At 63.7% G+C, this 224,506-nt stretch carries 221 protein-coding genes, 2 tRNA genes and 2 pseudogenes (1 of these 225 cut by a window edge); 121 read left to right on the top strand and 104 right to left on the bottom strand.

Features of this window, described 5'->3' with window-relative positions:
- The 4 genes from D0Y60_RS05205 to pyrC all read left to right on the top strand — a co-directional run.
- Positions 1-948, top strand: the 3' portion of a protein-coding gene (locus D0Y60_RS05205; RefSeq protein WP_117367507.1) for an ABC transporter permease. 144 nt of this gene lie to the left of the window's left edge; only the last 948 of its 1,092 coding nucleotides appear in the window; the start codon falls outside the window, past its left edge; its stop codon occupies positions 946-948.
- Positions 948-1,727, top strand: a complete 780-nt coding sequence (locus D0Y60_RS05200) for an ATP-binding cassette domain-containing protein (RefSeq protein WP_117367506.1) — start codon at positions 948-950, stop codon at positions 1,725-1,727. Before D0Y60_RS05205 ends, D0Y60_RS05200 begins: the two co-directional genes overlap by 1 nt.
- Positions 1,724-2,347 carry a nucleoside triphosphate hydrolase gene (locus D0Y60_RS05195; RefSeq protein WP_117367504.1) on the top strand — a complete coding sequence of 208 codons (624 nt, stop codon included), beginning with the start codon at positions 1,724-1,726 and terminating at the stop codon, positions 2,345-2,347. The genes D0Y60_RS05200 and D0Y60_RS05195 overlap by 4 nt, the downstream gene beginning before the upstream one ends.
- A gap of 149 nt (positions 2,348-2,496) precedes the next feature.
- Positions 2,497-3,546 (top strand): dihydroorotase, encoded by a 1,050-nt coding sequence (pyrC, locus tag D0Y60_RS05190; RefSeq protein WP_117367502.1) that lies wholly within the window; start codon positions 2,497-2,499, stop codon positions 3,544-3,546.
- Between the two features lie 9 nt (positions 3,547-3,555).
- On the opposite strand, the gene D0Y60_RS05185 is transcribed toward pyrC, so the two are convergent.
- Positions 3,556-4,317 (bottom strand): Crp/Fnr family transcriptional regulator, encoded by a 762-nt coding sequence (locus D0Y60_RS05185; protein ID WP_117367500.1) that lies wholly within the window; start codon positions 4,315-4,317, stop codon positions 3,556-3,558.
- 186 nt (positions 4,318-4,503) lie between these two features.
- Here D0Y60_RS05185 and D0Y60_RS05180 point away from each other — a divergent pair, with 186 nt between their 5' ends.
- On the top strand, positions 4,504-4,893 hold the full coding sequence (locus D0Y60_RS05180; RefSeq protein WP_147324495.1) for a hypothetical protein: 390 nt from the start codon (positions 4,504-4,506) through the stop codon (positions 4,891-4,893).
- Here the strand turns inward: D0Y60_RS05180 and D0Y60_RS05175 are convergent.
- The gene (locus tag D0Y60_RS05175) at positions 4,890-5,339 is read right to left on the bottom strand and encodes a DoxX family protein (RefSeq protein WP_117367496.1); all 450 of its coding nucleotides are present in this window, start codon (positions 5,337-5,339) and stop codon (positions 4,890-4,892) included. The two genes, D0Y60_RS05180 and D0Y60_RS05175, sit on opposite strands and share 4 nt — an antisense overlap.
- 179 nt (positions 5,340-5,518) lie before the next feature.
- On the opposite strand from D0Y60_RS05175, the gene D0Y60_RS05170 reads away from it, so the two are divergent.
- Positions 5,519-5,818, top strand: coding sequence for a SelT/SelW/SelH family protein (locus tag D0Y60_RS05170; protein WP_117367494.1), 300 nt, complete (start codon positions 5,519-5,521; stop codon positions 5,816-5,818).
- A 64-nt stretch (positions 5,819-5,882) separates the two neighbouring features.
- Here D0Y60_RS05170 and D0Y60_RS05165 read toward each other — a convergent pair whose 3' ends face one another.
- Complete coding sequence (locus tag D0Y60_RS05165; protein WP_117367492.1) at positions 5,883-6,275, bottom strand: BA14K family protein; 393 nt, start codon at positions 6,273-6,275, stop codon at positions 5,883-5,885.
- 150 nt (positions 6,276-6,425) lie between these two features.
- On the opposite strand from D0Y60_RS05165, the gene D0Y60_RS05160 reads away from it, so the two are divergent.
- The 4 genes from D0Y60_RS05160 (at position 6,426) to gdhA (ending at position 10,811) form a co-directional block, all read left to right on the top strand.
- Positions 6,426-7,856, top strand: coding sequence for a phosphomannomutase (locus tag D0Y60_RS05160; protein WP_117367490.1), 1,431 nt, complete (start codon positions 6,426-6,428; stop codon positions 7,854-7,856).
- A gap of 82 nt (positions 7,857-7,938) precedes the next feature.
- Positions 7,939-8,025 (top strand) — tRNA-Leu (locus D0Y60_RS05155).
- Positions 8,026-8,211: 186 nt separating this feature from the next.
- Positions 8,212-9,363, top strand: a complete 1,152-nt coding sequence (locus D0Y60_RS05150) for an HPP family protein (protein WP_117367488.1) — start codon at positions 8,212-8,214, stop codon at positions 9,361-9,363.
- 95 nt (positions 9,364-9,458) lie between these two features.
- The gene (gene gdhA, locus D0Y60_RS05145) at positions 9,459-10,811 is read left to right on the top strand and encodes an NADP-specific glutamate dehydrogenase (RefSeq protein WP_117367487.1); all 1,353 of its coding nucleotides are present in this window, start codon (positions 9,459-9,461) and stop codon (positions 10,809-10,811) included.
- Positions 10,812-10,825: 14 nt separating this feature from the next.
- On the opposite strand, the gene D0Y60_RS05140 is transcribed toward gdhA, so the two are convergent.
- Both D0Y60_RS05140 and rnk read right to left on the bottom strand, forming a co-directional pair.
- Positions 10,826-11,335 carry a hypothetical protein gene (locus D0Y60_RS05140; RefSeq protein WP_117367485.1) on the bottom strand — a complete coding sequence of 170 codons (510 nt, stop codon included), beginning with the start codon at positions 11,333-11,335 and terminating at the stop codon, positions 10,826-10,828.
- A 139-nt stretch (positions 11,336-11,474) separates the two neighbouring features.
- The gene (rnk, locus tag D0Y60_RS05135) at positions 11,475-11,897 is read right to left on the bottom strand and encodes a nucleoside diphosphate kinase regulator (RefSeq protein ID WP_117367483.1); all 423 of its coding nucleotides are present in this window, start codon (positions 11,895-11,897) and stop codon (positions 11,475-11,477) included.
- Positions 11,898-12,235: 338 nt separating this feature from the next.
- Between rnk and D0Y60_RS05130 the strand changes: the two genes are divergently transcribed.
- Together D0Y60_RS05130 and D0Y60_RS05125 are read left to right on the top strand one after the other, a co-directional pair.
- Positions 12,236-12,580, top strand: a complete 345-nt coding sequence (locus tag D0Y60_RS05130; RefSeq protein WP_117367481.1) for a DUF488 domain-containing protein — start codon at positions 12,236-12,238, stop codon at positions 12,578-12,580.
- A gap of 129 nt (positions 12,581-12,709) precedes the next feature.
- Positions 12,710-13,381: a 5-formyltetrahydrofolate cyclo-ligase gene (locus D0Y60_RS05125; protein WP_117368380.1), complete on the top strand. Its 672-nt coding sequence runs from the start codon at positions 12,710-12,712 to the stop codon at positions 13,379-13,381.
- Here the strand turns inward: D0Y60_RS05125 and D0Y60_RS05120 are convergent.
- The 3 genes from D0Y60_RS05120 to D0Y60_RS05110 form a co-directional block, all read right to left on the bottom strand.
- Positions 13,378-14,643, bottom strand: coding sequence for an MFS transporter (locus tag D0Y60_RS05120; RefSeq protein ID WP_117367479.1), 1,266 nt, complete (start codon positions 14,641-14,643; stop codon positions 13,378-13,380). The two genes, D0Y60_RS05125 and D0Y60_RS05120, sit on opposite strands and share 4 nt — an antisense overlap.
- On the bottom strand, positions 14,640-15,317 hold the full coding sequence (locus tag D0Y60_RS05115) for a FadR/GntR family transcriptional regulator (RefSeq protein WP_117367477.1): 678 nt from the start codon (positions 15,315-15,317) through the stop codon (positions 14,640-14,642). Before D0Y60_RS05115 ends, D0Y60_RS05120 begins: the two co-directional genes overlap by 4 nt.
- Before the next feature lie 105 nt (positions 15,318-15,422).
- Positions 15,423-16,454, bottom strand: a complete 1,032-nt coding sequence (locus D0Y60_RS05110; protein WP_117367475.1) for a proline racemase family protein — start codon at positions 16,452-16,454, stop codon at positions 15,423-15,425.
- A 174-nt stretch (positions 16,455-16,628) separates the two neighbouring features.
- Between D0Y60_RS05110 and D0Y60_RS05105 the strand changes: the two genes are divergently transcribed.
- From D0Y60_RS05105 to D0Y60_RS05095, 3 genes are all read left to right on the top strand, one after another.
- Positions 16,629-17,294, top strand: a complete 666-nt coding sequence (locus tag D0Y60_RS05105) for a GntR family transcriptional regulator (protein WP_117367473.1) — start codon at positions 16,629-16,631, stop codon at positions 17,292-17,294.
- 194 nt (positions 17,295-17,488) lie between these two features.
- A complete protein-coding gene (locus tag D0Y60_RS05100) occupies positions 17,489-18,187 on the top strand; it encodes a GntR family transcriptional regulator (protein WP_117367471.1) in 699 nt (232 codons plus the stop codon).
- Positions 18,188-18,320: 133 nt separating this feature from the next.
- On the top strand, positions 18,321-19,283 hold the full coding sequence (locus D0Y60_RS05095; RefSeq protein ID WP_117367469.1) for a dihydrodipicolinate synthase family protein: 963 nt from the start codon (positions 18,321-18,323) through the stop codon (positions 19,281-19,283).
- 117 nt (positions 19,284-19,400) lie between these two features.
- On the opposite strand, the gene pcaG is transcribed toward D0Y60_RS05095, so the two are convergent.
- From pcaG to pcaD, 4 genes are read right to left on the bottom strand one after another with little or no spacing between them, the layout of a single operon-like run.
- On the bottom strand, positions 19,401-20,015 hold the full coding sequence (pcaG, locus tag D0Y60_RS05090) for a protocatechuate 3,4-dioxygenase subunit alpha (RefSeq protein WP_117367467.1): 615 nt from the start codon (positions 20,013-20,015) through the stop codon (positions 19,401-19,403).
- Entirely contained in the window at positions 20,015-20,764 is a 750-nt protein-coding gene (pcaH, locus tag D0Y60_RS05085; RefSeq protein ID WP_117367465.1) for a protocatechuate 3,4-dioxygenase subunit beta, read from the bottom strand. The genes pcaG and pcaH overlap by 1 nt, the downstream gene beginning before the upstream one ends.
- 7 nt (positions 20,765-20,771) lie before the next feature.
- Complete coding sequence (gene pcaC / locus D0Y60_RS05080) at positions 20,772-21,170, bottom strand: 4-carboxymuconolactone decarboxylase (protein WP_117367463.1); 399 nt, start codon at positions 21,168-21,170, stop codon at positions 20,772-20,774.
- On the bottom strand, positions 21,163-21,975 hold the full coding sequence (gene pcaD / locus D0Y60_RS05075) for a 3-oxoadipate enol-lactonase (protein WP_117367461.1): 813 nt from the start codon (positions 21,973-21,975) through the stop codon (positions 21,163-21,165). The genes pcaC and pcaD overlap by 8 nt, the downstream gene beginning before the upstream one ends.
- Before the next feature lie 95 nt (positions 21,976-22,070).
- Here pcaD and pcaQ point away from each other — a divergent pair, with 95 nt between their 5' ends.
- Together pcaQ and D0Y60_RS05065 are read left to right on the top strand one after the other, a co-directional pair.
- Positions 22,071-22,994, top strand: a complete 924-nt coding sequence (gene pcaQ, locus D0Y60_RS05070) for a pca operon transcription factor PcaQ (RefSeq protein ID WP_117368378.1) — start codon at positions 22,071-22,073, stop codon at positions 22,992-22,994.
- Between the two features lie 66 nt (positions 22,995-23,060).
- On the top strand, positions 23,061-23,789 hold the full coding sequence (locus D0Y60_RS05065; RefSeq protein WP_117367459.1) for a 3-keto-5-aminohexanoate cleavage protein: 729 nt from the start codon (positions 23,061-23,063) through the stop codon (positions 23,787-23,789).
- On the opposite strand, the gene pobA is transcribed toward D0Y60_RS05065, so the two are convergent.
- The gene (pobA, locus tag D0Y60_RS05060) at positions 23,783-24,955 is read right to left on the bottom strand and encodes a 4-hydroxybenzoate 3-monooxygenase (RefSeq protein WP_117367457.1); all 1,173 of its coding nucleotides are present in this window, start codon (positions 24,953-24,955) and stop codon (positions 23,783-23,785) included. The two genes, D0Y60_RS05065 and pobA, sit on opposite strands and share 7 nt — an antisense overlap.
- A gap of 112 nt (positions 24,956-25,067) precedes the next feature.
- Between pobA and D0Y60_RS05055 the strand changes: the two genes are divergently transcribed.
- A complete protein-coding gene (locus tag D0Y60_RS05055) occupies positions 25,068-25,964 on the top strand; it encodes a helix-turn-helix domain-containing protein (protein WP_117367455.1) in 897 nt (298 codons plus the stop codon).
- On the opposite strand, the gene D0Y60_RS05050 is transcribed toward D0Y60_RS05055, so the two are convergent.
- Positions 25,949-26,599 carry a sulfite oxidase-like oxidoreductase gene (locus D0Y60_RS05050; protein ID WP_117367453.1) on the bottom strand — a complete coding sequence of 217 codons (651 nt, stop codon included), beginning with the start codon at positions 26,597-26,599 and terminating at the stop codon, positions 25,949-25,951. The genes D0Y60_RS05055 and D0Y60_RS05050 overlap by 16 nt on opposite strands.
- A 55-nt stretch (positions 26,600-26,654) precedes the next feature.
- Entirely contained in the window at positions 26,655-27,410 is a 756-nt protein-coding gene (locus D0Y60_RS05045) for an IclR family transcriptional regulator (protein WP_117367451.1), read from the bottom strand.
- Positions 27,411-27,638: 228 nt separating this feature from the next.
- Between D0Y60_RS05045 and D0Y60_RS05040 the strand changes: the two genes are divergently transcribed.
- The 6 genes from D0Y60_RS05040 to D0Y60_RS05015 all read left to right on the top strand — a co-directional run bounded on the left by D0Y60_RS05040 (position 27,639) and on the right by D0Y60_RS05015 (position 32,920).
- Positions 27,639-28,346: a 3-oxoacid CoA-transferase subunit A gene (locus D0Y60_RS05040; protein WP_117367449.1), complete on the top strand. Its 708-nt coding sequence runs from the start codon at positions 27,639-27,641 to the stop codon at positions 28,344-28,346.
- Positions 28,343-29,032: a CoA transferase subunit B gene (locus D0Y60_RS05035; protein ID WP_117367448.1), complete on the top strand. Its 690-nt coding sequence runs from the start codon at positions 28,343-28,345 to the stop codon at positions 29,030-29,032. The genes D0Y60_RS05040 and D0Y60_RS05035 overlap by 4 nt, the downstream gene beginning before the upstream one ends.
- A 7-nt stretch (positions 29,033-29,039) precedes the next feature.
- Positions 29,040-30,245, top strand: coding sequence for a 3-oxoadipyl-CoA thiolase (pcaF, locus tag D0Y60_RS05030; RefSeq protein WP_117367446.1), 1,206 nt, complete (start codon positions 29,040-29,042; stop codon positions 30,243-30,245).
- A gap of 85 nt (positions 30,246-30,330) precedes the next feature.
- Positions 30,331-30,804 carry a Cys-tRNA(Pro) deacylase gene (gene ybaK / locus D0Y60_RS05025; protein ID WP_117368376.1) on the top strand — a complete coding sequence of 158 codons (474 nt, stop codon included), beginning with the start codon at positions 30,331-30,333 and terminating at the stop codon, positions 30,802-30,804.
- A 68-nt stretch (positions 30,805-30,872) separates the two neighbouring features.
- Complete coding sequence (locus tag D0Y60_RS05020; RefSeq protein ID WP_117367444.1) at positions 30,873-32,138, top strand: aminopeptidase; 1,266 nt, start codon at positions 30,873-30,875, stop codon at positions 32,136-32,138.
- Entirely contained in the window at positions 32,135-32,920 is a 786-nt protein-coding gene (locus D0Y60_RS05015) for a pyrroline-5-carboxylate reductase dimerization domain-containing protein (protein ID WP_158565406.1), read from the top strand. The genes D0Y60_RS05020 and D0Y60_RS05015 overlap by 4 nt, the downstream gene beginning before the upstream one ends.
- Here the strand turns inward: D0Y60_RS05015 and D0Y60_RS05010 are convergent.
- Entirely contained in the window at positions 32,874-33,782 is a 909-nt protein-coding gene (locus tag D0Y60_RS05010) for an EamA family transporter (RefSeq protein ID WP_117367440.1), read from the bottom strand. The two genes, D0Y60_RS05015 and D0Y60_RS05010, sit on opposite strands and share 47 nt — an antisense overlap.
- A gap of 83 nt (positions 33,783-33,865) precedes the next feature.
- Here D0Y60_RS05010 and D0Y60_RS05005 point away from each other — a divergent pair, with 83 nt between their 5' ends.
- A complete protein-coding gene (locus tag D0Y60_RS05005; RefSeq protein ID WP_117367438.1) occupies positions 33,866-34,348 on the top strand; it encodes a MarR family transcriptional regulator in 483 nt (160 codons plus the stop codon).
- A gap of 1 nt (position 34,349) precedes the next feature.
- Here D0Y60_RS05005 and D0Y60_RS05000 read toward each other — a convergent pair whose 3' ends face one another.
- The 3 genes from D0Y60_RS05000 to D0Y60_RS04990 form a co-directional block, all read right to left on the bottom strand.
- The gene (locus D0Y60_RS05000) at positions 34,350-34,940 is read right to left on the bottom strand and encodes an NAD(P)H-dependent oxidoreductase (protein WP_117367436.1); all 591 of its coding nucleotides are present in this window, start codon (positions 34,938-34,940) and stop codon (positions 34,350-34,352) included.
- A 7-nt stretch (positions 34,941-34,947) separates the two neighbouring features.
- Positions 34,948-36,549, bottom strand: a complete 1,602-nt coding sequence (gene xseA / locus D0Y60_RS04995; protein WP_117367434.1) for an exodeoxyribonuclease VII large subunit — start codon at positions 36,547-36,549, stop codon at positions 34,948-34,950.
- Positions 36,550-36,623: 74 nt separating this feature from the next.
- A complete protein-coding gene (locus tag D0Y60_RS04990) occupies positions 36,624-37,400 on the bottom strand; it encodes a helix-turn-helix domain-containing protein (RefSeq protein ID WP_117367432.1) in 777 nt (258 codons plus the stop codon).
- 126 nt (positions 37,401-37,526) lie between these two features.
- Here D0Y60_RS04990 and D0Y60_RS04985 point away from each other — a divergent pair, with 126 nt between their 5' ends.
- From D0Y60_RS04985 to D0Y60_RS04960, 6 genes are all read left to right on the top strand, one after another.
- Positions 37,527-37,937: a hypothetical protein gene (locus tag D0Y60_RS04985; RefSeq protein WP_117367430.1), complete on the top strand. Its 411-nt coding sequence runs from the start codon at positions 37,527-37,529 to the stop codon at positions 37,935-37,937.
- A 141-nt stretch (positions 37,938-38,078) separates the two neighbouring features.
- Positions 38,079-39,104, top strand: a complete 1,026-nt coding sequence (locus tag D0Y60_RS04980; protein ID WP_117367428.1) for a histone deacetylase family protein — start codon at positions 38,079-38,081, stop codon at positions 39,102-39,104.
- A 99-nt stretch (positions 39,105-39,203) separates the two neighbouring features.
- Positions 39,204-40,112: an EamA family transporter gene (locus D0Y60_RS04975; protein ID WP_117367426.1), complete on the top strand. Its 909-nt coding sequence runs from the start codon at positions 39,204-39,206 to the stop codon at positions 40,110-40,112.
- A 74-nt stretch (positions 40,113-40,186) separates the two neighbouring features.
- The gene (locus D0Y60_RS04970) at positions 40,187-40,852 is read left to right on the top strand and encodes an OmpA family protein (protein WP_117367424.1); all 666 of its coding nucleotides are present in this window, start codon (positions 40,187-40,189) and stop codon (positions 40,850-40,852) included.
- 425 nt (positions 40,853-41,277) lie between these two features.
- Positions 41,278-42,024, top strand: a complete 747-nt coding sequence (locus D0Y60_RS04965; RefSeq protein ID WP_117367422.1) for a F0F1 ATP synthase subunit A — start codon at positions 41,278-41,280, stop codon at positions 42,022-42,024.
- Between the two features lie 95 nt (positions 42,025-42,119).
- Positions 42,120-42,347 (top strand): hypothetical protein, encoded by a 228-nt coding sequence (locus D0Y60_RS04960; protein ID WP_117367420.1) that lies wholly within the window; start codon positions 42,120-42,122, stop codon positions 42,345-42,347.
- Between the two features lie 43 nt (positions 42,348-42,390).
- Here D0Y60_RS04960 and lepA read toward each other — a convergent pair whose 3' ends face one another.
- The gene (lepA, locus tag D0Y60_RS04955; RefSeq protein WP_117367418.1) at positions 42,391-44,223 is read right to left on the bottom strand and encodes a translation elongation factor 4; all 1,833 of its coding nucleotides are present in this window, start codon (positions 44,221-44,223) and stop codon (positions 42,391-42,393) included.
- 61 nt (positions 44,224-44,284) lie between these two features.
- Positions 44,285-45,535: an MFS transporter gene (locus tag D0Y60_RS04950; RefSeq protein WP_117367416.1), complete on the bottom strand. Its 1,251-nt coding sequence runs from the start codon at positions 45,533-45,535 to the stop codon at positions 44,285-44,287.
- Between the two features lie 143 nt (positions 45,536-45,678).
- Between D0Y60_RS04950 and D0Y60_RS04945 the strand changes: the two genes are divergently transcribed.
- Together D0Y60_RS04945 and D0Y60_RS04940 are read left to right on the top strand one after the other, a co-directional pair.
- Positions 45,679-46,257 (top strand): XRE family transcriptional regulator, encoded by a 579-nt coding sequence (locus tag D0Y60_RS04945; RefSeq protein ID WP_117367414.1) that lies wholly within the window; start codon positions 45,679-45,681, stop codon positions 46,255-46,257.
- A 7-nt stretch (positions 46,258-46,264) separates the two neighbouring features.
- Positions 46,265-46,786 (top strand): GNAT family N-acetyltransferase, encoded by a 522-nt coding sequence (locus tag D0Y60_RS04940; protein WP_117367412.1) that lies wholly within the window; start codon positions 46,265-46,267, stop codon positions 46,784-46,786.
- Positions 46,787-46,855: 69 nt separating this feature from the next.
- Here the strand turns inward: D0Y60_RS04940 and D0Y60_RS24695 are convergent, their stop codons facing one another.
- The 3 genes from D0Y60_RS24695 to D0Y60_RS04930 all read right to left on the bottom strand — a co-directional run bounded on the left by D0Y60_RS24695 (position 46,856) and on the right by D0Y60_RS04930 (position 49,436).
- Complete coding sequence (locus D0Y60_RS24695) at positions 46,856-47,032, bottom strand: hypothetical protein (protein WP_158565404.1); 177 nt, start codon at positions 47,030-47,032, stop codon at positions 46,856-46,858.
- A gap of 117 nt (positions 47,033-47,149) precedes the next feature.
- Entirely contained in the window at positions 47,150-48,205 is a 1,056-nt protein-coding gene (locus tag D0Y60_RS04935; RefSeq protein WP_117367410.1) for a 3-carboxy-cis,cis-muconate cycloisomerase, read from the bottom strand.
- A 193-nt stretch (positions 48,206-48,398) separates the two neighbouring features.
- Positions 48,399-49,436: an Ldh family oxidoreductase gene (locus D0Y60_RS04930; RefSeq protein WP_117367408.1), complete on the bottom strand. Its 1,038-nt coding sequence runs from the start codon at positions 49,434-49,436 to the stop codon at positions 48,399-48,401.
- A gap of 146 nt (positions 49,437-49,582) precedes the next feature.
- On the opposite strand from D0Y60_RS04930, the gene D0Y60_RS04925 reads away from it, so the two are divergent.
- The 7 genes from D0Y60_RS04925 (at position 49,583) to D0Y60_RS04895 (ending at position 57,163) form a co-directional block, all read left to right on the top strand.
- A complete protein-coding gene (locus D0Y60_RS04925; protein ID WP_117367406.1) occupies positions 49,583-51,100 on the top strand; it encodes an aldehyde dehydrogenase (NADP(+)) in 1,518 nt (505 codons plus the stop codon).
- A gap of 188 nt (positions 51,101-51,288) precedes the next feature.
- A complete protein-coding gene (locus D0Y60_RS04920; RefSeq protein ID WP_117367405.1) occupies positions 51,289-52,098 on the top strand; it encodes a transporter substrate-binding domain-containing protein in 810 nt (269 codons plus the stop codon).
- A gap of 69 nt (positions 52,099-52,167) precedes the next feature.
- Positions 52,168-52,833, top strand: a complete 666-nt coding sequence (locus tag D0Y60_RS04915) for an amino acid ABC transporter permease (protein WP_117367403.1) — start codon at positions 52,168-52,170, stop codon at positions 52,831-52,833.
- A gap of 13 nt (positions 52,834-52,846) precedes the next feature.
- Positions 52,847-53,497: an amino acid ABC transporter permease gene (locus D0Y60_RS04910; protein ID WP_117367401.1), complete on the top strand. Its 651-nt coding sequence runs from the start codon at positions 52,847-52,849 to the stop codon at positions 53,495-53,497.
- Positions 53,490-54,212 carry an amino acid ABC transporter ATP-binding protein gene (locus tag D0Y60_RS04905; RefSeq protein ID WP_117367399.1) on the top strand — a complete coding sequence of 241 codons (723 nt, stop codon included), beginning with the start codon at positions 53,490-53,492 and terminating at the stop codon, positions 54,210-54,212. The genes D0Y60_RS04910 and D0Y60_RS04905 overlap by 8 nt, the downstream gene beginning before the upstream one ends.
- 7 nt (positions 54,213-54,219) lie before the next feature.
- Complete coding sequence (locus D0Y60_RS04900) at positions 54,220-55,470, top strand: FAD-dependent oxidoreductase (protein WP_117367397.1); 1,251 nt, start codon at positions 54,220-54,222, stop codon at positions 55,468-55,470.
- A 10-nt stretch (positions 55,471-55,480) separates the two neighbouring features.
- On the top strand, positions 55,481-57,163 hold the full coding sequence (locus D0Y60_RS04895) for an aconitase X (protein WP_117367395.1): 1,683 nt from the start codon (positions 55,481-55,483) through the stop codon (positions 57,161-57,163).
- Between the two features lie 4 nt (positions 57,164-57,167).
- On the opposite strand, the gene D0Y60_RS04890 is transcribed toward D0Y60_RS04895, so the two are convergent.
- Entirely contained in the window at positions 57,168-58,337 is a 1,170-nt protein-coding gene (locus tag D0Y60_RS04890) for a nucleotide sugar dehydrogenase (protein ID WP_117367393.1), read from the bottom strand.
- A gap of 104 nt (positions 58,338-58,441) precedes the next feature.
- Positions 58,442-58,531 (bottom strand) — tRNA-Ser (locus D0Y60_RS04885).
- A gap of 231 nt (positions 58,532-58,762) precedes the next feature.
- Here D0Y60_RS04885 and D0Y60_RS04880 point away from each other — a divergent pair.
- From D0Y60_RS04880 to D0Y60_RS04870, 3 genes are all read left to right on the top strand, one after another.
- Positions 58,763-59,080, top strand: coding sequence for a hypothetical protein (locus D0Y60_RS04880; RefSeq protein WP_245409094.1), 318 nt, complete (start codon positions 58,763-58,765; stop codon positions 59,078-59,080).
- A gap of 83 nt (positions 59,081-59,163) precedes the next feature.
- Entirely contained in the window at positions 59,164-59,814 is a 651-nt protein-coding gene (msrA, locus tag D0Y60_RS04875; protein WP_117367391.1) for a peptide-methionine (S)-S-oxide reductase MsrA, read from the top strand.
- Between the two features lie 230 nt (positions 59,815-60,044).
- Positions 60,045-61,037, top strand: a complete 993-nt coding sequence (locus tag D0Y60_RS04870; protein WP_117367389.1) for a BMP family ABC transporter substrate-binding protein — start codon at positions 60,045-60,047, stop codon at positions 61,035-61,037.
- Between the two features lie 95 nt (positions 61,038-61,132).
- Here D0Y60_RS04870 and D0Y60_RS04865 read toward each other — a convergent pair whose 3' ends face one another.
- Positions 61,133-61,348, bottom strand: coding sequence for a SlyX family protein (locus D0Y60_RS04865; RefSeq protein ID WP_117368372.1), 216 nt, complete (start codon positions 61,346-61,348; stop codon positions 61,133-61,135).
- A 166-nt stretch (positions 61,349-61,514) separates the two neighbouring features.
- On the opposite strand from D0Y60_RS04865, the gene D0Y60_RS04860 reads away from it, so the two are divergent.
- Genes D0Y60_RS04860 through deoA form a run of 7 tightly spaced genes read left to right on the top strand, consistent with a single transcriptional unit; the run spans position 61,515 to position 68,431 of the window.
- Positions 61,515-63,050 carry an ABC transporter ATP-binding protein gene (locus D0Y60_RS04860; protein ID WP_117367387.1) on the top strand — a complete coding sequence of 512 codons (1,536 nt, stop codon included), beginning with the start codon at positions 61,515-61,517 and terminating at the stop codon, positions 63,048-63,050.
- Positions 63,047-64,180, top strand: a complete 1,134-nt coding sequence (locus D0Y60_RS04855; RefSeq protein ID WP_117367385.1) for an ABC transporter permease — start codon at positions 63,047-63,049, stop codon at positions 64,178-64,180. The genes D0Y60_RS04860 and D0Y60_RS04855 overlap by 4 nt, the downstream gene beginning before the upstream one ends.
- 3 nt (positions 64,181-64,183) lie before the next feature.
- Positions 64,184-65,155: an ABC transporter permease gene (locus D0Y60_RS04850; RefSeq protein ID WP_117367383.1), complete on the top strand. Its 972-nt coding sequence runs from the start codon at positions 64,184-64,186 to the stop codon at positions 65,153-65,155.
- Between the two features lie 3 nt (positions 65,156-65,158).
- Positions 65,159-65,551 carry a cytidine deaminase gene (locus D0Y60_RS04845; RefSeq protein WP_117367381.1) on the top strand — a complete coding sequence of 131 codons (393 nt, stop codon included), beginning with the start codon at positions 65,159-65,161 and terminating at the stop codon, positions 65,549-65,551.
- Positions 65,548-66,360 (top strand): purine-nucleoside phosphorylase, encoded by an 813-nt coding sequence (locus D0Y60_RS04840; protein WP_117367379.1) that lies wholly within the window; start codon positions 65,548-65,550, stop codon positions 66,358-66,360. Before D0Y60_RS04845 ends, D0Y60_RS04840 begins: the two co-directional genes overlap by 4 nt.
- Complete coding sequence (gene deoC / locus D0Y60_RS04835; protein ID WP_117367377.1) at positions 66,353-67,114, top strand: deoxyribose-phosphate aldolase; 762 nt, start codon at positions 66,353-66,355, stop codon at positions 67,112-67,114. Before D0Y60_RS04840 ends, deoC begins: the two co-directional genes overlap by 8 nt.
- Positions 67,115-67,117: 3 nt before the next feature.
- The gene (gene deoA / locus D0Y60_RS04830; protein ID WP_117367375.1) at positions 67,118-68,431 is read left to right on the top strand and encodes a thymidine phosphorylase; all 1,314 of its coding nucleotides are present in this window, start codon (positions 67,118-67,120) and stop codon (positions 68,429-68,431) included.
- Here the strand turns inward: deoA and D0Y60_RS04825 are convergent.
- The 7 genes from D0Y60_RS04825 to D0Y60_RS04795 all read right to left on the bottom strand — a co-directional run bounded on the left by D0Y60_RS04825 (position 68,421) and on the right by D0Y60_RS04795 (position 73,816).
- On the bottom strand, positions 68,421-68,960 hold the full coding sequence (locus tag D0Y60_RS04825; protein ID WP_117367373.1) for a TIGR02281 family clan AA aspartic protease: 540 nt from the start codon (positions 68,958-68,960) through the stop codon (positions 68,421-68,423). The genes deoA and D0Y60_RS04825 overlap by 11 nt on opposite strands.
- Positions 68,961-69,085: 125 nt before the next feature.
- Positions 69,086-69,715, bottom strand: a complete 630-nt coding sequence (gene upp, locus D0Y60_RS04820) for a uracil phosphoribosyltransferase (protein WP_117367370.1) — start codon at positions 69,713-69,715, stop codon at positions 69,086-69,088.
- A gap of 108 nt (positions 69,716-69,823) precedes the next feature.
- Positions 69,824-70,792, bottom strand: a complete 969-nt coding sequence (locus tag D0Y60_RS04815) for an adenosine deaminase (protein ID WP_117367368.1) — start codon at positions 70,790-70,792, stop codon at positions 69,824-69,826.
- Complete coding sequence (locus D0Y60_RS04810) at positions 70,789-72,018, bottom strand: phosphopentomutase (RefSeq protein WP_117367366.1); 1,230 nt, start codon at positions 72,016-72,018, stop codon at positions 70,789-70,791. The genes D0Y60_RS04815 and D0Y60_RS04810 overlap by 4 nt, the downstream gene beginning before the upstream one ends.
- Before the next feature lie 110 nt (positions 72,019-72,128).
- Positions 72,129-72,737: a TadE/TadG family type IV pilus assembly protein gene (locus D0Y60_RS04805; protein ID WP_117367364.1), complete on the bottom strand. Its 609-nt coding sequence runs from the start codon at positions 72,735-72,737 to the stop codon at positions 72,129-72,131.
- A gap of 2 nt (positions 72,738-72,739) precedes the next feature.
- Positions 72,740-73,309 (bottom strand): TadE/TadG family type IV pilus assembly protein, encoded by a 570-nt coding sequence (locus D0Y60_RS04800; protein WP_245409093.1) that lies wholly within the window; start codon positions 73,307-73,309, stop codon positions 72,740-72,742.
- Between the two features lie 162 nt (positions 73,310-73,471).
- Positions 73,472-73,816 carry a pilus assembly protein N-terminal domain-containing protein gene (locus D0Y60_RS04795; protein WP_117367360.1) on the bottom strand — a complete coding sequence of 115 codons (345 nt, stop codon included), beginning with the start codon at positions 73,814-73,816 and terminating at the stop codon, positions 73,472-73,474.
- 367 nt (positions 73,817-74,183) lie between these two features.
- Here D0Y60_RS04795 and D0Y60_RS04790 point away from each other — a divergent pair, with 367 nt between their 5' ends.
- The 9 genes from D0Y60_RS04790 (at position 74,184) to D0Y60_RS04750 (ending at position 83,100) form a co-directional block, all read left to right on the top strand.
- The gene (locus D0Y60_RS04790; protein ID WP_117367358.1) at positions 74,184-74,360 is read left to right on the top strand and encodes a Flp family type IVb pilin; all 177 of its coding nucleotides are present in this window, start codon (positions 74,184-74,186) and stop codon (positions 74,358-74,360) included.
- Positions 74,361-74,467: 107 nt separating this feature from the next.
- Entirely contained in the window at positions 74,468-74,971 is a 504-nt protein-coding gene (locus tag D0Y60_RS04785; RefSeq protein ID WP_117367356.1) for a prepilin peptidase, read from the top strand.
- Positions 74,972-75,168: 197 nt separating this feature from the next.
- The gene (cpaB, locus tag D0Y60_RS04780) at positions 75,169-75,978 is read left to right on the top strand and encodes a Flp pilus assembly protein CpaB (protein ID WP_117367354.1); all 810 of its coding nucleotides are present in this window, start codon (positions 75,169-75,171) and stop codon (positions 75,976-75,978) included.
- 13 nt (positions 75,979-75,991) lie between these two features.
- Complete coding sequence (locus D0Y60_RS04775) at positions 75,992-77,521, top strand: type II and III secretion system protein family protein (RefSeq protein WP_245409092.1); 1,530 nt, start codon at positions 75,992-75,994, stop codon at positions 77,519-77,521.
- An 11-nt stretch (positions 77,522-77,532) separates the two neighbouring features.
- Positions 77,533-78,231: a CpaD family pilus assembly protein gene (locus D0Y60_RS04770; RefSeq protein ID WP_245409091.1), complete on the top strand. Its 699-nt coding sequence runs from the start codon at positions 77,533-77,535 to the stop codon at positions 78,229-78,231.
- A gap of 58 nt (positions 78,232-78,289) precedes the next feature.
- On the top strand, positions 78,290-79,573 hold the full coding sequence (locus D0Y60_RS04765; RefSeq protein ID WP_117368370.1) for a CpaE family protein: 1,284 nt from the start codon (positions 78,290-78,292) through the stop codon (positions 79,571-79,573).
- 35 nt (positions 79,574-79,608) lie between these two features.
- Complete coding sequence (locus D0Y60_RS04760) at positions 79,609-81,081, top strand: CpaF family protein (protein WP_117367348.1); 1,473 nt, start codon at positions 79,609-79,611, stop codon at positions 81,079-81,081.
- An 11-nt stretch (positions 81,082-81,092) separates the two neighbouring features.
- The gene (locus tag D0Y60_RS04755; RefSeq protein WP_117367346.1) at positions 81,093-82,103 is read left to right on the top strand and encodes a type II secretion system F family protein; all 1,011 of its coding nucleotides are present in this window, start codon (positions 81,093-81,095) and stop codon (positions 82,101-82,103) included.
- Between the two features lie 10 nt (positions 82,104-82,113).
- On the top strand, positions 82,114-83,100 hold the full coding sequence (locus tag D0Y60_RS04750) for a type II secretion system F family protein (protein WP_117367344.1): 987 nt from the start codon (positions 82,114-82,116) through the stop codon (positions 83,098-83,100).
- 104 nt (positions 83,101-83,204) lie between these two features.
- Here D0Y60_RS04750 and D0Y60_RS04745 read toward each other — a convergent pair whose 3' ends face one another.
- Positions 83,205-84,020, bottom strand: a complete 816-nt coding sequence (locus D0Y60_RS04745) for a tetratricopeptide repeat protein (protein WP_117367342.1) — start codon at positions 84,018-84,020, stop codon at positions 83,205-83,207.
- Positions 84,021-84,156: 136 nt separating this feature from the next.
- Here D0Y60_RS04745 and D0Y60_RS04740 point away from each other — a divergent pair, with 136 nt between their 5' ends.
- From D0Y60_RS04740 to D0Y60_RS04730, 3 genes are all read left to right on the top strand, one after another.
- Positions 84,157-85,548: a M17 family metallopeptidase gene (locus tag D0Y60_RS04740; protein ID WP_117367340.1), complete on the top strand. Its 1,392-nt coding sequence runs from the start codon at positions 84,157-84,159 to the stop codon at positions 85,546-85,548.
- A 165-nt stretch (positions 85,549-85,713) separates the two neighbouring features.
- Positions 85,714-86,064 carry a MarR family winged helix-turn-helix transcriptional regulator gene (locus D0Y60_RS04735; RefSeq protein WP_117367338.1) on the top strand — a complete coding sequence of 117 codons (351 nt, stop codon included), beginning with the start codon at positions 85,714-85,716 and terminating at the stop codon, positions 86,062-86,064.
- 7 nt (positions 86,065-86,071) lie between these two features.
- Positions 86,072-86,926 (top strand): NlpC/P60 family protein, encoded by an 855-nt coding sequence (locus D0Y60_RS04730; RefSeq protein ID WP_117367336.1) that lies wholly within the window; start codon positions 86,072-86,074, stop codon positions 86,924-86,926.
- A gap of 2 nt (positions 86,927-86,928) precedes the next feature.
- Here D0Y60_RS04730 and D0Y60_RS04725 read toward each other — a convergent pair whose 3' ends face one another.
- From D0Y60_RS04725 to D0Y60_RS04705, 5 genes are all read right to left on the bottom strand, one after another.
- The gene (locus D0Y60_RS04725; RefSeq protein ID WP_117367334.1) at positions 86,929-87,888 is read right to left on the bottom strand and encodes a glyoxylate/hydroxypyruvate reductase A; all 960 of its coding nucleotides are present in this window, start codon (positions 87,886-87,888) and stop codon (positions 86,929-86,931) included.
- A 12-nt stretch (positions 87,889-87,900) separates the two neighbouring features.
- The gene (locus D0Y60_RS04720; RefSeq protein ID WP_199564107.1) at positions 87,901-89,535 is read right to left on the bottom strand and encodes an ABC transporter ATP-binding protein; all 1,635 of its coding nucleotides are present in this window, start codon (positions 89,533-89,535) and stop codon (positions 87,901-87,903) included.
- On the bottom strand, positions 89,532-90,671 hold the full coding sequence (locus D0Y60_RS04715) for an ABC transporter permease (protein WP_117367332.1): 1,140 nt from the start codon (positions 90,669-90,671) through the stop codon (positions 89,532-89,534). The genes D0Y60_RS04720 and D0Y60_RS04715 overlap by 4 nt, the downstream gene beginning before the upstream one ends.
- Positions 90,671-91,747, bottom strand: coding sequence for a microcin C ABC transporter permease YejB (locus tag D0Y60_RS04710; RefSeq protein ID WP_117367330.1), 1,077 nt, complete (start codon positions 91,745-91,747; stop codon positions 90,671-90,673). Before D0Y60_RS04710 ends, D0Y60_RS04715 begins: the two co-directional genes overlap by 1 nt.
- A gap of 160 nt (positions 91,748-91,907) precedes the next feature.
- Positions 91,908-93,752: an extracellular solute-binding protein gene (locus tag D0Y60_RS04705; RefSeq protein ID WP_117367328.1), complete on the bottom strand. Its 1,845-nt coding sequence runs from the start codon at positions 93,750-93,752 to the stop codon at positions 91,908-91,910.
- Positions 93,753-93,975: 223 nt separating this feature from the next.
- Here D0Y60_RS04705 and mepA point away from each other — a divergent pair, with 223 nt between their 5' ends.
- The 6 genes from mepA (at position 93,976) to D0Y60_RS04675 (ending at position 99,978) form a co-directional block, all read left to right on the top strand.
- Positions 93,976-95,004, top strand: a complete 1,029-nt coding sequence (gene mepA / locus D0Y60_RS04700) for a penicillin-insensitive murein endopeptidase (RefSeq protein ID WP_245409110.1) — start codon at positions 93,976-93,978, stop codon at positions 95,002-95,004.
- A gap of 95 nt (positions 95,005-95,099) precedes the next feature.
- Positions 95,100-95,480 (top strand): methylglyoxal synthase, encoded by a 381-nt coding sequence (locus D0Y60_RS04695; protein WP_117367324.1) that lies wholly within the window; start codon positions 95,100-95,102, stop codon positions 95,478-95,480.
- 63 nt (positions 95,481-95,543) lie between these two features.
- Positions 95,544-96,569 carry a glucokinase gene (locus tag D0Y60_RS04690; RefSeq protein WP_117367322.1) on the top strand — a complete coding sequence of 342 codons (1,026 nt, stop codon included), beginning with the start codon at positions 95,544-95,546 and terminating at the stop codon, positions 96,567-96,569.
- A 120-nt stretch (positions 96,570-96,689) separates the two neighbouring features.
- Positions 96,690-98,492 (top strand): ABC transporter ATP-binding protein, encoded by a 1,803-nt coding sequence (locus tag D0Y60_RS04685; protein ID WP_117367320.1) that lies wholly within the window; start codon positions 96,690-96,692, stop codon positions 98,490-98,492.
- 9 nt (positions 98,493-98,501) lie between these two features.
- Positions 98,502-99,320 (top strand): 4-hydroxy-tetrahydrodipicolinate reductase, encoded by an 819-nt coding sequence (gene dapB, locus D0Y60_RS04680; protein WP_117367318.1) that lies wholly within the window; start codon positions 98,502-98,504, stop codon positions 99,318-99,320.
- Between the two features lie 22 nt (positions 99,321-99,342).
- Complete coding sequence (locus D0Y60_RS04675; RefSeq protein ID WP_117367316.1) at positions 99,343-99,978, top strand: 2,3-bisphosphoglycerate-dependent phosphoglycerate mutase; 636 nt, start codon at positions 99,343-99,345, stop codon at positions 99,976-99,978.
- A 58-nt stretch (positions 99,979-100,036) separates the two neighbouring features.
- On the opposite strand, the gene D0Y60_RS04670 is transcribed toward D0Y60_RS04675, so the two are convergent.
- The gene (locus D0Y60_RS04670) at positions 100,037-100,909 is read right to left on the bottom strand and encodes a bifunctional helix-turn-helix domain-containing protein/methylated-DNA--[protein]-cysteine S-methyltransferase (protein WP_117367314.1); all 873 of its coding nucleotides are present in this window, start codon (positions 100,907-100,909) and stop codon (positions 100,037-100,039) included.
- A gap of 69 nt (positions 100,910-100,978) precedes the next feature.
- The gene (locus tag D0Y60_RS04665; RefSeq protein WP_117367312.1) at positions 100,979-101,479 is read right to left on the bottom strand and encodes a DUF2244 domain-containing protein; all 501 of its coding nucleotides are present in this window, start codon (positions 101,477-101,479) and stop codon (positions 100,979-100,981) included.
- A gap of 76 nt (positions 101,480-101,555) precedes the next feature.
- On the opposite strand from D0Y60_RS04665, the gene nth reads away from it, so the two are divergent.
- Positions 101,556-102,311 (top strand): endonuclease III, encoded by a 756-nt coding sequence (gene nth, locus D0Y60_RS04660; RefSeq protein ID WP_117367310.1) that lies wholly within the window; start codon positions 101,556-101,558, stop codon positions 102,309-102,311.
- On the opposite strand, the gene D0Y60_RS04655 is transcribed toward nth, so the two are convergent.
- The gene (locus tag D0Y60_RS04655) at positions 102,301-102,873 is read right to left on the bottom strand and encodes a TetR family transcriptional regulator (RefSeq protein ID WP_117367308.1); all 573 of its coding nucleotides are present in this window, start codon (positions 102,871-102,873) and stop codon (positions 102,301-102,303) included. The two genes, nth and D0Y60_RS04655, sit on opposite strands and share 11 nt — an antisense overlap.
- A gap of 138 nt (positions 102,874-103,011) precedes the next feature.
- On the opposite strand from D0Y60_RS04655, the gene D0Y60_RS04650 reads away from it, so the two are divergent.
- Positions 103,012-103,437: a VOC family protein gene (locus D0Y60_RS04650; protein WP_117367306.1), complete on the top strand. Its 426-nt coding sequence runs from the start codon at positions 103,012-103,014 to the stop codon at positions 103,435-103,437.
- Here D0Y60_RS04650 and D0Y60_RS04645 read toward each other — a convergent pair.
- A complete protein-coding gene (locus D0Y60_RS04645; RefSeq protein ID WP_117367304.1) occupies positions 103,420-104,145 on the bottom strand; it encodes a sulfate transporter family protein in 726 nt (241 codons plus the stop codon). The genes D0Y60_RS04650 and D0Y60_RS04645 overlap by 18 nt on opposite strands.
- A gap of 157 nt (positions 104,146-104,302) precedes the next feature.
- Between D0Y60_RS04645 and D0Y60_RS04640 the strand changes: the two genes are divergently transcribed.
- The gene (locus tag D0Y60_RS04640; protein WP_117367302.1) at positions 104,303-106,336 is read left to right on the top strand and encodes a methyl-accepting chemotaxis protein; all 2,034 of its coding nucleotides are present in this window, start codon (positions 104,303-104,305) and stop codon (positions 106,334-106,336) included.
- Between the two features lie 16 nt (positions 106,337-106,352).
- On the opposite strand, the gene D0Y60_RS04635 is transcribed toward D0Y60_RS04640, so the two are convergent.
- Together D0Y60_RS04635 and epmA are read right to left on the bottom strand one after the other, a co-directional pair.
- Positions 106,353-107,408, bottom strand: coding sequence for a lysine-2,3-aminomutase-like protein (locus D0Y60_RS04635; RefSeq protein ID WP_117367300.1), 1,056 nt, complete (start codon positions 107,406-107,408; stop codon positions 106,353-106,355).
- Positions 107,405-108,469, bottom strand: a complete 1,065-nt coding sequence (epmA, locus tag D0Y60_RS04630; RefSeq protein WP_117368366.1) for an EF-P lysine aminoacylase EpmA — start codon at positions 108,467-108,469, stop codon at positions 107,405-107,407. The genes D0Y60_RS04635 and epmA overlap by 4 nt, the downstream gene beginning before the upstream one ends.
- A gap of 149 nt (positions 108,470-108,618) precedes the next feature.
- Here epmA and efp point away from each other — a divergent pair, with 149 nt between their 5' ends.
- The gene (efp, locus tag D0Y60_RS04625) at positions 108,619-109,188 is read left to right on the top strand and encodes an elongation factor P (RefSeq protein WP_117367298.1); all 570 of its coding nucleotides are present in this window, start codon (positions 108,619-108,621) and stop codon (positions 109,186-109,188) included.
- Between the two features lie 174 nt (positions 109,189-109,362).
- Entirely contained in the window at positions 109,363-110,355 is a 993-nt protein-coding gene (locus D0Y60_RS04620; RefSeq protein ID WP_117367296.1) for an adenosine kinase, read from the top strand.
- Here D0Y60_RS04620 and D0Y60_RS04615 read toward each other — a convergent pair.
- On the bottom strand, positions 110,348-110,887 hold the full coding sequence (locus D0Y60_RS04615; RefSeq protein WP_117367294.1) for an SH3 domain-containing protein: 540 nt from the start codon (positions 110,885-110,887) through the stop codon (positions 110,348-110,350). The genes D0Y60_RS04620 and D0Y60_RS04615 overlap by 8 nt on opposite strands.
- A gap of 181 nt (positions 110,888-111,068) precedes the next feature.
- Between D0Y60_RS04615 and D0Y60_RS04610 the strand changes: the two genes are divergently transcribed.
- Complete coding sequence (locus D0Y60_RS04610; RefSeq protein WP_117367292.1) at positions 111,069-112,073, top strand: D-glycerate dehydrogenase; 1,005 nt, start codon at positions 111,069-111,071, stop codon at positions 112,071-112,073.
- Here the strand turns inward: D0Y60_RS04610 and D0Y60_RS04605 are convergent.
- Genes D0Y60_RS04605 through recF form a run of 3 tightly spaced genes read right to left on the bottom strand, consistent with a single transcriptional unit; the run spans position 112,070 to position 114,428 of the window.
- Positions 112,070-112,543 carry a GNAT family N-acetyltransferase gene (locus tag D0Y60_RS04605; protein ID WP_245409090.1) on the bottom strand — a complete coding sequence of 158 codons (474 nt, stop codon included), beginning with the start codon at positions 112,541-112,543 and terminating at the stop codon, positions 112,070-112,072. The two genes, D0Y60_RS04610 and D0Y60_RS04605, sit on opposite strands and share 4 nt — an antisense overlap.
- Complete coding sequence (locus D0Y60_RS04600) at positions 112,540-113,307, bottom strand: molybdopterin-synthase adenylyltransferase MoeB (RefSeq protein ID WP_117367290.1); 768 nt, start codon at positions 113,305-113,307, stop codon at positions 112,540-112,542. Before D0Y60_RS04600 ends, D0Y60_RS04605 begins: the two co-directional genes overlap by 4 nt.
- Positions 113,304-114,428: a DNA replication/repair protein RecF gene (gene recF, locus D0Y60_RS04595; protein WP_117367288.1), complete on the bottom strand. Its 1,125-nt coding sequence runs from the start codon at positions 114,426-114,428 to the stop codon at positions 113,304-113,306. The genes D0Y60_RS04600 and recF overlap by 4 nt, the downstream gene beginning before the upstream one ends.
- Before the next feature lie 220 nt (positions 114,429-114,648).
- Between recF and D0Y60_RS04590 the strand changes: the two genes are divergently transcribed.
- On the top strand, positions 114,649-115,326 hold the full coding sequence (locus tag D0Y60_RS04590) for an HAD-IA family hydrolase (RefSeq protein WP_348627852.1): 678 nt from the start codon (positions 114,649-114,651) through the stop codon (positions 115,324-115,326).
- A gap of 3 nt (positions 115,327-115,329) precedes the next feature.
- Here D0Y60_RS04590 and D0Y60_RS04585 read toward each other — a convergent pair whose 3' ends face one another.
- On the bottom strand, positions 115,330-115,953 hold the full coding sequence (locus D0Y60_RS04585) for a TetR/AcrR family transcriptional regulator (protein ID WP_117367286.1): 624 nt from the start codon (positions 115,951-115,953) through the stop codon (positions 115,330-115,332).
- Between the two features lie 99 nt (positions 115,954-116,052).
- Between D0Y60_RS04585 and D0Y60_RS04580 the strand changes: the two genes are divergently transcribed.
- Positions 116,053-116,289: a hypothetical protein gene (locus D0Y60_RS04580; protein ID WP_117367284.1), complete on the top strand. Its 237-nt coding sequence runs from the start codon at positions 116,053-116,055 to the stop codon at positions 116,287-116,289.
- A 49-nt stretch (positions 116,290-116,338) separates the two neighbouring features.
- Here D0Y60_RS04580 and dnaJ read toward each other — a convergent pair whose 3' ends face one another.
- The 3 genes from dnaJ to D0Y60_RS04565 form a co-directional block, all read right to left on the bottom strand.
- Positions 116,339-117,463: a molecular chaperone DnaJ gene (gene dnaJ, locus D0Y60_RS04575; protein WP_117367282.1), complete on the bottom strand. Its 1,125-nt coding sequence runs from the start codon at positions 117,461-117,463 to the stop codon at positions 116,339-116,341.
- Positions 117,464-117,708: 245 nt separating this feature from the next.
- On the bottom strand, positions 117,709-119,610 hold the full coding sequence (gene dnaK / locus D0Y60_RS04570) for a molecular chaperone DnaK (RefSeq protein WP_117367280.1): 1,902 nt from the start codon (positions 119,608-119,610) through the stop codon (positions 117,709-117,711).
- 247 nt (positions 119,611-119,857) lie between these two features.
- Positions 119,858-122,092, bottom strand: a complete 2,235-nt coding sequence (locus tag D0Y60_RS04565; RefSeq protein WP_117367278.1) for a transglycosylase domain-containing protein — start codon at positions 122,090-122,092, stop codon at positions 119,858-119,860.
- 291 nt (positions 122,093-122,383) lie between these two features.
- On the opposite strand from D0Y60_RS04565, the gene D0Y60_RS04560 reads away from it, so the two are divergent.
- Complete coding sequence (locus tag D0Y60_RS04560; RefSeq protein WP_117367276.1) at positions 122,384-123,355, top strand: flagellin; 972 nt, start codon at positions 122,384-122,386, stop codon at positions 123,353-123,355.
- A gap of 99 nt (positions 123,356-123,454) precedes the next feature.
- On the opposite strand, the gene D0Y60_RS04555 is transcribed toward D0Y60_RS04560, so the two are convergent.
- From D0Y60_RS04555 to D0Y60_RS04540, 4 genes are all read right to left on the bottom strand, one after another.
- Complete coding sequence (locus tag D0Y60_RS04555; RefSeq protein ID WP_245409109.1) at positions 123,455-123,847, bottom strand: BA14K family protein; 393 nt, start codon at positions 123,845-123,847, stop codon at positions 123,455-123,457.
- Positions 123,848-123,982: 135 nt separating this feature from the next.
- Positions 123,983-124,930, bottom strand: coding sequence for a lysylphosphatidylglycerol synthase domain-containing protein (locus D0Y60_RS04550; protein WP_117367272.1), 948 nt, complete (start codon positions 124,928-124,930; stop codon positions 123,983-123,985).
- A gap of 201 nt (positions 124,931-125,131) precedes the next feature.
- The gene (locus D0Y60_RS04545) at positions 125,132-126,523 is read right to left on the bottom strand and encodes a M20/M25/M40 family metallo-hydrolase (protein ID WP_117367270.1); all 1,392 of its coding nucleotides are present in this window, start codon (positions 126,521-126,523) and stop codon (positions 125,132-125,134) included.
- Positions 126,524-126,660: 137 nt separating this feature from the next.
- Entirely contained in the window at positions 126,661-127,101 is a 441-nt protein-coding gene (locus D0Y60_RS04540; RefSeq protein WP_117367268.1) for a MarR family transcriptional regulator, read from the bottom strand.
- A 400-nt stretch (positions 127,102-127,501) separates the two neighbouring features.
- Between D0Y60_RS04540 and polA the strand changes: the two genes are divergently transcribed.
- From polA to D0Y60_RS04500, 8 genes are all read left to right on the top strand, one after another.
- Complete coding sequence (gene polA / locus D0Y60_RS04535; RefSeq protein ID WP_117367266.1) at positions 127,502-130,489, top strand: DNA polymerase I; 2,988 nt, start codon at positions 127,502-127,504, stop codon at positions 130,487-130,489.
- Positions 130,490-130,666: 177 nt separating this feature from the next.
- Positions 130,667-131,875: a glycosyltransferase family 4 protein gene (locus D0Y60_RS04530; protein ID WP_117368360.1), complete on the top strand. Its 1,209-nt coding sequence runs from the start codon at positions 130,667-130,669 to the stop codon at positions 131,873-131,875.
- Between the two features lie 62 nt (positions 131,876-131,937).
- On the top strand, positions 131,938-132,990 hold the full coding sequence (locus D0Y60_RS04525) for a glycoside hydrolase family 5 protein (protein ID WP_245409089.1): 1,053 nt from the start codon (positions 131,938-131,940) through the stop codon (positions 132,988-132,990).
- A 310-nt stretch (positions 132,991-133,300) separates the two neighbouring features.
- The gene (locus D0Y60_RS04520; protein WP_117368358.1) at positions 133,301-133,555 is read left to right on the top strand and encodes an acyl carrier protein; all 255 of its coding nucleotides are present in this window, start codon (positions 133,301-133,303) and stop codon (positions 133,553-133,555) included.
- A complete protein-coding gene (locus D0Y60_RS04515) occupies positions 133,552-134,724 on the top strand; it encodes an acyl-CoA dehydrogenase family protein (protein ID WP_117367262.1) in 1,173 nt (390 codons plus the stop codon). Before D0Y60_RS04520 ends, D0Y60_RS04515 begins: the two co-directional genes overlap by 4 nt.
- Before the next feature lie 4 nt (positions 134,725-134,728).
- Entirely contained in the window at positions 134,729-135,643 is a 915-nt protein-coding gene (locus tag D0Y60_RS04510) for an amino acid--[acyl-carrier-protein] ligase (protein ID WP_117367260.1), read from the top strand.
- A 1-nt stretch (position 135,644) separates the two neighbouring features.
- Complete coding sequence (locus D0Y60_RS04505) at positions 135,645-136,598, top strand: DUF1839 family protein (protein ID WP_117367258.1); 954 nt, start codon at positions 135,645-135,647, stop codon at positions 136,596-136,598.
- 11 nt (positions 136,599-136,609) lie between these two features.
- Positions 136,610-139,057: a glycoside hydrolase family 2 protein gene (locus tag D0Y60_RS04500; RefSeq protein ID WP_117367256.1), complete on the top strand. Its 2,448-nt coding sequence runs from the start codon at positions 136,610-136,612 to the stop codon at positions 139,055-139,057.
- 4 nt (positions 139,058-139,061) lie between these two features.
- Here D0Y60_RS04500 and D0Y60_RS04495 read toward each other — a convergent pair whose 3' ends face one another.
- From D0Y60_RS04495 to D0Y60_RS04480, 4 genes are all read right to left on the bottom strand, one after another.
- Entirely contained in the window at positions 139,062-140,867 is a 1,806-nt protein-coding gene (locus tag D0Y60_RS04495; RefSeq protein WP_117367254.1) for an alpha/beta fold hydrolase, read from the bottom strand.
- Positions 140,864-142,393, bottom strand: a complete 1,530-nt coding sequence (locus tag D0Y60_RS04490) for an oligosaccharide flippase family protein (RefSeq protein WP_158565402.1) — start codon at positions 142,391-142,393, stop codon at positions 140,864-140,866. The genes D0Y60_RS04495 and D0Y60_RS04490 overlap by 4 nt, the downstream gene beginning before the upstream one ends.
- A 73-nt stretch (positions 142,394-142,466) precedes the next feature.
- Positions 142,467-143,351 carry a glycosyltransferase family A protein gene (locus D0Y60_RS04485; protein ID WP_147324494.1) on the bottom strand — a complete coding sequence of 295 codons (885 nt, stop codon included), beginning with the start codon at positions 143,349-143,351 and terminating at the stop codon, positions 142,467-142,469.
- A 197-nt stretch (positions 143,352-143,548) separates the two neighbouring features.
- On the bottom strand, positions 143,549-143,773 hold the full coding sequence (locus tag D0Y60_RS04480) for a hypothetical protein (protein ID WP_147324493.1): 225 nt from the start codon (positions 143,771-143,773) through the stop codon (positions 143,549-143,551).
- Positions 143,774-143,886: 113 nt separating this feature from the next.
- Here D0Y60_RS04480 and D0Y60_RS04475 point away from each other — a divergent pair, with 113 nt between their 5' ends.
- Together D0Y60_RS04475 and D0Y60_RS04470 are read left to right on the top strand one after the other, a co-directional pair.
- On the top strand, positions 143,887-144,468 hold the full coding sequence (locus D0Y60_RS04475; RefSeq protein ID WP_117367246.1) for a YigZ family protein: 582 nt from the start codon (positions 143,887-143,889) through the stop codon (positions 144,466-144,468).
- 258 nt (positions 144,469-144,726) lie between these two features.
- Entirely contained in the window at positions 144,727-145,386 is a 660-nt protein-coding gene (locus D0Y60_RS04470) for a peroxiredoxin (protein WP_117367244.1), read from the top strand.
- 112 nt (positions 145,387-145,498) lie between these two features.
- Here D0Y60_RS04470 and D0Y60_RS04465 read toward each other — a convergent pair whose 3' ends face one another.
- From D0Y60_RS04465 to gcl, 4 genes are all read right to left on the bottom strand, one after another.
- Positions 145,499-146,767: a glycerate kinase gene (locus tag D0Y60_RS04465; protein ID WP_117367242.1), complete on the bottom strand. Its 1,269-nt coding sequence runs from the start codon at positions 146,765-146,767 to the stop codon at positions 145,499-145,501.
- Positions 146,768-146,925: 158 nt separating this feature from the next.
- Positions 146,926-147,810 (bottom strand): 2-hydroxy-3-oxopropionate reductase, encoded by an 885-nt coding sequence (locus D0Y60_RS04460; RefSeq protein WP_117367240.1) that lies wholly within the window; start codon positions 147,808-147,810, stop codon positions 146,926-146,928.
- A gap of 33 nt (positions 147,811-147,843) precedes the next feature.
- Positions 147,844-148,623: a hydroxypyruvate isomerase gene (gene hyi, locus D0Y60_RS04455; protein ID WP_117367238.1), complete on the bottom strand. Its 780-nt coding sequence runs from the start codon at positions 148,621-148,623 to the stop codon at positions 147,844-147,846.
- A gap of 69 nt (positions 148,624-148,692) precedes the next feature.
- Positions 148,693-150,480 (bottom strand): glyoxylate carboligase, encoded by a 1,788-nt coding sequence (gene gcl / locus D0Y60_RS04450; protein WP_117367235.1) that lies wholly within the window; start codon positions 150,478-150,480, stop codon positions 148,693-148,695.
- Between the two features lie 164 nt (positions 150,481-150,644).
- Here gcl and bhcR point away from each other — a divergent pair, with 164 nt between their 5' ends.
- Positions 150,645-151,472 carry an HTH-type transcriptional regulator BhcR gene (gene bhcR / locus D0Y60_RS04445; RefSeq protein WP_117367233.1) on the top strand — a complete coding sequence of 276 codons (828 nt, stop codon included), beginning with the start codon at positions 150,645-150,647 and terminating at the stop codon, positions 151,470-151,472.
- Between the two features lie 52 nt (positions 151,473-151,524).
- Positions 151,525-151,818: a hypothetical protein gene (locus tag D0Y60_RS04440; protein ID WP_199564105.1), complete on the top strand. Its 294-nt coding sequence runs from the start codon at positions 151,525-151,527 to the stop codon at positions 151,816-151,818.
- On the opposite strand, the gene guaD is transcribed toward D0Y60_RS04440, so the two are convergent.
- Both guaD and D0Y60_RS04430 read right to left on the bottom strand, forming a co-directional pair.
- Positions 151,819-153,159 (bottom strand): guanine deaminase, encoded by a 1,341-nt coding sequence (guaD, locus tag D0Y60_RS04435; protein ID WP_117367231.1) that lies wholly within the window; start codon positions 153,157-153,159, stop codon positions 151,819-151,821.
- A complete protein-coding gene (locus D0Y60_RS04430) occupies positions 153,156-154,397 on the bottom strand; it encodes a urate hydroxylase PuuD (RefSeq protein WP_117367229.1) in 1,242 nt (413 codons plus the stop codon). The genes guaD and D0Y60_RS04430 overlap by 4 nt, the downstream gene beginning before the upstream one ends.
- Before the next feature lie 140 nt (positions 154,398-154,537).
- Between D0Y60_RS04430 and D0Y60_RS04425 the strand changes: the two genes are divergently transcribed.
- Positions 154,538-155,485, top strand: a complete 948-nt coding sequence (locus D0Y60_RS04425) for a LysR family transcriptional regulator (protein WP_117367227.1) — start codon at positions 154,538-154,540, stop codon at positions 155,483-155,485.
- Here D0Y60_RS04425 and xdhC read toward each other — a convergent pair.
- From xdhC to uraH, 4 genes are read right to left on the bottom strand one after another with little or no spacing between them, the layout of a single operon-like run.
- Positions 155,422-156,306: a xanthine dehydrogenase accessory protein XdhC gene (gene xdhC, locus D0Y60_RS04420; protein WP_117367225.1), complete on the bottom strand. Its 885-nt coding sequence runs from the start codon at positions 156,304-156,306 to the stop codon at positions 155,422-155,424. The two genes, D0Y60_RS04425 and xdhC, sit on opposite strands and share 64 nt — an antisense overlap.
- Positions 156,307-156,310: 4 nt before the next feature.
- A complete protein-coding gene (xdhB, locus tag D0Y60_RS04415; RefSeq protein ID WP_117367223.1) occupies positions 156,311-158,665 on the bottom strand; it encodes a xanthine dehydrogenase molybdopterin binding subunit in 2,355 nt (784 codons plus the stop codon).
- 4 nt (positions 158,666-158,669) lie between these two features.
- A complete protein-coding gene (xdhA, locus tag D0Y60_RS04410; protein ID WP_117367221.1) occupies positions 158,670-160,154 on the bottom strand; it encodes a xanthine dehydrogenase small subunit in 1,485 nt (494 codons plus the stop codon).
- 4 nt (positions 160,155-160,158) lie between these two features.
- Complete coding sequence (uraH, locus tag D0Y60_RS04405; protein ID WP_117367219.1) at positions 160,159-160,524, bottom strand: hydroxyisourate hydrolase; 366 nt, start codon at positions 160,522-160,524, stop codon at positions 160,159-160,161.
- 160 nt (positions 160,525-160,684) lie between these two features.
- Between uraH and puuE the strand changes: the two genes are divergently transcribed.
- The 3 genes from puuE to D0Y60_RS04390 are packed head-to-tail and all read left to right on the top strand — an operon-like array spanning position 160,685 to position 163,604.
- Positions 160,685-162,103 carry an allantoinase PuuE gene (puuE, locus tag D0Y60_RS04400; protein ID WP_117367217.1) on the top strand — a complete coding sequence of 473 codons (1,419 nt, stop codon included), beginning with the start codon at positions 160,685-160,687 and terminating at the stop codon, positions 162,101-162,103.
- Positions 162,104-162,114: 11 nt separating this feature from the next.
- Complete coding sequence (alc, locus tag D0Y60_RS04395; RefSeq protein ID WP_117367215.1) at positions 162,115-163,122, top strand: allantoicase; 1,008 nt, start codon at positions 162,115-162,117, stop codon at positions 163,120-163,122.
- Positions 163,119-163,604: an ureidoglycolate lyase gene (locus tag D0Y60_RS04390; protein WP_117367213.1), complete on the top strand. Its 486-nt coding sequence runs from the start codon at positions 163,119-163,121 to the stop codon at positions 163,602-163,604. Before alc ends, D0Y60_RS04390 begins: the two co-directional genes overlap by 4 nt.
- Before the next feature lie 137 nt (positions 163,605-163,741).
- Here the strand turns inward: D0Y60_RS04390 and D0Y60_RS04385 are convergent, their stop codons facing one another.
- The 3 genes from D0Y60_RS04385 to D0Y60_RS04375 all read right to left on the bottom strand — a co-directional run bounded on the left by D0Y60_RS04385 (position 163,742) and on the right by D0Y60_RS04375 (position 167,236).
- Positions 163,742-165,034 carry an NCS2 family permease gene (locus D0Y60_RS04385; protein WP_117367211.1) on the bottom strand — a complete coding sequence of 431 codons (1,293 nt, stop codon included), beginning with the start codon at positions 165,032-165,034 and terminating at the stop codon, positions 163,742-163,744.
- Positions 165,035-165,307: 273 nt separating this feature from the next.
- The gene (locus tag D0Y60_RS04380) at positions 165,308-165,766 is read right to left on the bottom strand and encodes a YbaK/EbsC family protein (protein WP_117367209.1); all 459 of its coding nucleotides are present in this window, start codon (positions 165,764-165,766) and stop codon (positions 165,308-165,310) included.
- A 69-nt stretch (positions 165,767-165,835) separates the two neighbouring features.
- A complete protein-coding gene (locus D0Y60_RS04375) occupies positions 165,836-167,236 on the bottom strand; it encodes a DUF2793 domain-containing protein (RefSeq protein ID WP_117367207.1) in 1,401 nt (466 codons plus the stop codon).
- Between the two features lie 238 nt (positions 167,237-167,474).
- Here D0Y60_RS04375 and D0Y60_RS04370 point away from each other — a divergent pair, with 238 nt between their 5' ends.
- Positions 167,475-168,440 (top strand): sugar-binding transcriptional regulator, encoded by a 966-nt coding sequence (locus D0Y60_RS04370; RefSeq protein WP_117367205.1) that lies wholly within the window; start codon positions 167,475-167,477, stop codon positions 168,438-168,440.
- Between the two features lie 60 nt (positions 168,441-168,500).
- The gene (locus D0Y60_RS04365) at positions 168,501-170,555 is read left to right on the top strand and encodes a bifunctional aldolase/short-chain dehydrogenase (RefSeq protein ID WP_117367203.1); all 2,055 of its coding nucleotides are present in this window, start codon (positions 168,501-168,503) and stop codon (positions 170,553-170,555) included.
- A gap of 101 nt (positions 170,556-170,656) precedes the next feature.
- Here D0Y60_RS04365 and D0Y60_RS04360 read toward each other — a convergent pair whose 3' ends face one another.
- From D0Y60_RS04360 to D0Y60_RS04350, 3 genes are read right to left on the bottom strand one after another with little or no spacing between them, the layout of a single operon-like run.
- Entirely contained in the window at positions 170,657-171,700 is a 1,044-nt protein-coding gene (locus tag D0Y60_RS04360; protein ID WP_117367201.1) for a substrate-binding domain-containing protein, read from the bottom strand.
- 48 nt (positions 171,701-171,748) lie between these two features.
- On the bottom strand, positions 171,749-172,807 hold the full coding sequence (locus D0Y60_RS04355; protein ID WP_199564119.1) for an ABC transporter permease: 1,059 nt from the start codon (positions 172,805-172,807) through the stop codon (positions 171,749-171,751).
- The gene (locus D0Y60_RS04350) at positions 172,807-174,321 is read right to left on the bottom strand and encodes a sugar ABC transporter ATP-binding protein (protein WP_117367199.1); all 1,515 of its coding nucleotides are present in this window, start codon (positions 174,319-174,321) and stop codon (positions 172,807-172,809) included. Before D0Y60_RS04350 ends, D0Y60_RS04355 begins: the two co-directional genes overlap by 1 nt.
- A gap of 146 nt (positions 174,322-174,467) precedes the next feature.
- Between D0Y60_RS04350 and mtnK the strand changes: the two genes are divergently transcribed.
- From mtnK to D0Y60_RS04325, 5 genes are read left to right on the top strand one after another with little or no spacing between them, the layout of a single operon-like run.
- On the top strand, positions 174,468-175,739 hold the full coding sequence (mtnK, locus tag D0Y60_RS04345; RefSeq protein ID WP_117367197.1) for an S-methyl-5-thioribose kinase: 1,272 nt from the start codon (positions 174,468-174,470) through the stop codon (positions 175,737-175,739).
- A complete protein-coding gene (gene mtnA, locus D0Y60_RS04340; protein ID WP_117367195.1) occupies positions 175,736-176,830 on the top strand; it encodes an S-methyl-5-thioribose-1-phosphate isomerase in 1,095 nt (364 codons plus the stop codon). Before mtnK ends, mtnA begins: the two co-directional genes overlap by 4 nt.
- 4 nt (positions 176,831-176,834) lie before the next feature.
- Positions 176,835-177,770 carry a transketolase gene (locus D0Y60_RS04335; RefSeq protein ID WP_117367193.1) on the top strand — a complete coding sequence of 312 codons (936 nt, stop codon included), beginning with the start codon at positions 176,835-176,837 and terminating at the stop codon, positions 177,768-177,770.
- A gap of 2 nt (positions 177,771-177,772) precedes the next feature.
- Entirely contained in the window at positions 177,773-178,774 is a 1,002-nt protein-coding gene (locus D0Y60_RS04330) for a transketolase C-terminal domain-containing protein (protein ID WP_117367191.1), read from the top strand.
- Positions 178,774-179,892 (top strand): RuBisCO large subunit C-terminal-like domain-containing protein, encoded by a 1,119-nt coding sequence (locus tag D0Y60_RS04325; protein WP_117367189.1) that lies wholly within the window; start codon positions 178,774-178,776, stop codon positions 179,890-179,892. The genes D0Y60_RS04330 and D0Y60_RS04325 overlap by 1 nt, the downstream gene beginning before the upstream one ends.
- Positions 179,893-179,896: 4 nt before the next feature.
- Here the strand turns inward: D0Y60_RS04325 and D0Y60_RS04320 are convergent, their stop codons facing one another.
- Positions 179,897-180,817 carry a LysR family transcriptional regulator gene (locus tag D0Y60_RS04320; protein WP_117367187.1) on the bottom strand — a complete coding sequence of 307 codons (921 nt, stop codon included), beginning with the start codon at positions 180,815-180,817 and terminating at the stop codon, positions 179,897-179,899.
- A gap of 143 nt (positions 180,818-180,960) precedes the next feature.
- Here D0Y60_RS04320 and D0Y60_RS04315 point away from each other — a divergent pair, with 143 nt between their 5' ends.
- The 4 genes from D0Y60_RS04315 to D0Y60_RS04300 all read left to right on the top strand — a co-directional run bounded on the left by D0Y60_RS04315 (position 180,961) and on the right by D0Y60_RS04300 (position 187,156).
- Positions 180,961-181,758 (top strand): alpha/beta hydrolase, encoded by a 798-nt coding sequence (locus tag D0Y60_RS04315; protein ID WP_117367185.1) that lies wholly within the window; start codon positions 180,961-180,963, stop codon positions 181,756-181,758.
- Positions 181,759-181,807: 49 nt separating this feature from the next.
- Positions 181,808-182,998, top strand: coding sequence for an efflux RND transporter periplasmic adaptor subunit (locus tag D0Y60_RS04310; protein ID WP_117367183.1), 1,191 nt, complete (start codon positions 181,808-181,810; stop codon positions 182,996-182,998).
- A 122-nt stretch (positions 182,999-183,120) separates the two neighbouring features.
- The gene (locus D0Y60_RS04305; RefSeq protein ID WP_117367181.1) at positions 183,121-186,318 is read left to right on the top strand and encodes a multidrug efflux RND transporter permease subunit; all 3,198 of its coding nucleotides are present in this window, start codon (positions 183,121-183,123) and stop codon (positions 186,316-186,318) included.
- Between the two features lie 289 nt (positions 186,319-186,607).
- Positions 186,608-187,156 carry an NAD(P)H-dependent oxidoreductase gene (locus D0Y60_RS04300; RefSeq protein ID WP_117367179.1) on the top strand — a complete coding sequence of 183 codons (549 nt, stop codon included), beginning with the start codon at positions 186,608-186,610 and terminating at the stop codon, positions 187,154-187,156.
- A 335-nt stretch (positions 187,157-187,491) separates the two neighbouring features.
- On the opposite strand, the gene D0Y60_RS04290 is transcribed toward D0Y60_RS04300, so the two are convergent.
- The 4 genes from D0Y60_RS04290 to D0Y60_RS04270 form a co-directional block, all read right to left on the bottom strand.
- Positions 187,492-188,217: a Crp/Fnr family transcriptional regulator gene (locus D0Y60_RS04290; protein WP_117367176.1), complete on the bottom strand. Its 726-nt coding sequence runs from the start codon at positions 188,215-188,217 to the stop codon at positions 187,492-187,494.
- A gap of 183 nt (positions 188,218-188,400) precedes the next feature.
- A complete protein-coding gene (locus D0Y60_RS04285) occupies positions 188,401-188,997 on the bottom strand; it encodes a general stress protein (RefSeq protein ID WP_117367174.1) in 597 nt (198 codons plus the stop codon).
- A gap of 12 nt (positions 188,998-189,009) precedes the next feature.
- Positions 189,010-189,327: a PepSY domain-containing protein gene (locus tag D0Y60_RS04280; RefSeq protein WP_117367172.1), complete on the bottom strand. Its 318-nt coding sequence runs from the start codon at positions 189,325-189,327 to the stop codon at positions 189,010-189,012.
- A gap of 828 nt (positions 189,328-190,155) precedes the next feature.
- The gene (locus D0Y60_RS04270) at positions 190,156-190,665 is read right to left on the bottom strand and encodes a sigma-70 family RNA polymerase sigma factor (RefSeq protein ID WP_117367168.1); all 510 of its coding nucleotides are present in this window, start codon (positions 190,663-190,665) and stop codon (positions 190,156-190,158) included.
- Between the two features lie 136 nt (positions 190,666-190,801).
- Between D0Y60_RS04270 and D0Y60_RS04265 the strand changes: the two genes are divergently transcribed.
- Positions 190,802-191,032: a hypothetical protein gene (locus D0Y60_RS04265; protein WP_117367166.1), complete on the top strand. Its 231-nt coding sequence runs from the start codon at positions 190,802-190,804 to the stop codon at positions 191,030-191,032.
- Here the strand turns inward: D0Y60_RS04265 and D0Y60_RS04260 are convergent.
- From D0Y60_RS04260 to D0Y60_RS04240, 5 genes are all read right to left on the bottom strand, one after another.
- Positions 191,025-191,756, bottom strand: a complete 732-nt coding sequence (locus D0Y60_RS04260; protein WP_117367164.1) for a Crp/Fnr family transcriptional regulator — start codon at positions 191,754-191,756, stop codon at positions 191,025-191,027. The genes D0Y60_RS04265 and D0Y60_RS04260 overlap by 8 nt on opposite strands.
- A 222-nt stretch (positions 191,757-191,978) precedes the next feature.
- The gene (locus D0Y60_RS04255; protein WP_117367162.1) at positions 191,979-192,227 is read right to left on the bottom strand and encodes a hypothetical protein; all 249 of its coding nucleotides are present in this window, start codon (positions 192,225-192,227) and stop codon (positions 191,979-191,981) included.
- Between the two features lie 172 nt (positions 192,228-192,399).
- Positions 192,400-192,942, bottom strand: coding sequence for a DNA-3-methyladenine glycosylase (locus D0Y60_RS04250; RefSeq protein WP_117367160.1), 543 nt, complete (start codon positions 192,940-192,942; stop codon positions 192,400-192,402).
- Positions 192,935-193,657 carry a DUF72 domain-containing protein gene (locus D0Y60_RS04245; RefSeq protein ID WP_117367158.1) on the bottom strand — a complete coding sequence of 241 codons (723 nt, stop codon included), beginning with the start codon at positions 193,655-193,657 and terminating at the stop codon, positions 192,935-192,937. Before D0Y60_RS04245 ends, D0Y60_RS04250 begins: the two co-directional genes overlap by 8 nt.
- Complete coding sequence (locus D0Y60_RS04240) at positions 193,657-194,382, bottom strand: endonuclease/exonuclease/phosphatase family protein (protein WP_117367156.1); 726 nt, start codon at positions 194,380-194,382, stop codon at positions 193,657-193,659. Before D0Y60_RS04240 ends, D0Y60_RS04245 begins: the two co-directional genes overlap by 1 nt.
- A gap of 85 nt (positions 194,383-194,467) precedes the next feature.
- Here D0Y60_RS04240 and D0Y60_RS04235 point away from each other — a divergent pair, with 85 nt between their 5' ends.
- On the top strand, positions 194,468-195,400 hold the full coding sequence (locus D0Y60_RS04235; protein ID WP_117367154.1) for a lysylphosphatidylglycerol synthase domain-containing protein: 933 nt from the start codon (positions 194,468-194,470) through the stop codon (positions 195,398-195,400).
- On the opposite strand, the gene D0Y60_RS04230 is transcribed toward D0Y60_RS04235, so the two are convergent.
- Entirely contained in the window at positions 195,298-196,851 is a 1,554-nt protein-coding gene (locus D0Y60_RS04230) for a phospholipase D-like domain-containing protein (protein WP_147324492.1), read from the bottom strand. The two genes, D0Y60_RS04235 and D0Y60_RS04230, sit on opposite strands and share 103 nt — an antisense overlap.
- Before the next feature lie 151 nt (positions 196,852-197,002).
- On the opposite strand from D0Y60_RS04230, the gene D0Y60_RS04225 reads away from it, so the two are divergent.
- On the top strand, positions 197,003-197,839 hold the full coding sequence (locus D0Y60_RS04225) for a Ku protein (RefSeq protein ID WP_117367150.1): 837 nt from the start codon (positions 197,003-197,005) through the stop codon (positions 197,837-197,839).
- A gap of 2 nt (positions 197,840-197,841) precedes the next feature.
- On the top strand, positions 197,842-200,391 hold the full coding sequence (ligD, locus tag D0Y60_RS04220) for a DNA ligase D (protein ID WP_117368352.1): 2,550 nt from the start codon (positions 197,842-197,844) through the stop codon (positions 200,389-200,391).
- A gap of 1 nt (position 200,392) precedes the next feature.
- Here the strand turns inward: ligD and D0Y60_RS04215 are convergent, their stop codons facing one another.
- From D0Y60_RS04215 to D0Y60_RS24985, 3 genes and pseudogenes are all read right to left on the bottom strand, one after another.
- The gene (locus D0Y60_RS04215; protein WP_117367148.1) at positions 200,393-201,187 is read right to left on the bottom strand and encodes a Ku protein; all 795 of its coding nucleotides are present in this window, start codon (positions 201,185-201,187) and stop codon (positions 200,393-200,395) included.
- On the bottom strand, positions 201,187-201,408 hold the full coding sequence (locus D0Y60_RS04210; protein WP_117367146.1) for a hypothetical protein: 222 nt from the start codon (positions 201,406-201,408) through the stop codon (positions 201,187-201,189). Before D0Y60_RS04210 ends, D0Y60_RS04215 begins: the two co-directional genes overlap by 1 nt.
- Before the next feature lie 20 nt (positions 201,409-201,428).
- A pseudogene (locus tag D0Y60_RS24985) lies at positions 201,429-201,721 on the bottom strand (DUF296 domain-containing protein).
- Between the two features lie 389 nt (positions 201,722-202,110).
- On the opposite strand from D0Y60_RS24985, the gene D0Y60_RS24690 reads away from it, so the two are divergent.
- Positions 202,111-202,293: a helix-turn-helix transcriptional regulator gene (locus D0Y60_RS24690; protein ID WP_158565400.1), complete on the top strand. Its 183-nt coding sequence runs from the start codon at positions 202,111-202,113 to the stop codon at positions 202,291-202,293.
- 361 nt (positions 202,294-202,654) lie between these two features.
- Here the strand turns inward: D0Y60_RS24690 and doeB are convergent, their stop codons facing one another.
- The 10 genes from doeB to D0Y60_RS04150 all read right to left on the bottom strand — a co-directional run bounded on the left by doeB (position 202,655) and on the right by D0Y60_RS04150 (position 212,244).
- Positions 202,655-203,665 (bottom strand): N(2)-acetyl-L-2,4-diaminobutanoate deacetylase DoeB, encoded by a 1,011-nt coding sequence (doeB, locus tag D0Y60_RS04195; RefSeq protein ID WP_117367142.1) that lies wholly within the window; start codon positions 203,663-203,665, stop codon positions 202,655-202,657.
- A 3-nt stretch (positions 203,666-203,668) separates the two neighbouring features.
- Positions 203,669-204,850 carry an ectoine hydrolase DoeA gene (doeA, locus tag D0Y60_RS04190; protein WP_117367140.1) on the bottom strand — a complete coding sequence of 394 codons (1,182 nt, stop codon included), beginning with the start codon at positions 204,848-204,850 and terminating at the stop codon, positions 203,669-203,671.
- A 34-nt stretch (positions 204,851-204,884) separates the two neighbouring features.
- Positions 204,885-205,877: an ectoine utilization protein EutC gene (eutC, locus tag D0Y60_RS04185; protein WP_117367138.1), complete on the bottom strand. Its 993-nt coding sequence runs from the start codon at positions 205,875-205,877 to the stop codon at positions 204,885-204,887.
- A complete protein-coding gene (eutB, locus tag D0Y60_RS04180; RefSeq protein ID WP_117367136.1) occupies positions 205,874-206,863 on the bottom strand; it encodes a hydroxyectoine utilization dehydratase EutB in 990 nt (329 codons plus the stop codon). Before eutB ends, eutC begins: the two co-directional genes overlap by 4 nt.
- Positions 206,860-207,642, bottom strand: coding sequence for an ectoine utilization protein EutA (gene eutA, locus D0Y60_RS04175; RefSeq protein ID WP_117367134.1), 783 nt, complete (start codon positions 207,640-207,642; stop codon positions 206,860-206,862). The genes eutB and eutA overlap by 4 nt, the downstream gene beginning before the upstream one ends.
- Positions 207,642-208,304, bottom strand: coding sequence for an ectoine/hydroxyectoine ABC transporter permease subunit EhuD (gene ehuD / locus D0Y60_RS04170; protein WP_117367132.1), 663 nt, complete (start codon positions 208,302-208,304; stop codon positions 207,642-207,644). The genes eutA and ehuD overlap by 1 nt, the downstream gene beginning before the upstream one ends.
- A 2-nt stretch (positions 208,305-208,306) precedes the next feature.
- Positions 208,307-208,966 carry an ectoine/hydroxyectoine ABC transporter permease subunit EhuC gene (gene ehuC, locus D0Y60_RS04165; RefSeq protein ID WP_117367129.1) on the bottom strand — a complete coding sequence of 220 codons (660 nt, stop codon included), beginning with the start codon at positions 208,964-208,966 and terminating at the stop codon, positions 208,307-208,309.
- Between the two features lie 72 nt (positions 208,967-209,038).
- A complete protein-coding gene (gene ehuB / locus D0Y60_RS04160) occupies positions 209,039-209,890 on the bottom strand; it encodes an ectoine/hydroxyectoine ABC transporter substrate-binding protein EhuB (RefSeq protein WP_117367127.1) in 852 nt (283 codons plus the stop codon).
- 60 nt (positions 209,891-209,950) lie between these two features.
- Positions 209,951-210,736, bottom strand: coding sequence for an ectoine/hydroxyectoine ABC transporter ATP-binding protein EhuA (gene ehuA, locus D0Y60_RS04155; RefSeq protein ID WP_117367125.1), 786 nt, complete (start codon positions 210,734-210,736; stop codon positions 209,951-209,953).
- Between the two features lie 122 nt (positions 210,737-210,858).
- Positions 210,859-212,244: a PLP-dependent aminotransferase family protein gene (locus D0Y60_RS04150; RefSeq protein ID WP_117367123.1), complete on the bottom strand. Its 1,386-nt coding sequence runs from the start codon at positions 212,242-212,244 to the stop codon at positions 210,859-210,861.
- A 102-nt stretch (positions 212,245-212,346) separates the two neighbouring features.
- On the opposite strand from D0Y60_RS04150, the gene D0Y60_RS04145 reads away from it, so the two are divergent.
- From D0Y60_RS04145 to D0Y60_RS24825, 5 genes and pseudogenes are all read left to right on the top strand, one after another.
- On the top strand, positions 212,347-212,829 hold the full coding sequence (locus D0Y60_RS04145) for an Lrp/AsnC family transcriptional regulator (protein ID WP_117367121.1): 483 nt from the start codon (positions 212,347-212,349) through the stop codon (positions 212,827-212,829).
- A gap of 129 nt (positions 212,830-212,958) precedes the next feature.
- Positions 212,959-214,455: an NAD-dependent succinate-semialdehyde dehydrogenase gene (locus D0Y60_RS04140; protein WP_117367119.1), complete on the top strand. Its 1,497-nt coding sequence runs from the start codon at positions 212,959-212,961 to the stop codon at positions 214,453-214,455.
- Positions 214,456-214,501: 46 nt separating this feature from the next.
- Entirely contained in the window at positions 214,502-215,875 is a 1,374-nt protein-coding gene (locus D0Y60_RS04135) for an aspartate aminotransferase family protein (protein ID WP_117367117.1), read from the top strand.
- Positions 215,876-216,252: 377 nt separating this feature from the next.
- Positions 216,253-216,330: pseudogene (locus D0Y60_RS24980) on the top strand (hypothetical protein); the annotation flags it as partial.
- Positions 216,331-216,419: 89 nt separating this feature from the next.
- A complete protein-coding gene (locus D0Y60_RS24825; protein WP_199564104.1) occupies positions 216,420-217,232 on the top strand; it encodes a peptidase dimerization domain-containing protein in 813 nt (270 codons plus the stop codon).
- Positions 217,233-217,368: 136 nt separating this feature from the next.
- Here the strand turns inward: D0Y60_RS24825 and D0Y60_RS04125 are convergent, their stop codons facing one another.
- On the bottom strand, positions 217,369-218,700 hold the full coding sequence (locus D0Y60_RS04125; RefSeq protein WP_117367115.1) for an FAD-dependent oxidoreductase: 1,332 nt from the start codon (positions 218,698-218,700) through the stop codon (positions 217,369-217,371).
- Positions 218,701-218,834: 134 nt separating this feature from the next.
- Between D0Y60_RS04125 and D0Y60_RS04120 the strand changes: the two genes are divergently transcribed.
- The 5 genes from D0Y60_RS04120 to D0Y60_RS04100 are packed head-to-tail and all read left to right on the top strand — an operon-like array spanning position 218,835 to position 222,566.
- Positions 218,835-219,473 carry a sigma-70 family RNA polymerase sigma factor gene (locus D0Y60_RS04120; protein WP_117367113.1) on the top strand — a complete coding sequence of 213 codons (639 nt, stop codon included), beginning with the start codon at positions 218,835-218,837 and terminating at the stop codon, positions 219,471-219,473.
- Positions 219,470-220,120 (top strand): ChrR family anti-sigma-E factor, encoded by a 651-nt coding sequence (locus D0Y60_RS04115; RefSeq protein ID WP_117367111.1) that lies wholly within the window; start codon positions 219,470-219,472, stop codon positions 220,118-220,120. Before D0Y60_RS04120 ends, D0Y60_RS04115 begins: the two co-directional genes overlap by 4 nt.
- Before the next feature lie 3 nt (positions 220,121-220,123).
- Positions 220,124-220,939: a DUF1295 domain-containing protein gene (locus D0Y60_RS04110; protein ID WP_117367109.1), complete on the top strand. Its 816-nt coding sequence runs from the start codon at positions 220,124-220,126 to the stop codon at positions 220,937-220,939.
- Positions 220,936-221,973, top strand: a complete 1,038-nt coding sequence (locus D0Y60_RS04105; protein ID WP_117367107.1) for a cyclopropane-fatty-acyl-phospholipid synthase family protein — start codon at positions 220,936-220,938, stop codon at positions 221,971-221,973. The genes D0Y60_RS04110 and D0Y60_RS04105 overlap by 4 nt, the downstream gene beginning before the upstream one ends.
- A complete protein-coding gene (locus tag D0Y60_RS04100) occupies positions 221,970-222,566 on the top strand; it encodes a hypothetical protein (RefSeq protein WP_245409088.1) in 597 nt (198 codons plus the stop codon). The genes D0Y60_RS04105 and D0Y60_RS04100 overlap by 4 nt, the downstream gene beginning before the upstream one ends.
- Here the strand turns inward: D0Y60_RS04100 and D0Y60_RS04095 are convergent.
- A complete protein-coding gene (locus tag D0Y60_RS04095; protein WP_117367105.1) occupies positions 222,531-222,932 on the bottom strand; it encodes a DUF2177 family protein in 402 nt (133 codons plus the stop codon). The two genes, D0Y60_RS04100 and D0Y60_RS04095, sit on opposite strands and share 36 nt — an antisense overlap.
- Positions 222,933-223,052: 120 nt before the next feature.
- Here D0Y60_RS04095 and D0Y60_RS04090 point away from each other — a divergent pair, with 120 nt between their 5' ends.
- Positions 223,053-223,433 (top strand): DUF2147 domain-containing protein, encoded by a 381-nt coding sequence (locus D0Y60_RS04090; protein WP_117367103.1) that lies wholly within the window; start codon positions 223,053-223,055, stop codon positions 223,431-223,433.
- On the top strand, positions 223,430-224,278 hold the full coding sequence (locus D0Y60_RS04085; protein WP_199564103.1) for a DUF1365 domain-containing protein: 849 nt from the start codon (positions 223,430-223,432) through the stop codon (positions 224,276-224,278). The genes D0Y60_RS04090 and D0Y60_RS04085 overlap by 4 nt, the downstream gene beginning before the upstream one ends.
- The last annotated feature ends 228 nt before the right edge of the window (positions 224,279-224,506 follow it).

Genomic DNA, 224,506 nt, shown 5'->3' with positions numbered 1-224,506 from the left:
AGCCCGTCTGCCGTACCGCTCATCGTGCTCGTGCTGTCGGTCGCGGTGTTCGGCGCCATTCTCGGCGGAAAGTTCTTCTCCGCCTTCACCATGACGCTGATCCTCCAGCAGGTGGCGATCGTCGGCATCGTCGGTGCGGCCCAGACGCTGGTCATCCTGACGGCCGGTATCGATCTTTCGGTCGGCGCAATCATGGTGCTCTCATCCGTCGTGATGGGCCAGTTCACCTTCCGCTATGGCCTGCCACCCGCCGTGTCCGTCGTTTGCGGCCTCGCCTGCGGCGCGCTCTGCGGCTATATCAACGGCCTGCTCGTCGCCCGCATGAAGCTGCCCCCCTTCATCGTCACGCTCGGCATGTGGCAGATCATCCTCGCCTCGAACTTCCTCTATTCGGCCAACGAGACGATCCGTTCGCAGGATTTGGCCACGCAGGCGCCGCTCCTGCAGTTCTTCGGCAACAATATCAAGCTCGGTGGCGCGGTCTTCACCTATGGCGTCATCGCGATGGTGCTCCTGGTGGGCGTGCTCTGGTATGTGCTGAACCAGACCGCCTGGGGCCGCCATGTCTATGCCGTCGGCGACGATCCTGACGCGGCGGAACTTGCCGGCGTGAACGTCAAGCGCATGCTGGTCTCGGTCTACACGCTGTCCGGCCTGATCTGCGCACTGGCCGGCTGGGCTCTCATCGGCCGCATCGGTTCGGTCTCGCCGACCGCCGGCCAGTTCGCCAATATCGAATCGATCACCGCCGTGGTGATCGGCGGCCTCTCGCTCTTCGGCGGACGCGGCTCGATCCTCGGCATGATTTTCGGGGCGCTGATCGTGGGTGTGTTTTCGCTCGGCCTGCGCCTCATAGGCACGGACCCGCAATGGACCTATCTCCTGATCGGCGTCCTGATCATTTCGGCAGTCGCAATCGACCAGTGGATCAGAAAGGTAGCAGGCTGATGGCACTCGAACCCATTCTCACCGCCCGTGGCCTGGTAAAACGCTATGGTCGCGTCACCGCCCTCGACAATGCCGATTTCGACCTCTATCCCGGTGAAATCCTCGCCGTGATCGGCGACAACGGCGCCGGAAAATCCTCGATGATCAAGGCGATCTCTGGGGCCATCACGCCGGACGAGGGGGAAATCCGCCTCGAAGGCCAGCCGGTCAGTTTCCGTTCGCCGATAGACGCCCAGAAGGCCGGGATCGAGACGGTGTACCAGAACCTCGCTTTGTCACCGGCGCTGTCGATCGCCGACAACATGTTCCTCGGCCGCGAGATCCGCAAACCGGGCGTCATGGGCAGCGTGTTCCGCAAGCTCGACCGGACGGCGATGGAAAAATTCGCCCGCGACAAGCTGTCGGAACTCGGCCTGATGACGATCCAGAACATCAACCAGGCAGTGGAGACGCTTTCGGGTGGCCAGCGCCAGGGTGTGGCGGTGGCGCGCGCCGCCGCCTTCGGCTCGAAGGTCATCATCCTCGACGAGCCGACGGCAGCGCTCGGGGTCAAGGAGAGCCGGCGCGTTTTGGAGCTCATCCTCGACGTGCGCCGGCGCGGCATTCCGATCGTGCTGATCTCGCACAACATGCCGCATGTCTTTGAGGTGGCGGACCGCATCCACATCCACAGGCTTGGCCGGCGGCTGACGGTGATCAATCCGAAGGATTACTCGATGTCCGACGCCGTCGCCTTCATGACGGGCGCCAAGCTGCCGACGGAGGCTATCGCGGCATGATTTCGCCTCCCACCATCGTGGATGCACTCCAGCGGCGCGCGGGAGACGCGCGCCGCTTCCTCGTCGGCTTGGCCGGTCCGCCGGCCGCCGGCAAGTCGACTTTGGCCGAAGCCCTGCGCGACGGCCTTCTTGCGCGGGGCGAAAGCGCCGAAATCCTGCCGATGGACGGCTTTCACATGGACAACGGCATTCTCGCCGCGCGTGGCCTCTTGCCGCGCAAGGGCGTGCCGGAGAGTTTTGACGGGCGCGGTTTCGTCGATATCGTCAAGGCGTTGAAGCGGGCCGAGGGCGAGGTGCTGGTGCCGGTCTTCGACCGCGCGCGTGAACTCGCCATCAATGCCGCCCGCGCCATTCCTGTCGAAACGCGCTTCGTGCTGGCCGAGGGCAACTACCTTCTCTTCAAGGACGCGCCCTGGAACGCGCTCGACGGCGTCTTCGACTTCACCATCTTCGTCGGCCCGCCCTACCCTGTTCTGGAAGAGCGTCTGCGCCAGCGCTGGATGGGTTATGCCCTGCCAGAGGACCAGATCGGCTGGAAGCTCTACGGCAACGACCTGCCGAACGGAAAGCGTATCCTGGAAAACTCCCGGCCCGCCGATCTGCATATCGACCTTTTCTGAGGAATTGTCCTGACGTCCTGCGGGTGCTATCGCAGCCCCAAAGCAATTCCAGCAAAAGTGTAAAGCGGTTTTGCGTCCGGAATTGCGCTGAACAAAGGGATTGGAGCATGTCCGCTTGCGGAAATGCTCCAAGACGGGAGAGACGCCCCATGGCCAACACCACCACAGAAATCACCATCCGCCGGCCTGACGACTGGCATCTGCACCTGCGCGACGGCGCCATGCTGGAGGGCGTGATCGGCGATACCAGCCGCCACTTCGCCCGCGCCATCATCATGCCGAACCTCGTGCCACCAGTCGTGACGACAGCCGATGCGCGCGCCTATCGCGACCGCATCCTCGCCGCCCTGCCGAAAGGCGACCGGTTCGAGCCGTTGATGACGCTCTATCTCACCGAGCATACCAATCCCGACGACGTGGAAGCAGGCTTCAAGAGCGGTCTCATCCGTGCGGTCAAGCTCTACCCGGCGGGTGCCACGACCAACTCCCATGGCGGCGTGCGCGACATGGACAAGGCGATGCCGGTGCTGGAGCGCATGGCCAAGATCGGCCTGACGCTCTGCGTGCATGGCGAGGTGACGACGCCGGAGGTCGATATTTTCGACCGCGAGGCCGTGTTCATCGAGACGGTGCTGGATCCGCTGCGCCGGCGCCTGCCGGAGCTGCGCGTGACCATGGAGCACGTCACGACGAAGAACGGTATAGATTACATCAAGGCCTCCAAGGCCAATCTCGCCGGCTCGATCACCACGCATCACCTGATCATCAACCGCAACGCCATCCTCGTCGGCGGCATCAAGCCGCATTATTACTGCCTGCCCGTCGCCAAGCGCGAGGAGCATCGCCTCGCGTTGCGCGCCGCCGCCACCTCCGGCGACAAGCGCTTCTTCCTCGGCACCGATTCGGCGCCGCATGTCGATCCGCTCAAGGAATGCGCCTGCGGCTGCGCGGGCATCTACACTTCAATCAACACAATGAGCTGCCTTGCCCATGTGTTCGAGGAGGAGAACGCGCTCGACAGGCTCGAAGCCTTTGCCTCGATGAACGGCCCGGAATGGTACGGCCTGCCGGCCAATGACGAGACGATCCGCCTCGTCAAGCGGACCGAGCCTGTGTCCTTCCCGGCGAAGATCGAGACCGGTGCCGGGCCGGTGACGGTGTTCGACCCGATGTTCCCGCTGCATTGGGACGTGGAATAATCCGACCACTCAGATGAACGGGCGCGGTCCGCGTTGCAACCCTTCCCACCCGGCGAGCATCTGAAGCCCGTCAGCATCGAGGATTTCGCAACCCTTGTCCTGCCAGCGCATCAGATTTCGCTCGGCAAGCTTACGCAGCGTCTTGTTGGTATGCACAAGCGACAGGCCGAGCGTATCGGCGACGTGCTGCTGGGTGATCGGGAGCACCCGCCGCCCGCCGTTTACCCCGGCCAGATGCGCCCGCTGGTGGATGAAGGACAGGAGATAGGCCGTGCGCTCCAGCGCCGTGCGCCGACCGATCGACAGCAGGTGCTCGTCGAGAATGCGCTCCTCATGCGCAGCGATCCAGGTTAGGTCATAGGCCAGCGAAGCATGGCGCTCGAACAGCCGCTCCAGCTTGGAGCGCTCGAAGACGCAGAGCGTCACCGTCGTCAGCGCCTCGATGGAATGGTCCATCTCGCCCATCAGGCTGCCTTGAAGGCCAATGAGATCGCCCGGCAGCACATAGTTCATGATTTGGCGGCGTCCGTCCGGTAGAAGCTTGTAGCGGAAGGCCCAGCCTGACAGGACCGTGAAGAGATGGGCGCTGTGCATGCCCTCGACGAGGATCGTCGCGCCTCGCTCGATCGACAGTTCACCACTCTTGAACTGCGAGACGAAGTCCAGTTCCTTCGGTGTGAAGTCACGAAAATCGGGAAGACTGCGCAAAGGACATTGCTGGCAGGGCGTGCGCCATCTGGTCTGCTGGATGCCCACCGTACCACTCGCCATCACGCCTCCGGCCTGTCGATCGATACCAGCCGTAAAGCGCTGGCTCCCTGAAACGCGAAGAGCGCGCGTTTGTTCCACCACACGACACTATGTCTTTTTTAAATGACACTTTTTGGGATGATGCCCAATGTCCGCCTCCACGGCACCGTGATTCCGGTGCTTGCACATGGATTGGAGTGCGGCACCATGGACCGTTCTATACCGCACATCGTCATTGCCGAACGCGAGTTCCTGATCGCGCTGGATGCCGAGTACCTGATCAAATCGGCGCTGGATTGCCGCATCACCTTGGTCAGGCCGGAACAGCTCGACGAATGGGATGCGACCGCGCTTGCCGGCATCGATCTCTGCCTGCATGACGTGCCCCTCGATGCGACGCGGATCACCGCGCGTGTTAACCGACTGATCGAGGCGCGCGTACCGCTGCTGTTCACCACGGTCGCCGACATTCACATCCGCGGTGTCGAAGGCTTCGAGATCGTTCCTATCGCACGGAAACCCTACGATGGCGAGGCGCTGACGGCGCTGGTGAGAGGGCGGCTGCGGCAGATGCAGCAACCGCAGGAGACCGATTAGAATTGACGGCCGATTCTTGCGTCAACCGAGTGGCTGTTGGCCCCGCGTACCGCGAAGAAGAAGAAAATCAGCGTCCAAAGGATCGACTTCTCCGCGCCGCCGAGGCCTTCGCCCTGCACGATTCCGTGGAAATAGACCGTGACGGCCAGCACGATCATCGCGGCGAAGGATGCAGGGCGGGTGAACAGGCCGATGGCGATTAGGATACCACCGAAAAATTCGGTAGCCGCCAGCAGCGGCGACCAGAAAGCGCCCGGATAGAAGCCGAGGCTTTCGACCATGCCGCTTGCGCCGAAAGGATTGATGATCTTCCCATAACCATGGGTGACGAGCAGGAGGCCTGCGGCGACGCGCAGGATCGTCTCGGCACTCTCCGAAAGCTTGGAATAGAGGCCGCCGAGCGACGGGATGATGAGGCGCGGGCGGCTGGTGGCAAGCTCTGTCATGGTGTCTCCCGTGAGCATATTGCGGTGCAACACGTCTCCCCCAGAAATCGGTCTGCGACAAGATGTCCGCTGACAATACTTGATGAATTGAGTTGACATTTCCGTGAGGTGGCCGCGAGCCGAGGCGTGCCAAGCGGCACCGGCTGCTATATGCTTTCGCCATCGATCAGGAGGTTGCCATGTCCAGGGAAAAGCCGCGTATTTCCATTCTCTACTGCACCCAGTGCAACTGGCTGCTGCGCGCCGGCTGGATGGCGCAGGAGCTGCTGTCGACCTTCTCCGATGCGCTCGGCGAAGTGGCGCTCGTTCCCGGCACCGGCGGCAATTTCGAGATCCGTGTCAATGACGCGCTGGTCTGGGAGCGCAAGCGCGATGGTGGATTTCCAGGCCCGAAGGAACTGAAGCAGCGGGTGCGCGATATCATCGAGCCCGGCCGCGATCTCGGCCACGCCGACAGGGCCGACCAGACGCCGGCCTGATTTAGTATATCCTGAAAAGAAAACGGCGGGCCGAAGCCCGCCGCCTGTTCCAGCCCGGTCGCGATCAGCGATAGGGCGAATAGCACATACGATAGACGCCGCCGCCGGCATGGTAGCGGTTGGTATAGGGATCGTAAGTGCGGTAGCGGTTCATGCACCAGCGCACATGGGCGTTGCGCCCGCCGCCATAATAGCGCGGCCGTTCATAGCGCGGACGATAGTGCGGGCGATAATAACGGCGTTCTTCCCAGCCGTAATACGGGCGATGATGATGGCGGCGGTAGTAGCGCGGGCGCTCACAGCCATAACCGACGCAGAATTCCACCTGCGCCTTCTGCACGTCGCTCTTGGCCTGCAGCGGTACGGCAAGCGGCACGGCCTGGGCCGCTCCCATGGGCGCGATTGCGGAGGCGATGCCCATAACGCAACCGAAGACGAGATTTTTGATCTTCGACATGTGATCCTCTCTAGCTTTGGCGGGATTTCTCCCTGTCACGTCCCTGCTTTGCATTACGTTCACGCATTTTGTTTTATTCATGGTCGCGCGCCCGTCCTGTAGAGAGGATTTATCGCGGCGCGAACGATCCGCAAGAGGCAGAGGTGTTGCATGAGCCTGAAATTCGGAACCAGCGGCCTTCGGGGTCTCTCGGTCGATCTCGAAGGGCCGGCAACCGCGCTCTACGCCACCGCCTTCGCCCGCCATCTTCTCGCCTCCGGCATGGCCAAGCCCGGTGACGATATCCTGATCGGCCGCGACTTCCGCGGCTCGAGCCCAGCTATTTCGGCCATCGCCATCGCCGCGCTGCGCAAGGCCGGTCTTCAGCCACGCGACTGCGGCACGCTGCCGACGCCGGCGCTGGCGCTGCTCGGGCTTTCCCGCAAAGTCGCCTGCCTGATGGTGACCGGCTCGCACATCCCCGCCGACCGCAACGGCATCAAGTTCTATCGGCCGGACGGTGAGATCGACAAGACGGACGAGGCCGCGATCACCGCCGCCGCCGAGGCGATCAGCGCCGAAGGCACCGTCTTCGATACCGGGCAGGAAACGGCGCAGGACCTGCACGCCGAGGCCATGGCGCTTTATGGCGCGCGCAACCGCGCCCTGCTGCCGGAGGCAAGCCTTTCCGGCCTGCGCGTCGGCGTCTACCAGCATTCCACCGTGGCACGTGACCTCTTCGTCGAGGTACTTACGCATTACGGTGCCGATGTCGTGGCGCTTGGCCGCTCGGAGACCTTCATTCCCGTCGATACGGAAGCCGTCTCGCCCGAGACTGTGGCTCTTCTGCAAGGCTGGGCGGTTCAGCACGGTCTGCACGCGATCATTTCCGCCGATGGCGACGGCGACCGGCCGCTTGTGGCCGACGAGACCGGAACGCCGGTACGGGGCGACCTGATCGGACTCATCGCCAGCCGCTTCCTCGGCGCGACCGTGATCGCGACACCCGTCACCTCCAATTCCGGCATCGAGGCGGCTATAGACAGTCGCGTGCTGCGCACCCGCGTCGGCTCGCCCTTCGTGATCGCGGCTATGAACGAGGCCGTCGCAGCCGGCGAACCGGCCGTTGCCGGTTTCGAGGCCAATGGCGGCACCCTGACGGCGACGCCTTTCCACGTGAACGGTCATGACCTGGCGCCTTTGCCGACCCGCGACAGTCTGATGCCGATCCTGGCGGTGCTGGCGCTTGCAGCGGTCGAGGAAAAGCCGCTCTCCATGATCGTGGCCGGATTTGCCCTGCCTGCGGCCGCCAGCGACCGGCTGGAAAACTTTCCCGTCGAGACGAGCACCGCCCTGATGGCGGAGCTGCGCTCGGGGGCCGGGCCGCTCGCCGCCTTCCTCGCGCCCATCGGCGTGCCGCAAAAGGTCAGCGACATCGACGGGCTGCGCATCACGCTGGAAGACAGGAGCGTCATCCACTTGCGCCCCTCCGGCAATGCGCCGGAAATGCGCTGCTATGTGGAGGCTGCCGAAGAAGCCGCCGCCGTCAGGCTTCTCGCCGCCGGACTCCAGCGCATCCGCGACTGGGCCCAAAGCCGATAAACAAGCTTTTTGCCAAGCCGTTGCAAAAACTTCAAAAAGCCTGTTGACACCGGCGGGCGGTCCTTCTACATCGCTCTCCGTCGCCCAGATGGCGGAATTGGTAGACGCGCCAGCTTCAGGTGCTGGTACTCGAAAGGGTGTGGAGGTTCGAGTCCTCTTCTGGGCACCAAATTCCCCGCTTCCCTACCGGAAGCGTTGTCAAAAAAGCCCGGCCCAGCCGGGCTTTTTTGTTGCCCGAAACGGTACTGCTTTCCTTCTCCTCCGGCAAAACAGAATCTTCCCCGCAAATGCTTGCGTTAGCGGCGCGAAGGGCGGATAAGCCTTAAAAATAGTCACCTGCCTTGCAAAGATCAGGATCATCGTGGCCCCACCTCAACACGATGCCCATAAATCGGGCATCCTGGCCAAATTCCGGCTCTTCTCCCCCATCCTTGCCGGCGCAACGTTGAAGGAACGTCTGATCGGCTGCCTCGGCGCGCTGGTCGGCATCTGCCTCACCGGCTTCGTTACAAGCGTCTTCATGGGGCACGACCCACATCTGCCGCTGATCGTGGCGCCGGTCGGCGCCTCCGCCGTGCTGCTCTTCGCCGTGCCGGCCAGCCCGCTTGCGCAGCCCTGGTCGATCGTCGGGGGCAACATGGTCTCCGCCTTTGTCGGCGTCACCGTCGCAACGCTGGTGCGCGATCCCGCTATCGCCATCGGCCTTGCCGTTGCGCTTGCCATTCTCGCCATGTCGCTCACCCGCTCGCTGCATCCGCCGGGCGGGGCGGCGGCGCTGACGGCGGTCATCGGCGGGGCAGCGGTCGCGCGCGCCGGTTTCTGGTTTCCGATCGTGCCGGTCGGCATCAATTCGGCTCTCCTCGTCCTGCTCGGCATCGCCTTCCACCGCTTCTCCGGCCGGCAATATCCGCACAAGCAGGCGGTCGCCCCCGTCAACACGCACAAGACCGCCGATCCGCCTGCCGCCTTCCGCGTCGGCTTCAACACCGAGGATATCGACGCGGCCGTCGCGAGCTTCAACGAGACGCTCGACATCAGCCGCGCCGACCTCGACGTGCTGCTGCGGCAGGTTGAGTTGCAGGCGCTGAAGCGCCAGCGCGGCGACCTCGTCTGCGCCGACATCATGTCGCGCGATGTGGTGACGGTAACGGCGGAGGTAAGCGCCGAAGAGGCGCGCAGCCGGCTGCTCGATCACGATATCCGCACCCTGCCGGTGCTCGACCGGGAAGGCCGTCTTCTCGGCACCGTGGGCCTGCGGGAACTCGCCGCCATGGCGCCCGCCTCGCCCCTTCCGATCTCGCAGGCTAGGACCGCCAGTTCAGGCGACCCCGCCATCGGCCTCCTGCCGCATCTCACCGATGGCACAATCCATGCCGTCGTCGTCACAGACGACAACAACCGCGTCGTCGGCATCATTTCGCAGACCGATCTTCTAGCGACGCTCGCCAAAAGCCTCTCCCGGACAGGCCCGACGGGCCTGATGAGCGGGCACGGACAAGGAATCTGACCCCATGCAGAAACAGTGTCATCGCGGGCTGACCGGTGTGAAGCCGGCAGCCCCCTTCCAGTGATTTTTTAAGAAAAGACAAAAGGAGTGCCGTCATGGCGACTGTCGACGAGAAGCTTGAACCGATCCTGGCCCAGGTGCTGCAACGCAACCCCGCCGAGCCGGAGTTCCACCAGGCAGCCCGAGAAGTACTTGAAAGCCTCGGCCTCGTCGTCTCCAAACATCCCGACTACCTGAAGGACGCGCTGATCGAGCGCATCTGCGAGCCGGAACGCCAGATCATCTTCCGCGTGCCCTGGGTCGACGACAGGGGCCAGGTGCACATCAACCGCGGTTTTCGCGTGCAATTCAATTCGGCGCTCGGGCCCTATAAGGGCGGTCTGCGCTTCCACCCCTCGGTCAATCTCGGCATCATCAAATTCCTCGGCTTCGAGCAGATCTTCAAGAACGCGCTGACCGGCCTGCCGATCGGCGGCGGCAAGGGCGGCTCGGACTTCGACCCGAAGGGCCGCTCGGAAGGCGAGATCATGCGCTTCTGCCAGTCCTTCATGACGGAACTCTACCGCCATCTCGGCGAATATACCGACGTGCCGGCCGGCGATATCGGCGTCAGCGGCCGTGAGATCGGCTGGATGTTCGGCCAGTACAAGCGGCTGACCAACCGCTTCGAGGCCGGCGTCTTCACCGGCAAGGGCCTGAGCTATGGCGGCTCGCTGGTGCGCAAGGAGGCGACCGGCTACGGCGCGGTCTACTTCACCCGCGCCATGCTGGAAAGCCGCGGCACCGGCTTCGAAGGCACGAAGGTCACCGTGTCCGGCTCCGGCAATGTCGCGATCTACGCCATGGAACAGGCCATTGCCTACGGCGCCAAGGTCATCGCCTGCTCGGATAGTTCAGGCTATGTCGTCGACGAAGAGGGCGTCGACCTCGCTCTCGTCAAGGAGATCAAGGAAGTGCGCCGCGAGCGCCTGTCGCAATATGTCCAGACGAGGAAGGGCGCGCACTTCATCCCCTCCGGCAAGGGCTCGATCTGGGACGTGCCCTGCGACGTGGCGCTACCCTGCGCCACGCAGAACGAGCTGACTGGCAAGGACGCCAAGACGCTGATCAAGAACGGCGTCATCGCCGTCGCCGAGGGCGCCAACATGCCCTCGACGCCGGAGGCCGTGCGTGCCTTCCAGGAGGGCGGCGTGCTGTTCGGCCCCGGCAAGGCGGCCAATGCCGGCGGTGTCGCCACCTCCGCGCTGGAAATGCAGCAGAATGCCAGCCGCGACAGCTGGAGCTTCGAGACCGCCCGCGCCCGCCTCGGCCAGATCATGCAGGGCATCCACGACCGCTGCGCCGAGACGGCCGAGGAATATGGCGCCAAGGGCAACTACGTGCTCGGCGCCAATATTGCCGGCTTCATCCGCGTGGCCGAATCCATGCGCGCACAGGGTGTCATCTGACACACCTTCCTATCCTAGGCAGCACCCGGCCCCGGACCCTCTCCGGGGCCGTTTTCATTGGCGGCATGGAAAGCCTGACCAAAGCGGCCGCCGGCGACAAGGCGGATACGCGGACGCGCCTCCGGGACAGGCTGGGCGGATGCCGGCTGGTAGAGCACCTTTTCCAGCGCGACCCAGTCGCGCCGTCCCTCCGGCCGCTCGAAGGCCATGGACTGCCCCTCGCGCAGGCCGAGCAGAGCAAGGCCATAGAAGGTCGTGACCGGCAGGAAGGCGCCGCCGGGTACATAGGTGCCGGGCAGGCAGAGCGTCCTAACATCCGTCAGGCCACTGGCGCAGCGGAAGGTCACGCGGGCGTCGATCATCGCGAGATCGGCGGGGATGCCGCCTTCCAGCGCCAGCCGATGGCCTAAGAGCTTGCGGCGCAGGAGGGTGCGCCATTCCTCCGTCAGCGGCGGTGCGTCGGCCGCCATCTTTTCCAGCACGTAGCCGTCGCGCAGCGTCAACAAGGCGGGATTCTGTCCCATCGTCATTCTCCATTTGAAACCGTGGTGGAGAAGCCCCCTGCCCGCGCCTGCGGCGCAGGGGGTCACGATCCTGCGACGAGGCAGCCTCCGATGCGCCCGGCAAGGGAAAAGGACAGGAACTTCATGGCACGCGCGGCCTTCAGGAGGTCTGGGCGGCTTGGGGGGCCGCATGCACGGCGATCACGCTGAGCCGTCGCACCCGCCCGTCACGCCCCGCCCAGTCGATAGACTGGCCAGCGGAAAGACCGAGCAAAGCAGCGCCGACCGGCGTCAGCACCGAGATGCGCTGGCGGGAAATATCGGCGTCGCCGGGGAAGACAAGTTCGGCGCTCTGCGGCGCCTCGTCGTCGATGCGGAATTCGGCAAACGAGCCCATGCGCAGGATGCCGGGAGCCATGCGCGCATCATCGACGATCTTCGCGCGGTCGAGTTCGGCGGCGAGCTGTTCGGCGGCGTGCGGATCGCGCTCGGCCAGCCGGTCGGCCAGGTTCGACAGGCGCTCGTGTTCGGAACGGGCAATGGTGATGGCAGGCCGGCGGCCGCTCTTGGTCTTGGCAGTCATGGAAACCTCGCGCACGGGGTCACGCGGCCCTAAGGGGCACGCGGAAAATTCGGACTCTGGAAAATGGGTGTCGCGCTTTTCTGGCGCGGTGACGTGCTGGACGAAACCGCTATGCCCCCACGGCCGGGGCGCGACGCGACCAAGCCGAGGGGCTAGTGTCCTGCGAGAGGAAACAGCCGTTTCAGAAACCGGGCGAGGGAGGGCATCGTCGTCATGCCCTATGATGGGACGAGCGCGGCGGCAAAGTCAAGCAGAGCATGTTGGCTTGCCCATGGCTTGAAGGATAGGCTGCTTTCTGGTCTCAAATGCGGAATGCGGAGCAGAGGGAGGCTGAAGCGATGCCTGTCCGAATCAAGCGTGTCTATGAGGCGGCAACGGCCGACGACGGCACGCGTATCCTTGTCGACAGGCTCTGGCCGCGTGGAATTTCGAAGGAGAAGGCCTCTTTCGACACATGGCTGAAGTCCGTCGCGCCATCGACGGAACTGCGCAAATGGTTCGCCCACAAGCCGGAGCGCTGGATGGAATTCCAGACGCGATATCGCGACGAACTCAAGGAAAGTCCCGACCTCGACGACCTCAGAAAGCGTGCGGCGACCGGCACCGTGACCCTGCTCTACGGTTCTCGCAACACGGCGTTCAACCATGCTGCCATTCTGGCTGAGTTGCTGAAAGACAGCTAGGCCACCCCGCCACGAGAATTTATTTGTCAGCGTACTCGCGAAGCTCCATCCTGCTTGCCCGTGTGCCCGGCAATGCGGCGCGCCGGAGACCGCATTGCCGGGCCGGGTATCTGCAAGGAGGAGGATCCGATGGCAGACGACGACACTCCCGCCACCTTCGCCTCGCCGGCCTGTTTCCTGCACGAGATCGACCCGGCCTATGCCGGCCTGACGGGGCCGCTCGACGGGCAGATCTGGACGGAGGTGAACCGCTGGCGCAAGGCCGAGCGGGAGCGGCTGATTGCCGAACGCCTCGCCCTGCCGGCCGCGGCGCGTCGTGCCCATGGCGAGGCGATCGCGGCCCTTGTGCTTGATGAAATCGGCGATGTCACGGGCCGCATCGTCAGCGGCTACTGGCCGTTTCGCGGCGAGCCGGATTTCCGGCCTTTCCTGCAAGAGGTAACGGCGCGCGGCGGGCTGACAGCCCTGCCTGTCGTCGTGGAAAAGGGAAGGCCGCTGGAATTCCATCTGTGGCAGACGGGCGAGGCGCTTTCGCGTGGCATCTGGAATATTCCCATTCCCGCAGAGCCGAAACCCTGCCGGCCGGATATCGTCATCGCCCCGGTCGTCGGCTTCGATGCGGCCTGCTATCGGCTCGGCTATGGCGGCGGTTTCTTCGACCGCACATTGGCAGCGATGACGGAAAAGCCGCGCGTCATCGGCATCGGCTATAGCGGATCGCGCATCGCGACCATCTATCCGCAGCTGCACGACATTCCGATGGATATCGTCGTCACCGAGGCCGGCATCGTCACGCCTTAGACTTCCACCGTGCGCGCATTGACATAGAGCGCACGGCCGGCAAACCAGCCATTGATGCCCGCCCCGAGGCCAAGCAGCACGAAGAGCACGGCGCTCCAGGCAAAGCTGCCCGTCCAGCCCCGGATGAGGCCGACGACCAGCGGGCCGATGGCCGCCAGGAGATAACCGACACATTGCGCCATGCCGGAAAGGTGCGCGGCGACATGCGGATCGCGCGTGCGCAGCACGATGACGGTCATGGCGACGGCGATCAGCCCACCCTGCCCGATGCCTTGCAGAACCGCCCAGATCCAGACCGACCAGAGCGGCGCAAACAGCAGGCCGAGCAGTGCCACCACGGCAAAGCCGCAGAGCGTGACATTGATCAGCCGCTGGTCTTTTCCACGCACGGCGATATGCGGCGCGACGAGACAGGACGCGGCCTGCACCATGACGGACATGGAAACGATCGCGCCGGCCGTGACGCCGTCGAGCCCGCGTTCGCGCAGGATCGGCACCAGCCAGCCGAAGACGCAATAGGCGAGCGCCGATTGCAGGCCCATGAACAGCGTGACCTGCCAGGCCAGCCGATCACGCCAAAGTCCTTCCACACGAAAACCGGCGCGCTTAGCCTGCGTGCGGGTGGCCAGCACCTGCGGCAGCCAGAGCAGCGCGACCAGCAAAGCCGGGAGCGACCAGGCTGCCAGGGCGCCATCCAGCGAGCCGCCGAGCGCATGCTCGATGGGCAGCGTCAGACCAGCGGCGCTTGCCGCGCCGGCGCAAAGCGCCATGGTGTAGCAGCCGGTCATCAGCGCCGCGCGGTCGGCGAAATCGCGTTTGACAAGGCCGGGCAGCAGCACATTCCCGACGGCAATCGCACCGCCCGCCAGCGCCGTGCCGAAGAACAGCAGGGGAATAGAGGACAGGCCGCGCAGGGCCGTGCCGAGCGCCACCAGCAGGATGACCGCCAGAAGCGTGCGCTCCGTGCCGATGCGCTGGGCAAGTTTTGGCGCAAGCGGCGAGAACAGGCCGAGGCAGACGACGGGCAGGGTCGTCAGCAGGCTTGCGCCGGTGGGCGAGAGGCCGAGCACATCGCGGATTTCCGGCAGCAGCGCCGAGGCGCTGGAAAAGACCGGGCGCAGATTGAAGGCGATGAGCACGAGGCTGGCACCGAGCAGGATGCGCGCCGCCGTGCTTTTCGGCCGGTGCGGTTTGGGCGCCGGCACACTGTCGGCTTCGGCGTCGATCAGGTCGATGGCGCCGGGATCGTTGGGGAGGGTCATGACAGAAGCAGCTTGTCGAGGGCAGTGAGGACGGGCGCCATGAAGCGGCGGACGGCGGCGTCGGCCTTGTCGGGATCGCCGCTTGCGATGGCATCGACGATGGCGGCGTGCGCAGCCATGTCGGGTTCGGGAAGGTCGTCGTCGAGGGTGGCCGCGATGGTTTCGGCAATCACCGTGGAGAAGAAATCGTACATGCCGATCAGCACCGCATTGTTCGAGGCGGCGATGACGGCCTGGTGGAATGCGAGGTCGCGGGCGACGAAGGCCGCGCGGTCGCTGGCTTCGGAATGGCCGCGTTCGGACAATAGCGTGCGGAGCCCCGCCACCGCGGCCGGCGTCTGGCGCAGCGCTGCAAGGCGGGCAGCTTCCACATCGAGCGCCAGCCGCGCCTCGAACTGGTCGCGCAGGCCGGCGCGGCGGGCCATGGTGAGCGGGCGCGCGGTATCGGCGGTCGAGAGCACATAGGTGCCGGAGCCCTGCCGTGTTTCGAGATAGCCCTGCGAGGCCAGCACGCGCACCGCCTCGCGCACCGTGCCGCGGCTGACCGAAAGCATGGAAGACAAGGCTGCCTCGTTCGGCAGTTTTTCGCCGATCGCCCAGCGGCGGGCGAGGATTTCCGCGCGGATCGCCTCCACGGCGGTATCGGCGAGATTGGTTTTACTGAGGGCGTGCATGAGTTAAATCATAAAGTCATCGGATGACTTCATGATTATCGCGTCCTGATGGGATCGTCAAAGACATTCTGCCCGGTGCTTGGTGCGCACCGGGCAGAGGGAGGATTACTGCTTGCGCGGCCAGGTATCGGCCAGGCGGTAGCCGGCCGGCCACGGATCCTCGGGATCCAACATCACCTGGCTGGTGCCGGTGATCCAGGCGCGGCCGGAAATTTCCGGCACGATGGCCGGACGGCCGCCGACCGTGGTTTCGCTCAGGATGCGGCAATCGAAGCGCGAATCGAGGATCGAATAGCCGGAGAACGGCTGGCCGACCTTGATCTGGCCCTTGGCATGCAGCACGGCCATGCGGGCCGAGCAACCGGTGCCGGTCGGCGAGCGGTCGAGTTTTGCCGGCTGGATGACGACGGTGTTGCGGCCATGCAGAGCGCCGTCGCGCTCCTCCACCGGCAGCGTGAGCTGGCAGAAGGAGATATGGTTCCATTCCGGGTTTTCCGGATGCTTGAAACCGAGCTGCTCGTTCGCCGCCTTGGTGATACGGATGCCGGTTTCGGCCAATTCCCGCGCCTCGTCCGGCGTCACGGCAAAGCCGAGCGCGCGGGCGTCCGTGAAGACGAAGCTGTCGCCGCCATAGGCGGTGTCGACGGTGAGTGTGCCAAGGCCCTCGACCTCCAGCTTCACATCCAGCTTGTCGGCGAAGGAGGGCACGTTGGTGACGGTGATGCGCTCGGCCTTGCCGTTGCGGCAGGTCGCCACGACATTGACGAGACCACCCGGCGCTTCCAGCACCATATGGGTTTCCGGCTCGACCATCGGCACGATGCCGCTGTCGAGCAGTACGGTGGAGACACAGATCGAGTTGGAGCCGGACATTGGCGGCGTATCCTCGGGCTCCATGATGATGAAGCCCATGGTGGCGCGCGGATCCTTCGGCGGCACCAGCAGATTGATGTGGCGGAAGACGCCGCCGCGCGGTTCGTTCAGCACGAAATTGCGCAGCGTCTGGTCCTGGGCAATGAAGTTGCGTTGCTCCCAGAGCGTCGCGCCCGGCGGGGGCGCGACGCCACCGACGATGACGTCGCCCACCTCGCCCTCGGCGTGGCAGGAAACGATGTGAATGACCTTGCTGCTGCGCATGGCTCTCTCCGATATGCTGATTTCCCGCGGTGACGCCACCAACGGCTAGACGCGGATGACCCCTTATAGAAAAATTGGATCCAATATACAATATTCATTCTCAAGGCTTCGTTTGTTGCTCCGCCTCCGGTTTGCCCTTATGACCATAGGCGCGATTTTCAGGGGTTGGGCGTGATGAAATTTGCTGCCGTCGATGTCAGGCAGGCCGCTTCGGCGGCCGACCTCGTCTATGAGGCGCTGCGCAAGGCGATCATCGAGGGCAAGATCGCCGTGGGCGATAACCTGCGCCAGGAAGAGATCGCGCAGATGTTCAACACCAGCCGTATTCCCGTACGCGAGGCGCTGTCACGGCTGGAGCAGCACGGCCTCATCACCACCCAGCGCTACAAGGGGGCGGTCGTCGCCGGCCTGTCCATCGAGGAGATCGACGAGATCTTTGAGTTCCGCGCGCTGATCGAGGCGGAGGTCATGCGCCTTGCCGTGCCCAATCTCGACCGCGCGACGCTGGACAACGCGCGCGGTTATTGCGACGCCTTCGACCGGGAGACAGATCCACACCGCTGGGGCGAGATCAACCGCCAGTTCCACACCACGCTCTACGAGGCTTCCGGCCGTCCCTATTATCTGCAGAATGTGCAATCCTCGCTCGACCGCATCGACCGCTATCTGCGCGCCCAGCTGACCTTCACCAACGGCGTGCCGCGCGCCGGACGCGAGCACGAGGCGATCCTGGCCGCCTGCGAAAAGGGCGATGCCGAGCTCGCCTCACACCTGACGCGCGATCATATTCTCGACGCCGGCCGTTCGCTGATGACCTTTTTGCGTGACCAGCGCGGCTGATCGCCCCGACGCTTTTTTGATGGACCACAGGGCGGGATTTTTCCCGCCCTTTTCGTTTTCCGCCCGCAAAGCACTGGAATTGCTGAAATCACGCCTTTTGGACACTTGACGCGGCTTTCGGCAAAAGGCCCTCTTAAAACGATTGATAGCGCGGGCAGAGAATTGTATTTCTTTTGTCGACAAGAGGATTTTTCATGACCGAAACCGATTCCCTGCCCGAGCGTAAACGCGGCTCCGGCGTCAAGATGGTCTACGACCTGCTGCGCGACGAGATTCTCGACCTGAAGATCGCGCCCGGCAGCCCGATCGACGAGGTGCAGCTTGCCGAGCGGTTCAAGATGTCGCGCACGCCGATCCGCGAGGCGCTGGTGCGGCTCGCCGGCGAAGGGCTGATCGAGACGCTACCGAACCGCTCGACCATGGTATCGAACATCGACTTCATGAACCTGCACACCTTCTTCGATGCGCTGGTGCTGATGTATCGCGTGACGACGCGGCTTGCCGCGCAGAGCCACCGGCCGGAAGACATCGCCATTATCAGGGGCTTTCACGAGGACTATGCGACGGCGCTCAAGGCGCGCGATCACCTGACGATGATCGCCACCAACGCCGCCTTCCACGCCGCCATCGCCGAGGCCGGCCGCAACCCCTATTTCACCAGCCTGTTCCGCCGGCTGCTCGACGAGGGACGCCGCATCCTGCAGCTCTATTACCAATCCTACGAAGAGCACTTCCCGCAGCGCTTCGTTGATGAACATGCCGCCATTATCGCGGCGATCGAGGCGCGCGACCTGGAGGAAGCCGACCGGCTCGGTAAGGCCCATGCCGAGGCGATCGTCGCCCAGGTGCAGAAGCTGTTCAGCCGCAACGACAGGCTCGACATCGCCCTTTGAATCCATCGCGCCAGGCTTTGTATTTTTCTTGTCGACAAATAAAATGCAAGATGCTACACCTCACAATCAGAGAGGGGGAGGCCTGAGGCATCGTGCCGGCTGACCGCCCGATGAACCGCCAAAGGAGATCGACATGAAGGCCAAGATTTTTTCCGGTGTCATTCCCGCCCTGATGACGCCCTGCAAGGACGACCGCTCGCCGGATTTCGACCAGCTGGTGCGCAAGGGCAAGGAGCTCATCGCCAAGGGCATGTCCGCCGTCGTCTATTGCGGCTCGATGGGTGACTGGCCGCTGCTGACGGACGAGCAGCGCATGGAAGGCGTCGAGCGCCTCGTCAAGGCCGGCATCCCGGTCATCGTCGGCACCGGCGCCGTCAACACCGCCTCGGCCGTAGCGCATGCCGCGCATGCCCAGAAGGTCGGCGCGCAGGGTCTCATGGTCATCCCGCGCGTGCTGTCCCGCGGCTCGGTCGTTGGCGCCCAGAAGAACCATTTCAAGGCGATCCTCGCCGCCGCGCCGGATCTGCCGGCCGTCATCTACAATAGCCCCTATTACGGCTTTGCCACCCGCGCCGATCTGTTCTTCGCGCTGCGCGAAGACCACAAGAACCTCGTCGGCTTCAAGGAATTCGGCGGCGCCGCTGACATGCGCTATGCAGCCGAAAACATCACCAGCCGCGACGATGACGTCTCGCTGATGATCGGCGTTGACACTTGCGTCTTCACCGGCTTCGTTGATTGCGGCGCCGTCGGCGCGATCACCGGAATCGGCTGCGTTCTGCCGAAGGAAGTGCTGCACATGTGCGCCCTCGCCCAGGCTGCCGCCAAGGGTGACCCGGATGCCCGCGCCCGTGCGTTGGAACTGGAATCTGCGCTCGCTGTGCTCTCCTCCTTCGACGAAGGCCCGGACCTCGTTCTTTACTTCAAGCACATGATGGTTCTGAAGGGCGACAAGGAATACACGCTGCACTTCAACGAAACCGACGCGCTCACCGACAGCCAGCGCGGCTATGTCGAAAGCCAGCTGAAGCTGTTCGACACATGGTACGCCGAATGGAGCAAGCTGCCCGGCGCCGTGCAGACCTACAAGGTCTAAGCCTGCACGATCCCCCAATGAGAAAGGCCCTCCGCAAGAAGGGCCTTTTTGTTTTGCAGCAGCCCCGATGACCCAGATCAAGGTATGGCTCTCACGAAAACCGGCTGCCAGAGGCGGCTAAATATCGAAGAACACCGTCTCCCGCTCCCCCTGCAGATGAATATCGAAGCGATAGTGATCGCCCTCTCCCGCGGCGATCAGCGTCGTCACGCGCACGCGGTGTTCGATGCGGGCGAGCACCGGGTCCTCAGCGTTGGCCGCTTCCTCATCGGCGAAATACATTCGCGTGTTGAGGCCGAGATTGATGCCGCGGGCGACGATCCAGACGGAAATATGCGGGGCCATCGGGCGGCCGTCGCGGAAGGGGACGCGGCCGGGTTTGATCGTGTCGAAGCGGTATTCGCCGGTCACACCATCGGTGGCGCATCGGCTCCAGCCGGTGAAGTTGGGGTCGGCGCTGCCGCGCAGTTCGGACGGGCTGTTGTAGAGGCCGGCGGCGTCGGCCTGCCAGATTTCGAGGAGCGCGTCCTTCAGCGGCGTGCCGGTGCCGTCGAGCACGCGGCCGGTGATGGTGATGCGCCGGCCGAGCGTTTTGTCGTTGACCATCGTGGCGCCCAGATCAGTGTCATAGACACCGCCGATGCCGGCATGGTTGGGCGTCAGGCCGATATGGACATAGGGGCCGGCGGTCTGCGAGGCGCTTTCCTTGAGATAGCCGAGGGACTGGACCATCAATTGCCCTCCATGCGGTTTTCGAACAGCGTCGAGCGGCGGCCGCGCAGCACGATGTCGAACTTGTAAGCGCGCGCATCCATCGGGATCGTGTTGCCCCAGTCGAGCGCGGCGACCAGTTGCTCCACGGCCGCCTTGTCCGGGATCGTCTGCACGATGGGACACTTCCAGATCATCGGGTCGCCCTCGAAATACATCTGCGTGATCAGCCGTTGGGCAAAGCCGTGGCCGAAGACGGAGAAATGGATATGCGCCGGGCGCCAGTCGTTGACGCCGTTCGGCCAGGGATAGGGGCCGGGCTTGACGGTGCGGAAGGCATAGTGGCCGTCCGCATCGGTGATAGCGCGCCCGCAGCCGCCGAAATTCGGATCGAGCGGCGCGAGGTAACTTTCCTTCTTGTGGCGATAGCGCCCGCCGGCATTGGCCTGCCAGAATTCGAGCAGTGCGCCCGGCATCGGGCGCGCCCGCTCGTCGAGCACGCGGCCATGCACGATGATGCGCTCGCCGATGGCGCTTTCGCCCGGTTTTGCGAAATTGTGGATCAGGTCGTTGTCGAGCTCGCCCAGAATGGAGTGGCCGAAGACCGGGCCGGTGATTTCCGAGATCGTGCCGTCGAGTGAGAACAGTGCCTTTTGCGGCGAGCGCAGCACGGAGGTCTTGTAGCCGGGCGTGAGGCCCGGCGGGTGCCACAGGCGGTCGCGCGCGAAGAAGGCGCCGGTTTCGGGTTTTCGGTTGGGAAGATCGCTCATCGTCGCCTCAGGCCGCCTGTTCCGCATCCATTTCCGCAAAGACCTGTTTGGCCACGCGGATCGCCCGGTTGGCGGCGGGTACGCCCGCATAGATGGCCACATGCAGCAGTGCCTCGGCGATATCAGCGCGGCTCGCACCGGTATTGGCGGTGGCGCGCACATGCATCGCCACCTCCTCGTCATGGCCAAGCGCTGCGAGCAGCGCGATCGTCACCATGGAGCGCTCGCGCTTCGTCCAGCCGGGGCGCGACCAGACCGTGCCCCAGGCGCTTTCGGTGATCAACTCCTGGAAAGGCTGGTCGAAGGGCGTGGCGGCGGCGGTGGCGCGGTCGACATGGGCATCGCCCAGCACGGCGCGGCGCGTCGCCATGCCCTGCCGGTAGCGCTCGGATTGCGGTTCAGGCATGCAGCTTTCCTCCGGCGGGAATGGTGTCGATGAAGGCGCGGATCATCTCGGTCAGCATTTCCGGCTGCTCGACGCAGGGAATGTGGCCGGCATCCTTGATGACCTCGTAGCGCGCGCCGTGGATGAGTTTGGCGATGGACAGCACGACATCCGGCGGCGTCGAGCCGTCCTGATCGCCGACGACGCAGAGGGTGGGCACGGCGATGCGCTTCGTGGATTCGGTGAGGTCGGCATCGCGCAGGGCCGCACAGGTGGCGGCATAGCCGACGGCGGACTGGCGCGTCAGCATGGTGCGGTAGCCGTGATAGGCGGCATTTTCCGGGCGGCGGAAGGCCGGCGTGAACCAGCGTTCCATGATGCCGTCGGCTAGGCTCTCGATGCCCCTGGTCTCGACGCTTTCGATGCGGGCGTTCCACATGTCGGCCGTGCCGATCTTGTGGGCGGTGTCGCAGAGGACGAGGCCCTTCACGAGGTCCGGGCGTTTTGCCTCCAGCCCCTGGGCGATCATGCCGCCGACCGACAGGCCGCAGATGATGGCATCCCGGACGTTCAGCCGGTCGAGCAGGCCGGCGAGATCGAGCACGTGGTCGTCGATCGAATAGGGCACCTGGCCGAGATCGGAGAGGCCGTGGCCGCGCTTGTCATAGGTGATGATCGGGAAATCGCCGGCAAGGCGCACCACCACGTCGCGCCAGATTCGGAAATCGGTGCCGAGCGAATTGATAAAGACGATGACCGGCTTGCCGGCCGGCCCGCCGATCAGCTGGTGATGCAGGATCACGTCGTTGACGGTAGCGAATTGCACGTCTGTCTCCTCCCGTTGCCGCAGATTGATCCTTCAATCCGGTTCGGTAAAATGATATTTTCGGCCGATCTGATAACGTATGGGTTATGAAAAGCGTGATAGACAGCCGCATCAAGGTCCGCCATCTCCAGACCTTTGTCGAGGTGGCGCGCCAGAAGAGCGTGATGAAGGCGGCCGTCCTGCTGCATGTCAGTCAGCCGGCGGTGACGAAGACCATCCGCGAGCTAGAAGAGGTTCTGGATGTCGCCGTCTTCGAGCGCGACGGGCGCGGCATCCGCATCACCCGCATGGGCGAGGTGTTTTTGCGCCATGCCGGGGCGGCGCTGGCGGCGCTGCGGTATGGGCTCGATTCGGTCTCGCAGGCGCGGGCGGGCGAAGCACCGCCGGTGCGCATCGGTGCGCTGCCCACCGTCTCGACGCGCATCATGCCCAGGGCGATGCGGCTCTTTCTGGCGGAAGAAACCGGGGCGCGGATCAAGATTGTGACGGGGGAGAATGCGGTGCTTTTGGAGCAATTGCGTCTTGGCGATCTCGATCTGGTCGTCGGGCGGCTGGCGGCGCCCGAGCAGATGACCGGCTTTTCCTTCGAGCATCTCTATTCCGAGAAAGTGGTTTTTTGCGTCCGTGCGGGGCATCCGCTGCTGTCCGGCGGTGCCGTTTTTGCCGGCCTCGACGCCTATCCGGTGCTGATGCCGACCGAGGGTTCGATCATCCGGCCCTTCGTCGAACGCTTCCTGATCGCCAATGGCATTGCCGATGTGGCAAACCCGATCGAGACCGTCTCCGACGCTTTCGGCCGCGCCTTCGTGCGCGATAGCGATGCGGTCTGGATCATCTCCGAGGGCGTGGTGGCCGGCGATATCGCCGAGGGCGTGCTTTCGGCGCTGCCGATCGATACGAGCGAGACGAAGGGCGCCGTCGGCTTCACCGTGCGGGCGGAGATCGCCCCCTCCCTGCCGCTCGCCATTCTCATGCAGACGATCCGCGAGGCGGCGGGTGCGGTGGCGCCGCGGGCCTGACGGCGGTTGCATGGGGCGGTGCGCCGTGTCAGCCTCGTGGTCCAAACCGCACGAGGAGGGTGCCGCATGATCGTTCAGGCCTGCATCAACGGCGCGCGCGACGCGGCCTTTCATCCGGCCTTGCCGCTGACACCAGAGGCGATGGCAGCGGATTGCCTCGCCTGCATCCTCGCCGGTGCCCGCGAAATCCATCTGCACACCCGTGGCGCCGATGGGCGCGAGAGCCTTGCGGCCGAGGTCATGGACGAAACGATGCGGCTGGTGCGCGCGGCTGTGCCCGGCACGCTGGTCGGCGTATCCACTGGAGACTGGATCGAGAAAAGCGATGCGCGCACGCTTGCGGCCATCGCCGCCTGGCGGGAGTTGCCGGACTATGCTTCGGTCAACCTGTCGGAACCTGCCGCACCTGCCGTCATGCAAGCCCTCTCGGCGCGCGGCGTCGGCATCGAGGCGGGGCTCGCCTCGGTTGCCGACGCGGAGCGCCTTGTCGATCTTACGCTGGAGCGGCCGCCCTTGCGCATCCTCATCGAGATCGACGAGCAGGATTTTGGCGAAGCGACGGCGGTTGCGGACGGCATTCATGCAGTTCTCGACAAGGCCGGCCTGCGCCGGCCGATCCAGCTGCATGGCATGGACGAGACGGTCTGGCATTTTGCAGGAATGGCGGCCCGACGCTGGTCGACGCGTGTCGGCCTCGAGGACGGCCGGTTGTTGCCGGATGGTACGCTGGCGAAAGACAATGCGGCGCTGGTGCGGGCGGCGGTGGAAATCTACCGGCAGGTAGCCGCTCAATAGGGCAGGCCGACATAGTTTTCCGCCAGCGCCGTCTCGGCGGCGCGGGAATGGGTGAGGTAGTCGAGCTCGGCTTCCTGGATCTTCTGGTCGAATTCGCCGGTGCCGGGGAAACGGTGCAGCATGCTCGTCATCCACCAGGAGAAGCGCACGGCCTTCCAGACACGGGCGAGCGCCTTTTGCGAATAGGCGTCGAGGCCGGCATTCGAGCGGTCCTCGTAGTGCTCGATGAGGCCACTTGCGAGGTAGTGCACATCGCTTGCCGCAAGATTCAGGCCCTTGGCGCCGGTCGGCGGCACGATATGGGCGGCGTCGCCGACGAGGAACAGCCGGTCGAACCGCATCGGCTCGGCGACGAAGGAGCGCAGCGGCGCGATGGATTTTTCAAAACTCGGTCCCGTCACCATCGCCGCGGCATGATGGGCGGGCAGGCGGCGGCGCAGCTCGTCCCAGAATTGGTCGTCGGACCATGCCTCGATCTTCTCGTCCAATGCGCACTGGATGTAGTAGCGGCTGCGGGTGAGCGAGCGCATGGAGCAGAGCGCGAAGCCGCGCGGATGATTGGCATAGATCAGTTCATGATCGACCGGCGGCACGTCCGCGAGAATGCCGAGCCAGCCGAAGGGATAGACCTTCTCGAAGGTGCGGATGGCCTGTTCCGGCACGGCCTTGCGGCTGGCGCCGTGAAAACCGTCGCAGCCGGCGATGAAATCGCAGTCGATGCGATGCGCCACGCCGTCCTTCTCATAGGTGACATGGGGCGATCCGCCATCGAAACCGTGCGGCGTGACGTTGGCGGCCTCGTAGATCGTTAGCCGGCTTTCGGCCTCGCGAGCCTCGATCAAGTCCCGCGTCAGCTCGGTCTGGCCATAGACCATGACGCGCTTTCCCTGGGTGAGGCCGAGCAGGTCGATGCGGTGGTCGCGGCCGTCGAAGGCGAGCGAGAAACCGTCATGCGGCAGGCCCTCGGCCTTGAGGCGCGTGCCGACGCCGGCGGCCTCCGCCAGGCGAACCGTGCCCTCCTCCAGCACGCCGGCCCGCACGCGCGACAGGATATGCGCGCGGCTGGAGCGGTCGAGAAGGACGGTGTCGATGCTGGCCTTGCCCAGCAACTGGCCGAGCAACAGGCCCGACGGCCCCGACCCGATGATGACGACCTGAACGCGCATGCTGCCCTCTCCCTGACATTTCGCAAATTTTCCGAGAGCGGGCGGGCTTGCGCAATGGACGGATCGCGCCTTCGCTTGTACAAAACGAACATTGCCATTGGGAGGCGGCGGCATGGCGAAAACCGTTCCGACCTACGATCTCTATGGCGAAAGGGTCGGAAATTCCCCGGATTTCTGGCTGCATTGCGAGACGATACCGTCACGCAGCAGCCTGCACCGTTATGAGATCGGTCTGCACCGGCATGAGAGCTTTTTCCAGATCCTGTACATTTCCGCCGGATCGGGCGATGCGCGCTTCGGTGCCGAGACGGTGGCGCTGACGCCGCCGGCCATCGTCACGGTGCTGCCGGCAGTCGGCCACGGCTTTCGTTTTTCCCGCGATGTCGATGGCCATGTCTTCACGATGCTCGCCTCGCATCTGCGCCTTTCCGGCGCGGCGGGGCGGTTTGCCGCCGCGCCGCGCGTGACGCCGCTCGACGCCGGCGATCCGGATGGCGGCTTCGTGCTGGCGGCGCTGGAGCGGCTGGCCGGCGAATGGGCGGGGCGCAAGAGCGGCCGCACGGACCTGATGGAAGCCTATCTGGTCTCGGTGCTGACGCTGGCGGCGCGGCTGTGGAGCCGGGACAATCCGCTGGACGGGCCGGGCGAGGCGGCCGGCGAGACGGCGCGCCGCATGGAGCATCTCAACGGCCTGATCCAGCAGCATTTCCGCAGCCAGAAGCCGGCGCAGTTCTATGCACGGGAAATCGGCATTTCGCCGACCCATCTCAACCGCGTCGTCAAGGCGGCGACGGGGCTGACGGCGCATGCCTATATCGCGCGCAAACTGATCGACGAGGCGAAGCGCGCGCTGGTCTTCACCGAGGCGCCGGCGCAGGAGATCGGCCTTGCCCTCGGCTTTGCCGATGCGGCCTATTTCTCCCACTCGTTCCTGCGGGCGACAGGCGCCACACCCCGCGCCTTCCGGCTGGCGGAGCGGGCGCGGCTGGCGGCTCAGTCGTCGGAGTAGCGTTCTTCCGCCCATGGATCGCCGCGCATGTGATAGCCGTTGCGCTCCCAGAACCCGGCCTGGTCGCCGGGCAGGAAATCGATGCGCGTCAGCCACTTGGCGCTTTTCCAGAAATAGAGATGCGGCACGACGAGGCGCATCGGCCCGCCATGTTCGGCGGAGATCGGCCTGCCCTCCCAATGGGTGGCGAGAATGGCGTCCTCGGCGGCGAAATCGACCAGCGGCAGATTGGTCGTGTAGCCGTCATAGCTCGTCAGCATCACGAAATTCGCTTCCGGCCGGGGCACGACGCGGTCGAGCAGATCGCGGGTCGAAACGCCTTCCCAGCGGTTGTCATAGCGTGACCAGGTCGTCACGCAGTGGATGTCGGACAGTTTCTGGCTCTGCGGCAAGGCGAGAAAGTCCGTCCAGCCGAAGGAAACAGGGTTTTCCGCGCCGCCCTTCACATCGAGCCGCCAATTTTCCGGGCGGATGACGGGCTGCTGGCCGAGATCGAGCACGGGCCAGTTCGTCACCAGATGCTGGCCGGGCGGCAGGCGATCGGTTTCCGGCCGGGTGATGCGGCCGGTCAGAAACTTGCCCTGATCGGCCCATTGGCGCTTGGTGCGGGTGAGCTTGCTCTCGTCGTCGCGCATGGCGGCCTCCTGTTGCGCTGCAAAAGGTGGGGGCCGCGCCTGCGGTCTGTCAAGATCAGGCGAGCAAAGGCCGCAGTGCCGCCTGCACCGCGCGCATTGCCGGCAGATAGCGCTCGACCATCTCTTCCGCGGCGGCATGGGCGGCCGGTGCGCCGATATTGAGGGCCGCGACGGTGCGGCCACGGGCGTTTTCCAGCGGCACGGCGATGGAGCGCAGGCCGATCTCCAGCTCCTGGTCGATCAGGGCGAAACCCTGTTTGCGGACCTTCGAAAGCTCGTCCAGCAATGCGTCGGGATCGGTCTTGGTGAAGGGCGTGTTGGCCTTGCGGTCGGAGGCCGCGATGATGGCGCGGGCCTCGGCCTCGGGCAGGGCTGCGAGCAGCACGCGGCCCATCGAGGCGCAATAGGCCGGCAGGCGCGAGCCGGCCATCAGGCTGATCGACATGACGCGCTTCTGCGCGGCGCGGGCGACATAGACGATATCGGCACCATCGAGCACCGAGGCGGACGCACTCTGGCCGACCGTTTCGGAAAGCTGGTCGAGGAACGGCTGGACGAGCCGCGGCAGCGGGGTCGCCGAGAGATAGGCATGGCCGAGCCGCAGGATTTTCGGCGTCAGCTCGAAGAACTTGCCGTCATAGGCGGCGTAGCCGAGTTCGGCGAGGGTGAGCAGGCACCGCCGCGCCGTCGCCCGGTCGAGGCCGGTTTCTCTCGCGATATCGGTGATGGTGAGGCGCGGCTTCGTCTCGCCGAAGGCCTCGATGACCCTGAGGCCCTTGGCGAAGCCGCCGATGAAGTCCGTTTCCCGCATGGTTGTTCCCTTCCCGATCGCGACCTCTCCTCCGTCATCCTCGGCCTTGAGCCAAGGATCCACGCGGCAATCGCGGCGGGTGGACGGTCAGTCAAGCCCGACCACGACGCGGAGAGGGCAGGGCAATCCACTTTGTGCGCATATTGAACAAATGTCAAATAACGCACAAAATGCATTGCCGCTTTTCCCCTTCGGATCTACCTCTCTTGCCGACATCGGGAGATTGGCATGGACAAGAGCATCTCAAGTCTGGCGGAAGCGGTAGCGGGCATCGGCGATGGGGCGACGGTGATGATCGGCGGGTTCGGCGGCTCCGGCGCGCCGATCGAATTGATCCACGCGCTGATCGATACGGGGGCGAGGGACCTCACCATCATCAACAACAATGCCGGCAACGGACGTGTCGGCATCGCGGCGATGATCGATGCGGGGCGGGTGCGCAAGATGATCTGCTCCTTCCCGCGCTCCTCCGATCCGCGCGCCTTCACCGAAAACTATCTGGCCGGGAAAATCGAACTGGAACTGGTGCCGCAGGGCACGCTGGCCGAGCGCATCCGCGCCGGCGGCGCGGGCATCCCCGCCTTCTACACGCCGACGGGTTTCGGCACGGAACTCGCCGAGGGCAAGCCGGTCGCGGAATTCGATGGCCGCATGTATGTGCAGGAGCGCTGGCTGAAGGCCGACTTCGCGCTGATCAAGGCGCATGTGGGCGATACGCACGGCAACCTCACCTACAACAAGGCCGCCCGCAATTTCAGCCCGCTGATGTGCATGGCGGCGGGCAAGACCATCGTGCAGGTCTCCAGGCTGGTGGCGCCCGGCGGTATCGATCCCGAACAGGTCGTCACGCCGGGCATCTTCGTCGACCGGATCGTCGAAGTCGCCGATCCCGGCCAGGAAGAAGCACTGATCCGCGCAGGAGTGGCCTACGCATGACCGTCGATACACGCGAAGACATCAAGCTTTCCAACGCCCAGATCGCCTGGCGCGCGGCGCAGGACATTGCCGACGGCGCCTATGTGAACCTCGGCATCGGCTTTCCAGAGATGGTGGCGCGCTATCAGCCCGAGGGACGCGAGGCGATCTTCCATACGGAAAACGGCATTCTCGATTTCGGTGAGGCGCCGCCGCCGGGTGAGGAGGACTGGGACCTGATCAATGCCGGCAAGAAGGCGGTGACGCTGAAGCCGGGATCGGCCTTCTTCCACCATGCCGACAGCTTCGCCATGGTGCGCGGCGGCCATCTCGATGTGGCAATCCTCGGTGCCTATCAGGTGGCGGAGAATGGCGACCTTGCCAATTGGCGCGTCGGCTCCAAGGGCGTGCCGGCGGTCGGGGGCGCGATGGATCTGGTGCATGGCGCAAAATCGGTGGTCGTCATCACCGAGCATGTCACCAAGAACGGCGAACCGAAGCTGGTGGAGCGTTGCAGCTTTCCGCTGACCGGTGTCGGCTGCATCACCCGCATCTATACCAGCCATGCCGTCATCGACGTGTCGGGCGGCCGCTTCGTGCTGCGCGAAAAGCTGGCGGGCATGACGGTCGAGGAATTGCAGGCTATGACGGGCGCGACACTGCATATCGACGGCCCCGTCGCCGACCTCGTCGTACCGGAACTCTGAGGAAATCATGTCTGACGCCTATATCTGCGACTATATCCGCACGCCCATCGGCCGTTTCGGCGGTTCGCTCTCGTCCGTGCGTGCCGACGATCTCGGCGCGATCCCGCTGAAGGCGCTGATGGCGCGCAACACGGGTATCGACTGGGAGGCCGTCGACGACGTGGTCTATGGCTGCGCCAACCAGGCGGGCGAGGACAACAGGAACGTCGCGCGCATGGCGTCGCTGCTCGCAGGCCTGCCCGTTTCGGTCTCGGGCACGACGATCAACCGGCTGTGCGGCTCTGGCATGGATGCCGTCATCGCCGCCGCCCGCGCCATCAAGGCCGGCGAGGCGGAGCTGTTGATAGCCGGCGGCGTGGAAAGCATGAGCCGCGCGCCCTTCGTCATGCCCAAGGCGGAGACGGCCTTTTCGCGCAGCGCGGAAATCCACGACACGACCATCGGCTGGCGCTTCATCAATCCGGTGATGAAGAAGCAGTACGGCGTCGATTCCATGCCGGAGACCGGCGAGAACGTCGCCGAAGAGTTCAAGGTGTCGCGCGAGGATCAGGACGCCTTCGCCCTTCGCTCGCAGGCCAAGGCCGCCGCGGCGCAGGCAAACGGCCGTCTGGCCAGGGAGATCACGCCCGTCACCATTCCCCAGCGCAAGGGTGATCCGGTCGTCGTGGAGAAGGATGAGCATCCGCGCGCGACGACGATGGAAGCACTCGCCAAACTCGGCACGCCCTTCAAGAAGGAGGGCGGAACGGTGACAGCGGGCAATGCTTCCGGTGTCAATGACGGTGCGGCCGCGCTGATCATCGCCTCGGAAGCGGCGGTCAAGAAGTACGGCCTGACGCCCATCGCGCGCATTCTCGGTGGCGCCATGGCGGGCGTGCCGCCGCGCATCATGGGCATCGGTCCGGTCTATGCCACGCAGCGTCTCTGCGCCCGCCTCGGCCTCAAGCCATCGGATTTCGACGTGATCGAACTCAACGAGGCCTTCGCCTCGCAGGGGCTCGCCACGCTGCGCGAACTCGGCATTGCCGACGACGCGGAACAGGTGAACCCGAATGGCGGCGCCATCGCGCTCGGCCATCCGCTCGGCATGTCGGGCGCGCGTATCACCGGGACTGCGGCGCTGGAATTGCAGCTTTCCGGCAAGAAGCGCTCGTTGTCTACCATGTGCATCGGCGTCGGCCAGGGCATTGCCGTGGCACTGGAGCGGGTCTGAGGACACTCAGTCCGGGCGGTTGACAAGCCGTCCGGCATTTCGCACCCATGCGGTCCGATATTTTCGTTTCGATGACGGCCCGCCCATGTCCAAGACCACCCGCGCCACCCAGGCCCTCGCCAAGGCCGGCGTTTCCTTCACCGTCCATACCTACGACTACGATCCGACAGCCGACCGCGTCGGCATCCAGGCCGCCGAGGCCTTGGGAGAGGATCCGGCACGCGTGCTGAAGACGCTGATGGCGGAGGTGGATGGCAAGCCGGTCTGCGTCATCGTGCCCTCCGATTGCGAGGTCAGCATGAAAAAGCTCGCCAGCGCCTTCAAGGGCAAGTCGGCCAACATGATGAAGCCCGCCGACGCCGAGCGGTTGACCGGCTTCGTGGTCGGCGGCATCAGCCCGTTCGGACAGAAGAAGCAGGTGCCGACGGCCATAGAGGAGGCTGCGCTCGTCCATGAGGCCGTCTATATGAATGGCGGCCAGCGCGGCTTGCAGGTTCGGCTTGCGCCGCGCGATGCCTTGACGGCGCTGAAGGCGATTTCCGCATCCGTCATCGCCTGATTGCGCCTTCTCATTTGTTGCAGGGCACACTAAGTTTCATTCATCGATTTCAGAAAGACAGGCCTGTCATGACATACCCCGCCAATTCCGCTGCCGCCGTCGATCCCGCAAAACTCGACAAGCTCGCCGAGGTCGCCGTGCGCGTCGGCTTGCAGCTTCAGAAGGGGCAGGACCTCGTGATGACGGCCCCGATTGCCGCGCTGCCGCTCGCCCGTCTCATTACCAAACATGCCTACAAGGCGGGTGCAGGTCTCGTCAGCACCTTCTATGCCGACGAGGAAGCAACGCTCGCCCGCTATCACAATGCGCCGGACGAAAGCTTCGACCGCGCCTCGGACTGGCTCTACGAGGGCATGGCCAAGGCCTATGCCAACGGCGCGGCGCGCCTCGCTATTGCCGGCGACAACCCGATGCTGCTCGCCAATGAGGACCCGGCCAAGGTCGCCCGCGCCAACAAGGCCAATTCCATGGCCTACAAGCCGGCGCTGGAGAAGATCGCCAATTTCGACATCAACTGGAACATCGTCTCCTATCCGAATCCGTCCTGGGCCAAACAGGTGTTCCCGAACGATCCGGAGGACGTGGCGGTCGAAAAGCTCGCCAATGCGATCTTCGCCGCCTCGCGCGTCGATGTCGCCGATCCCGTCGGGGCCTGGGCCGCGCACAATGCCGGCCTTGCCAAGCGTTCGGCCTGGCTGAACGGCGAGCGCTTCGCCGCCCTTCACTTCAAGGGGCCGGGCACCGACCTGACGGTCGGCCTCGCCGACGGCCACGAATGGCACGGCGGCGCCTCCACCGCGAAGAACGGCATCACCTGCAATCCGAACATTCCGACGGAAGAAGTGTTCACGACGCCGCATGCGCTGCGCGTTGAAGGCCATGTCTCCTCGACCAAGCCGCTGTCGCATCAGGGCACGCTGATCGACGATATCCAGGTGCGCTTCGAAGGTGGCCGGATCGTCGAGGCGAAGGCGTCGAAGGGCGAGGCGGTGCTGAACAAGGTGCTGGACACCGACGAGGGCGCGCGCCGGCTCGGCGAAGTGGCGCTGGTGCCGCATTCCTCGCCGATCTCGGCGAGCGGCATACTGTTCTACAACACGCTGTTCGACGAAAACGCCTCCTGCCACATTGCGCTCGGCCAGTGCTATTCGAAGTGCTTCCTGGATGGCGCAAACCTCTCGCCGGAACAGATCCGCGCGCAGGGCGGCAATGAAAGCCTCATCCATATCGACTGGATGATCGGCTCCGACAAGGTGGATATCGACGGTATCCGCAATGACGGCAGCCGCGTCCCCGTCATGCGCGCCGGCGAATGGGCCGGCGAGCGCGCATGACGCATCTCGGCGTGATCGGTGGCGGTGGTTGGCTGGCCGGGGCTTTGCTCCGGCCGGTTCTGACCGACCGCATCATCAAACCCGCCGATCTCGTCCTGTCCTCGCGCTCCGGCAATATTTCCGGCTTCGAAGCGTGGCCGGGCGTGCATATGACGACGGACAATGCGATCCTCGTCGATGCCTCCGACGTCATTCTCCTCTCCATCCGTCCCGCCGATATCGAGGCGCTCGAGCTTGATCTGCGCGGCCGTTTCGTGATCTCGGTCATGGCTGGCGTGACGGTGGAAGAAATTTCCGACCGGTTCGGCGCACAGCGCATCGTGCGGGCGATGCCGAATGCCTGCGCCGAGCAGCGTCTGTCGTTCACGCCGTGGTTTGCAACGCGCGATGTGCGCCGGTCGGAGCTGGACTTCGCCCGCCGGTTCTTTGCCGCGTCCGGCCGCGAGCATGTCATCAGCGGCGAATACGAGCTGGATTATTTCACGGCGTTGACCGGGTCCGGGCCGGCCTTTCCGGCGCTTATGGCGGATGCGATGATCCGCCATGCCATCGAATCCGGCATCGATCCGGATACGGCCGATATCGCGGTGCGCCAGCTTTTTCTGGGCGCTGCGACGCAGATGGCGGGCATTGCACAGACGCCCGCCGATATTGTCGAACTCTTCATGGAATATCGCGGCACCACCGCCGCCGGCCTCTCCGCCATGGTCGAGGCCGACCTTGCCCATGCCGTCTTCAAAGGGCTGACAGCCGCGCGGCGGAAGGCGCACCGCTCGGACTGACCGTCTTTGCCGCCGGGGCCGATTGCGCCCATTGGCTGAGCCAGACGCTGGCGAGAACCACCACCATGCCCGTTATCTGGAAGGGGCTGAGGTCCTGCGCCAGTAGCGCCCAGCCGAGCATGACGGCGACGAGCGGGCTGAGAAAACCGAGCGGCGAGACGGTCGCCGGGTCGAGCCGCGACAGGCCGCGGAACCAGACGATATAGGTCAGCGCCGCGCCGATGCCGCCGAGATAGACGAAGCCGAGCAGGTTCTGCACGGAGGGAACCGGCAGAGCGGGTTCGAAGGTGAGCGCGACGGGCACCAGCAGCAGACCGCCGGCCGTCAATTGCCAGGCGGTGAAGGTGAGCGGCGGCACGGGCGGCTGCCAGTGGCGCGACAGAACCGTGCCGAAAGCCATCGAGACCGCACCCGCAAGGCCGGCGGCGATGCCGATCGGATCGAGTTTGGCGGCCGGCGTCAGCACGAGAAGCGCGACCCCGCCGATGCCGGCAAGGCCGGCGACGACGGCAAGCGGGCGCACCGTCGTACCCATCAGGGCGCGCGACAGGCCGAGAACGATCAGCGGCTGAATGGCGCCGACCGTCGCAGCAACGCCACCGGGCAGGCGATAGGCCGAAACGAAGAGCATCGCCCAGAAAAACGAGAAATTCAGCGCGCCGAGCAGGAAGGTGCGCGGCCACCAGATGCCCTTCGGCAGCTGGCGCACGAGCGCGAGCAGGATAAGGCCCGCCGGCAAGGCGCGCAGCATGGCCACCGTCAGCGGATAACCGGACGGCAGAAGCTCGGTGGTGACGATGTAAGTGCTGCCCCAGATGGCGGGGGCCGTTGCGGTGAAGAGGATGTCGGAGGTGCGAGACATGGATATCTCCATTCGAAGAATCTTGATGTCAAGATATATGATTTTATCTTGACGTCAAGATAGTTGCCGGCTTTAGTCGCGCCATGGATCATGTCGACAGAATTCTCGCCCAGTGGAACCGCGAACGGCCCGACCTCGATGTCGAGCCGATGGGACTTCTCGGCCGCATCGCGCGGCTGCGCACGCATCTGGCGCGGGAGATCGAAAAGGCGCTGGCCGCGCATGGGCTCAATTCGGCGAGTTTCGACGTGCTGGCGACGCTGCGCCGCTCCGGCCCGCCCTACCGGCTGTCGCCGGGCGACCTCATCGCCACGACTATGGTCTCCTCCGGCACCATGACCAACCGGCTCGACCAGCTGGAAAAGGCCGGCCTCATCGAACGGTCCCACAATCCGGACGATCGGCGCGGCGTGATCATCGCGCTGACGCCGAAGGGGCTCGCGCTGGTCGATGCGGCGGTGACGGACCATGTCGAAAACCAGCACAAGCTGCTCGACGGTCTCGACGCGCAGGAGCGCGCGGCGCTCGATGGCTTGCTGCGCAAGTTTCTCGGCGAATTCGAATAATTCAGATTTTGTCGACGAGTTTTTCGACGCGCAGAAGATGCGCGCGGCGCTTTGTGTCGTCGATGCGGTCCATGTCGTGTAGGCTGACCAGCTTGAAATCCAGCCCATTGGCGCAGAAGGCGGCGATGCCGCGCTTCAAAAGGCGCTTGACGGGATTGCCCATATAGAACGTCACGACCCACCAGGGCGAGCCCGTCGTGGTGAAAGCCCAGAACAGATGGATATTGCCGAGCCGCGGCTGGATGCGCCCGCCCTGCGGATCATTCTCGAAGGCGACGCCGGGCGCGAAGACGCGGTCGAAGAAGCCTTTCAATATGGCCGGGAAGTTGAACCACCACTGGGGGAAAACCAGCACCAGCCCGTCGGCCGCTTTCAGCCTGCCGATATAGGGTTCGGCTTCAGAGGGATCGTAGTCGGGCTCGAAATAGCGCCCGCGTTCGGAAACGCTGAGGCGCGGGTCGAAATTCTCGCGGTAGAGATCGAGAAGATCGACCGTGTGGCCGTTCTCCGTCAGCTTCCGGCGCACCGTTTCGGCCGTGCTGGCGGCAAAGCTGTCTTCCAGGGGATGGGCAAGCACGAGCAGGATACGCATGACGGCCTCAGAACAGCGAGCCTTGGCGCGGTGCCGGGTTGGCCGCCTCCGCCTCAGGCTTGGCCGGCTTCTTGCGCGGCGGCGTGCTGCCGCCCGGATTGGTGCCCGCGCCGGTGACGGCCTCCACGCTGCCGTCGGCGAATTCGATGGCGATGGCGCGGCCGGGGCCAAGCGCTGCGGCGCCCTTCACCGGCACGCCGTCCTCGTCGCGCACCAGCGCATAGCCGCGTTTCAGCACATTGCGGTAGGAGAGCGATTGCAGCACGCGATCCTGCGCCTGAACGAGGGCGCGGCGGCGCGAGAGATCGCCTGAAAGCGCGCTTTCGGCTCGCAAGGCGAGGCCCTTCAGCCTGTCGCGCGACCGCTCGGTCTGCGTCTTGATACGGGCGGGCGTGGCGCGCAGCGACACGTCGAAGGCGGAGAGGCGGGCGCGCAGCTGGTCGAGCCGGCGCTCGACGATGCGCTCGGCGCGCAGCACGCGATCGGCCACGCGCTGGCGGCGCTCTGCAATGCGGGTCAGCAGCATATCGGGCCGCAGATGCGCGGCGGTGCGCTCGAAGGCGCGGCGCTTGTTGACCGTGTTCATCTGCAGGCCGCGGCCGAGGCCGGCGGCGGCCTCGTCGAAGCGGCGGCGCGGCAGCGCCAGAAGCTGGTCGAGCGAGGGCAGCGCACGGGCAAGCGCGCGCACGCCCTGGCGGCGATTGTCCATCTGCCGGGCCGTCGCGCCACGCAGGCGGGCGGCAAGCGAGGCGATTTCGGCGTCGAGATCGGCCTTCACGGGCACCGCCATTTCGGCGGCGCCCGTCGGGGTGGGCGCGCGACGGTCGGCGGCGTGGTCGATCAACGTCCAGTCGGTCTCGTGGCCGACGGCGGAGATCAGCGGGATTTTCGAGGCCGCGGCGGCGCGCACGACGATCTCGTCGTTGAAGCTCCAGAGGTCTTCGAGGCTGCCGCCGCCGCGCGCGACGATCAGCACGTCCGGGATCTGGATCGGCCCGAGCGGATCGAGCGTGTTGAAGCCCTCGATGGCGGCCGCCACCTCCTGGCCCGAGCCTTCGCCCTGCACCTTGACGGGCCAGACGACGACATGGACGGGGAAGCGGTCGGCGATGCGGTGCAGGATGTCACGGATGACGGCGCCGGTCGGCGAGGTGACGACGCCGATGACTTTCGGCAGGAAGGGCAGCGGCTTCTTGCGCTCGGTGTCGAACAGGCCCTCGGCGGCGAGCTTGCGGCGGCGCTCTTCGAGCAGCGCCATCAGCGCGCCGGCGCCGGCGGGTTCCAGCGCCTCGATGACGATCTGGTATTTCGACGAGCCGGGGAAGGTGGTGATCTTGCCGGTGGCGATCACCTCCATGCCCTCTTCCGGCTTGAAGCGCAGGCGCGAAAAGCTGCCCTTCCAGATGACGGCGTCGATGCGCGCCTTGTCGTCCTTCAGCGAGAAATAGGCATGTCCCGAGGAATGCTGCCCGCGATAGCCGGAAATCTCGCCGCGCACCCTGACCTGGTCGAAGGCCTGCTCGATGGTGCGCTTGATGGAGCCGGACAGGTCCGACACCGAATATTCGGTGAGGTTGGTCGGCGAATCAGTGTCGGAAAAGAAGCTCATGGCGCGAATGTAGTGCGTTTGGCGCCGCAGGACAGGGTGGAGGGGGCGGCATCCCCAGTCTGTTTCGGATGCCTTCACGCACCCTCGAAATGTGCCCGCGTCTCGGCATCGGCGGGGAAGAAGCTTTCGATCAGCACGCCCTGCACGAGCGCGTCCTGTGTCGAGCCGAAGGAGGTCAGCGTGGTGATCCAGTTGAAGCGCTTCGCGCCGATCTGCATCTCGATGGGCAGGATCGGCAGGCGGTCGCCCTCCGGGAAGGTTTCGAGCGCCGCCTTGATATCCTCCTGCGCGGCGAGCCGTTCGATGCGCTTGAGAAGCGGGCTGCGCGGCCCCTGCAGCCATGCCTCCGCGCGGATGCGGTGCACCAGATCGGCGGCCGATTGCGCCCAGTTGACGACGATGGAGCGCAGCGGCGTCGGGCCGAGATAGGCATCGAGGAAATTGTCGCCGGGCGAAACGGCGATGCCCGCCATGCCGGCAAGACCGAGAAAGGCCTGGTTGGCGGTGAGCACATTGTATTCGTGATCGAAGACGACGCCCGGATAGGGATCGTGCCGGCCGAGGATGAGACCGATCGCCTCGGCGACGGCGGGCGGCACGGCAGCGAGGCTTTTGGCCGGCGCCGTGGCGAAGCGCGGGCGAAAGCCGGCGGCTGAAAACAACAGGCCCTGATCGCGCGCGGGAATGTCGAGCACCGCGGAGAGGCGGAGGATCATGCCCTCCGAGGGGCGCGAGCGGCCGGTTTCGAGAAAGGAGAGATGGCGCGAGGAAATGCCAGCCTCGTTTGCCAGTTCCAGCTGGCTCATGCGCCGGTGGCTGCGCCATTCCTTCAGGTGTTCGCCGAATTCCATTCTCGCCTCCGCTGATTGCCCGCGCACTCAACACGAGGCGGGACATGATTTCCATTACCTCTGACGTAATTGGTTTGCGACAGGTCACCGGGCAGGATCAGCCCATCGAAACGAAAGGAACCCATCATGTTCGCCACCCTCAACCGCAATCTTCTGAAGTCCATCATGCTGTTCGACGGCGTCTTCTCGCTTGCCACCGCCGGCCTGCTCTTTGCCTTTTCCGGCCCGATCAGCGGCCTTATCGGTCCGCTCGCCACGCCCGGCATTCTCCTGGCCTTCGCCGTCTTCTTCGTTTTCTGGGGCGGCTTTCACCTCGCCGTCGGCCGGCAGGAGCAGCCGTCGCCCGCCGCCGTGCGCTTCGTCATGATCGGCGATGCACTCTGGGTTCTCGGCAGCGTGGCGGTGCTCGTTCTCGACCACGCCAACCTGACCGCCGTCGGCATGGGCCTCATCGCTGTGGCCGCCGTCGCGGTTGCCGATATCATGCTGATCAAGCAGATCGGTCTCGGCCGCCAGCGCAGGGCCCTGCTTGCCTGACGCATGGGATCGTCCCGCAATCCGCCCCTGCCATTGGCCGGGGCGGATTTGCATTCTGGGCGAAAACCTACCCCGCGGGAGAGATTTCCCTTGCCGGAAAAATGCACTACCGTCGCGCCCAAATGACAATGGGGACTTTTCATGCGCATTATCTTTTCCGAGGACCACAAGCTCAGGAACGCTCGCAGCGAGCTTTACGGCGGTGAACTGGTGCCGCCCTTCGAGGCGCCGTTCCGGGCCGAATGGATTCTGGCCGCGGTGAAGGACGCCGGTTTTACCGACATCGCCGCACCGGAACGGCACGGCCTTGAAACCGCGCACAAGGTTCATGACGCCGGCTACCTGTCCTTCCTCCAGACCGCTTGGACGCAGTGGCAGGCCGCCGGCTACAAGGGCGAGGCGATCGCCACGTCCTTCCCCGTGCGCCGCACCTCGCCGCGCATCCCGACCCAGATCGACGGCTTGCTCGGCTACTATTGCAACGCTGCGGAAACAGCGATTTCGCCCGGCACCTGGGAGGCGGCGCTCTCCTCCATGCAGACGGCGCTGACGGCGGCCGATATCGTCGCCGGCGGTGCCAAGTCCGCCTTCGCACTCTGCCGCCCGCCGGGCCACCATGCCGGCATCGACAGTTTCGGCGGCTATTGCTTCATCAACAACGCCGCCGTCGCCGCCCAGCGCTTCCTCGACAAGGGCGCCAAGAAGGTCGCGATCCTCGACGTCGATTTCCACCACGGCAACGGCACGCAGGATATTTTCTACGAGCGCGATGACGTCTATTTCGCCTCGCTGCATGGCGATCCGGCCGAAGCCTTCCCACATTTCCTGGGTTACGCGGAGGAGACCGGCAAGGGCGCCGGTGCCGGCACCACGCAAAACTATCCGATGCCACCGGGCACGCCCTATTCCGTCTGGGAAGCGGCACTGAAAGATTCGCTGAAGCGCATCGAGGCCTTCGGTGCGGAGGTGATCGTGCTCTCGCTCGGCGTCGATACGTTCGAGGAGGACCCGATTTCCTTCTTCAAGCTGACCTCGCCGGATTATATCACGATGGGCAGGGTGGTCGCGGCGAGCGGCGTGCCGGTGCTCGTCTGCATGGAAGGCGGCTACGGCGTGCCGCAGATCGGCCTCAATGTCGCCAATACCCTGAAGGGCATTGCAGGCTGACATCTTGCATCAATTTTCCTGAAGCAAGGCGTCACGATTATCCATTTGTCTGATGGCAGACCCTCCTCTAGGACTGGTTGCCCTAGGGGAGGAGTTCTTATGGTAGATCAACAGGCGACGGCCAGCGGTGGCGGTCTTTCGGGCTCGGGCAATGCGGGGCTCTTCACAGGCATCCTGCTGTGCTTCGGCTCCATGTCGAGCATCCAGTTCGGCTCGGCCTTTTCGGCGACGGCGATCCATGCCTTCGGCCCCTCGACCACGACCTTCCTCCGCCTCGTGATGGCTGCGGTGATCCTGGCGCTGATCGTGCGCCCGCCGATGCGTTCCTACAGTCGTGAACAGTGGAAGAGTGCCGCCCTGCTCGGCGCCACCATGGCGGCGATGACGCTGTGTTTCTTCGCGGCGATCGCCCGCATTCCGCTCGGTCTCGCCGTCGCCATCGAGTTCCTCGGGCCGCTGGCGGTCGCCACCTGGTCGCTCGGCAAGGGCTGGCGGCTGGTCTGGCCGGTTGCCGCCTTCATCGGCGTCGTGCTCCTGTCGCATGACGGCGCGGGCTGGGTCGGCGATCCCGTCGGCATGCTGTTCGCCGTCGGCGCGGGCATCGGCTGGGGTACCTATATCATCCTGATGAAGAAGACCGGGGCGGTGTTCAAGGGGCTGGAAGGCCTCTCCATGTCGCTCCTGTTCGCCGCCATTGCTGCCGCCCCCTTCGGCCTGCCGCGCGTCGGTGAGGCCTTGAACCCGGAGGGGCTGGGCATGATGCTCGGCCTTGCCATTCTCGTGCCGCTCTTTCCCTATGCGCTGGAGATGATCGCGCTGCGCCGCATGCCCATGTCGGCCTTCGGCATCCTGATGAGCCTGGAGCCGGCGCTCGGTGCACTGGCCGGCTTCCTCGTGCTCAGCCAGCCGATGACGCCCCTGCAGATGCTTGGCACGGCACTGGTCGTTGCGGCGAGTGCGGGCGTCACATCGAGTGGAAACGGCGAAGGCGAGGGGAAAACCGCCTGAAAACGGCCCTCTTTCATGTTCCTGCCGCAATCGCTAGGTTGAAGCAGAATCATCGACGTTTCCGGGGACACTCCATGTTGAAGAAAGTTGCGCTCGTCGCGCTCGCAGCGACCTACCTTTCCGCCTGCACGACGACGGACCCGTATACGGGTGAGCAGAAGGTTTCCAACACGGCTGGCGGTGCCGCCATCGGCGCCGGCGTGGGCGCGGTCGCGGGCCTGCTCATTGGCAACAATCCGGTGCAGCGCCGCAATGCCGCGCTGATCGGCGCGGGTGTCGGCGCGCTCGCCGGCGGCGCCATCGGCAATTACATGGACAACCAGGAATCGGAGCTGCGTGCGCAGCTGCAAGGAACCGGCGTCTCGGTCAGCCGCGTCGGCGACCGCATCGTGCTCAACATGCCCTCGAATGTCACCTTCGCGACGGATCGCGACCAGGTGATCCCGCCATTCTATCCGACGCTCGATTCGGTGGCGCTCGTGCTGCGCAAGTTCGACAAGACGCTGATCGATGTCGACGGCCACACCGATTCGGTCGGTAATGCCGGGTACAACATGGATCTCTCCAACCGCCGCGCCAATTCGGTCGCCAATTACCTCGCCTCGCGCGGCGTCGACCAGCGCCGCATGTCGGCCATGGGTTATGGCCTGGAGCGCCCGATCGCCTCCAACGCGACGGAAGCCGGCCGCGCGCAGAACCGCCGCGTTGAAATCGCGATCTCGCCGCTGAAGCAGGGCTGATAGCGGCCACGCTCAGAACCGGATCATGCGAAGGGCCGTTTTACGGCTCTTTTGCTTTTGGGCGTGTACACACTCTGTCGCGTAGTCGCCAGTCTGTCTCATATTCTCCTCATCATGTCGGGTTTGGCCCGCAGATTCGCTGGCGGCCTTAAACGCGAAAAGTCCTGGGGGATGACACTTGCGTGATTGGCGCCTCACGCGCCTTGTCAACGCTGGAGCCCACGGCTAAGCAGTCCTCGCGCAGGACGACCTGCGCCTTGTTCGTTCCGGGGACGACCCCTTTTCTCGTTTGCGAGATCAGGATGGCCCGTCGAACCCTTCACCCTTTTCATCCCCCTCCGTTCGCGACTCGTCGCGGGCTGTGCCGTGCCCTGTCGCGCGCCGTCCGGCGGCCTTCGCGGGCGCACGTATTTTGAGGATACCGCATGGCCGGACCCATCGAGCAATTCGCGATCAAGCCGCTCATTCCCGTCGAGATCGGCGGCTTTGATCTGAGTTTTACCAATTCGTCGGCCTATATGGTCCTGACGGTGGTTGCGGCCGGCACCTTCCTGCTACTTGCCACGCGCCGCCGCGAACTGGTGCCCGGCCGCTTTCAGGCGAGCGCGGAACTTGCCCATGAATTCGTTGCGAAGACGCTCCGCGCCAATGCCGGCGAGGAAGGTATGCGGTTCTTCCCGCTGGTCTTCTCGCTGTTCCTGTTCATCCTCGTCGCCAACCTCATCGGCATGTTCCCCTATGCCTTCACGGTGACGAGCCATCTGATCGTTACCTTCGCGCTGGCCATGCTGGTCTTTGCGACCGTCACGCTCTACGGCCTGTTCCGTCACGGCGCCCGGTTCCTGAAGCTGTTCGTGCCGGATGGCGTACCGCTGATCCTGACGCCGATCATCGTGCCGATCGAGGTGATTTCCTATCTTTCTCGGCCGGTCAGCCACTCCGTGCGTCTCTTCGCCGTCATGCTGGCGGGGCATATCACGCTGAAGGTCTTTGCCGGCTTCGTGGTGTCGATGGGCGAGCTCGGAGCGCTTGGCATGCTCGGCGCCATTCTGCCCTTCGCGATGACCGTGGCCCTGACGGCGCTGGAACTGCTGATGGCGGGCATCCAGGCCTATGTCTTCACCATGCTGACCTGCATGTATCTGAACGACGCCTTGCATCCCGGCCATTGACTTGTGCCGAAGCGGGACGAGCACTCCCGCTTTCCGTTCACGGGATCGAAAGGCATTGCGTGTAGAAGAAGAGCCGATCAACGGAGCCTCTCCACATGCAGATTTCCGGCATCATGAACACGGCCCGCCAGGGCATGACAACGGAAACGGCGCGCTTCGACCGGGCCGCCCGCACCGTCGCCGGCGGCGCGTCGGCGGATGGTGATCTGGCCGCCGGCATGATGGATATCATTTCCGCCGAGATCGGCTTTCGTGCCAACGCGGCCGTCTTCGAAACGGGCGCGGACCTCTGGGAGGTCCTGGCGACGATCAAGCGGGATTGATCCCCATAATAAAAAAGGGAGGCATTGCCTCCCCTTTTCCTTCTTATTCGTCACCCATCTTGAGCGCGGCGATGAAAGCTTCCTGCGGGATCTCCACCTTGCCGAACTGGCGCATGCGCTTCTTGCCGGCCTTCTGCTTGTCGAGCAGCTTGCGCTTGCGCGTGGCGTCGCCGCCGTAGCACTTGGCCGTCACGTCCTTGCGCAGCGCCGAGATGGTCTCGCGGGCGATCACGTTGCCGCCGATGGCGGCCTGGATCGGGATCTTGAACATGTGCTTCGGGATCAGCTCCTTGAGCTTCTCGCACATGTCGCGGCCGCGCTTTTCCGCCGCCATGCGGTGCACCATCATCGAGAGCGCATCGACCGGCTCGCCGTTGACGAGGATCGACATCTTCACCAGATGGCCTTCCTTGTGGTCGGTGATCTGGTAGTCGAAGGAGGCGTAACCCTTGGAGATCGACTTCAGGCGGTCGTAGAAATCGAAGACCACTTCGTTGAGCGGCAGGTCATAGGTCAGCATGGCGCGCGTGCCGACATAGGTCAGCTCGATCTGGATGCCGCGGCGGTCCTGGCAGAGCTTCAGGATGCCGCCGAGATAATCGTCCGGCGTCAGGATCGTCGCACGGATCCACGGCTCGTGGATTTCCGAGATTTTCACGACGTCGGGCATGTCGGCCGGGTTGTGCAGCTCGCGCATCGTGCCGTCGGTCATGTAGAGCTGATAGACGACCGAGGGGGCCGTCGCGATCAGATCGAGATCGAACTCGCGCTCCAGACGCTCCTGGATGATTTCGAGGTGAAGCAGGCCGAGGAAGCCGCAGCGGAAGCCGAAGCCCAGCGCCGCCGACGATTCCATTTCGAAGGAGAAGGAGGCGTCGTTGAGGCGGAGCTTGCCCATCGCCGAGCGCAGGTCCTCGAAATCGGCGGCGTCGACCGGGAAGAGGCCGCAGAACACCACCGGCTGGGCCGGCTTGAAGCCCGGCAGGGCTTGTGCCGTCGGGCGCTTGTCCTCGGTGATCGTATCACCGACGCGGGTATCGGCCACTTCCTTGATCGAGGCGGTGATGAAGCCGATCTCGCCGGGGCCGAGGCTATCCATCGCCACCATCTTCGGCGTCAGCACACCGACGCGCTCGATGGTGTATTTGGCATCCGTGCCCATCATGCGAATGGTCTGGCCCTTGCTGATGCGGCCTTCGATGACACGCACCAGAACCATGACGCCGAGATAAGTATCGTACCAGCTGTCGACCAGCAGCGCCTTCAGGGGGGCCTTCTCGCCGCCCTCGCTCTTCGGCGCGGGCAGGCGCTGGACGATGGCTTCCAGCACATCCGGGATGCCGAGGCCGGTCTTTGCCGAGATCAGCACGGCTTCCGACGCGTCGATGCCGATGACTTCCTCGATCTGTTCCTTGATGCGGTCGGGTTCGGCCGCCGGCAGGTCGATCTTGTTGAGCACGGTGACCAGCTCGTGGTTGTTGTCGATCGCCTGGTAGACATTGGCGAGCGTCTGGGCTTCCACGCCCTGAGAGGCGTCGACGACCAGAAGCGACCCTTCACAGGCCGACAGCGAACGCGAGACTTCATAGGCGAAGTCGACGTGGCCGGGCGTGTCGATGAGGTTCAGCACATAGGTCTCGCCGTCATTGGCCTTGTAGTGCAGGCGCACGGTCTGGGCCTTGATGGTGATGCCGCGCTCGCGCTCGATATCCATTGAGTCGAGGACCTGTTCCGACATCTCGCGTTCGGCAAGGCCGCCGGTCGACTGGATCAGCCGGTCGGCGAGCGTCGACTTGCCGTGGTCGATATGGGCCACGATCGAGAAGTTGCGGATATGGTCGAGGGGCGTCGAAGAATTGGTGCTCATGCGCGCCATATAGCAGCGAGGGAGATTCCCGCAAAGCGGTAAATGAAGGGTTTCGGGACGGGAAGCGCCGCTATTCCGGGGCTTTTTCGCCCTCGACCAGCGCGCCGGCATTCGGCACCTGGGCACTTCTGATCTCGAAGGTCTCGCGCGCCGCTACCGGCACGGTCTCGCGGCGGCGCAGGCGGTGGGCGACGAAGGCGGCGTAGGCGACCGCGACGGCCATGGCGGCATAGATGAAGGTTTTGGGGCCGAAGGTCGGCGTCAGCGCGGTCACGGCGAGCGGTACGAGGGTGGCGGCGGTCGACCAGGCGACGAGGAGCGTCGAGGCAAGCGGCACGAAATCCTCCGGATCCGTGCGGTCGTTGGCATGAGCGTTGGCAATGGAATAGACGCTTTCGGTCGCCCCCGCCCAAAGCGCGAAAACCAGCATGAGGATCAGCAGTGCCTGGAAGGAGACGAAGAGCGCAGCGATGGCGGCACCCGTGATGAGCAGGCAGGTGAAGATCAGCACGACGCGCCGGTCTATGCGGTCCGACAACGTGCCGAGCGGATATTGCACGAAGAGCAGGCCGAACTGCATGACGAACATCAAGAGCGCCACGTCCTTCTGGCCGACATTGTTGGTGGCGGCGTAGATCGGCGTAAAGCCCTGGACGACCATGGAGAGGCCGCCGGCGGCCAGCACGCCGATGAGGGCGACCGGCGAATTGCGCCAGGCCATGGCGAAATCCACGCTGACGCCGGCGGGTGGCGGCGGCGTCGGAAGCCGGGTCAGGCCGATCGGCAGGATGGCGAGTGTCGTGACGAAGATGGTGACGAGCGGCGCGAGGTTGCCATCGGCCGGCATCTGGCCGAACAGCCAGGCGCCGACGCCGAGCCCCAGCACATAGGCCATGTAGAACAACGACATGGCCTTGCCACGCCAGCGGTTGTCGGCCGCGTGGTTCAGCCAGCTTTGGGCGATGATGAAATTCGCATTGCCCGCCGTGCCATAGATGCCGCGGGCCAAAACCCAGAGAATCGGATTGACGCCGAGCGCCACGAGGAAGGCCGCGATGAGAACGAGGGCCATGGAGCAGGAAAACGCCCGCGCATGGCCGACGCGGCGGATGACCGGGCCGGCAAGGATGCAGCCGAGCAGGCCGCCGAAGGCAATCGCCGTGACGGCGGCACCAGGCGTCCACGAGGGGGCATCCGCACGCGACAGCACATAGGGCACATAGGCGAGCATGATGCCGTTGCCGATGGCGACGAAGGTCATCGAGACGACGATGGCGGTGATGGAAAAGAGCGACGATGCCCGCTGTGTTTCCTCCTTCATGTGCCGCTCCCTCCGATTCTCGTGCGGCCACCATATCCGGTCAGGCCGATGTCGCATTGTCGCCGGAGCGCCATGGCCAGAAATTATTTTGGGATGAGGTCATGCCGGTTGACTCCATTATGCGGGAGAATTATTCCATGATAATGGAAAACGAAGAGGATCCCCTGGAAAGCGCCATCGGCGAGCGGCTGCGGCAGCTGCGCATGGCCCGCAACCAGACGCTGGACGACCTGGCCGGCGCCTCGGGCGTCAGCCGGGCGATGATCTCACGCATCGAGCGCGGCGAGGCGAGCCCGACGGCGCAGCTGCTCTCGCGGCTCTGCGCCGCGCTCGACCTGACGCTGTCGGCTTTCTTCGCCTTTTCGCAAGAGGCGGGCGATCCGCTGTCGCGGCGGGAGACGCAGACGGTGTGGCGCGATCCGGAAACCGGCTATCAGCGCCGCGCCGTCTCGGCCCCAAATACGGCCGCGCGCGTCGAGGTGATCGATGTCGAGTTTCCCGCCGGTGCGCGCATCGCCTATCCGCCGGAAACGGCGAAGGCCGGCATGACGCAGCATGTCTGGTTGTTTTCCGGCCGCCTGCGCATGACGGTTGCCGGAACCGTGCATGATCTTAACCCCGGCGACTGTCTCTATATGAGCATCACCGAGGGCCATGTCTTCGAAAATCCCGGCGATATGCCGGCGCATTATGCCGTGGTGCTGGACCGCGGCAGAGCCTGAGGGACCGATGAGCGATATCAGACTGCTCGACCAAACCGAAGCGCAGGCGCGCATCGGCGAATTGTCCGAAGTGCTGGCCGATTGCGTGGCGGGCGGTGCTTCCGTCGGCTTCATGGCGCCCTATGGGCCTGCCGATGCCGTGCCGTTCTGGCAGGGCGTGGCGGCGGCGGTCGGCGCTGAGGCGACGCTGCTCTTTGCCGCCGAGCGGGAGGGGCGCATCGTCGGCACGGTGCAGATCGGCATCAGCCAGATGCCGAACCAGCCGCACCGGGCGGATGTGAAGAAGCTGCTCGTCATGGAAAGTGAACGCGGTCGTGGCGTCGCGCGGGCCCTGATGACGGCGGCGGAAGCCGAAGCCGCAAGGCGCGGCAAGACCGTGCTGGTGCTGGACACCGCCACCGGCAGCCCGGCGGAAACCGTCTATGAGCGGCTCGGCTGGCAGCGGGCGGGCGTCATTCCCGACTATGCGCTCTATCCGGACGGACGCTTCTGCGCGACGACCTTCTTCTACAAGCGCATCGGCGCATGACGAAAACCCGGATGCAGGGGACATCCGGGTGTTCAGGCTGGTTTTCTGGGAGGTCAGCGGCAGGCTGGATTACTTGCAGACCTTGATCTTCTTGATCACCAGGTTGCCGTAATAGTCGTAGGACTTGACCTTCTTGATGAAGCAGTGCGGCTTGTGGCCGTAGCCGTAGTAGCCGGCCTGCGAGGGGGCGGCGAAGGAGACGGCGGCGACGAGGGCGATGGTGGCGGAAACGATGATCTTGCGCATGGGGCGCTCCTGATTGGTTGGGCCTGATCTCTGTGGGATGAGCCTCTCTCATCCGGTGTGACCAGACTTTCCCACGATCATCCGCCGCGCGCTGTTCCGCATGGAACAGGGCCGCGTTTATTCCGTCCCGATCTGGCGGATGGCGGCGAACAGCTCTCCGGCGAGCCGAAGCGCCGCGCCGCAGGCGACGACCATCTGCGGCAGGATCAGCCATTCGAGCGTCCAGGCGGCACCCGAGCGCTCCTGTTCGTGCACCGCCGCCTGGGCGATTCCGCCGAGCTGGGCGGCGTTGAAACGGGCGAGCGTCACGAGCGCTTCGGCGGCGACGGGGTTCTGCTTGTGCGGCATGGCGGAGGACCCGCCGCCGCCGGCAAGCATGATCTCGCCGCCGCGATCCGCCATCAGCACGATATCCTGGCCGATCTTGCCGAAGCTGCCGGTGATCGCGGCGAGAAGGCCGGCAAGCTCACCGATGCGGTCGCGCTGGCTGTGCCATTGCGGCGCGTCGACGAGGCCGAGTTCATCGGCCAGCGCGGCGCGTACGGCGGCAGCCGTGTCGCCAAGCTTTTCCAGCGTGCCCGCCGCACCGCCGAACTGCACGGCAAGCCCCTCCAGCGCAAAGATCTCCAACCGTTCGGCAACGCGCTCCAGCGGCTGGCGCCAGCTGCCGATGCGGTCGGCCACGGTGATCGGAATGGCCGGCTGCATGCGCGTGCGCCCCATCAGGCTGTGCGCGCCTGATGTTGAGGCGAGAGCGGCCAGCCCGCCGATCAGCCCGTCCAGCCGCTCCTCCAGAAGAGGCAGGACGCGCGACAGGCGCAGCATCAGGCCGCTGTCGATGACATCCTGGCTGGTCGCGCCGAAATGCAGGTGTCTTGCATGCGGCTCGCCAACGGCGGCGCGCAGCTGCCGAACGAGATCCGGCACCACGACGCCATCGCGTGCCGTCGCGGCACGCAGGCTCGCGACATCAGGCGAAAAACGATGCGCCGCGCGCGCGATGGCATGGGCCGCCTCGACCGGAATGACACCCGCCAAAGCCTCCGCCTTCGCCAGCGCCACCTCGAAGGCCAGCATGGCCTCGAGCTCCGCCGCGGCAGAAAAGAACGACGCCATCTCCTCGTCGCCGAGAAGGCTTGAGAGATAGGGATGGTCGAAGGGCGAGACGGTCATGGGATCCTCTTTCAGGAGGCAGCGTGTGCCGGATGGATCCCCTGGTCAAGCCCGAGGAAGACGCCTGCCGGTGGCACCGTCGCGCTCAACGAGAGCGGCCGTTGATGTGCGTCGTTACGGATGCCGATTGCCCGCACGGTGGCCAACCGGCATTCCGCAAAACCTTTCGCCGGCTAATCAACGCGTTGGGCGATCACGCGATTGCGTCGAGGCCCTTGTCCAGCAGGCGGTCGAGCTGTTCGATCTCGGCGGCGGTAAGCGAGACGCCCTCCGTCTCCGATTTTTTACGGGCCACGAAGCGACGCTGCGAAGGCAGGCGGGCGCCGGCGCCGACGATGGCTTCAAAAAGCGTTTCGGCGCGGGCGAAGGGATCGCCGGGGCGGCCCTTGGCGAAGGCTTCCGGGGACATGGCGATGATGAGCTCGCCGTGGAAGGGGGCAAGCGTCGTGGTCCCGAGATAGTCGAGCACCTCCGGACTGGTCAGATCGCCGATCATGATGCCGGCGAGAAGCTCGATCATCGTGCCGATAGCAGACCCCTTGTGGCCGCCGAAGGGCAGCATGGCGCCGGCAAGGGCGGCTTCCGGGTCGGTCGTCGGGTTGCCGTCAGCATCGATCGCCCAGCCCTCGGGCAGCTGCTTGCCGGCCCGGCGGTGCAGCTCGATCTCACCACGGGCGGCGACCGAGGTGGCGAAGTCGAAGACATAGGGCGAAGTGTCCTTGCGCGGCCAGCCGAAGGCGAAGGGATTGGTGCCGAGCAGCGGCTTGTTGCCGCCGGTCGGCGCGACCGTCGCATAGCTCGGGCACATGACGAGACCGGCAAGACCCTCGTTCGTCACGGCCTCGACCTCCGGCCAGAGCGCGGAGAAATGCGTGCAGTCGTTGATGACGAGCGCCGCGATGCCGAGCTTTTTCGCACGCTCGGCAAGGGCCGGCACGCCGAGTTCGAAGGCGGGGTTGGCGAAGCCGCCATCGGCATTGACCTTGACGATGGCGGACCCCTCGTTGCGGTCGAGCACCGGTACAGCGTCCGGCTTGACCTTGCCGGCCTTGACGGTACGCAGCGCGCCTTCAATGCGGTAGATGCCGTGCGACTTACACGCGTCCCGTTCGCCGGCGACGATAACACGGGCGAGTGCAGCGGCCTGTACGGTATTAAGGCCAGCCTTGAGAAAAATCGCCTCGACGCGCGAAAACAGGGTGTTGACCGGCAGAATGGTGGTTTGCGTCATCGTTCGTCTCTTCAGGCTGGTGCCGACCTATGCAGGTTGGCGATTGAACATTTGCATACATAGAGTATACAAGATTTTGACAAGTGCAATTCGCCCCTCTCACTCCTATATCGGGCGAACCCCATTCCGCAAGAAAGGTACGTCTCATGGCTTTCACCCCTCACGGTAAACACCTCGTCGCAGGCGAATGGCTTGACGGCAACGGCACGTTTACTTCTTCGCCCGCCCACGGCCCGGCGTACGACTTCGCCGTCGGCACGGTCGAGCTGGTGAACCGCGCCGCAGAAGCGGCGGAAGACGCTTTCCTGAGCTACGGCTATTCCTCGCGCGCCGACCGCGCCGCCTTCCTGCGCGCCATCGCCGACGAGATCGAAGCCCGCGCGGACGCCATCACCGAAATCGGCACGCAGGAAACCGGCCTGCCCGTCGCCCGCCTGCAGGGCGAGCGTGGCCGCACGACCGGCCAGCTGCGCCTCTTCGCCGACCATATTGAGAAGGGCGACTTCCTCGACCGCCGTTTCGATGCGGCACTGCCCGACCGCCAGCCGGCGCCGCGCCCGGAAATCCGCCTGATCCAGCGCCCCATCGGCCCGGTCGCCGTGTTCGGCGCCTCCAACTTCCCGCTCGCCTTCTCCACGGCCGGCGGTGATACGGCCGCCGCCCTTGCCGCCGGTTGCCCCGTTGTCGTCAAGGGTCACTCGGCCCATCCGGGCACGGGCGAGATCATCGCCGACGCCGTTCTCGCTGCCATCAAGAAGACAGGCGTGCATCCGGGGGTCTTCTCCCTTATCCAGGGCGGCAACCGCCAGGTCGGCGAGGCCGTCGTGCAGCATCCGCTCATCAAGGCCGTTGGCTTCACCGGTTCGCTGGCCGGCGGCCGCGCGTTGTTCAACCTGTGCGCCGCCCGTCCGGAGCCGATCCCGTTCTTCGGCGAACTCGGTTCGGTCAATCCGATGTTCGTTCTGCCGGAAGCCGTGAAGGCCCGTGCGGAAAGCCTCGGCCAGGGCTGGGCAGGCTCGCTCACCATGGGTGCCGGCCAGTTCTGCACCAATCCGGGCATCGCGATCGTTCAGGACGACGCGGACGCCGACCGCTTCACGGCCGCTGCCGTCGAGGCGCTCGCCAAGGTCGCCCCGCAGACCATGCTGACCGACGGCATTGCGAAGGCCTATCAGGACGGTCAGGCGCGCTTCGAAAGTCGCAACACGGTCAAGCCGCTGCTAACGACGCAATCCATCGGCCGCAATGCCCTGCCTAACCTCTTCGAGATCTCCGGCGACCAGTTCCTCGCCGACCACGCGCTGTCGGAAGAAGTCTTCGGTCCGCTCGGCCTCGTCGTGCGCGTCTCCTCGGTTGACGAGATGGTAAAGCTTGCCCGCAATTTCGAGGGCCAGCTGACGGCGACGATCCACATGGACGCCGGCGATCTCGACGACGCCAAGCGCCTTCGCCCGTTCCTGGAGCGCAAGGCCGGCCGCGTGCTGGTCAACGGCTTCCCGACCGGCGTCGAGGTGGTTGACTCCATGGTGCATGGCGGGCCCTACCCGGCCTCGACGAATTTCGGCGCGACGAGCGTCGGCACGATGTCCATCCGCCGTTTCCTGCGTCCGGTTTCCTACCAGAACTTCCCCGAGGGCCTGCTGCCCGAGGATTTCCTCAACTGATTCAATCCTGAAGCCTGCCTGAATCGGGCCTGACGGGGCCGGGTCTTTCGAAAGGAAGGCCCGGCTATTTTTTTGCATACGAGCTATATACTTTTTGCATATTATTTGTATTTTAGAGGAGATTTACGTCACGGCGCAGGACGGACCTCGCCCTAGTGAATCGTCCAGACCAATCCAGGGAGAGAGTAATGAAGAAGACCTCGGTCCTCGCCTTCGGCCTCGTGGCCGCCACCGCCCTCACCAGCCCGGCCAAGGCCGATAAGCTGGACGACATCATTTCCTCCGGCACGCTGCGCTGCGCCGTCGTTCTCGACTTCCCGCCGATGGGCGCACGCGACGAAGCCAACAACCCGATCGGCTTCGACGTCGACTATTGCAACGATCTCGCCAAAGCGCTCGGCGTCACCGCCGAAATCGTCGAAACGCCCTTCCCGGAACGTATCCCGGCGCTGATGTCCGGCCGCGTCGATGTCGGCGTCGCCTCGACCTCCGACACGCTGGAGCGCGCCAAGACCGTCGGCATGTCGATCCCCTACTTCGCCTTCGAAATGGCCGTCACGGCCAATGACAAGTCTGGCGTCAAGTCCTTCGAGGACATGAAGGGCAAGACGGTCGGCGCCACCGCCGGCACGTTCGAGGCCATCGCGCTCGAAAAGACCATGAAGGAATTCGGCGCCGGTGAATTCCGTCCGTACCAGACCCAGGCCGACGTCTTCCTGGCGCTGAGCCAGGGCCAGATCGACGCCACGGTTTCGACCTCGACGGTTGCCCAGGCCACCGTCAAGAGCGGCAAGTTCCCCGGCATCTCCGTCGTCGGCAAGGCGCCCTACGACATCGACTATGTCGCGCTCTTCACCAACCGCGAAGAATACGGCCTGATCAACTACCTGAACCTTTTCGTGAACCAGCAGGTCCGCACCGGCCGCTACAAGGAACTCTATGAAAAGTGGGTCGGCGGTGACCTTCCGTCGCTTTCGGTCGACGGCGTTTATCGCTAATCTGCCGTTTTGAAGGCGGCGCGGGAGCCTCTTCCGCGCCGCTCATCGTTTCCGAAGGGTGAGACGGCAATGTTCAGTTACAATTTCCATTGGAATCAGGCGTTCAAGGCCCTGCCGCAGATGCTGGACGGTGCATTGGTCACGCTCCAGATCGCCCTGCTCTCCATGGCTATCGGCCTTGTCGTCGCGCTCGCGCTGACGCTCTTCCGGCTGTCCGGCAACCGCATCCTCAACGGCTTTGCCACCGTCTGGGTCGAGATCGCGCGCAACACGCCGGCGCTCTTCCAGATCTACATGGCGCATTTCGGCCTTGGCAGCTTCGGCATCCACCTCAGCCCCTACACGGCGCTGCTGGTCGGCATCGCCTTCAACAATGCCGGCTATCTCGCGGAGAATTTCCGCGGCGCGCTGAAGGCCATTCCGGAAACGCAGACCCGCGCCGGCCGCTCGCTCGGCATGACGCCGCTTCAGGCCTTCCGTTACATCGTCATGCCGCAGATGCTGCGCATCGCCTTCCTGCCGGCCACCAACCAGATGGTCTGGGCGATTCTGATGACCTCGCTCGGCGTCACCGTCGGCATGAACACGGATCTCGCCGGCGTCACCCAGGCGCTGAACGCGGTGTCCTTCCGGACCTTCGAATTCTTCGCGCTCGCGGCCGTCATCTACTACGTGATCGCTAAGGCCGTGACGCTCGCCGCACGCCTCGCCGCCACACGCATGTTCCGTTACTGAGAGAGGGTAAACCATGTTCGATACCGCTCTCACGCTTGCCGACCTCGGCTTCCTCGCGCAAGGCGCCGTTATGACGCTGGCGGTCACGGCCGTCTCCGTGCTGGCCGGCACCATTCTCGGTGTCGTCTTCGGCGTACTGCGCAACCAGCTCGGCACCTATTGGTCGCTACCGATTACCTTCCTGCTCGACATCTTCCGCTCCGTGCCGCTGCTCATCCAGCTCGTGCTCGGCAATGCGTTGCAGTCGATCATGAAGCTCGGCTGGGCGCCGTTCACAACCTCCTGCGTGGTGCTGTCGCTCTATACGGCCGCCTACTGCACCGAAATCGTACGCGGCGGCATCTCCGCCGTGCCCGCCACGACGCGTCGCGCGGCCCGCTCGCTCGGCATGACCTGGTGGCAGGACATGCGCTACATCGTGGCGCCGCTTGCCACCCGCGTCTCGCTGCCCGCCTGGATCGGCCTGACGCTCGGCGTCATGAAGGATTCGGCGCTGGTGCTCTGGCTCGGCCTCATCGAGCTCCTGCGCGCCTCGCAGATCCTCGTCACGCGCCTGCAGGAACCGCTGTTCATTCTGCTGATCTGCGGCGCCATCTACTTCATCATCAGCTTCCCCATAGCCCGGCTTGGCGGCTATCTCGAAAAACGGTGGTCCAATGATTGAGATCGAAAACGTCCGCAAGTCCTTCGGCCAGCTCGAAGTTCTCAAGGGGATCAACCTCACCGTCCAGAAGGGCGAAGTGCTGACCATTATCGGCGGCTCGGGCTCGGGCAAGTCGACGCTGCTCACCTGCATCAACGGTCTGGAGACCATCGATGCCGGCCGCATCGTCGTCGACGGCACCGACGTCCATGCCAAGGGCACGGACCTCAACAAGCTGCGCCGCAAGCTCGGCATCGTGTTCCAGCAGTTCAACGCCTTCCCGCACCTGACCGTGCTGGAAAACGTCATGCTGGCGCCGGTTAAGGTGCTGGGCCAGTCGAAGGCCGAAGCCGAGGCGATGGCCGTCAAGCAGCTCACCCATGTCGGCCTCGGCGACAAGCTGAAGGTCTATCCGAGCCGCATGTCGGGCGGCCAGCAGCAGCGCATGGCGATTGCCCGCGCGCTCGCCATGTCGCCGGCCTATATGCTGTTCGACGAGGTGACCTCGGCACTCGATCCGCAGCTCGTCGGCGAAGTGCTCGACACGCTGCGCATGCTCGCCTCCGAAGGCATGACGATGATCTGCGTCACGCACGAAATGAAGTTCGCCCGCGAAGTCTCCGACCGCGTCGCCTTCTTCCACAAGGGTGTCATGGCCGAGATCGCGCCACCGGAAGAGCTGTTCGGCGCCCCGAAGGATCCCGAACTGAAGACTTTCCTCGCCGCAACGCATTGAGACCGTGATGAACACAGAGATTCAGCCCGGCGTCGTCATCATCGGCGCCGGCGTCGTCGGCCTGTCGGCAGCCATCGCCGCTCAGGCACGCGGCCTCACAGTCACCGTTCTGGAGCGCGATGCCCCCGCGGCTGGGGCTTCTGCCGGGAATGCCGGTGCCTTCGCCTTTACCGACATCCTGCCGCTCGCCTCGCCCGGCATCCTGAAGAAGGCGCCGAAATGGCTGCTCGACCCCCTCGGGCCACTCAGCGTTCCGCCGTCCTATGCGATCAAGATCGCACCCTGGATGTTTCGCTTCTGGCGCGCCTGCTCGGCCAGCCGCGTCGCCCATTCCACTGCGGCGCAGACTGCGCTCATGGACCTCTCCAAGGCCGAGCTGGAACCGTTCCTCGCCCAGACCGATACGCTTGGCATGCTTCGCAAGGAAGGCAACCTGCAGGTCTATGAAAGCCAGGCCGAGCTCAACGCCTCGCTGCCCGGCTGGAAGGCCCGCGAGCAGCATGGCGTCGAATTCCATCATCTCGATGCCGACGCGATGGCCGCGATCCAGCCCGGCCTTGCGCCGCGCTTCACGCACGGCACGTTTACGCCCGGCTGGTACTCCATCGCGGATCCCAAACTCTACACGCTGGCGCTGGCCGATCATTTCCGCGCCAGGGGCGGCACGATCGAGCGTATCGAAGTTTCCAGCCTGCACCCGATCGAGGGCGGCGTGGAAATCCGCACGGCGGACGGCCGTACGCTGCGGGCGCAAAAGGTCGTGCTGTCGGCCGGCGCTTTCTCGCACCAGGTCGCCAGCTCGCTTGGTGAAACCATTCCGCTCGAAACCGAGCGTGGCTACAACACGACGCTCCCCATCGACGCCTTCGACCTGCGCACGCAGGTAACCTTCGGCGGCCATGGCTTCGTCGTGACCCGGCTTTCGACCGGCATCCGCGTTGGCGGCGCGGTGGAGCTTGGCGGACTGAAGCTACCGCCGAACTTCCGCCGGTCGGAAGCCATGCTGGAGAAGGCGCGCGCCTTCCTGCCGGGCCTGAAGCCTCAGGGCGGCGTGCAGTGGATGGGCTTCCGCCCGTCGCTGCCCGACAGCCTGCCGGCGATCGGTCGCGCCCGCGCCACGCCCAAGGTCATCTATGCCTTCGGTCACGGTCATCTCGGCCTCACGCAATCCGCCGGCACCGCCCGTCTCGTCGCCGATCTCCTGACAGACCGGCCGACCGCCATCGACATCGCATCCTTCTCGCCGCAACGTTTCTAGGAACCGTCCCATGACAGCGCTCTCCGCCCGCAGCATTCTTGCCGGAACAGCCTCCGGTCCGATCATCGCCGCGGGCGAGGCGCTGAGCTTCTGGGGCGGCGTCGATCCGGCCACCGGCCGCGTCATCGACGTGCACCATCCGTTGCATGGCAAGACGATCACCGGCGGCATTCTGATGATGCCGTCGAGCCGTGGCTCCTGCACCGGCTCCGGCGTGCTGCTCGATCTGGCGCTGACCGGCCGCGCACCGGCCGCCCTTGTTTTCAGTGAGGCAGAGGACGTGCTGACGCTCGGCGCGCTGATCGCCGCGGAAATGTTCGGCAAGTCGCTGCCTGTGCTGCGCCTCTCGCATGCGGCCTATGACGCGCTCTGTCGTGCCAAGACGGCGAGGATCAGCGAAACAGCCATTGAAGCCGACGGCCTCGTCATCCCTGTCTCGCCGCCGGCCACGTCGGCCCTCGAGCTCACCGAAAACGACCGCGCCATGCTCGAAGGACGCGACGGCATCGCCGTGCAACTGGCATTGCGCATCACCGTTGCGATGGCGGCACAGCAGGGCGCCGAAAAGCTCATCGACGTCGTGCAGGGCCACATCGACGGCTGCATCTATGCGAGCCCCGCCAACCTGACCTTCGCGGAAAAGATGGCCGATATGGGCGCCAAAGTGCGCGTGCCGACCACGATGAACGCCATCTCCGTCGACCGTGCAAACTGGGAAAAGCAGGGCGTACCGCACGATTTCGGTGACCCGGCCGCTCGCCTCGCCGACTCCTATGTGCGCATGGGCTGTCGCCCGACGTTCACCTGTTCGCCTTACCTGCTCGACAGTGCGCCGAAGACGGGTGAGGCCATCGCCTGGGCCGAATCCAACGCCGTGATCTTCGCCAACACGGTGCTCGGCGCCCGCACGGCCAAGCACCCCGACTTCCTCGATCTCTGCATCGCGCTGACCGGCCGTGCGCCCCTCTCCGGCGTCTATCTCGACGAGCACCGCAAGGCCAAGCGCGTCATAGACGTCGAATTGCCGGAGAATGTCGACGACGCCTTCTGGCCGATCGTCGGCTATCTTGCCGGCCGCGCGGCACCTGACCGTATTCCCCTGTTGCGCGGGCTTGCCGCTGCCAGACCGACGCAGGACGACCTCAAGGCGCTCTGCGCCGCCTTCGGCACCACCTCGGCCGCGCCCATGCTGCATATCGAAGGCGTGACGCCGGAAGCCGACGGCATCGCCGCCGACACTGCCGACCACACGACCATGACGCGCGCCGACATGATCGATGTCTGGACTATGTTCAACGACGGCCCCGCCGAGGTCGAACTCATCGCCATCGGCAGCCCGCATGCCTCGGCCTCCGAATGCCGGGCACTGGCCGATGCATTGGGTGACCGCAAGCGCCATCCCGACGTCACCGTCATCGTGACAGCCGGCCGCGACGTCATAGCGGAATCCGGCGATGTCCTGACCCGGCTCCGGGCAAGCGGCGTGCAGGTCCTGCCTGATCTCTGCTGGTGCTCGATCTCGGAACCGGTCTTCCCGACCAAGACGCGGGCACTCATCACCAATTCCGGCAAATATGCCCATTACGGTCCGGGCCTCTCCGGCCGCACCGTGCGTTTCGGCAATCTCGCCGACTGCATCGAGGCGGCGCTGACCGGCCGTGTGTCGCCACGTCTGCCGGCCTGGCTCGCCTGACGCCTCAGTCCCGCTCGAAAACGTCGCGCGTGTAAACCTTGTCCCTCACGTCATCGAGCTCAGCGGAAAGGCGATTGGCGACGATGAGGTCGGCGCGGCGCTTGAACTCGTCGAGATCGCGTACGATCTCGGAACGGAAGAACGTGTCGTCCTCGAAATCCGGTTCGTAGATGATGACCGGAATGCCCTTGGCCTTGATGCGCTTCATAATGCCCTGAATGGAGGATTCGCGGAAATTGTCCGAATCCTTCTTCATTGCAAGCCGGTAGATGCCAACCACGTCAGGATTCCGCGCGACGATGTCGAGCGCCAGAAAATCCTTACGCGTCGTGTTGGCATCGACGATGGCCCGGATGAGGTTCTGCGGCACTTCGGAGAAATTGGACAGAAGCTGCTTGGTGTCCTTGGGCAGGCAATAGCCGCCATAACCGAAGGACGGGTTATTGTAGTGTTTGCCGATGCGCGGATCGAGCCCGACGCCTTCGATGATCTGGCGCGTGTCGATGCCATGCGTCATCGCGTAGGAATCGAGTTCGTTGAAATAGGCGACGCGCATGGCGAGATAGGTATTGGCGAACAGCTTGATCGCCTCCGCCTCGCCCGACCCGGTGAAGAGCAGTGGCACGTCGTCCTTCACCGCACCCTGCTGCAGCAAACTCGCAAAGAGCCGCGCCTCCGGCGTATCCGCCCCCATGACGATGCGCGACGGGTACAGGTTGTCATGCAGCGCCTTGCCCTCGCGCAGGAATTCCGGCGAGAAGACGATGCGCGCGTCACCGCGCTCGTCGCGCAGCGCCTGGGTATAGCCGACAGGTACGGTGGACTTGATGACGATCGTGGCATGCGGATTGATCGCACGAGCCTCGTCTATGACTGCCTCGACGCTCTTCGTGTCAAAGTAATTGTATTGCGGATCGTAGTTGGTCGGCGTCGCGACCAGGATGAAATCGGCGTTGGAAAAAGCCTCAGCCTTGTCGGTCGTCGCCTTCAGCCGGAGCGATTTCGTCGCAAGATAGTCCTCGATCTCGGCATCGACGATGGGCGAAAAGCGCTGATTGACCTTCTCGACCCGTTCCGCGGAAATGTCATAGGCGATGACATCATTGTGCTGGGCAAGCAGCACCGCATTGGAAAGCCCGACATAGCCGATACCGGCAACCGCAATCGCAACCATGAAAATCCCGTCGGCAAAGCCATTGAAACAAATGCTGCGGGCACGGCAAGAGCCACGTCCGGCGTCAATTCAGCAAAGATTACAGGAGGAGGGTTACAAAAGAATGGCGGACAGAGAGGGATTCGAACCCTCGATAGAGTTTCCCCTATACACGCGTTCCAGGCGTGCGCCTTCAACCACTCGGCCACCTGTCCGTCCGCTCGCTGCCGATGGTTGGTCCGGCGCGGGTCGCTTTCCTGTTTCCATTCCGGCGAGACGGCGCGATATATACCGAGGTTTGGCGCGCAATCAACCGCTTTCTGACAGTTTTTTGAAGGATATGCCGCATCGCGGCGAAGGATTGCGCAAGGCCGCCCGTCTTCCTATCTATAGGCAGCAATGAAGCGGAGCGGAATTCGGCTCCCAGGGGCACCGGGAGGGTGCGCATGATACGGTTTGTCCTGAAGGCCATCAGTCTCTTTGCCCTCGTCGTCGCGGTCATGGCCGGCACGATCGATGCCATCCAGTCGGTCTCTGCCTCCGAGCCGGTGCTGACCCCGCTCGCCGTCGCATGGAGCACGGCAAGCCCGGATACGATCGCGCTCGTCGCCGACGGCATCATGCGCAAGTTCCCCTATGCATGGGATCCGGCAGCGCTCTGGGTGCTGTCGCAACCGGCCTTTGCCGTGCTGCTCGCCGTATCCTTGTTTTTCTGGGTGATCGCCTACCGGCGCCCGCCCATCGCGGGCCGCTTCACCGCCTGACAAAACTTATCCCCGCGCAATTCCGGACGCAAAACCGCTTCACACTTTTGCTGGAATTGCTTTAACCGGCCAGGAGGCCATCCATGTTCCTGATCGATATGTTCAACAAGAAGACCGTCATGCCCGCGCCGGACGCCGCCCTTCCCGGCCGTGACCAGCCGATCCCGACCTCGGAAACCCATTTCGTCAACGGCAATCCGCTGAAAGGCCCCTATCCGCAAGGTTTCAAGACTGTGCTGCTCGGCATGGGCTGCTTCTGGGGCGCCGAGCGGCTCCTGTGGAAAATTCCGGGTGTCTTCGTGACGGCGGCCGGCTATTCCGGCGGCTTCACGCCCAACCCAACCTATCACGAGACGACGACGGGCCTGACCGGCCATACCGAAGTGGTGCTCGTCGTCTACGATCCCGCCACGGTGACGCTCGAAGCGCTGTTGAAGGCCTTCTTCGAGGCGCATGATCCGACACAGGGCATGCGCCAGGGCAACGACATCGGCACGACCTACCGCTCGGCGGTCTATCTCGACGACGAGGGCGACCTTGCGACGGCGCGGCGGGTGCGCGACGCCTATCAGGCCGCCCTCTCCGCTGCCGGGCGCACCGACCGCATCACGACGGAGATCGCCAAGGCCGGGCCGTTCTACTTCGCCGAGGACGTGCACCAGCAGTATCTCGCCAAGAATCCCGGCGGCTATTGCGGCCTGCGCGGCACGGGCGTGGCCTGCGCCATCGGCTGAAGAGGCTTGAAAATTCGGGGAAATCCGCGCCGTCGCGAACAGGGTTTTATCTTCCTGTTGGCGGCGGCTTGTATTTTTTACCATCTGAAAAATTTCTGGTGAATTTTTCCCGGCGCCGTGCAAGGATGCCGCCAGCCTGACCCAAGGGAACGGGTCGGTGGCTCCGCCGCGCGCCCATCCAGCGCCGCGCGGAAGGTCCCTATAAGATCAATAGCGAACAGGGCTGCACAATGAAAAAAACCCTTCTCACCCTTCTTGCCACGGCCGCCATGTCGGCGACGGCTTTTGCCGCCGATATCAAGCCGGCGATCATCTATGACCTCGGCGGCAAGTTCGATAAGTCGTTCAACGAAGCAGCCTATAACGGCGCGGAAAAGTTCAAGACCGAGACCGGCATCGAGTACCGCGAATTCGAAATCGCCAACGACGCCCAGCGCGAACAGGCCCTGCGCCGCTTCGCCGGCGACGGCAACAACCCGATCGTGATGGCCGGCTTCTCCTGGGCAGCGCAGCTCGAGAAGGTCGCCGCCGAATATCCCGACACCAAGTTCGCCATCATCGACATGGTCGTCGACAAGCCGAACGTTCGCTCGGTCGTCTTCAAGGAAGAGGAAGGCGGCTGGCTCGCGGGCATTCTCGCCGGCATGGCGTCCAAGTCGAAGACCGTCTCCTTCGTCGGCGGCATGGACATCCCGCTCATCCACAAGTTCGCCTGCGGCTACATCGGCGGCGTGAAGTCGCTCGGCGCCGACTACAAGGTGCTCGAAGCCTATACGGGCACGACGCCGGACGCCTGGAACGACCCGGTCAAGGGGGGTGAAATCGCGAAGTCGCAGTTCGACCAGGGCTCGGACGTGGTCTATCACGCTGCCGGCGGCACGGGTGTCGGCGTTCTCCAGGCTGCGGCCGACGCCGGCAAGCTCGGCATCGGCGTCGATTCCAACCAGAACGGCCTGCACCCGGGCAAGGTGCTGACCTCGATGGTCAAGCGCGTCGATGTCGCCGTGTACGACGCGTTCATGACCGCCAAGGACGATGCATTCAAGCCCGGCATCAACGTGCTCGGCCTGAAGGAAAACGGCGTCGACGTCGCCATGGACGACAACAACGCACCGCTGATCACCCCGGAAATGAAGGCCGCCATCGACAAGGCGCGCGCCGACATCATCGCCGGCACGGTAAAGGTCCACGACTATATGACGGACGAGACCTGCCCTTACTAAGCGGCATCGACGGCCCGTTTGCTTGGAAAGCAGACGGGCCGATTCCGTTTTCGGGCTTTCCCCTTTGTCGAACGATCCGCTGCGGCGCTGTTGGCTCAGTAATGCGGCGGGCGGGTGATGGCCGGGGCTTCGCGAGACCCTTCTTCCAGCATCAGAAACCGCTCCCTCAGCCGGTCGAGCTTCGTCCGGACCTGCTCGACCACACGCCACTGCTCGGCGAGCTGGTCGGAGAGTTCCTCGATCGTAACGGCCTGATGGGCGACATGCTCTTCCAGGCGGGCAATGCGCTCGGCGTCGGTCTCTTCAGGCAGATCGGTCATGGCTGTCCTCGTCGCTTCGTGCGGCAGGCCCGACCTATAGCGGCGGAGCTCCCGGCCCGCAATCGGGCTGGACAAGTGCTGCGGAAGCAACAAGACTACGACCCGGCAGGCCGAAAAACGGCCCGCTGGCCCTAAATCCCCGTAAGAGTGGATCGTCATGAGCGAACTGGCAATCGAACTGAAGGGCATCGACAAGAGCTTCGGCCTCGTCCACGCCAACCGGAACATCAACCTGAAGGTCCGCAAAGGCACCATTCACGGTATCATCGGCGAAAACGGCGCCGGCAAATCTACCCTCATGTCGATCCTCTACGGCTTCTACCAGGCCGACCACGGCGACATCCTGATCAACGGGCAAAAGGTCAATATCCGCGATCCCAATGCGGCGATCGCCGCCGGCATCGGCATGGTGCACCAGCACTTTATGCTGGTCGAAAATTTTACCGTGCTTGAGAACATCATGCTCGGCGCAGAGGAAAGCCAGATTCTGAACGCCGGCATCACTAAGGCGCGCGCCGAGCTGAAGCGGCTCGAAAAGGAATATGCGCTGGAAGTCGATCCGGACGCCGTGATCGAGGAACTGCCCGTCGGTATCCAGCAGCGCGTCGAAATCCTGAAGGCGCTCTATCGCAAGGCCGATATCCTCATTCTCGACGAGCCGACGGGCGTGTTGACACCGGCTGAGGCCGATCACCTGTTCCGCATTCTCGGCCAGCTGAAGGACCAGGGCAAAACCGTTCTGCTTATCACCCACAAGCTGCGCGAGATCATGGCGATCACCGACGAGGTCTCCGTCATGCGCCGCGGCGAGATGGTGGCGACGCGCACGACGAGCGAAACCTCCGTCGAGGAACTGGCCGAGCTGATGGTCGGCCGCCGGGTATTGCTACGCGTCGAAAAGGGCGAAGCCAAGCCCGCCGACGTCAAGCTTTCGGTCAAGAACCTCACGGTGCGCGACAGCCGCGGCGTGACCATGGTGGACGACGTGTCCTTTGACCTCAGGGCCGGCGAGATCGTCGGCATTGCCGGTGTCGCCGGTAATGGCCAGTCGGAGCTGCTCGAAGCGATTTCCGGTATCCGCCGCGCCAAGTCCGGCATGGTGCTGCTCAATGGCCGCCCCGTCGATGTGACCGGCAATGCCGACCCGGCGGAGCTGCGCAAATGCGGCCTCGCCCATGTGCCCGAAGACCGCCACCATGTCGGCCTGGTCCTGAAATTCGAGGAGAGCGAGAACGCCATCCTCGGCTATCACGACGATCCGAAATACCGGAAGGGTTTCACCCTCGACATCGACGCCATCAGGGCCGAGGCCGAGGAGAAGATCGCGGCCTACGACATCCGCCCGCCGAACCCGCGGCTGAAGACCGCCAATTTCTCCGGCGGCAACCAGCAGAAGATCGTCCTGGCGCGCGAGATGGAACGCAATCCCGACGTGCTGATCATCGGCCAGCCGACGCGCGGCGTCGATGTCGGCGCCATCGAATTCATCCACCGGCGCATCATCGAGATGCGCGACCAGGGCAAGGCGGTGCTGCTCGTTTCCGTCGAACTCGACGAGATCAGGGCGCTCTCCGACCGTATTCTCGTGATGTTTGCCGGCCGCGTCGTCGGCGAGCGCGCCCCGGACGCCACCGAAGGTGAACTTGGTCTGCTGATGGCCGGTGTGGAAGGCCCGAAGGAGGCCGCGGAATGAGTGTTCCCTATGCAAAACTGCCGGCCTGGGCCGAATATGGCCTGATCCCGCTGGTCAACCTCGCCGTCGCCTTCCTGATTTCCGGCCTCGTCGTGCTGATCGTCGGCGAAAGCCCGTTGGAAGCCGCCTATCACATGATCAACGGCGCCTTCGGCCGGGGCGAATATATCGGCTTCACGCTCTACTACACGACGACCTTCATCTTCACCGGCCTTGCGGTGGCCGTCGCCTTCCATGCCGGCCTTTTCAACATCGGCGGCGAGGGCCAGGCCTATGTCGGCGGCATAGGCGTGGCGCTCGCCTGCCTGGCGCTCGATCGGACGCTACCCTGGTATCTCGTCTTCCCGATCGCCATTGTCGGCGCTGCCTTCTTCGGCGCGCTCTGGGCGATGATCCCCGGCTGGCTGCAGGCCAAGCGCGGCAGCCATATCGTCATCACGACGATCATGTTCAACTTCATTGCCGCCAGCCTGATGAACTACCTGCTCAACAAGGTGTTCAAGCCGCTCGGCTCGATGTCGCTGGAAACCCGCACCTTTGATGCCGGCGGCCAGCTGCCCAAGCTCGACTGGCTCATGTCGATCTTCGGCCTTTCCGTCGGCAATGCACCCTTCAACATCTCCTTCCTGCTGGCGCTCGTCGCCGCTTTCGGCGTCTGGGTGCTGATCTGGCGCACCAAGCTCGGCTACGAGATGCGCACGATGGGCCACAGCCCCGCCGCCGCACGCTATGCCGGCATCAAGGAAGCCAAGATCATCGTCATCACCATGATGATCTCGGGCGGTCTCGCCGGCATGATGGCGCTGAACCCGATCATGGGCGAGCAGTTCCGCATGCAGCTGGAATTCGTGCAGGGCGCAGGCTTCGTCGGCATCGCCGTGGCGCTGATGGGCCGCTCGCATCCGGCCGGCATCATTCCCGCCGCACTGCTGTTCGGCATGCTCTATCAGGGCGGCGCGGAAATCTCCTTCGAGATGCCCTCCATCTCGCGCGACATGATCGTCATCATCCAGGGTCTGGTGATCCTCTTTGCCGGCGCGCTCGAACACATGTTCCGCCCCGCCATCACCCGTCTCGTCATCGGTCTTTCGCCGAAGGCGCGCGACGTTGCCGCCACCAAGGGAGCCTGATCCATGGATTTCTTTCAGGTCTTCATCGAACTCGCGCAATCGACCGTCCGCGTCTCGACCCCGCTGATCCTCGCCGCCCTTGCCGGCCTTTTCACCGAACGGGCCGGCGTCTTCGACATCGGTCTCGAGGGCAAGATGCTGGGCGCTGCCTTCGCCGCCGGCTGCGTCGCCTACATCACCCAGTCGGTCTATATGGGCCTGCTGGCCGCGATCGTCGTCTCCGTGCTGCTATCGCTGGTGCATGGCTATGCCTCGATCACCCAGCGCGGCAGCCAGATCGTCTCGGGCGTCGCCATCAACTTCGTGGTCGCCGGCTCCACCGTCATTCTCGGCGAAGCCTGGTTCAAGCAGGGCGGCCGCACGCCGGCTCTGTCGGAAGACGGCCGCTTCGGCACGATCCATTTGCCCTTTGCCGATGCCCTGCGCGACGTGCCGATCCTCGGTCCAATCTATTCCGGCCTGCTGTCGGGTCATTCGCCGCTGACCTATCTCGCCTTCCTGATGGTGCCGGCGAGCTGGTGGATCCTCTACCGCACGCGCTTCGGCCTGCGCCTTCGCGCCGTCGGTGAAAATCCGGGCGCGGTCGATACCGCCGGCATCTCGGTGATCTGGCTGCGCTACCGCGCCGTCATCTGCTGCGGCATTCTCTGCGGCATCGCGGGCGCCTATCTCTCGCTTTCAGCCGGCGCCGGTTTCACCAAGGGCATGACGGCGGGAAAGGGCTATATCGCGCTCGCCGCCCTCATCTTCGCCAAATGGCGGCCGAAGAACATTCTCTTCGCCTGCCTGCTCTTCGGTTTCCTCGATGCCTTCGCCATCCGCTACCAGGGCTTTGCCTTCCCGCTGATCGGCAAAGTGCCGGTCCAGCTGATGCAGGCCCTGCCCTATATCCTCACCGTGATCCTGCTAGCAGGCTTCATCGGTAAGGCCATTCCGCCGAAGGCCGGCGGCGTGCCCTACGTCAAGGAGCGATAAACGATGTCCCACGATCTCTTCGAGGCGGCGCGCGCGGCGATGGCCTTTGCGCATGCGCCCTACTCCAAATTCCCTGTCGGCGCGGCGATCCGCGCCGAGGACGGAAAAATCTATGCCGGCGCCAATATCGAAAACCTGTCCTTTCCGCAGGGCTGGTGCGCCGAACCGACCGCGATCAGCCACATGATCATGGCCGGCAACAAGAAGATCGTCGAAATGGCTGTCATCGCCGAAAAGCTGCCGCTCTGCCCGCCCTGCGGCGGCTGCCGGCAGAAGATCGCCGAATTTGCCACCGCCAAGACGCCGATCTATCTGTGCGACGAGACCGGCGTGAAGAAGACCATGACCATGGACGAACTTCTGCCGCACAGCTTCGCGACGGATATCCTCGGATGAGCGTTCAGACCACGGACTTCCTGATCTCCCGCCTCGCCGGTGTGCTGCCGCGCTACGGCATCGTGCTCGGCTCCGGCCTGGGCTCCCTTGTGGAGGCCGTGCAGAACCCGCTGCGTATTCCCTATGCCGATCTGCCAAGCTTTCCGGTCAGCTCTGTCTCGGGCCATGCCGGCGAACTCGTCATCGGCTATCTCGGCGCGGTGCCCGTCATCATGCTGTCCGGCCGCGTGCACTACTATGAGAGCGGCGATGCGAACGCGATGCGCGCGCCGATCGAGGTGCTGAAGGGGCTTGGCGTGACATCGCTGATCCTCACCAACTCGGCTGGCTCCCTGCGCGAGGACATGCCGCCCGGCTCGGTGATGCGCATTTCCGACCACATCAATTTTTCCGGCACCAATCCGCTGATCGGGCTGGACAGCGACGACCGCTTCGTCGGCATGACCAATGCCTATGATGCGGAGCTTGCCGCACGCATGGAAGCGGCTGCCCAGAAACTCGAGATCCCGCTGTCGTCGGGCGTCTATATGTGGTTCTCCGGCCCGAGCTTCGAGACGCCGGCGGAAATCCGCATGGCGCGGGTCTTCGGCGCGGATGCCGTGGGCATGTCGACCGTGCCGGAAGTGCTGATCGCCCGCCATCTCGGCCTGAAGGTCGCGGCCGCCTCCGTCATCACCAATTTCGGCGCCGGCATGACGGGCGGCGAACTCAGCCATCATGAAACCAAGGACATGGCCCCGATCGGCGGAAAGCGGCTTGCCGCCATCCTCGCCGAAATGATCGCGGGCGGAGGCAACGACCATGCTTAAGGACACCGCGCAGAAGGCGCTCTCGCTGCTCGACCTGACCGACCTCACCGACACGTGCGACGCCGCGGCCATCGAAAAGCTCTGCGCGCAGGCCCAGACGCCCTTCGGCACGACCGCCGCCATCTGCATCTGGCCGCGATTCGTCGCGCAGGCCCGCAGCATCCTCGGCAAGGGCCATGCGGTGAAGATCGCGACCGTCGTCAACTTCCCCGCCGGCGACCTGACGGTTGCCGAAGTGATTGCCGAAACGAAACAGGCGATCGCCGACGGCGCCGATGAGATCGACCTCGTCATTCCCTACCGCGATTTCATCGCCGGCGACGAAGGCGCCGTGACGGAGATGGTCGAAGCCGTCAAGGCTGCCTGCGCGCCGCCCGTCCGTCTCAAGACCATTCTTGAAACCGGCGAACTCAAGGACCCCGCACTGATCCGCGAGGCCGCAGACCTTGCGATTGCCGCCGGCACGGATTTCATCAAGACCTCGACCGGCAAGGTTTCCGTCAACGCCACGCTGCCGGCCGCCGAGATCATGCTGAATGCCATCAAGGCCAGCGGCAAGCCTGTCGGCTTCAAGCCGGCCGGCGGGGTGCGCACGGTGGGCGATGCCGCCGACTATCTCGCGCTCGCCGCCAAGATCCTCGGCGAGGGCCGGGCTACGCCCAAAACCTTCCGCTTCGGCGCCTCGGGCCTGCTCGGCGATATCCTCTCCGTGCTCGGCGGCCAGGCCGCGCCGTCTGCGCCCGCGAGCTACTGACCAATGCTGCCGCAGGAGACGATCCTCCGCAAGCGCAGCGGCGAGCCCCTCACCCGTGAGGAGATCGCCCGCTTCATCGCCGGCGTGACGGATGGCAGCGTCTCCGAAGGCCAGGTGGCGGCCCTTGCCATGGCTATCTGGTTCAATGGCATGGCGCGCGACGAGACGGTGGCGCTGACGCTTGCCATGCGCGATTCCGGCGATGTGCTCGACTGGTCGGATATCGACCGGCCGATCGCCGATAAACATTCGACCGGCGGCGTGGGTGACAATGTCTCGCTGATGCTGGCGCCGGTCGCGGCGGCCTGCGGCCTTGCCGTGCCGATGATCTCGGGGCGTGGCCTCGGCCATACCGGCGGCACGCTGGACAAGCTGGAATCCATCCCCGGCTATACGATCATGCCCTCGGCCGAACTCTTCCGCCGCACGGTGAAGGATGTCGGCTGCGCGATCATCGGCCAGACCACCGCACTCGCCCCCGCCGACAAGCGCATCTATGCGATCCGCGACGTGACGGCGACGGTCGATTCCGTGCCGCTGATCACCGCCTCCATTCTCTCCAAGAAACTCGCCGCCGGTCTGCAATCCCTCGTGCTGGATGTGAAGGTCGGCAACGGCGCCTTCATGACGGATGCGGCGGAGGCCGAGACGCTTGCCCGCTCGCTGGTCGAGGTGGCGAACGGTGCGGGGGTGACAACCTCCGCCCTCATCACCGACATGAACCAGCCGCTGGCCGACGCCGCCGGCAATGCCGTCGAGATCGCCAATTGCATCGCCTTCCTGAAGGGCGAAAAGGCCGGCTCGCGGCTGGAACGCGTCGTGCTCTCTTTCGCAGCCGAGATGCTGGTGGTGTCGGGTTTGGAACCAAACAAACCGGCTGCCGAAATGCAGGCGGCACAGGCCCTTTCCAGCGGTGCGGCTGCCGAGGTTTTCGGCCGCATGGTGCACGCGCTCGGCGGCCCCGCCGATATTGTCGAGAGATCGGGAACCTATCTCCAGCCGGCACCGGTCATTCGCTCGGTCATAGCCGCGCAGGCCGGGTATCTCAGCGCCTGCGATACGCGCGGCGTCGGCCTTGCCGTCATCGAGCTTGGCGGCGGGCGCAGTCGGCAGGACGATGCAATCGACCATCGCGTCGGCTTCGACCGACTTCTACCGCTTGGTAGCAAGGTGGAAAAGGGTGACGAGATCGGCCGCGTGCATGCCGCCCATGCGGACGATGCAGCACGGGCGACGGAGCGGCTTGCGGCGCTCTACGCAATTGCGCCGGAGGCTCCAGCCTTGTCGCCGGATATCCTGACGCGCATCAGCGCGTGAGATGCAGGCGGCCGTCCTCGACCTTGTAGGAGGCGAGGCCCTTCAAAAAGCTCATGCCGATCAGCGTGCCCGACAGGGCCTTGTCGTCCATCACCATGGCGCCGACATTCTCGACCTTGATCGGCCCGATCTCGACCTTGTCGAGCTTGACATAGGCCGCGCGCGCCCGGCCGTTGGCCGTATCCACGGCATAGCGGAAATTGAGGCTGGCCTTGTCGATGCCGAGCCGCTGAGCGGTCGTGACATTGAGCGCGATCATGCTGGCGCCCGTATCGACGAGGCCCTCTTCCTTGCGGCCATTGATGGAGAACAGGCCTGTGAAATGGCCATTGGCATCGGCGTCGATCACGGCGCTGCGATTGCCCGTGTAGCGCGCGGCATCCTGGCCCGCCGGCACGGAAGCCTTTTCGACCGTCGCTTCCGGCGTCTTGCTGTTCGTTCCCTCGAGATAGCGGGTCGCAACACCGGGCACGACGGTGGCGGCAACGACAACGGAGCCGACGAGAAAAACGAGGCTGCGAACGAACATGGACAAATCTCCGGAAGGATTTGTCCCGAAATAACACGCCTCCGGCTAACGGACGGCAAAAGGGGCGCTCGACGGAGCCCCTCTCCACGATCTTCGCTTCGCTTGGTGAACAGCCGGTTAACGGCTCACTTCGTGCCGTACATGCGGTCGCCGGCATCGCCGAGGCCGGGCACGATATAGCCCTTCTCGTTGAGCTGGCGATCAATGGAGGCCGTATAGACCGGCACGTCCGGATGATGCGCGCGGAAACTCTTGATGCCCTCAGGGGCGGCCAGCAGGCAGAGGAAGCGGATGTTCGTCGCGCCGCGGCTCTTCAGCGTGTCGATCGCGGCGATCGCCGAATTGCCGGTCGCCAGCATCGGATCGACGACGATGACGAGGCGTTCGTCAATGCTGTCGGGCGCCTTGAAGAAGTATTCGACGGCCTCCAGCGTCTCGTGATCGCGGTAAACGCCGATATGCGAGACGCGGGCGGACGGCACCAGCTCCAGCATGCCTTCGAGCAGGCCGTTGCCGGCGCGCAGGATCGAGGCGAAAACCAGCTTCTTGCCTTCGAGAACAGGCGCGTCGATCTCCTCGAGCGGCGTCTTGATGCGCGCGGTCGTCAGCTCAAGATCGCGCGTGACTTCGTAGCAAAGCAGCGTGGAGATTTCACGCAGCAGGCGGCGGAAACTGCCGGTGGACGTCTCCTCCTTGCGCATGATGGTCAGCTTGTGCTGCACGAGCGGGTGATTGATGACTGTAACGCCGTCCATGGCCAACCTTCCGAAAGTAAGTAAGTGCGTACTTCTTCCACGGAACGGCCGGGACCTGCAAGAGAAGACAGCCGGCCGCGGGCAACATCCCCACAGTCGGCTTGTGTCTCAGAGCTTGGCCAGCAGTTTCTGCCGCGTCGGCTCGTCGACGAAAGCCGCCTCGATGGCGGTGCGCGTCATGCCGAGGATGTCGGCGTCGCTGAAGCCCATCACGGTCGAGGCAACCTCGTATTCACGGGCAAGCGAGGTATGGAAGAACGGCGGATCATCGGAATTGAGCGTGACGCGCACGCCGGCCGCGTGGAGCGCGCGCAACGGATGGCTCTCGAAATCCTTGAAAACGCTCAATGCCACATTCGAACCGGGGCAGACTTCCAGCACCGTGCCCTCATCCGCCAGACGTTTCACGAGATCGGCATCCTCGATGGCGCGCACGCCGTGGCTGATGCGCGACGGCCTGACATGATCGAGCGCATCGCGCACGCTGAAGGCGCCGGAGAGTTCGCCGGCATGAATGGTGATGCCGAGGCCGGCATCGCGCGCAATGTCGAAGGCGCGGGTGAAATCGGCGACGCGATGCATGCGCTCCTCGCCCGCAAGATTGAAGCCCGTGATCAGCGGATGCGGCCGGCGCGCGGCATATTCCGCCGCCTTCACCACCCGCTCGGGGCCGAAATGGCGGATACCGACAACCAACAGGCGCGTCTCGATGCCGGTCTTTGCCTTGGCGCGCTCGGCGCCCTCGGCAAGCCCGCGCATATAGGCATCCGCGCCGATGCCCACGGCATCGCCCTGGTCGGGCGAGGCGATCAGCTCGCTGTAGATGGCGCCGGCCTCGGCGATCTCGGTCAGATAGGTCTCGGCGAGCAGCGCATAATCCTCCTCCGTGCGGAAGAGATTGGCGGTCGCGTCGTAGCTCTGCACGAAGCTGGTGAAATCCTGCCAGGAATATTGGCCGTCCTTAATGAAGGAGGACGTGTCGATGCCGTAGCGTTTCGCCTGGGCGACAGCGAGCGCCGGCGAGGTCGCGCCTTCGATATGGCAGTGCAGCTCAGCCTTGGGAATGGTCTTCGTCACAAGAAGCTCCTTCCGTGCGGGCCGGGCGCGATGCCGAGATGGCGAGCAACGGTTTCGCCGATATCGGCGAAGGTCGTGCGGGTTTCGATGAGGCGCGAGCGCAGGCCCGGCCCGAAGCTCAGGATCGGCACGCGCTCGCGCGTGTGGTCCGTGCCGCGCCAGGTCGGATCGCAACCGTGGTCGGCGGTGAGGATGACGATATCGCCCGGCTTCAGCTTGCGGTCCACCTCCGGCAGGCGCCGGTCGAAGGCTTCGAGCGCCGCGGCATAGCCAGCGACATCGCGGCGGTGGCCGTAGAGCATGTCGAAATCGACGAAATTGGTGAAGACGAGATCGCCGTCCTTGGCCTCATCCATGACGCTAAGCGTCGCGTCGAACAGCGCCATATTGCCGTTCGCCTTGGTGAGCGTGCCGATACCCTGATGCGCGAAGATATCGCCGATCTTGCCGACGGCATGCACCGTGCGGCCAGCCTCCGTCAGCCGGTCGAGCAAGGTCGGTTCCGGCGGCAGCACGGAATAGTCGCGCCGGTTACCGGTGCGCTCGAAGGTCTCGGGCGTCTCGCCGATGAAAGGCCGCGCGATCACGCGGCCGATGCGCCCGCCCGGGCGCTCATCGAGGATTTTTCGCACGGTCTCGCAGAAGGAAAGCAGGCAGTCGAGGCCGAACGTGCCTTCATGCGCGGCGATCTGGAAGACGCTGTCGGAGGAGGTGTAGCAGATCGGCTTGCCGCTGCGTCTGTGCTCCTGTCCGTGCCGGGCGATGATATCCGTGCCGGAAGCGTGGCAATTGCCGAGAATGCCGGGCACCTTGCCGGCGGCGCAGATCGCTTCCACCAACTCGGGTTCGAAGGCGTCGCCTTCCGACGGGAAATAGCCCCAGTCGAAGGAGACGGGCGTGCCGGCGATCTCCCAATGGCCCGACGGCGTGTCCTTGCCGTTCGAGACCTCGCTCGCCGCTCCGTGATAGCCGAAGACGCGCGGCGGCACGTCCATGCCCTCGGGAAAACGGCCGGTCGCCGCGCGGGCGGCATGCAGCAGGCCGAGCGCCGACATGTTGGGCAGCTTCAGCGGGCCCTGCCTCAGGCCCGGCCTGTCGGCAACGCCGGCCGCGCAGAATTCCGCGATATGGCCGAGCGTATCCGCACCGAGATCGCCGAAGGCCGCCGCATCCGGTCCACCACCGATGCCAAAACTGTCGAGAACGAAGAGAAAGGCTCGCGCCATCTATCACCTGCCGTCTGTCCGCATTCCCTCTCGGAGCGACGGGAATGAACCGGAAGACATGGCACGGGCGGCAAGAGGGGTTCAAGAAAAAATCGCGCGATGATCCGTCGTCAGCAGTCGGCGCATGTAATCTTTTCGCCGCTACGCTGGCGGAAATAGCTCGTCTTGGAAAGATTGATCTGATTGAAGGAAGAGGCAAGGCTGGGCATCATCGAGAGCAATTTGTAAGGCACGGTCAGTTCCGTGCGCACGATGAAAGTGCTCTTGGCCTCCAGCGTCGAAGGCAGCGTCACGACCAGGCCGGTTGCATAGGGCTGCTGTGCATTCTGGTCCCGGGACCAGGCAACCGTCGCCTTACCATCCGCAGCAACAGCAATGCCGGTAATCTTCAGCGAATAACCGTCCTCAGAGAAGGGTGCGATCACGGTCTTCGTGACCGTCTTCATCGTATCGAGCGTCGCCTTGTTCGTGCTCTGGTTCTGCGTGAGAAGGTCGGACACCGTCGCAGAAGCGCGGTTGACCTTGCGCGAAACGGTCACGGCAACGGAAATCTCGAAAGCGCAGACATAGAACATGATCAGCAGCGGAGCGGCGATCGCAAACTCGATGGCGCCGACCCCGCGGCGATCCGTGATCAGGCGGCGCAATTGACATATCACGCCCCCCTTGACCGGCTTTTCGTTGCGGATGACATCCCTACACAAGACCAGACTTCCCATCTCTAGTAAGCCTCGTTCTGGATCACGACGCTCGCGACCATCAGATAGTTCTGCCGCGAGCCGTCCGCTGACCTGATGTTCGAGAGAAAGGGACGAACGAGGTCCGTGACGATATCCCATCGATAATAGGCTCTGACGATGTTGATCGACTTGCTGCCGCCGGGTGCGAACTTGAAATCGTTGATGTTCAGATCCGTACCGCTATATGGGATCGTTTTCGGGATATCCGTGAACTTCGCGAAGGTGCGCACGTCGATATAGAGCTTGTCCGGCGTCTCTAGTTCGTTGGCCGAGCAGGTCATCAGTAGCGCGATCTCGTCGCAAAAAAGTTTGCGAAACTGAGCCGGCGTCTTATCCGTGCCGGCCTTGCCGAGCTTGTAGGTAATTTCGCCGGTGCGGATCTTGCGGGCCATCGTCTCCGTGGCATTGGCGAGGAGTTGCTCGGCCGAGAAAGCAATGAACGTCTCGATAGAGGCAATGACGATCAGGAAGAACGGCAAACTGAGCACCGCGAATTCGATCGCCGTCGCACCGTCGCGCCGAACGAGGAAGCGACGGAACAGGTCTTTCATCGACCGCCATCGAGTGTCTGTCGTATGATCGAGCATCATCGCGATCCATTCCCATATGCTGGATGGGAAGAGACTAGACCGCCGATCCTTTATTTTTCGTGTGTACGCATGCGAGGAATTGAACGGTTTCCCGCTTCTGGCCAACCGAAGCGGCACACCCCGTCAGCCGCCCGTCTGATCGCTGCTGGCATGCTCTTCGCAATTGGGTGTGCAGGAAAGTACGGACCGCTCCGTCTGACGGAAAACGCGCACGGTGTTGCCTTCATCGATCGATACCAGAATCCGTTCATCGACAATTGCGTTGCCATCGGCGTCGAGCAGAACAATGTTGGTGGTGCCGAAGCTGCGGCCCGTCAGCACGATCGTCTTGGCATCGGCCACCGTCGCATCAGCCACCTTGGCATTGCCAACGATCACCTTGCTGACCGGCCGATCCAAGCGGAGGACGCGCGCATGATCCATGTAGACGCGCATGAAGGGCTCCTCCGCGACGGCCGCACCGGCCATCGGCAGCACAATACAAGCGCCCGTCACAAGCCTTCCGGCCCTCGCGGCAAAGTTCCAGTCGCGTCCCATAATCACTCATCCCGGCAAGAATACCTGAACAGCATCGCCGGGAATGGTGAATGAAGACTTAAGGCGAGATGCCGCAGGATGGCACACTGTCCCGAGGCAGACATTTCAATTGCGCAGAATACGCGCGCAAGAAGATTAACACTTTTGACACCCTATTTCCGGGAGCAGAAGATAGAGAAAAAATTAACCGACTTCCTTAAGTCGATAGCAATCGCCCGACGCTAGGTTGCAGTCATCCGAACAACGGAAACAGTTGGCGGACGTGCTGAACCAACACTCGTGGAGCTAGGAGAATACCATGACCAAGATTTTTGCTCGCCTTATGAAGGACGAATCTGGCGCAACCGCCATTGAATACGGCCTGATCGCAGCCCTGATTTCCGTTGCCCTCATCGGCGGCGCAACCGCCCTCGGTAGTGGCCTGAACGCCCAGTTCAACTTCCTGAACGACCGGCTGACGGAATCCCAGAACTAAGATCCGTTCGGGACGTTTCGAAACGGAAGCCGCCATCCTCGGAGGGCGGCTTCTTCATTCCAGGATTTCACCGATCGCAGCCAGACCGGCTGGGAGGAGGACGTCGCGTGACACAGGCTCTGATCTTCGTGATCTTTCCGTTCTGTCTTGCAGTCGCAGCATTTTCCGACCTCTTCACGATGACCATTCCCAACCGGGTCTCGGCCATTCTGCTTGGCGCCTTCCTCCTCGCCGCCCCGCTTACTGGCCTCGGTCTCAACGAGATCGCGATACATCTCGGTGCCGGCCTGCTTGTTTTTTCGATCGGCTTCGCGCTCTTCGCGCTCAATGTCATGGGTGGCGGCGACGTGAAGGTACTGTCGGCGAGCGCCGTCTGGTTCGGCTTCACTGCCTCGCTTCTTGAATACATCATCTTGGTATCGTTCTTCGGTGGGCTTCTCACTGTCGCGATCGTGATGCTGAGAGGCAAAAGCACCCAGATCTACGCCGCCGGCTTGCCCGTTCCTACGCATATCCTTTCCGGCAACAAGGTGCCCTACGGTATTGCGATCGGAGCCGCGGCCTTTGCCGCCTATCCCTCCTCGCCGCTGATGCTCGCCGCTCTCGGCTGACAGCCATTCCTTAAAGAGGAAACGGATTGACCGGGATGGCCCTGCCTCCCGGTTTTGTTTTTTTGGCCTAAGGCAATGTCCTCGGCGACCCCGTTAGTTGGACGTTAACCATACCCGTAAGGTCCTTATTAACCATAATTATACCATTGCCGGTCAATGTGGGTGGATAGAAGTGTCCGCAGCCCCAGGGAATCCATATGAGACCGGCGCGAATCATCATTCTGGCAGTGGCCGTCGTCTCCGCCGGCGTCGCGGGGCTCCTTGCGCTGCAGGTCGCCCGCGGCGGCAAGGCGACCATCGTCCAGGGCGATCCCGTCATCGAGCGGGAACCGACCGTCAACGTTCTTGTCGCACGCGAAAGCCTGCCGGTCGGCTCACGCCTCAAGCCCGATTCGCTCAGCTGGGCGGAATGGCCCCAGGCCTCCGTCGTCGAAGGTTTCATCACCGATCAGAACCGGCCGGATGCGATGGAAAGCCTCGACGGCGCCATCGCCCGCATGCCGATCTTCGATGGCGAGCCGATCCGCCAGGAAAAGATCGCGGATTCGAGCAATCGCATCATGTCTTCGCTGTTGCCAGCCGGCAAACGGGCGGTCGCCACCGAAATCTCCGTTGCGACAGGCGCCGGCGGTTTCATCCTGCCGAACGACCGCGTTGATGTCATCATGGTGCGCAAGACCGACATCGGCTCGTTCCTGACGGAGACCGTGTTGTCGAATGTGCGTGTGCTCGCCATCGACCAGCAGATACAGGAAAATCCCGACGGCTCGAAATCGGCCATTGGCACCACCGCCACGCTGGAACTGACGCCGGACCAGACCAAGGTGATCACCGTCGCCCAGCAGATGGCCGAGCGGCTGCAGCTGGCGCTGCGCAGCGTCGCCGATGCCCAGGAACCCGATACGATTGCCGCCGATTACTTGCTTTCCGGCGGTGACGGCGTGCCGCTCGTCACGGTGATCAAAAGCGGCGAAATCGTCAACGGCACGAATGCCGCCAAGCAATGACCAGGAGCTGACCGTGTTTGGACTTGCTAAGACTTTTCGGGCTTCTGTTGCCGGCGGGCTGAGCGTTTGCCTCGCCTTGTCAGGCTTTCCGCTTGCTCCCGTCGCAACCGCCGAGGCGGCGACCGCCTCTGTCATCCGCATCAGCGAGAGCGGCCCCGGCGCCCGCAAGGCCGTCAAGCTCGGTCTCAACAAGGCGATCGTGGTGGACCTGCCGTCGGATGCGCACGACATTCTCGTCGCAGACCCCATCAAGGCCGATGCCGTGACGCGCAGTTCGCGCCGCATCTATCTGTTCGGCAAGGAAGTCGGCCAGACCAACATCTTCATCTTCGGGCCTGGTGGCGAGGAAATCGTCAGTATCGACCTCACCGTCGAGCGCGACATCGATGGGCTGCAGGCGAACCTGCGCCGCTTCATTCCGGATTCCGACATTCAAGTCGAAATCATCTCCGACAACATCGTGCTGAACGGCACGGTGCGCACGCCGCAGGATGCCGCCCAGGCGACGCGGCTGGCCGAAATCTTCCTGAAGGGCGGCGAGGCGACCACGCGCAACATCACGGCCCAGGGCAACAACGGCGACGCCGCGATCTTCGGCGAAGACCGCCAGCGCTCGCAGGTCGTCAACATGCTGAAGATCGACGGCGAAGACCAAGTCACCCTCAAGGTGACGGTTGCGGAAGTCAGCCGGCAGGTGCTCAAGCAGCTCGGCTTCAACGGCTCCGTGCAGGGCTCGTCGGGCGGCATTTCCTTCCGCAATCCGACCAATCTCGGCGGTGCCGCCGATTGGGTGTCCAACGGCGCCCTCACCGGCAGCGTTGGCGGACTGAACCTGGCAAGCTATGTCAGTGCCATGGAGCAGGCTGGTGTCATGCGCACGCTGGCCGAACCGAGCCTCACCGCGATCTCCGGCGAAGAGGCCAAATTCTATGTCGGCGGCGACTTCCGTATCCCCACGGAACAGGAAATCGCCAAGGACGACAACAATGACACCACGGTCAAGCGTACCATCGATGAAGTCGAATACGGCATCCGTTTGAATTTCCGGCCGGTCGTCCTTTCACCGGGGCGGATCAGCCTGCGTGTTCAGACGGAAGTATCGGAACCGACCTTCGAGGGATCCGCGACCTGGGGCGGCACCAGCAGCATTCCCGGCATGACGGTGCTCGGCATCCGCCGGCGCGAGGCGACGACCAGCGTCGAGCTGCCGTCCGGTGGCTCCATCGTGATTGCCGGCCTCGTCAAGGACGATATCCGTCAGGCGATGTCGGGTCTTCCGGGCCTGTCGAAAATCCCGATCTTCGGCACGCTGTTCCGGTCCAAGGACTTCGTGCGCAACGAGACGGAAATGGTGATCATCGCCACGCCCTATCTCGTGCGGCCGGTCGCGCGCACCGCGCTGTCGCGTCCCGACGACAATTTCAATGCGACCAACGACGCTGCGAGCTTCTTCCTCGGCAAGGTGAACAAGGTCTACGGCCGCAAGGAAGATGCGATGCCCGCAGGCAGCTATCACGGCTCCATCGGCTTCATCTACAAATGACGGGCAGGTCCATGAGCGAAACGATCCAGAACTTCCGTCCTTCCGCAAGGAGCCGCCCGATGCGCATCGCGCTCGCCGCTACCCTCGTCCTGTCAGCCGCCGCCCTTTCCGGCTGCGGCACGAAGCCGGACCGCAACGCCACCGGCTCGATCCCGGACGACTACCGCACGCGCCACCCGATCGTGCTGACCGAGGACGCCCAGACGCTCGACATCCCGATCGCCACTGGCGACCGGGCGCTGACGACGGGCGTTCGCGACAACATCCGCGGCTTCGCCTCCGACCACGCCGCAAAATCGCGTAGCGCCGTGCAGATCATGCTGCCGCGCGGCTCGGCCAATGCGGCGACGGCCGACCATATGCGCAAGGAAATCCGCGCGACCCTCATTGCGGCCGGGGTCAAGCGCGACATGCTGATCGAGACGGCCTATGACGCCGCCGCCTATGGCCCGAACGCGCCGATCCGGCTTGCCTTCTTCGCCATCACCGCCAAGGCAGGTCCCTGTGGCGAATGGCCGGAGGATCTCGTCGAAAACACGATGGAAAACAAGAACTACCACAATTTCGGCTGCGCGACGCAGGCCAATCTCGCCGCCCAGATCGCCAATCCGATGGATCTCGTCCAGCCGCGCGGCATGAGCGCGATCGACGCCGAGCAACGCAATGTGGTGATTCAGGACTATCGCAAGAACGGCCAACCGGATTTCTGACGGCAGGTACGCGAAACCACTCCCACCGGTCCGCCGGATACCAGGAACGGGCATGACGATGAGCACAGTAGACTACACCATTGAGCGTGCCGACGACGGAATGGCGGACGAGGCGGTCCGGCCAACTGATCTGGAGACCGTGCGCCCGCTGCCGCGCATCTCTGTGCATGCCTTCTGCGAAAGCGAGGCGATGCTGCGCACCATGGAGCGCTGTGGCCAGGACCGCCGCATGGCCAAGGTAAGCCTGCGCATATCGAGCGCCAGCATAGCAGCCGCCGCCAACATGTTCGCCTCGGCGCCAACGCCCAACCTACTGATCCTGGAAACCGCAACCGAGCCAGGCGGCATCATGGACGAGCTTGCCCCGCTCGCCCAAGTCTGCGATCCCAGCACCAAGGTCGTCATCGTCGGCCGCTACAACGACATCCCGCTTTATCGCGACCTCATCCGCAACGGCATTTCCGAATATATGGTCGGACCCGTCGGCATGGCCGAGGTGCTGAACGCCATGGCGGCGATCTTCATCGATCCGGAGGCCGAGCCGCTCGGCCGCACCGTCGCCTTCATCGGCGCCAAGGGCGGCTGCGGCTCCTCGACGATCGCGCATAATTGCGCCTTCGACATTTCCAACCTGTTTCAGACCGAGGTCATCCTTGCCGATCTCGACCTGCCCTATGGCACCGCCAATATCGACTTCGATCAGGATCCGCCGCAGGGTATTTCCGAAGCGATCAGCGCGCCGGAACGGCTCGACGAGGTCTTCCTCGACCGCCTTTTGACGAAATGCTCGGATCACCTGTCGCTGCTGGCCGCCCCCTCCATGCTGGATCGCGCCTACGATCTCGAACGCGGCTCCTTCCAGCCGATCGTCGAGGTGCTGCAGCGCAGCGCGCCCGTGACGGTGCTGGACGTGCCCCATGCTTGGTCGGAATGGACGCGAACGTTGCTCTCAGAAGTTGACGAGGTCATCATCACCGCCGTGCCGGACCTCGCCAATCTGCGCAATACGAAGAACATGCTGGATGCGCTGAAAAAGCTCCGGCCCAACGACAAACCTCCGCATCTGGTGCTCAATCAGGTCGGGATGCCGAAGCGGCCGGAAATCGCACCCGACGACTTCTGCGAACCCCTCGGCATCCAGCCCATCGCCGTCATTCCCTTCGATGCGCAGCTGTTCGGCACGGCTTCGAACAGCGGCCGCATGATCGCGGAAATGGACAAGAAATCGCCGACGGCGGAGACCTTCTCGCAGCTCGCGCATATCGTCACGGGCCGCTCGACGGTCAAGAAGGCCAAGAAGGCCGGCCTCGGCAAGGTATTGGGCCTGCTTGGCCGGAAGTAAGCCTTTAGGGGCATCAACAGACTGGATGACAAGGCATGTTCGGCAAACGCGGCAATGAAGGTTCAGGCAAGGGCGGCTCGGTTGGCCAACCGGTGCATGCCGTGGCGCACGCCACCCAGACCGTGACGGCGGAGCGGCCGGCCAGCGCAGCGCCGGCGCAGCCCGTCTTCGAACCGGCGTCCGCGATGGCGCCCGCACCCGCTGCAACGGCACGCCGCCGCACGCCGCGCACCGAGGACTATTACGATACGAAGAGCCAGGTGTTCTCCGCGCTGATCGACACAATCGACCTGTCGCAGCTCGCCAAGCTCGACACAGAGAGCGCGCGCGAAGAAATCCGCGACATCGTCAATGACATCATCACGATCAAGAACTTCGCGATGTCGATCTCCGAGCAGGAGGAACTGCTCGACGACATCTGCAACGACGTTCTCGGCTACGGCCCGCTCGAGCCGCTTCTGGCGCGCGACGACATCGCCGACATCATGGTCAACGGTGCGGGCAAGACCTATATCGAGGTGGCCGGCAAGGTGCAGGAATCGGAAATCCGCTTCCGCGACAACGCCCAGCTCCTGTCGATCTGCCAGCGCATCGTCAGCCAGGTCGGCCGCCGCGTCGACGAATCGAGTCCGATCTGCGACGCGCGCCTTCCCGACGGCTCGCGCGTCAACGTGATTGCCCCGCCGCTGGCCATCGACGGCACCGCGCTGACCATTCGTAAGTTCAAGAAGGACAAGCTGACGCTGGACCAGCTCGTCCGGTTCGGCTCGATCACGCCCGAGGGTGCGACGCTCCTGCAGATCATCGGCCGCGTGCGATGCAACCTTGTCATTTCAGGTGGTACCGGCTCGGGCAAGACGACGCTGCTCAACTGCCTGACCAACTATATCGACCGCGACGAACGCGTCATCACCTGCGAAGACTCCGCCGAACTTCAGCTGCAGCAGCCGCATGTCGTGCGTCTTGAAACCCGCCCGCCGAACATCGAAGGCGAAGGTGAGATCACGATGCGCGATCTCATCAAGAACTGCCTGCGTATGCGTCCCGAACGTATCATCGTCGGCGAAGTGCGCGGACCGGAGGTCTTCGACCTCCTGCAGGCGATGAACACGGGTCACGACGGCTCGATGGGTACGATCCACGCCAACACGCCGCGCGAATGCCTGAGCCGTATGGAATCGATGATCGCCATGGGCGGCTATACGCTGCCGGCCAAGACCGTGCGCGAAATTATTGCTGGCTCTATCGACGTCATCATCCAGGCCTCGCGCCTGCGCGACGGGTCGCGCCGCATCACCCACATCACCGAAGTGGTCGGCATGGAAGGTGACGTTATCGTCACCCAGGATCTGATGCGCTTCGAGATCCAGGGCGAAGACGCCAACGGACGCCTCATCGGCCAACATACCGGCACCGGCATCGGCAAGCCGCATTTCTGGGACCGCGCCCGCTACTTCAACGAAGACAAACGCCTGGCGGCAGCGCTTGACGCGATGGAAAAACCGTAGGGGAGCGGGCGATGTTCGGACTGGATATCACCATCGTTGCCATCTTCGCGCTGGCCGCACTCTCGACGGCGGGCCTTGCCTACGGCGTGCTCTTCTCGCGCATCGAAACGGAGAAGAAGGCAGAAAGCCGCGTGCGCCGGGTTCAGGCGGCGGAAACCGACCAGTCCAAGGCCAAGGCTGCGCGCGACCGCATGCAAGAACTCTCCAAACGGCGCAAATCCGTGCAGGATTCGCTGAAGGACCTGGAAAAGAAGCAGAAGGAGCAGACGAAGCGCGTCGCCACCACGCTGAAGGCCAGGCTCACCCAGGCAGGCATGTCGACGACGGTCTCGCGCTTCTATGTCTATAGCGGCCTCTTCGGCCTCTTTGCCTTCGTGCTGTCGTTGATCGCCGGCGGCGGGCTGCTCGTCGCCCTCGGCGTTGCAGTCATCGCGGCGCTGGGCCTGCCGCGCTGGTTCGTCGGATTCATGATCAAGCGCCGCCTGAAGAAGTTCCTGGCCGAATTTCCGAATTCGCTCGACGTCATGGTGCGCTCCATCAAGTCGGGCCTGCCGCTGACCGACGCGCTTCGCCTCATCGCCGCCGAAGGCCAGGAACCGGTGCGTACGGAATTCCGCAAGATTGTCGAGGCTCAGCAGGTGGGCTTGAGCGTGCCGGAAGCCTGCGCACGCATGTTCACCAGCATCCCACTGCAGGAAACGAACTTCTTCGCCATCGTCATCGCGATCCAGAGCCAGGCCGGCGGTAATCTTTCCGAGGCACTCGGCAACCTGTCGCGCGTGTTGCGCGAGCGACGCAAGATGCGCGACAAGGTCAGCGCACTCTCGATGGAAGCGAAGGCGTCGGCCGCCATCATCGGAGCCCTGCCCTTCATCGTAACCCTCCTCGTCTACCTGACCTCGCCCGACTACATCATGATCTTGTTTACGGATCCGCGCGGTCACCTGATCCTGGGCCTCGGCCTCGGCTGGATGTCCATCGGCATCCTCATGATGCGCAAAATGATCAACTTCGACATCTAGGAGTGCAGGCATGTCCGGACTCGTCAGCACCCTCACCGACCCGACCGTTCTGCTGCCGGCCTTTGTCATGATGGCGGTGCTCGCGACCGTTTACACGTTGGCCGCGCCTTATCTCGACCGCGGCGATCTCGACAAGCGCATGAAATCGGTGGCACTTGAGCGCGAGCAGATGCGCGCCCGCGAACGTGCCCGCCTGAATGCGGAAGCCGTCGCGAGCAAGGCTTCGCTGCGCACCCAGCACAACACTTCGGTCCGCCAGATCGTCGAGCGGCTGAACCTGCGCGAGGCACTCGTCGACGCCAACACGATGAACCGACTGCGCCAGGCCGGCTACCGCTCGCAGAACGCCCTCAATATCTTCCTGTTCGCCCGCTTCGCGCTGCCCTTCGTCTTCGGAGCCGTCGGCGCCTTCTACATCTTCTATCTCGGCTATCTCGGCGAAAAACCGTTCTTCATGCGGCTTCTGGCGGCCCTTCTCAGCGCCTATCTCGGCTTCTATGCGCCGAACATCTTCATTACGAACAAGATCAACAAGCGACAGAGCTCGATCCGCCGGGCCTGGCCGGATGCGCTCGACCTCATGCTGATCTGTGTGGAATCGGGTATTTCCATCGAGGTCGCCTTCAAGCGCGTGGCAGACGAGATCGCCATGGCCTCGCCCGAACTGGCCGAGGAGCTGGTGCTTACCACCGCCGAGCTCTCGTTCCTGCAAGAGCGGCGTGCGGCCTATGAAAACCTCGGCACCCGCATCGGCCTCGATACGGTCAAGGCCGTCGGGCAGGCGCTTATCCAGGCCGAACGCTACGGAACGCCGCTCGCCCAGGCGCTGCGCGTGCTAGCCCAGGAATGCCGCGACCAGCGCATGAACGAAGCGGAAAAGAAGGCGGCCGCCCTGCCGCCGAAGCTCACCGTGCCGATGATCCTGTTCTTCCTGCCCGTGCTGGTCGCCGTCATTCTCGGCCCCGCCGGCATCCAGGTTTCCGACACCTTCAAGTAACGGCTTTCCCGCCCTCCAAAAAGAAAACACCCCGGTCAGGAAAAAATCCTGCCGGGGCGAAGGCGTCCTTGGGAGGGACTATTCGAAAGGTCGATATCCGGTTCTCAATTCGTACCGTTGTCGTCGGCGGCGAGCTTTTTCCAGGAATTCTGCTGGGCGAGCATGGCGCGCAGATATTTCACATTGGCTTCCGCCTGCTCGGCGGTCAGTTCCTGCCGCGCGATATTTTCCGCTTCCTGGAAGCGGCCCTGCAGGCCGATGGTGAGCGCCAGGTTCTGGCGCACGCTGCTGTCGGCGCCGGGTTGCGAGGAGGCGGAACGCAGATAGGTTTCCGCCGTCTTCAGATCTTTCGAAAGCAGGTAGGACATGCCGAGATTTGAGAGCACCGAGGGCTCGTTCTGGTTTATGTCGAGCGCTTCGCGGTAGCGCTGGCGTGCCTCGCCAGAGCGGCCGAGTTGGTCGAGGATCGCCCCTTCGGCCGATTTCAGCCGCCAGTCGGGCCGGTCGGGAGTCTGGGCACGTCCAATGGTGTTCAGTGCCTGCTCCAGCTGGCCGGCGGCGGCCTGCGCCTTGCCGTAGGCTGCGAGCACGTCGCGGTCGCTCGGGAAATTGATGGCGACTTGCTGCATGACAGCGAGCGCCTGATCGTTGCGCCCGTTCATGCGCAGCACATTGGCGTAGTTGAGGCCGATATTGCGGTCCTTCGGGTTCTTCGCATAGGCTTGGCCGATGCTGTCGGCGGCACCGCGAAGTTCCGTCGCGTTCATCTGGTCGATGGGCTTTCCGCTGCGCGAAATGGAGCCGGTGGTGAGGTTGCTCTTTCCGCCGGCACAGCCAGCCACCGCCACGGTGATGGCGAGAAGGGCGGCGCCCCTCAGGAGCCCTTTGCGAAGTGACGAACGCGTGCGGTAAGCGGTCATGATCAGTCCCCGAAGCGATTTTTCCGCATGACGCGGCGGTTCAGAATCACGCCGCAATCTCCGCACCAGCAATAATCTGTTAACCCTAACAGATTGTTAATTGGCCGATTCTCGCGGCTTACTCCAAAGGTTCCCCATGGCCCCCTTCCAGTTCATCGACCGGCCCTCTCCCTTCAACACGAAGAACGGGAAGACCTTGCCGATCTTTGCGATCACGCCGGCGCATATCGAGACCGGCACGATCGATCCGATCGCGCTGGACTGGGCGAAGAGAGCGGGCTTCAAGGCGGAATCCGGCGCACTGCTGATGGTGCCGACAGCGGACGGTCATCTCGGCGGCGCGCTGTTCGGGCTGGGCAAGAACCCGTCCGACGCCCCCTTTCTGACAGGAAAGCTCGCCCGTGCATTGCCCGCCGGCGACTGGCATGTCGAGACGGCGCCGCTGACGGCAAACCGCCTGGCGCTCGGCTACGGCCTCGGCAGCTACCGTTTCGAACGTTACAAGGCCTCCGTTTCCGAGGCGCCGAAGCTGCTCATTCCGAATGACGCCGACGCCACCGACATCAAGCGCCAGCTGGCCGGCGTGTTCCTCGCCCGCGACCTGATCAACACGCCCACCAACGATATGGGCCCGGACGCGCTGGAGGATGTTTTCCGCGGGCTCGGCGAACACTACAAGGCGAAGGTCTCGGTCATCTCGGGCGACGACCTGCTCAAGGAGAATTTCCCGCTCGTGCATACGGTCGGACGCGCCTCCGAACAGGCGCCGCGCCTGCTCGAACTGCGCTGGGGCAAGAAGGGCCACAAGCGCGTGACGCTGGTCGGCAAGGGTGTGACCTTCGACACCGGCGGTCTCGACATCAAGCCGGCCGCCTCCATGCTGCTGATGAAGAAGGATATGGGCGGTGCCGCCAATGTCATGGGCCTCGCGCTGATGATCATGGACGCCAGGCTGAAGGTGGACCTGCGCGTGCTGGTGCCCGTTGTCGAGAATTCGATCTCCTCCAATGCCTTCCGCCCCGGCGATATCTACAAGAGCCGCAAGGGCCTGACCGTCCAGATCGACAATACCGACGCCGAGGGCCGGCTGATTCTGGCCGATGCACTGGCCTATGCCGACGAGGAAGAAGCCGACCTGATCGTCGACATGGCGACGTTGACGGGCGCTGCCCGCGTAGCGCTTGGCCCCGACCTGCCACCCTTCTTCACCGACGACGAGGATCTGGCGCAGGATCTCACCGAAGCCAGCCTCACGGTGGACGACCCGCTATGGCGCATGCCGCTCTATATGGGCTATGACAAGGACGTCTCCGCCCGCATCGCCGATCTCACCAACGCCCCCTCGGGCGGGATGGCGGGCTCGATCACGGCGGCGCTCTTCCTGAAGCGTTTCGTCACGCGCAACAAGCACTGGGCGCATTTCGATATCTATGCCTGGGCGCAGGCCGAACGGCCACATTCGCCCGTCGGCGGCGAGGCGCAGGCCATTCGCGCGCTCTATCACCACCTGCGCACGGTCACCGCCTAGCAATTGCAGCAAAAGTGCGAAGTGGTTTTGCGTCCGCAATTGCGGCATTCAAAAACTTCCGTTTCGAGAACCGGTACGGTAGCGTAACGAAACGCTAACGCAAATGCGGGACAAAAGCCTGAGCCGCCCTTTCGCCGGGCGGACAGGCTGATCCCCGGAGGCGCCGTGCCGGTAGACTTGACCCCATCGCAGGCACTCGGCCTCTGGCACGAGGTGACCATGCAGCAGGTGCATGCGGATGGCCGCGATCTGACGCTGCGCCAGCTCGCCATCCTGCTCGAAATCTACCTCGTGCCGCCGCCGCACACTGTGCGCGGGCTTGCCGCCAAGCTCGGCGTGACCAAGCCCGTCATTACGCGCGCTCTTGACACGATGGGCGAACAGGGTCTCGTTACCCGCATGCGCGACGACCGCGATCGCCGCAATGTCATCATCAAGCGCACCGTGGACGGTGCGCTTTATCTCGAACGGCTCGGCGACCTCATCATCGCCAGGGGCCATACGCTCGTTCCGTGAGACGCCCATGAACGCCCTGCCCGACCGCCGCCTCAACGCCTATCGTCCCGACCTCGCCGAAGAGGCGCTGCGCGGCAGTGTGGAAGCGCCGCATTACGTGTCCGGCACGCCCGCCCATGTCGCCGTGCCCGTCGCATCGCTCCGGCCCCGGCCGGATGCTGCTGCCGGCATCGACACGCAGGTGCTGTTCGGCGAGGCCGTGCAGGTGCTCGACCGGGCAGACGGCTGGGCCTGGGTGAAATCGGGCTTCGACGGATATGTCGGCTATATCGAAGAGGATGCGCTATCCTCGGAGGTGCCCCCCCCAACCCACATCGTCGCGGTGCCCCGCACCTTCGCCTATAGCGGGGCGGATCTTCGAACGCCCGCCGCCTTCGCGCTTTCGATCGGAAGCCGGCTAACGGTCGTCGGCGAGAGCGAAACGCGTGGCACGCGTTACCTGACGCTGACGAGCGGTCAATCCGTCGTCGCCGGCCATTGCCTGCCCATTGGAGAGGCCGCGAGCGACGACTATGTCGCCATCGCCATCCGCTTCCTCGAAGCGCCCTATCTCTGGGGCGGCCGGTCCGGCTTCGGGCTCGACTGCTCGGCGCTGGTGCAGCTCTCGATGATGATGGCCGGCCGCACGGCCCCCCGCGATTCCGACATGCAGGCCGCCGGCCTCGGCACGCCGATCAGCCGCGAAGAGCTGCGCCGCGGCGACCTCGTCTTCTGGAAGGGCCATGTGGCGATCATGGAAGACGATGCGACCATCCTCCACGCCAACGGCCACACGATGAGCGTGGCGCGCGAAGGGCTGGATGCCGCCATCGAGCGGATCGGCTGGCTCTACGAGCGGCCAACGGGCTACCGCCGACCCTGATCTTAATAGCCTGCGTTGCGATCGACGAGGTGTTCGAGCGGCTTGCCGCTTTCGAGACGCGCGATCTGCTGTTCGACATGGCGGAAAAGCGCTGCGACATCCGAGGCGGCGGCGGCATGCGGCGTCAGGAAGGCCTTGTCCATCGACCAGAGCGGGCTTTCGAGCGGCAGCGGCTCCTGCTCGAAGACATCGAGCGAGGCGCCATGGAGCGTGCCGTCGTTGAGGCTCGCGAGGATATCGGCCTCGACCTGGCTGCCGCCGCGGCCGGCATTGATGAAGACGGGCGCGCCGAACGGCCCATTGCGGCTGAGGCGCGTGAAGAGACCGGTGTTGAAGATGCCCTTCGTGTCCGGCGTCAGCGGCAGCAGGCCGACGATAATATCGCTCCTGCCGAGGAAGACATCGAGGCCGCTATCGCCAAAAGTCTCGAAACCCTCGACCTTGCGGCCGCTCTTCGACCAGCCGATGACGTTGAAACCGATCGTCTTCAGCTTTTTCGCCGCATCCTGGCCCAACACGCCGAAGCCCATGATACCGACGGTGAAATCCTTGGCCTCGGGCTGGGAAAGCTCGCGCCAGATGCGCTTGTCGCGCTGCGCCTCGTAAAGCCGGTGCTGGCGCATGTGCAGGAGGCATTGCATGACCACCCACTCGCTCATGCGGGTCGTCAGCGTCTCGTCGACGAAGCGGACGAGCGGCACATCCGGCAGGCCCGGCAGCGTCAGCACGTGATCGACCCCCGCGCCGCCGGAAAACACGACCTTCAGATCCTTCGCCCGCGAAAAGAGATCGGCGCCCGGCTTCCAGACCACGGCATAGTCGATGCCGGAGAGATCGCGCTTGCGATTGCCCGGATGCAGCAGGTTGATGACCTCGCGATCCGGAAAGGCTCCCTTCAACGCCGCCGCGACCTCCTCCTGATCGAATTTCAGATCGATGATCACAGGGCTTTTCATGGGCAGTCTCTTCTTGGCTTACTGATGGATGCTCTCGACCCTGACGGCTTCGAGATTGAAGGCGGCGGCCATGAGGGCCTTGGTATAGGCCTCCGTCGGACGCTCGATGATGTCTTTCGCCGGCCCCTTCTCCACGACGCGCCCGGCGCGCATGACGATGATGTCATTGGCGAGCGCCCGCACAACCTTGAGGTCGTGACTAATGAAGAGATAGGCGAGATTGTGCTTGGCCTGGAGATCACGCAGCAACTCGACCACCTGCGCCTGCACGCTCATGTCGAGCGCGGAGGTCGGCTCGTCGAGCATGACGAATTCGGGTTTGAGCACCATGGCGCGGGCAATCGCGATGCGCTGGCGCTGGCCGCCGGAAAACTCGTGCGGATAGCGCCAGCGGGTCGACGCGTCGAGGCCGGTTTCCTCAAGGGCCGACGCCACCCGATGGTCGCGCTCGGCCTCCGACAGCGCGGGCTCGTGGATCTTCAGGCCCTCTGCGACGATATCGGCCACCGACATGCGCGGCGACAGCGAGCCGAAGGGGTCCTGGAAGACGATCTGCATGCGCCGGCGCAACGGCCGCATTTCTGCGAAGGAGTGTCCGGCGATATCCTGCCCGATAAAGGCGATACGCCCCTGCGAGGCGATGAGCCGCGTCAGCGCGAGACCAAGCGTCGTCTTGCCGGAGCCGGATTCGCCGACGACGCCGAGCGTGTGGCCGGCGCGCAGCGTCAGGTCGATGCCGTCGACGGCCTTCACATGATCGACGACGCGGCGCATGAAACCCGCCTTGATCGGGAACCAGACCTTGATGTCGTCGGCCTCGATGATGACGGGCTGGCTTGCATCGCCCTGTCGCGGCTCGCCCTTCGGCTCTGACGCAAGCAGGTGGCGTGTATAGGCATGCTGTGGGTTGGAGAAGATCTCTTCGACCGGGCCGGTCTCGACGATCTTGCCCTTGGTCATCACGCAGACCCGGTCGGCGAATTTCCTGACGATGCCGAGGTCGTGAGTGATGAAGAGCATGGACATGCCGTGCTCTTCCTTGAGTTTCTTCAGCAGTTCGAGAATCTGCGCCTGGACGGTCACGTCGAGCGCCGTCGTCGGTTCGTCGGCGATCAGCAGTTCGGGACGGTTGGCGAGCGCCATGGCGATCATGACGCGCTGGCGCTGGCCGCCGGAAAGTTCATGCGGATAGGCGGCGAGGCGCTTTTCCGGCTCGCGGATGCCGACCTGATTGAGCAGCTCCAGGATTTTGGCCCGCGCGGCCACGCCTTCGATACCTTGGTGCAGCTTGAGGATTTCACCAATCTGCCGCTCGATCGAATGCAGCGGATTGAGCGAAGTCATCGGCTCCTGGAAGATCATCGTGATGTCGTTGCCGCGCACATTGCGCAACGTCGCATCCGATGCGTTCAAGAGGTCCTTGCCGTTGAAACGGATCTCACCCGAGGGGTGGCTGGCGGCAGGATAGGGCAGGAGCTTCAGGATGGAGTTCGCCGTCACCGACTTGCCGGAACCGGATTCACCGACCAGCGCCACGACCTCGCCGCGGTGGATGTCGAAGGACACGTGGTCGACGGCGAGCGATGTCTTGCCGCCCTGATGGAAGGCGACCGACAGGTCTTTGACGGACAGGAGGATTTCGCGTGTGCTCACCGGAAGGTCTTCCTCGGATCGAAGGCGTCGCGCGTCGCTTCACCGACGAAGATCAGAAGCGACAACATGACGGACATGACGACGAAGGCGGTGATGCCGAGCCACGGCGCCTGAAGATTGTTCTTGCCCTGCGCGATCAACTCGCCCAGTGACGGCGAGCCCGGCGGCATGCCAAACCCTAAGAAGTCGAGCGAGGTGAGCGTGGTGATCGAGCCCGAGAGAATGAAGGGCAGGAAGGTCAGCGTCGCCACCATCGCGTTCGGCAAAAGGTGCCGGTACATGATCGTGGCATTGCCGACGCCGAGCGCGCGCGCGGCCCGGACATATTCGAAATTGCGGGCGCGCAGGAATTCCGCACGCACCACGCCGACGAAGCCGACCCAGGAGAACAAGAGCATGATGCCGAGCAGGATCCAGAAGCCGGGCGGCAGGATCGCGGCGATGATGAGCAGGATGTAGAGCACCGGCATCGACGACCAGATCTCGATGAAGCGCTGCATCAGAAGGTCGGTCCAGCCCCCGAAATATCCCTGCACGGCCCCGGCCGTCACGCCGACAATGGCCGAAGCGATGGTGAGCGCCAGACCGAACAGAACCGAGATGCGGAAACCGTAGATGGCGCGGGCGAGCACGTCGCGCGCCTGGTCGTCGGTGCCGAGCCAGTTGAGATTGCTGATCGTGCAGTTCGGATCGTTCACGCCGCCGGGATAACCGGCGCAACGCTCTTCCTTCGACATCAGCCAGAAGGGTTTCGTCGGGGCGGAATGCGGGATGTTCGAATTGGTCGAGCTGTAGGAATAGCGGATCGGCGGCCAGATCATCCAGCCGTTGGCGTTGACCTCTTCCTGAATGAAATCCGAGCGGTAATCGGTCTCGGCCAGGAAGCCGCCGAACTTTTCCTCGGGGTAATCGACCACGACCGGGAAGAGCAGCTCGCCCTTGTAGGAGGCGATGATCGGCCGGTCGTTGGCGATACCCTCGGCAAAGAGCGACAGCACGAAGATGACCAGGAAGATCCACAGCGACCAGTAGCCGCGCCGGTTCGCCTTGAAATTCTCCCAGCGCCGCAGATTGGTCGGGTTGAGCAGCCCCTTGCGCGGGGGTGCGACCGGCTTTGCATCCGTCACGGCACTCATCACACGTCCCTCCGGTCGAAATCGATGCGGGGATCGACCCAGGTATAGATGAGGTCGGAGATGAGGCTGACGACGAGGCCCATCAGCGAGAAGATGAAGAGCGTGGCGAAGACGATCGGATAGTCGCGCCGCACGATGGAATCGTAGCCGAGACGACCGAGGCCATCGAGCGAGAAGATATATTCGATGAGCAGCGATCCCGTGAAGAAGGCCGAGATGAAGGCGCCGGGGAAGCCGGCGATGATGATCAGCATGGCATTGCGGAAGACGTGACCGTAGAGCACCTGCCCTTCCGTCAGCCCCTTGGCGCGCGCCGTCGTGACATACTGCTTCTTGATCTCGTCGATGAACGAGTTCTTGGTGAGCAGCGTCGTGGTGGCGAAGGCCGAAAGCAGCAACGTGATCAGCGGCAGCGTCATGTGCCACATGTAATCGAGCGGCTTCTGCCACCAGGCGAGGCTGTCGAAATTGTCGGAGACGATGCCGCGCAGCGGGAACCAGTCGAGGAAGGACCCGCCGGCGAAGAGCACGATGAGCAGGATGCCGAACAAAAAGCTCGGCACCGCATAGCCGACGATGATGACACCCGAGGTCCAGACGTCGAAAGCCGAGCCGTCCGACACCGCCTTCTTGATGCCGAGCGGGATGGAGATGGCGTAGGAGAACAGCAGGATCCAGACGCCGAGCGAAATCGAGACCGGCATCTTCTCGGCGATCAGATCGACGACCGAGGTGTTGCGGAAGAAGCTTTCGCCGAAATCGAAGCGCATATAGTCCCACATCATCGTGAAGAAGCGCTCGAGTGGCGGCTTGTCGAAGCCGAACTGCTTTTCCAGCTTGGCGATGAATTCGGGATCGAGCCCCTGCGAGCCGCGATACGCGCCCTCGCCGCCGGCATTCTGCAGCATGTCGCCGCCGCCGGAGAGACGGTCGCCCGCCCCCTGGTTGGTAAGGTCGGAAATGACCTGCTCGACCGGCCCGCCCGGTGCGAACTGCACGATGGCGAAAGAGATCGCCATGATGCCGAAAATGGTCGGGATCATCAGCAGGAGACGACGCAGGATATAGGCGCCCATCAGCGACGCTCCACCGGAAGGACGCGCCCGTCTGCGGCACGCCGCCGCTTCGATATCCTGTCGATCAAGCCCAGACCTTCTCGTTTTGCCACCGCAGCCGGCAGCGGTGATTCGCTGTCGCTATATGGAGCCCAGCCGGCTTTGCGGCGCAAGCCCCGGCTCATTTCGCAGCGTTCTTCGACCACCAGACATTCGGAAAACCGAGCCCGTAATAGGGTAGGTCCTGCGGACGGGCGAGATTGTTCCAATAGGCGATGCGCTGCGCCTTGGCATAGAACAGCGGCACGACATAATGATGGGCGAGCAGAACGCGATCGAGCGCATGGGTGGTCGCCACCAGTTCGTCGCGGTTCGGCGCGAAGATGATGCGCCGGATAAGCTCGTCGATCGCCGGATCGGAAATGCCGGCATAGTTCTTCGAGCCTTGCTGGTTGGCCGAGGCCGAGCCCCAATAGTCGCTCTGCTCGTTGCCCGGAACGAGCGACTGCGCCCAGATGCCGTAGATCATGTCATAGTCGAAGCTGCGCGTGCGGTTGGTGTATTGCGAGGCATCGACGGTGCGGATGCGCGCATCCACGCCGATCTTCTTCACGCTGTTGACGAAGGGCGTCACCGTGCGTTCGAAGGAGGGATTGGAGAGCAGGATCTCGAAGCCGAAAGGTTCGCCCGTCTTCACATTGACCAGCTTGCGATCCTTCAGTTCGTAGCCGGCCTCCTTGAAGAGATCGAGCGCCTTGCGCAGATTGGCGCGCACCTTCTGCGGGTCGCCGTTGACGGGGTTGGTATAGGGCGTGGTGAAAACTTCGGCGGGAACCTTGTCCTTGAGTTCCTCAATGATTTCCTTCTCGCGCCCCTCCGGCAGGCCGGAGGACGCCAGTTCCGTGCCCCAGAAATAGCTGTCGACGCGCTGGAAGGCGTTATAGGCGAGGCTGCGGTTCAGGTCCTCGAAATCGAAGGCATAGTTCAGCGCCTCGCGCACCTTCTGATCCTTGAACTTGTCGCGACGCAGGTTCGGCACGAAGGCCTGCATGATGCCGGTGGCGCGCAGCGGGTTCTCGATCTCCTCGCGCACCACGCGCCCGTCCTTGGCAGCCGGGAAATCGTAGGACGTCGCCCAGTGGCTGGCGCTGTTGTCCTGGTAGAACTGGACATTGCCGGTGCGGAAGGCTTCGAATTCGACGGTCTTGTCGCCGAAGAACGTATAGGTAATCGTGTCGAAATTGTTCTGGCCGACATTCACATTGAGGTCCTTGCCCCAATAGTCGTCGCGCCGCTCGAAGCGGATGGAGGCGCCGGCCTGGAAGGCGCCGATCTTGTAGGGGCCGGAGCCCATCACCGGTTCCAGGGTCGTGCGGCTGATGTCGCGCTTGTTGCCCTTGGCGTCCGTTCCCTCCCACCAGTGCTTGGGGATGACCGGGAACTGGCCGAGAATGTTGGGCAGTTCGCGATTATTCTTCTCGTCGAAGCGGAAGGTGATGTCGCGATCGCCGGTCTTTTCCGCCAAGATCACGTGGCGGTAATAGTTGGCATAGAGCGGATTGTGCTCCTTCAGCTTTTCAAAGGAATAAACGACGTCCTCCGGCGTCACGGGCTTCCCGTCCGCCCATTTGGCTTCCGCGCGCAGGCGGAAGGTCGCCGACGAGAAGTCGTCGGGATAGGAAACGCCTTCGGCCAACAGGCCATAGGAGGCGGTGATCTCGTCCTCGGCGGATTTCAGCAAGGTGTCGAAGACGAGCGAACCGACGCCGGTCGCCGCCTCTCCCTTGGAGAGGATGAGGTTGAACGTATCGTAGGTGCCGGTTTCGGAGAGTTTCAGCTCGCCGCCCTTCGGCGCGTCGGGATTGACATAGTCGAAATGCGCAAAGCCGTTGGGATGCTTCAGTTCACCGATGGTCGAGATGCCGTTGCGCCAAACCGGACTTGCAGCATCCTGAGCAGCCACTCCCGTTGCGAGCCCGATCGCCAGTATCGCCGTGACCCATGTTCTCCCGTAGGCTGCCTTCATGCCACTTTCCTTTCCATGCGTTTGCCGAAGCATGCAGCGGAGAATAGGCAAAATCCGGGCAATTGACAGGCCTGCCATGAAAGCGGCGGTTTTTGCCGTCCCTATCCGACACGACGATTCATTTCCGCGAAAGGATGATCCTTTAACCTTTCGTGAGCGATTGCGACTTCGAGACCTGCCAATGCCCCTGCCTTCAAAGCTTATCCGCCTCATCCCGTGCCTGATGGCCGCCGGCCTCGCGCTGACCGCTTTTGCCAGCCCCTCCGCCGCCGAGGACCGGCCGGCCAAGGAGCTGTTCGGCGCCAAGCGCCTCCCGGCGAAAATGGCGACGAACCCCTACGGCTCCTATGCCAAGGGCTGCATTGCCGGCGCCGTGGCGATCCCGACGGACGGCCCGGCCTGGCAGGCGATGCGCCTGTCGCGCAACCGGCGCTGGGGTCATCCGCAGATGATCGCGCTTCTGGAGCAGTTCTCGCAGGACGCCCAGAAGCTCGGCTGGCCGGGCCTGCTGCTCGGCGATATCTCGCAGCCGCGCGGCGGACCGATGTTGTCGGGCCATGCATCCCACCAAGTGGGACTCGATGCCGACATCTGGTTCACGCCGATGCCGGACCATCGCCTCTCGGCTGAGGAGCGCGAGAAGCTGCCCTTCACCTCCATGCTCGACAAGAGCAAGTTCCTGACCGTCGATTCGCGTCGCTGGACGTCGACCCATGCCAAACTCGTCATGCAGGCGGCGAGCTATCCGCAGGTCGATCGCGTCTTCGTCAATCCGGCGATCAAGAAGAAGCTCTGCGACACATGGCAGGGCGACCGTTCGCTGCTCGGCAAGGTGCGGCCGATCTATGGCCATGACGAGCACTTCCACATCCGCATCAAATGCCCGGAAGGCGCGGCCGGCTGCAAGCCACAAGCCCGCGTGCCGGCCGGCGACGGCTGCGATGCCTCGCTTGCCTGGTGGTTCACCAAGGAGCCCTGGTCCAAGCCGAAGCCGAAGAAGGACGACAAGCCCGTAAAGCCCTGGTATCTGACGATGGCCAACCTGCCAAAGGCCTGCGCCACCGTGCTGGCCAGCGCCTCGCCTGCCTCCGAGCAGGAAGTGACCTATCAGGGCAATGGCGGCGTCTCCTCCACCGCGCTCGCCTTCTCCGGCGGCGGGGACACGCCGGCGAGCAGCATCGAGGCGGTCATCGCCAACGACACGGCGCTACCGGCCGTCGTGCCGATCCCGATCCCGCGTCCGTTCCAGTAAGCCACCTTCAGCGGCGGGGCTTTTCAAGCCCCCACCGCTTTTGTATAAGGCATCAAATCGATTTAAATTTCCCCGTCGTGCCCACGAGGAACGCCATGTCCCGCCGCAAATGCTTCGCCCTCATCGCCCATGACGAGAAGAAGGACGACATGGCGGCCTTTGCGCGGCGCAATGAAAAGGTGCTGGCGCAGGCGAAGATCGTGGCGACCGGCACCACCGGCGGCCGCGTGCTGGAAGCCTGCCCCGGCCTCGACGTCACGCGTCTCAAGAGCGGCCCGCTCGGCGGCGACCAGCAGATCGGCGCGCTGATTGCGACCGGCGAGGTGGACGTGTTGATCTTTTTCGTCGATCCGCTCACCCCCATGCCGCATGATGTGGACGTCAAGGCGCTGATGCGGCTTGCCATCGTCTATGACATTCCGATGGCGCTGAACCGCGCCACCGCTGAACACCTGCTCGACTTCGCTGCCGATTGACGGCACTGTTGAGCCCGGATAGGCGATACGCCAAAATTACTACGCGAAGTACGGGATAGCTTGATGGCAAGACCGAGCGACAACGAGACCAACCTCCCCTTCCCCATTCTCGTCGGCGATATCGGCGGCACCAATGCACGTTTCGCGCTGCTGCTGGATGCCTTTGCCGAACCCAAGCAGTTTCCGATCGTCCAGACGGCGGATTTCGCCAATATCGACGATGCGTTGCAAAAGTGCATTCTCGACACGAGTTCGGTGCAGCCGCGCTCGGCGATTCTCGCGCTCGCCGGCCCGATCCAGGGCGACGAGGTGCCGCTGACCAATTGCCCGTGGGTGGTGCGTCCGCGCGACATGATCGCCAATCTCGGCTTCGAGGACGTGCTGCTCGTCAACGATTTCGAGGCGCAGGCGCTCGCCGTCGCCTCGCTCGGCGACACTGACCGGGAGAAGATCGGCCCCGGCATCGAGCGCAATGCCGCCTCGCGCACCGTGCTCGGCCCCGGCACCGGGCTTGGCGTCGCCGGTCTCGTCTATGCCCGCCACAGCTGGATCCCGGTTCCCGGCGAAGGCGGCCATGTCGATGTCGGCCCTCGCAGCGAGCGCGATTACCGCATCTGGCCCTTCCTGGAGCCGATCGAGGGCCGCATCTCCGCCGAGCAACTGCTCTGCGGGCGCGGCATCATGAACATTTACCGCGCCATCTGTGCGGCCGACGGCGTGGACGCGACGCTCGCCAAACCGTCCGACGTGACCGCCAAGGCGCTGGCGCAGGAGGACCGCGCGGCGGTCGAGACCGTCTCGCTGTTTTCGACCTATCTCGGCCGTGTGGCCGGCGACATGGCGATGATCTTCATGGCCAAGGGCGGCGTTTTCCTGGCCGGCGGCATCTCGCAGAAGATCCTGCCCGCCCTGCGCGGCCCGGAATTCCGCGCCGCCTTCGAGGACAAGGCACCGCACAGTGCGCTCCTGAAATCGATCCCGACCTATGTGGTCACCCATCCGGTCGCAGCGCTTGCCGGCCTTGCCGCCTTTGCGCGCATGCCGGACCGTTTCGGTGTTGCAACCGAGGGACGCCACTGGAAAAGGTGAGGCCTTCGGAAGCGCTGGACACCGCCGCGGACTCGCCAAAAGCCGATCGACACCCTATAGAGCGGCCAAAGCGCCGGTTTTGGCCGGCCGCCCGAGAGATCGTGCAGGAAAGTCAGTCTATTGGCCGATAAGAGTCGTCCCGAGCGCCCCCACGTCAGCTCCGACACCGTCACCACCGTGCTGAAGCGCGTCATCGCCGAGAACGGCCGTGACCACCTCAAGGGCTACGGCCTTGCCGTGCTCAGCCTCGCCATCGTCGCCGCCACTACGGCCTTCACCGCCTGGATCATGGAATCCGTCGTCAACGAGGCCTTCGCCAACAAGCGCGCCGACCTCGTCATTCTGATCTGCGGCTCGATCTTCGTCGCTTTCGTGCTGCGCGGCTTCGCCACCTATTTCCAGGCCGTCATTCTCTCGAAGATCGGCAACAACATCGTGGCGCGCTACCAGCGCCGCATCTATTCGCATCTGATGGCGCTCAGCGTCGGCTTCTTCTCGGAATCGCGCTCGGCCTACCTCGCCGCCCAGATCAGCCAAAACGTTACCGGCATCCGCGACGTGCTGAACATGACGGTAACGTCGGTCGCGCGCGATTTCCTGACGCTGGTCGCGCTCATCGCGGTGATGCTGTCGAAGGACTGGATCCTGACGCTGATCGTGTTCTTCGTCGCGCCGCCGCTGCTTCTCGGCCTGCGCTACGTTTCCAAGCGCCTGCGCAGCGCGACACGCGAATCCGTCGTGCTGAACAGCCATGTGCTCGGCGCCATGCAGGAGACGGTACAGGGCATCACCATCGTCAAGGCTTTCACCATGGAAGCCCAGCTGAAGGAAAAGGTGGAAGGCATCATCGCGCGGGCGGAAAACCGCTCGAACCGCATCGCCCGCCTGTCGGAGCGTACCGCGCCGATGACGGAAGCCTTTGCCGGCTTCGCCATTTCCGGCGTTCTCGGCTATGCCGCCTATCGCTCGATCTATGGCGGCATCCTGCCGGGCGCCTTCTTCTCCTTCGTCACCGCACTTTTGATGGCCTACGAGCCGGCCAAGCGGCTGGCCCGCCTGCAGGTCTCGCTGGAGCGCGCGGTCGTTAATGCCCGCATGATCTACGAAATCCTCGACCTCAAGCCGCGCCAGGCCGATCGGCCGGATGCCAAGCCGTTGGCCGTGACCGATGCCACCATTACCTTCAAGGACGTGCGTTTCGGCTATACAGAGACCGAGACGATCCTCAAGGGGCTAAACTTCACCGCCGAGGGCGGCAAGACGACCGCACTCGTCGGCCCTTCGGGCGCGGGAAAATCCACCGTCATCAGCCTCATTCCGCGGTTCTACGACCCGGCGGAAGGGCAAATCCTGATCGACGGGCAGGACATCGCCGACGTCACCAAGCAATCGCTGCGCAATGCCATCGCCTATGTCTCGCAGCAGCCCTATCTGTTCGAGGGCACGATCCGCGACAACATCCGCTACGGCCGCCCCGAGGCGACGGATGCCGAGATCGAGGATGCCGCGCGCCATGCCTATGCGCATGATTTCATCCTTGCCCAGCCACTCGGCTACGAGACGCCGGTCGGCGAGAACGGCGTGACGCTGTCGGGCGGCCAGCGCCAGCGGCTGTCTATCGCGCGCGCGCTGGTGCGCAACGCACCGATCCTGCTGCTCGACGAGGCGACCTCCGCGCTCGATACGGAATCCGAACAGGCCGTGCAGAAGGCGCTGGACGAGGCGATGAGCGGACGCACCGTCGTCGTCATCGCACACCGCCTGTCGACCGTGGTGCGCGCCGACAAGATCATCGTGATGCAGGACGGCGCGGTCGTCGAGGAAGGCTCGCACACGACGCTTGCGAGCCGCGAAAACGGCCTTTACGCTCGCCTCAACAGCCTGCAGGCGCCCGTCGCAAACACCGACAAGAATGCAGAGTAGGAAGAGCACATGAGCGGCACCGCAATGAAGCTGGTCGTCGTCGGCGCCGCCGGCCGCATGGGTCAGACGCTGATCCGCACCATCCACGCCATCGAGGGGGCGGAGGTGTTCGCTGCCGTCGAGCGTGAAGGATCGCCCTTCATCGGCCGCGATGCGGGCGAACTTGCCGGCCTCGGCCCGATCGGCGTTGCCATCACCGACAAGCCGCTCGAAGCCTTCGTCGCCGCCGAAGGCGTGCTCGATTTCACGGCACCCGCCGCGACCGTCGATTTCGCCGGGCTCGCCGCGCAGGCCCGCATCGTGCATGTCATCGGCACCACCGGCTGCTCGCCCGAAGACGACGAGAAGATCAAGGCGGCCGCCCGCCATGCCCGCATCGTCAAATCGGGCAATATGAGCCTCGGCGTGAACCTGCTCGGTGTGCTCACCGAGACCGCCGCCCGCGCACTCGGCCCCGCCGACTGGGATATCGAGGTGCTGGAAATGCACCACAAGCACAAGGTCGATGCGCCCTCCGGCACGGCGCTGTTGCTCGGCCAGGCGGCTGCCAAAGGGCGCGGCATTTCGCTGGCCGACAATTCCGTGCGGGTGCGCGACGGCCATACCGGCGCGCGCCCCACGGGCACGATCGGCTTTGCCACGCTGCGCGGCGGCTCCGTCATCGGCGAACATTCCGTCGTCATTGCCGGCGAAGGCGAACTGGTGACGCTGTCGCACAGCGCCACCGACCGCTCGATCTTCGCCCGCGGCGCGGTGCAGGCCGCACTCTGGGCGCGCGACAAGAAGCCCGGCCTCTATTCCATGCTCGACGTGCTCGGGCTCAATTGATCAAACCTCGGAGACAGACCCTATGAGCGGAACCCTCGTCCTCGTTCGCCACGGCCAGAGCGAATGGAACCTGAAAAACCTCTTCACCGGCTGGCGCGATCCCGACCTGACCGAACTCGGCGTCGAGGAAGCCAAGACCGGCGGCAAGGCGATCGCCGAGACGGGCATCAAGTTCGACATCGCCTTCACTTCGGACCTTTCCCGCGCCCAGAAGACGCTGAAGATCATTCTCGACGAGATCGGCCAGCAGGGTCTAGAAACGATCCGCGACCAGGCGCTCAACGAGCGCGACTACGGCGATCTCTCCGGCCTCAACAAGGACGACGCCCGTGCCAAGTGGGGCGAGGAGCAGGTGCATATCTGGCGCCGGTCCTACGACATCCCGCCGCCGGGTGGCGAGAGCCTGCGCGACACCGGTGCCCGCGTCTGGCCCTATTACCTCACGGAAATCCTGCCCCGCGTGCTGCGCGGCGAAAAGGTTCTGGTCGCCGCGCACGGCAACTCGCTGCGCTCGCTGGTCATGGTGCTCGACAAGCTGACCAAGGACGAGATCCTGAAACTCAACCTCGCGACCGGTGTACCCATGGTCTACACGCTGAACGCCGATTCGACCGTCAAAACCAAGGACGTTCTCGGCGACATGTCGGGCGCGCACTGAGCGGTTCCCAACACCTTCGCAAATGAAAAGGCCGGCATCTCTGCCGGCCTCTTTCGTTTCAGGCCTTGCCCGATTCCCAGCCAAGCATCGCCCGCTTGCGCGTCAGGCCCCAATGGTAGCCGGTAAGCGCGCCGCTCTTGCCGAGCGCGCGGTGGCAGGGCACGACGAAGGAGATGGGGTTGCGACCGACTGCGGCACCCACCGCGCGCGAGGCGGTGGGCTGTCCCAGCGTTTCGGCAATCGACGAATAGGTGACGGCGCAGCCCATGGGAATGCGCAGCAGCGCCTCCCAGACGCGGACCTGAAAATCCGAGCCGATCAACACGATGCGCAGCGGCGCCTTGGGATCCCAGCGCGTCGGATCGAAGATGCGGGCGGCATAGGCGGCGGTCGCCTCGCTGTCCTCCACATAATGGGCATTGGGCCAGCGCGAGGACATGTCCTCGAAGGCATCATCGCCACCCGGTTCGTCGGCAAAGGCAAGGCCGGCGAGGCCGCGGTCGGTGATCATGACGAGGGCGCGGCCGAAGGGAGACGGGTGAAAACCGTAGCGGATCGTCAGACCGGCGCCGCGCGCCTTCCATTCGCCCGGCGACATGGCCTCGTGCGTGACGAAGAGATCGTGCAGGCGGCTCGGGCCGGACAGACCGACCTCGAAGCTGGTTTCGAGCAGCGGCAGCTCTTCCTGGCGCAACAGGCGCTTGGCGTGATCGAGTGTCACGGCCTGCAGAAAGGCCTTTGGCGATAGGCCGGCCCAGCGGGTGAATGTCTTTTGCAACTGCGTCGGCGACTGGCCGAGACGACCGGCAATGTCGTCCAGACCGGGCTGGTCGCGATAGTCGTCCGTGATCATTTCGATGACCTGGCGGACGGTCGTGTAATCGTCGCCCTCGGGCGTGATGTCGGTTTGCAAAGTCGCGGCAATGTTCATCGCTTTTCTCCTGTGCCGCCAGAAAAGCATGGCGCGCGCAGGCTCGCCACCCGATTCCTGCAAGCCTCGTCAGTAGCCGCGTTTCACCCGCGCCAGCGCACCGGAAAAGGCCGAGGCGAAGCGCTCGCGGTCGTCGAGCGGCAGGAAGGTGCCGACATCGGTCTCGCGGCCGTTGCCGCGGACATGCATGGCGGTGATGCCGATCTCGGCCTTGCGCGAGACCTGGAAACGCGCCCAGAACGGGTTGAAGACATGTTCCGTCTCGCGCCCGGACGGGCTGATCTTGCGGATGGAAATGTTGGTGCGCGACAGCGAGACCACCTCGCGCGCCTTGGCGGCGCGATTGTTCAGCCAGAAGGCGCCGAAGAGGATCAGGAAATCCGCGCCGAAGAACAGCACCACGGGCCAGGCACCGGAGATCATGAAGACCGCCATATGGGCAAAAGTGAGTGCACCGGCGATGACGAAGAAGATGCGATGGCCGTTGCGTCCGAGCGACCGATAGGGGTGCAGCTCGGCCGAGAAGACCGGCAATTCGTTCATCGTGATGTCAGCGTTGCCTTGCGTCATGGGCGAGGATTATAAGCATGTCGCGCAAAAGTGTGTAGCGGTTTTGCGGCCACGATATGCGCCCTGCGGAAGCACGATGGAAAACGGAAAGATCAAAAAGACAGTGGCCCCGCGCAGCAAGGGGCCGGCCCGGCCGAAAAGCCTCTATTCGCAGGACGAGCTGAAGGAGATCTTTCGCCGCTTCTCCATCCAGCGGCCGGAGCCGAAGGGCGAGCTCGAACATGTGAACCCGTTCACGCTCGTCGTCGCCGTCGCCCTTTCCGCGCAGGCGACCGATGCCGGCGTCAACAAGGCGACGCGCGCGCTCTTTGCCGTTGCCGACACGCCGGAAAAGATGCTCGCGCTCGGCGAAGAGAAGGTGCGCGACTACATCAAGACGATCGGCCTCTACCGCAACAAGGCGAAGAACGTCATCGCGCTCAGCCAGATGCTGGTCGATCGCTTTAACAGCGAGGTGCCGCGCACCCGCGAGGAACTCGTTATGCTGCCCGGCGTCGGGCGCAAGACGGCAAATGTGGTGCTGTCCATGGCCTTCGGCCAGGCGACAATGGCAGTGGACACCCACATCTTCCGCATCGCCAACCGGCTGCGCCTTGCCCCCGGCAAGACGCCTGATGAGGTGGAGGAGAAGCTGATGCGTCTCATCCCCGACGAATATCTCTACCACGCCCACCACTGGCTGATCCTGCACGGGCGCTACTGCTGCAAGGCGCGCCGGCCCGAATGCGAGCACTGCGTCATCGCCGATCTCTGTCGATCGCCGGAGAAGAGTTGCGACGTGCCGGCGCCCCTGGTGGAACTGCCGGCCCAGCTGTTCGGCCCTACGCCTTGAGACCGTCGATCAGGTCGGCAATCGCCGCCTCATAGGCCTTGCGGTCCGCTCCGGCCTCGATGGCGATTGCCGCGCGGTCAAAGGCGGCGGAGAGCAGATCTGTCAGCACCTGGAGTTTTTCCGCACCCACATGCGGCCCGAGCAGGTCGGAAAGGCCTGTTTTCAACGTGCCCTCGGCATTCTCCTGGTCGATCGCAGATGTGCCTTCGAGGCCAATGACGGCGGGGGCCTCCAAAAGCAGAAGCCGCGTGCGGCCGGGTTCGGCCATCGCGTCGAAATAGGCGGCGGCACCGGACAGCAGCGCCTCGCGCGGCGTGCCGGAAGTGGTCGAGATCGTCTCGATCTGTGCGGCGACAGCTTGCGCCTCGCGCTCCAGCGTCGCGCGAAACAGCGCCCGCTTGTCCTCGAAATGGTGATAGAGCGCGCCGCGTGTCACGCCGGCCTCCGCCACGATGTCGGGTGTCGCCGTGTCCGCATAACCCTTTTCCACGAACAGCCGCCGCGCCGCCTCGATCAAAGCCAGCCGCGTCGCTTCCGTTCGTTCCCTGTTACTGCGTGCCATCTCGCCTCTTTACATACAATCTGCATGTATGTTAATTGATAGAAAGATGCAGACTGTATGTTTTTTCACGCCGCAACTCCAGCAAAAGTGTGAAGCGGTTTTGCGTTCGGGATTGCGCAGGAGACGAAAGGCAAAGCGATGAAAACGACCAACTACTATCCCGTGATCATGACCGACGACGTGGCGGGGACCGCCGAATTCTACACGGCGCATTTCCGGTTTGAGGCACTTTTCACCAGCGACTGGTACATCCACCTCCAGTCAAAGGAGGACGAGAAGGTGACGCTTGCGGTGCTCGATGGCAGCCATGAGACGATCCCGGCCGTGGGGCGCGGCAAGGTCTCAGGGCTTCTGTTGAATTTCGAGGTCGAGGATGTCGATGCGGTCTATGACGCCGTGCGCGCGGCCGGGCTGCCGATCCTGCGCGACATCAGGGACGAGGATTTCGGCCAGCGCCATTTCATCACCGCCGATCCGAACGGCGTGATGATCGACGTGATCAAGCCGATCCCGCCGAGCGCCGACTATGCCGCCCTCTACGACGCGTCAGTTCTGCCGCAGTGAAAAACCGGAATCCTTGCGGCTCAAGGCTTTGTGGAGATGCACCATGAGGCCGGCCGCAAAGAGCGGCGTCAGCAGGTTGACGATGGGTATTGCCAGGAAGGCCGCTATCAGCAGGCCGGCGAGCAGCACAGTAGACCCGTGTTTGGCGCGAAACAGCCGTGCCTCCTGAGGCGGACGGTAGCGCATGGCGGCGAATTCGAAAAATTCCCGGCCGAGCAGGTAGCCGTTGACCACGAAGAAGGCGACGAGATTGACGCCCGGAATGAACAGCAGGAATAACGCGATCAGATTGCCGAGGATGACGATGCCGAGGAATTTGATCGAACCGGCAATGGCTTGCCCCATCGGCAGGGGAACACCCGGCTTTTCCGCGGGATAATCGCGCTTCTCGATCACTTCGGCGACATCGTCGAGGAAGAAGCCGGCGATGACGGCCGTGACGGGGGCGAGCAGCAAGGCAAGGCCGAGCGCCAGACCGATGCTGGCGATAACGCCGAAGACGAGGGTGAGCCAGCCCGCCCAATCCGGCAGGTCGGGCATGAAGGCGCCCTCAAGCCACGGCCAGGCGAAGGCGATGAAGGTTTCGCGCAGCCCGAACCAGATGACCACAAGGGCAAGCAGCGTGAGGCCCAAAACCTTCCAGAAGACGCCACGCGTCTCCGGGGCGAAGAGATTGGCCAGCGAAAGCCGGGCGGCGTCGAAGATCATCGCAAACTCCTGTTCGCTCCCGCATGTAGGGTGTGGAAAAGCGCCCGGCAAGGCAGGCCTTCGCAACGCCCCATTAAGCCGGTGTTAAACGCCCGCGCCTAGACTCTCGCGCACTCGCACGTCGCCGTGCAAACACCAAAAAAATCAGGGAACTGTCATGCGCAATGTCCGGATCAGCAGGCTCTTGCCCGCCCTCTTCGTCCTTATGGTGGTGCTCGGCGGCCTGCAGGGTGCCGTCGCCTTCCGCTCGCTGTCGGCGATGACCGGCCATATCGAGCGCATCGGCACGGACCGCATGCCGCAGATGAGCAGCATCCTGCAGCTGAGCCACGCCTTTTCCGAGTTGAACGCCACCTATTCCGAACATCTGCTCTCGATGGATCCGGACGAGATCGGTCGCATCGAGGCCCGCATCAAGGAGCGCGCCGATGCCTTTGCCGGCATGGTCGACAGCTATGGTGCGGCCAATACCGGCGACGCGGCGACGACGACCGAGGTGGACGGCATCAAGGCGACGCTGAAGACCTATCTCGACGGCGCCGCCAAGCTCATCCAGTTTTCCGCCATCGCCGCCAAGGGGCCGGCGCTGGAAGTCTACAAAGGCCCAATGCAGGCGAGCGCCGATGCGATCACCGCCTCGCTGAACGACCTCGTCGCCCGCACCCAGAAGGTGACGGACGAGACGATCCTGTCGGCCCGCGCCGAGGAAGGCTCGGCCTTCGCGCTGACCTGGGCCTCGCTTGCCGCGGCCATGGGCATCGCGCTTGCCGCCATTTTCCTCGTCAACCGCCGCGTCGTGAAGCCGCTCAACGGCCTGGGTGCCGCGATGAAGCGGCTGGCCGAAGGCGACACGACTGTCACCATTCCGCATGCCGATCGCACCGACGAGATCGGCGAAATGGCCGGCACCGTCGCCATCTTCCGCGACAATGCCGCCGACCGCCAGCGCCTGGAGCGCCAGAGCGAGGAGGACCGCCGCCGCGCTGATAGCGAGCGCCAGGCCCGTGACGCCGAGCGCACCCGCGACAGCGGCCGCGTGCAGGAGGCGGTCGCCAGCCTTGCCGACGCACTCGGCAAGCTCGCCGCCGGCGACATGACCTGCCAGATCGCAAAGCCCTTCGACGGCGATCTCGACCGGCTGCGCGAGGACTTCAACGCCTCGGTCGCGCGCCTCAGCGACGCTCTGCGCGAGGTGGGCGAAAACGCCCGCGCCATCGATGCCGGCGCAAGCCAGATCCGTGCCGCCGCCGACGACCTGTCGCGCCGCACCGAGCAGCAGGCCGCCGCAGTCGAGGAGACCGCCGCCGCGCTCGAAGAGATCACCACCACCGTCAAGGATTCGACCAAGCGGGCGGAAGAGGCCGGCGCGCTGGTGGGCCGCACCCGCACGGGCGCGGAAAAATCCGGCGAAATCGTGCGCCGCGCCGTGTCAGCCATGCAGGAGATCGAAAAGTCCTCCAGCGAGATCACCAATATCATCGGCGTGATCGACGACATCGCCTTCCAGACAAATCTTCTGGCACTGAATGCCGGCGTCGAGGCGGCCCGCGCCGGTGAAGCCGGCAAGGGTTTTGCGGTCGTCGCGCAGGAGGTGCGCGAGCTTGCCCAGCGCTCCGCCAAGGCCGCCAAGGAGATCAAGTCGCTGATCAACACCTCCGGCGAGCAGGTGCGCACCGGCGTGTCGCTGGTCGGCGAAACCGGCCGCGCCTTGCAGACCATCGTTACCGAGGTGCAGGAGATCAACAGCCATGTCGTGGCGATCGTCGAGGCCGCGCGTGAACAGTCGACCGGCCTTCAGGAGATCAACACCGCCGTCAACGCCATGGACCAGGGCACGCAGAAGAACGCCGCCATGGTCGAGGAGACGACGGCGGCGAGCCACGGCCTCGCCTCGGAAGTACAGGCGCTGAACGCCCTGATCGGCCGCTTCAATGTCGGCGGCAGCGCGGCCGCCGACCGCTCCATGCAGGCGCCGCACCTCCACATCGTGCCCTCCACCCCTTCCCCGCCCGTTATCTCCGCGCCGGAACCGACCGTCGCCCGCAAATCGCCCGGCCAATGGAACGTCAAGGCTGCCAGCGCCAAATCCCGCCCGGTCAGCTCGCCGGCCCTCGCTCTCAGCGAAAAGCTCGCCGGCGCGCTGGGCGTGCGGCAGGAGAAGGGCAATGACGGAGACTGGGAAGAGTTTTGAGAAAGGCTTTTAAGGCCTAATTCTCTTCCGGCGGATAGCGATGCGTCTCGCCGCGGAAATCGCGCAGGCGGAAACAGCCGTCGTCGGCCTCTTCCACCGCCATGGAATCCGCGCGTACCTTGCCGTGGCCGCCGGGGATGTCGAGGATATAGGCGGGCTGGCAGAGGCCGGAGACGCGGCCGCGCAGGCGCTCCACCAGCGCCCGGCCTTCGGCGAGCGTCAGGCGGAAATGCGCGGTACCGGGGGCGAGGTCCGGATGGTGCAGGTAATAGGGCTTTATCCGGTTCTCGACGAAGCTGCGCATCAGCGCGGCCAGCACATCCTCGTCGTCGTTGACGCCCTTCAACAGCACCGTCTGGCTGATCATAACCAGGCCGGCATCGACGATGCGGGCGATGGCGGCGCGGGCGTCCTCGGTGAATTCGCGCGGATGGTTGGCGTGCAGCGCGACATAAGTGGTCTTGCCGGAGGCTTTCAGCGCGTCGATCAGTTCGGCATCGATCCGGGCAGGATCAACGACCGGAACGCGGCTGTGGAAGCGCACGATCTTCACATGATCGATCGCTGCAAGCCGCTCCATCATGTCGCGCAGCCGGCGCGGTGACAGCACGAGCGGATCGCCGCCTGTCAGAATGACTTCCCAGATTTCCGGCCGCCCGGCGATATAGGCGATGGCGGCATCGAGCGCAGCGGGCGTCAGTGTGCCAAGGCCTTCCGGCCCGACCATCTCGCGGCGGAAGCAGAAGCGGCAATAGACGGGGCAGACATGCACGGCCTTCAAGAGCACGCGATCGGGATAACGGTGCACGATGCCCTCGACAGGACTGTGCGCGAGGTCACCGATCGGGTCGGCGCGCTCTTCCGGCAGCGTCACCAGCTCGGCGGCATCGGGCACGAACTGGCGGGCGATGGGATCGTTGGGGTCGTCTGCATCGATGAGCGCGACGAGCGGCGGCGTGACGGCGACCGCGTAGCGCTCGGCGACGGCGGCCGTTTGCGCGCGCCTGTCGTCCCGCACGAGACCGGCGGCGACCAGATCGTCCACGGTTGAGAGGCTACGCGATACGGTCAAGGGGCGGTCTCCGCCACGGGCGCCCAGATCACCTGATCGATGCGTGACGCGCCCGTCGCCAGCATGACGAGCCGGTCGAAGCCGAGCGCGATGCCGCTTGCCGCGGGCATTACCGCCAGCGCCGCCAGAAAATCCTCGTCGAGCGGATAGGTCTCGCCATAGACACGAGCTTTTTCGGCCATTTCCAGCTCGAAGCGGCGACGCTGCTCGGCGGCGTCCGTCAGTTCGCCAAAAGCGTTCGCCAGTTCCACGCCGCAGGCATAGAGCTCGAAGCGCTCCGCCACGCGGCGATCGTGCGGCGCGGGGCGGGCCAGGGCGGCTTCGGCTGTGGGATATTCGCAGAGAATGGTGGCACGGCCGAAGCCGAGTTCGGGTTCGACCTTCTCCACCAAAACGCGGCTGAACAGATCGGCCCAGGTGTCGTCTTCGGCAACCCGCAGGCCCGCAGCGCGCATAGCTGTCGCAAGCGCCTCGCGGTCCGTCGCGCCGTCGGGAGCGATCGTCGCCAGAAGATCGATGCCGGCATGGCGATGGAAGGCCGCGGCGACCGCCAGCCGCTCGGGTACAAGCGTCGGATCGCAGGTGGCACCGCGATAGGTGAGCATGGAGGCGCCGGTGACCTCGGCGGCCAACGCCAGCATCTCTCCGCAATCCTCCATCAGCATGTCATAGGTCTCGCCGGCGCGATACCATTCCAACATGGTGAATTCCGGGTGGTGCAGCGGTCCGCGCTCCCGGTTGCGATAGACATGGGCGAAACAGGCAATGCGCTTCTCACCGGCCGCCAAAAGCTTCTTGCAGGCGAATTCCGGCGAGGTATGCAGGTAGAGCGGCGTCTCCGCGCCCGAATGGCCGATGGCGGTCGTCCGAAAGGCATGCAGGTGCGCCTCGTTGCCGGGGGAAACCTGCAGCGTCGCCGTATCGACTTCGACGAAATCGCGCGCGGAAAACCAGACGCGCAGCGCCGCCTGGATGCGGTTGCGGGCCATCAGAAACGCCCGGCGATCTGCATGGACGTCAGGCGTCCACCAGGGCGAAGGTTTTTGGCTTGTTACGCTCATATGACAGGTTTCTTCGACCATGCGGACGGCAAGACTGGTCTTTTGCCGTGATATAGGGTAGTTGCGGCCCCGAATACAGATTTTCAGCGTCCGGGAAGCGTCCTTAACGGTCCTCTACGACGCGAACCATCCACTTACAAGGAAGACTTATGGTAAAGATCATCGCCTCTTCCGTCCGCAAGGGCAATGTCCTCGAGGTCGAAGGCAAGCTCTATGTCGTGCTGACGGCGCAGAACTTCCACCCCGGCAAGGGCACGCCGGTCACGCAGATCGACATGCGCCGCATCTCCGATGGCGTGAAGGTCTCCGAGCGCTACCGCACGACCGAGCAGGTCGAGCGCGCCTTCGTCGAAGATCGCGAGCACAACTTCCTTTATGAGGACGGTGAAGGCTTCCACTTCATGAACCCGGAGAGCTACGACCAGCTCACCATGTCCCAAGAGGACATCGGCGACCTCAAGGCCTATCTCCAGGAAGGCATGACGGTCATCCTGTCGGTGCATGAAGGCGTTGCCATCGCCATCGACCTGCCGCGTCACGTCACGCTCGAAATCGCCGAGACGGAACCGGTCGTGAAGGGCCAGACGGCTTCGTCGTCCTACAAGCCGGCGATCCTGTCGAACGGCGTTCGCACGCTGGTGCCGCCGCACATCTCGGCCGGCACGCGCGTCGTCATCGCGACGGAAGACGGTTCCTACGTGGAACGCGCCAAGGATTGATCCGCTTTCGCCGACATCAAGCCGCCCGCCGGAAACGGCGCGGCGGCTTTTTTCTTTCAAACTCCGCAAAAACCATTATGACCAAATCCCGGCTCTTACTTTTTTGACGCATGCCGTTGCCGCAAAACCGCTGAACACTTTTGCGCGGCAGGCTTATCGAGACGGGACTTCCGCATGACCAAATTCGACGTGCTGACGGTCGGCAATGCCATCGTCGACATCATCGCGCGCTGCGACGAGAACTTCATCACGGACAACGGCATCATCAAGGGGGCGATGAACCTCATCGATGCCGAACGCGCCGAACTGCTCTATTCGCGCATGGGTCCCGCCCTCGAAGCCTCCGGCGGCAGCGCCGGCAACACCGCCTCGGGCGTCGCGAGCTTCGGCGGCAAGGCGGCCTATTTCGGCAAGGTGGCGAACGACCAGCTCGGCGACATCTTCATCCACGATATCCGCGCCCAGGGCGTGCATTTCGAGACGAAGCCGCTCGCCGGCCCTCCGCCGACCGCCCGCTCGATGATCTTCGTGACGCCGGACGGCGAGCGCTCGATGAACACCTATCTCGGCGCTTGCGTGGAGCTTGGTCCCGAGGATGTGGAAGAGCAGGTCGTGGCCGACGCCAAGGTCACCTATTTCGAGGGTTATCTCTGGGATCCGCCGCGCGCCAAGGACGCGATTCGCGAATGCGCCCGCATTGCGCATGCCCACGGCCGCGAAATGTCGATGACGCTGTCTGACAGTTTCTGCGTGCACCGCTACCGCGGCGAGTTCCTCGACCTGATGCGCTCCGGCACCGTCGATATCGTCTTTGCCAACAAGGCCGAAGCGCTGGCGCTCTACGAGACGGAAGACTTTGAAGAAGCCTTGACGAAGATTGCGCAGGATTGCCGCCTCGCGGCGGTGACGATGAGCGAGGAAGGCTCGATCATCCTGTCGAAGGGCGAGCGCACCAAGGTGGAAGCGATCAGCGTTCCCTCGGTCGTCGACACGACGGGCGCCGGCGATCTCTATGCCGCCGGCTTCCTGTATGGCTATACTGCCGGCCGCACGCTTGCCGATTGCGGCCGCCTCGGCAGCCTTGCCGCCGGCCTCGTCATCCAGCAAATCGGCCCCCGGCCGCTGCAATCGCTGGCGGCGGAGGCCAAGAAATCAGGCCTTATTTGAAGGCTTCGCCCGGATAGGCGCCCCAGATCTCGTTCTGCGAGACCCAGCCGGCCGTGCCGTCCACTTCGGCACGGCACCAGTCGCCGTTGCACTCGCCGACCTTGACGACGACGCCGGGCTGGATCTTGGCCACCAGTGTGGCGTTCGACATGCCCTCACGGCGCATGTTGACGAAGACGTTCTCGCCCTTGCCGCGCATCCACGGCGCGGTGACGGCCGTGCGCTCGCCCGACAGCAGCGCCTGGTTCACCCAGCCTTCCGTGCCGTCGGCATCGCGGATGCGGCGCCAGTTATCGTACTCCTGAATGATCTCGACCGGTACGCCGGATTTCAGATAGCGCCAGGACACCGCATAATCGACGCTCGGGCCAACGCGCAGATTGACGCTCTTGGCCTTGAGGCTGACGAAGCGCGGCAGCGGCAGGCCACTCGGGCCCTTGGCCGCCTGGGCATGGGCCGACTGGAGGCCGGCGACGGAAAGGATGATGCCCGCAAGGGCGACGAGGCTGAGACGCACGACAAGGTTACGCATGGACGATCCGCACAGATTTTGAGGAGGCATCGGGCTGCCATGCCGGTCAGCGGTAGCAAATCGCGGGGACCGCACGACGGGCGGATTGTCTTCGCGACCGGGTCTGGTAGAAAATGCCCCTGATGAAGCAATCCTTGCCCAACTTGGTTAAGGACCCGTCAACAGGACGCCGGAACATCCCATGACGCAGAAGAAAAAACCGAAGGTCTATATCACGCGCCGCCTGCCCGAGGTGGTGGAGACCCGGATGCGCGAACTGTTCGACGCAGAGCTCAACATCGACGATAAGCCGCGCAGCCAGCCGGAGCTCGTCGCCGCCGTGAAGAGCGCCGACGTTCTGGTGCCCACCCTCGGCGACCGGATCGATGCCGCGCTGATCGAGCAGGCCGGCCCTCAGTTGAAGCTGATCGCGTGCTTTTCCAACGGCGTCGACAATGTCGACGTGGAAGCGGCCGCCAAGCGGGGCATCACCGTTACCAACACGCCGAACGTCCTGACCGAAGACACCGCCGACATGACGATGGCGCTGATCCTCGCCGCCCCCCGGCGCCTTGCCGAGGGTGCGCATATCCTGACCGACCGCAAGGGCGAATGGGCCGGCTGGTCGCCGACATGGATGCTCGGCCGCCGCATCTGGGGCAAGCGGCTGGGCATCATCGGCATGGGCCGCATCGGCACGGCGGTCGCCAAGCGCGCCAAGGCCTTCGGCCTCTCCATTCACTATCACAACCGCCACCGCGTGCGCCCGGACACGGAAGACGCGCTGGAAGCGACCTATTGGGACAGCCTCGACCAGATGCTGGCGCGCGTCGATATCGTCTCGGTCAACTGCCCCTCGACACCCGCGACCTTCCATCTGCTCTCGGCCCGCCGGCTCGAGTTGATGCAGCCGACGAGCTATATCGTCAACACGGCGCGCGGCGGCATCATCGACGAGACGGCGCTGATCAAGTGCCTGCGCGAGGGCAAGATCGCGGGTGCCGGCCTCGACGTCTTCGAAAACGAGCCCGCGGTCAGCCCCAAGCTCCTGAAGCTCGCCGCCGAAGGCAAGGTCGTGCTTCTGCCGCATATGAGCTCGGCGACGATCGAAGGCCGCGTCGACATGGGCGAGAAGGTCGTCATCAACATCCGCACCTTCTTCGACGGCCACCGCCCGCCGGACCGCGTGCTGCCGAGCCGGATCTAGTCGAGACGCTTACGCATCTCGACCGAGGTGATGCGGGTAAAACCGGGATGGGCGTTTTCGGCCGTCCGGACGAAACCCCAGTGCGCGAAGGTTACGTGATTGCCGGTGAGTTCGATGCGCGTTTCGAGCCGCAATGCCGGCAAGCGCAGGCCGCGTGCCAGCTCTTCGGCCGCCGCCATCAGCAATCGCCCCACGCCCCGGCCCTGAAGGGCCGGCGCGACGGCGAGCTTGCCGATGTAGAGCGCTTCGGGTTCGGGCCGGCAGAAGATGCAGCCGAGCAGCCTTTGGCCCTCCACGGCCGCGTAGGCGATTTCAGCCCGTGCTCGGGCGGCGAGCGAGGCCGGGGTCAGCAGGTGCGCGGAAGACGGCGGGTCGATGACCCCGTCCATGGAGGCGAAGGCCTCGAGGATGAGCGCCAGGAGGTCGTCCCACCGCTGAAAGCCTGCATCGATGCGGAGGATCGCCGTCACGCTCCGGCGACCCGGCGCCTTGCATATTTCATGGTTTCGAAACGGGCCGCCAGCCCGTCATAGAGTAGAAGCCGGCCAACCAACGGCTCGCCGGCGCCGGTCACCAGCTTGATGACCTCCATCGCCATCAGCGTGCCGACAACGCCGGTCAGCGCGCCAACGATGCCCGCCTCCGCGCAGGCCGGTACCACACCGGGCGGGGGTGCGGACGGGAAAAGGTCGCGGTAGCCGGGATTGTCCCGGCCGTCCGCGGCTGTCTCATAGGGCTTCAGCACGGTCAGCGAACCATCGAAACGGCCGACGGCGCCGGTCACCAGCGGGATGCGCGCGGCCTCCGCCGCATCGGCGGCAGCATAGCGCGTGTCGAAATTGTCGGAGCCATCGACCAGGAGATCATAGCCGGCTAACAAGCGGGCCGCATTCTCCGCGGTCAGCCGTTCGGCGAGACCGGAAAACCGCACATGCGGATTGAGGCGGGCGACGGCAGCCTCGGCGCTCTCGATCTTCGGCGTACCCAGGCCCGCGGTGTCGTGGATCACCTGGCGCTGGAGGTTGGAGAGCGAGACGGTGTCGTCGTCGAGTACACCGATGTGGCCGATGCCGGCGGCGGCGAGATACTGAATAACAGGCGCTCCGAGACCGCCCGCGCCGACGACAAGCACATTCGCCGCCTTCAGCTTCTGCTGGCCGGAACCGCCGATTTCGGCGAGCACGATATGGCGGCGGTACCGGTCGATTTCTTCAGGGCTGAGCGGATCGGTCATGCCAAAATGCCTCCGTTCGAGACGGTGAGAAATTGCGCTCGGTCGCCGAGCGCATCGAACATCGACCGGTCCGTGCCGGTCATGAAGGACTGGCCGCCGAGTGCATCGACCCGGTCGAACAGCGCGGCGCGCCGGCCCTCGTCGAGATGGGCGGCGATCTCGTCGAGCAGCAGCACCGGCGCATGGCCGGTCATGCCGGCGACAAGCCCGGCATGGGCGAGGATGAGGCCGATCAAGAGCGCCTTCTGCTCGCCCGTCGAGCAGCGCTCGGCCTCCATATCCTTCTCGCGATGGCGGATCAGCAGGTCGGCACGGTGCGGCCCGTCCAGCGTGCGGCCGGCGGCGGCGTCGCGGTAACGTCCGCTTTGTAGCATATCGAGATAGATTTCCTCGATCTCGTATGCCGGGCGCTGCCATTCGTCATCGAGAAAGCCGGAGAGGCGAAGCGTGGCGGAGGGGAACGGCCCGTCGTCGCGGGCGGCCTCCACCAGGCCGGAAAGCAGGCTGACGAGCTCGTGGCGGGCATGGGCCATGGCTATGCCGAGTTCGGCCATCTGCTTTTCCAGCGCCGTCAGCCATGCGGGATCGGGCCGGTGGTCGGACAGGAGCCGGTTGCGGCCGCGCATCGCCTTTTCGAAATCCGCCGCGCGGCGGCCATGTTCGGGATCGAGCGACAGCACCAGCCGGTCGAGGAAGCGGCGGCGATCAGCCGAGGGGCCGGTGAAGAGGCCGTCCATGGAGGGCGTCAGCCAGACGACGCGCAGGTGATCGAGCAGCTCATCGACGGTTTTCACCGCCGTGCCGTTCAGGCGCAGCTTTCGCGCCGTGCCCTCATCGCCGCCGTCCGTGCCGGTGCCTATATCGACCTCGCCCATCATGCCGTCGAGCGTGACAAAGACGGAGAAACCGCCATCGCTGCCGGCACGCGGCACATCCGCATAGGCGGCGCGGCGAAGACCCCGGCCGGGCGAGAGGAAGGAGACGGCCTCCATGAGGTTCGTCTTGCCCGCCCCGTTCTGTCCGGTCAGCACGACATGCCGGCCGTCGAGCGACAGCGACAGGCCCGCATAATTGCGGAAATCCGTGAGCTTGAGGCGGGAGAGGGAAACCTTGTGCGGCATGGTTCGAGAGCTAGAGCATTTTTCCGCGAAGGGGAATCGTTTGTCGGCGCATTCTGCCGCGAGCAACAGAAAGATGGGGTTGCGGGTGCGCCGCATCAACATCACAGGCGCTGCGCGGGACACGAAGGCGTGAAGCCGGTTGCCTGCCCGGACGGGAGCGGGTAATTCAAAGCTCCCGCCGCGCTTTGCGCCTCCCCTCCCCGGCCAGCAGGTTTTCATCTTGTCCCTTTCAGCCCGTCCCGTTTTCGACCGCAGCTTTTCCGCCTTCCTTTTCGACATGGACGGCACGATCATCAATTCCATTCCGGCAACCGAACGTGTCTGGAGCAACTGGGCGCGCAAACATGGGCTCGATGTCGCGGCCTTCCTGCCGACCATGCATGGCGTGCGCGGCATTGATACGATCACGCGGCTCGGCCTGCCCGGCGTGGATCCGCTTGCCGAGGCGAAAGAGGTCGAGCGGGCGGAGATGGAGGATGTCGAGGGCATCGTTCCCATTTCCGGTGCCATCGAATTCCTTTCGGCGCTTCCGATGAGCCGCTGGGGCATCGTGACCTCGGCGCCGGTAGCGCTCGCCCATCGCCGCCTTGCCGCAACCGGCATTCCGCTGCCGACGGTCATCGTCACCGCCGATGACGTGACGAAGGGCAAGCCGGCGCCGGATGGCTATATCCTCGGCGCAAAACGCCTCGGCTTCGATCCGGCCGATTGCCTGGTTTTCGAGGACGTGCCGGCCGGCATTCTGGCGGGCGAAGGAGCGGGCGCGCAGGTGGCCGTGATGACGGCAACGCATCATCATCCGATCGAAACCAGTCATCCGCTTTTGAAGAGCTATGAGGGCGTGACATCCGCGGTGGATGCCGACGGCAAACTGCGCCTTCTGCGCACAGCCGACTGAAGGCTATGCGGCTGGCTGCGTGACGATGCCGGCCAAAACCGTATCGATCACGGCGTCGATCTCTGCGTCGGTCACGTCGAGCCGTTCCGTCAGCAATCGGCCCCAGGCGAAGCTGGAGATGAGTTCCGTGGTCAGCGTGGGATTCACATCCGCGCGCACCTCTCCGCGCGCCTGCGCCTTCTCGATGATCTTTCCGCTCTGGCTGCGACGATCAACCATATAGGCCGAAAGGGCGGCCAGCGCATCGCGATCGCCCTGCGCCTTCGCCACCACGCAGCGGAACACTTCGCCGCCCGTGCCTTCGCGCCAGGTCGCCAGGATGCCTGTCAGATAGGCGCGCAGGTCTTCGCGGATGTTGCCCGTGTCCGGGAAGATGAAGCTGGTGCGCTTGCGGCAATGATAGACGTCGAGCAACAGCGCGGCCTGCGAGGGCCACCAGCGGTAGATCGTCGGCTTGCCGGCCCGCGCGCGCTTGGCCACCGCCTCGATGGAGAAGCCGTTCAGGCCGTTTTCCAGAAGCACCGCTTCGGCCGCAGCAAGGATCGCCGCCTCGCTCTCGGGATTGCGGGTCGCGCCGATCGAGCGGCGGGCCGGCTTGGTTTCGGTAACTTGGGCAGTTTCGGACACGGGGATTTTCCTTTTTTACCCTTCTAGCATGAAAGGTACTTGAACGGAACGTTTCGTTTCTATATAAACGAAACGTTCCGTTTTATAAAGGTTCCTCCCATGACCGCTGCCTCTCATCCCCGCAAGCTTTCCCGCATCCATCTCGCACTCGCTACGCTCGTGCCCGTCTATCCGCTGATCACCACGATCCTCTATATCGTGCTGCCGTTCACCGAGGGCTGGACGATCTGGCAGCGCACGGCCGTCATCGCTCCCATCATGGTCTTCGCCATGGTCTTCTTCGTCTCGCCCTTCGTGCAGAAGCGGTTTTCGAATTTCTTCCTGCGCGCGGCATGAAAAAAGCCGGGTGTTTCCACCCCGGCTTTTTCTTGGTCCTCAGGCCGAATCAGCCCTCGAAGAATTCCTTCATCCGCGCGAAGAAACCCGCGGATTCCGGATTGTTGTCCTTCGAGGAAATCTCCTCGAATTCCTTGAGCAGCTCGCGCTGGCGCTTGGTCAGCTTCTGCGGCGTCTCGATCTGGATCTGGATATAGAGATCGCCGACCTGGTTGGAGCGGAGCACCGGCATGCCCTTGCCCTTCAGGCGGAACTGTTTGCCGGCCTGCGTGCCCTCCGGCACCGAGACGCGCGACTTGGTGCCATCGAGCGTCGCGACATCGAAGGTTCCGCCAAGCGCCGCCGTCGTCATCGAGATCGGCACGGCGCAGTAAAGATCCGCCCCGTCGCGCTGGTAGAATTCATGCGGCTTGACCGACAGGAAAATATAGAGATCGCCCGCCGGACCGCCGCGAACGCCGGCTTCGCCCTCGCCCGACAGGCGGATACGTGTGCCGTCCTCGATGCCAGCCGGAATGTTCACCGACAGCGAACGCTCTTCCGTGACGCGGCCGTTTCCGTGGCACTTGGTGCAGGGGTCGGTGATCGTCTGGCCGCGGCCATGACAGGTCGGGCAGGTACGCTCGATCGAGAAGAAGCCTTGGGCGGCTCGCACGCGGCCGGAGCCTTGGCAGGTCGCGCAGGTTTTCGGGCTGGTGCCCGGCTTGGCGCCGGTGCCCGTGCAGACGTCGCAGGTGATCGACGTTGGCACGCGGATCTGCGCGGTCTTGCCGGCGTAGGCCTCTTCCAGCGAGATTTCCATGTTGTAGCGCAGGTCGCCGCCGCGCTCGCGTCCGCCTGAGGATCGCCGCTGGCGCCCGCCGCCCATCATCTCGCCGAAGATGTCCTCGAAGATGTCGGAGAAACCGCCGCCCTGGAAGCCGCCGCCACCGCCCCCCATGCCGCCCTGTTCGAAGGCGGCGTGGCCGTAACGGTCATAGGCTGCGCGCTTCTGCGCGTCCTTCAGCGTCTCATAGGCTTCATTGACTTCCTTGAACTTCTGCTCGGCAGAGGCATCGCCCGGATTCTTGTCCGGATGATACTTCATCGCCATCTTGCGGAAGGCGCTCTTCAGCTCCTTCTCGTCGGCGGTCTTGGAGACACCCAGCGTCTCGTAAAAATCAGCTTTTGCCATTCGGGTTCACATCCGTTTCGCGGGAACGGTCTTCTTGTTATGGATGAGCAAACTTGCCTTCAGCCTGCGCGCCTGAAAAGCGCGCATGAAAAAAGGCGGGAGCCGGTGCGAAAGACAGGGCCAGGACATCGTCACCGCTGAAAACGGGCGTGATCATCTCGGCCTTGTTCCCTTCGCGCTGACTTCCGCCTTTTCGCTGTCCAAGTGCACCGGCCGCGTAAAACGCGGCCGGCATGTCTGGAGGCTTAGGCCGACTTCTTGTCGTCCTTGACTTCCTCGTAGTCGGCGTCGACGACGTTGTCGCCAGCGTTATCAGAGGAGGCGGCTTCTTCAGCCTGCTGGGCCTCGTAGATCGCCTGACCGAGCTTCATGGAAACCTCCATGAGCGTGTTGGTCTTGGTCTTGATGTCTTCGGCATCCGGCTCGGAGGCTTCGACAGCCGTCTTGAGGTCGGCGATCGCGGTTTCGATGGCCTTGCGGTCGTCTTCCGTGACCTTGTCGCCATATTCCTTGAGCGACTTTTCCGATGAGTGGATCAGGCTTTCAGCCTGGTTCTTGGCCTCGACGGCCTCACGGCGCTTCTTGTCGGCCTCGGCATTGGCTTCGGCATCCTTGACCATCTTCTCGATGTCGGCGTCGGACAGACCACCGGAAGCCTGGATGCGGATCTGGTGCTCCTTGCCGGTGCCCTTGTCCTTGGCCGAAACCTGCACGATGCCGTTGGCGTCGATGTCGAAGGTGACTTCGATCTGCGGCATGCCGCGCGGTGCCGGCGGAATGCCGACGAGGTCGAACTGGCCGAGCAGCTTGTTGTCGGCTGCCATTTCGCGCTCGCCCTGCGAGACGCGGATGGTCACGGCCGACTGGTTGTCCTCGGCGGTCGAGAAAGTCTGCGACTTCTTGGTCGGGATCGTCGTGTTGCGCTCGATCAGACGGGTGAAGACGCCGCCCAGCGTTTCGATGCCGAGAGACAGCGGGGTCACGTCGAGGAGCAGAACGTCCTTGACGTCGCCCTGCAGAACGCCGGCCTGGATGGCCGCGCCCATGGCGACGACTTCATCCGGGTTCACGCCCTTGTGCGGCTCCTTGCCGAACAGCTGCTTGACGACTTCCTGCACCTTCGGCATGCGGCTCATGCCGCCGACCAGAACGACTTCGTCGATCTCGGCCGCCGTGACGCCGGCATCCTTGAGGGCTGCCTTGCACGGTGCGACAGTGCGCTGGACGAGGTCATCGACCAGAGCTTCGAACTTGGCGCGCGTCAGCTTCATCGTCAGGTGCTTCGGACCGGAGGCATCCGCCGTGATGAACGGCAGGTTGATTTCGGTCTGCTGCGAGGACGAGAGCTCAATCTTGGCCTTTTCGGCAGCTTCCTTGAGGCGCTGCAGGGCGAGCTTGTCGTTCTTCAGGTCGATGCCCTGGTCCTTCTTGAACTCGTCGGCGAGGTAGTTGACCAGACGCATGTCGAAGTCTTCACCGCCGAGGAAGGTATCGCCGTTCGTCGACTTCACTTCGAAGACGCCGTCGCCGATTTCCAGAACCGAGATATCGAACGTGCCGCCGCCAAGGTCGTAGACGGCGATGGTCTTGCCGTCCTTCTTGTCGAGGCCGTAGGCGAGTGCCGCAGCCGTCGGCTCGTTGATGATGCGCAGAACTTCAAGGCCGGCGATCTTGCCGGCATCCTTGGTTGCCTGGCGCTGGGCGTCATTGAAGTAGGCCGGAACCGTGATGACGGCCTGCGTGACCTTTTCGCCGAGGTAGGATTCAGCGGTTTCCTTCATCTTCTGAAGGATCATCGCGGAGATCTGCGAGGGGGAGTAACCCTTGCCCTGCGCCTCGACCCAGGCGTCGCCATTGTCGCCCTTGACGATCTTGTAGGGAACGAGACCCTTGTCCTTCTCGACGAGCTTGTCGTCGTAGCGGCGGCCGATGAGGCGCTTCACTGCGAACAGGGTGTTTTCCGGGTTGGTGACGGCCTGGCGCTTTGCCGGCTGGCCGGTCAGGCGCTCGCCATCATCATTGAAGGCGACGATCGAAGGGGTCGTACGCGCGCCTTCCGCATTTTCAATGACCTTCGCGTCCTTGCCGTCCATGACGGATACGCAGGAATTGGTCGTCCCGAGGTCGATACCGATTACTTTAGCCATGTCATTCTCTCCTTCAAGCGAACTGCCGGAACCCATTCAGGCATTCTGTTGGCAGCCCCTAATGGTATGGTCTTAGCGAAAGCATCGAACGGATCCGAAGCTTTGCGGGGTATATAAGGATGCCTCCAGACGACTGCAAGACATTGCCGCGCCGCAAAGCGCGCAAAATCAGCATGTCTAAGACGGATAAGCGATCCCCGGCGGCAATGTGGGGGCCTTCCTGACAGGCGTCAAGCCGGCAACAGCATCAGCCGCCCAGGAGAACGTCGAGAAGGGTGGTGCGCCGCGTGGCCGGCTGGCGCTGTTCGCCGACATCGGCTGGCGGCGTCATGCCGTCGTCAAGAGGGACCGAGCCGGTCTGGTCGGTCGCGACGGCCTGACCGTTGCCGGCGGGCTGTTCGTCCGTGCCGAGCGTGCGGGAGATGATGTCGAAGAGCTGGTCGCCTTCCGGGGTCGGTTCCGTGCCGCCGGCTGCCGGCAGCTCGACGCCGCCATTGGCCGTACCAAAGAGCGGCGATGGCGCAAGGCCGGTATGGGCGGCGATCATGAACTGGCTGAAGGCCTTGGCCGGCAGCCCGCCGCCCGTGACCTTCTTCATCGACTTGCCGTCGTCATTGCCAAACCAGACGCCGGTCGTCAGGTTGCTGGTATAGCCGACGAAGAGCGCGTCGCGGAACGACTGGGTCGTACCCGACTTGCCGGCGACCGGCCAGCCGGGGACGCGAGCATTCTTGCCGGTACCCTCCGTGATGACGCGCATCATCATTCCGTTCATCTGGGCAACGATGTTTTCCGCCAGCACGCGCGGCGGGTTGTCATAGGTATTTTCGTAGAGCACCTTGCCGTCGGCCGTCGAAATGCGGCGGATAATATGCGGCGTCGCCTTGTAGCCGCCGTTCATGAAGGGCGCATAGGCGGAGGTGAGCTCCACCAGCGTCACTTCCGACGTGCCGAGCGCGATGGAGGCGTTCGACTGCAGCTCCGATTCGATACCGAGCCGGCGGGCGAGCTTGATCACCTCGTCGGGACCGACTTCCATGACGAGTTGAGCGGCGATTGTGTTCAGCGAATTGGCAAGCGCGGAGGCCAGCGTCACCTCGCCGCGATATTTCTGGTCGTAGTTCTCCGGCGTCCATTTGCCGATCCGGACCGGCGCGTCGTTGCGGATGGAGAGCGGCGAGCGGCCCGCTTCCAGCGCCGCCGCATAGACGAAGGGTTTGAAGGCCGAGCCGGGCTGGCGCTTGGCTTTGGAGGCGCGGTCGAACTGGCTTTCGGCATAATCGCGCCCGCCGACCAGCGCGCGAATGGCGCCCGTACCGTCGATGGAGACGAGGGCGGCCTGCGAGGCGTTCAGCTTGGCGCCCTCCTTGTCCATGACCGCAGTGATCGCCTCGTCGGCCTTCTTTTCAAGGTCCAGGTCGATCGTCGTATCGATGACGAGGTCTTCCTTGATATCGCCGATCATGCCGGGAAGCTGGGCCATAACCATGTCGGCGGCATAATGCTGCGCACCGGACCAGTAGCTCTTCGCCCGCGCCGGCGTCTGCGACATGGCGGTCTTGATTTCGTTTTCGGTGACGAAACCTTCTTCGCGCATAGCACCGAGCACGACCTGCGCGCGGGCTTCGGCGGCTTCCGGATCGCGCGCCGGCGACAAGCGCGACGGCGCCTTGAGGAGACCGGCAAGAAGGGCAGCCTCGCCGAGATTCACGTCGCGCGCCGACTTGTTGAAGTAGCGCCGCGATGCAGCCTCGACTCCGTAGGAATTCGAGCCGAAGAACACGCGGTTCAGGTACATCGCGAGGATCTGGTCCTTGGTGTATTTGTGTTCCAGCCACAGCGCGAGCAGCACTTCCTGCACCTTGCGCTCCAGCGTGCGGTCCGGCGAGAGGAACATGTTCTTCGCCAGCTGCTGCGTCAGCGTCGAGCCGCCCTGCACCATGCGGCCGGTCGTGACATTGGTCAGCATCGCGCGCGCAAGGCCGAGCGGATCGATGCCGAAATGCGAATAGAAGCGGCGATCCTCGATGGCGATGACGGCCTGCGGGATATAGGGCGACATGTTTTCGAGCGACAGCGCCTCGCCGCCGGTCAGGCCGCGATTGGCGATCGTATCGCCGCTGACGGCGAGGATCTTGATATTCGGCGGACGGTCGGGGATCGACCAACTTGTGGCGCTCGGCATGCGCGCGCCGTAGTAAAGCACAAGCCCCCCGACGCCGATCGCGCCCCAGATGCCGAGCACGACGCACCAGTAGATGAGCCGGCGCACGAGACCAAAAAGGCCACCGCCACCCGAACCACCCCGCTGGCGGCGTGCGCCGCGCTGCGGCTTCTCGGCCTTCGCCGTCTTGCCGCGCGGCTTACGCCCGCCACTCCCTGCCACACGATCGCCGGCGCCGACATGAAAGTCGTCGTCGTCTCGGCCCCCGGATGCCTGGAACGAGGGCTCGATGCGCTGGGATTTGCGATTGGCTGCCATGAACGGTCGGATATACCCTTGAAAACGTTGCGGTGCCTGAACCTTAAATGAGGCGATTTAAGGGGTGGTTAAGGAATAGCAAACGCTCCATCCCGGTTTTGGGGCCTTCCACCGACCCTTAATACGCCGCGAAACCGGGCCCATTTCAGCTACGCGCATTCAAGCCACCGCTAATCCACTGAGATATTTGGTAAAAATTGGGTGATTTAGAATTCGTTAACCATAACCACGCTTACTCGGCATGACCTTCCCGGCCCATGATGGGCACAATCCCCTTTTGAATGATTTGATATGACCAGCATCCTGACGAATGCGGGCGCGGTTTCCGCGCTCCAGACCCTTCGCGCGCTCAATTCCAGCATGATGGACGCGCAAGGCCGTGTTTCCAGCGGCCTTCGCGTGCAGACTGCCGAGGACAATGTCGCCTATTGGGCGGTCGCCACCACCATGCGCTCTGACAGCATGGCGCTGGATGCGGTGTCCGACGCGCTCGGCATCAGCGAAAGCATCGTCAACACCGCCTATGCCGGCATGTCATCGGCCATCGAGGTCATGCATCAGGTCAAGGCGAAGCTCGTGGCTGCCCATGAGGATGGCGTCGACAAGGTGAAGATCAACACGGAACTCGACCAGTTGAAGGACCAGCTGCGGTCGATTGCCTCCTCGGCCTCATTCGCCGGCCAGAACTGGCTGCACATGACGGATCCGACCGACCCGATGCAGAACGGCGTGAAATCGCTGCCCGCTTCCTTCGTACGCAACGAGGCCGGCGGTGTCTCGATCACCAACATCAAGTTCGACATGACCGCCGTGTTCGACACAGATCAGGTCTTCTACCTTGTTTCGGATGGAGGCTGTGACGGCATCATCACCAATTCCGGATTTGCCACCATGCAGGGCTATAGCCAGGACTGGGTGCTGATCAGCGGCGCCAATCATGTCGGCCATCCGGAAATCACGCTTACCCCGGAGACGACGCGGCAGGAACTCGAGGAAATGACCGTGGTCGTCGACCTGATGACGGAACGCATGATCAAGGTCGCCTCGATGTTCGGCGCGCTGGAGAGCCGCATCTCGCTGTCGTCGGCCTTTCTGGAAAATCTGAGCGACGCCATCGGCCAAGGCATCGGCCGACTTGTCGATGCCGACATGAACGAGGAATCGACCCGGCTCAAGGCCCTGGAAACCCAGCAGCAGCTGGGGATACAGACGCTTCAGATCGCCAACTCCAATGCGGAGGGCGTCTTGAGGCTGTTCCAGTAAGTCCCCGGAGCAATTCCAGCAAAAGTGTAGCGGTTTGCATCCGGAATTGCGACCAATCTAAAAAGATCGGGCGACACTAAGGCCGCCCGTCTGAAAACCTTAGTAGTAAGGCGAATAGCACTGGCGGCGGCCGCCATAGTTGGGCTGGAACGTGTTGTCGTAAGCCCGGTAGGACCGATAGCGCGAATAGCACCATTCGGTGTGACGCGGATTGATCCCCTCGTAACGCGGCTCGGCATAGCCGTCATTGGCAATGGCACCGCCGATGATTGCGCCCGCGCCGAAGGCAGCCAGCGGATACCACCAGCCATCCGAATGGCGGCGATAGCCATGGCGATGATGCCTGTAACCGCGATGGCCACCATGCCAGCCGCGACGCTCGCGATACTGCACCTGTTCAACATCGCTCGTCTGCGCAATACCGGCCTTGGCCAGGGGCATGGCAATGGCCGGTGCAGAGACGAAGGTGGTGGCGAACATGGCGACGGCCATGGCAGCGGCAAAACCGCTCTTGATCGTTGTCTTCATGTCGATCTCCCTTGATATCACTGTTTTACAGTGCACTAGACGGATCACACCATGAAAGAATTCGGCTGAACCCGCGATGAACCAAAACTATCCGTTGTATCAGTCTTCGCTGCTGCCGAGCCGCGCGAGGAACCGCTGGCGCTCGTAGATGAGAATGACCACCAGCGCCATGATGAACGGAATGATGAGGTAGAACAGCCTGAAGACCGCGAGCGCCGCCAGAACCTTGGCGGGATCGATATCCGGCAGACCGGCGATGAAAACCAGCTCGAGAACGCCGATGCCGCCTGGCGCATGCGAGAGCAGGGCGACCGAGAAGGAGGCGAGGAAGATGCCGAGCACGACGAAGAAACCAGGATTGCCCTCCGCCGGCAGCACGAAATAGATGATCGCGGCGGCCCCGATCAGCTCGATCGGCGCGATGAACAGCTGGCGGAAGACCAGCGAAGGCTTTGGGTATTCGAGCTTCAGCCAGCGCGTGTTGATCGGCCGGAAGCCGACGAGGCTGCCGATCACATAGAGCACGACCAGCCCGAGAATGAAGATGCCGGTCGAAAAGGCCGCCTCGATCGGCAGGACATGGGAAAAACGCCCGACGATCTCCGGCTCAAACACCAGAACAAGGCCGAACAGCATCACCGTGCCGAGCGCGAAGGTAAACGAGCAGAAGGCGACGAGAACGCCGACCTCGGATGCCGTCAGCCCCTTTGCCGTATAGGCCCGATAGCGCACCAGCGCACCGGAAAAGACCGAGGCGCCGATATTGTGCGAGAGCGCATAGGTCGTGAACGAGGTGACGGTGATGAACCACAGCGAGATGCGGTGGCCAAGATGCTCCAGCGCCAGATGGTCATAGGCCGCCAGCGCCGCATAGGCGACGAGTGTCGCGCAACAGGCCAGCACCCAGCCCGAGACGGGAATGGCGTGAATGCTCGCCATGAACTCGTCAAGCGATAAGCCCCTCAGGTCCTTGTAGAGAATATAGATCGACAGAATGATCGCGACCGTGCTGACCAGCGGCCAGAAGAATTTCTTCAGTCGCTTCATTCCGCCTTCCCCCGCATGCCCGGCGTCCCACCGCCGGGGCCGCAGGGGTTTCCCGCATTTGCCCCGTAAAAAGCCATCTCGTTATCCCCACCGTCCGGTCCTGTCATTCGCCTTGCGGCGACGCGGCCCTTTGTTCGGTCAGTGGACCAGCATTTCCGTGTCATCGGGTTAACGCTGGCCCAAATCGTCATCACATCTTGGTCAGCGCGCCGCGAGCGCGGAGAGAATGCGCACCCAGGAGCGGATGCCCTTCTCGAAGGAGCGCAATTCGTATTTCTCGTTCGGAGAATGGATACGGTCGTCCGAAAGCGCGAAGCCGACGAGCAGGGATTCCATACCCAGCATCTTCTGGAAATCGCCAACAATCGGGATGGAGCCGCCCATGCCGATGACGACGGCCGGCTTCGGCCACTCGTCGGACAGAGCCGATTTCGCCTTGGAGAGCAGCGCCGAATCATAGGGCAGCTGGATGGCCGGCGAGCCGCCATGGGCGTGGAACGTCACCGAGCAATCCGCCGGGATTTTTGCACGCACATAGGCGCGGAAAGCGTCGCGGATCTTTGCGGGATCCTGCTTGCCGACGAGACGGAAGGAGACCTTTGCCGAGGCTTCCGCCGCGATGACCGTCTTGAAGCCTTCGCCGGTATAGCCGCCGGTGATGCCGTTCACTTCCGCCGTCGGGCGTGCCCAGGTCAGTTCCAGCACGGAACGGCCCTTCTCGCCCGAGGGGATCGACAGGCCGATCTCGCCGAGGAAGCTTTCCGCCGTCTTGCCGAGCGTTTCCCAGCCAGCCTTGATCTGCGTCGGGGTCTCCTCGACGCCCTCGTAGAAACCGTCGAGCGTCACGCGGCCGGTCTCGTCGTGCAGGCCGGCGAGGATCGTCGTCAGGATGTGGATGGGGTTGGCGGCGGCACCGCCGAAATAGCCGGAATGCAAGTCGCGATCGGCCGCCTTGACGATGACCTCCTCGCCGACGAGGCCGCGCAGGCCCGCAGAAATGGCCGGCGTATCGGCGTCCCACATGCTGGTGTCGCAGACCAGCGCGAAATCGGCAGTCAGTTCGGCGGCATTGGCTTCGAGGAAGGGCTTCAGCGACGGCGACCCGGATTCCTCCTCGCCCTCGAACAGGATGGAGACGCGGCAGGGCAGCGAACCCACGGTTTCCTTGTAGGCGCGGCAGGCCTCGACGAAGGTGAGGAGCTGGCCCTTATCGTCGGATGTGCCGCGGCCGGTGATGATGCGGCGGCCTTCGCCGGCATCGCGCACCGCCGGATCGAAGGGATCGTGGTCCCAGAGGTTCAGGGGATCGACCGGCTGGACGTCGTAATGACCGTAGAACAGCACATGCGGCGCATCAGGCTTGCCGGCATCGTGATGGGCCACCACCATCGGGTGGCCGGGCGTGTCGCGCACCGTCGCATCGAAACCCAGCGAGCGCAGCTCGGCCACCAGCCATTCGGCCGCCCGGCGGCACTCCGGCTTGAAGGCCGGATCGGTGGAGATGGACTTGATGCGCACCAGCTCGAACAGGCGATCGAGGCTAGCCGGAACATTGGCGCTGGCGCGGTCGAGGACGGGCAGGATGTTGGTCATGGCGAATTCCCTAAACATGGCGCGCAAGGCCGTTTCTCGGCCCTTGCGTGGACACCACGCGCAAATCAAATGGCGTTCGGGCGCGACATTAGACCGATCGTGTCGGCGAGGGCAAATCGTATGACGATTCTGCGACGTCAGATCCTGGGGTCGCGGCCGAGATTGGCCAGCACCATGCGCATATATTCGAGCAGCAGTTCGCGCTCGAAGCGCCTGAAGCCCTGAAACAGGGCATCTTCGGTTTCCGAGGCCGCCGCCATTGCCGTCTCGCGCAGCGCCTTGCCGCGTGTCGTGAGGTAAACGAGCTGGGCGCGCTTGTCCTTGGGGTGTTTCCTGCGGGAGACCAGCCCGTCGCGCTCCATGCGCGCCAATGTATTGGCCATGGTCGCCTGTTCGATGTCGAGCCGATCGAGAAGTTCGCGCTGGGTGAGGCCGTCGCCGCTCCACAATTCGAGCAGGACCGGAAACTGACCGGGCGCCAAGCCGCTGCCATCCGCCCGCGCCTGCAGCGCGCGCGACGCTCCCTTCGCCACGAGATTGGCGAGGTAGGCAGCCGACTCCTTGCGGTCAAAATCCATGAACGGAGGCTATGCCGGTTCGCGGCAACTGGCAATGATAGATCGTAGGCAATACAATCACCCCAAACAGGAATGCAACCGCCCAAAAAGGAGAAGCCGCCGACGACAGGAGGCTTGTCGCGGCGGCTTCTCACGAAAGATGGACAAAGGCCCGGAGAGGGGGATGAGGCCTTTGTCCTTGTCTGGCGCGGCGGGGGACAGGCCGGGATGCCAGACAGCGGCTTGATCAGGTGCCGATGAGGAATATTTGTGGGTCCGAATGTGGCTTTTCAAGGGATTCCGAGCCCCCCGAGAATTACAAATTGGTAACGTTCGTGTGAGGCTTTCGCGCGCCTCGGAAAGCCCTCCCGCCGCAATGAACGATGGACGCGGAAGGAAGCCCGCGCTATCCATTCACCCCATGAAAAAAGGTGATCATCTCTTCCTCGTCGACGGCTCCGGCTTCATCTTCCGCGCCTTCCACGCCATCCCGCCGCTCAACCGCAAATCCGACGGTTTGCCGGTCAATGCCGTCTCGGGTTTCTGCAACATGCTGTGGAAGCTCCTGAAGGATGCGCGCAACACCGATGTGGGCGTCACGCCGACGCATTTCGCCGTCATCTTCGACTATTCCTCGAAGACCTTCCGTAACGAACTCTACGATCAGTACAAGGCCAACCGCACGGCGCCGCCGGAAGACCTGATCCCGCAGTTCGGCCTGATCCGCCATGCGACGCGCGCCTTCAACCTGCCCTGCATCGAGAAGGAAGGCTTCGAGGCCGACGACCTGATCGCCACCTATGCGCGGCTTGCCGAGGCCGATGGCGCAGACGTCACCATCGTCTCCTCCGACAAGGACCTCATGCAGCTCGTGACCGACAGGGTCTCAATGTATGACAGCATGAAGGACAAGCAGATCTCCATTCCCGAGGTGATCGAGAAATGGGGCGTGCCGCCAGAAAAGATGATCGACCTGCAATCGCTGACCGGCGATTCGACCGATAACGTGCCCGGCGTCCCCGGCATCGGCCCGAAGACCGCCGCCCAGCTTCTCGAGGAATATGGCGATCTCGACACGCTTCTCGCCCGCGCCGAGGAGATCAAGCAGGTCAAGCGCCGCGAGAACATCATCGCCAACCGCGACCTCGTGCTGATCTCGCGCCAACTCGTCACGCTGAAGACCGATACGCCGCTCGACATAGGTCTGGACGAGCTGACGCTCCACCCCCAGGACGGTCCCAAGCTCATCGCCTTCCTCAAGGCCATGGAATTCACCACGCTGACGCGCCGTGTCGCCGAGGATTGCGCCTGCGACGCTGCTGCCATCGACGCGGCCAATGTGCCGGTCGAGTGGGGTACGGAAGCGCATGGTCCCGATCTCGACAAGGGCGATGTCGCAGGCCCGGCGCTCGATCTCGACGGCAACGAGACGGCTGCCGAGGCTGCCGAGACGCTGCTGCCCACCGCCGGCCCCGACGGTGCCACACCGACATCGCTTGCCAGGGCGCGGGCGGAACGCTTCTCCGCCGCCCCGATCGACCATTCGACCTACGAGACGGTGCGCGACCTCGAAAGCCTCGACCGTTGGATCGCCGCCGCCCGTGAAACCGGCCTCGTCGCCTTCGATACAGAGACGACGTCGCTCGATGCCATGCAGGCCGAACTCTGTGGCTTCTCGCTCGCCATCGCCGACAATGCCAAAGACCCGACGGGTGTAAAGATTCGGGCCTGCTACGTGCCGCTCAACCACAAGACCGGCGTCGGCGACCTGCTCGGCGGCGGGCTGGCCGAGGGACAGATCCCGGTGCGCGCCGCACTGGAGCGGCTGAAATCGCTGCTGGAGGACCCATCGGTCCTCAAGGTCGCACAGAACCTCAAATACGATTATCTCGTCATGCGCCGCCACGGCATCACCGTGCAGAGCTTCGACGATACGATGCTGATGTCCTATGCGCTCGATGCCGGTGCCGGCACCCACGGCATGGACACGCTCTCCGAACGCTGGCTAGGCCACAAGCCGATCGCCTACAAGGACGTCGCCGGCTCCGGCAAGGGAGCGCAGACCTTCGACATGGTCGATATTTCCCGCGCCACAGCCTATGCGGCCGAGGATGCCGATGTGACGCTGCGCCTCTGGCACGTCCTGAAGCCCCGCCTCGCCGCCGAGCGCATGACGACCGTCTACGAGCGGCTGGAGCGCCCGCTGGTGCCGGTGCTGGCGCGCATGGAAGAGCGCGGCATCACCATCGACCGGCAGGTCTTGTCCCGCCTGTCGGGCGAACTGGCGCAGGGTGCCGCCGGCTACGAGGAGGAAATCTACGAGCTGGCCGGCGAGCGCTTCAACATCGGCTCGCCCAAGCAGCTCGGCGACATCCTGTTCGGCAAGATGGGCCTGCCCGGCGCCTCCAAGACCAAGACCGGTCAATGGTCGACCTCCGCACAGGTGCTGGAAGACCTCGCCGCCCAGGGCATTCCGCTGCCGCGCAAGATCGTCGACTGGCGCCAGCTGACCAAGCTGAAATCGACCTATACCGATGCACTGCCCGGCTTCGTGCATCCTGACACCAAGCGCGTCCACACGTCCTATGCGCTCGCCTCCACCACGACGGGCCGCCTCTCCTCCTCCGAGCCGAATCTGCAGAACATCCCGGTGCGCACGGCGGAAGGCCGCAAGATTCGCACGGCCTTCATCTCGACGCCGGGCAACAAGCTTGTTTCGGCAGACTACAGCCAGATCGAGCTGCGCGTGCTGGCCCATGTCGCCGATATCCCGCAGCTCAAGCAGGCCTTCGCCGATGGCGTCGACATTCATGCGATGACGGCGTCGGAAATGTTCGGCGTTCCCGTCGAGGGCATGCCGTCGGAAGTCCGACGCCGCGCCAAGGCGATCAATTTCGGCATCATCTACGGCATCTCGGCCTTCGGCCTCGCCAACCAGCTGTCGATCGAGCGTTCGGAAGCGAGCGACTACATCAAGAAGTATTTCGAGCGTTTCCCCGGCATCAAGGACTACATGGACAGCACCAAGGCCTTCGCCCGCGAGCATGGCTATGTCGAAACCATCTTCGGCCGCCGCGCGCATTACCCCGAGATCAAGTCGTCCAATCCCTCGGTGCGCGCCTTCAACGAACGCGCCTCGATCAACGCACCGATCCAGGGTTCCGCCGCCGATATCATCCGCCGCGCCATGGTGAAGATGGAGCCGGCACTCGCCGCCGCCGGCCTTTCCGCCCGCATGCTGCTCCAGGTGCACGACGAACTGATCTTCGAGGTCGAGGACGGCGAGGTCGAGAAGGCCATTCCCGTCATCGTCGATGTCATGGAAAACGCCTCGATGCCGGCGCTGTCCATGAAGGTACCGCTGAAAGTGGATGCGCGCGCCGCGACGAACTGGGACGAGGCGCACTGAGGAGCATCGCCACGCGGACGCGCGGCGGTTGCAATCTCTTAAGCCTGTTTGCGGAAGGCCGCGCGGCTTAACGCGGCCTTAACATCGCAGGCGTCTTGATCGGCGCGATTGGGCGCGATGGTGTCGCCCAGCGGCGTCGTCGCTCGTGCGATTGCGGCGCTCGATCCCCTGCTACGGATGACCGCGATGAACCCTGCCACCCTTGCCGCCTCGAATGTCTCAGCGCCGCTGGCCGTGCAGGTCGTGCGCCAGTACATCCCGAACCGCGGCGGGCTGGAGGATGTCGTTGCGCAGCTGTCACGCCAGCTCCTGTCGCGCGGTTTTCGCGTACGCGTCATCACGCTCGACCGGCTGTTTTCCGCACCCGACAGGACCTTGCCGGCACGCGAGATCATTGACGGCGTCGAGGTCGTGCGCATCCCGTATTCCGGCAGCACGCGCTATCCGATCGCCCCGCAGGTCTTCCGCCATCTCTCGGATGCTGCGATCGTGCATGTGCATGCCATCGATTTCTTCTATGACGCGCTCGCCTGGGGCTGGCTGGCGCATCGCAAGCCGCTGATCGCCACGACCCATGGCGGCTTCTTCCACACGGCGAAATTCTCCGGCCTCAAGACGATCTGGTTCAACACGACGACGCGGCTTTCGGCGCTCGCCTATCGCCGCATCATCGGCTGCAGCGCGCAGGATACCCGAACCTTCCAAAAGGTCGCCGGCAGCCGCGTCGTGCGTATCGACAATGGCGCCGATACCCAAAAGTTCGGCGATGCCGGCGCCCGCGATGCCCGCCGCCGGCTGATCACCGTCGGCCGCTTCTCCGTCAACAAGCGCCTCGACAGGCTGATGGACGCAATGGTGCAACTCGCCGCGACCGACCCAACCTGGCACCTCGACATTGCCGGCGTGCCGGGCGACCATTCCGCCGAGGACTTGGCCGGCATGGTGCGGGCGCGTGGCCTCAACGCCAATGTCACCGTGCATATCGGTCTCCCCAACGAGGCCGTGCGCGGGCTGATCGGCGATACCTCACTCTTCGCCTCGGCCTCCGAATACGAAGGCTTCGGCCTCGTCGCCATCGAAGCGATGAGCGCCGGCCTCGTGCCGGTGCTGCACCCGAACGTTGCCTATACCGACCTCGCCGCCAGCCATCCGGAAATCCGTCTCTGCGATTTTTCCGATGCTCGCAGGGCCGCCGAGGCTATTGCGGGTGCCCATGCCATGCTGGTGCTCGATCCCGCCGGTTATCGCCGCGCGGCGATGGACGCGGCGGCAGCCTATTCCTGGGATCGCGTGGCGGATCGCTACGCAGACGTATATCGTGCTACCCTTGGCGGGACCAAGTACGGCGAGCCCCGTGGGCTTCTCGCGGAACGTCCGGGCGCCTGACACGTTCGCTCCCTTTGTTTTCACGCAGGTCCGGCGGCACCAAACCCGGAATGGAGACAGCCATGGTATCCTCGGGCCGCGCATCGGCACTCTCGAAACTGGTGGTGGCGGCCATGGTCTCGCTTGCGATCCCGGCTCAGGCGAGCGCCGGCTGCCTGCGCGGCGTCAATCTGGCCGGCGCCGAGTTCGGCAAGGGCCGTGGCACCTATGGCAAGGATTATGCCTATCCTTCGGCCGAGACGATCGCCTATTTCGCCGGCAAGGGGTTCAACGCCGTGCGCCTGCCGTTCAAATGGGAACGGCTGCAACCACGCCTCAAGCGCGGTTTCGAAAAGGCGGAGCACAAGCGGCTTTCCGAGACCGTGAAGGCGCTGCGCGCTGCCGGCATGACGGTCATCCTCGACCCGCACAACTACGCCTATTACGGCGACAACCAGATCGGCTCGGCCAAGGTGCCCGACAGCGCCTTCGCCGACTTCTGGAAGCGGCTGGCCGAGGACTACAAGGACGATGCCGGCGTGCAGTTCGGCCTGATGAACGAGCCCCATGACGTGACGGCGATGCAATGGCTCGCCTCCGCCAATGCCGCCATCGCCGCCATCCGCGAGACGGGCGCAAAGAACCTCGTGCTGGTGCCGGGCACGATCTGGACGGGTGCACACAGCTGGGAAACGGAGCGCGACGGCGGCGCTAACGGCACCGTCATGCTCGGCATCGAGGACCCCGCCAACAACCACGCCTATGAGGTGCACCAGTATCTCGACGACGATTTTTCCGGCAAGGCAGAAACCTGCGCGCGCGCCGACGATGCGGTCAAGGCGCTTGAGGGTTTCACCGACTGGCTGAAGCGCAACGGCAAGCGCGGTTTTCTGGGCGAGTTCGGCGGCTCCGCCGACAAGGCCTGCCTCGACGGCCTGGCCCGAATGACGGCGCTCGTCAACAAGGAACCGGCGGTCTGGACCGGCTGGACCTATTGGGCCGGCGGCGACTGGTGGCCGGCGACGGAAGCGCTGAACATCCAGCCGACCGCCGACGGCGACCGACCGCAGCTCGCAGCCCTCATCGCCGGCGGCGGCCTGCCGGCAAAGCCCGGCGCCTGCCCGGCCCTTCCTTAAGCTGACTTTTCAAGCCCTGAAGCCGCCAACCCCACACGCTTTCAGAGTATGGCTAACGCAATGCAAACGGCAACACACCGTGCCATTGCAGGACAGTGGAGATTGCGCGCAACACCCTGAAAAAGCAGGGCCATTCTGTATTTTTTCACGAAGCCTCGGTGATGCCCGGTTCAGAACGGAGCGCCCACTTTTGCGGCTTCACAAAATCTTATCCATGTCCCTTCAGCCGATCTTATCAACCGTCGGTTATATCTTTCTCGAAGAATAAGCACAGCCAGCCCCGGCCGGCCGAGAAACGATGGAGAAGAACATGAAGCAGAAGATCCGTGATATCCTGGGCAAACATGGCGGCCTCCCGGTTCCGGTCGAGACGCTCGCCGACGATGCCGATCTCTATGCGGCAGGCCTGTCCTCCTTCGCCTCCGTGCAGGTGATGCTCGGCATCGAGGAAGCCTTCGACGTGGAATTCCCCGACAACCTGCTCAACCGCAAGTCCTTCCAGAGCGTGGACGCTATCACGCGTGCGGTGTCGAGCCTCGTCGGCAATGCGGAGGCCGCCGAATGACCCTCACCGTCGGTTCGGGCCTTGCGGAACGCGCCGAGCGCGTTTCCGCCGTGGCCGCAGCGCATGCCGACGATGTGGACGTCAAGGGCCGCTTCCCGCGCGAAGCAGTCGACGCGATGATCGCCGAACGGCTGTTGTCCATCCAGATCCCCGCCGCGCTCGGTGGCGAGGATGCGTCCCTTTCGCAGATCGCCGAAGTCTGCTCGCTCATCGGCCAGAGCTGCTCGGCCGCCGCCATGGTCTTCGCCATGCACCATATCAAGCTGTCGAGCCTCGTCTCGCACGGCGCTGGCGACACCTGGCATTCCGGCTTCATGCGCCGCGTCTCCGACGAGCAGCTGCTGCTCGCCTCTGCGACGACCGAAGGCGGCATCGGCGGCAACCTGCGCAACAGCATCTGCGCGATCGAGATCGACGGCGACACCTGCCGCCTGACGAAGGACGCCACCGTCATCTCCTACGGTGCGCACGCCGACGCGATCCTCATCACCTCGCGCGCCCATGCGGATGCCGCCTCGACCGATCAAGTCATGACGGTCTTCACCAAGGATCAGTACACGCTGGAGCAAACCCATGTCTGGGATACGCTCGGCATGCGCGGCACCTGCTCGGACGGCTGGCTGTTCAAGGGCGAGGCGCCGAAGGAACAGATCCTTCCGAAACCCTTCGCCGAGATCGCCGCCCAGTCGATGCTCGCCACTTCGCACCTGCTGTGGAGTGCGGTCTGGTACGGCATCGCCGTCAACGCGGTCGCCCGCGCTCAGGCCTTCGTCCGCGCCGCCGCCCGCAAGAGCCCCGGCGTTGCACCGCCCGGTGCCCTGCGTCTGGCGGAAGCCTCCAACCTGCTGCAACTCGTCAAGTCCAACACGATCGCCGGGCTTCGCGAATACGAAGCGGCCAAGGCGGATCCGGACCGGCTCTCCTCCATGGGTTTTGCGGTGGCGATGAACAATGTGAAGATCGCCTCCTCGGAAACGATCCTGTCCATCATCAACCAGGCCATGCTGATCGTCGGCATCATGGGCTACAAGAACGGCACGCCGTTCAGCCTCGGTCGGCATCTGCGCGATGCGCATTCCGCCCAGCTGATGATCTCCAACGACCGCATCCTCGGCAACACGTCCAACCTCCTGCTTGTTCACAAGCAGGACACCAGCCTGATCGGGTGACACCATGGATATGCAGACTTCGCTTCTCGACCGGCTCTTCGATTCCGGTCTGCTCATCGATACCGGCGTCGAAGGCCTCTATGGCCGCTCGGGTGCCTTCGAAGATGTGATCGCCCGCTTCGAGCGGCTGATCGATGCCTTCGGCGGTGCCGACGGCGCGGAGGCCATGCGCTTTCCGCCGGGCATGAACCGCGCGCATTTCGAAACCTCCGGCTACATGAAGAGTTTTCCGCAACTCGCCGGCACCGTGCACAGCTTCTGCGGCGGCGATGCCGACCACATGAACCTGCTGCAATGCATGGAAGTAAACGGCGACTGGACCAAGGACCAGAAGGCGACGGACATCGTGCTGACGCCGGCCGCCTGCTACCCGCTCTATCCGACCATCGCCAAGCGCGGCCGCCTTCCGGCCAAGGGCGGTCTCTACGACCTGCAGTCCTACTGCTTCCGCCACGAGCCCTCCAATGACCCGGCCCGCCAGCAGCTGTTCCGCATGCGCGAATATGTCTGCATGGGCACACAGGAACACGTCACCGAGTTCCGCCAGACCTGGATGGATCGCGGCCTGGAAATGATGGCCAAGGTCGGCCTCGACGTGACAATCGACGTCGCCAACGACCCGTTCTTCGGCCGCGCGGGCCGCATGATGGCCAACAATCAACGCGACCAGAACCTGAAGTTCGAGCTACTGATCCCCGTCACCTCGGCCGCCAAGCCGACGGCCTGCATGAGCTTCAACTATCACCAGGACGCTTTTGGCGCGAAGTGGGGCCTGAACCTCGAAAACGGCGATGTCGCGCACACTGCCTGCGTCGGCTTCGGCCTGGAGCGCATCGCGCTCGCACTCTTCGCCCGCCACGGCATGGATATCGCGCTGTGGCCGGCTGAAGTCCGCAAGACCCTGGGATACCAGGACTGACATGGCTGCCGTCTTCGCCGGGGCCAATCCCGAGACCTACCGGCCGCATGCCCTGCACGACGCGGAGCGCATGTGGCCGGAGACGAATTGTTACGTCGACCTCTGGATCGAGGTGCTGAATGCGTTCGGCACCCAGCCCGAGGCGGTGCTCGGCTTCTCGCTGACGCAGGATTTCGAGGGCGACCAGTTCACCTTCTTCAAGGTGCCGCTGGAAGACCTCGAAGCACTCTACGGCATCCGCGCGACGGAACTCGCCATCTTCGACACGGTGGAAAGCCATGTCGCGACCCAGATCGCCCGCGGCCGCCTCTGCCTCGTCGAGATGGACAGCTTCTACATGCCGGATACCCGCGGCGTCGCCTACCGGCAGGAGCACGGCAAGACGACGGTCGCGATCAACCGGCTGGATCTCGAGGCAAAGCAGCTCGACTATTTCCACAATGCCGGCTTCTTCCGGCTGGAGGGCGAGGATTTCGACGGGCTGTTCCACCTGAACGACGGCCCCGAAGACCTGCCTTTCCTGCCCTATACGGAATTCGCCAAATTCCCGGAAAAGCAACCGGACGAGGCGCATTTGCGCCATGAGGCAAAACGCCTGCTCGCGTTCCATTTCGCACGCCGTCCTTCGCAAAACCCGGTCGCGGCCTTCGCAAAGGTGTTTCCGAAGCAGGTCGAGGCCGTGGCGGATCGCCCCTTCGGCTTCTTCCATAAATATGCCTTCAACACGCTGCGCCAGCTCGGCGCCAATTTCGAGTTGGCCGGCAGCCATCTCGACTGGCTCGGTGTCGACGGCAGCGACGCCGCGCGCAAAATCTCGGAGACGGCGAAGTCCGTGCAGTTCCAGCTCGCCCGCGCCGTGACGCGCCGGAAATTCGATCCGCTGGCGACGGCGCTCGATCCGGCGATCGAAGCGTGGGATACTCTTATGGCTGACTTGGCCACCCGCATCGACTGAAGGAAGACGAGATGTCCGAGACCGGTAAGGCGCTTTCCACCGGCTGGCGCATGGCGTTGACAGCGGCCCATGCCGCCGCCGACCCGGCCGCGCTGGAAAGCCTTTCCGATCTCCTCGACGCGCCCGTGCCCGGCACCGTCGCCGGTGCTCTGGAACGCGCCGGCCGCTTCGACCGCACCGCCCCCGCACCGCTCGATCATCTCGACGCCTGGTATGTGCTCGACCTCTCGGGCGAAGCGCCGGGCGACGCCGTGCTGCATTTCGATGGCCTCGCGACGATCACCGAGATCTGGTGGAACGGCGCGCTCGTGCTGTCCTCCGACAGCATGTTCATCCGCCACGCCTTGCCCATCACGCTGACCGGTAACGACCGCCTCGGCCTGTGTTTCCGTGCGCTAAAACCGCATCTGGAAAAACGCGGCCCCCGCGCCCGCTGGCGCCCGCAGATGATCACGCCGCAGGGCCTGCGCCTTGTGCGCACCACCCTGCTCGGCCGCATGCCCGGCTGGTGCCCGGAGGTCCATGCATCCGGCCCCTGGCGGCCGGTGCGCCTGACACGGCCGACACCGGCCATCGCGACTGATATCCGCCTCTCCGCCCGCCTGCTCGAAAGCGGCAAGGGCCAGCTGGAGATTGGCTTCACGCTCGACGCTGCGACAGCCCCTGTCGTGGAATGTGCCGGCGTCAGCGCCGCAGCGATCCCCAGTGGTGAGAACAGTTTCAGCGCCAGCCTCACCATCCCCGACGTCAAGGCCTGGTGGCCACGCACGCATGGCACGCCCGTCCTGCACGATATTTTCCTTGTGGTGGAAGGCGTCAGGCAAAAGCTCGGCCGCACCGGCTTCCGCCGCATCGAGATCGACCGCGGCGCCGATGGCCGCGACTTCGCTCTCGTCGTCAACGGCACAAAGATCTTCTGCCGTGGTGCGGTCTGGACCAATGCCGATATCGTCGATCTGCCCGGCACGCGTGAGCGCTACGAACCGCTGCTCAAGCTTGCCGCCGACGCCCATATGAATATGCTGCGCATCGGCGGCACCATGGCCTATGAGACGCCGGACTTCTTTGCGCTGTGCGACGAGCTCGGCATCCTCGTCTGGCAGGATTTCCAGTTCGCCAATTTCGATTATCCGGCGAACGATCCGGCCTTCGCCGCGAATGTGCAGACGGAGGTTTCGCAATTCCTCGACGCCACCGCCGCATCGCCGTCGCTCGCCGTGCTCTGCGGCGGCAGCGAGATCGACCAGCAGGCGGCGATGCTCGGCCTGCCGGAGGCGGCCTGGGCCGGACCGCTGACGCTCGACATCCTGCCGGCGCTCGTCGCCACACACCGCCCCGATGTGCCCTATGTCGAGAATTCGCCCAGCGGCGGCGCCATGCCCTTTTCGCCGAATGCCGGCGTCACGCACTACTACGGTGTCGGCGCGTATTGCCGGCCGCTGGAAGACGCACGCCGCGCCGAGGTGCGCTTTGCCGCCGAAAGCCTGGCCTTCGCCAATGTGCCGGAGCAGGAAACGCTCGACGCGCACCTGCCCGTGCCCGCCGTGCACGATCCGCGCTGGAAGGCGCGTGTGCCGCGCGACCGTGGCGCCTCCTGGGATTTCGAGGATGTGCGAGACCACTATCTCGGCCTGCTCTATGAGGAAGACCCAGCCCGCCTGCGCCGCGAAGACCCTTCGTTCTATCTCGACCTCTCCCGCGCGACCGTCGCCGAGGTGATGGAAGCGACCTTTGCCGAATGGCGGCGCGAGAAATCGACCTGCAACGGCGCGCTGGTCTGGACCTATCAGGACCTGCTAACCGGCGCCGGCTGGGGCACCGTCGATGCAACGGGCCTGCCGAAATCTGCCTGGCATGCGCTGCGTCGCGCTTTCCGCCCCGTGCAGGTCACGCTGTCCGACGAGGGCACCAACGGCCTCGACGTGCATGTGCACAACGACAGCGCCCACGAACAGCACCTGACGCTAGACCTCGCCTGCCTGCGCCGCGGCCGGCAGACCATCGTCTCCGGCAAGCGCGACATAGCGCTCGCCCCACACTCCTCCACGACGCTGCCGGCGACCGATCTGTTCGGCGCCTTCTTCGACACGACCTACGCCTTCCGCTTCGGCCCGCCCGCCCATGACGTCACGGTCGGCCGGTTGCTCGATGGCGGGGGGCGGATGGTGGCCGAAGCGTTTCATTTCCCGCGCGGCCGGGCGAAGGCAATGGCGCCTTCCATCCTTTCAGCAGAGTTGCGGCAGGATGCGGAGGGCTGGGTGCTCGATCTTTCGGCGGACCGCCTCGCTCAGTCCGTCGCCATCGAGGCGGAGGGCTTTCTGGCCGATGACAGCTGGTTCCATCTGGCGCCGGGCAGGATCAAGCCTGTCAGGCTCTCGCCGCGCACCGGCACCGCCCCCGCGGCAAAGCCGCATGGCACCGTCCGCGGCATCGGCGCGGAAACCGTCATCTCCTTCTAAAAAATCAGCCGGCTTTCAGGGCTGCATCGAGCAGCAGCGCGCGATAGGCGGCCTGCGCCTGCGGCGGGGAAAGGTTGTGATCGGCGTCGGAGATCGTCTCGACCGTGACATTGCCGTGGTGGGAGAGGCCCCGACGGCCGAAATCAAGTTTTAAACGCTCCAGCCCGACATCGCCTTCGCTGTAGATCAGCAGGACAGGAACCTTGCGGGCCGCGAGATTGTGGAAATCGCCATGCGCCGCCAGGCTCAGCCGGCCGGCGCTGGTGAAGCGGCCGAAAAGACCGGGGGAAAGCGCGATAAGCCGGCGAAGGATCTGCAGGCCGACATTGGAAAGCGCCCGGCCGAGATTGATCTCTCCGGCGAAAAGCCGACGGAAAGTCGCCGGATCGAACAAGCGCTGACGATAATCGTCGAGCGAGCGCGGATTGACCTTGAGCGCCTCGTCGACCGACATGTCGGGATCCCAGCGGAACGTATAGGCATTGACCGGCACGACGGCGGCGATACGGCGGTCATCGACGGCGGCGCGGAAGGCGAGATAGGCACCGCTGCACCGCCCCGCTGCCACGACCGGTCCGAGACCACGTTTGTCAAGCAGATCGACGGCGGCGCGGGCGTCGGCCAGCTGGGCGTCACTGTATTGCACCTGTTCGGGTGCGGCCGGAGCCGGCGGGCTATCGCCGACATTCGCGGCATCGAAGCGTAGCGAGGCAACGCCGTTTCTCGCGAGGTTCCGCGCCGTTTCCGTCACGCCCCGCGCCCAGCCGGCCTGCCGGTCATAGGCCGTGCCGAACAGCAGGACCGTGGCACCACGGCGCGTACCGGCGGGCAGGCAGAGCGTGCCGAACAGCCGGGCGTTGTCGCCGAACCGCACCGGCTCCTCGACAAAGCCATCACCGGCCAGATCGACTGCCGTCGGCAGGGGCTCCGATGCATCCGCATTCGCGCCTTTATAGGCAAGCTGCGCAAGCCATTCCGCAACACCATCGATCACCGCCAACGGCTGATGCGCCAGCGTGGGGTTGGAAACGAGATCGTCATAGCCGGCATAGTCCAAACGGGCGATCGTGGTGCCCAGCGCGGCGAGATGGGCGGCGAATGCCGCATCCTTTTCCCGACCCGGCCTCTCCACGATGAGCGCCCTCGCGAAGGGCTGGGCTTCAAGCCGTTCAAGATTGAAGCCACGCACCGTCTCGGCGATCTTTTCCGGCAGGACGAGGCCGGCAACGGCGGTGCCTTCAGTGATGCGCTGCTCCTGCCGCAGACCCAGGCCTTCATCGACCATCTTAGACCATGCGGAGAGTTCGCGCAGATAGAAACGGCCACTGACAACGGGCGCCATCAACACCGCGGAATCGGCGCCGAGCACCTTGGCCAGCCGTGCGGCGAAGGTCGCGCCCAGGCCATGGCCGATCAGGACCAGCCGGCGGGCGCCAGAAAAGCGGCGTAGCGTGCGAGCCGCCTCGATGATGCTGTCGTCCCAGGCCGCGAGATCGGCGGGCTCCGAAAGATCGAGCGCATCGCCGGTCCCCGGATAATCGAAGCGCAGGCTGGCGAGACCCAGCGTCGCGGCACGCTCGGCCAGCAGACGCCAGAGTTTTCGCGTGCACATTTCCTCGAAACCCCAAGGGCTGAGAAACAGCACGGCGGCATCCGAAAGCAGGCTTCCCGCCGCCGGCGGCGTATAGAGGCCGACGGTTGCGCCGAAAACGACGGGATGCGCCGCCTCACCGGAATGCCAGGCGGATCTGGCGATCTGCTCCGACTTTGCCTCTGTCTTCTCCTCGCCCAAATACATACGTCCCCTCATTCCCCCGCCGGCTGGGCGGCCGGCATCGGCACCACGAAGGCCAGCAGACGGCGCGCGATACGGCCGGGTTTCATGGGCAGCGATTTCAGCATGCCGTCAATGACCGCGCCGTCTTCCGGCGGCACGGCGCGTAACAGGCGCAGCAGCGCCGCGTAGGCGATCGCGCCGGCCAGGATACCCGCGACGACGCCCGCAAAACCGCCGATTTCCTCGGCGACCGGCCAGGCGGCGAGGCCGCAGCCCGCGCCCGCCAAGGCCACCTTGATCAGCACGCCCGGCAGCTGCGCCGACATAGCGCCGCGGCCGACGCCGGTCAGAAGCAGAACGGCGATGACGGCAAAGACCACGCCGCGTACGGTCGCCGCCCCCGCCCCGCCCCAGGTCGGCACCACGAGCAGGCAGCCGATGACCATCAGTGTGGCACCGATGCCGGAGGCCACAAGCCGGATTTTCACCCGGTCCATGGAATAGAGATATTGCGTGACGAGCTGACCGAGCACATAGGCCGGAGACCCTGCCGCGAGGATCGCAACGATCAGCCCGGCCTCTGCAAAGGGCGCGCCATAGACTGCTGTCACCAGCGGGTGGGCGATGGCCGCCAGGCCGAAGCACAGCGGAAAGGTGATATAGGCAAAGCTGCGCACAACGCCATCGAACACCGCGACATGCACCGTGCCGCCCGAGGCTTCGCGCCGCTCGGCATAGTAGGGCAGCAGACTGCCCGTCAGCTGCACAGGAAGCTGCAGCGCCAGATTGGCCAGCGACAGCGCCACGGCGTAATAGCCGACCTCGCCGAGCGAGCGGAAATGCTGCAGGAAGAACAGTTCCGGGCGGCTGAGGAAGATCGCGCTGACGACATACTCGAAGAACAGAACCGCCGAGGTGGCGAGCAGGTAGCGGCGGCGATAGCCGGCATTGTCGCGGCGCACGCCAAACAGACTGAGCGTGTAGAGGAACTGCACGCACTGGCCGGCGATATAGCCGAACAGCGCGCCATCGATACCGTAAAAGGCGGCGCCGGCGATGACGAACGTCATCTGAAGCAGCGACGACAGCGCGGTGATGCGAAAAAAGGTGCCGACGCGTTGCTCACCGATCAGGAAATTCTTGGAGAACGAACCGATCGACTGGATAATCAGCAGGGCGGCCGTGAGCACGACGATGCCAGCCGTGACATCCGTGCCATAGAGCAGCGGGGTCTTGAAGGCCAGACCGAAATAAAGCGCGACGAGGAGCAGCGTCGAGGCAATGACCGGCAGCGCGAGATAGGCGGCAAAGCCGCGCCGGCCCGCCTCGTCGACGCCGCGCGCCTTCAATTGCGGCAGAAGGCGCAGAAGCAGAACGCCGGTGCCAAGCTCGGCGACCAAAGCACCCGTGGCGCCGATCCAAAGCGCAAACGCAATCGTGCCATTCGCCTCCGGCCCGAGCAGGCGGGCCACCAGGATCGAACAGGCAAAGCCAGTCACCAGCAGCAGCATTCCCGCCGCCGCGTTCATGATCGAATTGGACATAATGCCCTTGCTCATCGGTCGTTCCATCCGCCGCATGCGACCGCGGAAACGCCGCGGTTCTTCAGCGGGGAACCCTAGGACGAAACCCTTAAGATATCGTCCTTCCCGAGGTTGCCGAGCGCCAGCCGGACCAGCGTCCGGCGAGGATTTCCCGCGAGCGGCGGGCAAGGGCGGAGCGGCCGGTCACCGTATAAACCGCCATGCCGGCGATCGGGCGTAGAAGATGAGGAAGGTAATCAAAAAACCGGTAACCATGTTTTCGCATGACGTAACCGAGACCAGCACCATAGACGCGCATCTTGCGCGCACCATCGGGCGTTTCGGCGAGCAGGCGGTCATCGGGATGGTGGCCGGTGAGCGCGGGGTCGTAACGGCCCTTCGCGCCGTTAGACAAGAGGTTCAGAGCCAGGTCCTGCACCTCATAGGCCCCCCAAGGCGTGCCGGAGCCGGGGCCGATGCGCGCATCGAATCCACCCGCCTTGGCGAAGGCCTCACGGCGGACGAACAGCATCCATTCGATCAGCGTCGTCCAGACATTGTCCCGCACGATGGGCTGCGGCTCCAGCGAAAACCGCCCCATGATGGTCTCGCCTTCGGCATTGACGGCGCGGCCGCAATAGAAATCCGCGGGTTCTGCGGCGGCGATGGCATCGAAACGCTTCAGGAGATCGGCAGGATACCAGCAATCGTCGTCGGGGAAGATCAGCCATGTGCCGCGCGCCTCGGCGGCGCCGAGATTGCGGGCGCGGCAGACGCCGGGGCGGTCGGTCCTGAGATGGCGGATCGTCAGGCGGTCGGCCCACGCAGCAACGATGGGAACGAGCCGGTCGTCCTTGTTCTGGTCGACGAGAATGACTTCGAAATCGCGCCGACCGAAGGCGGCAAGCGAAGCGAAGAGCGCGTCCAATTCATTGGAACGGCCGAGCGTCGCGACAATCATCGAGAGGAGGAAAACCGGATCGTCCGGAAACATGAGCAGGCCTTGCAAACGATCGATGATAGCGCAGATTGGGCGGTCTTCCGCCGTCTCACGCAATTTGTCTACAAAACCTTAACCCAGGATGAACACTACCGGGAATAGCCGGGCCATGCGTGCCGTTCTCCGATCATGCCGTCAAAACCCGACGACAGGAAATTATCCATCATTTCCTGTAGGGTGCGTATGGGCCGTCAGAAGAAAACGTGCAGCGGCCATTGCACCGGGCGGCGGGCCGATGAAAGGCGGCTGCCTTCGAGGGGCAGGCGCTCTTCGGTGACGCTGCCGGCCGTGTCGGCCTGCGCGGATTGTTCATCCTTCGGCTGAAAGCCGACCGGATAGAGATTGAAATAACCAAGCGTCACGCCGCCGAGATACATCATGTGCAGCTCCCGTATTTTTAACGTCCCGGCAAACATGATGGCGAAATCGTGGCGAGTGTCAATAGTCTACAGAATTGGTGCATTATTCTGCGCTTGCCGTTGAGGCCTCCGAGCGGCTAGGAGGCGTTAACCCGAATGGACGCCGCCCCTTGTACACGCTGGACCAGACCGAGCATTTCGAGCAGGAAATCCGCAAGAGCCGGTTCCTGGCGATCGCCTGCCCGGTCGAGACCGAGGCGGAGGCTAAAGCGCTGATAGCGGGGGTTTCCGACCTGTCGGCCAACCACAATTGCTGGGCCTGGCGCGTCGGCCAGGCCTATCGCTTCAGCGATGACGGCGAGCCAAGCGGCACGGCAGGCAAGCCGATCCTGCAGGCCATCGACGGGCAGGCGCTCGACCGCACGCTGGTAGTCGTCACGCGCTGGTTCGGCGGCATTCTTCTCGGCAGCGGCGGCCTGATGCGCGCCTATGGCGGCACGGCGGCGCTTTGCCTGCGCGCCGCCGCCAAGACGGAATATGTCGAGCGCGCGGCGCTTTCCGTTTCGCTCGGCTTTTCCGATCTCGCCCTCGTCAAGGCGCGACTTGCAGCGCTGCCGGGCTTGATGTTCGACGACGAAGTTTTCGATGACAGCGGCGCGCGCCTGTTCTTCCGCATTCCCTCGGAGCGGGCGGAAGAAACGCTGCGGCTGATCGTCGATCTGACCAGCGGGCGCGCCGAAATCGGCGAATAGCGCCTGTTTTACGGTTCCCGCGAAATAAAATCACCTTTCCATTCGCAAGCGGCTTGGCGGAACGGTTTGGCGTGCGATTCAGGAGTCGCCGAAAGCCTTCTTTCCAGCGGCGGAAACGGCGCAAAGATGCGCTCGCCGCCCTTCGTCCTTCGGCACCCGGCCGCTATAGGCAATCGGAGATTTTCGGTCTATTGAACCGCCCGGATACACTTTTCGCGGGTTCTGCCTGCGATCGCGCACGACAGAGAGGACCATCCCATGAGCCTTCGCATCAACGACATCGCTCCTGATTTCACCGCCGAAACCACTGCCGGCACGATCAATTTCCATGAGTGGATCGGCAATGGCTGGGCCGTGCTCTTCTCGCACCCCAAGAACTTCACCCCGGTCTGCACCACCGAGCTCGGCGCCATGGCCGGCATCGAGGGCGAGTTCCGTAAGCGCGGCGTCAAGATCATCGGCATCTCCGTCGATCCGGTCGACAGCCACGCCAAGTGGAAGGCCGATATCCGCACCGCCACCGGCTTCGACGTCGACTATCCGCTGATCGGTGACAAGGATCTTGCCGTCGCCAAGCTCTACGACATGCTGCCGGCCGCCGCGGGTGATAGCTCGGAAGGCCGCACGCCCGCCGACAACGCGACGGTCCGCTCCGTCTTCGTCATCGGCCCGGACAAGAAGATCAAGCTGATCCTCACCTATCCGATGACGACCGGCCGCAATTTTGCGGAAATCCTGCGCGCCATCGATTCTATCCAGCTCACCAGCAAGCATCAGGTCGCAACGCCCGCCAACTGGCAGCAGGGCGACGACGTCATCATCACCGCCGCCGTCTCCAACGAGGACGCCATCGCCCGCTTCGGCTCCTTCGACACGGTGCTGCCGTACTTGCGCAAGACCAAGCAGCCGGCTGCCTAAGGCACCTGCCCTCTCCTCCGTCATGCTCGGGATTGACCCGAGGATGACATTGGTGGGGAGGAAAAGGGAGAGAACAGAACAGCCCCGGAAACCGGGGCTGCTTTCGTTTGGGCTACTGGATGAGGATTGCCCTGAAATCGTTGACGTTTGTTCCGGTCGGTCCCGGAACAAACAGGTCGCCGAGCGCGTCGAAGGCCGTCCAGCTGTCATTGCGCGACAGGAACTCCGCGGCATCCTTGCCCTTGTCGGCGAGACGCGCGACGGTGGTGCCATCGGCGAAGGCGCCGGCATTGTCTTCCGAACCGTCGATGCCATCCGTATCGGCCGCGAGCGCGTAGAGGCCTTCAAGGCCATCGGTGGCGCAGGCGAAGGAGAGCAGGAATTCGCCATTGCGGCCGCCCTTGCCCTTGCCCTTGATCGTCACGGTGGTCTCGCCACCCGAGAGGATGACGACCGGCTTCTTGAACGGCCGGTCGCGGCGCACGACCTCGGCAGCGATGGCGGCATGGACGCGGCCGACTTCCGAGGCTTCGCCCTCGATGGCATCGGACAGGATGACCGCTTCGACGCCCGCCTTGCGGGCGGCGTTGGCGGCCGCTTCCAGCGACACGGCGGCGGAGGCGACGAGCTTCACCTCGTTGCGGGAGAATTGTGCGTCCGTCGGCAGCGGCGGCTCGTCCTTGCCGCCCTGGATATGGCGCATGACGGCTTCCGGCAGGTCGAGGCGGTAGCGCTCGATGAGGCGCAGCGCGTCGGCGCGGGTGGTGGCGTCAGCGATGGTCGGGCCGGAGGCGACGAGCGCCGGATTGTCGCCGGGGATATCGGACACGACCAGCGAGACGACGCGGGCCGGATGGGCAAGCGCGGCCAGCCGGCCGCCCTTGATGCGCGAGACCTGCTTGCGCACGGCATTCATGGCGCTGATCGGCGCGCCAGAGGCGAGCAGCGCCTTGTTGACGGCGATCTCGTCCGCGAGTGTCAGATCGCCGGCCGGGGCCGGCAGGAGGGCGGAGCCTCCACCGCAGATCAGTGCGACGACGAGATCGTCCTCGGTCAGGTCGCGCACGGCAGCCATCAAGCGGCCGGAGGCGAGAAGGCCGCTATCGTCGGGCACGGGATGGGCGGCTTCGAGGACTTCGATACGTTCGCAGGGCACGGCATATCCGTAACGCGTGACGATCACGCCAGTCAGCGGCGCGTCCCACAGGCGCTCGAAGGCGCGGGCCATCTGCGCGGCACCCTTGCCGGCGCCGATCACCACAGTGCGCCCCCTAGGCTTTTCCGGCAGGTTGGCGGCCAGAACCTTGTCCGGATCGGCTGCGGCGACCGCAACGGAGAACAAATTTTCGAGAAAGGCGCGCGGGTCTGCGATAGCGGGCATCGGTTCCTCCAAGTCTGCGGTGCGCAGGTCTTATAAAACATAACCCCTCATCCGCAAGCCGCACCGTTCCCGGATGAGAGAAGGCGCGGCGGGATGAGGGGTCTGTCTCCTCCGAAAGGGTGACCGGGCGGGGCTCCCCTCCCCGCCCGGTCAGGCCGTCATGCGACGGCGTGGTTCGCCATGCGCTCCAGCGCCGTGACGAGACCTGAGTGATCGAGGCCGGCATCGCCATGGGCGGCGCACTGGTTGAAGAGTTCCTGCGTCGAGGCGGTGTTGGGCAGCGAAACGCCCAGCGCCTTGGCGCCCTGGAGAGCCAGGTTGAGGTCCTTCTGGTGCAGCGAGATGCGGAAGCCAGGATCGAATGTCCGCTTGACCATGCGGTCGCCATGCACTTCGAGAATGCGCGAGGAGGCAAAGCCGCCCATCAGCGCCTCGCGAACGCGGGCCGGATCCGCGCCGGCCTTGGACGCGAAGACGAGCGCTTCGGCAACGGCTTCGATGGTGAGCGCCACGATGATCTGGTTGGCGACCTTGGTCACCTGGCCGTCGCCGCAATCGCCGACGAGCGTGATGTTCTTGCCCATCAGCTGGAAGAGCGGCAGAGCACGGTCGAAGCTCTCCTGCGAACCGCCGGCCATGATCGACAGCGAGGCGTTCTTGGCACCGACTTCGCCGCCCGAAACCGGACCGTCGACATATTCGGCACCGGTTTCACGGACCTTCTTGGCGAATTCCTTGGTAGCGATCGGCGAAATCGAGCTCATGTCGATGACGAGCTTGCCGGCCTTGAGGCCGAGGGCGACGCCGTTTTCGCCGAACAGGACATCCTGCACTTCCGGCGTGTCGGGCAGCATGAGGATGATCGTGTCGACGGTCTCGGCCAGCGCCTTGGGGCTGTCGACGATCTGCAGGCCGTTATCGACCAGATCCTTGTGCGGCGGGATGAAGAACTTCGAGGTGATGACCGTGTGGCCGGCATTCTGCAGGTGGCGCGCCATGGGGGTGCCCATGATGCCGAGGCCGATGAAACCGATATTTGCCATGATTTTGTCTCCCAATCTAAAAGTACTGTTTGTTCAGCGACCGACTTCAGCGAGCCAGCCGAGACCTTCCTCGGTGGTCGTGCGCGGCTTGTATTCGCAGCCGATCCAGCCGTCGTAGCCGAGCGCGTCGAGTGTCTTGAACACGAAGCCATAGGCGATCTCGCCGGTGCCCGGTTCGTTGCGGCCGGGATTGTCGGCAAGCTGCACATGGGGGATTTTCCCCTGGTGCTTCTTGAACGTGCCGATCAGCTCGCCCTCGGTACGCTGCTGGTGGTAGAGGTCGTACTGGATGTAGAGGTTGTCGGAACCGACGTCCGCGATGATCGAGGCCGCCTGGTCCGGGGTGTTCAGGTAGAAGCCCGGAATGTCGAAGTGGTTGATCGGCTCGATCAAGAGCTTGATGCCGTGTTTGCCGAGTTCGCTTGCGGCGAGCTTCAGGTTGGCGACGAAGGTGGCGCGCAGCACGCTGTCCGGCACGCCGGCCGGGGCGATACCCGACAGGCAGTTGATCTGCTTGCAGCCGAGCGTCGTCGCATAGTCGATGGCCTTGGCGACGCCTTCACGGAATTCGTCGACGCGATCCGGCAGGACCGCGATGCCGCGCTCGCCACCGGCCCAGTTGCCGGCCGGCAGGTTGTGCAGCACCTGCGTCAGGCCGTGTTTGTCGAGTTCGGCACGGATCGCGTCCTTGTCGAAATCGTAGGGGAAGAGATATTCGACGCCTTCGAAGCCGGCCTTGGCGGCAAGCGCGAAACGCTCCATGAAGGGCGCCTCGTTGAAGAGCATGGTCAGGTTGGCCGCAAATTTCGGCATGGTCGTCTCCCTTTATTCCGGTGCGTTTCCAGGGGAGCCGCCAAACGGCTCCCCTGAAGTTGCTAGCTCTTAGTCGAGCAGCGCAGCAAGGGTTGCGGTGGGCGCATCTTCGCCGCGTTCTGCCAGTTCCTCGAACTCGACGACGGCGTTGATATCGGCGCCCATGGCGATGTTGGTGACGCGCTCGAGGATGAACTCGATGACGACGGGAACCTGGTGTTCCTTCATCAGCTTCTGCGCCGTGTTGAAGGCTTCCTGGAACTCGTTGGCGCTGCGGACACGGATCGCTTTGCAGCCGAGACCTTCGGCAACCGCGACGTGGTCGACGCCGTAGCCGGCTTCCGAATCGCCGGTCGCATTGATGTTGTCGAAGGCGAGCGAGACCTCGAAGTCCATGTTGAAGCCGCGCTGGGCCTGGCGGATGAGGCCGAGATACGAGTTGTTCACGACGACATGCAGGTAGGGCAGCTTGTGCTGGGCGCCGACGGCCAGTTCCTCGATCATGAACTGGAAGTCGTAGTCACCCGAGAGAGCGACGATCTTGCGGTCCGGATCGGCGGCGCGGACGCCGAGCGCTGCCGGCAGCGTCCAGCCGAGCGGGCCGGCCTGGCCGCAGTTGATCCAGTTGCGCGGCTTGTAGACATGCAGGAACTGCGCGCCGGCGATCTGGGAAAGACCAATGGTCGAGACGTAGCAGGTGTCGCGGTCGAAGGCCTTGTTCATCTCTTCATAGACGCGCTGCGGCTTCAGCGGCATCTGGTCGAAATGCGTCTTGCGCAGCATGGTGCGCTTGCGGTCCTGGCACTCGCCGGCCCAGCTGGACCAGTCGCGCAGCTTGCCCGCCGCCTTCCATTCCGTGGCGACTTCGACGAAGACCTGAAGGGCAGCACCCGCATCCGAGACGATGCCGAAATCAGGCGTGAAGACGCGGCCGATCTGGGTCGGCTCGATGTCGACGTGAACGAACTTGCGGCCTTCCGTGTAGGTCGGGATGTTGCCGGTGTGGCGGTTGGCCCAGCGGTTGCCGATGCCGAAGACGAAGTCCGAGGCGAGCAGCGTCGCATTGCCGTAGCGGTGCGAGGTCTGCAGGCCGCACATGCCGGCCATCAGCGGATGGTCGTCCGGGATCGCGCCCCAGCCCATGAGGGTCGGGATAACAGGAACGCCGGTGATTTCGGCAAGCTCGACCAGCAAGTCGGAAGCATTGGCATTGATGATACCGCCGCCGGCGACGATCAGCGGACGCTCGGCCGCGTTGAGCATCGTCAGGGCCTTTTCGGCCTGGGCGCGGGTTGCGGCCGGCTTGTAGGGCGTCAGCGGCTCGTAGGCGTCGATGTCGAACTCGATTTCGGCGAGCTGGACGTCGATCGGCAGGTCGACGAGAACCGGACCGGGACGGCCCGAACGCATCGTGTGGAATGCCTTCTGGAAGACATAGGGAACGAGGCCCGGCTCCATGACCGTGACGGCCCACTTGGTGACGGGGGCAGCGATCTTGGCGATATCGACCGCCTGGAAATCTTCCTTGTCGAGGCGGGCACGCGGCGCCTGGCCGGTGACGCACAGGATCGGGATCGAATCGGCGGAAGCCGAATAGAGGCCGGTGATCATGTCGGTACCGGCGGGGCCGGACGTGCCGATGCACAGGCCGATATTGCCGGGCGCGGCGCGGGTATAACCTTCAGCCATATGGCTTGCGCCTTCGACATGGCGGGCCAGGATGTGGCGGACCGAGCCGCGGGCCTTCAGCGCCGAATAGAAGGGATTGATCGCAGCGCCCGGTACGCCGAAGGCGCAATCGATGCCTTCCTTCTCCAGAACCAGAACAGCTGCATCGACAGCACGCATTTTTGCCATGGGTTTTTCCTCCGTCTCTTGGGATGGAAGGTAGCGGATTCCGTTCGACGTGCAATCATAAAATGGAAATCGATCCCATCAGATGGAAATAAACATTTTCAACGAATCTGGAACAATCACCGCGAGCCAGATATGGAATGATGCGGCGACGAGGGAGAACGGCTATGGCGGAGCATCAGGAAAAGACACGCGGGCGGCCCGGCCGCAAACCGGCGGCAGACGCCGCACCGTCTTCAGTACAGGTGCTGGACAGGAGCCTGAAACTGCTGGATCTCGTGGCGCAGGCGGATGGCGCAGGCCTGACCGACCTTGCCGACCAGTCCGGCATGGCGCCCTCCACCGTACACCGGCTGCTGACCTCGCTTGCCCAGCACGGCATGGTGACCCATGACGGCGAGACCGGAGCCTGGACGATCGGCGTCAAGGCCTTCGAGATCGGCACCGCCTATCTGCGCTTCCGCAAGCTCGGCACGATCAGCCGGCCGTTCCTCAAACAATTGATGGAGGGCTGCGGCGAGACCGCCAATATCGCCATCGAGGATGACGGCGACGTGGTCTTCATCTCGCAGGTCGAGAGCCATGCGCCGATGCGCGCCTTCTTCCGCCCCGGCCGGCGCGGGCCGATCCATGCGTCCGGCATCGGCAAGGCCATCCTTTCCACCTGGCAGGATGCCCGCATCGAGGCGCTGCTTGCCGGCCGAACGCTCGCCCATTTCACCGACAAGACCCGCGACACAATCCCGACGCTCCTTGCGGATATCGCGACAATCCGCACCCGTGGTTGGTCGATAGATGACGAGGAGCACACACTCGGTATGCGTTGTGTGGCCGCGCCGATTTTCGATGAATATGGTGAGGCGGTCGCCGGCATTTCCGTATCAGGCCCGGCCGTACGGCTGCCTGATAGCAAGATCGAAGCCTTCGGCCCGGTCATCCGCGCCGCGGCAGAAGCATTGACCAAGGCGATGGGTGGGCGGGCGAAACGTGCTTGACTTCACCGGCGCCATGGCCAGTCTGACGGCGGTATAATGAAAGGATTTGCCGATGGCCAATATCCATTTTGCCGTTGTCGCAGCAACCCTGCTTGCCGCAAGCCCGGCTTTCGCAAAGATCCCGCTCATCAACGCCACCTGCCCCGGCAATATCGAGGTGCATGCGGATGAGGGCGGGCCGATCTATATCAACGGCGAGGAAGCGAAACTTCACGTCTTTAACGACAATTACTACGAGGCCAAGGGCCACGGGGTTACGGTTTCGCTCTCCATCAACCCGGATGGTTCGGCCGCCGTCTCCTATACGGGACACGGCGGCGCGAACGGTGTTTGCACGGTCAAATAATCAGGCGTTTTCGAGCAGCCGGCTTGTCGCCGCCGCACGTTTTCCCTTGGCCTTCATCGGCTTGCCGGCGACATAGACCTCCGCCACGCAGCGGTCGTCGCCCATGGTCTGGAGGATGAACAGTTCCTCCAGCAGGGATTTCGCCGTGCGCATGCGGTATTCCATCGCCGACTTGCCGCTGGAATCCAAGACAACGATATCCGCGTCCGCTCCCGCATGCAGCGAACCGATCTGTTTTTCCAGGCCGAGCGCGCGGGCATTGCCGAGCGTCATACGATAGAGCGAGTTGAACGGCGTCAGCTTCTGGCCGCGGAGGTGCAGCACCTTGTAAGCCTCGTCCATCGTTTCCAGCATGGAGAAGCTGGTGCCGGCGCCCACATCGGTCGCGACCGACCAGCGGGCACCCGCCTTGTCGAACCGGTCACGGTCGAACAGGCCCGAACCGAGGAAGAGGTTCGAGGTCGGGCAGAACACGCCGACGCTGCGGGTCTCGGCGAGAACGCTGATTTCCCGGTCGCTCAGATGGATGCAATGGCCGAGCAGCATGCGCTCGTTCAGAAGACCGTAACGGGCATAGATGTCCGTATAGTCCTTGGCCTGCGGATAGAGCGAGGTCGCGAACGCGATCTCGTCGTGGTTTTCCGAAAGATGGGTCTGGACGTAGCAGGTGGGGTGCTCGGCGACGAGCGCCTGGCTCATCTCCATCTGCTCCGGCGTCGAGGTGATGGCGAAGCGTGGGCTGATCGCATAGAGCGCGCGGCCGCGGCCGTGCCACCTCTCGATCAAGGCCTTGGTCTCGTCGTAGCCCTGTTGCGGCGTGTCGCGCAGCGCGTCCGGCGCGTTGCGGTCCATCATCACCTTGCCGCCGATCATGCGCATGCCGCGCGCTTCGGCCGCCGTGAAATAGGCGTCGACGCTTTCGGGATGCACCGAGCAATAGGCGACGGCGGTGGTGGTACCGTTCGACAGGAGTTCGTCCATGAAGCGGTCAGCCACGTCGGCCGCATGGGCGGCCTGGGCGAATTTCTGCTCCTCGACGAAGATATAGGTGTTCAGCCATTCGAGAAGCTGGGCACCGTAGGAGGCGATTGCCTGGGTCTGCGGGAAGTGCAAATGCGTATCGATAAGGCCCGGCAGAACGAGGTTGGGCCGGTGATCGGCCACCTCGACATCCGCGCCAGCAAGCTTGCTGATGTCAGCATAATCGCCTGCGTCCACCACCTTGCCGCCACGTACGAGAACGGCACCGTCCTCGAAATAGCGGTAGGAGGCCGTGTCGTCGATGCCCTGGGGCTCGGCGACGAAAGTCAGCACCCGTCCGCGGATCAGGCACGCGCTCATTGGGTCTTCTCCCCGCTGACCGCGCTCTCGTACCAGGCGACGAAGAGTTTGCGTTCCTCGTCCGAGACCTGGGTCACGTTGGCCGGCGGCATCGCGTGCGAGCGGCCGGCCTGGAGGTAGATCTCGCGGGCATGCTTGGCGATATCGCTGTCGCTTTCCAGGGTCACGCCCTTCGGTGGCGTGACCATGCCTTCCCAGCCCGGCTCCTTGGCATGGCACATGGCGCAGCGGCCTGCGATGGTGTCGCGCACCTTCGGGAAGGCTTCCGCCGTCACGAAGGGCTGCTGGGCGGCCGACACCTTGGCGTCGGCCGTCTCGCCGGTCAGGATTTTCGGCACCGTGGAGAGCCACATGATGGCGACGAAGAGCAGGGCGGTGACGAGCCAGGTCCAGGTCGGATTGCCCGTGCCGGCATGGGTCGTGTTGAAGTAGTGGCGGATCGTGACGCCCATCAGGAAGACCAGTGAGGCGATGATCCAGTTGAATTCCGTGCCGAAGGCCAGCGGATAGTGGTTCGACAGCATCAGGAACAGCACGGGCAGCGTCAGGTAGTTGTTGTGCGTGGAGCGCTGCTTGGCGATCTTGCCGTATTTCGGATCGGGCGTGCGGCCGGCGATGAGGTCGGCGACGACGATGCGCTGGTTCGGCATGATGATGAAGAACACGTTCGCCGACATGATCGTTGCCGTGAAGGCACCGAGATGCAGGAAGGCGGCACGGCCGGTGAAGAGCTGCGTATAGCCCCAGGCGACGACGACGAGGATGAAGTACAGCGCGACCATGAGGCGCGTGTTGTCGTTGCCGAACGGCGACTTGCAGATCAAGTCGTACATGATCCAGCCGAAGGCGAGCGAACCGAGCGAGATGGCGATGGCCACCGGCTTGGAGACGTTCAGCACGTTCGGGTCGATGAGATAGAGGTCGGCACCCGCATAATAAACGAGACAGAGCATGCCGAAGCCGGAGAGCCAAGTGGCATAGCTTTCCCATTTGAACCAGACCAGGTGCTCCGGCATCTTGGCCGGCGCCACGAGGTATTTCTGGATGTGGTAGAAACCACCGCCGTGAACCTGCCATTCCTCGCCATGAGCGCCGGCCGGCAGGTCGGGATGCTTCTTCAAGCCCAGGTCGAGCGCGACGAAATAGAACGACGAGCCGATCCAGGCGATGGCTGTGATGACGTGCAGCCATCGGACGGCGAACATGAGCCAATCCCAGGCTATGGCGTATTCATACATGGAGACCTCCTCCCGATTTTCAGGGAAATGAATGCCATCAAGTTATTTTCTAGGAAATCCCGGCGAATCGCCAACACTTTCAAAAAAAACTAGAAGATAACCGCCTCTTTGTTCCACACGCCGATGTGGTAGAAAGAACCATGTCCTATCTCGATAATGTGCGTGTCTTCGTTCGCGTGGTCGAACTCGGTACCCTCTCGGCGGCAGGGCGCGACCAGCGCGTCACGCCGGCGGTCGCCAGCAATCGCATCAAGGAACTCGAACGCCATCTCGGCGTGCGGCTGTTCAACCGTACGACGCGCAAGCTTTCGCCGACCGAGCATGGCCGTGTGTTCTACGAGGGGGCCGTCAAGATCATCGAGGCCGTCAACGAAGCGGAAGCGGCAATCGCCGACCTGTCACGCAATCCTAAGGGTTCGCTCCGGATCACCGCCCCGCTCGGCATCGGCCGCCGGCTGATCGCCTCTGGCATTCCGGAATTCCACGACAAATATCCCGATATCGAGGTGCGCGTGCGCCTGTCGGACCACAATGTCGATATCCTCGCCGAGGGCGTCGATGTCGCCTTCAAGCTCGGCGTGCTGGAAGATTCGAACCTGCGCATGCGCGGCATCCTCAAATGCGAGCGCGTGCTCTGCGCCTCGCCGGACTATCTCGCCCGCCGCGGCACGCCGAAGAATGCCGATGCGTTGATTGCCGACAAACACGACTGCCTCCTGCTGCGTTATCCGGGATCGAAAGAATATTTCTGGACGCTCGTCACACCCGAAGGCAGCCGGAAATTCGAAGTCGGCGGCCCCTATGACAGCGACGACGGCGACGTGCTGACCCATTGGGCACTGGAAGGGCGCGGCATCATCAACAAGCCGCTGTTCGAGGTAAAAGCCCATCTGACCGAAGGCCGCCTGGTGGAGATCCTGAAGGATACCCCGCCCGCCTCCGTCCAGCTCGCCGCCATCTATCCGCACAAGCGTTTTCAGGACCCGAAGGTGCGCCTGATGATCGACTTCATGGCCGAGCGATGTCAGCGGCTGATCGGCAAGCTGCTCGGCGAGGAGCCGGTGGTTGAGACGGCCGACGAGGACTGAGTTCCTTTTGCAGACCATGTCAGAGCCGCCGTCATGATCTCCGACGCGGCAAGCGTCGCGATGACGGCCGGACGCTTGTCCTTAACCGCAGTACCGCCGATCGGGCAGATAAGGTTTTTGAACAGATCGGGCTGGCCCACTTCGCGCGACAGCCAGTTGCGGAAGGTGGCGCGCTTGGTCTTGGAGCCGATCATGCCGACATAGGCGGCGTCCGGGCGCTTCAGTGCTTCGGCGGCGATCAGGAAATCCAGCGCATGGTCATGGGTCAGGATGACGAAGCTGCTGCCGGCGGGCGCGTCGCGCACCACGGCCTCGGGCATCGCCGTCAGGCACGTCTCGATGCGGGGCACCGTCGAGGCGATCAGCTCGTCCTCGCGCGTATCCACCAGAATGACGCGCAGCGGCGCAAGCGACAGCGCCATGGCGAGCGCGTCGCCGACATGGCCGGCGCCGAAGACATAGACATGCGGACGCGAGGCCATTTCGCGATCGCTGCGGGCAATGAGGTCACGCGCAATCGTCGGCGTCACTGCTGTGAAGGTCAATCCGACCCGGCCGCCGCAGCACTGACCGATCTCCGGGCCGAGCGGCACATCCATCGGCTCGGCGGCGACGTTGAAGCGCAACGCCCGTCGCGCATGGTCGATCGCCATATATTCGAGCTGCCCGCCGCCGATCGTCGCGAAGGTGCCGCGTTCGGACACCAGCATGAAGGCATCCGTATCGCGCGGCGTCGAGCCCGCCGCGCCCGTCACTTCCACCAGGATCGCTGCCTGCGCCCGGCGCAGAAAGTCCCTGACATCTTCACGCGCGGCGGACATCGTTTTACCCCTTCTTCCGGGCCTTGAGACGTTCGATGGCCATCAGCACGCATTCCGGGGTTGCCGGCGCATCGAGTTGCGGGCAGATCGTGTGATCGGCCACAGCCGCCACCGCGTCCGACAGCGCATGCAGCACGGCCAGGCCGAGCGGCAACGGCGGTTCGCCGACCGCCTTGGAGCGATGGACCGTCGGCTCGTAGGCCTCCGACCAGTCGGTGAGGTTGACGTTGAAGATTTTCGGACGATCCGAGGCGAGCGGGATCTTGTAGGTGGAGGGCGCGTGCGTGCGCAGCCGCCCCTTGCCGTCCCACCACAGTTCCTCCGTCGTCAGCCAGCCCATGCCCTGGATGAAGCCGCCCTCGACCTGGCCGATATCGATGATCTTGTTCAGCGAACGGCCGGTATCGTGCAGGATGTCGGTGCGCTCAACGACATATTCGCCGGTCAGCGTATCGACGGAGACTTCGGAACAGGCCGCGCCGTAGGCGTAGTAGTAGAAGGCGTGGCCGCGGCCCTTGGAGCGGTCCCAGTGGATTTTCGGCGTCTTGTAGAAGCCGGCCGCCGAGAGCTGGATGCGCGCCATATAGGCCTGCTTGACGAGATCGTTGAACGCGATCTCGGCATTGCCGATGCGCACGCGGTTCGGCAGGAAGACCACCTGGTCGCGCGGAATCTGGTATTTTTCCGCCGCGAAATCGATCAGCCGGTCCTTGATCTGGCGGGCGGCATCCTGCGCGGCCATGCCGTTCAGGTCGGCGCCCGAGGAGGCAGCGGTCGGCGAGGTGTTCGGCACCTTGGCCGTCGTCGTCGCGGTGATCTTCACCCGGTCAAGGTCGATCTGGAACTCTTCCGCCACCACCTGCGCCACCTTCAGGTGCAGGCCCTGGCCCATTTCCGTGCCGCCGTGGTTCATGTGCACGGAACCGTCCGTATAGACATGCACCAGCGCGCCGGCCTGGTTGGATTCCGTCTTGGTGAAGGAGATGCCGAATTTCACCGGCGTCAGCGCAAGGCCCCGCTTGATGAAGCGGCTGTTCGCGTTGAACTCCTGGATCGCCTTGCGGCGGCCGGCGTAATCGGCGCTCTCTTCCAGCTCGGCGACGATGCGCTGGATGATGCAGTCCTCGACCTTCTGGTGGTAGGGCGTGACGTTGCGTGTCCCATCGACGCCCATCGGATCGTAGAAATTCAGCTTGCGGATTTCGAGCGGGTCCTTGCCGACGGCAAAGGCTACCTCGTCGATGACGCGCTCCGCGCCGACCATGCCCTGCGGGCCGCCGAAACCGCGAAACGCGGTGTTCGAGACCGTGTTTGTGTGCAGAAGCGCAGACTTTGCGTGCACATGCGGATAGAAATAGGCGTTGTCGCAATGGAAGAGGGCACGGTCGCCCACCGGGCCGGAGAGGTCCGCCGAGAAACCGGCCCGGAGGGCGAAGGTGTAGTCGATCCCAAGGATGCGGCCCTCGTCGTCGAAGCCGACATCGTAATCGATGGCGAAATCGTGCCGCTTGCCGGTGGCGACCATGTCCTCGTCGCGGTCGAGGCGAACTTTGACGGCGCGGTTCAATTTCTTGGCCGCGATGGCGGCGAGCGCCGCGCACTGGTTGGCCTGCGTTTCCTTGCCGCCGAAACCGCCACCCATGCGGCGTACTTCCACCGCAACCGCATTGCTCGGCACGCCGAGCGCATGCGCGATCATGTGCTGCGTCTCGCTCGGACCCTGCGTCGAGCAGTGGACGAGAACCTCGTCATCCTCGCCTGGCACGGCGAGCGACACCTGTCCTTCAAGGTAGAAATGGTCCTGCCCGCCGAGCCGCATGCGGCCCTTCACGCGGCGCGGCGCGCTTTCGAGTGCAGCGGCCGCATCGCCGCGCTGCAGCGTCAGCGGCGGGAAGACTTGGGGATGCGTCGTCTGGTCGAGATCCCAGATGTCGATATTGGCCGGCAGCTCCTCATATTCGATCTTGGCGAGGCGCGCGGCGCGACGGGCCTCCTCGCGGGTTTCCGCGATGACGCAGAAGATCGGCTGGCCGTGGAACTGCACCTTGCCTTCCGCCAGAACCGGGTCGTCATGCATGCCCGAGGGCGAGATGTCGTTGACGCCGGGAATGTCCTCATAGGTCAGCACGTCGACGACGCCTGGGGCGGCGCGAACGGCCGAGAGATCAACGGATTTCAGCAGGCCGTGCGCGACGGTGGAGAGGCCGAGGCCCGCATGCAGCGTGCCGGCCGGCTCGGTGATGTCGTCGATATAGACGGCGGTTCCGGCGACATGCTTGTGCGCGGAATCGTGGCGCACGCTCGCATGGACGCCGCCTTCGATTTTCTCAGCCTTGAGATCGGGAGTGTGCTTGTTCATGGCTTCACGCAGCCTCGTATCTGGACACTTGCGCGGTAGCCGCGCCTGAGGTCGTTTCCGTGTAGAACCGCAAAAGCAGGTTTTTCGCCACCAGAGCGCGGTATTCGGCGGTGGCGCGCATGTCGGTCAGCGGGGTATAGTCCTCCGCATATTTCTCCATGGCCACTTCCACCGTCGCTTCAGTCCATTTCTGGCCGAGCAGCGCCTTCTCTACGGCGAAGGCGCGCTTCGGCGTCGCCGCCATGCCACCATAGGCAATGGTGATGCCGGTGACGGTACCATCGGCCGAAAGCGACAAGCGGAAGGCGCCGAGCGATGCGGTGATGTCCTCGTCGCGGCGCTTCGTCACCTTGTAGACGGCGAATTTTTCGCCAGCGGCGGGCGCGGGCACATGCACCGCCTCCACGAATTCGCCCGGCTGGCGATCCTGCTTGCCATAGGCGATGAAGTAATCTTCGAGGCGAATGGTGCGCCGTTCGGACCCCTTGCGCAAGGTCAGCGTCGCATCGAGCGCGATCAGCGCCGGCGGGGTGTCGCCGATCGGCGAGCCATTGGCGATGTTGCCGCCGATCGTGCCCATGTTGCGCACCTGCTGGCCCCCGATACGCTCGATGAGCGGCCCGAGCGCCGGCACATGGTTCGCCAGCGTCTTCAGCGCTTCCGTATAGGTGACGCCGGCGCCGATGGTGACGGTGTCGCCCGCGACCGAAATGGACTTCAGTTCGTCCAGCCCGGCGATGAAGACGACGGGCGAGATATCGCGCATATGCTTGGTGACCCACAGGCCGACATCGGTGGAGCCGGCAACGACGGTCGCGGTCGTCGAAGCCTCCAGCACGGCGGCGAAATCGTCGAGACTGGCCGGCACGACGAAGCGGCTCTTGCCCTCGCCGATCTCGACGCGGGCGCCATCCTTCAGCGCCTTGAGGCGCGCAATCATCGCGTCGCGCTCGACGAGCAGCGGATCCTTCTCCGTGCCGCCATAGCTGGAAATGGCGCGGGCGGCACGCAGGATCGGCTCGTAGCCGGTGCAGCGACAGAGATTGCCCTGCAGAGCGGTCTCGATCTGCTGGTCCGTAGGGTTCGGCGTCTGCATCCACAGCGCATAGAGCGACATGACGAAGCCCGGCGTGCAGAAACCGCACTGCGAACCATGGTAATCGACCATCGCCTGCTGCACCGGATGCAGCTTGCCATCGCGCGCGGCGACATGCTCGACCGTCACGACATGACAGCCGTCGAGCGAGCCCATGAAGCGGATACAGGCGTTGACGCCCTCATAGACGAGGCCGCCAGAGGGGGTGAGCCGGCCGACGAGCACGGTGCAGGCGCCGCAGTCGCCCTCGGCGCAGCCTTCCTTGGTGCCCTTGAGCAGCTTGGAGAGGCGCAGCCAGTCGAGCAGCGTATGGTCCGGTGCGACGTCGCGCAGCGAGACGTCTTGGCCGTTGAGAATGAAGCGCAGTTCGGAGCGGATTTTTGGGGCCGCCATGGCATTAGCTCCCGCGGTAGGTGGAATAGCTGAAAGGCGAGACGAGCAGCGGCACATGATAATGCGCGCCCTCGTCGGCAAGGCCGAAACGGATCGGGATGATATCGAGGAACAGCGGGCCGTCACCCGAGCGGCCGAGATAGTCACCGGCGTGGAAACGCAGTTCGTAGGTGCCGGATTTCATGGTCTCGCCGGCTAGAAGCGGCGCATCGCAGCGGCCGTCGTCATTCGTCTGCGTGGTCTTGATCAGGTGGAAGGTTTCGCCCTCGACCCGGTAGAGATCGATGCGCAGGCCTTCTGCCGGCTTGCCGCGCGCCGTATCCAGAACGTGGGTCGTGAGCCGCCCGGCTCCCTGGCTATGAGACTGCATGTTTTCCTCCCGAGCACACTACGCCTGCCATCACTATCCGTCACCCTTTATCCACTGAAAAGCGGTGAGATCGTTCGAGACTTTCAAATTTTCCTGAGGAATGTCACGCGCAAATTTCGGGTTAGCATTTGGCAATCGAAAGCGTTTGGAGGAGCGTTCCATGCGATATTGCCGCGACATGCACGGATATGGTCAGATCCCGCCGAAGGCTCAGTGGCCCGGCGATGCCCGTGTCGCCGTCCAGTTCGTCCTGAACTATGAAGAGGGCGGCGAGAACTGCGTGCTGCATGGTGATGCGGCCTCCGAAGCCTTCCTGTCGGAGATCGTCGGCGCCGCGCAATGGCCGGGCCAGCGCCATTGGAACATGGAATCGATCTACGAATACGGCGCCCGCGCCGGCTTCTGGCGCCTGCACCGCCTGCTGACGGAAAAGAACGTGCCCGTGACGGTCTATGGCGTGGCGACCGCGTTGCAGCGCTCGCCCGCCCAGGTCGCGGCGATGATCGAGGCCGGCTGGGAAATCGCCTCGCACGGCCTGAAATGGGTCGAGCACAAGGACATGAGCGCCGAGGACGAGCGCGCGGCCATCGCCGAAGCGATCCGCCTGCACACACTGGTGACCGGCGAGCGCCCGCGCGGCTGGTATACCGGCCGCTGTTCGGTCAACACGGTGGATCTCGTCGCCGAGGCCGGCGGCTTCGACTACATCTCCGACACCTATGCCGACGACCTGCCCTACTGGTATGAGCACAACGGCAAGCCGCAGCTGATCATTCCCTATACGCTCGACGCCAACGACATGCGTTTCGCCACGCCGCAGGGCTTCAACAGCGGCGACCAGTTCTTCACCTATCTGAAGGATTCGTTCGACGCGCTCTATGCCGAAGGCAAGGCCGGTAGCCCCAAGATGATGAGCATCGGCCTGCACTGCCGCCTGATGGGCCGTCCCGGCCGCGTCATGGCGCTTGCCCGTTTCATCCATTACATCCAGAGCCATGAGAAGGTCTGGATCCCCCGGCGCGTCGACATTGCCGAGCACTGGGCGAAGACCCATCCGACGCAGCCGCAAGCCGAGCGCCCCTCGCAGATGCCGAAAGAGGCGTTCGTCAAACGCTTCGGCGATATCTACGAGCATTCGCCCTGGATCGCCGAGCGCGCCTGGGCGGGCGAGCTTTCGCCGGCCAACGACACCGCCATTGGCCTTGCCGCAGCACTCGCCTTCCAGTTCCGCGCCGCAAGTGAGGAGGAGCGCCTCGGCGTGCTCGTCGCCCACCCGGATCTCGCCGGCAAGCTGGCAGCCGCCAAGCGCCTGACGGCAAGCTCGACGGACGAGCAGGCCTCCGCCGGCCTCGATGCCCTGACGGACGAGGAGCGCGCGCGCTTCACCGATCTCAACGCGCGTTATGTTGCGAAGTTCGGCTTCCCCTTCATCATCGCCGTGCGCGACAACACCAAGGCCAGCATCCTCGCCGCCTTCGAAAAACGCATCGCCCATGACCGCGACGCCGAATTCGCCACCGCCTGCAAGCAGGTGGAACGCATCGGCTACCTGCGGCTCAAGGCGCTGCTGCCGGCCTGAGAGACGCCGCCATGTCGACCGCCGCCCTGCCCGCCTTCGCGCGCGGAACGATCAACCTCGCCTCGGCTGGTCTCGGGGCGAAGGGGCTTTGCGCGACGGATGAGTTCTTCGGTCCGCTCTCGCGCATGCTCGCCGACGAGCCCGCCGTCTACCACCCCGGCGTCTACGATGCGCATGGCAAATGGATGGATGGGTGGGAAACCCGGCGGCGGCGCGGGCCGGGGCATGACTACGCCGTGATTGCGTTGGCGACCGCAGGCCGCATTCGCGGCTTCGATGTCGATACGGCCTTCTTCACCGGTAACTACCCGACGGCCTGCGCCATCGAGGGCTGTCTTGCCCCTGATGGCCCGGACGAGGCGACGCAGTGGGTCGAGCTCCTCTCGGCAAGCCCGCTCGGGCCAAGCGCCCAGCACTTCTTCGACTGCGCCGCGGACGTCCTCATCAGTCATGTCCGGCTGCGGATCTATCCCGACGGCGGAGTGGCGCGGCTTCGCGTCTATGGTATTCCGGCGCTCGCGCTGGCCGAAGGGCCGATCGATCTCGCCTCCGCCCTCGCGGGCGGGCAGGTCGTCGCCTTCTCGAACGGCCACTACGGTCATCAGCGCTTGCTCGCGCCCGGCCGTGGCGTCAATATGGGCGATGGCTGGGAAACCAGCCGACGCCGGCAGCCGGGCCATGAGTGGATCGTGGTCAAGCTTGCCGCACGCGCGACGGTCGCAAGCATCGTCGTCGATACCGCCCATTTCAAGGGCAACTACCCGGATGCCTGCTCCATGCAGGCCGCCGATCTGACCGGCACGACGGGGGACCTCCCCACCCTTGTCACCGCCGCGTCGATGTTCTGGCAGGAAATCCTGCCCGAGCAGAAACTGGCCGCCGACCGTATCCATACGTTCGATGGCCATCTCGTGAAGCAGGCGGGTGCCGTGACGCATGTCCGCCTGAACATTCATCCGGACGGTGGCATCAGCCGTCTGAGGGTTTTTGGCCACACGGCCGAGGGAGGAAAGACATGAAGACCATCGAAATCAGAGAGCTGACCCGCGAGGCCTTCGCGCCCTTCGGCCAAGTCATCGAGCAGGAAGGCGCGCACAATTTCCCGATCAATGCGGGCAAATGCACGCGCTACCACGATCTCGCCAATATCGAGACGACGGGCGAGAAGGCCCGCCCGATGATCAGCCTCTTGCGTGGCGAGCCTTATCCGCTGCCGCTGGAACTGAAGATGGTGGAGCGCCATCCGCTCGGCAGCCAGGCTTTCATTCCACTCAGCGACGCCACCTTCCTGGTCGTCGTGGCGGAAGAAACGGAAAGCGGCCCTTCCGAGCCCATCGCCTTCCGCACCGCCCCCGGCCAGGGCGTCAATATCGGCCGCAATGTCTGGCACGGCATACTGACCCCGCTCGACAAGACCTCGGATTTCGCCGTGGTCGACCGCGGCGGCGAGGGCGTCAACCTCGAGGAACATTTCTACCAGGAAACCTTTCTGGTCCGCTGATCCACCACCGGGGAGACGCGGATCCGCCGGCCCGCCTCCACGGGCCGGCTTTTGCATATCCGGCTTTGCCAGTCTCCAAACGCAAACGGGCCGCGCAGATCGCGCGGCCCGTTCTGTTTTGGCTTGGGTCGTCCCGGTTACTCCGCGAAGAAGGCGAAGCGGATGACGAAGAGGACGGCGACGATCGCCGTTGCCGGGTGGATGTCCTTCCACTTGCCGGTGAAGAGCTTCATGACGACATAGCTGATGAAGCCGAAGGCAAGGCCGTTGGCGATCGAGTAGGTGAAGGGCATGGCGAGCGCGGTCAGCGCAGCCGGTGCGGCTTCCGTCAGGTCTTCCCACTCGATTTCCGTCAATTCGCGCATCATCAGGCCGGCGACATAGAGCAGGGCCGGCGCCGTCGCGACACTCGGCACCGAGCCGGCAAGCGGCGAGATGAAGAGGGCGGCGAGGAACAGGATGGCGACGGTCAAGGCGGTGAGGCCCGTGCGGCCACCGGCCTGGACGCCCGAGGCGCTTTCGACGTAAGCCGTGGTGGAGCTGGTGCCCATCAGCGAGCCGGCGACGATGGCCGTGCTGTCGGCGAGAAGGGCGCGGCCGAGGCGGCTCTTCTTGCCTTCCTGGATGAGGTTGGCGCGCTTGGCGACGCCGATCAGCGTGCCGGTCGCATCGAACACTTCGACGAGAACGAAGACCAGGATGACATGCAGCAGGCCGCCATGCAGCGCACCCATGATGTCGAGCTGCAGGAAGGTCGGCAGGATCGACGGCGGGGCCGAGACGATGCCCTGGAACTGGCTGACGCCGGTGACCCAGGAGAGAATCGTGACGGCGAGAATGCCGATCAGGATCGCGCCCTTGACGCGCAGCGCATCGAGCACGGCGATGATGAAGAAGCCGAGGATGGCGAGCAGCGGACCGGTCGCCTTGAGGCTGCCGAGGCCGACGAGGGTCGCCGGATTGTCAACGACGATGCCGGCGTTCTTCAGCGCGATGATACCGAGGAACAGGCCGATACCGGCGGCAATCGCGCTGCGCAGCGAATGCGGAATGCCTTCGATCAGCCAGCTGCGTACGCCAGTGACCGTCAGGATCACGAAGATGAGACCGGAGATGAAGACCGCGCCCAGCGCCTGCTGCCAGGTGAAGCCCAGCGCCGCGACGACGGTGAAGGCGAAGAAGGCGTTGAGGCCCATGCCGGGTGCCATGCCGATTGGCCAATTGGCCACAAGCGCCATGACGAGCGAACCGAGCGCGGCCGCCAGACAGGTCGCGACGAAGACGGCATCCCGGTCCATGCCCGTGGTCGACAGGATGTCCGGATTGACGAAGATGATATAGGACATGGTGAGGAAGGTCGTCAGACCCGCCAGAACCTCGGTGCGCACGGACGTGCCGTGCTCACTCAGCTTGAAAAGCTTCTCGAACATGTTTTCTCCCCCTGGCGCGGCCTGAGGCTGCACCGTGCTGAACCTCCGGGCGAATGCTCCTCCAGCAGCCCGGAACCATGCCGACGCCTCGCGACTGCGAACCGCCTGCCCGCGGGACACCCCCGCGTCCGCGCGCCGCTGTCCGCCGGAAGCCGGCCGCGGTTGATCACAGTTTCGTCATATTGCTTGTTTGGGCACAATTTTGCCAGCGGGGCATTTCCCCGGATTTGCGCGAAACTCTTTCACGATTAGCCCGTCGGCACCGAGATCAGGTCACTCGCAGACATCAACCCATTCGCCCTTGACGAGGCTTGCCATGCGGTCAGGCGCAATGCGCACCGCCGCATTTGTCGCACCTGCCGCAGGAACGACCGTGTCGAAAGGTTTCAGCGATACGTCGCAATAGACCGGAACCGGTGCAGGAAGGCCGAAGGGGCAGACGCCGCCCACCGGATGCGACGTGACGGCCAGCACCTGTTCGGCGTCGAGCATGCGCGGCTTTGCGGCAAAACGATCCTTGAACTTCCGGTTGCTAAGCCGTGCCGTGCCGGCCGCGACCAGGAGCACGATCTCCTCGCCGATCCGCAGGCAGATCGTCTTGGCGATCTGTTCGGGCGCCACGCCATGCGCCTCAGCCGCGAGCGTCACAGTCGCCGAGCTCTGCTCGGTGACGAGAACGTCGATGTCGGGGGCGTTTTCGGCGAAGAAGGTGCGGACGGATTCGAGAGACATGCCATTTCATAACCAGTCCGGCGGCCCCGATGCAAGGGCCGCCGGAAGGCAATGCATGCGATGCTTTCTTCAGGCGTAGATGCCGCCCGTCGGATTGGTGCCGACGGTGGAGCCGGGAAGATAAGTCGTCGCCTTGCCATAGGTGTTGATGACGCCGTTCGTCTCGGCGATATAACGGCTACCCGTCGCCGCACCCGAGATTGTCAGGTTCGACAGCGCGATCGAAGCGCAATTGGCCGCCGCAAGGAAATGCGTGAAGGCGGGCGTGCCCGTCAGCGTGATCGTGCGGTTTGCCCCGACCACATAGCCCATGCCGATATTCATGTGCCGTCGCCCGCCGCCGGAGATCGTATAATCCTCCTCGATGGCGATATGGCAGGGATTGTCCGCGAAGATATGATCCGCATTGGCGCCAACCGCGCCGAATTCGAGTTTACCGGTGCGCAGATAGACGCCGTTGCCCACGGAGAGCGCGTGGATGAGATCCGTGGCAATGACGAAGCGCAGGCCGGCGACGCGCACCTGCGCGCCGTTGCGAAAGCTCAGGCCCGAACTCAGGACGACGGAAGCCGGCGTCGTCTCGTTGCCCTTGATGATCAGCGTGCCGCCGCCCATGAGCGGCCGGGCGACGGTGGCGCCGGCGGCATAGGTGCCGTTCGCCAGCTGGATCGTCACGTCGAAACTCGCGCAATCCAGCTTGTGCGCCTCGTCGATAGCCTTCTGCAGGGTCGCAAAGGCGGCGCCCGCGCTGAGGCCGGTATTACTGTCGCTGCCCGTCGTCGCGACAAAATAGGTGCGTGCCGCGGTGAGCTGGATGCGCAGGCCCGTCGCACCGGCGGGGAAGGAAACACGCCCGGAGTTGCGGTCGACGGTGACGGCATCGACAAAGGTGGAGCCGTTCGCGCTCACCTTGAGGCGGAAATCGTCGCTTCCAGTCGTACCGATCTCAGCCCTGCCCGAAAACGCTGTCTGGAAGAGAATGGATGCGGTGTCCGTGGCTGCCGCCTTGTTGATCTTGAGCTGGTGCCCCGCGCCCTCATGGGTGAACAGCGAGGCGTCGCCTGCGAGCGCGAGCCGGTTTGGTGCCGCCGCGGTCGCATTGAGGCCGAGCCTGTCCGGCAGGGCGACGTTAAAGGCCGACAGCGCCCAGTCGCTGGAGCCGAAGGTAAGAAGAGCGCCTTCATCCACGACATGGGCAAGCCAGCCGATGCGCGGCATATAGAACACCCAGGCACCATCCTGCCAGGCAGCGACATGCTTTTCGCGGCCCGCCCATGCGCCCGTCGCCCCCGCCGGCACGATGTAGCGGACACCCGCGGCAGGCGATGGCGGTGGCGTGGCGACGCTCCGGCTCGTCATGGCAAGCTGCACGACCGCGTCCAGCGCCTTGATAGCCTCGTTGTGGGTGACATGTTTCTGCGACTGGGAGGGCAGAATGTAGGGCAGGGCAAGATTTTCGGTGGCGTCCATGATCGTCCGGTTTCCAGTTTGCGTTCGCACGATTTTAGGGCGCTTCGGCAAAGCGGGGAAAATCAGCGGGGATATTCGACGGACGCCGTTCCGGACGGAGCGCGCGGGATGGGACGGTCGAGATGAGCCTTGGCGAATATCCGCAAACGCTTATCAATCTGATAGCCTTATAAAATGCGCGCGTTGACTTTTGTCAGCGCTAATGACTAATGTCAGAACACCAAACGAAAGAGCCGCAATGCCTGTCCGTCCGAACGACCAGATCATTCACAAGGCCGCCTGGCTCTACTACACGCATGGCCTGCGACAAGACGAGGTCGCGCAGCGGCTCGGTATCTCCCGCGCCTCGATCGCGATGTATCTGCGCAAGGCGCGCGAGATGGGCATCGTCACGATCTCGACTTCTTCGGAACTGTTTTCCGACGACGTGCTGGCCCGCGAGCTGGAGGACGCGACGGGGCTGACCACGGCCTGGCTTGTGCCGGAAGACCGGCAGGCGATGGACCCGGCGGCGGAAATGCCCGTCGTCGCGGCTTCAGTCTTTCTCGAGTTGATCAACAAGGGCGACCGGATCGGCGTGGCCTGGGGCCGCACGGTCTATCACATCGCCGACGTCATGCCCTTCGCCGATCTGCGCGGCGTCACCGTCGTGCAGCTCTGCGGCAATCTCGGCGCGCCCTATTCCTACCGCCCCGACCAATGCACCACGGAAATCGCTCGGCGGCTGAATGCCGAGGGCATCAATTTCTATGCACCGCTCGTGCTCTCCTCCGAGCGCCTCGCCGAGGAACTGCGCGGCGAACCCGTCATCCGCGAGCAGCTTGCAACGATCTCGGATTGCAACCTCGCGCTCTATTCCGTCGGCGGCATCGAGGATGACAGCCACCTTGTCAAATGCGGCGCACTCTCGGCCGCCGACATGCATGCCATGGGCGAAAAGGGTGCGGCCGGCGTCATCGCCGGCCAGCTGATCGATCACGACGGCCAGTGGATGGACTGCAATCACAACCGGCGCTGCATTTCCGCCGATCTCGATTCTATCCGGGCGATCGAGAAGCGCATGCTCGTCGTGCAGGAAGACAACAAGTTCGAGCCGCTGATGGCGGCACTGAAGGGTGGCTTCGTCTCGCATCTCGTGGTTACCACGTCGATGGCGCGACGCATTCTGGAGCGTTGGGAAAAGGGCGGCTCGAGCAAAGCTTGAGCCAAGACTGTTTGGGGTCCGCCGATGCCGGCCGGGCCGGTTTATCGGGAGGCTGACACAATGGAAAATCTCTGGCGCGACGACGAAGCGGAAAAGGTCGTCGCGAACTATACCGCAAAGGGCGTCAACCGCGATCTGGCGCTGCGCACCTATACGACCCGCCTGCTCGGCGGCGAGCCACGGCTCGTGCTGCATGGCGGCGGCAACACCTCCGTGAAAACCGAAGTGACGGATCTCGTCGGCGACACCCATGCCGTGCTCTGCGTCAAGGGCAGCGGCTGGGACATGGGCGTAATCGAGCCGCCGGGCCTGCCTGCCGTGAAGATCAGCGCACTGCTGAAAAGCCGCAAGCTCGACAAACTCTCGGACGAGGACATGGTAACGCTGCTGCGCGCCAATCTTGTCGATCCCGCATCCCCGAACCCCTCTGTTGAAGCGCTGCTGCACGCCTTCCTGCCGCACAAATTCGTCGACCACACCCACTCGACTGCCATTCTTGCGATCGCCGACCAGGCGAAGAGCCGCGAGATGAGCGCCGAACTGTTCGGCACGAAGATGGGTTTCGTGCCCTATATCATGCCCGGCTTCGCGCTCGCCAAGGCCGCTGCCGAAGTGTTCGAGCAGGACCCGACGGTCGAGGGCCTGATCCTCGACAAACACGGCATCTTCACCTTCGGCGACACCGCCAAGGAAGCCTATGACCGGATGATCCACTACGTCACGATCGCCGAGGATTACGTCAGGAAAAGCGGCCGCAACCCATTCACGCCAGCCGCTCTGCCCTCAAAGCTCGCAAGCCCCGCCGATATTGCCCCGATGCTGCGCGGCGCCGTCGCAGTCGACAAGGGCGAGGGCCGCTATGAGCGCATGGTCAGCGTCTTCCGCGCCTCGCCGGCAATCCTCGACTTCGTCAACGCCGCCGAAGTCCGGGACATGGCGGCGCGCGGCGTCTCGACGCCCGACCTTTCCATCCGCATCAAGACCGGCCCAATGGTGTTGCCGCCACCGGCAAGCGACGATCTTGACGGCTACCGCGCCGTCATCGACCAGCACGTCGCCGCCTTCGCCGACGACTACACCGAATATTTCAGCAGCAACGACGCCCGCGACGACGTCAAGCGCATCATGCTCGATCCCATGCCGCGCCTGACGCTGGTGCCGGGCCTCGGCATGTTCGGCCACGGCCGGACCTTCAAGGATGCAACCATCGCCGTCGATGTCGGCGAGATGTGGATCGAGGCGGCGCGCGATGCCGAATCCGTCGGCCGCTTCGAGCCGGTCAGCCGGCCCGATCTCTTCGACCTCGAATATTGGTCGCTGGAACAGGCGAAGCTCGCCGGCGCCAAGCCGAAGCCCTTCACCGGCCAGGTCGCCATCGTCACCGGCGGGGCCGGCGCCATCGGCGCGGCCGTCGTCAAGGCCTTTGCCGCCGAGGGCGCCCATGTAGTAGCACTCGATCTCGATGGCGAGAAGGCGGCGGCGGTCGCCAACGCGGCCGGCAACAATTCCATCGGAATCGCCTGCGATATCACAGATCCCGTCTCCGTCCGCACCGCCTTCGACAAGGCGATCGCTACCTTTGGCGGTGTCGATATCGTGGTTTCCAATGCGGGTGCCGCCTGGGAAAGCCCGATCGCCACGATGGACGACGCGCTGCTGCGCAAGAGCTTCGAGCTGAACTTCTTCGCCCATCAGACAGTGGCGCAGAATGCCGTGCGTATCATGAAGGCGCAGAAGACCGGCGGCGTGCTGCTGTTCAACGCCTCCAAGCAGGCGGTCAATCCCGGCGCGAAATTCGGCGCCTATGGCCTGCCGAAGGCCGCGACGCTCTTCCTGTCGCGGCAATACGCGCTGGAGCACGGCGCCGACAATATTCGCGTCAACGCCGTCAATGCCGACCGCATCCGCTCCGGCCTGCTCAACGACGAGATGATCGCCAACCGCGCCGCCGCCCGCGGCCTCTCCGTCAAGGACTACATGGGCGGCAACCTGCTTGGCCTTGAAGTGACTGCCGAAGACGTCGCCCGCGCCTTCGTGCACCACGCCCTCGCCGACCGCACCACCGCCGACGTCACCACCGTCGACGGCGGCAATATCGCAGCGGCGATGCGCTGATTTCCGGATCGGGGCAGGCAACTGCCCCGTTTTCGTCTTGACCGGACATGCAAAAGGGGCGGCCCGATGGACCGCCCCTTCTTCATTCCATCCTGTCGAAATCAGGGCTTCGGCATCCATGCGGGCATGGCGACATCGGCATGGGCGAACTGCGGCAGCTTCGTGCCGAGCTCTTCCATGTTCTTGATGTCCTGATCGTTCAGGTCCTTCTGGGTGATCAGCGTCGGCGGCACGATGACCTGCTTGCCCGGATCTTCACCGGCGAGCAGCATGGCAAGCGAGCGCACCGAGACCTGACCGACTACGGCCGGGTTCGTCGCAGCCGTCGCGGCCCAGGCCGAACCGGATTCGCGCATCGCGGCAATGTCGGAGGTCGAGATGTCGGCCGAGTAGATCTTGACGCTGGAGGACAGGCCCGCTTCGTCGACGGCGATCTTCACGCCCTTGGCGAATTCGTCATAGGGAGCGAACATCACGGTGATGTCGGGGTTGGCGGAGATCACCGACCGCGCCTGGTTGGCGACCGAATTGGCGATCGGATTGTCCATCGTGCCGAACTGGGCAGCCTCGTTGATACCGGGATATTTCTTCTTGAATTCCTTCCAGGTCTCGTCGCGGCGGTCAAGCGGCGCAATGCCTGCGACATAGACGTAACCGGCCTTGAAGCTCTCGCCATTGTCCTTGATCGCCTGCTCGAGCGCGAGGCGGGCGAGGTCGCGGTCGGACTGCTCGACCTGCGGGATCTTGTCGTTTTCGACATTGACGTCGAAGGCGACGACCTTGATGCCGGCATCGACGGCACGCTGGGCGGCTTCCTTCATGGATTCCGTCAGGCCGTGCTGGATGATGATGCCCTGCACGCCGAGCGCAATCGCCTGATCGACCATGTCGGCCTGGAGAGCTGCGTCCTGACGGCTGTCGAAGACCTGCAGCTGCACGCCGAGCGCCTTGGCCTGCGCTTCCACGCCGGCGAGGTAGGACTGGAAGAAGTCGCCGGTCGAGAGATAGCGCACGAGCGCGATCTTCACGTCGTCGGGCTTGTCGAACGGCTTGGGCATGTCAGCCGCAAAGGACGGCACGGCAAACGATGCCGCGGCCATCAGCCCCAGCGTCAGCTTACCCAGGGTTCTACGCGTAAAATTCATGTCAGTCTCCTCCACTGGTGAACTTTGGTTATCCGCCGAGGCTCCCCCTCAGCGTTTGCCTCTTTTCGAGAGCGCAAAGGTGAAGATCAGGGCGATGACGAGCACGGCGCCCTTGACGAAATCCTGTGTGTAATAGGGCGCGTTCATCATCGTCAGGCCCTGCAGGAGGATGCCGACGAAGAGCGCGCCCACGGCCGTGCCGAAGGCGTTCGGCTTGGCGGCGCCGAGCACGGCGAAGCCGATGAGTGCTGCCGCGACGGCATCGAGCAGCAGGTTGTTGCCGGAGGCGATATCGCCGCGCCCAAGGCGAGCGGCAAGCAGGATACCGCCGATCGAGGCGAAGACACCGGAGATGACATAGGCCGAGATCTTGTAGGCATTGACCGGTGCGCCGGCGAGGCTTGCGGCGCGCTCGTTGGAGCCGACGGCATACATCATGCGGCCGAAGCGGGTGTATTCGAGGAAGAACCAGATGACGATGGCGAGCACGATCAGCACGACCACCGAGACCGGCACGAGATTGGGCAGGATCAGATCGAAACGGTGGCGGCCAAGTGCCAGGAAGGCCGGGCTGAAGGCGCCGGTTGCCGTCGAACCATCGGGCAGCGTCATGCCCGTCGCAATCGAACGCCCCTCGGTCGGGATGCGCTGGAGGCCGAGCAGCAGGAACATCATGCCGAGCGTGGCGAGCAGATCCGGCACGCGCATATAGACGATGATGATGCCGTTGATCAGGCCGACCAGCACGCCAACAGCGAGGCAGACGAGCGTCGCCGTCAGCGCGTCACCGCCCATCACCACCATGACATAGGACGAGGCCATCATGGCCGTGGTGGCGACGGAGCCGATGGAAAGGTCGAAACCGCCGACGACGAGCGTCGCCGTGACGCCGAGCGCCAGAATGCCGGTGATCGACACGGACTGCAGGATGAACACGGCGCTCTGCGGCGAGGCGAAGCCGCCCGTCACCGCCGAGAAATAGAGCACCATGCCGGCGAGCAGCACGAGGAAGCCGTATTTGATCGCGGTTTCCCGGATGTTGAAGACGGCCGGCGGAACGGTGCCCGTGGCTGCGTTTGCGGCGGAGTTGCTCTGTTCGCTCGTCATCATGCACTGACCTGTTGATAGAATTGCCCGGCGATCTCGGAGAGCAGCCGCTCGACATCGATATCGGCATTGCGGTGCTCGCCGACGATGGTCTGCTCCGACATCACCAGGATGCGGTCAGCGACCTCGAAGGCCTCGTCGAGTTCCGTCAGGAAGAGAATGGTGGTGCGCCCGGCAGCGGACGCGCGCAGCTTCTCGCCGATATCGCGGCGGGCGGCGATGTCGACGCCCTGGAACGGTTCGTCGAGGATGAGCAGGCGCGACGGTTCAGACAGCCAACGGCCGACCATGACCTTCTGCTGGTTGCCGCCCGACAGCGTCTGCATCTCGTCGCGCTCGCTGCGGCAGACGACGCCGAGCGACGAGATCTGCTGGCGGGCCTTGGTCTTTTCAGCACGGCGGCTGGCAATGCCGACGGACGAGAGACGGCGCAGGAACGGCAGGCTGATATTCTCGTAGATATTGAAGTCCGGCACGATGCCGCTAATCGCGCGGTCCTTGGCGACGAGGAAGACGCCCTGTGCAATCGCCTGCCCCGTCGTCTTCGGCGCATAGCGCTTGCCGTCCAGCGTCATCTCGCCGGCCGCAGGCGCGCGGGCGCCAAACAGCGTTTCGGCAAGCGCCGTCTTGCCGACGCCGACAAGGCCGGTCACGGCGACGATCTCGCCATCGCCGAGATCGAAATCGAAGGGCCGCGTCTGTTCGGAGAGTTTCAGCCCGCGCACGCTGAAGACGGGCCGGCCCGCCTCGCGCACCGCGACGGCACCGGCCGAGACCTTGCGGCCGAGCATGGCATTGACCGCGCCTTCATAGTCGAGTTCCGGCCCCTCGAAACGGCCGGTGATGCGGCCATCGCGCAAAGCAAGGATGCTGTCGGCAAGCCGGCGGATATCCGACATGCGGTGCGAGATATAGAGAATGGCGACGCCGCGCGCCTTCAGGCGGTCGACGAGATCGAACAGACGGTCGGCCTCCGCGCTCGACAGCGACGAGGTCGGCTCGTCGAGGATCAGCACCTTCGGCTCATGCGCCATGGCGCGCGCGATCGCCACCATCTGGCGGTCGGCCAGCGTCAGGTCGTTGATATTGGCGGTGAGATCGATCGACAGGCCCATGCGGGAGGCGACGACGGCAGCCTCGCGGCGTACCCGGCGCGGATTGAAGAACAGCCGCGCACCGCGCCCGTTCAGCCGGTCGAGCGTCAGATTGGTCGCGACATCGAGGTCGGCGACGACGCCGTCATTGATGTTCTGGTGCACGGTGACGACGCCGGCGCGGATCGCCTCAGCCGGCGTTGTCGGCTCGAAGGGCGTACCCGCCAGCGTGATTGTGCCGGCGTCCTTTGTGTAGACGCCCGAAAGGATGCGCACGAGTGTGGATTTGCCGGCGCCGTTGGCGCCCATCAAAACCGTCACTGCGCCTGCCTTGAGGTCGAGGTCCACACCCTGAAGCACCGGTACCGGGCCAAAGGATTTGCGCACGCCCTCAATGCGAAACACTGCCTGTTCGCTCATTCCATCCTCCCAATGACGCCACGTTAGGATAGGCTCTCATCAAATGTCAAGGCCGTTGACATTTGACAGAATGATGCCTTAGCTGTGGGTACAGACGGCATGGCGGCAGGCAATGGAGGCAGCCCCGTGCGCAGGAGGAGAACACCATGAACAGTCCCGTCTTCGAGGCGCTGAGCGCCGAGACATTGCCGGAAAGGCTTGGCGGCAACGCCGCCCTCACCGAGAGGATCGGAAGCGATTCGGCGCGCTGGACAATCAAGGAAGTCGGTGACGGAAACCTCAATCTGGTCTTTATCGTCACGGGCGAAACGGGCGCCGTTATCGTCAAGCAGGCGCTGCCCTATGTGCGCCTCGTCGGCGAGAGCTGGCCGCTGCCGCTCAAGCGCTCCTTCTTCGAATACCACGCGCTGAAGCGCCAGGGCGCGCGCGATCCCGGCATGGTGCCGGAGGTCCTGTTCTTCGACGAGGCGCAGGCGATCATCGTCATGGAATTCCTGACGCCGCATGTCATCCTGCGCCGCGCGCTGATCGATGGCCGGGAGTTGCCGAAGATCGGCCGCGATCTCGGCCTCTTCGTCGCCCGCACGCTGTTCCGCGGCTCCGACCTCTCCATGGTGACGCGCGAGAAAAAGGCCGATGTCGCGCTGTTCTCCGACAATGTCGAACTCTGCGACATCACGGAAAACCTCGTTTTCTCCGATCCCTATTTCGAAGCCGCGCTCAACCGCCACACCACGCCGCAGCTCGATCCCATCGTCGCCGAACTGCGCGCCGACCGCGACCTCAAGGTCGAGGCGCAGCGGCTGAAGCACCTGTTCTCCGCCAAGGCCGAAACGCTCTGCCACGGCGACCTGCACACCGGCTCCGTCATGGTAACCGACGACGAGACCCGCGTCATCGACCCGGAATTCGCCTTCTACGGCCCGATCAGCTTCGACGTCGGCATGCTGATCGCCAATTTCTGGATGAGCTATTTCTCGCAGGCCGGCCACGAGACCTCCCCCGGCGCGCGCGACAGCATGCGTGCCTACCTGCTCGACACGATCGATACGCTCTGGGAGACGTTCCGCGCGGAATTTTCCCATCTCTGGCGCACCGAGCGCAAGGGCATCCTCTACCAGGCGAGCCTCTTCGAGGACCGCAACGACCCCCTCGCCGCCGAGCAGGCGCTCAATATCGTCATTGACGAGATTTGGCGCGAGATGCTGGGCTTTGCCGGCATCGAGATCCATCGCCGCATTCTCGGCCTTGCCCACAATGCCGATTTCGAAACCATCGCCGACCCCGACCGCCGCGCGCCCTGCGAAAGCAAGGCGCTGAAGTTCGGGCGTCACCTCGCCGTCAACCGGCAGCGCATCCACAGCCTCCGCGATATCCGCGAGACGGTGGAGCGGCTTGAAAAGGAGATCCTCGCGTGAAAGTCGGAGAACGACACTACCATACGATCTGGCTGAACGAGGACGGCCGCGCCGTCGACATCATCGACCAGCGCTGGCTGCCGCATGAATTCCGCGTGGTCACGCTGAAGACCGTCGCCGATGTCGCCGTCGCCATCAGGGACATGTGGGTGCGCGGCGCGCCGCTGATCGGCGTTACTGCCGCTTACGGTATCGCCATTGCCATGGCCAAGGACCCGTCCGATGCCCATCTCGATGCCGTCTGGGAAGAGCTGAACGAGACCCGCCCGACCGCCATCAACCTGCGCTGGGCGCTGAATGCGATGCGCGATCATCTTCGCCCGTTGCCAGAAGGCGAACGCGCTGCCGCCGCCTATGCGCGCGCCGCCGAGATCGCGGAAGAGGATGTCGAGCTCAACCGTGCCATCGGCGCCAACGGCCTCGACGTCATCCGCAAGATCGCCGCGAAGAAGAAGCCCGGCGAGCCCGTGCGCATCCTCACCCATTGCAATGCCGGCTGGCTTGCGACCGTCGATTACGGCACCGCGACCGCGCCGATCTACATGGCGGTCGAGGCGGGCATACCCGTCCATATCTATGTCGACGAGACGCGTCCGCGCAACCAGGGCGCCTATCTCACCGCCTGGGAGATGAACGGCCATGGCGTGCCGCACACGCTGATCGTCGACAATGCCGGCGGCCACCTGATGCAGCACGGCGATATCGACATGGTGATCGTCGGCACCGACCGCACCACGGCGAACGGCGACGTCTGCAACAAGATCGGCACCTATCTGAAGGCGCTTGCCGCGCGCGACAACGACGTGCCCTTCTACGTCGCGCTGCCCTCGCCCACCATCGACTGGACGGTGCATGACGGCGTGAAGGAAATACCGATCGAGGAGCGCACCGCCGACGAGGTGAGCTTCGTCCAGGGCCGCGCCGCCGATGGCTCAATTGCCAGCGTGCGCATCTCGCCGGAGGGCAGCCCCGCCGCCAACCCCGCCTTCGACGTCACGCCCGCCCGCCTCATCACCGGCCTCATCACCGAGCGCGGCATCGCGACGCCCTCGCCCGAGGGCCTGAAGGCGCTCTTCCCGGAACGGAGCTGAGACGATGAGCCTGCCCAACCGGAAATCCACCGAGGAGATCGCGCTCGGCATCCGCCGCCGCGTGTTCTTCCACACGATGAAGCACAATGGCGGCTATCTCAGCCAGGCCTGCTCGGCCGCCGAAAGCCTTGCGCTGCTCTATAACGAGGTGCTGAAGCTCGGCGAACCGACATTGCCGAAGGTGCCGCTGCCCTTTCGCGGCGTGCCATCGGCGCACAATCCGGATGCCTTTACCGGCGCCGGCTACCACGGCCCTGTCGGCCCGGATTATGACCGCTTCTTCATCTCGCCGGCCCACTATGCGCTCGTCATCTATTCCGCGCTGATCGAGACCGGCCGCATGGACGAACACGCGCTCGACCATTTCAACAAGGACGGCGGCTCGGTCGAGATGATCGGCGCCGAGCACAGCCCGGGCATGGAAGTGACGACGGGCTCGCTCGCGCAGGGTCTCTCCATGGCCTCGGGCGTCGCCTGGGCGCGGCTGCGCAACAAGGAGCCCGGCAAGGTCTGGGTCTATATGTCGGACGGCGAATTCCAGGAGGGCCAGACCTGGGAATGCCTTGCGGCGATGAGCTATCACAGGATCGACAATATCCGCGTCATTGTCGACGTGAATCGCCAGCAATGCGACGGCGCCATGTCCTCGGTTCTCGATCTCGGCGATCTCGCCTCGCGCGTCGCTGCGTTCGGCGTCACCTGCCGCTCGGTGGATGGCCATGATCTCGGCGCGCTCAGCGAAGCCGCTGAAAGTGCCGAACCCGGCAAGCCGCTCGTCATCCTCGCCAACACCTCGCCCTATCAGGGCATGGGCTTCCTGAAGAAACGCTTTCCGCGCCTGCACTATGTGCGCTTCAAGAGCGCCGAGGAGCGGCTGGAAATGCGCGACGCTCTGGCCGCCGAACTCGGCATCGATCTCACCGCGATGGAAGGGGCCTGACCATGGTCGAAATCGTCAACCGCCCCTACGCCAAAGCCTTCGAGGCCTTCGCCACCGCACGTCCCGAAGTCCTCTGCCTGTCGGCCGATCTCACCTCCTCCTGCGAGGTCGACGGTTTTCGTGACCGGCATCCGGACCAGTTCCTGTCGCTCGGTATGGCCGAGCAGAACATGCTGTCCTTCGCCGGCGGGCTTGCCATGCAGGGCTTCCGGCCGTTCATCCACACCTTCTCGGTGTTCCTCTACCGCCGGCCCTATGACCAGCTGATCAACTCGATCGCCTATTCCAACCGCAAGGTCCGGCTGATGGGCTTTCTGCCCGGTATCACCACGCCGGGCGGCATCACGCATCAGGCCATTGAGGACATCGCGGTGCTGCGCGCCGTGCCGAACATGACGATCCTCGAAACGGGCGATGCCACCGAAGTCGAGACCGTGCTGGAGGTCGCCGACAGCATCGACGGTCCGGTCTATGTCCGCATCCTGCGTGGCGAGGTACCACGCCTGTTCTCGACGCCTTTCGAGTTCAACAAGCTGCGCACACTCTCTGAGGGCGACGACATCCTCGTCGTCTCCTCCGGTGTGTGCACGGAAGAGGCGTTGCGCGCTACCGGGCCAATCGCGGCGCGCGGCATCGGCGTCCACCATCTGCATGCCTCGACGCTGAAACCCTTCGACCGTGACGGCCTCCTGAAAGCCGCGCGTGGCAAGAAGGGCGTGGTCACGCTGGAGAACCACACGATCGTCGGTGGCCTCGGCTCGCTGGTCGCGGAAATCCTCGCGGAGGAAGGACTCGGCATTCGCCTGAAGCGCCTCGGCCTCAACGACACCTTCGCGCACGGAGCCTCGAAACCCTATCTCATGAAGAAATACGGCCTCGACGCCGGCGCGCTGGTCGCGGCCATCGAAAGCCTCGTCGGCAAACCCCTTGGCATCGGCGAGGAGGAGCTGGCGGAAGTGCGTCTCGACCACGTGCATTCCGCCCAAAAGGCTGAGGCGCTCTGATGGCACCGCGCTTCACGGTCACCTATTTCGTGCGCGCCGCCGACGAGGCGGAGGCCAAGGCGCGTGCGCTCGACATCGCGCTGGAACAGACCGTAGAAATCCCGCGCAACGTCGTGCCAAAGGGCTATGTCGAGGATGAAATCCTCGGCCGACTGGAAAGTCTGCAGAGGGATATCGAGGGCCGGCCAGGCTTTGTCGCTGCGATCTCCTATTCGGAGGACGATGTCGGCGGCGATTTCCTGCAATTCCTCAATATTGTCTTCGGCAACAGCTCGATCAAGCCGGGCCTGAAGGTCGAGGATATCGGTCTCTCGCCCGGTCTCCTTGATCTCTGCAAAGGGCCGCGCCACGGCATTGCCGGCCTGCGCGCTCGCGCCGGCATCGGCGAAAAGCCGCTTCTGATGTCGGCCATCAAGCCGGTCGGCCTATCGACCGCACAGCTTGCACGCCTCGCCCATGATTTCGCGCTCGGCGGCATGCATTTCGTGAAGGACGACCACGGCCTTGTCGACCAGAAGACCGCGCCGTTCGACGAACGGCTGAAGGCCTGCATCCAGGCGGTCGGCGAAGCGAATGCGAAGAGCGGCGGCAAAACGAGCTTCGTGCCCAACATCACCGGCCCCGCCACCGCCATGATCGAGCGTGCGAAGCAGGCGCAGGAGCTTGGCGCCGGCGGCGTGATGATCGCACCGGCGCTCGCCGGCTACGACATCGTGCGCACGCTCGCCACCGATCCGGATTTTTCCCTGCCGATCGTCTCGCACCCGGCTTTTTCCGGCGCCAATGTCGTCTCGCCCGATTGCGGCTTCTCGCACCGCGCCTTCTTCGGCACGCTGCACCGCCTGATGGGCGCCGATGCCGTGGTCTATCCGAATTTCGGTGGCCGCTTCGGCTTCACGCGTGAAGAATGCCAGTCGATCGCAAAGGCCTGCGCCGTGGATATGGGCGGTCCGAAGGCCATCGTCGCGGCCCCCGGCGGCGGCATGACCTTTGCCCGCATCCCCGAGATGCGTGACGCCTATGGCAATGACGTCATGTATCTCGTCGGCGGTGCGTTGCTCTCCGAACCGGACCTCGTCGGCGCCTGCAAACGTCTGGTCGCCGCCGTCGAAGATTGAAGCGTCAGGGCTTGCCGACGCCGGTCAGCTCCGTCCGCGCCAAAAGCCGCACGACCCAATCAACAAAGACGCGCACCTTGTTGCTGAGGTGCCGGTTCGGCGGATAGACGATGTAGAGCGGGACCGGCTCGATATGCCAGTCGGCCAGCACTGGGACGAGCTGTCCTCTTGCAATGGGTTCGCGCGCCATGAAACAGGCAAGCGGCGCGACACCAAGCCCCGACAGCGCTGCGGCCAGATAGCTGCGCGCATCGTTGACCGAGAGAATGTAGCGGCTGTTGATTTCCAGCGTCTCGCCATCCCGCGTGAATTCGAAGGGCATGATGCGGTTGATCTGAGCCAGGAAGTAGTTCACGCAGTGATGCGCCGCTTCCAGGTCGGAGGGATGCTCGGGCATGCCGAAGCGTTCGATATAGGCGGGCGCAGCACAGGCCACCAGGCCCATCTCCCCAACACGACGCGCAATCAGCGAGGCATTGCCCGGCGAGCCCGCGCGCAACGCGCAGTCGACATTCTCCGCCAGATAATCCACGGTGCGGTCGCCCACCCCGAGATCGACGTTGATATCGGGATATTTCTCATGGAAATCATTGAGTTCGGGAATGATCAGCAGATCCGCGAAGGCCCCCGACATTTCCACGCGCAGGCGCCCGCTCGGGCTCATGCGGGAGTGCGAAAGACTGCCGTCCAGCTCGTCGATCTCGGTGACGATCTGATTTGCCCGCTCGTAGTAAAGCGCGCCGTCCGTCGTGACCATGACGCGGCGCGTGGTGCGGTTGAGCAGTTTGGTCTGAAGGTGCGTTTCGAGATTCTGAATCAGGTTGCTGACGGTCGCCTTGGGCATGCCGAGCGCGGCGGAAGCGCCGGTGAAGCTGCCCGTCTCCACCACACGGAGGAAGACGCGCATCGCAGAAAGCTGATCCATGGAACATTCCCACGTTGGAAGCTATGATTGTTCGAAATTTTGGACAGTGAAATCCGTTTTACCACACTTATCTGGGCAAAGTGACTGACGATATAAATGGTGAGGGACCAGCTTATTTCCAAGCGGTCCATAGGACAAGATCGATGCCCGTAGAGATCAAGGATATGACGTTCGACAAGGTGGCCATCGGCCCCGTGTCGGTGCGCGTCTATCAGGGCGCCGAATATGCCAAGGGCGCGCCCGTCCTGCTCTATTTCCACGGCGGCGCCTTCACGGAAACTGGGCTCAAACATTGCCCGCTTGCCGAATGCATCGCCTCGACCGGCGCCATCGTCGCCGTGCCTGACTACAATGCGCTCGGCGGCGGCATCTTCCCCAAACCGCTGGAAGTCGGTTTCTCGATCTTCTCCTACCTCGCCAAAAAGCGCGCCGGCCTCGGAGATCGCAAATCGCCGCTCCTCATCGGCGGCGAGGAGGCGGGCGGCAATATCGCGGCCGGCGTGGCGCTGAAGGCGCGCGACCACTTCGCCGACGAACTCGACGGCCAGGTGCTGCTTTCGCCGCTGCTCGATCCCTTCATGGCCAGCCGCTCCTTCCGCGAGGCAGACGCGATCGGCATGCGCCAGCGCTGGGCGGATGGTTGGAGTCACTATCTCAGCGGCGGTGTGTGCCACCCCTATGCCGCGCCCTGCCTGTGTTCGCGTCTTTCCGGTCTTGCCCCGGCGCTCGTCCTGACGGCGGCGGACGATCCGCTGCACGACGAGGCGCTGGGTTACGCCGATCGCCTCTCTCAGGCCGGCGTCAAAGTTCAGCAGCATGTCCTTCCCGCAGGAACAGGCTGGCCGACAATTTACAGCGGGACATCCAATGGAACCGGGCCCTGGGCCAGCAGCCTTGCCAGCCAGTTTTCCGGTTTTGTTCAAAATATTAGAATTCACTGATTTTACGGAACCCAAGCATAGCGTGGCCTGAGGCCACAAGGAGAAAACAATGCTATCGAAGCGCAAACGCTGGGCCCTCACGGGCACCGGCCTGGGTTTGGCTGCGTCCATTTTCGGCGCCGCCCTGATGGTTCAGGTCCCGAGCAAGCCCGCAAAGGCGGAAGCGGCGGCGACGGCCGAAGTGCCTGCCGTGCCGGTCACCGTGGCCGTCGTTGAAAACAAGAATGTCGTGACGTGGCAGGAATTTTCCGGACGCCTGGAAGCCATCGACCGCGTTCAGATCCGCTCGCGCGTCGCCGGCGCCATCCAGTCCGTCGATTTTCGCGAGGGTGCGCTGGTGAAGGCCGGCGACCTGCTCTTCACGATCGATCCTCAGCCCTTCAAGACCGCGGTTACCCAGGCCGAGGGGCAATATGCCTCGGCTGAGGCCCGCGTCAAACTTGCCAAGACCCAGCTCGAGCGCGGCGAACGCCTCGCCCACAGCAACAGCGTCTCGCAGAGCGATATCGACCAACGCCAGAACGCCCTCTCCGAGGCTCAGGCGAGCCTCAAGACGGCGCAGGCCGCACTCGACGCCGCCAAGCTGGAATTGAGCTATACCAAGGTCCGCGCGCCGGTCTCCGGCCGTGTCGGCAAGGTGGAGATTACCACCGGCAACCTCGTCGCCGGCGGCTCGGCCTCCCCGGCGCTGACGACGCTGGTGTCCGTCGATCCGATCTATGCCGGCTTCAATGTCAGCGAGGAGATCGTCGCCGCAGCCCTCGCAGCGCTACCCGCCTCCGACGGTGCGCTCCAGCCAATCGAGCAGATTCCGGTCGAAGTTGGCACGCTCGCCGACGAGGGGACGCCGATCCGCGGCAAGCTCCAGCTCATCGGCAACGAGGTGGATGCCGCCAGCGGCACCATCACGGTGCGCGCCGTCTTCGACAATCCCGGCGGCAGGCTGATCCCCGGCCAGTTCGTGCGCATCCGCATGGGCGAGCCGAAGCCCGAGAGCAAGATCCTCGTCAGCGAGAGGGCCGTCGGCACCGACCAGGACAAGAAGTTCGTCTTCGTCGTCGACAAGGACAACAAGGTCACCTACCGGCCGATCGTGCTCGGCAGCCTTTCGGGCGGCGAGCGCATCGTCGAAAGCGGGCTCTCCAACGGCGACAAGGTCGTCGTCAACGGCCTGCAGCGCGTGCGCCCGGGCGTCGTGGTCGATCCGCAGGAACAGGAAAGCGTCGCCTCCGTGAAGTAACGGCGGCCGGCGGGGCGCTGGCGCGCCCTGCCCCGTAACCCAGCAAATCAATGTCCGCCGGCGGAGCCTTGCCCGCCGGACAGGGCCGTTCGTCCGAATTTCATCCTGGAGAGGGTGCTAACATGAACATCTCCCGTTTCTTCATCGATCGCCCGGTCTTTGCCGGTGTGCTGTCGATCCTTATCGTGGTCGCCGGCCTGATCGGCATGCGATCGCTGCCGATTTCCGAATATCCCGAGGTCGTGCCGCCCTCTATCGTGGTGCGCGCCGTCTATCCCGGCGCCAATCCCGTCGTCATTTCCGAGACCGTCGCGACCCCGCTCGAAGAGCAGATCAACGGCGTCGAGGACATGCTCTACATGAACAGCCAGGCGACGTCGGACGGCGTGCTGACGCTGACCGTCACCTTCAAGCTCGGCACGGACCCGGACAAGGCCCAGCAGCTCGTGCAGAACCGCGTGTCGCAGGCCGAACCGCGTCTGCCGGCGGAGGTGCGTGCGCTTGGGGTGACGACCGTCAAGAGCTCGCCCGACTTCATCATGGTGGTCAACCTCGTCTCGACGACCGACCGCTATGACGTCACCTATCTGCGCAACTACGCGACGCTCAACATCAAGGACCGGCTTGCCCGCATCGAAGGCGCCGGCCAGGTTCAGGTCTTCGGCGCCGGCGACTATGCGATGCGCGTGTGGATCGATCCGCAGAAGGCGGCCGAACATGCGCTGGCCGCCAGCGACATCAGCAATGCGATCCGCGAACAGAACGTGCAGGCCGCCGCCGGCATCATCGGCGCCTCCCCGACGCCGAACGACGTAAACCTCCAGCTCAACGTCAACGCCCAGGGCCGCCTGCGCACGCCGGAAGAATTCGGCAACATCATCGTCAAGACGGGCGCGTCCGGCGAGATCACCCGCCTGCGGGATGTCGCCCGCGTTGAGCTGGGGGCCGCCGACTACACGCTGCGCTCGCTGCTCGACGGCCAGCCCGCCGTCGCCATCGCCGTGCTTCAGGCGCCGGGCTCGAACGCCATCGAGATCGCCGACAATGTGCGCGCCACCATGGATCAGCTCCAGCTCGCCATGCCCGACGGCGTGAAATACGAGATCGTCTACGACACGACGGAATTCGTGCGCGCCTCCATCGACAAGGTCGTCGATACCTTGCTCGAAGCCATCGCGCTGGTCGTGCTCGTCGTCATCGTCTTCCTGCAGACCTGGCGCGCCTCGATCATTCCGCTGCTCGCCGTGCCCGTCTCGATCATCGGCACCTTCGCCGTCATGTATGCCTTCGGCTTCTCGGTGAATGCGCTGACACTGTTCGGCCTCGTGCTCGCCATCGGCATCGTGGTGGACGACGCGATCGTCGTCGTCGAAAACGTCGAACGCACTATCGAGAACGGCCTTTCCCCCCGCGAGGCGACCTACCGCGCCATGCGGGAAGTCTCCGGTCCGATCATCGCGATTGCGCTCGTGCTCGTCGCCGTCTTCGTGCCGCTCGCCTTCATCAGCGGCCTCTCCGGCCAGTTCTACCGCCAGTTCGCCCTGACCATCGCCATCTCGACGGTCATCTCGGCGATCAACTCGCTGACGCTTTCCCCGGCGCTGGCCGCCCTTCTTCTGAAGGATCACCATGCACCGAAGGATTGGCTGACCCGCCTCATGGACGGCCTGTTCGGCTGGTTCTTCCGTGGCTTCAACCGGGTCTTCAACGCCGCCGGCAACGGCTATGGCCGCACCATCGGCGGGCTCGTCACGCGCAAGTCGCTGGTCATGATCGTTTATCTCGCCCTCGTCGGCGCCACCTACACGGTGTTCAACGCCGTGCCCGGCGGCTTCGTGCCGGCGCAGGACAAACAATATCTGGTCGGCTTCGCCCAGCTGCCCGACGGCGCCACCCTCGACCGCACGGAAGACGTCATCAAGAAGATGAGCGATATCGCGCTGGCGCAGCCCGGCGTGGCACACGCCATCGCCTTCCCTGGCCTGTCGATCAATGGTTTCACCATCGGCTCGAATTCCGGCATCGTCTTCGCCGTGCTCGATGATTTCGAGGAGCGTAAGACGCCGGATCTCTCCGGCGGGGCGATCGCCATGCAGCTGAACCAGAAGTTTGCCGGCATCCAGGATGCCTTTATCGCCATGTTCCCGCCGCCGCCGGTCAACGGTCTCGGCACGACGGGTGGTTTCAAGCTGCAGATCGAGGACCGTGCGGGCCTCGGCTACGGCGCGCTCAACGAGGCGACGCAGGCCTTCCTCGGAAAAGCCTACCAGACGCCGGAACTGGCCGGCCTGTTCTCCAGCTTCCAGATCAACGTGCCGCAGCTCTATGCCGATCTCGACCGGGCCAAGGCCCAGCAGCTCGGCGTGCGGGTAACGGATGTATTCGAAACGCTGCAGATCTATCTCGGCTCGCTCTATGTCAACGACTTCAACGCCTTCGGCAGGACCTACAGCGTGCGCGTCCAGGCCGATTCCGCCTTCCGTGCGAAGCCGGAGGATATCGGCCAGCTGAAAGTGCGCTCGCAGTCCGGCGAGATGATCCCGCTCGCCGCCCTCCTGAAGGTCGACGCGACGACCGGCCCGGAGCGCACCACGCGCTACAACGGCTTCCTCGCCGCCGACATCAACGGCGGACCGGCACCGGGCTTCTCGTCGGGCCAGGCCCAGGCCGCCGTGGAAAAGATCGCCGCCGAGACGCTGCCCGCCGGCATCGATTTCGAGTGGACGGACCTGACCTACCAGCAGATCCTCGCCGGCAATTCGAGCATATACGTCTTCCCGCTCGCGCTGTTGCTGGTCTATCTCGTGCTGGCCGCCCAGTATGAAAGCCTGACGCTGCCGATCGCCATCATCATGATCGTGCCGATGGGCGTGCTCGCGGCACTCGCCGGGGTCTGGTACACGGGGGGCGACAACAACGTCTTCACCCAGATTGGCCTCGTGGTGCTTGTGGGCCTCTCGGCGAAGAATGCGATCCTGATCGTCGAGTTCGCCCGCGAACTGGAATTCGAGGGACGCACGCCGATGCAGGCGGCGATCGAGGCCAGCCGCCTGCGCCTGCGGCCGATCCTGATGACCTCCATGGCCTTCATCATGGGCGTCGTGCCGCTGGTGCTCTCGACGGGGGCGGGTTCCGAAATGCGCGCCGCCATGGGTCTCGCCGTCTTCTCCGGCATGATCGGCGTCACGTTCTTCGGCATCTTCATGACGCCGGTCTTCTACGTCCTGCTGCGTCGCCTTGCCGGCAACCGCCCGCTGGTCCAGCACGGCCGCTCGACCATGGCCGACGACGGGGAAGGTGTGCCGGCCGTGCAGCACTGAGTAAAGCGGCATGGCCTGCACGCGTCATCGAGCAGGCCCACATCCACTCAGAAACGGTCCGGGGTCGCAAACGCGCTCCCGGATCTTTGATATTCGGTGTTGGCGACACCGGAAGACGGGGATGGCCGGGCGGGCGAGCGCACACGTCACCTTCGCACAACGACGGCGCCACCGGTTTGGATCGCGGTCCATCCGTTCACCTTGGTCTTACGCGAGAACCGCATATTCAGTGTTGAGTTTTCCCTGGTGAAGGACGAGGATCAGCTGTCCATTCAGCTTGGAGTTCCCCATGACCTCAGTAGCAGTTCTCGTCGGCAGCCTCCGCAAGGAATCCTTCAGCCGCAAGATAGCCAAGGCCCTAGCCGCGCTGACGCCCAGCCTGACTTTCGACTTTCTCGATATCGGCGCGGTCTCGTATTTCAACCAGGACCTCGAGGCGTCCCCGCCTGCGGACTGGACGACGTTCCGCAATGCGATTTCGGCCGCAGATGCCGTGCTTTTTGTCACTGCCGAATACAATCGTTCGGTCCCCGGCGTGTTGAAAAACGCAATCGACGTCGCGTCGCGGCCCTATGGCCAAGGCGCCCTGGCCGGCAAACCGGCCGCAATCATCTCGACCTCGATCGGCGCAATCGGCGGCTTCGGCGCCAATCACCATCTGCGGCAATCGCTTAGCTTCCTGAACATGCCGGTGCTTGGACAGCCCGAGGCTTATATCGGCGGCAGCGGCGGATTGTTCGACGAGGGTGGCCAGCTGACGAACGACGGTACGCGGGATTTCCTGGTCAATTTCGGGAAGGCGTTTGAGGCGCATATTGCGCGCAACTTGCCGCGATGAGATCATCGCGTTTCCGAATGTAGAAAGCCCCGCGACACTTCTGTCAGCGGGGCTTTGTTGTTTAGTTTCAGAAGGCCGGCCCAGTCTTCGGAGCGGAATTCGCGAACGAGCAGGGCGACAAAGCCGACATGTTCATCAAACGCGTGCCGACCGCCTGAAGAGATACAGCTCGAAGAGCAGCCGAATATTGAACAAATACTCAATCTCCTCCGCCGTCAGCTGCAGAAACACCGCACCTCGATGTGAAAGGATCTTTAGCAGCCCTCTTTTTGAGGTTGATAGGTCTCGATCTCGCGCTTCGCCTCGGTATTTCTGCGAGGTTCATTCAAATAATTTCAAAAACTTCTGAAAAGATCGCCCATCAAGCGCCTATACTCCGCCTCTGGCCTGCCATAACAGTCACGCGCGAAATCCTCGAGGGCCGCGCGATCGCGGATAACGACGCTGCCTCGGAGAGAACGGATGAGGCCTTCACCTTCTAAGACATGCAGCGCCGTCGTTACGCTAGGTCGCCTCACGCCAAGCAGAACCGAGAGGAGTTCGTGCGTGACGGCCATCTCGTCGCTTCTCGAGCGGTCGTGGCACATGAGGAGCCAGCGGGCGAGGCGCTCGTTGACTTCGTGCACCGCGTTCGACACCGCTGTATGCGCCAGTTGAACGGCGAAACCTTCCATCGATCTGTTCATGATATGAACGAAGGGCTTGCTCTGTTCCATCCATCGACGGAAATCGTCGAACTCCATGCTGTACCCTTCGGCATCGATCTGGATTGTGACGTCGTAGGAACTGATCCGTGCGCCTGTCACCGCAGCAGTCGGGATATATCCGTCGAAGCCGAATATGCCTGCTTCCGCGCGCCGACCTTGCGGCGTCATGATCACTACGGACCCAATACCCGATGTGAGAAAATGAACAGCGTCGATCGGCTTGTCGCGATATGCAAGAGGTGTGCCCTTGGGGAAAACATGGTGCGTTATGTCAGGCGCCAACATCTGGAAATCGATATCCGGCAAGAGCTGCAGCAGGTTGTTGGCGGGTGCAGAGCGCAACGATGCGGTCATGGTCCCGCCTCCGTTTTTGGCCGAAGCTTTCGGCGTATCCCTCACCAGGGATGATGAAAGAACAAGCTTACGCCTTCTTGCCCGGGGAGCAAAGAGCCGTAGCAAACGTGTGCCGGAACGCAAGGAGGGCCGGCCCGTCTGATCGCGGGCCGGCCTTTTATTGAAAATGCAGTTGTTTGGCGGTCAACGCCGGTAGCGCAGGCGCTCCTGCTCGATTTCAGCGGGACCATACGGGTCGAGCGTTTCATCGAAGCGCGTCCAGCCCTGTTCGGCATAGGCAGCGCGCCGCGCGGTCGGATCGACCCAATTGGACTGGCGCAGGACCGCTTCGGCTTCGGGATAGAGGGCTTCCTCCACGCGGGCGGTCACTAGCGTGCCACCGCGGCGCACGCCTTCGGCATAGACATGTGCGTGCTCTTCCGGCACGCCGGATTCAGTCATAGCGCCGATGAGACCGCCTGCCGCACCACCGGCGACAGCCCCTGCGGCAGCACCGGCCGCTGTGGCGGCGAGCCAGCCGGCGGCGACCACGGGGCCGACGCCCGGGATGGCCATGATACCAAGACCGGTCAGGAGGCCGCCAACGCCGCCGACGGCTGCACCAATGCCCGCGCCGGTTCCGGCACCTTCGGCGGCATTCGTATCGCCAGTCGAGCGGTCGTTCACATTGTTGGAAACGATGCTTATATCATCCGAAGGAATGCCCCGCGCTTCAAGAGCGCTGACTGCAGCGCGCGCATCGGAGTAATCGTCAAAAAGTCCAGTAGCGGTTTTCTTCATGGGAATATCCTCTTAGTTGGCAACGATGTTGCCTTGGTAGTCGAGCGTGACGTTGATGGATTTTCCGTCCTTGGTCGCGGTGCCGCGCCAGACGCCCTTATCATCCAGCTTCAGGCCGGTGACGTCGGCGTAGCCCGCTTCGATGATGCGCTCCTTAGCCTGTTCCTCAGTGAAGCTGTTTGCGCCTTCGACCGGCGCGGTAGCGTTCTTGTCGTCAGGGGTAGCAATCGCCGGTGTATCGCCGTCGGTGGCAGGTGCCGTGGAGGTCTGCGCGAAGGCGCCAAGGGTCGATGCGCCGACAAATGCGGCGGCGAGCAATAGCTTTTTCATGATGTCTCCTCGTTTTCAGCCTTTGAAGGCAAGGAGCAAACCAGTCTAAGGGCGTTTGGTTCCTCGGAACGTTTAGAAATGTAAAATAAATTCAGCCTGATGCTGGAATCTTTCAATCGGCAACGACCATCTGCCGCACTATTCTTGCGAACGCGCGTAAGGGACTCTATCGACCTATTTCGCTCGAGCGCAAAAATATTTAACGTCTAAACGGCTCGGTTCGCTTGCGCGGATTGTTGTTTTGCCCGGACTGGAGTCGCGCTCCCTACCCGGCGGTCGATCGGATTCAGGCTCCGGCTCCGCGAGTATCTATTGCGCCATCACATTTGTGCGCCGACCTAGCGGAAGTTTATTCGACCTTGAGAATATTGCTGCAAAAGAGGCTAAATGGCGCGAGCGATCAGGTTTGCAACGCTGAAAGGGCGAACCGGCTTTGGCTAGACGCCGTCCCTTGTATAGAACATACGGGCTGACGCTTCTATGATCGTCCGATGCTTGAGTGGATCGAAAGTGACGGCCGGGAAAGTCTCGAAAAGATACTTGGCGAAACTTTCTCTGGCCTCCGCCGATGAATCGAACCAAGATTGCGACGTGAGTTCGTCAAAGACTGACTTCAATGCACCCAACTCGTGAGGTTCGTAGGTTCCCTTGGAAGTGTAGCTGCCCACACCCGCCTCCTCTTTGCGACGGACATGAGTCTAAGAGCGGGCAGACGCAATTCAAAGCGAGAAAATGGTACGAAATCGTACGGCCCTTAATCCATCCCCTCGCGGTCGAGATCGCGCCAACGCCCGCGATGACATTGATCCTGCAGGAGCGAAAGCATGATTATGCACCCGGGCGACCAATCTCGTCCTCAAGCATCTTGCGTGCGCGGTTTACCCGGCTTTTCACGGTGCCGATCTCGCAGGCACACAGTCGCGCCGCATCGATATAGCTGACACCCATCGCAACGAGCAGCAACGTACGGCGCGAACGCGGCGGGATTCTGCTCAGGGCACGGCGCAGTTCACTTCGGCGAACTGCCCATTCCTGCGGGGCCGTGATGCTGCCGCGTTCGAAAATCCCTTCATCCAGTCCCACGGGCTCCCGGCAGCGCCGGCGATACTCCGTATTGAAGCTGTTTCGCATGATCGTAAAAAGCCACGAACGGAGCTTCGTATCCGGATGAAACTGGTGTGCAGATCGAAGCGCGCGCATGACTGTTTCTTGAATCAAATCCTCGCGGTCGGTCGCAGAGCGGGTGAGCTGCTGGGCAAACCGCTTTAGCGCAGGCAACTGAGATTCAATTCCATCGTGAACCGTCTGGGTAACGGGCTCGGAAACCAACGCGTCCATTCATTCCTCCATTTCGAAGGAAACGAGACGGCGTGATCGAGGTTGCGGTACGATATCGTACAGATGCAGAGGAAGAAAATGGAACACTTGGCGGCTTCGCCGGTCTCTATGAAAGCAATGACGCTACGAGGCGACCATGACCCATTACTTTTTTCACATCTGCAGCCGCACGGAACGGATAGAGGATCGCGAAGGCGCGGATTTCACCACGCTGGAGGCGGCCCTCGTCGAAGCCCACTTTGCGGCCCGCGAGATTCTAGCCGAGGAGTTGCGCAAGGGACATGTCGATAAAACGCGCCTGTTCGAGATTGTCGATGACGAGGGGCAAGTGGTGGCGTGCCTACCCTTTCAGGAGGCGATCAACTAGCGGGCCGCGAGACAACAGCTCCGATGAGTCGCTCGTATTCCCTCTCACATTCGCCATAGGCATCTCGCGCAAAAGCCTCGAGGCCGGCCCTGTTGCGCACGCTGACGACACCGCGCTCAGAATAGATGAGCTTCTTTCCTTCCAGCACGTGAAGGGCGGTCGTGACGCTGGGGCGCCGCACCGCGAGCATGATCGACATGAATTCATGGGTCAGGCTGATATTCGAACCGTCCACCCGGTCGTGGCACATCAATATCCATCGCGCGAGTCGCTCGTCGATATGGTGCACGGCATTGGAAAGCGCCGTGTAGGCCTGCTGTACGGCCAGTGCCTGCGTGTAGCGGGAAAGAAGCTTGTGCACCTCGCGATCCTCGGCCAGAATCGCTTTCAGGTCCGCAACAGAGATTCGGCAGGCCTCGCCCGGCATCTGCATATGGATCGAGAAGGGATCGGCGTCGGCATCGAGGATAGCCGATACCGGGCACATGCCATCGCGTCCGATGATCCCGATTTCGCTATGCTGCCCCTCTGGAGACCGGATGACGACCGATGCGATCCCGCTCTCGAAGAAATAGGCATGTTCCATCGGCTGATGGGGCGAGGAAAGCTTATGTGAACGAGGAAGCCCCACGCGCTCCAACCGCACGGCGAACCGTTGCTGGCTCGGTACCGGTAAACGCCTTAGCAGGGTGTTTCGAAACCTGCCCTGGCATATGTCATCCATCCAACAATCCTATGCGGTTCAGCGACCGCATATCCGCCAAAGGCTTCGGTCTCTCCTAAAGTCAATGGCTGTCCATCTATGGCCATAAAATCGGTGACACAACCCGGCGTGTGGCGTCGGTACGGAAGCGGACGGAAATGAAAATATGCGCAAGCGAAAAGGCCGGCGCACCGGTTCGCCCGCTTTTTGCTGCCTCACCGGCAGTAAGGCCTTGCTTCCGGTTCACAGCTCCTGTGAGCCATGCGGAATTGCCTCGAGAACCAATCGGAAAGTAACGATGGGCACACGGTTGGCGTCCTGCAATTCGACGGAGATACTGTCCACCGGCTCGCTCGGCAGGCCATCGACTGCCATCTCGGCCAGAAGCGTCCTTGCTTCTTCTTTGGCCTTCTCGATATCCACAAACTCAAAGCCGCGATCGGGCTGCAACACACCATCCTGATCCTGAATCTTGAAATAGTATCGTTCCATTGTCGCCTCCCGACTTGAGCGCACAATGTCGAAGCCAGGCAAACGTTCCGCTGTAAGCACGCCCTGCAAACCATCTGATCCGGGGTATCGTAAACCAGCGGATACTTTGGCCGGGAGCGATGGAACGACCTTTACCGCGGAAACGGAGATCAAGGGACCAAAGGGGTGCGGGTCAGATTGCCCGGCTTAGATAGCGGGATCCCTTGATGGCGAAGCGCCACGGGCGTTCGGCAGCCTTGCTGATGCCGATGCGCTTACCGCTTGCCGATACCGGCAGTTCAGACGGCGGTGTCAGAGAAAATGGATCGGCGAGAACCGACAATCCGTTCAATTCCCTGTTGATGGCGAGCGCCTTGCACAGATTGCCTGGGCCGGCGCAGAGTTTGCGCGGCTCGCCGATCGCCCGCCGCTCCATCATCGTTTCAAGCCCATGCGTCGGCTCCAGCGCGCGGATGAGAACGGCGCTGCCGCGTTCGCACACGATATTGAAGCACCAATGCAGGCCATAGGATCGATAGATATAGACCCGGCCCGGTTCGCCGAACATCGCCGCGTTTCCGGCGGTCTGCCCCCGAAAACTGTGCGACGCCTCGTCGTCTTGCCGGTAGGCCTCGGTTTCCACGATGAGCCCGCCGATGCCATTTACCAGCATACGGGCGCCGAGAAGACCGGCAGCGACGGTGACGACGTCGCGGGCGAAGAAATGCTCATCCATCCTGCCGGTCCGTCACATAATCCCGCATCGCCAGTGCATTTTCGATGGCGGCGCCGGAGGCTGTGTTATCGAAGACGCACCACGTCTCACCACCGAGATGCTTTGCAAAAGTGCCGATTTCTGCGTCGCTGTAGCTGGAATAATAAATTTGGGGGGTGCCGTGCAATCGGACATATCCGGGCATCTCGCGAAAATCGGATAGCGGCCAGACGGGTGCCGGATCGGCCAGAACGCGATCGATGGCGTATTCCTGGAGAAGCGTGTGTGCGGCAGGGGATGCCCAGCTCTTGTGGCGTGGCTCGATCACCAGCGCGCCCGAGAAGATGCGGCGCATCGACGAGAAGGCCTTCTCCACTTCGTCGGCGTCGAATCTGAGACTTGGTGGCAATTGACACAGCAAGGGACCCAGCTTGTCCTCCAGCATAAACACCTCGTCCACGAAGATATCGAAGAGCGGGCCAATGTTTCGCAGACGCGCTTCATGCGTGATTTCGCGCGAAATCTTCACCGCGAAACGGAAATGCTCCGGGACCGCGCTTGCCCAACGCTCGAACGTCTTCTTCTGGTGATGGCGATAGAAGGTGGAATTGATCTCTACGCCATTGAAAACAGCGGCATAGCGTTCGAGGCCGCTGCCCGTTTCGGGAAAGCGGTTGGCGACCTTCTTGGGGATCGACCATGCCGCCGTCGCGATGAAAGGACCGGTCTGTCGCATCACCCGATCTCCAGGTCGGCACAAAGCGGCAGGTGGTCGGATGCCCGGCGGGCAAGCGGCGTGTTGTGGACGAAGGTCCGGCTTGCGGTAACCCCTGCACCGATGAAGATGTGGTCGATGCGCAGCAAAGGCAGGCGGGAGGGAAAAGTCGCGGCGGGCCGCCCGCCGGCATCGATCTGCGCATCCCGAAGGCGTCGTAACAGCATGCGATAGGACGGCGAGCGGGAAATCGCGTTGAAATCGCCGGCGAGGATGACGCGCGCATCGTCAGGCATCGGCGCTGTGAGCCATCCCGGCCCGATCAGAGCCTCGGTCTGGCGCACTCGCTCGGCGCCGAGCAGGCCGAGATGGGTGACGAAGATCTGCAGCTTTACATCATCGACAGGAATCTCCACCCACAGTGCACCCCGCGGCTCGCCGCGCGAGGGAAGCCCATCGGCCTTGACGAGCCGGGTCGGCAGCGCCGTCAACAGCGCGTCGCCATAACGCTCCTCCTCAAGATGCAGGGCTGGGTGGAAGTGCGAAACCATGCTGAGATGGTTGGCAATGGTCTGCGCCTGGTCGATGCCGCCGCTACGCGCCCGTGCGACGTCCACCTCCTGCAACGCGACGATATCGGCCTCGCATTCGGCGATGACCGCGGCGATGCGCCCGGGATCGAGCTTCCTGTCCGTGCCGAAGCAACTGTGCACGTTGTACGTCATGATCCTCAGCCGCCTGCCCATGCCTTCCTCTTGTCGTTTCTGACGTCTCGGGAACACAAAAGCCCGGTTTTCGTTCCGCACCGACAGAACGGTAAGGATCCGCCGCATGAAACGAACTCATATCCTCCACGCGCTCATCGCCCTTGCGGTTCTCGTCGCAGGATGGCTGATCTATCGAACGCTGTCACAATATTCCTGGGAGGATATCAGCAACTCAGTCGCTTCCATTCCCAAGGGGAACTTCGCCTTGGCGCTCGGCTTCGCGGCCTGCTCCTATCTCTGCCTCACAGTCTTCGATTTTCTGGCGCTGCGCTATGTCGGCAAGCCGCTTTCCTATCCGCGCGCGGCACTGGCCTCCTTCACAAGCCTTGCCATCGGCCACAATGTGGGGGTCGCGGCGCTTAGCAGCGGCGCGGTGCGGTATCGGTTCTATTCCCGCTGGGGCCTCGATTCCGAAGAGATCGCCAAGCTGATCGTCTTTTGCGGCGTGACCGTCGGGCTGGGGCTGATCACCCTGGCCGGACTTTGCCTCATCCTGCTTCCCGGCACCGCGGGAAAGATCGCCGGGCTTGGAGCCACCGCGTCCGCCGCTCTCGGCGTGGCCTGCCTGGTGGTCGGAGCTGTCTATGTGGCGCTCTCCGCATTCCTGCGTGGCGAACTGAAGGTCCGCAGCTGGCGGTTCAAGCTGCCGCCGCTGCGCCTTGCCGTCTTGCAGATTCTGGTCGGTACGGTCAATTTCGCCTTCGTCGCCGCATGCCTGAATCAGCTTTTGAACGGCGAGGTTGGCTACATGGAAACGACTGCCGCCTATGTGGTGGGCAATCTAACCGCGTTGGTCAGCCATGTCCCCGGTGGGCTTGGCGTGCTGGAAGCGACGATCGGCTTCCTGCTTGGCGGTTCGGCCTCAATCGGCGCGCTGATCGCCTTCCGCGTCGTCTATTTCTTCATTCCGCTGCCGCTTGGGGTCGTTTTGCTGCTTGCCAGCGAGGCTTTGTTGGCACCGAACGCCGAAGCAGGATTGCGTAAGGGCGCAAGCTGACGGTTCAGAAACCTTCGCGTTGCGGCCGTCCAGGCCGAAATCGGCCACCAGGGTCCGATAGGATCGACGATGCCGGTTCCCATGACCGCAGTAACCGCGCCCTTGCCCGCCGCATCGCGAAAGGGCCTGAGCCCGCGCTGACGTGTATTGAACGCGTCGATTGTTCGGCCCAACGCTTGTTCCGCACCAACCGCAGCCGCAAAGCTAGCAGGATCCGTGTCGAGATGTTCGGCGAGCAGACGGTTCCGCAGGGCAAGAATGCGATGGCGCTCGGCATCGGTACGCGCCTCGACGGCGATGTCGAGCTCGGTATCCAATCCCTCGCTGCGCTGGTTGAGATTGGAGGAGCCGATGCGCAGGAATGTGTCGTCGACGATCACCAGCTTGGAGTGAATGACGATCTCCTGCTCCGTGCCATCGGGTTTCGGCACGACAGGGTAGAACGCTCGCATGCGGCCATACTTATCGCACTGGCTCAGGCGACGGATGAAACGATCGCGGTTCGCGCCGAGCACGAGGCGCTCGATCGTGCCGTGCGAACTCAGTGTGGAGACCAGGACGACCTCGGGTCCATCCGGTTCGGAAAGCCGTTCACACAGCACGTCGCAGACCCGGCTCGACGCGAAATATTGGCTTTCGATATAGATATGGCGTCGCGCAGCCTTGAGCGCCGCGACGGTGAGGTCCATGGCCTCCGTCACGGGGGGGCGGCCGCGGATGGCAGGCTCCGTGCGCGCGAAGGCGACCTCCACATTCGTCATCATCTCCGTTGCACCATCCAGACGGATTTGCGCCGCAGGCACGATTGGCGGAATGGCCTCATCCGTGGCGAAAAGCCAGCGGCGGCGGGCTATATCCCCCGCAAGGCGCGCCGCTTCGCCCTCAAGCACCACCTGCATATCATGCACCGGTTCGTAAGGTGTGCCGGAAGGAAGTTTGCGTCTGGGATCGTCGACAAGGTGCTCGCTCGTATCCCAACGCTTGGCGGTGAGATCGATGCCGCCAACGAAGGCGACCGTGTCGTCCACGACGACAAACTTCTGGTGATGAGAACCACGGATTGGATGGCGACTATCGAAGGTAAGCACGATGCGCGGATGGGACGACCAGCGGCGCCTGCGGAACATCTTCAGCGACTTACCGGAATAGATTGGTCCCATAGCCCACACGAGCACACGGATCGTCAGGGACGGCCGCTCCTCCACGAGCTTCAGCAGGAAGGCGCCGAGCTTCTGGGATTGCGGCACGCCAGGCTGCATCGGTATATCCGGATTGAAATCCCAGCCAACGATCCATATCTCTCGGCGCGCCTGCGCCAGAACACCCTCAAGCGCTTGAAAATAAGCCTGCCCATCCACGAGCACGTCAAGGCGCCCGGCTTTTGCTGTGCGCCAGACATTTTGTCCGGGTTGGATGATCGCAGGGTTTGTACCGACCTCTGGAACGCGCAATGGGGTCTCTTCGCTTCGCACTGTCTGCCGCCTGTCTGTTTGCTTCCACAGCGCGGAAATTCACGGCACCGTCTTTGGTTCCGGTCGTGTGCCGGCATCGGAACATTTGGTGCCCGCTGGCATTCCCTCGTTTTGAAGCGGGAGAACGAGCTTGGCGCCGAGAGCGAACTGGAAGGGCTTTCTGAAAGTGGGCGAACTGGTGTGTCCGGTTGCTCTCTATACCGCGGCATCGACCAGCGACCGTATCGCCTTTCATATGCTCAACCGAAAGACCGGCCACAGGCTGCACCGGGAGTTCGTTGATAGCGAAACGGGCAAAGTGGTGGAACGAGAAGATCAGGTGAAGGGCTACGAAGCGGGTGAGAACGACTATATCGCGCTTGATCCTCAGGAAATCGCCGCCGCGATTCCCGAGAGCGACAAGACGCTGGAGATCGACGCCTTCATTGCCTGCAACGACATAGACGACCTCTATTTCGACAAGCCCTATTACCTGGCGCCTTCCGACCCGCATGGAGCAGAAGCCTTTGCATTGATTCGTGAAGGCATGAAGGCGAAGAAGGTGGCAGCGGTAGCCGAAACCGTTCTCTTCCGCCGGGTCCGCACCCTTCTCATACGCCCCGACGGCGAGGGCCTCATCGCAACCACGCTTAATTATGATTACGAGGTCCGTTCGGCTGAGGAGGCCTTTTCCGATATCCCTGCTCTCAAGCTCAAGGGCGAGATGCTAGAGCTTGCCGAACACATTATCAAAACGAAGAGTGGTCGTTTCGATCCGAAGAAATTCGACGACCGCTACGATGCCGCGCTGGCAGAGGTGGTAAAAGCCAAAATCGAAGGCCGCAAGATCAAACCCGTCAAACCCAAGGCCGAAGGCAAGGTCATTGACCTCATGGAAGCACTGCGGCAAAGCGCTGCGAAGGATGGCAAACCGGCCAGGGGCAAGACGAAGAAATCCGCGGCGGCGGGCCGTCGCAAGGCAGGTTGACCGTGGCGACCCTGGACTCCTACCGACAGAAACGGAACTTTAAATCCACCTCCGAGCCGCGTGGCCGTAAGGCTCGCAAGAGCGGCCAAAGCTTCGTTATCCAGAAGCACGACGCGACGCGTCTTCACTACGATTTCCGTCTCGAAATGGACGGCGTTCTCAAGAGCTGGGCCGTCACGCGCGGCCCAAGTCTCGCGCCGACGGAAAAGCGGCTGGCTGTGCATGTCGAAGATCATCCGCTCGCCTATGGGGATTTCGAAGGCACCATACCCAAAGGGGAATATGGCGGCGGCACCGTCATCGTCTGGGACCGCGGCACCTGGAAGCCTATTGGCGACGCGCGAAAGGCCTATGCCAAGGGACATCTGGAATTTACGCTCGACGGCGAGAAGCTGCACGGCCGCTGGCATCTCGTGCGCATGCAGGGCAAGCCCGGCGAGAAGCGGGAAAATTGGCTGCTGATCAAGGGCGACGACGAATTCGCGGTCGAGGGCGAAGACAACCTGCTTGAAGAGCGACCTGAATCGGTAAAGACGGGGCGGGACATCGAAGACGTCGCGGGGGAGGAGCCCGGCTGGTCTTCAAAGACGGGCCGCATCAGAAAACCCTCGAAGAAAAAAGCCGAACCGACGGCGCAAAAGCAGGAAGAGGCTACTGTTAAGGCACCCGATCCCTCCGGCATCAAGGGTGCACGCAAAGCCAGGCTGCCCGATTTCCTGCCGCCGACATTGGCGACGCTCGCCACCGCGCCGCCGACCGGCGACCGCTGGCTGCACGAAATCAAGTTCGACGGCTATCGCCTCCAGGCCCGTATTGAGGCCGGGCGCGTCAAACTTCTAACCCGCAGCGGACTGGATTGGACGAAGAAGTTCGGCAAGACCGTGGTGTCGGCACTTGCCGAGCTGCCGATTGGCTCCGCGCTCATTGACGGCGAGCTCGTGGTGGAGACCGGCGCTGGCGCATCCGACTTTTCCGCTCTTCAGGCCGATCTCAGCGCCGGGCGTGACGACCGTTTCACTTTCTATCTCTTCGACCTCCTTCATCTCGACGGTTATGATCTGACCCGCCTGCCGTTGGAAACACGCAAGGCCCTTCTCGAAAAGCTGGTGCCCGGAATATCCGGCATTCTTCGTTACAGTGGCCATTTCGATGAGAACGGAGCGCTCGTGCTGCGCCATGCCTGCCGTCTCAGCCTTGAAGGTGTCGTCTCCAAGCTGCGGGACGCGCCCTACCGCGAAGGCCGTAGCAAGAGCTGGGTAAAGTCGAAATGCTCGGCTCGGCAGGAGTTCGTCATCGGTGGCTATGTGCCGTCCACCGTCTCGCGTCAGGCCATCGGCTCACTCGTTCTCGGCGTCCACAAAAACGATAGGCTTGAGCCCGTCGGGCGTGTCGGCACCGGTTTTTCTGCCGCTGTCGCTGCCGATCTCTTCAAGCGCCTCTCGCGCATGCGCACAGACGAAAGCCCTTTTGGCCGCAAGTTGACCGCGGATGAAGCTCGGCAGGTGCGTTATGTGCGGCCGGAACTGGTTGCCGAAGTGGAATACCGCGCCTGGACGGGTGACGGGCATTTGCGCCATGCTTCCTTCCGCGGCTTGCGGGAGGACAAGCCTGCCAGGGAGGTTGTCGCCGAGATGCCGAAGTCTAAGACCGCCGCCGCGCCGAAAGCTGAAAAACAGCCGCGCCGCACCGTGCGTCTCACCCACCCCGACCGGGTCTATTGGCCAGACGAGGGTGTCACCAAGGAAGGTCTTGCCGACTACTATTGCGAAGTCTGGCGCTATATCGCGCCACATATCGTTGGCAGGCCCCTCGCCCTCCTGCGCGCGCCGACCGGCATTGAGGGGCAGACCTTTTTTCAGAAACATGCCTGGAAAGGCATCAATGCCAAGATCATTGAGGTGCGGGACCCTGCGGAAAAAGACGAGGAGCCCTATGTCGCGATCGAGGATCTTGACGGGCTGATGGGCCTTGTGCAGTCGGCCGTTCTGGAAATCCACCCCTGGGGCTCGACGCTCGCCGACTGGGAGCGGCCCGATCGCATCATCATGGACCTCGATCCCGGTGAGGGGGTCGAATGGCAGGCCGTAATAGACGCGGCCGAGGAAACCCGCATGCGCTTGGAAGCAGCCGGGCTCGCGACATTCGTCAAGACCTCCGGCGGCAAGGGCCTGCATGTGTGCGCACCGCTGAAACCCTCGGCGCGCTGGCCAGCCATCAAAACTTTCTGCAAGGCGATCGCCGATGCCATGGCGAAAGACAACCCGGACAAATATGTCTCGACCATCACCAAGTCGAAGCGGCGCGGAAAGATCCTCATCGACTACCTGCGCAACCAGCGCGGCATGACAGCGGTGGCGCCCTATTCCACCCGCGCCCGTCCAGGCGCAGCCGTGTCTATGCCGCTCGCCTGGGACGAACTCAGCGCAAATGTCGGCCCTGCCTACTTCACCGTGGAGAATGCGCCAACGCGCCTTCGGACGCTGACCGCCGACCCTTGGGCAGATTTCACGACGTCAGCCCAGCCGCTGAAAGCCGGAAAGGCGAAAGGCTGATCTATTTGTCTTTCCCCTCCGCCTTGATGCTCCTGCGCAAGGCATCCATGATGTTAATGACATTGCCCGCCGGCGGCGGAGTCTTGGCCTTTGCGGGGCGCTTGCGGCCTTTTTTCTTCGCAGCGATAATATCGAGCAGCCGATCCTGCACAGGATCATCCGCCATCTTTGGATCCCATTTTCGCGTGCGTTCCTCAATCAACGTCTTGACCAGCGCCATGGCCTTGGAATCCGGTTTTGCTTGTTTGAGGCCTGCGAAATATTCTTCCGCGCTACGCACCTCGTCCCCGTAACGCAGCGTCCACAGCACGATGCCGTTGCCGCGCGGCTCCAGCATTACCGCCCGCTCACGGCGATAGAGAACCAGACGCGAGATGCCGACGGTACCTGTCGAGGCCATCGCCTCGCGTATGACGGAAAATGCCTCTTCCCCGACTGTATCGTTCGGCACGAGATAGTGCGGGGAATCATACCAAATCCATTCGATGCTTTCGTGCGGCACGAAGGTCTCGATGTCGATGGTGCGCGTGCTTTCCAACGCCACCGCCTCGATCTCATCCTCCTCCAGCACGACATGGTCATCTTCGCCGCGTGGATAACCCTTCACCTCGTCGTCCTCGCTCACCGCCTTGCCCGTGACGGCATCGACATAGCGGCTGACGATGGGATTGCCCGTCTTGCCGTTGAGCGTGCGGAAACGCACTTTATCCTCCTGCGATATCGCCGGTGACATGGCGACCGGACAGGTCACCAGCGAGAGCTTGAGATATCCCTTCCAGAACGCACGCGGCGCCATCATCCCTTCCTTTCGAGCGGCAGGTGTTTCGACAAGGCAAAGCGTTCGGCGAATGCAATGTCCTCCTGCGTGACGATCGGGATGGGATCAGAGAGAATGGCGAGCAACGTTTCGCGCGAAATAGAATCCTCTTCCAATACGTCCATCAAAGCGCCGCGCGTCTCGCGTTCCGCCCGCAGCAACGCCGCCAGCGCGAGGATCAATCTGTCTTTATTGTCCATGGGAACCTCCGAAACGTGTCTTATCCAACGTCGATCAGAGCGATGCCAAGATCCACTCGATTCCGACGCAGCAACCCGACAGGCGTTTCCCTCAGCACAACCTCCAGGGTAGGGCGATAGCCTCCCTGGCCACCCTTCGCCTGAAAATCGAAGAATGCGATCGTGGAACACGGAAAGCGCCGATAGCGGTGATTGATGCTGCGGTCACCTTTTTTTCGACAAAGGCAGTGATGCATTCAAAGTCATCGCCTTCATCGAGGACCAAAATGAATGTAATCTCGCCCGCATCGTCTGCCAGAAGTCTGTGCTTCACCTTCTACTCCCTGATCGGGGTGAAAGGCTCAAAGCGGCGTTCTGTTCCGTATTTGGCATTGAAAACGTGCACATCCATGGCATGTCCTGACTTGTGAGCGAACCGCCATGTATGTGAGAACGGATATAGAAATGGGTTGTCAGCGCATGAGGACGCCAGGTCGACCTTTAATGCGCTCTCAACGACTTCTGTGACCCGCCGATTCCCGGCGAATGGATTTTGGATCAGCCCTAGGTTTAGCGAGTGCTTATGCAATAAGACGTTCAAGCAGAAACTCACACCCTGCTGGAAGTGAGCCAGAATCCATTGGCGTTTCGCATTGCGGCAACTACCATCTTGGAACCTTTTGCGGCAGACCTATATTGCAATGCAACAATAGGAGAGAAGCCGTGACAATCAACGTGACGAACCCCATTGCAAATTTGCGGAAATCCAAAGGCTACACTAACGAGCAGCTTTCGCTGATTTCCGGACTCACCGAACTTGAAATAGCCAAGCTCGAGAACGGCACACTCGTGGATCCAGCGAAGTTAACAAGGCTCCTCGCAGCGGTTGGTGTGAAATCGGTTTAACCAGTGAGAGTTTGACGCACACCAGAGAGGGGGCGAATCAACGCCCCTTTCCTTCCAATGTTCACATGGACGTGCCCTGATCTGGCAAAGCCGATACAGAGAACTGCTTGTCGAGAATGTAATTGACATGCGGGGACAGCCACCTAAAGCCGCCGCTCTTACATAGAATTACTCTTTAAGCCCGGTAGCGATCCCGCTTGCGACGATCCCCTGCGCTAATGCATTGCCGACGAGAAACGCGTTTTGCGTCACCAGGCAGAATCGGCGAATTTCGCCTTCAGCGACACGGCCGTGCGCCGGCCGTAATACGGCCAGCCGAAATTCGACTGTGAGCCGAAAACCCATTGAAAATCGATAAGGCTCACGTCGTTACAATTGCTGCAAGCACGCTCACGCAATCGCCAGATTTGACGAGACCTGAGAAATGGCGGGCGACAAGAACGCCATCCATTCTCGCACTGATTTCAAGTGGCTCAACCCCGGTACGTCCGACTGGATAGATGAGGGCAACGACATCGCCATTCCTCACCTGATCGCCCAGATCGAACAGCGGCTCGATCAGCCCGCCATCCTCGGCAAACGAGAAGCAGTTGCCGTCCGGCATGTCGAGCCAGGTGGTCTGCGCGGCCTCGACCGTTCCCGTCAGGATGCCGGCGGCTTTCAGCACGTTGGCGACACCCGCCTTGGCGATGCCAACGCTCTTTGCCGTCGACGTTCCACCGCCACCGAGTTCAGTGGTGATGAAGATTTTTCCCATTTCTTCCGCCGCGGTGTCGTACATGCCGACCGCGTCAATCTCCAGCATCTTCATCGACCAGGGCGCGCCGAAGGCCTGGACGAGATCGAAGGCCCTCGCCTCCTGCGTCTTGTCGGGCAGGATATGGGCAGCACAGAATGGCAGGAAATCGAGCGTCTTCCCGCCCGAATGGAAATCCAGCACGATATCGGCTAGCGGCAGCAGCGTACGCTGAAAATAGTCGGCGATCTTCTGGGTCACCGTGCCATCGGGCGCGCCCGGAAAGCTGCGATTCATATTGCCCTTGTCGATCGGCGAGGTGCGCGTGCCGGCAAGGAAGGCCGGATAGTTCATCGCCGGCACGATGATGACGCGGCCGGACACATCCTCGGCCTTCAATGTGCGGGCGAGGTCGAAGAGCGCGATCGGCCCCTCATATTCATCGCCGTGGTTGCCGCCGGTGAGAAGGGCCGTCGGCCCCGCCCCGTTCTTCACCACCGTCAGCGGGATCATCACCGAGCCCCAGGCGGAATCGTCCCGACTATAGGGCAGCCGCAGGAAGCCGTGCTGGACGCCCTCGGCCGAAAAATCGACCGTGGCGCTGATCGGCGACGGACGAAGGTTACGGTCTGCCATGGCTCAATCCTTCACGAGAAGCTTGCGCGGTACATTGGCGAGGCATTCGACGCCCGTCTCGGTGATCAGGATGCTTTCCGTCGTCTCGAAGCCCATGTCTTCCAGCCACAGCCCCGTCATGAAGTGGAAGGTCATGCCGGGCTTCAGCTCGCTCGTGTCGCCGGGGCGCAGGCTCATCGTGCGCTCGCCCCAGTCCGGCGGATAGGAAACGCCGATGCCGTAGCCCGTGCGGTTGTCCTTGACGATGCCGTATTTCTTGAGGACCGCGAAGAAGGCGTTGGCGATGTCCTCGCAGGTATTGCCGGGTTTGGCGACCGCAAGGCCCGCCTCCATGCCCTCCAGCGTCGCTTTTTCCGCATCGAGGAAGGCCTGCGTCGGCTTGCCGAGGAAGACGGTCCGCGAAAGCGGCACGTGGTAGCGATGGTAGCAGCCGGCGATCTCAAAGAACGTACCCTCGCCGGATTTCATCGGCCGGTCGTCCCAGGTGAGATGCGGCGCGGAGGCCTCGACGCCGGAGGGCAGAAGCGGCACAATCGCCGGATAATCGCCGCCGATGCCGTCGACGCCGCGCGTGCCGGCATCGTAGATTTCCGCCACCAGGTCGCATTTGCGCATGCCGACCTCGATCTTGTCGAAGATGCGCGCGTGCATCTTTTCGACGATCCTCGCGGCATTGCGCATATACGTGATTTCCGTCTCGCTCTTGACCGCACGCTGCCAGTTGACAAGCGCGGTGGCATCGACGAAGCGGGCGTTCGGCAGGTGCTTCATCAGCGAAGCGAAGGCGGCGGCCGAGAACCAGTAATTGTCCATCTCAACGCCGATCGTCAGCTTGTCGAGACCGCGCTCCGTGAGCTTGACTGCGAGATAATCCATCGGGTGGCGTTCGGTGGACTGCACGTAGTGATCGGGATAGCCGATGATGTTCTCGTGCTTCAGATAGGCGGTGAACTTCGCGCCGTTGGCATCCTGTCCGCGACCATACCAGATCGGCTCGCCGGTCGGCGGCACCACGACACATTGATGCACATAGAAGGACCAGCCGTCATAGCCCGTCAGCCAGTTCATGTTCGACGGATCGCTGACGATCAGTACGTCGATGCCCTTGGCTTCCATGGCCTTCCGCGTTTTTTGCAGACGCGCTTCATATTCCGGAAGTGAGAACTTCAGGTTCGCTTGTTTCATCGGTTTTTCCTCTATACCCGGCGAGAAGCCGGTCTCAACTCTCGAAGGTCGTGCCGGCGCCGGCCGCTACTGCTCGGGCGGCGGCGAGTGTTGCTATGGCCGTGTCCTGGATGCCCGTGCCAGTGAGATCCGCCACGGTAATCTGCTCGGGGCCGCTGCGGCCCGGTTTTCGCCCGGCGACGATCTCGCCGAGTTCGGGGAAGCCCATACCCTCCGTTACGAGGCCGGCTTCAATGGCATGATGCAGCTCGCCGAGACGGCGGGTTTGCTTCAGGCTGTCGGCGACATAGAGCCCGGCGCCGGTGATAACCGCTGGCTCGATCTCGTTCTTGTGCTCGGCATCCGAGCCCATGGCCGTGACATGCTGGCCGGGCTGGAGCCATTCGGCCTTGAGCAACGGCGTTTCCGACGGCGTGGTCGTGACGATGATATCGGCGCCATCGACCGCCGCCCGGCCATCAACTTTCGCATGGATGGGGAAGCCGAGCTTCAGCGTCAATTCGGAGGCTACCGCCTCGGCCTTTGCCGTATCGCGCGCCCAGATGCGCGCCTCGCGGATCCGCCGCACGAGGCTCAGCGCCTCCAGTTGCAATTTCGCCTGCATGCCGGCGCCGAAGATGGCGGCCACACCGGCGTCCTGGCGCGAGAGATGGCGCGCCGCAACCGCACCGGCGGCGGCTGTCCGCACATCCGTCAGGTAACCATTGTCGAGCAGCACCGCCTGCACGAGGCCGGTCTTCGTCGAGAACAGCACCATCAGGCCGTTCGTGCTCGGCAGGCCGATGGCCGGGTTGTTGAAGAAGCCTGGGCTGATCTTGATGGCAAAACCATCGAGGCCCGGAACGTAAGCGGTTTTCACGTCCACCTCTGCGCGCTGCTCCGGCATGTCGAGCCGGAGGATCGGCGGCATGACGACGGCCTTGGTGGCGAGCGCGTGGAAGGCATCCTCGACGCAGGCAATCGCTTCGAGATCGAGCGGCACGATGCGCCGCAGCTCCGCTTCGGTCAGGATCTTCATCTTGGTCATGCTGCCTCCGCGCTATTCATGACCCGCCGGTGCAGGCCCATATCCACATTGCGGCCGGATAGGACGATGGCCACCGGGCCGTCCAGCCGGCCGAGCCGCCCTGAAAGCAGAGCCGCGATACCCACCGCGCCCGCGCCTTCGACCACCTCGCGCTCCTCGGCATAGGCATGCCGCATGCCAGCGGCGATCTCTTCCTCGGAAAGCAGGATCACATCGTCAAGCAGAGCGCGACACATGGCGAAGGTGACTGTATTGTCGAGGCCGATGCCGCCGCCGAGCGAATCCGCCAGGCTCGCCACCTCTTCGACCTGCACCGGCCGGCCCGCATCGAGACTCGCCTTCATTGCCGCGCCACGTTCCATGGTGAGGCCGATGACGCGCGTCTTCGGCGAGCGGCCCTTGACCGCCGCGGCGACGCCCGCCGCCAGCCCGCCGCCGGACAGCGGCACGAGCACGGTCGCGACGTCAGGCAAGGCGTCCACGATCTCCAGTCCGAGCGTACCCTGCCCGGCAACGACCGCCTTGTCATCGAAGGGTGGCACCATGACGAGGCCGTCTTCGGCGACCAGCCGGTCCACCTCCAACTGCGCCTCGTCCTGCGACCGGCCGACGATGCGGACATCGGCGCCGAGCCGGCGGATTTCCGCGACCTTGTTTTCCGGCACGAGATTGGACATGCAGATCGTCGCGACGGAGCCTTCGGCCTTGGCCGCATGGGCAAGGGCGCGGCCGTGATTGCCGGTCGAGGCCGCCACGACACCGCGCGCCCGCTGTTCGGGCGAAAGGGAGAGCATTGCGTTGGTCGCGCCGCGCAGCTTGAAGCTGCCGGTCGCCTGGTGATGTTCGAGCTTCAGACCGACCACCACGCCCAGGCGCTCCGACAATGCCGATGAGAGAACGAACGGCGTGCGCAGGACACGGCCCTCGATGCGGCGAGCCGCCTGCTCGATATCTGCGATTGTTACGGGAAGGCGGGTATCCGTCATGGTTCAGCGCCAGGATAGGCGAGCGTCATCAGCCGGCCGAGTTCCGGCCGTAGCGCTTCGTCGCCGCAGAGGCGCAGGCAGGCCCAGGCGGTGGCAAGGTTGCTGGTGACGACGGGCTTGCCGATGGCGGCTTCGATCTGCGCCGCCACGCCGGCGGCGCGGACGGCCGTGCAGGAGATGAAGAGCGCATCGGAATCGGGCGCCATGGCCTCCTTCGCGAAGGCGACGATTTCCTCCGGCGCGATCCGCGCCATGTCCCGGTCGTCGGTGAGGCCGAGGCAGGTGAAGCGGGCGATGTCGAAACCGAGTGCAGCGAAATAGTCGGCCATCGGCCGGCTGGTTTCCAGCGTGTAGGGCGTGAGCACCGAAATGCGCCTGGCGCCGAAGGCCTTGAGGCCGGATACGGCCGCGGCCGTGGGCGTGACGACGGCGGCCTCCGGCTTGGCGGCCTTCACCGCGGCCTCCACCTCGGCATCGCCGATGACGACCGACGCCGACGTGCAGGAATACATGACGACGTCGAGCGGCTCATCCGGCAGGATGAGCGCCGCACCCGCCGTCAGCGAGGGCTGCATGGCGCGCAGGTTTTCCGGCGTCACCGGGTTGGCGTAGGGAATGCGGGTCGCATAGACGCCGATCCTGTCGCTTGCCACCATGCGCTGGAAATCCACCTCGGTCGTGTGGTCGGTCGCCAGGATGATCAGGCCGACGCGCTTGTCCAGCGGGCGGTCGTCTAGTTTCGGCCCACGCGTGGCGAGGGTGAGATCGAGGGTCTGCATCAGCGTTCCTCCACGCGGGCATAACGTTCTTCCAGCCAGCGCAGGAAGACGACGGAGATCAGGCTCATGATCAGGAAGAAGACACCCACCATGGTCATCGGCTCGATGTAGCGGTAGCTGCTGTTGGCGACGCTTTTCGCCTGGTTCATCAGTTCCAGCACCGTGATGGCCGAGAGCAAGGGCGTCTCCTTGAACATGGCGATGAGATAGTTGGCGAGCGCCGGGATCATCGGCGGGATGGCCTGTGGCAGGATCACATGGATCCAGGTCTGGCGGCCGGAAAGGTTCGTCGCCTTGGCCGCCTCCCACTGTCCGCGCGGCACGTTCTCGATGCCCGCGCGATAGACTTCCGCCGCATAGGTGCCGTAGTGCACGCCGAGCCCGATGACACCGGCCAAGAGCGCGGGCAGGCGGATGCCGATATCCGGCAGCACATAAAAGATGAAGTAGAGCTGCACCAGCAGCGGCGTGCCGCGGATGAACTCGACGATGAAACCCGTGGTCCGCGCAATCGGCTTCGGCGCGGTCATGCGCAGGATGGCGAAGAGAAGGCCGACGACGGCGGCGACCGCGGCACCGAGCACGGTCGCCAGAAGGGTGATCTTCAGCCCCTCGAGGAGGGTCGGCAGGATCTGCCAGACGAAATCCCAATCCCATTCCATCTTCAGGTCCTCACGCCGTCGAGGCCACGGGTGACGCGGCGTTCCAGCCAGCGCATGCCGGTGGAGATGGCCAGCGCCATCAGGAAATAGAGCACGAGGATGACCGTGAAGGGGATCAGCGTGCTGCCGGTCTGAGAGCGCACCACCTGTGCCTGGAAGGTCATGTCGGTGAGCGAGATCAGCGACACGACGGCGGTGCCCTTCAGGAGCTCGATCGCATTGTTGCCGAAGGTCGGCAGCATGAGCGGCAAAGCCTGCGGCAGGATGACATGGCGCATCGCCTGGCCACGCGTCAGGTTGAGGGCGATGCAAGCCTCGCGCTGCTCGCGGCCGATCGCCTTGACGGCGCCGCGCACCACCTCCGCGCCATAGGCGCCGACATTGAGGCCGAGCGCCAGCACCCCGGCCTGGAGCGGCGACAGCGTAACGCCGGCGAAGGGCAGCACGAAATAGACCCAGAACAGCTGGACGAAGATCGACGTGCCGCGGAAGAACTCGATATAGGTGGTGGCAAGCGCACGCACAGCCATAAAGCGGCTGACGCGGCCAAGGCCGGCAAGAAACGCCATGATGACGGCAAGCACCGAACCCATCACGGTGAGCTCAAGCGTCACGAGCGCGCCTTGCAGGATCAGCCCTATATAGCCGGACCAGTCGGTCATCGTCTTCCCATTCAAGAGTGGATCAAGGTGTCCTCTCCCTTGGTTAGGGAGAGGGCGAGATGGAGACCGCGCTTACTTCGCCGCGCAGAGCTTGTCGCGCGTGGTCGACATCGCGGCCGCGGCCGAGAAGCCGTAGGGCTCGATGATCTTGGCGAATTCGCCACTTTCCTTCAGCTTGGCGAGCTCGACGTCGAAGGCATCGCGCAGGGCCTCATTGCCCTTTTTGAAGGCCGCGCCGTCGCAATAAACGGGCGCGCCTTCGACCGGGGCGACGACCTCGATGCTGGGATCATTCGCCTTGGAGACGAGATCGTTGATCGATAGGACCGGCAGCGAATAGACGTCGATGCGGCCGTCCTGCAACATCTTCAGGCCACTCTGGCCATCCGGCACGACGATGACGCGGTCGCGCGGCACGCCGGCTTCGAGCGCCAGCTTTTCTTCCGTGCCGCCGCCCGGCGCACCGATCCTGGCATCCGGATTGTCGGCGATGTCCTTGTAGCTCTTCAGCTTGAGCGGATTACCCTTCTTCAGCGCAAAGGCCTCGGCGTCGCACAGGATCGGCTCGGAATAGGCGACGGCGGCGCAGCGCTCCGGCTTCATGAAGAGGCCGGCGGTGATGACATCGTGGCGACCCGCTTGGAGGCCGGGGATCATCGCGCCATATTCGGAGATCGACGCGACGATATCGGCGACGCCAAGGCGCTTGAAGACTTCGCGGGCGACATCGGGGGCCGCACCCGAAACCTTGCCGTCGGCGGCGACCGCGGTGAACGGCGGCTCGTTGGCGATGGCGACGCGGGCGAAGCCCTGCGCCTTCAGCTCTTCCAGCTTGGCATCGTCGGCGAAAGCGGGGGTGACGACGATGGCCGCCATCAGCGCGCTTGCGCCGGCGGCCAGGGTCAAAAACGTCCTCATGCTCATGTTGCGAACTCCTCTGGCTGTTTCTGGTTGTTTGTTTGGGGCTTTATTCCGAGGCGGACCTTAGACGCGGTGCCCTGCCGCGATGATCTTGCGCAGGAAGGTCTGTGTGCGTTCCTGCCTGGGATTGCGAAAAATCTCGTCCGGCTTGCCTTCCTCGACGATCTTGCCGCGATCGAAGAACAGAACCCGGTCGGCGAAATCGTGGGCGAAGCCCATCTCGTGGGTGACGAGCAGCATGGTCATGTCGGTCTCGGCGGCGAGCTTGCGCATAACGTTCAGCACCTCCTCGACCAGCTCCGGGTCGAGCGCCGAGGTCACTTCGTCGAACAGCATGATCTTGGGCGAGAGCGCGAGAGCACGGGCGATGGCGACACGCTGCTTCTGTCCGCCGGACAATTGGGCGGGCATGTTCTTCGCCTTGTCGGCAAGGCCCACCATGTCGAGAAGCTCCATCGCCCGCTTCTCCGCCACGGCCTTCGCAACGCCCTTGGTCAGCATCGGCGCGAGCGTGACATTGTCGAGTACGCATTTGTGCGGGAAGAGGTTGAAGTGCTGGAAAACCATGCCGATCTTCTCGCGCATCCGGTGCAGGTGACGGTCGTCGGCCGGCACGAGGACGCCGTTCTTCGGCATGTGATAGAGCTGGTCACCCTCGACCTCGATATGGCCGCCACTGATCGTTTCGAGCGTCATGAGAATGCGTAGGATCGTCGTCTTGCCGGAGCCGGACGGACCGATGAGGGCGAGCTTTTCGCCCGGCAGCACCTCCATCGACAACCCATCGAGCACGGTCAAGTGACCGTAGCGCTTAATAATGTTGTCGATGCGGATGATCGGTGCGGCCATGCCTGTCTCTCCCTGTGGGGACAAGTGATGGCCTAACGATGCGCGGCGATCAAAATCATGTCAATCCGAATAATAATCTCATGACATTTATTGTTTTATTGCGCGTTTGGCGGGCAATGGCGCTAAATCGCGAGCAGCAACGCCTCCGGGTTTCCGCTGGCCAGTGAAGCCAGAATGCCAAGACCGGTGCGAAGTTCCTGCTCCGTCGTGGAGCCGAGCGAGATGCGCACCGCCGGATGCCATCCCTGGTCGACAGTACGGAAGGACGAGCCCGGCGCGATGGCGACGCCGCGCAGGCGGGCCTGCGAGACGAAGCCTTCCTCCGTATGCCCTTCCGGCAACGGCAGCCAGACATGCAGGCTCTGCGGGTGGGCGTGATAAGGCAGCCCCGCGAAGGCCTCTTCCGCGATGGCATGGCGAACCGCCAGCGCACGGCGCTGCCAGTTGACCAGTTCCATGGCCGTGCCGTCGCCGACCCAGCGGGTGGCGATCTCGGCGATCGACGGCGTCGCCATCCAGTTGGAGACGAGGTGCCGGTTGGCGACGGCGGCGACATAGCGGTCGGGCGCCGCGAGATAGCCGATGCGCAGGCCCGGCACCGTGATCTTGGTGAAACTGGTGACGTAAAGCGTACGCTCCGGCGCAAAGGCGGCAAGCGGTGGCGGCTTGTGCTCGACGAGCGGACCGAGGATATCGTTCTCGATGATCGCGATGTCATGGCGCCGCGCGACGTCGGCCAGCGCCTGCCGGCGCTCGGCGCTCATCAGCGTCGCCGTCGGGTTGATCACGGACGGTTGCAGGAAGACCGCGCGAATCACGCCCCGCCGGCAGGCTTCATCCAGCGCCTCGGGGATCATGCCATCGCGGTCGATCGGCAGGCCTTCGAGATGCAGGCCGAGATAGGTGGAAAGCGGCACCAGCGTGTGGTGGCTGATCGCCTCCGTCGCGACGGTGGAGCCGGGCGGGGCGACGCTCATCAGCGCGACCGTCATGCCCGAGGTCGCGCCATTGGTGAGGCTGATGTTGAGCGGCGAGACCTCAAGACCGCAGCGGGCCAGCCATTCGGCGGCGACGGCGCGGTGGCGCGGGAACACCATGTTTGGGCGGAAAGACAGCGCAGAACTCGATGGCAGGTTTTCCGCAAGCCAGCCGAAAGCCTCCCGCATACGCTCGAGATGGAGCTGCTCGCAGACGGGCTTGAGAATGGACAGGTCGACCAATTCGCCCAACCGCTCCGGCAGATAGGGCGGTTCCGGCTCCTTCGGCTGCGTCTGCACGAAGGAACCGCGGCCGACCTCGCCGGAGATGAGGCCGCGGCGGATCAGCTCGTCATAGGCGCGGCTGACAGTCTGGACGGAGAGCTTCAGGTCGTCGGCGAGCTTGCGATGGGGCAGAAGGCGTGTACCGTTCGGCAGCAGTCCTTCCTGGATGGCGCGGGCGATCTGCTCGGCGAGAGAGAGGTAGGCCGGCCGGCGCAATTGGGATGGATCGGGACGCCAATTTGTCATGATTTAAACAGTGCTCAAATTCAGTTCAATTGACAACGCCAAAATGCCTTTCCATTGTCTTTTTCTCCGCTCTGACATGATCCCCGCCCGGAGGGCGACCGCATGAAACTTGACGCCATCGACCTGCGCATCCTGGAGGCGATCCAGGAGAACGGTCGCATCACCAAGCTGGCGCTGGCGGAGAAGGCGGGGCTGTCGCCGACGCCCTGCTGGCTCAGGCTGCGCAAGCTCGAAAGGGCGGGCATCGTGTCCGGCTATCACGCGCGGGTGGCGGTGCGGCGCGTTGCACCGGTCGCCAGCGTCATGATGGAGGTGACGCTCGCCAACCACCGGCAGGCCGATTTCGAGCGCTTCGAGCGGGCCGTGGCGGCAACACCTGAGATCGTCGCCTGCTGGTCGGTCGGCGGCGGGGTCGATTACATCCTGAAGATCATGGCGGCCGACATCGACGCCTACCAGCGCCTCGTCGACAGCCTGCTCGACCGCGAACTCGGCATCGACCGCTACTTCACCTACATCGTCACCAAGACGGTGAAGGAGGAGACAGTGCTGCCGCTGGCCACCCTTCTGCCGGCCTCCGGATGAGGCCGCTGTAGAGAGATCGTCTATGACCGGCCGGCGATTTAGCCAAAGTCTCTGCCTGCCGCCCCGGCTATAGACAATCTGCCGCCCGGCCTCTGGCAGACTCCTCTCACACAGCCAGAGGAGGCCGCCATGACCGCCCAATTCGCCCGGACTATGTTTCACGACACGCTCGCCCGCCTCGCCGACCCTCACCTGCTGCGCGAACTCTCCTATGTCAGCGGTCGCTGGGTTGCCGGCCGTGACGGCAGCAGTTTCGCTGTGACGGACCCCGCGTCGAACGCGACGCTCGCCTGGGTGGCATCCCTCGATGCCAACCAGACGGCGGAGGCCGTTTCGGCGGCCACGTCAGCCTTCCCAGCCTGGCGGGACCTGCTGCCCCAGCAGCGCGCCGCCATCCTGCGTAGATGGCACGGCCTGATCCTCGATGCGCGCGAGGACCTTGCGCTGCTGATGACACTGGAACAGGGCAAGCCGCTGGCGGAATCGCGCGGCGAGATCGACTATGCCGCCTCGTTCATCGAATGGTATGCCGAAGAGGGCAAACGCCTTAACGCCGAGAGCGTGACGAGCCACCTGCCCGGCGCGGAGATGATCGTGCGCCGCGAAGCGCTCGGCGTCGTCGGCATCGTCACGCCCTGGAATTTCCCCTGCGCCATGATCACCCGCAAGGCCGCCGCCGCACTCGCCGCCGGCTGCACCGTGGTCGCCCATCCCTCCAGCGAGACGCCGCTTTCGGCTTTGGCGTTGGCCGAACTCGGCGAGCGCGCCGGCCTTCCAGCCGGCGTCTTCAACGTGGTGACGGGCGATGCCGCCACTATTGTCGGCCGCATGAATGCCGATCCCCGCATTCGCGCGATGAGCTTCACCGGCTCGACGGATATCGGCAAGCTGATCGCCGGCCAATGTATGCAGACCATGAAGCGGCTGGTGATGGAGCTTGGCGGCCACGCCCCGCTGATCGTCTTCGCCGATGCCGATATCGACAAGGCCGCCGAGATCGCGGTCAATGCCAAATTCGCCACATCGGGCCAGGACTGCCTTGCCGCCAACCGCATCTATGTCGAGCGCCCGGTGCTCGCCGCCTTCACCAAGGCTTTCAAGGCGCGAATCGATGCGCTGAAGGTCGGCGGCGGGCTTGAACCGGGCGTCGAAATCGGTCCGCTGATGCACGAGCGCGCCATCGCCAAGGTGGAAGAGCAGGTGGCCGATGCGCTGAAACACGGCGCCAGGCTTCTGACCGGCGGCAAGCGTCATGTGGCAGGCTCGCTGTTCTACGAGCCGACGCTTCTGACGGATGTGCCGGACGACGCGCTCATCATGCGCGAGGAGACCTTCGGCCCCGTCGCCGCCGTCGCGGCTTTCAATAGTGAGGCGGAGGTGATCGCCCGCGCCAACGACACCGAATACGGCCTCGTCGCCTATCTCGTCACCGGAAACGGCGCGCGGCAGATGCGCCTTGCCCGCGCGCTGGAATACGGCATGGTGGCGGTCAATCGCGTGAAGATCACCGGCGGGCCGATCCCTTTCGGCGGCTGGAAGCAATCCGGCCTTGGCCGTGAGGGCTCGCGCCATGGCATGGAGGCCTTCACCGAACTCAAATATCTCTGCATCGACACCGCTGCCTAATCCCGGCGCCTGATCTGACGCTAAGCATCATACGAAAGGACCAACCATGCTCGACGGAAACAACGAACTAATCGCCTGGGACCGCGACCACTTCTTCCATCCCTCGACCCATATGGGCATGCACGCCCGCGGCGAGACGCCGACGCGCGTTATCGGCGGCGGCGAAGGGGTCTACATCACGGACACGGCGGGCAAGACGAGCCTCGATGCCTTTGCCGGGCTCTATTGCGTAAATGTCGGCTACGGCCGCAAGAAGATCGCCGACGCGATCGCCCAACAGGCGAAGAACCTCGCCTATTACCACGCCTATGTCGGCCATGGCACGGAAGCCTCGATCACGCTTTCCAAGATGATCATCGACCGCGCGCCCGAGGGCATGAGCCGCGTCTATTTCGGGCTGTCGGGCTCGGATGCCAACGAGACCAACATCAAGCTCATCTGGTACTATAACAACATCCTCGGCCGCCCCGAGAAGAAGAAGATCATCTCGCGCTGGCGCGGCTATCACGGCTCAGGCGTCATGACCGGCTCGCTGACCGGCCTCCACCTCTTCCACAATGCCTTCGACCTGCCGCGTGCGCCGATCCTGCACACGGAAGCGCCCTATTTCTTCCGCCGCCCGGATCGCACGATGAACGAGGAGCAGTTCTCGCAATATTGCGCCGACAAGCTGGAGGAAATGATCCTGGCCGAGGGGCCGGACACCGTCGCCGCCTTCATCGGCGAGCCGATCCTCGGCACGGGCGGCATCGTGCCGCCGCCGAAGGGCTACTGGCAGAAAATCCAGGCCGTGCTCGACAAATATGACATCCTGCTCGTCGCTGACGAGGTCGTGACCGGCTTCGGCCGCCTCGGCACGATGTTCGGCTCCGACCACTACGGCATGAAGCCGGCCCTTATCACCATCGCCAAGGGGCTTACCTCCGCCTATGCCCCGCTGTCCGGCACCATCGTCTCCGACAAGGTCTGGGACGTGCTGGTCAAGGGCTCGGACGAACTCGGCGCCATCGGCCATGGCTGGACCTATTCCTCGCATCCGATCTGCGCGGCCGCAGGCGTCGCCAATCTTGAACTCATCGACGAACTCGGCCTGGTCGAGAATGCCGGCGCCACCGGCGCCTATTTCCGCAGCGAGCTTGCCAAGGCCGTCGGCGACCACAAGCATGTAGGCGAGGTGCGTGGCGACGGCCTGATGGCGGCCATCGAGTTCGTCGAGGACAAGGACGACCGCACCTTTTTCGACCCTGCTAGGAAGATCGGCCCGCAAATCTCCGCAGCTCTTCTCGAGCGCGGCGTTATCGGCCGCGCCATGCCGCAGGGCGACATCCTTGGCTTCGCCCCGCCTCTCTGCCTCACGTATCAAGAGGCCGATGTAATCCTCAAGGCGACAGCAGAGGCCGTGAAGGCTGTCCTCGGCTAACGCTTGAACCGCGCGAGGCAACGGCTACGTTGCCTCGCAACTGCATCCGTATCTCAAGGCCCACCATGACTTCTACGCATGATCGTATCCTCAACGCAGTCGACCGGCTTTTCGACGAGCAGATCGTTTTTCTGGAGCGGCTCGTGCGCTTCAAATCGGTGCGCAATGAGGAGGTGGCCGTTTAAGATTTCATCGAGACAGCGCTAAAGGAAAGAGGATTCGATGTCAGCCGTTTCCGCACCGATGCCTCGCAAATCGGCACACATCCGGCTTTCTCACCTGCAACCGTCGACTATGATGAAAGCTGGAATGTCGTCGGCCGAAAGCACGCGGCAGGCTTTGGTGGGCGATCACTGGCGTTCAACTCGCATGTCGATGTGGTGCCCGCCGGAAGTACGCATCGCTGGACATCTCCGCCCTTCGAGCCCCACCGCGATGGCGACTGGCTTTACGGACGCGGTGCGGGCGACATGAAGGCGGGGTTGACAGCCTCGATTTTCGCGCTCGACGCTATCTCGCCGCCGGCCCGTCTTTGCTCGCAGACGTGCAGATACAGTCCGTTGTGGAGGAAGAGATCACAGACAACGGGGCGGCGACTGCCTTTGCCCTCGGCTTCACTGCCGATGCGCTCGTCAGCCCCGAGCCGACCGACGAGCAGCTTGTGCACGCAAATGCCGGCGTCATTAAGTTCAGACTTGAAACAAGAGGGCGTCCGGCGCACCCGCGCGGTCCCGTCTCCGGCCAGAGCGCTATCGATCTCATGATCCGCCTGATCGACCATCCGCGTGTGCTCGAGCGGCAATGGATCGCAGAACGAGAGGGGAGACGTTGGTTCAAGGACATTACCAACCCTGTTGCCTTGACCATCGGCACGATTTCCGGCGGCGACTGGATCGCTTCCGTCCCAAGCGATTGCGTCGCGGAAGGACGGATTGGCTTCTATCCCGGTGACGATCCGAAGCTGCGCGCAGCTGAAGTCGAGACGTTTGTCGAGAAAATTCAATCGGAGGACCAAGCCTTCGCCGGTGAAGGCCTCGTCTCGCTCACCTGGATCGGCGTCATGCATGCCAGTTATGGTCTGCCGGAGGGTACCGAAGCGGAGAAATCCCTGCGTGCTGCGCATGTCGAAACGCATGCCGGTGCCGAGCTTAATTCCTATGTGATGGCCTGCTATCTCGATGCGGCCGTCTTCTCCGTCCACGGGAATATCCCATCGCTCGTCTATGGACGCATAACGGAGTATATCCACGGCATCGACGAGCGCGTCAGTCTCTCCTCCTTGAAGCGTGTCACGAAGACCCTAGCCCTTTTCACCGCAGATTGGTGCGGCACGAGAAATGTCAGCGCGCCTAAATAGAACGTTTCACGAAGCGGAAGATGACAACGATAAATCTACCCCTATGTTCTGCCCCCATCATCTCCGCTAAATGCTATAAGGAACACACCAACTGGGCACCAAATCTATAATCAATCTAGTGATAAACAGATGAGTACTAGGTGGTCTGAAAAGTCCGGAAAATTCGATCCGACTGCCCGTGCACCGACCATGGCCGCTCGACACCACCAAGTGTTTCGCCGACAGCAAGGCCAGCCTGGATGGCATCCTCGTGGAAACCAGATCCGAAATATGATCCGCAGAACCACGTGCTTGCCTCGCCCTGCAGCGACCATAGCTGCTTTTGTGCGGCAAGCGTTGCAGCATTGAAGAGAGGATGCTGGTAGAGCCCCCGCCATATGACCTTGTCTTCGGCGGGAGCGTGTAAGGGGCTAAGTGTAACGAAACAGGGGCGAGGATCGGATATTCTTTGCAATCGATTCATCCAGTAGGTGACACAGGGCTTGCGCGATGCCGCACCGTCACGTCCAGATTGCGCGAGATAATTCCAGCTTGCCCAGACACGCCTGCGACTTGGCATCAGGGTTTCATCCCGGTGAAGCACAGTCTCGTTGTCGCCATAGGCGAATACACTCAAAAGCTCGTGCTCACGTGGGGAACGATCGGCAAGCATTTGCAGGGCCTGGTCTGCATGAGCACCGATCACGACATGGTCGAACCATTCGGCCTCCGCACCGTTCGCGGAGATTTCCACTGCGCCGTTGACACGGCGAATTGACCTCACCGGCGCATTGGTCCGGATTTTGTCGCGGAATGGCGCCGTCAGCCGCTCGACATAGGCACGGCTGCCACCGTCAACCGTTCGCCAGATGGGCCTGCTCACGAATTTCAGCAAACCGTGGTTCTCGCAGAAGCGCACGAAGGAAAGTGCCGGATAGTTGCCGATCTCAAGCGCCGGCGTCGACCAGATTGCGGCCGCCATGGGATAGAGGTGATCTTCTCGAAACGCCTGTCCGAAGCCAGCGCTATCGAGATAGTCGTCAAGGCTCGCCGAGGGATCGAGATCGCGGACGCCGCTCGGCGCCTGACGGTAAAAACGCACAAGGTCGCGCAGCATGGACCAGAAGCGCGGGCTGGCGAGGTTGCTGCGCTGGGCGAAAAGACCAGCGAGATTCGTACCGGCATATTCCAGCTTCCCACCGTCCATCGAAACAGCGAAGGACATTTCCGACGCCCTGGTCGGGACGTCGAGATGCGTAAACAGCGCGGTGAGGTTAGGATAGGTCACTTCGTTATAGACGATGAAGCCAGTGTCGACCGGGACACCGCCCGCGTCCACCGTGTGCGAATGGCCGCCTATACGATCGTCGGCCTCGAAAATGGTGACCTCGTGGCGCTTCGATAGTAACCATGCCGCTGAAAGGCCGGCGATGCCCGTGCCGACAATCGCGATTTTGAGTGGCCGATCCGATTGAGGAAAATGGCGCATGACGATCCTTTTGCGGCTTTCGAACTCTGGACAACTATCTGTATCCTTTACGGACGGGGACTTTTGACGGATCACTGCGAAGGACGATATCGCATAGTGTGATCCGCTTCGGAGAGCACCGCGTAGAAGGATGCATGAATGAAGCATCGAAACCCGTTGAGAGTAATCACAAACCCGGTCTCCAGACCGGCCGGCGGCTTGCCGTGGTGAGTTCAAGGGACAAACAACAGACGCCTTCGCCCGATGCGCTTGTCGAAATGATGCGACAGGTGGCGCAGGATCGAGACCGTCAGGCTTTTGCCCTCCTCTTTCGCTATTTCGGACCGAAGCTGAAGACCTTCTTCCTTCGCTGGACGATGTCCTCCGTCGCGGCGGAGGATCTCGTGCAGGAGACGATGCTGACCGTTTGGCGCAAGGCCTCTTATTTCGATGCGGAACGCGCTGGGGTCGCGACCTGGATCTTTACGGTCGCGCGCAACATTCGCATCGACCATCTGCGACGACACAGGAACCCATCGGCTCTGCCGCCGGATCCTGAGAAGGCGATGGATACGGTTGAGGATGGAATGCTCGGCGCCGAGCGGGACGCTGCGGTGCGTAACGCGCTGACCGCGCTCTCACCCGAGCAACAAACGATCATCCGCCTCGCGTATTTCAGCGAGAAATCGCAGACCGAAATCGCCGATGTACTGGGCATCCCGCTCGGCACCGTGAAATCTAGAACACGCCTGGCCATGAACCGGCTGCGCGCGCTGCTGGAAGACAAATCATGACCACCACACATCATGCAACCGACGAGACCCTGATGCGCTATGCCGCTGGCACGCTTTCGGCCGCGCCCGCCATTGTCGTCAAGGCGCATCTGGCGAGTTGTCCGGTCTGTCGCGCCCGTGTCGGCCAATACGAGGCCCTCGGCGGCGCGCTTTTGGAAGAAACGGAACCGACGCAGATGTCGGCAACTACACTGAACGACGTGCTTGCGATGCTCGACGACGAGGATGCCACCCCCCTCACCCCGCCGCCGCTGGCGCCGGTGGAGATCGAAGGCATTCGCCTGCCCGACGCCTTGCGCGGCTGCGATATCGGACGTTGGCGCTGGATCGGCCCCGGCATGAAGATGAGCCGGGTTGGCGTGCCACAGGACCCCGATGCTAACCTCATCCTCCTCAAGGTCGGCCCAGGTCGAGCTCTTCCCGACCACGGGCATGTCGGTACCGAATTCACCTACATCGTATCGGGATCCTTTTCCGACCGCTTCGGCCGGTTCAGCCCTGGAGATCTCGCTGAAATGGACGAGGATGTCGAGCACCAGCCGGTTGTCGACAAGGATGGCGAGTGCATCTGCCTGGCCGCCCTAGAAGGTAAGATGCGCTTCAAGAACGTCATGGGCCGCATGCTGCAGCCGATCTTCAGGATTTGAACCATGTCGGCGGCGGCGCTCTTCCTTCTTATGGCCACCGCCATCTCACTGGGCATGACCGCCGTCTGGTTTGCGGTGGTACAGGGCGCAGGATCCGGTTGGGTCGATACCGTATGGTCCTTTCTGGTGGGTGCAGCCGGTGTGGCCGCTGCACTTTTTCCGGTTTCGGGCTGGGAGGGCGATTGGCAGCGACGGCTTCTCCTGGCAGCGGTGGCCGCGCTCTGGTCGTGTCGTCTTGGTGTGCATATCCTGCGGCGCACGCTGAAGGGCGGTGAGGATCCTCGCTACGCGAAACTTAAGGAGGAATGGGGCGAACGCTGGCGCTGGCGTCTCTTCCTGTTTCTGCAGATCCAGGCTGCCGCAGCACTTCTTTTGAGCACGACGATCTTCGCCGCGGCACGCAACCCTGCCATGGGTTGGCAGTGGAGCGATATTGCCGGCATCGCGATCATTGTCATCGCCGTCGTCGGGGAAGGCGCTGCCGATGCGCAGCTGGCACGGTTTCGCAGCGACGACACCAACAGAGGCAAGGTTTGCGATGTCGGGCTCTGGGGCCTGTCGCGCCATCCCAACTATTTCTTTCAGTGGCTCGGATGGGTTGGTTACGCGGCCGTGGCTATCGGCCCGGCCGGCGATTGGGGCTGGGGCTGGCTGGCGCTTGCAGGCCCCACCCTGATGTATTGGCTGCTGGCGCATGTTTCAGGGATTCCGCCGCTTGAAGCGCACATGATGCGTTCGCGCGGCGTGGGTTTCACCGCCTATGCCAGGCGTGTCAACGCCTTCTGGCCGGGTCCGCAAAAACGGGAGCAGACGACATGAACCTTGCCGTGACCGCCATCGCCGCCGCGGAGCGCCTGCCGCTACCAGATCAAGCCTTGCGCTTCGGTATTAGCCGGCTCGTTGGCCGCACATGCCGGCTGCTTTCAGATGGGACCGCTCCGACGGACAAGGACTTTTCGCGCTCCATGAGCGAATGGCCCATCGCCGTGCACACCGATGACGCCAATGCCCAGCATTACGAGCTTCCTGCGGCATTCTTCTCGCTTGTGCTCGGCCCGCACCGCAAATATTCGTCCTGCTTCTATGCCTCGTCCGCCACGACACTCGAGGAAGCAGAAATTGCGGCCCTGGAGGAAACGTGCCTGCACGCTGACCTCGCCGACGGGCAGAACATTCTCGAGCTTGGCTGCGGCTGGGGTTCCCTCTCGCTGTTCATGGCGAAACGCTTTCCGTCGGGTCGCATCGTCTCCGTTTCGAATTCATCGTCGCAGCGGACTTATATCGAGGCGGAGGCCAAGCGGCGCGGCCTTCGCAATCTGACCGTGATCACCGCCGACATGAATACGTTCTCACCGGTTGCCACCTTCGACCGCATCGTGTCGGTGGAAATGTTCGAGCACATGTCCAATTGGCACTCCCTACTCAAGCGTGCACGCGGCTGGATCAGCAATGACGGCAAGCTTTTCCTGCACGTGTTTTCGCATCGCAAGACGGCCTACCGCTTCGACCATGCCGACAAGGCGGACTGGATTGCGCAGTACTTCTTCACCGGCGGTATCATGCCGAGCCACGGACTTATTCGCGAATTCGACGACTGTTTCATTGTCGAGCGTGACTGGCGCTGGAACGGCAAGCACTACGAACGCACCGCGCGGGACTGGCTCTATAATTTCGACCGAAACCACGACGCGGTACGCGCCATCTTCGAAGCGACCTACGGCAGGAATGCACCGGTTTGGATGCGGCGCTGGCGGATGTTTTTCCTGGCGACGGCCGGGCTCTTCGGCCATGCCGATGGGGAAGAATGGGGTGTGAGCCACTACCGCCTCAGCCCTGCCGGCGTAGACCGGTGATCTACCTCCTTAAACGCCTGGCCGTGATGGTGCGGGCCTATACTTACCACCCAGATCCACGCGTCGCTGCGGCGAATATGATTTCTTTGCTGGTCGCGTCCAACCAACCTTTTTACCCGCTCTATCTTTACTGGCTGGTGAGCACCGATGTCACAGCCGCCTTGTTCACGTTTCTGTCGACGCCGCTCTTTCTCGCCGTGCCTGCCGTGGCGCGCTGGAACAGTGTTGTGGGACGGGCGCTGCTGCCATTGGCGGGGATCGCCAACACCGTGCTTTCATCATGGCTCTTGGGAACGGCCTCAGCGGTCGAAATTTTCCTTATTCCGTGCGGGACCATCGCGCTTCTGCTGTTTCGCCCGCAGGAGCGTATCTTGGCCCTTGCGCTTACCGCGCTCGCCTTCGGCGTTTTCCTATTGCACGATGTCTATGCTCTACCGATCGCGCAGTACAATGCAGCGCAATACACTGCCCTAGCGCGGTTAAACGTGATGAGCGCCGGCATGCTGACCGCTTTCGTAGCCATTCTGTTTTCCGGGATTCTTGCTGAAACCGAACGGTCAGCCAACGCGACTAGCCAGAAGAAACCCGACTGATGCGCCAACCGCGGTGACGAAAGCGCCCCACGGAATATCGGCGAGCGTAACGGAAAGCGGCCAGTCCTTGAGCGTCGACTGGTTGGTGAGGTCATAGGTCGCATATGCCACAAGACCAAGGATCGCCCCGTTCAGGGCGGCCTTGCCGAGCCCCCCACCCTCGAGCGCAGGCATCACGGCAAAAAACACGATGCCGGCAACATAGATCAGATAGAAGACAACGGCCGGCGCCATGTGAAACTGTGGTGCAAGCTTGTCGCCCAGGAGCGGCCGATACAGCATATCCGCCATCGTCGAGAGCCAGATGGCGTCGACGATCAGAAAGGCGATTCCGGTCGCCAGATAGGCGATGACGATGGTTTTCATACCGGTGTCTCCCAGGACGTTTCTCGACATTTCTACGCCTTTATTGCTGCGACGGATCACCTCGGGTGAACCGATCCGCCCGCGGGTGCGTAGTCAAGGACAAGGAAGGAGAATTGAGCAATGAGGATAACCGTTCTGACTGCATTTTCCGCCCTGATGATGACTGCCGCGGCGTCTCACGCGCAGCAATCGGCCGATCCAAGTGGAGTCTGGCTGCGTGACGACGGAAATGCGCGTGTGCGCATCGCCCCATGCGGGCGCAATATTTGTGCGACCAATCTCTGGATCAGGGATACCAGCAAGGGCGAAGAGGCCGGCGACCGCCTCGTCATGTCGCTTCAACCCAAGTCTCCTGATACGTTGTCTGGAACCGCCTATGACGCGAAACGTGAGCGAACCTATTCGATCACGGTGCAAGTTTCCGACAATTCGCTTCTAACGCGTGGTTGTATCCTCGGCGGTATCCTTTGCAAGAACGTGCGCTGGCAGTCGGCCAGATGACGACCGGGAAGAAGCAAGGCATGAAGCAGGTCCGGATCACCAGCATGGCTCAGAACGGTCCACCGCCCGCTGCAGCCGGCACGCTCTATCCTGGAAAGGTCATGCATCAGAGGCTCCACCCTTTCGGCCATCGCTTCAGCTATAGCGTCTTTTCCCTTCTGGTGGATGTCGACCAGCTCGTCACCCTTGCCGGAATGACCCGTCTGCTGACCGTGAACTGCGCGGGGATCCTGACATTTCACGAGCGCGATCACGTCGAGGAGGACGGCGAGACGCTTCGACAGTACGCCGATCGTCTGCTGGCATGCGCCGGTCTTGAAAGGCCCGCGGCCCGTATCCTGCTGCTCGCCTACCCGCGTATGTTTGGTTATGTCTTCAACCCGCTTTCGACCTACTTCGCCTATGACGATGATGACCGGTTGATTGCTGTCATCTACGCGGTCAGGAATACTTTCGGCGAACGGCACAACTACGTGGTCCCGGTCCTTGCGGGCGACCTTACCCCCGCTGGCATCAGGCAGACGCGGACGAAGGTCTTTCATGTATCCCCCTTCATGGACATGGGGCTGCGTTACCATTTCCGCATCCTCCCGCCCGGCAAGACCGTGCGGGTGCGAATTCACGAAACTGCCGGCAAGGAACCCGTCATGGCCGCCACGTTCAATGCAGACGCGGCGCCTCTGACGGACGCCACTCTAGCGCGCTACTTGATCAGGTTCCCTTTCATGACGATGAAGATAATGGCGGGCATCCATTGGGAGGCCTTCAAGCTGTGGCTAAAGGGAGCGCGTTTCCGTACAAGTCCGTCGCCGCCAGAAACAGCAAGTTACACAGATTCTACATAACTGCTTTCCAACGCACGACAGCTGGGCGCGTCTACAGGGTGGCTTGCTTCGAGGATGTTATGCTTCTCCGCGTCGCGGCCCACGACGCTCTAATCGGATAGTTCAAGGAGCATCGACGAAGAGACTTGCGGATCGCATTGCTCCCGCTGTTAGTATTGTGGAGCGATGTTGTTTTTTCCGGGTATAGAACGTCGAAAGCCCCCGTGCATTTCTGCGACGGGGGCTTTT

The organism is Shinella sp. WSJ-2, assembly GCF_003432075.1.
Lineage (GTDB): Bacteria > Pseudomonadota > Alphaproteobacteria > Rhizobiales > Rhizobiaceae > Shinella.
Note: the sequence above shows the minus strand (reverse complement) of the source record. Positions and strands in the feature narration are given on the sequence as shown.

Coding starts and splice junctions, on each gene's coding strand:
- D0Y60_RS05200 (WP_117367506.1), top strand. CDS start 948: ATGGCACTCGAACCCATTCTCACCGCCCGTGGCCTGGTAAAACGCTAT.
- D0Y60_RS05195 (WP_117367504.1), top strand. CDS start 1,724: ATGATTTCGCCTCCCACCATCGTGGATGCACTCCAGCGGCGCGCGGGA.
- pyrC (WP_117367502.1), top strand. CDS start 2,497: ATGGCCAACACCACCACAGAAATCACCATCCGCCGGCCTGACGACTGG.
- D0Y60_RS05185 (WP_117367500.1), bottom strand. CDS start 4,317: ATGGCGAGTGGTACGGTGGGCATCCAGCAGACCAGATGGCGCACGCCC.
- D0Y60_RS05180 (WP_147324495.1), top strand. CDS start 4,504: ATGGACCGTTCTATACCGCACATCGTCATTGCCGAACGCGAGTTCCTG.
- D0Y60_RS05175 (WP_117367496.1), bottom strand. CDS start 5,339: ATGACAGAGCTTGCCACCAGCCGCCCGCGCCTCATCATCCCGTCGCTC.
- D0Y60_RS05170 (WP_117367494.1), top strand. CDS start 5,519: ATGTCCAGGGAAAAGCCGCGTATTTCCATTCTCTACTGCACCCAGTGC.
- D0Y60_RS05165 (WP_117367492.1), bottom strand. CDS start 6,275: ATGTCGAAGATCAAAAATCTCGTCTTCGGTTGCGTTATGGGCATCGCC.
- D0Y60_RS05160 (WP_117367490.1), top strand. CDS start 6,426: ATGAGCCTGAAATTCGGAACCAGCGGCCTTCGGGGTCTCTCGGTCGAT.
- gdhA (WP_117367487.1), top strand. CDS start 9,459: ATGGCGACTGTCGACGAGAAGCTTGAACCGATCCTGGCCCAGGTGCTG.
- D0Y60_RS05140 (WP_117367485.1), bottom strand. CDS start 11,335: ATGGGACAGAATCCCGCCTTGTTGACGCTGCGCGACGGCTACGTGCTG.
- rnk (WP_117367483.1), bottom strand. CDS start 11,897: ATGACTGCCAAGACCAAGAGCGGCCGCCGGCCTGCCATCACCATTGCC.
- D0Y60_RS05130 (WP_117367481.1), top strand. CDS start 12,236: ATGCCTGTCCGAATCAAGCGTGTCTATGAGGCGGCAACGGCCGACGAC.
- D0Y60_RS05125 (WP_117368380.1), top strand. CDS start 12,710: ATGGCAGACGACGACACTCCCGCCACCTTCGCCTCGCCGGCCTGTTTC.
- D0Y60_RS05120 (WP_117367479.1), bottom strand. CDS start 14,643: ATGACCCTCCCCAACGATCCCGGCGCCATCGACCTGATCGACGCCGAA.
- D0Y60_RS05115 (WP_117367477.1), bottom strand. CDS start 15,317: ATGCACGCCCTCAGTAAAACCAATCTCGCCGATACCGCCGTGGAGGCG.
- D0Y60_RS05110 (WP_117367475.1), bottom strand. CDS start 16,454: ATGCGCAGCAGCAAGGTCATTCACATCGTTTCCTGCCACGCCGAGGGC.
- D0Y60_RS05105 (WP_117367473.1), top strand. CDS start 16,629: ATGAAATTTGCTGCCGTCGATGTCAGGCAGGCCGCTTCGGCGGCCGAC.
- D0Y60_RS05100 (WP_117367471.1), top strand. CDS start 17,489: ATGACCGAAACCGATTCCCTGCCCGAGCGTAAACGCGGCTCCGGCGTC.
- D0Y60_RS05095 (WP_117367469.1), top strand. CDS start 18,321: ATGAAGGCCAAGATTTTTTCCGGTGTCATTCCCGCCCTGATGACGCCC.
- pcaG (WP_117367467.1), bottom strand. CDS start 20,015: ATGGTCCAGTCCCTCGGCTATCTCAAGGAAAGCGCCTCGCAGACCGCC.
- pcaH (WP_117367465.1), bottom strand. CDS start 20,764: ATGAGCGATCTTCCCAACCGAAAACCCGAAACCGGCGCCTTCTTCGCG.
- pcaC (WP_117367463.1), bottom strand. CDS start 21,170: ATGCCTGAACCGCAATCCGAGCGCTACCGGCAGGGCATGGCGACGCGC.
- D0Y60_RS05065 (WP_117367459.1), top strand. CDS start 23,061: ATGATCGTTCAGGCCTGCATCAACGGCGCGCGCGACGCGGCCTTTCAT.
- pobA (WP_117367457.1), bottom strand. CDS start 24,955: ATGCGCGTTCAGGTCGTCATCATCGGGTCGGGGCCGTCGGGCCTGTTG.
- D0Y60_RS05055 (WP_117367455.1), top strand. CDS start 25,068: ATGGCGAAAACCGTTCCGACCTACGATCTCTATGGCGAAAGGGTCGGA.
- D0Y60_RS05050 (WP_117367453.1), bottom strand. CDS start 26,599: ATGCGCGACGACGAGAGCAAGCTCACCCGCACCAAGCGCCAATGGGCC.
- D0Y60_RS05045 (WP_117367451.1), bottom strand. CDS start 27,410: ATGCGGGAAACGGACTTCATCGGCGGCTTCGCCAAGGGCCTCAGGGTC.
- D0Y60_RS05040 (WP_117367449.1), top strand. CDS start 27,639: ATGGACAAGAGCATCTCAAGTCTGGCGGAAGCGGTAGCGGGCATCGGC.
- D0Y60_RS05035 (WP_117367448.1), top strand. CDS start 28,343: ATGACCGTCGATACACGCGAAGACATCAAGCTTTCCAACGCCCAGATC.
- pcaF (WP_117367446.1), top strand. CDS start 29,040: ATGTCTGACGCCTATATCTGCGACTATATCCGCACGCCCATCGGCCGT.
- ybaK (WP_117368376.1), top strand. CDS start 30,331: ATGTCCAAGACCACCCGCGCCACCCAGGCCCTCGCCAAGGCCGGCGTT.
- D0Y60_RS05020 (WP_117367444.1), top strand. CDS start 30,873: ATGACATACCCCGCCAATTCCGCTGCCGCCGTCGATCCCGCAAAACTC.
- D0Y60_RS05015 (WP_158565406.1), top strand. CDS start 32,135: ATGACGCATCTCGGCGTGATCGGTGGCGGTGGTTGGCTGGCCGGGGCT.
- D0Y60_RS05010 (WP_117367440.1), bottom strand. CDS start 33,782: ATGTCTCGCACCTCCGACATCCTCTTCACCGCAACGGCCCCCGCCATC.
- D0Y60_RS05005 (WP_117367438.1), top strand. CDS start 33,866: ATGGATCATGTCGACAGAATTCTCGCCCAGTGGAACCGCGAACGGCCC.
- D0Y60_RS05000 (WP_117367436.1), bottom strand. CDS start 34,940: ATGCGTATCCTGCTCGTGCTTGCCCATCCCCTGGAAGACAGCTTTGCC.
- xseA (WP_117367434.1), bottom strand. CDS start 36,549: ATGAGCTTCTTTTCCGACACTGATTCGCCGACCAACCTCACCGAATAT.
- D0Y60_RS04990 (WP_117367432.1), bottom strand. CDS start 37,400: ATGGAATTCGGCGAACACCTGAAGGAATGGCGCAGCCACCGGCGCATG.
- D0Y60_RS04985 (WP_117367430.1), top strand. CDS start 37,527: ATGTTCGCCACCCTCAACCGCAATCTTCTGAAGTCCATCATGCTGTTC.
- D0Y60_RS04980 (WP_117367428.1), top strand. CDS start 38,079: ATGCGCATTATCTTTTCCGAGGACCACAAGCTCAGGAACGCTCGCAGC.
- D0Y60_RS04975 (WP_117367426.1), top strand. CDS start 39,204: ATGGTAGATCAACAGGCGACGGCCAGCGGTGGCGGTCTTTCGGGCTCG.
- D0Y60_RS04970 (WP_117367424.1), top strand. CDS start 40,187: ATGTTGAAGAAAGTTGCGCTCGTCGCGCTCGCAGCGACCTACCTTTCC.
- D0Y60_RS04965 (WP_117367422.1), top strand. CDS start 41,278: ATGGCCGGACCCATCGAGCAATTCGCGATCAAGCCGCTCATTCCCGTC.
- D0Y60_RS04960 (WP_117367420.1), top strand. CDS start 42,120: ATGCAGATTTCCGGCATCATGAACACGGCCCGCCAGGGCATGACAACG.
- lepA (WP_117367418.1), bottom strand. CDS start 44,223: ATGGCGCGCATGAGCACCAATTCTTCGACGCCCCTCGACCATATCCGC.
- D0Y60_RS04950 (WP_117367416.1), bottom strand. CDS start 45,535: ATGAAGGAGGAAACACAGCGGGCATCGTCGCTCTTTTCCATCACCGCC.
- D0Y60_RS04945 (WP_117367414.1), top strand. CDS start 45,679: ATGGAAAACGAAGAGGATCCCCTGGAAAGCGCCATCGGCGAGCGGCTG.
- D0Y60_RS04940 (WP_117367412.1), top strand. CDS start 46,265: ATGAGCGATATCAGACTGCTCGACCAAACCGAAGCGCAGGCGCGCATC.
- D0Y60_RS24695 (WP_158565404.1), bottom strand. CDS start 47,032: ATGCGCAAGATCATCGTTTCCGCCACCATCGCCCTCGTCGCCGCCGTC.
- D0Y60_RS04935 (WP_117367410.1), bottom strand. CDS start 48,205: ATGACCGTCTCGCCCTTCGACCATCCCTATCTCTCAAGCCTTCTCGGC.
- D0Y60_RS04930 (WP_117367408.1), bottom strand. CDS start 49,436: ATGACGCAAACCACCATTCTGCCGGTCAACACCCTGTTTTCGCGCGTC.
- D0Y60_RS04925 (WP_117367406.1), top strand. CDS start 49,583: ATGGCTTTCACCCCTCACGGTAAACACCTCGTCGCAGGCGAATGGCTT.
- D0Y60_RS04920 (WP_117367405.1), top strand. CDS start 51,289: ATGAAGAAGACCTCGGTCCTCGCCTTCGGCCTCGTGGCCGCCACCGCC.
- D0Y60_RS04915 (WP_117367403.1), top strand. CDS start 52,168: ATGTTCAGTTACAATTTCCATTGGAATCAGGCGTTCAAGGCCCTGCCG.
- D0Y60_RS04910 (WP_117367401.1), top strand. CDS start 52,847: ATGTTCGATACCGCTCTCACGCTTGCCGACCTCGGCTTCCTCGCGCAA.
- D0Y60_RS04905 (WP_117367399.1), top strand. CDS start 53,490: ATGATTGAGATCGAAAACGTCCGCAAGTCCTTCGGCCAGCTCGAAGTT.
- D0Y60_RS04900 (WP_117367397.1), top strand. CDS start 54,220: ATGAACACAGAGATTCAGCCCGGCGTCGTCATCATCGGCGCCGGCGTC.
- D0Y60_RS04895 (WP_117367395.1), top strand. CDS start 55,481: ATGACAGCGCTCTCCGCCCGCAGCATTCTTGCCGGAACAGCCTCCGGT.
- D0Y60_RS04890 (WP_117367393.1), bottom strand. CDS start 58,337: ATGGTTGCGATTGCGGTTGCCGGTATCGGCTATGTCGGGCTTTCCAAT.
- D0Y60_RS04880 (WP_245409094.1), top strand. CDS start 58,763: ATGATACGGTTTGTCCTGAAGGCCATCAGTCTCTTTGCCCTCGTCGTC.
- msrA (WP_117367391.1), top strand. CDS start 59,164: ATGTTCCTGATCGATATGTTCAACAAGAAGACCGTCATGCCCGCGCCG.
- D0Y60_RS04870 (WP_117367389.1), top strand. CDS start 60,045: ATGAAAAAAACCCTTCTCACCCTTCTTGCCACGGCCGCCATGTCGGCG.
- D0Y60_RS04860 (WP_117367387.1), top strand. CDS start 61,515: ATGAGCGAACTGGCAATCGAACTGAAGGGCATCGACAAGAGCTTCGGC.
- D0Y60_RS04855 (WP_117367385.1), top strand. CDS start 63,047: ATGAGTGTTCCCTATGCAAAACTGCCGGCCTGGGCCGAATATGGCCTG.
- D0Y60_RS04850 (WP_117367383.1), top strand. CDS start 64,184: ATGGATTTCTTTCAGGTCTTCATCGAACTCGCGCAATCGACCGTCCGC.
- D0Y60_RS04845 (WP_117367381.1), top strand. CDS start 65,159: ATGTCCCACGATCTCTTCGAGGCGGCGCGCGCGGCGATGGCCTTTGCG.
- D0Y60_RS04840 (WP_117367379.1), top strand. CDS start 65,548: ATGAGCGTTCAGACCACGGACTTCCTGATCTCCCGCCTCGCCGGTGTG.
- deoC (WP_117367377.1), top strand. CDS start 66,353: ATGCTTAAGGACACCGCGCAGAAGGCGCTCTCGCTGCTCGACCTGACC.
- deoA (WP_117367375.1), top strand. CDS start 67,118: ATGCTGCCGCAGGAGACGATCCTCCGCAAGCGCAGCGGCGAGCCCCTC.
- D0Y60_RS04825 (WP_117367373.1), bottom strand. CDS start 68,960: ATGTTCGTTCGCAGCCTCGTTTTTCTCGTCGGCTCCGTTGTCGTTGCC.
- upp (WP_117367370.1), bottom strand. CDS start 69,715: ATGGACGGCGTTACAGTCATCAATCACCCGCTCGTGCAGCACAAGCTG.
- D0Y60_RS04810 (WP_117367366.1), bottom strand. CDS start 72,018: ATGGCGCGAGCCTTTCTCTTCGTTCTCGACAGTTTTGGCATCGGTGGT.
- D0Y60_RS04805 (WP_117367364.1), bottom strand. CDS start 72,737: ATGGGAAGTCTGGTCTTGTGTAGGGATGTCATCCGCAACGAAAAGCCG.
- D0Y60_RS04800 (WP_245409093.1), bottom strand. CDS start 73,309: ATGAAAGACCTGTTCCGTCGCTTCCTCGTTCGGCGCGACGGTGCGACG.
- D0Y60_RS04795 (WP_117367360.1), bottom strand. CDS start 73,816: ATGGCCGGTGCGGCCGTCGCGGAGGAGCCCTTCATGCGCGTCTACATG.
- D0Y60_RS04790 (WP_117367358.1), top strand. CDS start 74,184: ATGACCAAGATTTTTGCTCGCCTTATGAAGGACGAATCTGGCGCAACC.
- cpaB (WP_117367354.1), top strand. CDS start 75,169: ATGAGACCGGCGCGAATCATCATTCTGGCAGTGGCCGTCGTCTCCGCC.
- D0Y60_RS04770 (WP_245409091.1), top strand. CDS start 77,533: ATGAGCGAAACGATCCAGAACTTCCGTCCTTCCGCAAGGAGCCGCCCG.
- D0Y60_RS04765 (WP_117368370.1), top strand. CDS start 78,290: ATGAGCACAGTAGACTACACCATTGAGCGTGCCGACGACGGAATGGCG.
- D0Y60_RS04760 (WP_117367348.1), top strand. CDS start 79,609: ATGTTCGGCAAACGCGGCAATGAAGGTTCAGGCAAGGGCGGCTCGGTT.
- D0Y60_RS04755 (WP_117367346.1), top strand. CDS start 81,093: ATGTTCGGACTGGATATCACCATCGTTGCCATCTTCGCGCTGGCCGCA.
- D0Y60_RS04750 (WP_117367344.1), top strand. CDS start 82,114: ATGTCCGGACTCGTCAGCACCCTCACCGACCCGACCGTTCTGCTGCCG.
- D0Y60_RS04745 (WP_117367342.1), bottom strand. CDS start 84,020: ATGACCGCTTACCGCACGCGTTCGTCACTTCGCAAAGGGCTCCTGAGG.
- D0Y60_RS04740 (WP_117367340.1), top strand. CDS start 84,157: ATGGCCCCCTTCCAGTTCATCGACCGGCCCTCTCCCTTCAACACGAAG.
- D0Y60_RS04730 (WP_117367336.1), top strand. CDS start 86,072: ATGAACGCCCTGCCCGACCGCCGCCTCAACGCCTATCGTCCCGACCTC.
- D0Y60_RS04715 (WP_117367332.1), bottom strand. CDS start 90,671: ATGAGTGCCGTGACGGATGCAAAGCCGGTCGCACCCCCGCGCAAGGGG.
- D0Y60_RS04710 (WP_117367330.1), bottom strand. CDS start 91,747: ATGGGCGCCTATATCCTGCGTCGTCTCCTGCTGATGATCCCGACCATT.
- D0Y60_RS04705 (WP_117367328.1), bottom strand. CDS start 93,752: ATGAAGGCAGCCTACGGGAGAACATGGGTCACGGCGATACTGGCGATC.
- mepA (WP_245409110.1), top strand. CDS start 93,976: ATGGCCGCCGGCCTCGCGCTGACCGCTTTTGCCAGCCCCTCCGCCGCC.
- D0Y60_RS04695 (WP_117367324.1), top strand. CDS start 95,100: ATGTCCCGCCGCAAATGCTTCGCCCTCATCGCCCATGACGAGAAGAAG.
- D0Y60_RS04690 (WP_117367322.1), top strand. CDS start 95,544: ATGGCAAGACCGAGCGACAACGAGACCAACCTCCCCTTCCCCATTCTC.
- dapB (WP_117367318.1), top strand. CDS start 98,502: ATGAGCGGCACCGCAATGAAGCTGGTCGTCGTCGGCGCCGCCGGCCGC.
- D0Y60_RS04675 (WP_117367316.1), top strand. CDS start 99,343: ATGAGCGGAACCCTCGTCCTCGTTCGCCACGGCCAGAGCGAATGGAAC.
- D0Y60_RS04670 (WP_117367314.1), bottom strand. CDS start 100,909: ATGAACATTGCCGCGACTTTGCAAACCGACATCACGCCCGAGGGCGAC.
- D0Y60_RS04665 (WP_117367312.1), bottom strand. CDS start 101,479: ATGACGCAAGGCAACGCTGACATCACGATGAACGAATTGCCGGTCTTC.
- nth (WP_117367310.1), top strand. CDS start 101,556: ATGGAAAACGGAAAGATCAAAAAGACAGTGGCCCCGCGCAGCAAGGGG.
- D0Y60_RS04655 (WP_117367308.1), bottom strand. CDS start 102,873: ATGGCACGCAGTAACAGGGAACGAACGGAAGCGACGCGGCTGGCTTTG.
- D0Y60_RS04650 (WP_117367306.1), top strand. CDS start 103,012: ATGAAAACGACCAACTACTATCCCGTGATCATGACCGACGACGTGGCG.
- D0Y60_RS04645 (WP_117367304.1), bottom strand. CDS start 104,145: ATGATCTTCGACGCCGCCCGGCTTTCGCTGGCCAATCTCTTCGCCCCG.
- D0Y60_RS04640 (WP_117367302.1), top strand. CDS start 104,303: ATGCGCAATGTCCGGATCAGCAGGCTCTTGCCCGCCCTCTTCGTCCTT.
- epmA (WP_117368366.1), bottom strand. CDS start 108,469: ATGAGCGTAACAAGCCAAAAACCTTCGCCCTGGTGGACGCCTGACGTC.
- efp (WP_117367298.1), top strand. CDS start 108,619: ATGGTAAAGATCATCGCCTCTTCCGTCCGCAAGGGCAATGTCCTCGAG.
- D0Y60_RS04620 (WP_117367296.1), top strand. CDS start 109,363: ATGACCAAATTCGACGTGCTGACGGTCGGCAATGCCATCGTCGACATC.
- D0Y60_RS04615 (WP_117367294.1), bottom strand. CDS start 110,887: ATGCGTAACCTTGTCGTGCGTCTCAGCCTCGTCGCCCTTGCGGGCATC.
- D0Y60_RS04610 (WP_117367292.1), top strand. CDS start 111,069: ATGACGCAGAAGAAAAAACCGAAGGTCTATATCACGCGCCGCCTGCCC.
- D0Y60_RS04600 (WP_117367290.1), bottom strand. CDS start 113,307: ATGACCGATCCGCTCAGCCCTGAAGAAATCGACCGGTACCGCCGCCAT.
- recF (WP_117367288.1), bottom strand. CDS start 114,428: ATGCCGCACAAGGTTTCCCTCTCCCGCCTCAAGCTCACGGATTTCCGC.
- D0Y60_RS04580 (WP_117367284.1), top strand. CDS start 116,053: ATGACCGCTGCCTCTCATCCCCGCAAGCTTTCCCGCATCCATCTCGCA.
- dnaJ (WP_117367282.1), bottom strand. CDS start 117,463: ATGGCAAAAGCTGATTTTTACGAGACGCTGGGTGTCTCCAAGACCGCC.
- dnaK (WP_117367280.1), bottom strand. CDS start 119,610: ATGGCTAAAGTAATCGGTATCGACCTCGGGACGACCAATTCCTGCGTA.
- D0Y60_RS04565 (WP_117367278.1), bottom strand. CDS start 122,092: ATGGCAGCCAATCGCAAATCCCAGCGCATCGAGCCCTCGTTCCAGGCA.
- D0Y60_RS04560 (WP_117367276.1), top strand. CDS start 122,384: ATGACCAGCATCCTGACGAATGCGGGCGCGGTTTCCGCGCTCCAGACC.
- D0Y60_RS04555 (WP_245409109.1), bottom strand. CDS start 123,847: ATGGCCGTCGCCATGTTCGCCACCACCTTCGTCTCTGCACCGGCCATT.
- D0Y60_RS04550 (WP_117367272.1), bottom strand. CDS start 124,930: ATGAAGCGACTGAAGAAATTCTTCTGGCCGCTGGTCAGCACGGTCGCG.
- D0Y60_RS04545 (WP_117367270.1), bottom strand. CDS start 126,523: ATGACCAACATCCTGCCCGTCCTCGACCGCGCCAGCGCCAATGTTCCG.
- D0Y60_RS04540 (WP_117367268.1), bottom strand. CDS start 127,101: ATGGATTTTGACCGCAAGGAGTCGGCTGCCTACCTCGCCAATCTCGTG.
- polA (WP_117367266.1), top strand. CDS start 127,502: ATGAAAAAAGGTGATCATCTCTTCCTCGTCGACGGCTCCGGCTTCATC.
- D0Y60_RS04530 (WP_117368360.1), top strand. CDS start 130,667: ATGACCGCGATGAACCCTGCCACCCTTGCCGCCTCGAATGTCTCAGCG.
- D0Y60_RS04525 (WP_245409089.1), top strand. CDS start 131,938: ATGGTATCCTCGGGCCGCGCATCGGCACTCTCGAAACTGGTGGTGGCG.
- D0Y60_RS04520 (WP_117368358.1), top strand. CDS start 133,301: ATGAAGCAGAAGATCCGTGATATCCTGGGCAAACATGGCGGCCTCCCG.
- D0Y60_RS04515 (WP_117367262.1), top strand. CDS start 133,552: ATGACCCTCACCGTCGGTTCGGGCCTTGCGGAACGCGCCGAGCGCGTT.
- D0Y60_RS04510 (WP_117367260.1), top strand. CDS start 134,729: ATGGATATGCAGACTTCGCTTCTCGACCGGCTCTTCGATTCCGGTCTG.
- D0Y60_RS04505 (WP_117367258.1), top strand. CDS start 135,645: ATGGCTGCCGTCTTCGCCGGGGCCAATCCCGAGACCTACCGGCCGCAT.
- D0Y60_RS04500 (WP_117367256.1), top strand. CDS start 136,610: ATGTCCGAGACCGGTAAGGCGCTTTCCACCGGCTGGCGCATGGCGTTG.
- D0Y60_RS04495 (WP_117367254.1), bottom strand. CDS start 140,867: ATGAGGGGACGTATGTATTTGGGCGAGGAGAAGACAGAGGCAAAGTCG.
- D0Y60_RS04490 (WP_158565402.1), bottom strand. CDS start 142,393: ATGAGCAAGGGCATTATGTCCAATTCGATCATGAACGCGGCGGCGGGA.
- D0Y60_RS04485 (WP_147324494.1), bottom strand. CDS start 143,351: ATGTTTCCGGACGATCCGGTTTTCCTCCTCTCGATGATTGTCGCGACG.
- D0Y60_RS04480 (WP_147324493.1), bottom strand. CDS start 143,773: ATGTTTGCCGGGACGTTAAAAATACGGGAGCTGCACATGATGTATCTC.
- D0Y60_RS04470 (WP_117367244.1), top strand. CDS start 144,727: ATGAGCCTTCGCATCAACGACATCGCTCCTGATTTCACCGCCGAAACC.
- D0Y60_RS04465 (WP_117367242.1), bottom strand. CDS start 146,767: ATGCCCGCTATCGCAGACCCGCGCGCCTTTCTCGAAAATTTGTTCTCC.
- D0Y60_RS04460 (WP_117367240.1), bottom strand. CDS start 147,810: ATGGCAAATATCGGTTTCATCGGCCTCGGCATCATGGGCACCCCCATG.
- hyi (WP_117367238.1), bottom strand. CDS start 148,623: ATGCCGAAATTTGCGGCCAACCTGACCATGCTCTTCAACGAGGCGCCC.
- gcl (WP_117367235.1), bottom strand. CDS start 150,480: ATGGCAAAAATGCGTGCTGTCGATGCAGCTGTTCTGGTTCTGGAGAAG.
- bhcR (WP_117367233.1), top strand. CDS start 150,645: ATGGCGGAGCATCAGGAAAAGACACGCGGGCGGCCCGGCCGCAAACCG.
- D0Y60_RS04440 (WP_199564105.1), top strand. CDS start 151,525: ATGGCCAATATCCATTTTGCCGTTGTCGCAGCAACCCTGCTTGCCGCA.
- guaD (WP_117367231.1), bottom strand. CDS start 153,159: ATGAGCGCGTGCCTGATCCGCGGACGGGTGCTGACTTTCGTCGCCGAG.
- D0Y60_RS04430 (WP_117367229.1), bottom strand. CDS start 154,397: ATGTATGAATACGCCATAGCCTGGGATTGGCTCATGTTCGCCGTCCGA.
- D0Y60_RS04425 (WP_117367227.1), top strand. CDS start 154,538: ATGTCCTATCTCGATAATGTGCGTGTCTTCGTTCGCGTGGTCGAACTC.
- xdhC (WP_117367225.1), bottom strand. CDS start 156,306: ATGTCCGCCGCGCGTGAAGATGTCAGGGACTTTCTGCGCCGGGCGCAG.
- xdhB (WP_117367223.1), bottom strand. CDS start 158,665: ATGAACAAGCACACTCCCGATCTCAAGGCTGAGAAAATCGAAGGCGGC.
- xdhA (WP_117367221.1), bottom strand. CDS start 160,154: ATGGCGGCCCCAAAAATCCGCTCCGAACTGCGCTTCATTCTCAACGGC.
- uraH (WP_117367219.1), bottom strand. CDS start 160,524: ATGCAGTCTCATAGCCAGGGAGCCGGGCGGCTCACGACCCACGTTCTG.
- puuE (WP_117367217.1), top strand. CDS start 160,685: ATGCGATATTGCCGCGACATGCACGGATATGGTCAGATCCCGCCGAAG.
- alc (WP_117367215.1), top strand. CDS start 162,115: ATGTCGACCGCCGCCCTGCCCGCCTTCGCGCGCGGAACGATCAACCTC.
- D0Y60_RS04390 (WP_117367213.1), top strand. CDS start 163,119: ATGAAGACCATCGAAATCAGAGAGCTGACCCGCGAGGCCTTCGCGCCC.
- D0Y60_RS04385 (WP_117367211.1), bottom strand. CDS start 165,034: ATGTTCGAGAAGCTTTTCAAGCTGAGTGAGCACGGCACGTCCGTGCGC.
- D0Y60_RS04380 (WP_117367209.1), bottom strand. CDS start 165,766: ATGTCTCTCGAATCCGTCCGCACCTTCTTCGCCGAAAACGCCCCCGAC.
- D0Y60_RS04375 (WP_117367207.1), bottom strand. CDS start 167,236: ATGGACGCCACCGAAAATCTTGCCCTGCCCTACATTCTGCCCTCCCAG.
- D0Y60_RS04370 (WP_117367205.1), top strand. CDS start 167,475: ATGCCTGTCCGTCCGAACGACCAGATCATTCACAAGGCCGCCTGGCTC.
- D0Y60_RS04365 (WP_117367203.1), top strand. CDS start 168,501: ATGGAAAATCTCTGGCGCGACGACGAAGCGGAAAAGGTCGTCGCGAAC.
- D0Y60_RS04360 (WP_117367201.1), bottom strand. CDS start 171,700: ATGAATTTTACGCGTAGAACCCTGGGTAAGCTGACGCTGGGGCTGATG.
- D0Y60_RS04355 (WP_199564119.1), bottom strand. CDS start 172,807: ATGACGAGCGAACAGAGCAACTCCGCCGCAAACGCAGCCACGGGCACC.
- D0Y60_RS04350 (WP_117367199.1), bottom strand. CDS start 174,321: ATGAGCGAACAGGCAGTGTTTCGCATTGAGGGCGTGCGCAAATCCTTT.
- mtnK (WP_117367197.1), top strand. CDS start 174,468: ATGAACAGTCCCGTCTTCGAGGCGCTGAGCGCCGAGACATTGCCGGAA.
- D0Y60_RS04335 (WP_117367193.1), top strand. CDS start 176,835: ATGAGCCTGCCCAACCGGAAATCCACCGAGGAGATCGCGCTCGGCATC.
- D0Y60_RS04330 (WP_117367191.1), top strand. CDS start 177,773: ATGGTCGAAATCGTCAACCGCCCCTACGCCAAAGCCTTCGAGGCCTTC.
- D0Y60_RS04325 (WP_117367189.1), top strand. CDS start 178,774: ATGGCACCGCGCTTCACGGTCACCTATTTCGTGCGCGCCGCCGACGAG.
- D0Y60_RS04320 (WP_117367187.1), bottom strand. CDS start 180,817: ATGGATCAGCTTTCTGCGATGCGCGTCTTCCTCCGTGTGGTGGAGACG.
- D0Y60_RS04315 (WP_117367185.1), top strand. CDS start 180,961: ATGCCCGTAGAGATCAAGGATATGACGTTCGACAAGGTGGCCATCGGC.
- D0Y60_RS04310 (WP_117367183.1), top strand. CDS start 181,808: ATGCTATCGAAGCGCAAACGCTGGGCCCTCACGGGCACCGGCCTGGGT.
- D0Y60_RS04305 (WP_117367181.1), top strand. CDS start 183,121: ATGAACATCTCCCGTTTCTTCATCGATCGCCCGGTCTTTGCCGGTGTG.
- D0Y60_RS04300 (WP_117367179.1), top strand. CDS start 186,608: ATGACCTCAGTAGCAGTTCTCGTCGGCAGCCTCCGCAAGGAATCCTTC.
- D0Y60_RS04290 (WP_117367176.1), bottom strand. CDS start 188,217: ATGACCGCATCGTTGCGCTCTGCACCCGCCAACAACCTGCTGCAGCTC.
- D0Y60_RS04285 (WP_117367174.1), bottom strand. CDS start 188,997: ATGAAGAAAACCGCTACTGGACTTTTTGACGATTACTCCGATGCGCGC.
- D0Y60_RS04280 (WP_117367172.1), bottom strand. CDS start 189,327: ATGAAAAAGCTATTGCTCGCCGCCGCATTTGTCGGCGCATCGACCCTT.
- D0Y60_RS04270 (WP_117367168.1), bottom strand. CDS start 190,665: ATGGACGCGTTGGTTTCCGAGCCCGTTACCCAGACGGTTCACGATGGA.
- D0Y60_RS04265 (WP_117367166.1), top strand. CDS start 190,802: ATGACCCATTACTTTTTTCACATCTGCAGCCGCACGGAACGGATAGAG.
- D0Y60_RS04260 (WP_117367164.1), bottom strand. CDS start 191,756: ATGGATGACATATGCCAGGGCAGGTTTCGAAACACCCTGCTAAGGCGT.
- D0Y60_RS04255 (WP_117367162.1), bottom strand. CDS start 192,227: ATGGAACGATACTATTTCAAGATTCAGGATCAGGATGGTGTGTTGCAG.
- D0Y60_RS04250 (WP_117367160.1), bottom strand. CDS start 192,942: ATGGATGAGCATTTCTTCGCCCGCGACGTCGTCACCGTCGCTGCCGGT.
- D0Y60_RS04245 (WP_117367158.1), bottom strand. CDS start 193,657: ATGCGACAGACCGGTCCTTTCATCGCGACGGCGGCATGGTCGATCCCC.
- D0Y60_RS04240 (WP_117367156.1), bottom strand. CDS start 194,382: ATGGGCAGGCGGCTGAGGATCATGACGTACAACGTGCACAGTTGCTTC.
- D0Y60_RS04235 (WP_117367154.1), top strand. CDS start 194,468: ATGAAACGAACTCATATCCTCCACGCGCTCATCGCCCTTGCGGTTCTC.
- D0Y60_RS04215 (WP_117367148.1), bottom strand. CDS start 201,187: ATGGCGCCGCGTGCGTTCTGGAAGGGATATCTCAAGCTCTCGCTGGTG.
- D0Y60_RS04210 (WP_117367146.1), bottom strand. CDS start 201,408: ATGGACAATAAAGACAGATTGATCCTCGCGCTGGCGGCGTTGCTGCGG.
- doeB (WP_117367142.1), bottom strand. CDS start 203,665: ATGGCAGACCGTAACCTTCGTCCGTCGCCGATCAGCGCCACGGTCGAT.
- doeA (WP_117367140.1), bottom strand. CDS start 204,850: ATGAAACAAGCGAACCTGAAGTTCTCACTTCCGGAATATGAAGCGCGT.
- eutC (WP_117367138.1), bottom strand. CDS start 205,877: ATGACCAAGATGAAGATCCTGACCGAAGCGGAGCTGCGGCGCATCGTG.
- eutB (WP_117367136.1), bottom strand. CDS start 206,863: ATGACGGATACCCGCCTTCCCGTAACAATCGCAGATATCGAGCAGGCG.
- eutA (WP_117367134.1), bottom strand. CDS start 207,642: ATGCAGACCCTCGATCTCACCCTCGCCACGCGTGGGCCGAAACTAGAC.
- ehuD (WP_117367132.1), bottom strand. CDS start 208,304: ATGGAATGGGATTGGGATTTCGTCTGGCAGATCCTGCCGACCCTCCTC.
- ehuC (WP_117367129.1), bottom strand. CDS start 208,966: ATGACCGACTGGTCCGGCTATATAGGGCTGATCCTGCAAGGCGCGCTC.
- ehuB (WP_117367127.1), bottom strand. CDS start 209,890: ATGAGCATGAGGACGTTTTTGACCCTGGCCGCCGGCGCAAGCGCGCTG.
- ehuA (WP_117367125.1), bottom strand. CDS start 210,736: ATGGCCGCACCGATCATCCGCATCGACAACATTATTAAGCGCTACGGT.
- D0Y60_RS04150 (WP_117367123.1), bottom strand. CDS start 212,244: ATGACAAATTGGCGTCCCGATCCATCCCAATTGCGCCGGCCGGCCTAC.
- D0Y60_RS04145 (WP_117367121.1), top strand. CDS start 212,347: ATGAAACTTGACGCCATCGACCTGCGCATCCTGGAGGCGATCCAGGAG.
- D0Y60_RS04140 (WP_117367119.1), top strand. CDS start 212,959: ATGACCGCCCAATTCGCCCGGACTATGTTTCACGACACGCTCGCCCGC.
- D0Y60_RS04135 (WP_117367117.1), top strand. CDS start 214,502: ATGCTCGACGGAAACAACGAACTAATCGCCTGGGACCGCGACCACTTC.
- D0Y60_RS04125 (WP_117367115.1), bottom strand. CDS start 218,700: ATGCGCCATTTTCCTCAATCGGATCGGCCACTCAAAATCGCGATTGTC.
- D0Y60_RS04120 (WP_117367113.1), top strand. CDS start 218,835: ATGAATGAAGCATCGAAACCCGTTGAGAGTAATCACAAACCCGGTCTC.
- D0Y60_RS04115 (WP_117367111.1), top strand. CDS start 219,470: ATGACCACCACACATCATGCAACCGACGAGACCCTGATGCGCTATGCC.
- D0Y60_RS04110 (WP_117367109.1), top strand. CDS start 220,124: ATGTCGGCGGCGGCGCTCTTCCTTCTTATGGCCACCGCCATCTCACTG.
- D0Y60_RS04105 (WP_117367107.1), top strand. CDS start 220,936: ATGAACCTTGCCGTGACCGCCATCGCCGCCGCGGAGCGCCTGCCGCTA.
- D0Y60_RS04095 (WP_117367105.1), bottom strand. CDS start 222,932: ATGAAAACCATCGTCATCGCCTATCTGGCGACCGGAATCGCCTTTCTG.
- D0Y60_RS04090 (WP_117367103.1), top strand. CDS start 223,053: ATGAGGATAACCGTTCTGACTGCATTTTCCGCCCTGATGATGACTGCC.
- D0Y60_RS04085 (WP_199564103.1), top strand. CDS start 223,430: ATGACGACCGGGAAGAAGCAAGGCATGAAGCAGGTCCGGATCACCAGC.